Source organism: Streptomyces sp. NPDC098781 (genome assembly GCF_044759995.1).
Taxonomy (GTDB): Bacteria; Actinomycetota; Actinomycetes; order Streptomycetales; family Streptomycetaceae; genus Streptomyces.
In genome coordinates this window covers 1-212,943 of sequence record NZ_JBIWAK010000010.1, presented here as the reverse complement: position 1 = coordinate 212,943, position 212,943 = coordinate 1, and the positions used below count along the sequence as shown (strand labels likewise).

Sequence of the window (212,943 nt, the reverse complement as noted above, 5' to 3'; positions counted from 1 at the left end):
TCCGGGCCGGTCGGCAGTTCCTTGGGCGGCTTTGGTTCGGCGGCGCATGGTGTGGGGCTAAATCAGAGCCGTGAGTGGCCGGGGCGGAGGCCTGCATTGCCGCATCCTTCCCGACGGTGCTGCTGCCAGGCACGCCTCCCGAGGCGGCCCCGGGCTGGAGGCGTGCCGTGCCGCGCCCTTCCGACGGCGCCGCTTCCGGGCCCACGCCCCCCGAGACGGCCCCGGGCCGGAGGCGGTGGCTCCCGGCCCGGGCCGTAGTCGCCCGGTTGCGGCACTGGTGGCCGCTACCAGGCGAAGGCCTCCGGAGACGGTCCCGGGCCGGGGAAGATCTCGTCCAGCTCGGTCAGCAGGTCCTCGCTCAGTTCCAGTTCCGTCGCTCGCAGTGCCGACTCCAGTTGGTCGGCCGTGCGGGGGCCGACGATCGGGCCGGTGACGCCGGGGCGGGTGAGGAGCCAGGCCAGGGCTGCCTCGCCGGGTTCCAGGCCGTGCTTGTCGAGGAGGTCCTCGTAGGCCTGGATCTTCCCGCGCAAGGCGGGGTCGGCGAGGGAGTCGGCGGCTCGGCCGGAGGCGCGGCGGCCGGTCTCGGCCTGTTTCTTGAGGACGCCGCCGAGCAGTCCGCCGTGCAGCGGCGACCACGGGATGACGCCGAGGCCGTACTCCCGCGCGGCCGGGATGACCTCCATCTCGGCGCGGCGCTCGCAGAGGTGGTACAGGCACTGCTCGCTGACCAGGCCGATGGTGCCGGCGCGGCGGGCGGCGGTCTCGTTGGCCTGGGCGATCTTGTAGCCGGGGAAGTTGGAGGATCCGACGTAGAGGATCTTCCCCTGCTGGACCAGGACGTCGATGGCCTGCCAGATCTCTTCGAAAGACGTGGCGCGGTCGATGTGGTGGAACTGGTAGACGTCGATGTGGTCGGTCCGCAGCCGCTTCAGCGACGCGTCCACGGCCCGGCGGATGTTCAGCGCCGACAGTTTGTCGTGGTTGGGCCACGCCTCGCCGTCGGCGGCCATGTTGCCGTACACCTTGGTGGCGAGGACGACCTTGTCGCGCCGCTCGCCGCCCTTGGCGAACCAGTTGCCGATGATCTCCTCGGTACGGCCCTTGTTCTCGCCCCAGCCGTACACGTTGGCAGTGTCTAAAGATCAATTTTAACGCCATGATCCGAACCACATACCGTCATCTCTTGTGTGCGATGCGTGACGCAGGGGAGAGGGAGAACGAGCATGGCGAGAGTTCTGGGCGTGGTCCGTCTGTCGAGGGTGTCGGACGAGACCACATCGCCGGAGCGTCAGCGTCGGTCCATCCAGCGATGGGCCGATCAGGAGGGGCACGTCGTCGTGGGGTGGGTGGAGGACATCGACGTGTCCGGCGGGGTCGAGCCGTGGAAGCGTCCGGAGTTCGGCAAGTGGCTCCCCTCGACCATCGGGAAGGAGGTCAGCGCGATCGAGCACCGGATCGCGGTGGAGGAGTCGCGCGCCGACGAGTACGACATCCTCTGCGCGCTGAAGATCGACCGTCTCTCGCGACGCGTGCTCCACGTGCACACCCTCCTGGAGTGGTGCGAGAAGAACGGCAAGGAGGTCGCCACCGTCGAGGACGGGATCAACCTCAACACGCAGATGGGGAAGCTCCTCCTCAGCCTGATCGCGTCCTTCGCGGAAGGGGAGCTCGAAGCCATCAAGGCGCGGGCCAAGTCCTCGTACAACCACCTGGTGAAGGAGGGGCGCTGGCGCGGCGGCCGCACTCCGTACGGTTACCGGGAGGAGAAACAGGAGACCGGCGACGGATGGAAGCTCGTCCCGGACGACTACGGGACCGACACGGCCGGGACGCTCCGTGAGATCGTCCGCCGTCTCATCGCGGGCGAGTCGGCGAACAGCATCGCGCAGTGGCTCAACGAGGACGTGTCGAAGACCCCGACGTCACTCGACGCCCAGATGATCCGTAACGGCAAGACCCCAAAGGACAGCCGCTGGACCGCCGCGAACACGGCCAAGGTCGTACGTTCCCGCTGCATCCTGGGGCAGATGGAGGTGTCCGAGGAGGTGATGGTCGACGGGGAGAAGACGACACGACGCCGGGTTGTCCGGGACGCGGACGGCCAGCCCCTCCAGCGCGCGGAGCCTCTGATCACGCACGAGGAATGGGAGTTGGCCAACAAGAAGCTGGACGAGAACACCAGCAAGCGCAACGGCAACCGCAAGGGTGGGTCGCCCTTGCTCCAGGTCGCGTTCTGTACGTGTGGGGAGCCGGCGTATCTCGCCCCCGGCCGTAACTGGCCCTACTACCGCTGCGCCTCCCGTACCACGCACAAGCCGTGTCCGACCGGAAGCAAAGGCATCGCGGCGCACACGCTGGAGGACGCCGTGGGAAAGGCGTTCCTCCTCGCTGCCGGGGACGTCGAGATCGTCCGGAAGGTCTTCCGGCCGGGCGTGGACTACACGCGCGACATCGAGGAAGCGAACCGCGCCCTGTCGGACCTGAGGGAGGACCGCGAGGCGGGCCTCTACTCCAGTGAGCTGGGCAAGCAGGAGTACCGGGAGGCGTACAAGCGGTTGGACGCGCGACGTGAACAGCTCATCGCGCAGCCCACGCGCCCGGACACCTGGGAGGAGATCCCGACAGGAGAGACCTACCGGGAACGGTGGAGCACGTTGTCGACCCAGCACGAAAAGGGCAGGGAGCTACGCGCCGCAGGGGTCAAGGCCGTCATCCATGCCGAGCCGATTCCCGGGATGACCGCCGCGCAGCTCATGGCTCCCGATGGCCATGACGGGATGTGGCAACACCCAGTCGGGAGGGTTCAGGTTCTGATCCCCATGGACTTCAAGCAGCGTCTGCGCAACGTGGCGGCGCTCCACAGCGAAGGCTGACCGACAACTGCATCCGACGAGGAGGGCCCTGTGGTCGGGGCCCTCCTGCGCGTTTGTAGGCTGCCCGGCAGGTTGCCGCCGTCGCTCCCGACCGCAAGAGACCGAGTCCAGGCCAGATGCATTGGGCGCCCAACCTGTGAAGCGCCGTACCTCCCGCACGGCACCCCTGCGAAGAGGGGAGACGCATGTCCCGCCGTCCTGCGGGGTCACCGGCGCACCCTCGTGCGCCTCACAGGAAAAAGCCGCGAACCAGTGGCCATCAGCTTCGGTCATGACCGCCCGTGGGGCGGAGTCTCCCAGCGCGAATACCAGCGCAAGGCGCAGGACGGAACCTGATGCCCTTGCCTGGAGCGGACTCGAAGAAGTTGGCTTGTGGCCCATGAAGTACACCCAGCTCGGACGCACCGGACTCAAGGTCAGCCGACTCGTTCTCGGCACGATGAACTTCGGTCCGCAGACAGACGAATCAACCAGCCACGGCATCATGGACGCCGCTCTCGGAGCGGGTCTGAACTTTCTGGACACGGCCAACGTCTATGGGTGGGGTGAGAACAAGGGCCGCACCGAGGAGATCATCGGTACTTGGTTCGCCCAGGGTGGCGGGCGGCGCGACAAGGTCGTCCTCGCCACCAAGGTGTACGGGAACATGGCGGGCGACGGGGACGTCTGGCCCAACCACGACAAGCTCTCCGCGGTGAACATCCGTCGGGCCGTCGACGCCTCCCTCAAGCGGCTTCAGACGGACTACATCGACCTCTACCAGTTCCATCACATCGACCGGGCGACGCCGTTCGAGGAGATCTGGCAGGCGATCGACGTCCTGGTCCAGCAGGGTAAGATCCTCTACGCGGGGTCGTCCAACTTCCCCGGCTACAAGATCGCCCAGGCCAACGAGACCGCCGCCCGGCACGGCCGCATGGGCCTGGTCAGCGAGCAGTGCCTCTACAACCTTGCTGAGCGCCGCGCCGAGATGGAGGTCATCCCGGCCGCGCAGGACTACGGCCTCGGTGTCATCCCCTGGTCGCCGCTGCACGGCGGACTGCTCGGCGGCGTCCTTAAGAAGGAGGCCACACAGGGGCGCCGGGCGAGCGGCCGCGCTGCCGACGCGCTCAAGGACACCAAGACACGCGAGCAGATCCAGGCGTACGAGAACCTCCTCGACAAGCACGGCCTGGAGCCCGGTGAAGCGGCGCTCGCCTGGCTGCTGACCCGCCCCGGCGTCACCGGCCCGATCGTCGGCCCCCGCACGCAGGAGCAGCTGGACTCGGCGCTGCGCGCCCTGGAGCTGGAGCTGAGCGAGGAGCTGCTGACGTCTCTGGACGAGGTCTTCCCCGGTCCCGGACCGTCTCCTGAAGCCTTCGCATGGTGAGGTAGCGGGTCTGTGTCGGAGCCGTCGCCTTCTGCTTGCGTTCGAGGCGAGTTGGAGGCGGCGGCTTCGCCGTTTCAACTCGGGGTCCGCAGGAGCGGTGAGCGTCAGCGATGCGCTGCTGTGGAATCTGGTGTCAAAATTGCTGGTTGGCGCGGACCAGCCGGCCGACCTTGAGTCCCGTGCGTCCGAGCTAGCGACGTGGAGTGCGCTCTAGGCAAGAGATCCCGGCGAGCCGCCCCGGCCGCGCGCTCTCGCGCGGTACTCGCTCGGTGTCGTGGCGAGGCGGCGGTGGAAGGCGCGGATCAGGGTGTCGACGGTGCCGAAGCCGCATACGGAGGCGATCCGTTCCAGGGTGTCGTCGGTCGTCTCCAGCAGGTTGCCGGCCATCTCGACCCGCGCCGACTCGATGTAGGCGTGCGGTGTGGTGTCCAGCTCGGTCTTGAAGATGCGGGTGAGCTGCCGGTCGCTGACATGGGCGTACGCCGCCAGGTCCGCGACGGTCAGGCGCTCGGCGATGTGGTTGTGGACGTACAGCCGGAGGTCCTCGATCCGCCGCGTGGGGGACACCCGCTCCAGCGGCACGCTGAACTGGGACTGCCCGCCGGGCCGCTTCAGGTACATGACCAGCTGGCGGGCCACGCGCAGCGCGACCCGCTCACCGAAGTCCTCCGCGACCAGGGCGAGGGAGAGGTCGAGGCAGGCGCTGATCCCGGCGCCGGTCCACACCTCGCCGGCCTCGCGGATGAAGATCGGATCGGGGTCGACCCGGACCGCCGGATGGTCGTCGGCGAGGCGCTGGGCGGTCGACCAGTGCGTGGTCGCGCGCCGGCCGTCGAGGAGGCCGGCCGCGGCGAGGAGGTGCGCGCCCACGCACACCGAGGTCACGCGTCTGGCGCGGGTGGCCAGCGCCTTCACCCGGGCCACGGTGCCGGGCTCCACGATGGGGTGGATACGGCCCTCGGCGTCCACCTCCACGGAGCCCGGCACCAGCAGCGTGTCGATCGCCCGCTCGCCGACCTCCTGGAACGTGGCGTCGGGCAGGATCCGCACCCCGGCCGCCGTCCGCACCGGCTCCAACGTCTCGGCGGCCAGGACGACTTCGTAGCCCACGCCCTTCGAGGTCTCGCGCGGGACGAGGGAGAACACCTCCGGCGGGCCGGTGACGTCGAGCAGGTCGACGCCCTCGAACAGCACGATCACGATCAACCGGTTCACGGTCCCCACCGGTAACCCCCTGTTTCACTCCCCGACATGGGTGTCGGTTTCTGCACATAGCGCGTCATTGCCGACGCGCCCGTTCCGGCCATAGCGTCGCATGTGCGTTCAACAAGATGTTGAACCTTGTCGAAGCTACTCAACTCCCGGAACCTGGAGGGGATCTGTGACCAGCAAGACGCTGCGCGAACTCGGCGGGGCCGACACCACCCCCGCGGCCCTCGCGTCCTCGACGCTCGTCCTCGTCGACTACCAGAACACCTACACCCGCGGTGCGATGGAACTCGACGGCTGGCGGCCCGCGCTGGAAGCGGCGGCGGACCTGCTCGCCCGTGCCCGCGCCGCCGGGGCCGAGGTCATCCACGTCCAGCACGACGGCGGCGAGGGCTCGGCCTACGACATCCGCGCCGAGATCGGCGAGATCCACCCCTCCGTGGCGCCTGCCGACGGCGAGGCCGTGGTGGTCAAGCAGGCCCCGGACGCCTTCCACGGCACCGAACTGGGCACGCTCGTCGACGAGGCCGGCCACGACACGCTGATCATCGCCGGGTTCATGACCCACATGTGCATCGCCTACACCTCGGCGTCCGCGGCCCTGCGCGGCAACCAGCCCACCGTCCCGGCGGACGCCTGCGCCACCCGGTCGATCGTGGACGTGTCCGCCGACGAACTGCACCGCGCCGGGCTGGCCGCGATCGCCGACGCGTACGGGGTCGTCGTCGGCTCCGTGAAGGAGCTGGGCTGAAGTGAGCGGCTTCTCCCGCCGGGGGATGCTCAAGACGGGCGGCGCGGCCGTCGTGGGCGGCGCCGCGGTCTTCGGCGTCACCCGCCTCGGCGACACACCGGCGCAGGCGGCGGACGCGGACACCTCGGGCACGACGACCCTGCGCAGGCTCAACGGCCTTGCGGACAAGCCGGCTTCGCTCGCCTCCGCCACGCTGATCATGGTCGACTACCAGAACACCTACACCCGCGGTGTGATGGAGCTGACCGGCTGGCAGAAGGCCCTGGACGCCGCCGCCGCACTGCTGAACGCGGCCCGGGAGGCGGGTGGCGAGGTCATCCACATCGTCAACGACGGCGGGACGGGCACCCCGTACGACATCCGCCGTCCGATCGGCCGGATCCACGACCGGGTCAAGCCGGCCGAGGGCGAGCCGACCGTGGTGAAGAAGGCGCCCAACGCCTTCGTGAACACCGAACTGGGCGGGCTCGTCGACCGGGCGGGCAACGAGAACCTGGTCATCGCCGGGTTCATGACGCACATGTGCGTGACGTTCACCGCCGAGGGCGCGTTCCTGCGCGGCAACAAGCCCACCGTGGTCGCCGACGCCTGCGCCACCCGGCCGCTGCCCTCGGTCGGCGGCGGGCTGTCCGCCGGCCAGATCCACGAGAGCGCGCTGGCGACCATCGCCGACCTGTACGGCGTCGTCGTGCCCTCGCACACGGCGCTGCGCTAGGGCCTAGTCCCCGCGGTCTCCCTCTCCGGCCTCCCTCCAGCCCCACGCTGCCGGAGAGGGACCGCATTGCTCCCCGCGTCCCGGCCGCCCCGCGCGGCTCCCGGCGGGTCTGTTCCCCCCACGCCACCGCTCCCCACGGCGGGAACACCTGACGACCGATTCGTTACGGAGAGCAACTCATGGCAACACGCCGGACCTTCATCGGCGGGGCGAGCGGCATCGGCGCCGCGACGTTCCTCGGACACACGGCCGCCGCGCCGCAGACGGCATCCGCGCTCGACGCGGTGCCCGCCGTCGAGGCGGTGAGCACCCAGACCGCCGCCCGGGACACCATCCGCGCGGTGAACGCGGCCATGCGCGCCAACTACGCGGCGCTCAAGGCCGACCTGGTCAAGAACCTCGGGCCGGTCATCATCGTGCAGAACGACGCCAAGGGCGGCACCTTCACCCTCGTCCACCAGGGCCAGCGGTACGTCGAGCACCCCGTGGCCGAGGAGTTCGAGCTGGCGAAGTCCATCGCCCATGTGCCGCTCGGCATCTACTCGACGCTCGCGGAGTACCTGTCGGACAAGGTCCCCAACGTCGGCAACGCCGACCGGATCGACGCCCACGACCTCGACATGGTGGCGATGAAGGGGCCCGCCACGGACGCCTGGATCACGCCGCTGCAAGCCTTCGCGGACAAGCTGACCACCGCGAGGAACAGCCTCGCCGCGGCGAACCTGCCGACGGCCCTGCGCAACTCCTGCGCGAAGATCCTCGACGAGGCTCTCACTTTCATCGCCGACTCCGTCCGCGTCCGCGCGTTCGACATCGCCTCGTTCCAGCGCTTCGCGGCGCGCGTCTATCCGGCGATCCGGGTGAACATGACGTACGCCGCCGACGCGCAGATCTCCGGCGTGCAGCGGCTGTGCCGCAAGTGGCGGGCACAGATCGGCGAGGCCGCGTGGGCCGACCTGTACACGGTGGTGCTGTCGATCTGGACGACGTCGGTGCTCAACCAGGCGGAGATCATCATCAAGCCGATGATGAACCAGAAGAAGGTCGACACCCACCTGATCGACATCCCCACGGCCCAGCTGCCGACCGACCCGATCGGGGTGGCCCTGGACAACCTGGCGCGGATCGTCCAGGACAACATCGCCGCCGAGCTGGTCTTCGTCTCCGACACCAAGGTCGCCGACGCCCTCAAGGGCAAGGAGGACCTGCTGTCCGACGAGATCCTCAAGCAGCTCGGCACGCCCGCCACGGCCGGCGCCACCGGCGTCGCCTTCCGCACCGCGGGCCGGGCGAAGTGCCCGGTCAATCACAGCGTGAGCATCTGACAGGTCACGGAGAACAGGGAACAACGGGGGAACGCACGTGACCACCAGGCTGTGGCTGGTCGTCGGCCTGATTCTGCTCGCCGTCAATCTCCGCGCGGCGATCACCGGGATGCCGCCGCTGATCGGGGAGGTACAAGAAGCGCTCGCCCTGTCCGGCGCCCAGGTCAGCGTGCTGGCCGCGTTACCCGTGCTGTGCCTGGGCGCCTTCGCGTGGCTCGCGCCCCGTCTGTCCCGCCGGCTCGGCACGGCGGCCGCCGTCCGGGTCGCCGTCGCGCTGGTGGGGCTCGGCGCCGCCGTGCGGGCGGTTCCCCGGCCGGCGGCTCTCTTCGCCGGGACGGTGCTGTCCGGCGCCGGCATCGCCGTCGGGAACGTGCTGCTGCCCGCGGTCGTCAAGGACCACTTCGGCCGGCGGATCGGCTTCTTCACCGGCCTCGCCATGACCCTCATGGCCGTTTCCGGCGCCCTCGCCGCCGCGGTCGCGGTGCCGCTGAGCACCGCGACCGGCTGGCAGGTCGCCCTCGCGGTGTGGGCCGTGCCGGCCGTGCTGGCGGCGGGGGTGTGGGGACTGCCGGCCACGACGGGAGCGGACGGCGGGCGGCCCGGCGCGACGCCGAGGCCGACGGAGGGATCGCTGCTGCGCTGCCCGCTCGCCTGGTCGGTGTCGGCGTTCCTCGGGCTGGTGTCGCTGATGTTCTACGTGCTGGTGGCCTGGCTGCCGGCGATCATGCGGGCAGCCGGCTACCCGGCCGCCCAGGCCGGGCTGATGATGTCGGTGATGCTGACCATCGGCATCCCGCTCGCCTTCGTCGTCCCCCTGGCGGCGGCCCGCATGCGAGGTCAGCGGCTCCTGGTGCTGGCCGTGATCGTGACGAAGGCGATCTCGCTCGCGGGTCTGCTGCTCGCCCCGGCGCTGGGCTGGGTGTGGGTGTGCCTGCTCGGCGCGGCGACCGGCAGCGCCTTCCCGCTGGCCATCACGCTGCTGGGGCTGCGTACGGAGGGCGCGCGGACCGCCGCCGACCTGTCGGGGATGGCGCAGACGACGGGCTATCTGCTGGCCGGACTCGGCCCGTTGGCCATGGGAGTGCTGCACGAAGCCACCGACGGCTGGCAGGTGCCCCTGGCCGTCCTGATCGCCCTGCTGGTCCCGGAGACCGTCGCGGGGCTCTTCGCGGCGCGCCCCGGCCATGTGCGGCCGCGCGGCGTCAGACGTCGTCGTAGGGCTCGCCCAGCCCCCACGCCTGGTACATCGCCGTCGCGAACGCCCCCGCGATCTTGCGCTCGCCGCTCGCGTTCGGGTGTGTGCCGTCGTACGTGTCGAGATGGATGTCGTACGACTCGGGCGGCGACGCCGGCAGCAGCGGGGAGCGGGGCTCGTCCAGGTCCGCCACCGTCTTCGCCAGCAGCTCGTTGAAGCGGGCGACCTCGGCGGCGAAGAGCGGGTCGGACTCGGCGCGCACGTTCGGGATCACCGGCAGGACGACCATCCGGATCCGCGCGTTGGCCTCCCGCGCGCCGGCCACGAACCCCCGTACGTTCTGTGCCGTCTGCTCGGCGTCCGTGTAGAAGCCCAGGTCGATCAGGCCCAGCGACACCAGCAGCACGTCGGCTCGGTACGACCGCACCGCCTCGCCGATCAGCGGCGCCATGTGCAGCCAGCCCTCGCCCCAGCCGGCCAGGTGGGCGCGGGGGAAGTCAGGGTCGGCGTACTCGTACGACGTGGGGGCGTCGGTCGCCTTGTCGTGCAGCGTCTCGCGCGGTCCGACGAGGGCGAAGGGGCCGCCGTACGTCTCGCGCAGGTGCTGCCACATGCGGTAGCGCCATGTGTGTTCGCCGGCGCTGCCGATGGTCATGGAGTCGCCGACGGGCATGAACCTGAGCATCCGCTCATGATGGACGATCGCTCCCGGTGGTAGTGCCCGGCGAGGTGTGAAGCCTGCCACCTCGCCCGAACGGCCGCGGCGGATGGCAGGCTTGGGGCATGCGCCGACCGCTCACCCTCCTCGCCGGGATCCTGCTCGTGGGCACCTGTGCCCTGCCCGCCTCCGCCGCCGACGGCGACGAGGACTTCACGATCAAGGACCCGCGCATCACGGAGTCCAGCGGCCTGGCCGCCTCGCGACAGCACCCGGGCATCTACTGGACGCACAACGACCAGGACACGGGTGCCTACCTCTACGCCGTGGACAGCGCCACCGGCGAGACGGTCGCGAGGATCACCCTCACGGGCGTGGGCACCCCGCGGGATGTGGAGGCGATCTCCATGGGCCCGGACAACGAACTGTGGGTCGGCGACATCGGCGACAACGACGGCGTGCAGTGGCCTTACGTCTGGCTCTACCGCCTCCCCGAGCCCAAGAACCTCAAGGATCAGACGATCCGTGCCACGCAGTACGTGGTGAAGTACTCCGACGGCACCCGCGACGCCGAGTCGATGGCCGTGCACCCCAAGACCGGCCGCGTGTACATCATCGACAAGCACGAGGAGGGCGGGCACCTGTACGAGGGCCCGGCCGAACTCTCCTCCTCCGGCACGAACGTCTTCAAGCCCACCACCCCGATCGACCTGTGGGCCACCGAGGCCGCCTTCTCCCCGGACGGCCGCACGCTCGCCGTACGCGGATACCTCGGCGGCATCGCGTACACCTGGAACGACGGCAAGCCCGAACGCCTGGAACGCATCAGCGTCCCCCTCGGTCAGGGAGAGTCCGCCAGCTACTCCGCCGACGGCGGCAAACTCATGCTCGGCATGGAGGGGGCGGGCAGCAGGGTGGTGGCGGAGGACGCGCCCGGGGGCGCGGGGGCGTCCGACTCGCCTTCCGGGAGCGGCAGCAGTTCGACCTCCTCGCAGGACGACGGCCCCGAGGCCAACCTCAAGGTGGGCGCGGTCGTCGCGGTGGTCGCGTGCGTCGTGCTGTTCGGGATGCGGCGGCTGCTGCGCCGGAGGTGACGGCTAGGGTGAATGATCTCGGACAAGAACAGACCGGGATCTGAAGGCTGTTGGAGCACAGGGAGACGCGCGGCATGGTGACCGGATGAAGCGCGTCCTCGGCTGGATGTGCGGCACCGTCCTCGGCCTCGTCACGGCCTTCTGGTTCGTCACCGCGACCGCCGACCTCGCGTTGTCGGCCGGGATCTACGGCACTCCCGGCACGTACGAGGTGGAGACCTGCCACGACACCGACAACAGCCGCAAGAACTCCGACTACGACTGCTACGGCGACTTCACCCCCGAAGGCGGCACCGCCGCCGACGCCGTCTACGTGCACCTGAAGGGCACGGGACACGACTACCCGGACGGCTACGAGTTCGGCGCGCGACAGGGCATCGAGCCGCAGACGATCCAGCGGACCGGTTTCTGGGGTTTCGTGGGTGAGCTCTGGCAGGTCGCGGTGTGTGTGGTGATCCTCGCGGTGCTGGCGTACCAGGCGATCAAGCCACGGCACGAGTCCCGGCACGAGTCCCGGCACAACCGGGAGCCCTCGCGCCGCCGGCGGGTGGCCGACCGGGTGGGGTACGCCGTCGTGTTCGCGATCCCCGTGGGTCTGCTGAGCCTGATCGCCGACGTCGCGGAGCCGACGCCTTAGGGCACCCCCGACTGGACGGACGGCTTACGGCGCCGGTTCGTTTCCGTCGTCTTGAAGTGACGGCCGCTCAGCCCTTTGCCGCCCGCCGGTCCACGATGACCTGGAGCCCGATGGCGGGGGTGTGGCCGGTGATCCTGACGGCGATCTTCCTGCCGCTGGCCGTACGCAGGTTCCACAAGCTCAGTCGGTGAAGGAGCGGGACACACGCGAAGGGCGCCAGGCGGTGATCCGCCGGGCGCCCTTCCCATGCTGCGTCAGCTGCGGTTACAGCTTCTCGATCACGTAGTCGACGCACTTCGTCAGTGCCTCGATGTCCGCCGGGTCGACCGCCGGGAACATCGCGACGCGGAGCTGGTTGCGGCCGAGCTTGCGGTAAGGCTCGGTGTCCACGATGCCGTTGGCGCGCAGGACCTTGGCGACGGCGGCGGCGTCGATCTCGTCCGTGAAGTCGATCGTGCCGATGACCTGCGAGCGCTTGGCCGGGTCGGTGACGAACGGGTTGGCGTACTTGATGTCCTCGGCCCAGCCGTACAGGGTGCGCGCGGAGGTGGCGGTGCGGCGGACCGCCCAGTCCAGGCCGCCCTGGCCGTTGATCCACTCCAGCTGCTGGTTGAGCAGGAACAGGGTGGCGAGGGCCGGGGTGTTGTACGTCTGGTTCTTGCGGGAGTTGTCGATCGCCGTGGGGAGCGAGAAGAACTCCGGGACGTGGCGGCCGGACGCGTGGATACGCTCGGCGCGCTCGATCGCGGCCGGGGAGAAGACGCCGATCCACAGGCCGCCGTCGGAGGCGAAGGACTTCTGCGGGGCGAAGTAGTAGACGTCCGTCTCGGAGACGTCGACCGGGAGGCCGCCGGCGCCGGAGGTGGCGTCGACCAGCACCAGCGCGCCCTCGTCGGCGCCCGCGACGCGCTTGATCGGCATGGCGACACCGGTGGACGTCTCGTTGTGGGTGAAGGCGTACACGTCGACGCCGGACTGGGCGACCGGCTCCGGGTGGGTGCCGGGCTCGCTGGTGATGACGTCCGGCTCGGCGAGCCACGGGGCAAGCTTGGCGGCCTTGGCGAACTTGGAGCTGAACTCGCCGAACGTGAGGTGCTGCGACTTGTTCTCGATCAGGCCGTGCGTCGCGATGTCCCAGAACGCCGTCGAACCGCCGTTGCCCAGGACGACCTCGTAGCCGTCGGGCAGCTGGAACAGCTCGCGGATGCCCTCGCGCACCTGGCCGACCAGGTTCTTGACCGGGGCCTGGCGGTGGGAGGTGCCCATGAGGGAGGTACCGGTCGCGGCCAGCGCGTCCAGCGCTTCCGTCCGCACCTTGGAGGGGCCCGCGCCGAAACGTCCGTCGGCGGGCTTGATGTCAGCGGGAATCTGGATCTCAGCCACGGTGGGAGCGTAGCCGTTTCGGGAAACCTTGGTGAAACCTCGTCCGTCGGGTGAGACGGGGTCGCCGTGGCCGTGAGCTGGGGGACGCCGCCCCCAGACTCCGCTTCGGCGCCGAACGGGCCCTGTCCTCAAACGCCGGACCGGCTGATTGGGTGGACACATGTCGGAACTCGAGGCGGAGCTGCGCAAGGCCGTCCGCGGTGAGGTCGCGTTCGATGTGACCGCCCGGGCGTTGACGACGATGGACGCGTCCAACTACCGACGCGTCCCGCTGGGTGTGGTGGCACCACATGACGCCGATGACGTCGCGGCGGTACTGGAGGTGTGCCGGGACCACATGGTGCCGGTCGTGGCACGCGGCGGCGGCACCTCCATCGCCGGACAGGCCACCGGTACCGGGGTCGTCCTGGACTTCACCCGCCACATGAACCGGCTGGTCTCCCTGGACCCGGACACCCGCACCGCCGTCGTCCAGCCCGGCCTCGTCCTCGACCGCCTCCAGGAGGCCGCCGCCCCGCACGGGCTCCGCTTCGGACCCGACCCCTCCACCCACAGCCGCTGCACCCTCGGCGGAATGATCGGCAACAACTCCTGCGGCTCCCACTCGGTGGCCTGGGGGACGACCGCCGACAGCGTGCGGGAGCTGGACGTGATCAGCGGAGGCGGGCAACGGCTGCGGCTCGGGCAGGGGTGGGCCGGTGCGCCGCGCGGGCTGCGGGAGGTGGTGGACGGGGAGTTGGCCCGGCTGCGGACCGGCTTTCCCGAACTGCCCCGCCGTATCTCCGGGTACGCGCTCGACGCGCTGCTGCCCGAGAGGGACGCCGACGTCGCCCGTTCCTTCTGCGGCAGCGAGGGCACGCTCGGCATCCTCACCGAGGCGGCCGTACGGCTCGTCGAGGCGCCACGCGCGCGTGCGCTCGCCGTGCTGGCGTACGCCGACGAGAACGCCGCGGCGGAGGCGGCGGCCGGGCTGCTGCCGTACGGGCCGCTGACCGTGGAGGGCATGGCGGCCGACCTGGTGCCCTCGGCGGACGTGCTGCCCAGGGGCGGGGCCTGGCTGTTCGTGGAGACGGGCGGGGAGAGCGAGCGGGAGGCACGCGCGCGTGCCGAGGTCATCGTGCGGGCCGCCGACGTCGTCGACGCCGTGGTCGTCACCGATCCGGGGCGGCAACGGGCCCTGTGGCGCATCCGCGAGGACGCGAGCGGTACGGCGACCCGGATGCCCGACGGCAGCGAGGCCTGGCCGGGGTGGGAGGACTGTGCCGTACCGCCGGCGCGGCTCGGGGCGTATCTGCGGGACTTCCGGTCGCTGCTGACCGCGCACGGGCTGCGCGGGACGCCGTACGGGCACTTCGGGGACGGCTGTATCCACGTCCGTATCGACTTCGATCTGCTGACCGAGGCCGGCGTCGGCCGCTTCCGGCGCTTCTCCGAGGAACTCGCCGAGGTGGTCGTGGCCCACGGGGGCTCGCTGTCCGGGGAGCACGGCGACGGACAGGCACGCGCCGAGCTGCTGCCGAAGATGTACGGCGACGAGATGGTCCGGCTCTTCGAACGCGCCAAGGGCGTCTGGGACCCGGACGATCTGCTCAACCCGGGGATGCTGGTGCGACCCGCACCCCTGGACTCCGGCCTCCGTTTCTCCGTGCTGCCCCGCGAGCCGGTGGACGTGGTCTTCGGCTACCCGGCCGACGGCGGTGACTTCTCGGCCGCCGTACGCCGCTGCGTCGGGGTCGCCAAGTGCCGTACGACGTCGGCCACCGGGCCCGCCGTCATGTGCCCGTCCTTCCGCGCGACCGGTGCCGAGGAGCACTCCACGCGCGGGCGCGCGCGGCTGCTGCACGAGATGCTCGCCGGGGAACTGGTGACCGACGGCTGGCGGTCGACCGAGGTGCGCGACGCGCTCGATCTGTGCCTGGCCTGCAAGGGCTGCCGGTCCGACTGCCCGGTCGAGGTCGACATGGCCACCTACAAGGCGGAGTTCCTGCACCACCACTACGAGGGGCGGCGGCGCCCGGCCGCCCACCTGAGCATGGGCCGGCTGCCGCAGTGGCTGCGCATCGTGGCACGCACGCGTACCGCGCCACTGGTCAACACGCTCGCCCGGGTACGGCCGTTGGCGTGGGCCGCGAAGCGACTCGGCGGGATCGCGCCGGAACGTGGGATTCCGCGGCTGGCGACACGGACGTTCAGCCGGTGGTGGGAGCGGCGGGAGCGGGCCGGGGACGGTGAGCTGGTCATCCTGTGGCCGGATACCTTCACCGAGCACCTCTCGCCGTCCGTCGGGCAGGCGGCCGTACGCGTGCTGGAGGCGGCCGGGCTGCGGGTGGCGCTGCCGCCGACGCTGCGGCTGCGGACGCCGGCGGGGGGTGAGGGGGTGACCGTGGCGATGGATCCGCTGTCCGTCCTGCGGGGCCGGGAGCGGGTCTGCTGCGGGCTGACGTACGTCTCCACGGGCCAGCTCGACCGCGCCCGCGCGGTGCTGCGGCGCACGCTCGACCTGATGGCGCCGGTGCTGGAGACGGCCGCCCCGGTCGTGGTCCTGGAGCCGAGCTGTGCGGCGGCGCTGCGCTCGGACCTGCCGGAGCTGCTGCACGACGATCCGCGGGCCCGCCGCCTCGCCGACCGCGTGCTGACCTTCGCCGAGGCGCTGGAGCGGCTCGCCCCGGACTGGACGCCGCCCGGCGTGGACCGGCCGGCGGTCGGGCAGACCCACTGCCACCAGCACGCGGTCCTGGGCGACACGGCCGACCGGCGGCTGCGCGAGGCCGCGGGGATGTCGGGGGAGCTGAGCGGCGGCTGTTGCGGTCTCGCGGGCAACTTCGGTTTCGAGAAGGGGCACTTCGGGGTGTCGGTGGCGTGCGCGGAGGAGCAGTTGCTGCCGGCGGTGCGCGAGGCGGGGGAGAGCGCGGTGGTGCTCGCCGACGGGTACTCCTGCCGGACGCAGCTGGAGCAGCTGACGGGAGTGCGGGGGCGGCATCTGGCGGAGGTGCTGGCGGACGGGTTGGCGGACGGTCTGGTGGACGGGCTGGAGTCGGGTGGCTGACGGTCGCGACGGGGCCGACCTCGGGAGGGGGCGGCGGGCTGCGGCTCCGGGGGCGGCCACCGGGCTTCGGCTCCGGGGGCGGCCACCGGGCTTCGGCTCCGGGGGCGGCCACCGGGCTTCGGCTCCGAGGGCGGCCACCGGGCTTCGGCTCCGAGAGCGGCCACCGGGCTTCGGCTCCGAGGGCGGCCCCCGGGTTGCGGCGCTGCGAACCGCCACCGGGCTGTGGCTCTGCGAACGACTACTGGGCTGCGGCTTCGAACGGCCACCAGGGTGAGGCTCCGCGACCAGGACATCTCGGTCCGCTTCGGACAGGAGGCCGCTTCGTAGGCTGGCCGGACCGGTCAGCAGCAAGGAGCCCCGCCCGTGACCCAGCCGCCCCTGCGCCTGAAGCCCCTCACCCGCGATGAGCACCTCGCCTTCGTCGCGTCCCGCCCGTCCGCCAGCCACACCCAGCTCCCCTCCTGGGGCGAGGTGAAGCCCGACTGGACGGCGGAGAGCCTGGGCTGGTTCGACGGCGAGGGGCGACCGGTCGGGGCGGGGCTCGTGCTGTACCGCCCGCTGCCGAAGCTGAAGAGGTACCTGGCGTATCTGCCCGAGGGGCCGTTGCTCGACTGGCACGCGCCCGACCTCGTCGAGCGCTGGCTGGAGCCGATGCTCGCGTACCTCAAGGGCCAGGGCGCCTTCTCCGTGAAGATGGGCCCGCCCGTCGTCACGCGGCGCTGGAGCCCCGACGCGGTGAAGGCGGCCATCGCCGATCCGGCGGCGCGGCGACTGGGGGACGCGGAGCCGACGTCGTACGAACCCGGCGCCCAGGACATCGCCGAACGGCTGCGGCGCTCCGGCTGGCGGCAGGCCGAGCCGGGCGGCGAGGACGGCTTCGCGGCCGGTCAGCCGAGGTATGTCTGCCAGGTGCCGTTCGCCGGCCGGACGCTGGAGGACATCCAGAGCGGCCTCAACCAGCAGTGGCGGCGCAACATCAAGAAGGCCGAGAAGGCGGGCGTGAAGGTCGTGCAGGGCGGCTACGACGACCTGCCCGTCTTCTACGACCTGTACGCCGAGACCGCCGAGCGGGACCGTTTCATCCCGCGTCCGCTGCCCTACTTCCGGCGCATGTGGACCGCCCTCACCGCCGAGCACCCCGACCGTATGCGGCTCTACCTCGCCCACCACGACGGCGACACCCTCGCCGCCGCCACGATGATCACCGTCGGCACCCACGTCTGGTACTCCTACGGCGCCTCCACCAGCCGCAGGCGCGAGGTCCAGCCCAACAACGCCATGCAGTGGCGCATGATGGCCGACGCCCATGAACTCGGCGCCGCCGTCTACGACTTCCGCGGCATCACCGACACCCTGGAGGAGTCCGACCACCTGCTGGGCCTGCTGCGCTTCAAGGTGGGCGCGGGCGGTGAGGCCGTCGAGTACCTGGGGGAGTGGGACTTCCCGCTCAACCGGATGCTGCACAAGGCGCTGGAGCTGTACATGGCGCGGCGCTAGCAGGCCCGGCGCTAGCAGGCCCGGTCAGGAGACCGCAGCTCACGGAGCCGCCCCGTCCACACTCTGGGACAGTGGCATAACGGGTTCACACACCTGACGAGGTCTACTACCCTGGACTTGGAAGTGCAGCATGATGCACGAAGGCAACTGAAGCCGAATCAAGCCCTGGAAACGCCCGTGAGTACCCCTGACACCACCGCCACGCCCTCAGCGACCCCTTCCTGGGCCGATCCCGAGCCGACGGCCGGTAACGGTGCTCCGCGGCGCTGGGGAGCCTTCGGCCCGGTGGGCCTGGTGCTGGCCGGCGGGATCTCGGTGCAGTTCGGCGGCGCGCTCGCGGTGAGCCTGATGCCGCGCGCCGGCGCGCTCGGCGTGGTGGCGCTGCGGCTCCTGGTGGCGGCGGTCGTCCTGCTGGTGATCTGCCGCCCCCGGCTGCGCGGCCACTCCCGTACCGACTGGAGCACGGTGATCGTCTTCGGCATCACCATGGCCGCGATGAACGGCCTCTTCTACCAGTCGGTCGCCCGCATCCCCCTGGGCCCCGCGGTCACCCTGGAGGTCCTCGGCCCGCTCGCCCTCTCCGTCCTGTCGTCCCGCCGCGCCGTCAACTTCGTCTGGGCCGGATTCGCCCTCGCCGGTGTCTTCCTCCTCGGCGGCGGAGGCTTCGCGAGCCTCGACCCCATAGGTGTCGCCTTTGCCCTGGGTGCCGGCGCCATGTGGGCGGCCTACATAATCTTCAGCGCTCGCACGGGCCGACGCTTCCCCCAGGCCGACGGGCTCGCGCTCGCGATGGCGGTGGGGGCCGTACTGTTCCTGCCCCTCGGTCTCGTCGAGTCGGGCACGAAGCTCGCCGACCCGGTGACCCTCGCCCTGGGCGCGGCCGTGGCGATCCTCTCCTCGGTCCTGCCCTACACCCTCGAACTCCTCGCCCTGCGCCGCCTGCCCGCGGCGACCTTCGCCATCCTGATGAGCCTGGAACCGGCCGTCGCCGCCACAGCCGGTTTCCTCGTCCTCGACCAGGCCCTCTCCGCCGTACAGGCCCTGGCCATCGCCCTGGTCATCGCGGCGAGCATGGGGGCGGTGCGGACTCAGGTGGGGCGGGGAAAGGTGAAGGCCGCGGAGCCCGTGTAGTCCTGCGCGTCGTGCGTGTGGCCTGGGAGCTGCTGAGCTTTCTCCGCGCGCTCCCGGGCTGTCACGCCGCCCGCCGGTGCCGCCGGTGGTTTCAAGCCGAGGGTCCGGGGACCGGAGTCGCCTCGCGCATCAGCAGATCGCGTACGACCAGGCCGTGCCGGGAGCGCAGCCGGCCGAGCTCCCACAGGCCCACCGCGGTCACCGAGACGGGGGCGCCGAGCATCAACAGGATGCGGACCGGGGCCGGCACGCCCGCGTAGGCGTCCGTGAACAGGTCGATCAGGGCCATCTCCCACACCAGTGCCATGGCCAGCAGCGGCGGCATCGTCTCGTGGATGTCGGCGGTGCGGAAGACGTGGACGAGGGCCAGGCCGATCCCCCAGACGATGAACGGCAGCACCCACACGAGGATGAACAGGATGGTGGTGTAGGTGACCACCGCCATCACCGGGTTGGTCGCGAAACGGCCCTCGACGAATCCGGTGAGCACGGTGGCCGGGAACACGAACACCGCGGCGATGAGGGCCACCATCGCGCCGAAGCACTTGGCGGCCCGGCGCAGCAACTCCCGCCGGGCCGTCGCCGGGACCAGGGCGAGCAGAACACCCACGGCGACCGGGAACGTCACGGACAGCACCAGGACGCTGATCCAGGACTGGTCGGCGCGCGTCTCGACGGCGTCCCCGATGGAGCTCGCGATCTTGTAGGTGATCGACATCCAGACCACCGCACCCAGTCCCACCCAGGTGCGGACCTTCTGCATCCGGGCCACCACCGGGTCCTGGACGATGCCCGGCCTGGACGGCTTGAACACCCTGCGCGCGGTGTGGAGGGGGCCGAACCTCCGCCACAGCCGCGCGAAGGGGCCCGCAGCGGGCTGCGGAAGCGGCGGGTACGGCGGCTGCGGGTGCGGCGGCTGAGGGTGCGGCGGGTACGGCGGCTGCGGCGTGTAAGGGTGCGGGACCTGGGGCGGATACGGCTGCTGCCCGCCCGGATTCCAGTTGCTCATCCGTTTGTCTCCCCCGATATGAGCGATGCGTGTGATCGACACGAGTGATCGGTGCGTGTGATCGACGCTTGTGATCGGTGCGTGTGATGGATGCGTTGCCGGTGCGACGACGCGACCGCCGAGTGTATTGACGGCACGCCGCACCGACACCCTTCCCACCGTGCGCGCTTCCCAAGTGGCCCGGCACGCTCACATCTGGACGCTCACCTCCGCACGCTCACCCCATTTAATGCAAGCACGCTTGCTTGTTTTCTCTCGCGCTGCCATGCTCCTCACCACGCATCACGCCGCACCACGACGCCGCACACCGCCGTGCCCCGAGGGGAGCGCACCGTGTCCGATCCGACGCCCGTGTTCGACGATCTGCGCGAGGAGAGCGAGGAACTCGACCGGCTCGTAGCCGGATTGAGCCCCGAGCAGTGGGCGCTCGCCACTCCGGCGCCAGGCTGGAGCGTCGCCCACCAGATCGCGCACCTCGCGTGGACGGACCACTCGGCACTGCTGGCCGTGACCGACGTGGAGGCGTTCCACACGTTGGTGGAGAAGGCGCTGACGACGCCGGGGTCCTTCGTCGACGAGGGAGCGGAGGAGGGCGCCCGGCGCCCGCCCGCCGAGTTGCTGGCGCGGTGGCGTGAGGGGAGGGCCGCGCTCGACGCGGCGTTGCGGGCCTCGCCGCGCGGCGCGAAGTTCCCCTGGTACGGCCCTCCTATGTCGGCCGCCTCTATGGCCACGGCCCGACTTATGGAGACCTGGGCCCACGGGATGGATGTCGCCGAGGCGCTGGGTGTGGTGCGCGCACCCACGGACCGGCTCAGGCATGTGGTGTGGATCGGGGTGCGGACGAGGGACTTCGCCTTCGGTGTGCACGGACTCCCGGCGCCGCCGGACGCGTTCCGCATCGAACTCGAAGCCCCGTCCGGTGAGATGTGGACGTACGGCCCCGAGGACGCATTCGAGCGGGTCACCGGCCCGGCGCTCGACTTCTGCCTCCTGGTCACCCAGCGTGCCCACCGCTCCGACCTCGCCCTGCGTGCCGAAGGCCCCGACGCCGACCGCTGGTTCGACATCGCCCAGGTGTTCGCGGGACCGCCCGGCGAGGGGCGCGCGCCGAAGGGGGCCGACAAGTGACGTCCGCTTCCCGTCCGCTGCGGATCGGCAACGCCTCCGGCTTCTACGGCGACCGCTTCGACGCCATGCGCGAGATGCTCACCGGCGGCGAACTGGACGTCCTCACCGGTGACTACCTCGCCGAGCTGACCATGCTGATCCTCGGCCGCGACCGGCTGAAGGACCCCGCCGCCGGTTACGCCCGCACCTTCCTGCGGCAGCTGGAGGAGTGCCTCGGCCTCGCGCAGGAGCGGGGCGTCCGGATCGTCGCCAACGCCGGCGGCCTCAACCCGGCCGGACTGGCCGACGCCGTACGGCAGTTGGCGGACCGGCTCGGCGTTCCCGTCCGGGTCGCCCATGTCGAGGGCGACGACCTGACCGCCGCCCACCCCGGCGCTCTGGCCGCACACGCCTACCTCGGCGGCTTCGGCATCGCCGCCTGCCTGCGGGAGGGCGCGGACATCGTCGTCACCGGGCGGGTCACGGACGCGGCCCTGGTCACCGGACCCGCCGCCGCCCACTTCGGGTGGGGGCCCGGCGACCACGACCGGCTCGCGGGAGCTGTGGTCGCCGGACATGTGCTGGAGTGCGGGGCACAGGCGACCGGCGGCAACTACGCCTTCTTCCACGAGTTCCACCGGAGCGGCGGCGACCTGCGCCGCCCCGGCTTCCCGCTCGCCGAACTCCACGAGGACGGCACCTGCGTCATCACCAAGCACCCCGGCACCGGCGGCTTCGTCGACGTCGGCACGGTCACCGCCCAACTGCTGTACGAGACGGGCGGCGCCCGGTATCCGGGACCGGACGTCACCGCCCGCCTGGACACCGTACGGCTGACCGAGGACGGCCCCGATCGCGTCCGTGTCGAGGGTGTGCGCGGCGAGGCCCCGCCCCCCACCCTCAAGGTCGGCGTCAACCGTCTCGGCGGCTTCCGCAGCGAGGTCGCCTTCGTGCTCACCGGCCTCGACATCGAGGCCAAGGCCGCGCTGGTGCGGGAGCAGATGTCGGACGCGCTGGCCAAGTCGCCGCCCGCCGAGGCCCGTTGGGACCTGGTCCGCACGGACCGGCCCGACGCCCCGACCGAGGAACAGGCGAGCGCGCTGCTGCGGCTGGTCGTGCGTGACCGGGATCCGGACGCCGTCGGACGGGCACTGAGCGGCGCGGCCGTGGAGCTGGCCCTCGCCAGTTACCCCGGCTTCCATGTGCTGGCGCCACCCGGAAAGGGCTCGCCCTATGGGGTCTTCGAGGATGTGTACGTCCCCCATGGTGCCGTCGACCATGTGGCCGTCCTCTATGACGGACGCCGTATCCCTGTGTCGCCGGCCCACGACACCGCCGTACTCGACGACGTACCCGAACCACCGCTGCCCCAGCCACTTCCGCAAGGCCCCACCAGGCGCGCCCCCCTCGGCCTCGTCGCGGGTGCCCGCAGCGGCGACAAGGGCGGCAACGCCAATGTCGGTGTGTGGGCGCGGACGGACGAGGCGTGGCGCTGGCTCGCGCACGAGCTCACGGTCGAGCGGTTCCAGGAGCTGCTTCCCGAGAGCCGTCAGCTGAAGGTCACCCGGCACCCCCTCCCCAACCTCCGCGCCCTCAACTTCGTCGTCGAGGGCATCCTCGGCGAGGGCGTCGCCGCCCAGCACCGCTTCGACCCGCAGGCCAAGGCACTCGGCGAATGGCTGCGCAGCCGCCACCTCGACATCCCGGAGATCCTGCTGTGACCGTCCTCGCCTCTTCCCTGGACCCGAAGAGCCCCGAACACACGGCCAATCGCGAGGCCATGCTCGCCAAGCTCGCCGCACTCGACACCGAGCACGCCAAGGCCCTCGCGGGCGGCGGGGAGAAGTACGTCGAACGGCATCGGGGGCGCGGCAAGCTGCTCGCCCGCGAGCGCATCGAACTGCTCCTCGACCCCGACACGCCGTTCCTGGAGCTGTCCCCGCTGGCCGCCTGGGGCAGCGACTACGGGGTCGGCGCGTCCCTCGTCACCGGCATCGGCACGGTCGAGGGCGTGGAGTGCCTGATCACCGCCAACGACCCCACCGTGCGCGGCGGCGCGAGCAACCCCTGGTCGCTGAAGAAGGCTCTGCGCGCGAACGACATCGCGCTCGCCAATCGGCTGCCGGTCGTCAACCTCGTCGAGTCGGGCGGCGCGGACCTGCCGTCCCAGAAGGAGATCTTCATCCCCGGAGGCGCCATCTTCCGGGACCTGACACGGCTGTCCGCGGCCGGGATCCCCACCGTCGCGGTCGTCTTCGGCAACTCGACGGCCGGCGGCGCGTACGTGCCCGGCATGTCCGACCACGTGATCATGGTCAAGGAGCGCGCCAAGGTGTTCCTCGGCGGGCCACCCCTGGTGAAGATGGCCACCGGTGAGGAGAGCGACGACGAGTCGCTGGGCGGCGCGGAGATGCACGCGCGCGTGTCGGGTCTCGCCGACTACTTCGCCGTCGACGAACCGGACGCGCTGCGGCAGGCCAGGCGTGTGGTCGCCCGCCTCAACCACCGCAAGGCGTACGGCGATCCGGGCCCGGCCGAGCCGCCCAAGTACGACGCCGACGACCTGCTCGGCATCGTCCCGGGCGATCTGCGCACCCCCTTCGACCCGCGCGAGGTCGTCGCCCGGATCGTGGACGCCTCCGACTTCGACGAGTTCAAGCCGATGTACGGCACCAGCCTGACCACCGGCTGGGCGGCCCTGCACGGCTATCCGATCGGCGTGCTGGCGAACGCGCAGGGGGTTCTGTTCAGCGAGGAGTCCCAGAAGGCGGCCCAGTTCATCCAGCTCGCCAACCAGCGCGACATCCCGCTGCTCTTCCTGCACAACACCACCGGCTACATGGTGGGCAGCCAGTACGAGCAGGGCGGCATCATCAAGCACGGCGCGATGATGATCAACGCGGTCAGCAACAGCCGCGTGCCCCATCTGTCCGTCCTCATCGGCGCGTCCTACGGCGCCGGCCACTACGGCATGTGCGGCCGCGCCTACGACCCCCGTTTCCTGTTCGCCTGGCCCAGCGCCAAGTCGGCCGTCATGGGCCCCCAGCAGCTCGCCGGTGTCCTCTCGATCGTCGCCCGGCAGTCGGCGGTCGCGAAGGGGCAGCCGTACGACGAGGAGGCCGACGCCGCGCTGCGCGCCATGGTGGAGCAGCAGATCGAGTCGGAGTCACTGCCCATGTTCCTGTCCGGGCGGCTGTACGACGACGGCGTCATCGATCCGCGCGACACCCGGACCGTCCTCGGCATGTGCCTGTCCGCCATCCACACGGCGCCCTACGAGGGCGCGCGCGGTGGCTTCGGCGTCTTCCGGATGTGAGGGAAATGATTTCGACTCTGCTCGTCGCCAACCGGGGCGAGATCGCCTGCCGGATCTTCCGCACCTGCCGTGAGCGGGGAATCCGGACGGTCGCCGTGTACTCGGACGCCGACGCCGACGCCCTGCACGCGCGCGTAGCCGACACGGCGGTACGGCTGCCGGGAGCGGCGCCCTCCGCCACGTATCTGGACGGCGACCTGATCGTGAAGGCGGCGATGGCCGCCGGCGCGGACGCTGTGCACCCCGGCTACGGCTTCCTCTCCGAGAACGCGGACTTCGCACGTGCCGTCCTGGACGCCGGGCTCGTCTGGATCGGCCCGCCCCCCGAGGCGATCGAGGCGATGGCGTCCAAGACGCGCGCGAAGGAGCTGATGGGGCTCGCGCCCCTGGGCGAGGTCACCGAGTCCGACCTGCCGGTGCTGGTGAAGGCCGCCGCGGGCGGCGGGGGGCGCGGGATGCGGATCGTGCGCCGCCTGGAGGAGCTGGACACCGCCCTGGAGAGCGCCCGCGCCGAAGCCGCGAGCGCCTTCGGCGACGGCGAGGTCTTCGTCGAGCCGTACCTCGAGAACGGCCGCCACGTCGAGGTGCAGATCCTCGCCGACACCCATGGCACGGTCCGGGCCCTCGGCACCCGGGACTGCTCCCTTCAGCGCCGGCACCAGAAGGTGATCGAGGAGTCCCCGGCGCCGGGACTCTCCGAGGAGCTCACCGACCAACTGCACACGCTGGCCGTACGCGCCGCCCGAGCCGTCGACTACGTGGGCGCCGGCACCGTCGAGTTCCTGGTGGCCGGCGGCAAAGCGCACTTCCTGGAGATGAACACCCGCCTCCAGGTCGAACACCCGGTGACCGAGGAGGTCCTCGGCATCGACCTGGTCGCGGAACAGCTCCGTGTCGCCGAAGGCCACCCCCTCGCCGAACAGCCGCCCCACGCGCGTGGCCACGCCGTCGAGGCCCGCCTCTACGCCGAGGACCCGGCCCGCGACTGGGCCCCGCAGACCGGCACCCTGCACCGGTTCGCCGTACCCGACGGAGTCCGCCTGGACACCGGCTTCACCGACGGCGACGAGATCGGCGTCCACTACGACCCGATGCTCGCCAAGCTGGTCGCCCACGCCCCCACGCGCGAGGAGGCCGTCCGCAGGCTCGCGGGCGCCCTGGAGCGGGCCACGATCCACGGCCCGCGCACCAACCGCGACCTGCTCGTCCGCTCCCTGCGGCACGAGGAGTTCACGACCGCCCGCATGGACACGGGCTTCTACGACCGCCACCTCACCGACCTCACCGAGCCCGCACCGGACCCGTACGCCCCCCTGGCCGCCGCCCTCGCCGACGCCCACGGCCGTTCCCGCTTCGGCGGCTGGCGCAACGTGCCGTCCCAGCCGCAGGTCAAGCGGTACGCGCTGGCGGACGAGGAGATCGAGGTCCGCTACCGGCACACGCGCGCGGGCCTGGAGGCGGACGGGGTGCGGGTCGTGCACGCCGACGCGTGTCTCGTCGTACTCGAAGTGGACGGCGTGCGACGCACCTTCGAGGTCGCGCGATACGGCGACGAGATCCACGTCAACACCACCCGCCTCACCGCCCTGCCCCGTTTCCCCGACCCCACGGCCCAGCACGCACCGGGTTCCCTCCTGGCCCCCATGCCGGGGACGGTCGTCCGTGTCGCCGACGGCCTGACCGAGGGGACGGCCGTGGCGGCCGGACAGCCCCTGATGTGGCTGGAGGCGATGAAGATGGAACACAAGATCACGGCGCCAGCTACAGGAACGCTGAGCGCGTTGCATGTAGTACCTGGCCAGCAGGTGACGGTCGGCTCATTGCTGGCGGTGGTGCAGGAAACGTAGGGGCGCGGGGAACTGCGCGACCAGCCACGACGAAGGAGTCACATGGCCACGATCGAAACCTCTGAGCAAAAGGCCCTCCGATCGGCCGTAGCCGCCCTCGGCAAACGCCACGGCCGCACCTACGACCGCGAACAACTCTGGTCCGAAGCAGCCAAGCTCGGCTATCTCGGCGTCAACCTGCCGGAGGCATACGGCGGCGGAGGCGGCGGCATCGCCGAACTCTCCATCGTCCTGGAAGAACTCGGCGCGGCAGGCTGCCCCTTGCTGATGATGGTCGTGTCACCGGCCATCTGCGGCACGGTCATCGCCCGCTTCGGCACCGAAGCGCAGAAACGTGACTGGCTCCCCGGCCTCGCCGACGGCACCCGCACCATGGCCTTCGGCATCACCGAACCCGACGCCGGCTCCAACAGCCACCGCATCACGACCACCGCCCGCCGCGACCCGGACACCGGAGACTGGCTGCTCACCGGCCGCAAGGTCTTCATCTCCGGCGTCGACATAGCCGACGCCACCCTCATCGTCGGCCGCACCGAGGACGCCCGCACCGGCAACCTCAAGCCCTGCCTGTTCATCGTCCCGCGCGACGCCGAAGGCTTCACCCGCCGCCAGATCGACATGGAACTCCAGGCCGCGGAGAAGCAGTTCGAGCTGACCCTGGACGACGTACGGCTGCCCGCCGACGCCCTCGTCGGCGACGAGGACGCGGGGCTCCTCCAGCTCTTCGCCGGCCTCAACCCCGAACGCATCATGACCGCCGCGTTCGCGATCGGCATGGGCCGCTACGCCCTCGCCCGCGCCGTCGAGTACGCGCGTGACCGCACCGTCTGGAAAGCCCCCATCGGCGCCCACCAGGCCATCGCGCACCCCCTCGCCCAGGCGCACATCGACCTCGAACTGGCCCGCCTGATGATGCAGAAAGCGGCCTACCTGTACGACGCCGGAGACGACGTCGGCGCCGGTGAGGCCGCCAACATGGCCAAGTACGCGGCCGGGGAGGCCTGTGTGAAGGCCGTCGACCAGGCCGTGCACACCCTCGGCGGAAACGGCCTCACGCGCGAGTTCGGTCTCGCCTCGTTGATAACCGCCGCGCGCGTGTCTCGTATTGCTCCGGTGAGCCGGGAGATGATTCTCAACTACGTCTCCCACCAGACCCTGGGCCTGCCCAAGTCGTACTGACGGGCACCCCGTCGGCACCGTGTCGCGAGGAGGAACCATGTTCCGCAGCGAGTACGCAGACGTCCCGGCCGTAGAACTCCCCATCCACGAGGCAGTACTGGGCCGGGCCGCCGAGTTCGGGGACACCCCCGCGCTCGTCGACGGCACGGACGGCACCACCCTCACCTACGAGCAACTCGACCGCTTCCACCGACGGGTCGCCGCCGGCCTCGCCGAGGCCGGCGTGCGCAAGGGCGACGTGCTCGCCCTGCACAGCCCCAACACGGTCGCCTTCCCGACCGCGTTCTACGCCGCCACGCGCGCGGGCGCCTCCGTCACCACCGTGCACCCGCTGGCCACGCCCGACGAGTTCGCCAAACAGCTCAAGGACTCCGGAGCGCGCTGGATCGTCACCGTCTCGCCGCTGCTGGAGGCCGCCCGCCGGGCCGCCGAACTCGCGGGCGGCGTCCAGGAGATCTTCGTGTGCGACAGCGCACCAGGACACCGCTCGCTCATCGACATGCTGGCGTCCGCCGCGCCCGAACCACGGGTCGACATCGACCCGGTGCAGGACGTCGCCGCCCTGCCGTACTCCTCCGGCACCACCGGCATCCCCAAGGGCGTGATGCTCACCCACCGTCAGATCGCCACCAACCTCGCCCAGCTGGAACCCGCGATATCGGCGGGCCCCGGCGACCGCATCCTCGCCGTACTGCCCTTCTTCCACATCTACGGCCTCACGGCCCTCATGAACGCCCCGCTGAGGCAGGGCGCCACGGTCGTCGTCCTGCCCCGCTTCGACCTGGAGACCTTCCTCGCGGCCATCCAGACCCACCGCATCACCGGCCTGTACGTCGCCCCGCCGATCGTCCTGGCCCTCGCCAAACACCCGCTGGTCGCGCAGTACGACCTGTCCTCGCTGAAGTACGTCATCAGTGCCGCCGCACCCCTGGACGCGACCCTCGCGGCCGCCTGCTCCGAACGCCTCGGACTGCCCCCGGTCGGCCAGGCGTACGGCATGACGGAACTGTCCCCCGGCACCCACGTCGTCCCGCTCGCCGCCATGCACGACGCCCCCGCCGGCACCGTCGGCCGGCTCATCGCCGGCACCGAGATGCGCATCGTCTCCCTCGACGACCCCGACAAGGACCTCGGCGTCGGCGAGTCCGGCGAGATCCTCATCCGCGGCCCCCAGGTCATGAAGGGCTACCTCGGCCGACCCGACGCCACCGCCGCGATGATCGACGCCGACGGCTGGCTGCACACCGGTGACGTCGGCCATGTGGACGCGAACGGTTGGCTGTTCGTCGTGGACCGGGTCAAGGAACTCATCAAGTACAAAGGCTTCCAGGTGGCCCCCGCGGAACTGGAAGCACTCCTGCTCACCCACCCCTCGGTCGCCGACGCCGCCGTGATCGGCGTCTACAACGACGAGGGCAACGAGATCCCGCGCGCGTACGTCGTTCGCCAGCCCTCCGCGACCGACCTCTCCGAGAGCGAGGTCATGATGTACGTCGCCGAACGCGTCGCCCCCTACAAACGCGTCCGCCAGGTCACCTTCATCGACGGTGTCCCGCGCGCCGCCTCCGGCAAGATCCTGCGCCGCGAACTGCGGGCGACCGAGGAGAGCCCATGACCCTGATCGAGCGCACGCGCGCGCGTGCCGTGGAAACCCTCACCCTGAACTCCCCGCACAACCGCAACGCGCTCTCCGCGGCCCTCGTCGGCGAACTCACCGACGCGCTCACGGACTGCGCCAAGGACACCGACGTACGCGCCGTCGTCCTCACCCACACCGGCAACACCTTCAGCGCCGGCGCCGACCTGCGCGACCCGCCGCCCCCGGACGCGCTGGTGGCCCTGCTGCGGCAGATCGTCGAACTGCGCAAACCGGTCGTCGCCCGCGTCACCGGCCACGTACGCGCGGGCGGCCTCGGCCTGCTCGCCGCCTGCGACCTGGCGGCGGCCTCCCGCGAGGCCACCTTCGCCTTCACGGAGGTCCGCATCGGCGTGGCCCCGGCCGTGATCTCGCTGCCCCTGCTGCCCCGCACCGACCCGCGCGCCCTGGCCCGCTACTACCTCACCGGCGAACGCTTCACCGCCCCCGAGGCCGCCCGCATCGGCCTGCTCACGGTCGAGGGCGAGGACGTCGACGAGACCCTCGCCCCCCTCCTCGACGGCCTGCGCCGCTCCTCACCGCAGGCCCTGGCCGAGACGAAGGCGCTGCTCACGGCTAAGGTGCTGGAATCCTTCGACCGGGACGCGGCCGACCTGACCGCGCTCTCGGCCCGGCTGTTCTCCTCCGCCGAGGCCCGCGAGGGGATGACGGCCTTCCTCGAACGACGGGATCCGCAATGGGTGGTGTGAGCACAGTCGGCGACCGCGCGGACCGAACGGACCGCGTGCCCAAACAGGACCGCAGCCGGGCCACCCGGCAACGGCTCCTGGAAGCCGCCGTGGCCTGCCTCGCCGAACACGGCTGGGCAGGCTCCACGGTCTCCGTCGTGGCCGAACGCGCCGGCGTCTCCCGAGGCGCCGCCCAGCACCACTTCCCCACCCGCGAGGACCTCTTCACCGCGGCCGTCGAATACGTCGCCGAGGAACGCTCGACAGCGCTCCGGGAGCTGTTCCCCGAGGGCGCCGCGGGGGACCGCCGGGCGGTGGTGTCGGCACTGGTCGACCTCTACACCGGCCCCCTGTTCCGAGCCGCCCTGCACCTGTGGGTGGCCGCCTCCAACGAGGACCAGCTACGGCCCAGGGTCACCGAACTGGAGGCCCGCGTCGGCCGCGAGACCCACCGCATAGCGGTCGAGCTGCTCGGCGCCGACGAGTCCGCCCCCGGCGCCCGCGAAACCGTCCAGGGCCTCCTCGACATGGCCCGCGGCCTGGGCCTGGCCAACCTCCTCACCGACGACGCCGCCCGCCGCGACAGGGTCGTGACGCAGTGGGCGGGACTGCTGGAGGACGCGCTCGGCTGAGGGCGTTGTCAGTGGCGGGCCGTACCGTGGGAAGCCGGTGACAGCAGTGCCGGCACGGAGGCGCCGGCACTGGGGAGCGGCGCGGGGGCGCCGGCACAGGCGGGGACACGGGGGGCGGACATGGGGGACCACTTTCAGACACTCGTCGACCTCGACGCGAGCCCACAGGACGCACCGCGCCTCGCCGAGCGCGTCGTCGCCTGGCTCGTCGCCGAGGGCCTCGTGCAGGCCGAACTCCTGCCCGACTGCGTCTACGGCCTCCCGCTCGGCCGCATGCCCGGCCCGAACTGGCACCGCGCGGTAGCACCGCAGGACGTCCGCTTCGGGCCCGGAGAGGGCCTCGCCGTCCACACCGAGCGCACCGTCTTCCACGGCGGCCAGGGCACGCTGGAAGCGGTCCACTGCCCGCGATGCGCGGCCACCACCCGGCTCCACGACGGACGGAACATGGTCCCCGAGACCTGGGGACCGTTCCTCCTGGCCGTCGACACCTGGTACGAGACGGGCGCGGCCGACGTCGACTGCCCCACCTGCGCCGAGCGCGTCCCCCTGCCCGACTGGACCTGGCACGACGACTACTTCGCCTTCGCCCACCTCGGCTTCCAGCTCTGGAACTGGCCCCCGCTCACGACGGAGTTCCGCACCCGAATAACCGGACTGCTCGACGGCCACCGCACGACGTACCTCCAGGGCAAGCTCTGACGGGCCCGCCGCTCACGGACTGAGCCGCTCCACCCGCCATCCCCCGTCCTGCTCCGCCACATACCGCAGCCGGTCGTGCAGCCGGTTCTCCCGCCCCTGCCAGAACTCCACCGACTGCGGCGCCACCCGGAAACCGCCCCAGTGCGGCGGCACCGGCACCTGCTCGCCCTCGGGATAGCGCGCGGCCAGATCGGCGTACGAGGCGTCGAGCTCCGCTCGGGAGGCGATGACCGAGGACTGGGCGCTGGCCCAGGCGCCGAGCTGGGAGCCGTGCGGGCGGGTGCGGAAGTAGGCGGCGGTCTCGTCGCGTCCGGTGCGGCGCGCCACACCCGTCACGATGACCTGGCGCGCCATCGCATGCCAGGGGAAGAGCAGACAGACGTACGGGTTCTCGGCCAGGGCGCGGGCCTTGCGGGACTCGTAGTTGGTGAAGAAGACAAAACCCTGCTCGTCGAACTGCTTCAGCAGCACCGTGCGCGAGCTGGGCCGACCCTCGGCGTCCGCGGTGGAGACGATCATCGCGTTCGGCTCGAAGAGATGGGCCTCCGCGGCGGCCTGCTTGAACCAGCGCGCGAACTGTTCCACCCACGTGGCCGCCAGATCCGTCTCGGCGAGGCCCTCGGCCCGGTAGTGCTTGCGCATGGCCGCGGGGTCGGGGGCGGGCCCGGCGGGATCTGAAGCGACGGCGTCTCGGTCGGTCACGCGGTCATCTTGCCGTATCCGAACGGGCACCGTCCGGCACGGTGTCCTTCCTCACTGATGGCACTCAGTGCCGCAAAGCCTCCCCAAGACTGGCACTCAGGGTTATCGTTCTGATGCTGTTCCGGTTGGATGACCGCCGACCGCACGGGGCATCACAGGGGTACGCCACGGACCGCGAGTCCGCCGAGGCCCGGGTTCCGCACACCGGAAAACGAGCCCGAGACCGTGGATCCACCGGCGTACGTCCATCCCTGCCGACTGACCTGTGGTCGTTCCACCCACAACCCCATCCGTCGCACACATCACGAGGAGCCGCCTGATGTCCGACTTCGTACCCGGGCTCGAAGGAGTCGTCGCGTTCGAGACGGAGATCGCCGAACCGGACAAGGAGGGCGGCGCTCTCCGATACCGAGGCGTCGACATCGAGGACCTGGTCGGCCACGTCTCCTTCGGCAACGTCTGGGGGCTGCTCGTCGACGGCGCCTTCCGTCCCGGACTGCCGGCCGCCGAGCCCTTCCCGATCCCCGTGCACTCCGGCGACATCCGCGTCGACGTCCAGTCCGCGCTCGCCATGCTCGCCCCCGTCTGGGGCCTGAAACCCCTCCTCGACATCGACGAGGAACAGGCACGGGAGGACCTGGCGCGAGCCGCCGTCATGGCCCTCTCCTACGTCGCCCAGTCCGCCCGCGGACAAGGCCTCCCCATGGTCCCGCAGCGCGAGATCGACAAGGCCCAGTCCGTCGTCGAACGCTTCATGATCCGCTGGCGCGGCGAACCCGACCCCAAGCACGTCGCCGCCGTCGACGCCTACTGGACGTCCGCCGCCGAGCACGGCATGAACGCCTCCACCTTCACCGCCCGCGTCATCGCCTCCACCGGCGCCGACGTGGCCGCGGCACTCTCCGGCGCCGTAGGAGCCATGTCAGGCCCCCTGCACGGCGGCGCGCCCTCCCGCGTACTGCACATGATCGAAGAGATCGAGCGCACCGGCGACGCCGAGGCCTACGTCAAGCAGACCCTCGACAAGGGCGAACGCCTCATGGGCTTCGGCCACCGCGTCTACCGCGCCGAGGACCCCCGTGCCCGCGTCCTGCGCCGCACCGCCCGAGACCTCGGCGCGCCCCGCTTCGAGGTCGCCGAAGCCCTCGAGAAGGCGGCCCTGGAGGAACTGCACAACCGCCGCCCCGACCGCGTCCTGGCCACCAACGTGGAATTCTGGGCCGCGATCATGCTGGACTTCGCGGAAGTTCCGGCCCACATGTTCACCTCGATGTTCACGTGCGCCCGCACCGCGGGCTGGTCGGCGCACATCCTGGAACAGAAGCGCACCGGCCGCCTCGTCCGCCCCTCCGCCCGCTACGTGGGCCCCGCCCCGCGCAACCCCCGCGAGGTCGAGGGCTACGCGGACATCGCCCACTGACGCTCCCCCCTCGCGACCCCCGGCACCGAGCCGGGCACCGCACGGGACCGAACCGGCCCGCGCGATGCCCGGCGAACCGCCCGAGCGAGCCGGCGACGAAGATCGCACACGGAACGTGACTGATCCGCTCCGCCAGTATGCTGGGGCGGCTGCGGCATCCCACCATCACCCGTCCCTGCGCGGTGAGTTACAGCCTGCGGCGATGAGACGACTCACAGCATGGGGGATGGGGACTTGGCGCTGATAGCGGGCCGCTACCGGCTGGGCGAGTCGATCGGGCGCGGTGGCATGGGGGAGGTCTGGCGGGCCTACGACCAGACCCTCGCCCGGCACGTCGCCGTCAAGCTCCTGCTGCCCCAGGACTCCGACCCCACCGCCACCTCCAGGTTCCGCCTGGAGGCACAGACCGCCGCCCGCATCGACCACCCCAACGTCGTCGGCGTACGCGACTTCGGTGAGCACGACAACCGGCTGTACCTGGTGATGGAACTCGTCGAGGGCGACAACCTCGCCCGGCTGCTGACCCACTCGGGCGCACAGCCCGCCGAGCGCGTCGCCCGCATCGCCGCCCAGGCCGCCGCCGGACTGGCCGCCGCGCACCGGCAGGGCATCGTCCACCGCGACATCAAGCCGGGCAACCTGCTGCTGGACACCGACGGCACCCTCAAGATCGGTGACTTCGGCATCGCCCGCTTCATGGACGACCCCGGCGCCGCCCTGACCGCGACCGGCCAGATCGTCGGCACCAGCCTCTACCTCGCCCCCGAACGGGCCCTCGGACAGCCCGCAGGCCCGCCCTCGGACGTCTACGCACTGGGCTGCGTCCTCTACCAACTCCTGACCGGACGCCCGCCGTTCCACGCCGACACCGCCGTCGCCATCCTGCACCAGCACCTCGACGCCGCCCCCGTACCGCCCCGCGACCTGGGCGTCGCCGGCCTGCCGCCCGCCTTCGAGAACTACCTCCTCGGCCTGCTCGCCAAGGACCCCGAACACCGCCCCACCGCCCAGCAGGCAGCCGACTGGTTCACCGAAGGCGCCTGGCAGGGCCGCCCCGAACCCCTGCCGGCCGCGACGACGCCGCCCCCGCGGCATCCGGCCGGACCGCAGGGCCCGGGGGACTCCAGCAACCCCACCACGTACATGCTGCCGTCGGCACAAGGCCCCAAGCCCGAAGGCCGAGCCCGCCCCCGAACCCACGCCAGGCACCAGTCGCGCCCCCAGCCCCGGACCCGGTCCACAAGCGGCGCACGGCGCGTAGCGGTGACGGCAGCGGCGGCGGCCCTCTTCGTGGCCGCGATGCTCCTCGGCATGCTGTGGTTCTCACCGGACAACGCCTCGACCCAGGGCACGAAACCCGACACCGCCCCCGCCCCGAGCACCTCCGCCTCGGTGTCCCCGCTGGATTCGAGCCCGTCACCGATCCCCTCCGCGAGCCCGGCGTCGAACACGTCCGCCGGTCGCGAGGAAGCCCGCGACCAGGAGCGGAGGGACCAGGAACGGGAGCAGCGGCGCGAGCAGCAACGCCGGGCGCAGCAGGACGACGACGGGGGCGACGACGATGACGACTGAGTCCGCCCCTGAACGCAGACGACCCGCGAGCTCGGGTCCTCCGCCGAAGCGGAGAAGCCGGCCGGACGTACCGGCGAGCTCGCGGGTCGGGTGACTGCTTGGGATTGGGCCGGCTGCACGCGTCTCTCACGCGCTGGTCCGGCACCGCACTGGGTGTGGTGACGGGCCGCTAGCCCGCAGCCACCTCTTCCGTCCGGTATGCATACATCTGCCGAACCACCTCCTCTCCGAAGTACCAGCCACACTAAGAACGGGTTGGCCACGGATCAACCGGTTTTCCGAGATGTTGACGGTGCCGCTTCTGGTCGCGTGCCGTAGCCATAGCCATCGCCCCGTTGCAGCAGTTCCAGACTCCGGTGGGACAAGTTGAACCTGCCGATCGACGTCATGAGGCTGTGCTGCCCCCGGGCACGGACCGAGATACGGCCGGACCACGTGCCCGCCCACTTCCCGACCGGAACCCTGGCCCGCACGAGATCTCCGGTGATGAATCCGAAGTGCTGCTTGGTCCGGGCCCGTCGAAGTCGGGGGAAGCCGTAGCGGTCGGGCGTGGTGCGGGCGTAGGAGCCGCGCCCGGTGGCCTTGGCGATGATGACCTGCCCGGGGTATCGCACGGTGGCGTCACCGGCTTCGTGGGCCAGGTGCCCGACGGACAGCGCGTCCAGGGTGTGAGTCTTGGGCAGTCCCATGGCGCTCCGGTTCTCCTCGGTGCACCAGCCTGCCGAGATGTGGACGGGTTTGCCGAGAGTGGCCAGGACCTTCGTGAGCTGCCAGCGGGTGGCGTTCATGGCTGCGGCGTGGTGAAGGGGCACCGTCACCTGCTGGAGGATCACTGCGAGGCGTTCGGGTCGATGGGCGAGGAAAACCTCGACGGGTTTGCTGCCCTTGGCCTTGTTGCAGGGGGCGCAGGCCAGGACGAGATTGGAGATCCGGTTCGAGCCTCCTCGGCTGCGAGGGTTGAGGTGCTCGATGTTCAGTGGGACGTCGGTGGTGTCGCAGTAGGCGCAGGCGTTGTTCCACTTGGTGCGCAGGTAGTCGCGAGCGGTGGTTCCGGTGAGCGTTCCTTGCGTGTGTTCGACTCCCTTGAGTGGTCGCCCTGCGCTCATGGAGTGGGTGTCGAAGGCGACGTGCTCGATGTGGATCTCGGTGACGGGTGCATAGCGGCACAGGCGCTTGGCCAGGGAGAGGGTGGTGTCGACGCGGTGGCGCAGGGAGGGCGGAAGCCATCCTGCGGGATTGGTCCGGTTGCGGAAGCGGGGTGCTCGGTAGCGGCGGTTCGCTGAGCGTCGCCTGTGGCGGTATCCGGCGCGTTGGCGCATGCACGCGTGGATCCGGTCGCCGCGATGGCGGAGTTCGACGGCGACGAGTCCGCGCCGGACGGTGACGGTGGTGCCGTCTGCGTCGGCTTCCTTCTTCTCGTCGGTGAGGGCCAGGCCTGTGCCTTTGGAACCGGGGTCGATCCGTAGCTGCACGCCGTCGACCGTCGATTCGGCTCGTGGGCGATCTGTAAGGCGGACCGTGAAGGGAACGTGCCGGGCGACGACTGCTCGTCCCTTGCTGAGTAGTTCCCGGCCGCGGGCGGGGTGGCAGGGCATGAGGGGGTGCCCTTCCTTCGAGAGCACGAAGACTCTGCCCGCGCCGATCCCGCCGTCGTACGGAGTGAATCGTGTGGGAGCGTCACCGCTCCCGGTCTCTGCCGCCTCCGCTGCCGTAACAGCGGCATCGGCGTGACGCCGACGAGCCCTGGTGCCGTGCCCGTCGGTCTCCCCTCGCCCATGTTCCCTGCCGGTGCCCCGCGCGGTGGCGGGGTGTCCGTGAGCCGTTTCGTCCCTGCTCCCGGGGGTGTCTGCGCTCACGGATTCCAGAGCACGCTGCTGAGGAAGCACAGCCTGGTGGGTCTGCTCGCCTGCGGGAAACGTAGTCATCGGGGCACCTCCCTGAATCCTGCGGATCGTGATGACTGGGGCTGGCCACTCGACGACCATGTGGTCGGGGAGCGGGTGGCCTCCCTTCTCGTGTGGGACTGACGCTAATGGCCAAGATCGACACACCGGCTGCCACGTCCAAGAATCGCCCATTCGTGCGAACCTGTCGCATTTCCGAATGGGTGGCCGATCTTGCTGCTAAAGACGTTGACTCGGTCGGCGGGTCGAGGGCCGGTACCCGATGCGAGCGTGGCCAACTGCCGCAGGCGTCGGAGGTACCGAAGTTCTTCTGCTTCGGAGGTCAGGGGCAGGACTTGGTCCAGGGCTGCGACTAGCGTTCAGTGCATGACAAATCAGCAGCCCGAACGCCGTGCGATTCTCAGCGGATCGAGCTTCGAGGAGCAGATCGGATACGCGCGTGCCGTGGTCGACGGCGACTGGGTGCACGTGTCGGGGACGACCGGGTTCGACTACTCGGCGATGACGATCTCCGAGGACGTGGTGGAGCAGGCCGAGCAGTGTCTGCGGAATGTGGGGGCCGCGCTGGCGGAGGCGGGGTGTTCGTTCGGGGATGTGGTGCGGGTTCGCTATCTGTTGCCCGAGCGGGAGGATTTCCAGCCCTGCTGGCCGGTGTTGCGGCGGGACTTCGGGGAGGTGCGGCCGGCGGCGACGATGATGGTGGTGTGTGGGCCGGCGGATCCTTGTATGAAGATCGAGATTGAGGCGTACGCGCGTCGGGGAAGTGGAACTGGTGTCTGATCTGCGAATCGTGCCGGTGGATGGTGAGGTCATGCTTCGGGAGTGGGGTCACGTGCACAACGTGATCGTCCCGCCCGCGGCCCTGGACTTGGACGAGGTGCGGGAGCGCGCGGGGCGCTACCGCTTGCGGAACGCATACGTCGGTGAGGTCCTCGTCGGCTGTTCGACCGTGCGGCCGCCGGCGGAGGAGGACGGAGTGGCGACGGTGATCGCGCGTGTGTTGCCCGAGCACCGGCGGCTCGGGTACGGCAGGAGGCTGTACGGGGACGGGCTCGCTCACGCGCGCGTGCTGGGCGCGAGTGTGATCGAGACTTGTGTGCTGGCCGTCAATGAGGACGGTCTGCGGTTCGCCGAGGCGAACGGGTTCGTCGAGGTCGACCGGTATGTACTGGACGGCGGGTCCGATCTGTGGGTGGACCTGCGGCTGGAGAGCGGGACCGGCTCGTCGCGCTGACGGCTCGTACAACGATTCCTTCAATCTTGGGGAACCCGGTGTGTGCTGGGTCACGTTCCAGTTAGATGATTGCGAGTGAGCGAACCGACGCGTCGTACGTGCGGACGCAGCTTGGCAGGGGGTCCAGGTGAGTGCTTCCCGGCGTAGTGGGACCACCGACGAGCTGGGGCCGGACGAACCCGAGCGGGAGAGTCCGGAGGGTTCGTCGGCTGGTTCCGAGAGTTCGGCAGGTGGGTCGGATCTGTTGGCCGCGCTGCTGGACGGGATGGATGCGGCCTTGTGCGCCTTCGACGGGGACGGGGTCGTCACGCACTGGAACCGTGAGGCGGAGCGGATTTTGGGCTGGAGTGCGGCCGAGGCCGTGGGGCGGCACGGGTTCGCCGGGTGGGCGGTGCGTGAGGCGGACGCCGAGGAGGTCGAGGGGCGGCTGATGTCCGCCATGGACGCTCCTGGGCGGCAGGTGCACGAGTTCGCGCTGCTGACCAAGGACGGCGGGCGGGTTCTCGTACGGACGCAGTCGGCGGCGGTGCGGGGGCCGGACGGGAAGCCCGCCGGGGTGTACTGCGCCTTCAGCGAGGTGCACGCGCAGATCGATCTGGAGCGGTCGATCGCGCTGAGCGAGGCGTTGTTCGAGGACGCGTCGTGGGGTGTGGTGCTGGTCGACGCGGATCTGCGGCCCGCCGTTGTGAACGCTCACGCGGCTCGGGCGCTGGGGATCGGCCGTACGTCCGTGCTGGGGCGGCCGCTGGGTGAGCTGCTGGCCCAGGGGGTCGAGGAGCTGGAGAGCGCGCTGACGCATGTGCTGGCGGAGGGCGCGCCGCCGGCTCCGGCCGAGATCTGGGTGAGTGTGCGGACGCCGGAGGGCGAGCGGCGGCGCTGCTGGCGGTGTGGGTTCGTGCGGCTGGCCTCGCCGCTGGCGGAGGAGCCGGTGCCGTTGGGGGTGGGCTGGCTCTTCCAGGACGCCACGGAGGCGAAGCAGGCGGAGCAGGAGGCTTCGCTGCTGCGGTTCCGGACCAACCAGTTGCACCGCGCCGCGCGGGCCGCCGCGGAGTGTGAGGATCCGGCGGAGGCGGCGACCGTGCATCTGGACTTCGCGCTGGCCGGGTTCGCCGATCACGCGCTGATCGACCGGGTCGCGGGTGGGCCGGTGGCCGATGAGACGGGGGCCGGGGAGCCCGCGGATCCGGTACGGCTGGTCCGGGTCGCCGTGACGCCCTCGGGGGCGCCGGGGCCGAGTCGGCTGGGTGGGGAGGCCGGGTTGCCGGTGCGGTACGCGGAGGGGCATCCGGCGCTGCAATGCGTGGCGCGGGCCGGGTCGGTGCGGGCGGACGCGGGGGATGTGCCGGCCGGGCGGGCGCGGGAGTGGGCGGTGGGGCGGCAGTGGCCGGCGGACGCCGTGCACGCGCTGTGTGCCGTGTTGCGGAGCCGGGGGCGGACGCTGGGGGTCGTGACGTTTCTCCGGGGCGCGGGCCGCAGTGCGTTCGGGCGGGGTGACGCCGTGTACGCGGAGGATGTGGCGGTGCGGATCGCCGCCGCCCTGGATCTGGCGGCGGTGCGCGGCGGGTCGCAGTAGGACGACGGGTCAGCGCCGGTAGAAGATCCGGTCGCCGTACTCCTCGAACACCTTGCCGTTCCAGTCGTGGCCGCCGTCGACGTTGCCCGAGCGCAGGAGCGGGGGCTCGATGCCGCGGGCGGCCAGGGAGGCCGCCGCTGTCGCCATGACGGCCTGGAGAAGGGCTGTCGTCACGACGGTGGAGGCGGGGGCGAAGGGGGCGGGGATCGTGTCGAGGGTGAGTTCCGCGTCGCCGATCGCGATCTTCGAGTCGAGGACGATGTCGCAGTGGTCCTTGAGGTAGGTGCCGGAGGCGTGGCGGGACTTCGTCTCCGAGGCGTACGCCACCGAGGTCACGCCGATGACGTGGACGCCGGCGGCGCGGGCGGCCATGGCCATCTCGACGGGCAGGGCGTTGCGGCCGGAGAGGGAGATGATGACGAGGGTGTCGCCGGCGCGCAGCGGGGAGCTGTCCAGGACCACGCTGGCGAGGCCGTCGACGCGTTCGAGGGCGGAGCCGAGGGTGGCCGGCATGACGTCCACGCCTACGACGCCGGGGACCGCGAGCAGGTTCATCAGGGCGAGTCCGCCGGCGCGGTAGACGACGTCCTGGGCGGCGAGTGAGGAGTGGCCGGCGCCGAAGGCGAAGAGCCGGCCGTCGGCGGCGACGGTGTCGGCGAGCAGGGTGCCGGCCGCCTGGATGTTCTCGGCCTCCTCGGCACGGACCCGCTGGAGCAGGCCGATGGCGGCGTCGAAGAACTGGTCGGCCGGCTTGCTGTCGCTCATGCGAGGCCCCTCCGGGGTGGGCGGGTGGTGGCTGGGCGGTGTGTCGCGGATCACCGTGCGGTCTGGACCAGTGTGGTGTCAATACGGCGTCGCGCTGCCGGAAGCGGCCGGTGCGGGGCGGGGACGGCCGGGAGCAGGTGGCCCGGGTGCGGGGGTTACGCGGGCCGCGCATTTCGCGGGTTCCGGCGGCGCGGCACGGTTGTCAGTGGTATCCGGCAGAATTGAGTGCAGGGCCAGCGCACGCGCCGTGGAGCTGTCTCGCTTCCGGCTGAGCTAATCGCAGAGCTAAACGAGGGGCACGTATGTCCGGACTGATCGACACCACGGAGATGTATCTCCGCACCATCCTCGAGCTGGAGGAGGAAGGTGTGGTCCCCATGCGCGCCCGGATCGCCGAGCGGCTGGACCAGAGCGGGCCGACCGTGAGCCAGACGGTGGCGCGGATGGAGCGTGACGGGTTGGTGTCCGTCGCGAGCGACCGGCATCTGGAGCTCACGGACGAGGGGCGGCGGCTGGCCACCCGCGTCATGCGCAAGCACCGCCTCGCCGAGTGTCTGCTCGTCGACGTGATCGGGCTGGAGTGGGAGCAGGTGCACGCCGAGGCCTGTCGCTGGGAGCACGTGATGAGCGAGGCCGTGGAGCGGCGGGTGCTGGAGCTGCTGCGCCACCCGACCGAGTCGCCGTACGGCAACCCGATCCCTGGTCTGGAGGAGCTCGGCGAGAAGGACGGGGCCGACCCGTTCCTCGACGAGGGCATGGTCTCGCTGGCGGATCTGGATCCCGGGGTCGAGGGCAAGACGGTCGTGGTGCGCCGGATCGGGGAGCCGATCCAGACGGACGCGCAGTTGATGTACACGCTGCGTCGGGCCGGTGTGCAGCCCGGTTCGGTGGTGAGTGTGACCGAGTCCGCGGGTGGTGTGCTGGTCGGCAGTGGTGGTGAGGCGGCAGAGCTGGAGGCGGATGTGGCCTCGCATGTGTTCGTCGCCAAGCGCTGAGCTGCGGCAGCTGTCCATGTCGCGTTCTCTCCCGCGTAATTCCCGGTAGGGAAGCGGGAGTTGTGGTGAGTTTTCGATCTTTCGCATTCCAGGACTCAGTGCGCGGAATCACAGCGCTCGGCGGATTCGCGTGCGAGGCTGTCGCGTGAGGCATATGACCTGAGGGCTCTTGGTCGTGACGGACAGTGATGCGTCCGGCCGGGGAGGGGGGCGCGAGGATGTGCCGCGGATGTGGAGAGGGCCCCGGCGCCGTACGGCGCCGGGGCCTGTCCTCCCCTGTGCTGACCCGGAGCCCCGAGCTCTCAGGGTCATTCCCCTCGGACCGTTTTCCCCGAGCGGTCCGCCTCCCGGTGAAGGTCTCCCCTCGGCGGTGGCGATCAATCCTTGGAGGGGGTCACTCGAATGAGGGGTGTTGTCCGCAGAGGCCATTTTTTCGAATACGGGTTCGATAGTCTGCGGGTGACGGGTCGGGCGGAACGTGCGCTTCAGTAGTGTGCGCATAAGATCACGTCAGGCACACAGGACATGCACATCGCGTGCGAGGGCATCGGCGACACGTGCGGCGCAGGTGGCGCACGGTGCTCGCGTGAGCGGCGGTAGATACGGCAGGCACGGCAAGCAGGACGCGGATGACAGGACCGGCCGATTCGAGCGGTCCGAGCGGAGCTAGGGGGGCCAGACCAATGGCGCGGCGCATCGACGTGACCGGGACCGGCGGCGTACGTCTCGCGGCCTGGGAGTTCGGCGACCCTCCCAAGACCGACTCCACGACCGAGCACGAGGGCACGCTCGGCGTCCTGTTACTGCACGGCCTGATGGGCCGCGCCTCGCACTGGGCCTCCACGGCCCGCTGGCTCTCCGAGCGGTACCGCGCCGTCGCCCTGGACCAGCGCGGCCACGGCCGCAGCGACAAGCCCGAGGACGCCGTCTTCACGCGCGAGGCCTATGTCGACGACGCGGAGGCCGCCCTCGAACAGCTCGGCCTGGCCCCGGCCGTCCTCATCGGCCATGCCATGGGCGCGCTGACCGCCTGGCAGCTCGCCGCCAGGCGGCCCGATCTGGTGCGCGGCGTGATCATCTGCGACATGCGGGCGTCGGCGCTGGGCGCGGCCTCGCAGCGGGAGTGGTCGGACTGGTTCAAGGCCTGGCCGGTGCCCTTCGCGACGCTCGCCGACGTACGGAAGTGGTTCGGGGAGGACGATCCGTGGGTCGAGCGGCCGAATCCGGCGCGCGGGGAGTTCTACGCCGAGGTGATGCACGAGTGCGAGGACGGGTGGCGGCCGGTCTTTGAGCCGGACCAGATGCTCAGGTCCCGGGAGACGTGGGTGTTCGACGCGCACTGGGAGGAGTTGGCGCAGGTGCGGTGCCCCGCGCTCGTCGTCCGCGGGTTGGACGGGGAGCTCGGGCGGGCCGAGGCGCAGGAGATGGTGCGGGTGCTGCCTCGGGGGGAGTACGCGGAGGTGGCCGACGCGGGGCACCTGGTGCACTACGACCAGCCCGAGGGCTGGCGCGCCGCCATCGAGCCCTTTGTCGAGGCGGTACGTGCTTCGGATGACACCGGGCGCCTGTGAGCGCACGCCGGTCGGCACTGGCCCAAGCCCCGACCCGCACCGCACAACCCTCAGCCCCGAGGCCCCGTCACCCCTTGCTCACCGCCGTCAGGATCTCCGGCAGCCGGGCCGCCGTCCGCGGGGCCGCCAGCCGTAGCCCCAGCAGCGTGATCGCCGCCCCGTAGGCCGCCCCGCCGGGCAGCAGCAGCCACGTCCACGCGTCCCCGTCCTCGCTGACGTTCAGCCAGATCGTCACCGCGATGACGGGAGCGCACAGCAGTGCGGCCCCGATCATGCCGCCGAAGATGGAGATCCAGGCGAGGCCCGCCTGGCCGGGGGCGACGTTCTTGTAGCCCTCCTGCGGGATGGAGTAGGGGAAGCGCGCCGACGTCCAGGCGCCGGTGGCCAGCATCGCGCCGAGGAGGGCGAAGGACAGGCCCAGCACTTCGGGGAGCTTGGGCCAGTTGCCGAGCAGCGCCGTCGTCAGGACGGTGACGAGCGCGGCGTAGGGAAGCGTGATCAGCAGCAGGGCGAGTGCTCGGCCGCGCAGCTCGACGTAGGCGTCTCTGGGGGACGAGATGGTCATCGCGACCATCCAGAACGCGGACGTGTCCTGCCCGAACTGGTTGTACATCTGGATGCCGAGCATCCCGGCGGCGAAGCAGGCGAAGTAGATCGAGCCGGTGCCCTGGAGCGCGTTGAACAGCGGCACGATCAGGCCGATGGCGAGCGAGGTCACCCAGGCCGCCTTGGTTTTCGGATCGCGCCAGACGTAGCGCAGGCTGCGCTCCATGACGGTGCCGGTGCGGCCGGCCGGCAGGAGCCGGGACAGACCGGTGGGGGTACGTTCCCGTACGGCGGACTCGGTGACCGCCTGAAGCGTGGAGCCGTCGGGGGAGGTCATCAGCCGCGTCAGGTGGCGGGACCAGACGGCGATCAGAGCCGCCAACGCGACAGCGCTCAGGGTGAGTTGGAGGACGGCGACGCCGTACGACCCTTCGCTCACCGACCGCACCGCCCCGATCGCGGACGCCGGCGGTACCCAGCGCAGCACGTCCGCCGCCGGGTCGAGCCTGCCGAGGCCCGATGAACCGAGCTGCTGTGCCCCGAAGTTGACGACCTGCGCCCCGATCGCGATGACCAGCCCGCTCAGCACCGCCAGATCACGGCCCTTGCGGCTGGTCAGCAGCCGGATGTTGGCGGCGGCGACGGCCCGCGCGAGCGCCACGCACACCAACAGGGCCAGAACGACGGCGATGACGCCGACGGCGTAGGCCAACCCTCCTTCGGCGACCGCGATCACCGAACCGGTGAACAGGCAGAGCGTGAAGAGGGGCCCGATGCCGACCAGGGAGGCGACGAGCAGGGCCTGGACCAAGGGGCGGGGGCGCAGCGGCAGCATCACCAGCCGGGTCGGGTCGAGGGTCTCGTCGCCGCCGGGGAAGAAGAGCGGCATCACCGCCCAGCCCAGCGCGAGGACCGCGATCAGGAGAACGACCACGGAGCCGGCGTGCGCGTTGCCGCGCAGCATGATCAGGCCCAGGAGCTGGAGCGCGGCGAACAGGAGCGCCACCACGGCCGACGCGACATAGGCCGCCCGCCGTCCGCCGGACTGCCGCAGCCCGTTCCTGAGCAGCGACAGCTTCAGCTGTACGAACGTGGCGGTCAGGTTCGTCATCGCGCCCCGCCGCCCAGCCAGTCGAGGTCGGAGGCGCTGTCACGGCCGTTCGCGCCGACGAGTTCGAGGAAGGCCTGCTGCAACGAGGCCGCCTCGCCGCGCACTTCGGCCAGGGAACCGTGGGCCCGGATGCGTCCGGCGGCCATGACGGCGACCCAGTCGCACAGCGACTCGACGAGTTCCATGACATGCGAGGAGAAGACGACGGTAGCGCCGGAGGCGGTGTAGCGCTCCAGGACGCCGCGGATCGTCTGGGCCGAGACCGGGTCGACCCCCTCGAACGGCTCGTCCAGGAACAGCACTTCGGGGTTGTGGAGCAGGGCCGCCGCCAGCCCGATCTTCTTGCGCATACCGGTCGAGTAGTCGACGACCAGCTTGTGCTGGGCCCCGGCCAGATCGAGTACGTCGAGCAGCTGGGCCGCCCGCTTGTCGACCTCGGCCCCCTGGAGGCCGCGCAATCGCCCCGTGTACGCGAGCAGTTCACGCCCGGAGAGCCGCTCGAAGAGCCGAAGCCCTTCGGGCAGCACCCCGATTCGGGCCTTCACCTCGACGGGGTCGCGCCAGACGTCGTGCCCGACGACCTCGACGGATCCCTGATCGGGCCGAAGCAGCCCGGTCACCATGGAGAGCGTGGTGGTCTTCCCGGCGCCATTGGGCCCCACCAGTCCGATGAACTTCCCTGCGGGCAACTCCAGATCGATCCCGGCGACAGCAACCTGCTGCCCGAACCGCTTCCAGAGCCCACGTACAGATACGGCCGACGTCATGAACGCCAACCTAAAGGGGCGCGGGGCTGTATCCAATATGCGGCTCCGCCGCGCGGGCGCGAGCGACCACAGTGTGCCCGCGGCCGCCGAACAACCGGACCCGGCAGTCGAGAGGGCGCCCTTAACGATCGCGGCCGCAGGCGTACGCGAGCGGCGAGATCAACTCCTCCGCGTCCGGCAGCCACCGGTTCGCCGGCGTGGGCCGGCACGCCCACTGCACCGCGCCCCGGGACCCGAACCGGGTGGGCGGCCCGGCGACCCACGCGCCTTCCCCGAGCGCCACGAGATCCAGCGACCCGACCGACCACCCGAGCTTGCGCACCAGATCGGGCACCTTCACCGACGCACCCGGCAGCACGAAGAAGTTCATCCGGCGGTCCGGGGTCAGCGTGACCGGCCCCAGCGAGAGCTCCATCCGCTCCATCCGGGCCAGCGCCAGAAACCCGGCGGTCTCCGGGACGGAGATCGCGTCGAAGGTCCGCCCCGTCGGCAGCAGGATCGACGCGTTCGGCTGCTTCTGCCACATCCGGCGGGCGACGGTCGCGCTGCCCGTCGCCTGGGTCGCCCAGTCGGGGCGCGCGGGGTGCGCGCCGGGCGCGGGGCAGGCGGCATCGCCACAGGAGCAGTACTGCACGCCCTCGACGGCCTCCAGCCAGGTCCCGGGGAACACGTCCCAGTGACGCTCCTCGGCGTAGCGAACGGCGGTCTCCAGCAGCGTTTCGCCGCGCTGCTTGGGAATCTGTGCGGCTTCGGTGGCCGGGATCGTCTCTTCCACGCCCAACACAACTCCCGCACCCACCTCGGGTTACGGGCGTCGCGCGCGCGGGGGAGGAGCATTGTTTTCTCATTTGGGGCGCATGGGTGCACGTGTGGGGGCGCGTGGGAGGATCCGCGGTCCCGGCTGGGTAGCCACCTGTGGGGTCGGGTTCCGCCTTTACCCCGGCAATCCTCGCAAGCCTCGCATTTTCGGTATTCCGACGGGGCATTGATCTTCACGGCCGGAACTCCGCGGTGCACAGCCAGTGCCCCGGGCCGGATTCGGCGGTGGAAGAACGTCAACTCGGTGCGTGGGCAGGCACCGCAGCCACAGGGGGTACGCCATGGCCGCAAGGCCTCTCGTCGCGCGTCAGCCGAACGAACGGCTTCAGGCGCTCATTCAGGAAGCGGGTTGCTCGAACGCCGGGCTGGCCCGCCGGGTCAACATGTGCGGTGCCGAGCACGGACTCGATCTGCGCTACGACAAGACGTCCGTGGCCCGTTGGCTGCGCGGACAGCAGCCACGGGGACGGGCGCCGGCGATCATCGCCGAGGCGCTCGGCCGCAAGCTGGGCCGTACGGTCACGATCGACGAGATCGGGATGGCCAACGGCAAGAACCTCGCGTCCGGCGTCGGCCTCCAGTTCTCGCCGACGGTACTGGGAGCCATCGAGCAGGTGTGTGAGCTGTGGCGCAGCGATGTCGGACGGCGGGACTTCCTGTCCGGCTCGTCCGTCGCCGCGTCCGCGCTGGTCGAGCCGAGCCGCGACTGGCTGATCTCGTCGCCGGACTCGCAGGTGGCGCGCGCGGCGGGGCCGCGCGTGGGGCCGTCCGACGTGGAGGCCGTGCGGGCGATGACACAGGCGCTCGTGGACCTTGATCACCAGTACGGCAGCGGGCATGTGCGCCCGGTCGTCGTGCACTACCTCAACAGTGTCGTCTCCGGGCTGCTGGCCGGCTCCTACCGGGAGGCGATCGGTCGGGAACTCTTCGCCGCCGTCGCGCGGTTGACCGAGCTCGCCGGGTACATGGCCATCGACACCGGGCAGCCGGGGCTGGCCCAGCGGTACTACATCCAGGCGCTGCGGCTCGCGCAGGCCGCCGGGGACCGCGGGTACGGCGGGTACGTCCTGGCCGCCTCCATGAGCCACCTCGCCGCGCAGCTCGGAAACCCGCGTGAGATCGCGCAGTTGGCGAGGGCGGCGCAGGAGGGGGCGCGGGGGCGCGTGACACCGCGCGCGGAGGCCATGTTCCACGCGGCGGAGGCTCGCGGGCACGCCCTGATGGGCGACGCGCGGGCCGCCCAGCTGGCGTCCGGGCGGGCGGTGAGCGCGCTGGAGTCGGCGGACGCGGAGTCCGGGGACGACCCGGCGTGGATCGCGCATTTCGACGAGGCGTATCTCGCCGACGAGTTGGCGCACTGTCACCGTGATCTCGGTCAGTCCGAGGCGGCGGCGCGGCGCGCGGAGGAGTCGTTGGCCGGGCTTCCGGAGACGAAGGCGCGGCGACGGGCGATCGGTTATGTGTTGCTCGCCACAGCACAGGTGCAGCAGCGGGAGATCGAACAGGCCTGTCACACCGGTCTGAAGGCCGTCGAGCTTCTGGAGACCCTTCGTTCCAACCGGGGCGCCGAATATCTGGAGGACTTCCAACAGCGTTTGGAGCCGTTCGGCGACGAGCCGGTGGTCAGGGAGTTCGGGGCGCGACTGGATCTTCAGGCGGCCGCGTGAATCCACGGGGTACCGGGGCGTGAACGGCAGGGAAACGAAGGCGCCGAAGGGGAACGGAGGGCGCATATAGGGGATGGGGGACCGCGGTGTTAGCGCGGTCACAGGGACGCCGGTCAGGCCCTGGGCTGCGTAGCAACCGGATCGGCGGAGCCGGTAGCGTGACCCGACGATTCACAAGGTCCCCCATTAGTAGGAGTCCCGGTGACGCAGAGTGGACGGGGCGAGGAGCCCTCGGCGCGCCCCGCGCGCGAAGGCATCGTGCTGCCCTCGGACGGCGGTGAGCCGCTGCTGCCGGGTATGACGGGCGGGCAGGTCGGCCGGCCGACCCCGGTGCCGGCCACCCCGCCGACCGCACCCCCGCCCTCGGCGCCCCCGGGCGGCCAGGCCTGGGGCACCCCTTGGGGACCTGAGCAGAACGCGCCCGCGGTGCCCGACGCACCGGGCCAGGCCTGGGGCGCGCAGCCCGGGCAGACCTGGGGCCGCCAGGAGCAGTCGTACCCGGCGCCCCAGCAGGAGCAGTCGTACCAGTCGCCGTCGCCGGCCCCGTGGGGCGCGGCGCCGGACGCGGTCGGGGGCGTGCCGTCGCAGCCGATGCCGCGGGAGGGCGCGTCGTACGGCGGCGGCGCCCAGGGCGCGGAATACGGCCAGGGCGCTCCGGCCGGCGGTGCACCGATGCCCGCTCCGCAGCCGATGTACGGACAGGGCGAGGCGCCGAACGCGCCGCTGCCGCACGAGGGGCACTACGGGCAGTACGGACAGGGTGGCGCGCTGCCGCCCGCCGCGCCCGCCGCCGGTGGCTTCGGTGCTCCGCTGCCGCCCGCCGACGAAGGCGCCACCCAGTACATACCGCCGGTCGCCGACGACCAGGCCACCCGCTACATACCGCCCGTCGCCGCGCCCGCCGTCGACGAAGGCGCGACGCAGTTCATCCCGCCGGTCGGCCCGGGCGCGCTGCCGCCGGAGGTGTCCGGTGAGAGCACCCAGGTGCTGGGACGGGCCCGGCAGCCGGGCGGCGCCGGACCGATGCCGCCGGCCCCCGGGGCCGACGCGGACGCCACGCAGTACATCCCGCCCGTGACCGGGCAGCCGGGCGCGACGGCACACGGCGGCGAGCGGCAGCCGCTGTCCGACTTCGACAATCTCTTCCGCAGCGAGCCGGCCGCCGCCGAACACCCGGCCGGGGCGACCCAGCAGATGCCGCGCTTCCAGCAGCCCCAGCCGCAGCCGCAGCACTCGGACGGGCAGGGCTACTTCCCGCCCGGCTCGCACGGCGGACACGGACACGGTCCCGGCGGTGGCGACGGCGGCCGGGGCGGACGGGGTGGCCGTACGGGCTCCCGGCTGCCGCTCATCGCCGCCGTCGGCGTAGGTATCGCCGTGCTCGGCATCGGCGCGGGCGCGCTGCTCGCCGGCGGGGGCGAGGACGACCCGAAGGGCGACGACAACGCGCCCGTCTCCGCCACCGCCCCGGCGACCGAGGGCTCCTCCTCGCCGTCCGCCGACCCGGCCGAGCAGCAGGCGATCGCCCTGGACAAGCTGCTCGCCGACAGCGGCGACAGCCGTACGACGGTGATCAAGGCGGTGGCCGACGTGAAGTCCTGCGACAACCTCCCGCAGGCCGCCCAGGACCTGCGCGGCGCGGCCAAGCAGCGCAACCAGCTGGTCACCGAGCTGTCCAAGCTCAGCGTCGACCAGCTGCCGAACCACGCCGCGCTGACCACCGCGCTGACCAAGGCCTGGCAGGCGTCGGCGTCCGCCGACAACCACTACGCGGGCTGGGCCGACCAGGTCGCCGGGAACAACAAGCTGTGCAAGAAGGGCCAGGCCCGCTCCACCGGCCAGACCCAGGCCGGCAACCGCGCGAGCGGAACCGCCAGCGAGCAGAAGAAGACGGCCGCGCAGCTGTGGAACACGATCGCCGGGAAGTACGGCCTGACGGAGCGCCAGCCGACCCAGCTGTAGGGGTCGGCCGGCGCAGGGTCAGTTCAGGTCGGCGTTCTGGAGTGTCTTCGTCACGTCGATGAAGTTCTTGCGGGCCGCCACCAGCCGGCCCTCCCGTACGACCTGGAGGGTCACCGCGCGGTTGACCAGTCGGGGGTAGCCGACGGCGGCCAGGACGTCCTGGAACTTCCACCGGAGGGTCGGGGTGAGGCCGCCCGTGGTGACCTTCAGCCCCTTGTTCAGGGCGCCCCGGACGCTGTCGGCGTTCACCGCGCCGTCGCCCAGCGACTCGACGACCTTCTTGAACACCGTGTACGCGATCCAGGTGGTCTGCACACCGGCGTCCGCGGGGTCGATGCGGTTGTCGCCGAAGGCCTGCTCGCTGATGACCTTCTTCATCGGGTCCCAGCGCGGGTCGCTCGCGACCGGGTACCAGCCGGTGATGTACGACCCGTCGTAGGTCGACGCCCCGCCCGTCGCGTTGATCACGGTCTGGTCGACGCTGCCGAGGACCGTGGCGGTGCGTACGTCGGGGTACTCCTCGCGGGCCCGTCGGAAGGAGTCCAGGAAGGTGCTGGTGCGGTCGCCGAGGGCGGGGACCACACAGCCCGATTCCGAGGCGTCGGTGGTCGAGTAGTCCAGCGCCCGTACCGACTGGTTGCCGTACTCGCTGGCGTCCTCGTCGGCCAGCTGGTCGGCGGCGGACGAGTGCTTGCCCGCCCTGAGGCCGGAGTTGAGCAGCGGCGGCAGCTCGTCGCCCGCGATGCTGTCGGGCCGTACCAGCGCGACCGGGCCGCAGGTGCGGGCCAGTTCCTTGCCGAGGCCCGCCAGGAGGGTGGGCTGGCCGCCGTTGACGGGGTAGGAGAGGGGGCTGGTGAACTCGGCGTTGGTGACGCCGTAGCCGCCTATGTACGGGATGCCGGCGCCCTCCAGGGAGGGCAGGAAGGTGTCGCCGTACTGGCTGTAGGAGCCTATGACCGCGGTGACGTTCTCGTCGACCGCGCGGTCGGCGCACTTCGCCGCGGCCACGCTGTCGTTGTGGTCGTTGCAGGTGAGGACCTTCAGCTTGCGGCCGCCCAGGCCGCCGTGGGCGTTGACCCAGCGGGCGTACGCCTGGGCGAAGGCCGGCATGCCGGGCTTGTTGGTCGCCTTGGTGTCCTCAGGTGCCCAGGTCATGACGGTGATCGTCTCGTCCCCGGCACCCCCCGAGGTACCGGGGATGACACCGCATCCGGCGGCCAGCGACGCACATGCCACCAGAGCGGCAGCCGTACGAGCGGTTGCTCTGCCGCGCCGATCGGTGATCATGGGAAGGAGCGTCTTTCGGGTGCGGAGCCTGCCGGTCATGGACACGCACGATTCCCCCACACAACAAACCTGCGCGTGACCCTCGGTTACTTGAAGGTGACGGCAAGGTGAATTACGGGGGCTGGTGATGCGCGTGTGAAGAGGAACGTACGATCGATGACCGTGCAAGGTTCGGATAGCTCTTCCCGTCGCGGCCGTCGCTCATCCACCATGGGCGGCATGCCACTCAACGACATGCCGTGGTGGCGCTGGCGCAGCAATGTGCGCTCCGCGCTGCACATGCTCTCCGACCCGGTGTTCCAGCGAGACGTCTGGCTGGCCGGCGTCGACGGGTACGGCGACGTGACCGACGCCGTGTACCGCCTGGTCGAGGACACCTGGCTGGACAACTGGTCCGCCGAGAAGTACGTCGGCACGATCTTCCGGGACTCCCAGGAGGCCGCGCTGGTCGACACCGCCGTGCTGCGGGTGCTGCGGATCATGCACCAGGTCGGTCCGGACGCCCAGGTCTCCGCCTACGTCGACCACCCCGCGTGGCCGGAGGCGGTGCGGGCGGCCCGGGACGCGCATGTGCGGATGGCCATGGCCGACGGCGATGACGCGGACGCCCCGCCGCGCACGCTCGAGCTGCTGCGGATCATGACGCGGTCCGCGTAGCGGTCCGGCTGACGGAACGGCTGTGGGCCGGGACCCCGGATATGGGACCCTGTGCTGCATGAACGAGCAGTCCACCCGAGCCGCGGTCCCCGCCGACCAGTACGTCCTCATCCTGTCGTGCCCGGACAAACAGGGCATCGTGCACGCCGTGTCGAGCTACCTCTTCATGACCGGCTGCAACATCGAGGACAGCCAGCAGTTCGGCGACCACGACACGGGACTGTTCTTCATGCGCGTCCACTTCTCGGCGGAGTCGCCGGTGACGGTGGACAAGCTGCGGGCGAGCTTCGCGGCGATCGGTGACTCCTTCCAGATGGACTGGCAGATCCACCGGGCCGAGGAGAAGATGCGGGTCCTGCTGATGGTCAGCAAGTTCGGGCACTGCCTGAACGACCTGTTGTTCCGCGCCAGCATCGGGGCGCTTCCGGTGGAGATCGCGGCCGTGGTGTCCAACCACACCGACTTCGCCGAACTCGTGGGGTCGTACGACATCCCCTTCCACCACATCCCGGTGACCAAGGACAACAAGTCCGAGGCCGAGGCGCAGTTGCTGGAGATCGTGCGCGAGGAGGATGTGGAGCTGGTCGTGCTGGCCCGCTACATGCAGGTCCTCTCGGACGACCTGTGCAAGCAGCTGAGCGGGCGGATCATCAACATCCACCACTCGTTCCTGCCGAGCTTCAAGGGTGCGAAGCCGTATCACCAGGCGCACGCCCGGGGTGTGAAGCTGATCGGGGCGACCGCGCACTATGTGACGGCGGATCTCGACGAGGGGCCGATCATCGAGCAGGAGGTCGAGCGGGTCGGGCATGACGTCATGCCGGACCAGCTGGTGGCGATCGGGCGGGACGTGGAGTGCCAGGCGCTGGCGCGGGCCGTGAAGTGGCATGCGGAGCGGCGGATTCTGCTCAACGGGCGGCGGACGGTCGTGTTCGCCTAGTCACTCGGGTCCGACTGTCGTCTCGGCGGCCGCGGGTGAGTGGGGGCTGGTCGCGCAGTTCCCCGCGCCCCTTGAGGTACGTGCGCTGGACGCGCCTTTCAGAGGCGCGGGAACCGCGCGAGCAATCACGAACCACCCGCAGCCGCCGACGCAGCCGCACCGCCCCTCACATCCGGCTCAAGCTCGCGGCGGCGAACAGCACATCCCTGATCGCCGTACGGTCACCGACCTGCCCCGCCGCGGCCTCCTCCGGCGAGACGTGCCCGGCCGCCAGCCGGCAGAACTCCGTGCCGTCCAGCGCCACATGGGCCACCTCATGCTCCGCGGAGCCCACCGCCGCCGGTGAGTCCAGCGGGATCAGCCACTCGCCGCCGCCCGAACCCTCGATCTCCAGCCGCAGACTCCGGCCGGGCTCGCCGGCGGGCACGAGATGGCGGTGCGGACCCGGCGGCGGGGCGGCGAGTCCGGCCTGGCGGCGGGCCGACAGCACCATCGGGAGCATGCGGGCCGCCAGGTCCACCATGTGGTGCAGATCGCTGCCGGACGGCGGCTCGTACGGGTAGTCCACCGCGTCGGCGATGTCCTCGGCGTGCACCCAGCACTCGAAGGCGCGGTCCAGCATCGCGTCGCGCAGCGGTAGTTCGAAGTCGCCGTAGGGGACGGACAGCCCGCCGGTGCCGCCGCCCGTGAAGGACACCGTGCGTACCAGGTCGTGGGTCTGCTCCCGCCAGGGCGCGCGGACGGCGCGGGTCGGCGGGTAGTGCGAGGCCCGCCAGTACGCCTCCGTGCGTCCGGCGGGCGTCGCCCGGTCCGCCGCCACCTCGCCCATCGGGTCCGCGAGGCCCAGCGCGACCGCCACCATCCCGTCGACGGTCAGCAGATGCGCGATGACCCCGGCGACCGTCGTACGGCGGCTCGTCGGCTCGTCCTTGCGGAACCACCGCAGCCGCACGGGCGCGTGCCACTCGGCGTCCCCGAAGTCCTGGAGCAGGGCGTCCAGGCGGGCCGTCTCGGCGTCGTAGGGCGTCGCCCAGGCGGGCACCGGGATGCGCGGCGGGCGGCGTTCCAGGCAGCCCTGGAGGACGCGGGCGCGCAGGGACGGGTCCAGGTCGAGGCTCTCGGCGGGGTGCAGCAGTCCGACGGCCTCGCGCAGCCGCCGGGCCTCGTCCGCGCAGGAGCCGCAGTCGCCGAGGTGGTCCTCCACGGCCGCCGTCTCCTCCGGCGAGCAGGCGGCCAGCGCCCAGGCGCCGAGCAGGGACTTCAGGACGCGGTGCTCCAGCACGAGCGGCATCGGGCGCGGCACCGGGTCCGGCAGGGGGCGTCCGGTGTCCTCGACGGAGGCGCGCGGCAGGGGTATGCGGGGCGGCTGGTCCGGGTCGGGCTCGGTGGTGGGGTGCAGGTCGTCGCCGTTGCCGTTGTCCATGCCGTCGGTGCCGCGGGTGGTGTCCGCGGGGCCGTTCTCCTCCTGGTTCCGTCGGTGTTCCTCGCCGGACGAGGAGCCGTCCTGCGGTGGCTGCCCCTCGTGCTCGTCGTACGCCTCGAAACGCCCGGCCCCGTTCACGCCGCACCTCCGTATCCCGGCGGTGCCCCCGGGGAGGCGCCGGCGTCGTGGGCCGTGGCCAGCAGCTGGAGGCCCAGGCGCAGACGGCGGCGGGCCTCGTCCTCGGTGACGCCGAGGTCGGCGGCGGTCTGGCGGTAGTCGCGGCGCTGGAAGTAGGCCAGCTCCAGGGCGGCGCGCAGCGGTACGGGCATGGACTGGACGATGTAGTCGGCGCGGGCGGCGACCGAGGCGTGCCGCACCTTGCGCTCCAGCTCCTCGGTGGAGCTCTGGTCGGCCACCGCGAGGGCGGCTGTCTCGGTGGCGCGCAGCCGCTGCACGGCGAGACGGTGGGTCAGTGTGGCGACCCAGGAGCGCAACGGGCCCTGCTTGGGGTCGTAGCTGTCCGGGTGCTCCCAGACGTGCGCGAAGACATCGCGCGTGAGGTGGTCGGCGGCCCGCTCGTCGCCCAGCACGGTGTGCGCGAGGCCGTGCACGAGCGAGGCGAACCTGTCGTAGAGCTCGCCGAGGGCGGCCGCCTCGCCGCGCGCGAGCCGCTGCTGCATCTTGCGGTCCCAGCGGGGCGGTGCGTCCTTCTTCGCCATGAGGCCCCCCTCACCGGTCCGTCCCGGAGTCCAGCGTGCGTCTGCTGTCTCCACGAATGTAGTCGGCACGCCCGAGCGCGCACGCCCCTTTGTCGCAATGTGCGCCCCTTGTTGAGCCATGGCTGGTGACGCACCTCGCACTCGTGATAGAGGGCCCGCGGCACTCCTGACAGGGGCCTGGTATCGGCTTGGCTACCCGGCCACCACGCGATCAGACACGATCGAACAGGATCGAATGCGATTGAAACAAGCCTTTTCTGACCGCCGACCGTTTTTTAGCGGGTGTTTCGGGGCACAGCCGCTGGGCAGCCGCGCTGCAAGGAAGCGTAGGAGTCGCTTCCGTTTCAGCGAGCGAGGGGCATGGTGGTGACGTTCAAAGTGACCGGCGGCGAGCGGGGCAACTGGGCCGTGCTCCAGGTGTCGGGCGAGCTGGATCTGGTGACCTCGCCGGGGTTGCGTCAGCACATCCATGACGTGGTGGCCGAGGGACGGCACAGCCTCGTCCTCGACCTCTCCGACGTGATGTTCTGCGACTCCAGCGGGGTCGGCGTCCTCATAGCCGCCCGCCGGCTGATCCGCTCCTGCCAGGGCAGCCTGCGGCTGATACTCCCGGCGCAGGGCGCGGCGGACGGGTCGCACGTCAACCGGGTCCTCGGGGCACTCGGAGTGCGCAGGCTGTTCGACGTCCACCCCGACCTGGCGTCGGCGGTCAGGGACGAGGCCGACCCGCTCTCGGCATGAGAGCCGCCCGGGGCGCACGAGGACACGCCGTTCTGCCACATCGTTGTCCCAAAATTCCCCCGGTCTTGGCACAACCGCCGCTTTCCGGCGCCCGCGCGCCCTCGGGCGTCGTACGCTCCGTGGCAGATGCACCCCACATGACGTAAGGCGGCCCGATAAGACATGGTCAGCAGCGAGTACGAGCGCAAGATCGCCGCCCGGTTCGCCACCTTCGACCAGGACGGCAACGGCTACATCGACCGGGAGGACTTCAACGCGGCGGCCAAGGCGCTGCTCGCGGAGTTCGGCACCACCGCCCGCTCCGACAAGGGCCAGGCGCTCTACATCGGCGCGGAGGCGTTCTGGCAGGGCATGGCCGGGATCGCGGACCGCGACGGCGACCAGCGCATCACCCGCGACGAGTTCGTGAACGGTGCCGTCAAGCGGCTGCGCGACAACCCCGACCGGTTCGCCGAGATCGCCCGCCCCTTCCTGCACGCCGCCCTCGCGGTGGCCGACCCCGACGGTGACGGGGCCGCCACCGTCGCCGACACCGCGCGGGTGCTGGTCTGTCTCGGTGTGCGGCAGGACATCGCCGAGGCGGCCGCCGCCACGCTCGACACGAACAGCGACGGCAAGGTGGCCGAGGGCGAGGTCGTGACCGCCTTCGCCCGCTACTTCACCGTCCCCGAGTGACCTCTACACCGGTCCCGAGAAGCGCTCCCTGAGCTTGTACTTGAGCACCTTGCGCAGGGTCTCGTTGCGCGGAAGGGCGTCCACCACCTCCAGCCGCTCCGGCAGCTTGTGCGTCGACAGCCCTTCCCCGCGCAGATACGACGTCAGCGCCGCCAGATCCGGCGGCTCGGCGCCGGCCGGCTGTTCCACGACCGCGCAGACCAGCTCGCCGCGCTCCGGGTCCGGCAGTCCGATCACCGCGACGTCGCCGACCGCGGGATGCCGGTGCAGCAGGTCCTCGATCTCCTTCGCCGAGATGTTCTCGCCCTTGCGGATGATCACGTCCTTGAGCCGGCCGGTCAGCACCAGATGCCCGCTGCCGGTGAGGTGCCCGAGGTCGCCGGTGCGCAGGAACCCCTTCTCGTCGAAGGCCGCCGCCGTCTGTGCCGGATCCAGATAGCCCCGGCACACCGCCTCCCCGCGCAGCCGCACCTCGCCGTCCACGATCCGTATCTCCATCCCCTCCGGAGGCCGGCCCTCCGTCGTCGCCAGGTTCTCCGCCGTGTCGTCCGGCGCCCCCATCGTGATCATCGGCACCTCGGTCATGCCGTATCCGTGCGTCAACTGGACGCCCATCTCGCGCACCACCGCGTGATACACCTCCGGCGGCTTCGGTGCCCCGCCGCCCGCCAGCAGCCGCAGCGAAGGGATGACCTTCCCGCCGCCCGGATGCCGGCGCTGCTCGGCCAGGAACATCGAGTAGAACGCCGTCGACCCGCCCGCGATCGTCACCCCGTGCCTCCGGTACCCGGTCAGCGCCTCCGGCAGTGCGAACTGCTCGAACAGCACCGTGGGGAAGCCGTACAGCAGCACCATCACCATGTAGTCGGGGCCGCCTATGTGGGCGTAGGGGAAGGCGATCGAGCCGACGTCGGTGGACCTGGGGCGCAGCGCGTGGGCCAGACAGGAACCGCCCGCGAGCAGCGAACGGTCGGTGTGCAGGACGCCCTTGGGGTCGGACGTCGTGCCCGAGGTCCAGTAGATCCAGCGCACGGAGGTGCCCTCGGCGGGCGGCGGGGGCAGTACCGAGGGATCGCCGTCGGGCAGGCTGTCGTACGCCTCGAAGATCCCCTTGGCGCCCAGGCGCCGCGCCATCCCGGTGTGGTCGAAGCCCCGCCACTCGCCCGGCACCGCGAAGAACTCCGCCTTCGACTCCCGCAGCGCGAAGCCGACTTCGCGGTCCCGGTAGAAGGGGATGACCGGCGACTGCACGGCGCCGAGGCGGGCGAGCGCGAAGGACAGCACGGCCGTCTCGATCCGGGTGGGCAGCTGCCAGGCGACGACCGTGCCGGGGCGTACGCCCAGGTCGTGCAGCCCGGCCGCGACACGCTCGGCACGCGCGCGCAGCCCGCCGAAGGTGAGCGTGCGGTCGTCCTGGAGGAGGACGGGGCGGTCGGGGGTCAGTTCGGCGCGGCGTGCGAGGAGTTCCCAGAGGGTGCGTGAGGAACTCAGGGCGTGTGCGGTGTCGTTCACGACGACTCCCTTTGTCTGACGGTGCGTCAGGTCGGTGCGGAGAGCGTAGGACCCGGTGCCTTGTCGGTCCAGGGGTGCGGGGCTAGCCTGCTGCTGAATCTGACGGATCATCAGGCAGGTGATGGATGGACCTCACGTACACGCCCGAGGAGGAGGAGTTCCGGGGGCGACTGCGCGAGTGGCTGGGGAAGATCCTTCCGACGCTGCCGCCCAAGCCGAGCCCGGACGACTGGCCCGCGCGCAGGGCGTACGACCTCGGCTGGCAGCGCATGCTGTACGACGCCGGGTACGCGCACGTGCACTGGGACGCCTCCCCGACCCTCCGGCTGATCTTCCTGGAGGAGACCGAGAAGGCGGGCGCCCCCTATGTGGGCGCGAACTTCGTCGGGCTGCTGCACGCGGGGCCGACCGTCGCCGCCGAGGGCACCGCCGCGCAGCGGGCGCGCTGGCTGCCGCCGATCCTGAGCGGGGAGGAGGTCTGGTGCCAGGGCTTCAGCGAACCGGACGCCGGATCCGACCTCGCGGCCCTGCGCACGCGCGCGCGCAGGGACGGCGACGACTATGTGGTGAACGGGTCCAAGATCTGGACCTCCCACGCCGAAGTCGCCGACTGGTGCGAGCTGTTGGTGCGCACCGACCTCGACGCGCCCAAGCACCGCGGGATCAGCTGGCTGGCCATGCCGATGGACGCGCCGGGCATCACGGTACGGCCGCTCAGGACGCTGGCCGGGTCCGCCGAGTTCGCCGAGGTCTTCCTCGACGACGTGCGGGTTCCGGTCGCCAACCGGGTCGGCGACGAGAACGACGGCTGGCGCGTGACGATGGTGACCCTGTCCTTCGAACGCGGCACGGCCTTCGTGGGCGAGGTCGTCGCCTGCCGGCGCGTCCTGCGCGAACTCGCCGCCGAGGCGCGTGAGAACGGGCGCTGGGACGATCCGGCGCTGCGCCGCAGGCTGGGCCGGCTGAACGCCGAGTTCCGGGCGCTGTGGCGGCTGACGCAGTGGAACGTGAGCGAGGCGGAGGCCGTCGGGGGCGTGCCCGGTGTCGGGGGTTCGGTTTTCAAACTGAGGTACTCGCACGCCCGTCAGGAGCTCTACGACACCGCGGCCGACGTGCTCGGGCCGGCCTCGCTGGATCTGGACCGCCCGTGGACGCTCGACCGGCTGTCGTCGCTGTCGTACACCATCGCCGCCGGCACCTCGCAGATCCAGCGCAACATCGTCGGGGAGCGGATCCTCGGGCTGCCGAAGGGGCGATGACGGATGCGGTTCCAACTGACCGAGGACCAGCGGGCATTGCGGGACGGCGTGCGCGAGCTGCTGGCGCGGCGCTTCGGGGCGGAGGCGCTGCGGGCGGCCGTCGACCGGCCCGGCCGCCTGGACCGGGCGCTGTGGCGGGAGCTGGGCACCGCCGGGTTCTTCGCACTGCGGCTGCCCGAAACTCACGGAGGGGTCGGACTCGGCCTGCCGGAGGCGGTATTGGCCTTCGAGGAGGCGGGACGGGCGCTGCTGCCCGGACCGCTGGTGGCCACCCATCTCGCGGCGGGGGCGGTGCCCGGAGCGGCCACGGGGGAAGCGGTCGTCACGACCGCCGGGAACGGGCTGGTGGAGTGGCTGGCGCAGGCGGACGTCGTACTCGGCGACGCGGCGGCGGCCGAACCGCTGAGATCGGTCGACCCGCTGACACCCCTGCACCGGGTCGCCTCCGGCCGCGAAGTCGACCCCCTCACCGTGCTGCTCACCGCGGCCGAACAACTGGGCAGCGCCGGGCGCGTGTGCGAAATGGCCGCGCAACACGCCCGGACGCGCGAGCAGTTCGGGCGTCCGATCGGAGCCTTCCAGGCGGTGAAGCACCTCTGCGCGGAGATGCTGGTGCGCACGGAGACGGCCCGCGCCGCCGTCTACGCGGCGGCCGTCACGGCCGACCCCGCCGACATCCACACGGCGCGGCTGCTCGCCGACGAGGCGGCCGTGCGCGGTGCGCGCGACTGTCTCCAGGTGCACGGCGGCATGGGATTCACCTGGGAGTTCGAGCTCCATCTGCATCTGAAGCGCACATGGGTGCGGACACATCGTGCCGGAGAGGTCACGGAAAGTGAGGAGAGTCTGGCCGCCGAACTTCTCGCACACCCGACCTAAAGCACCCTGGTCTGCGCTCTCGCGGCGGACGTCCGTACGGATGTCGCGGATTGTGGCATACCGGAATTACGGAGCGTTGATATCGGGTTGTGTCCTACGTGTGACTCGTCACGGCCTGGAGTCGGCCGTTCGCTCCGGTACCTTGTGTGAGATGCGAGTGGTTCCGAGCACGAGCCATGCCGGAGTTGCCTCTGAGGCGGCGCCGGATCCGGCGGTGCCCGCCGGTGCTCGCAAGGCGCGAGGGCGGTCCGTCCCCGCCTGTTCGACTCCCCACGACAAGCGTCGCACAGTATGCCGCACGGGTAATCCTTCACGCTGGAATATGCCCGAAGCGCTTGTTGGGGTGACTGTACGTCAACCATGCTGTCAGCCAAGGGACTCACGTTGCGTGACCCTGGCTCTGGCCATTGATCTGGCCATGAAGAGAATGGCTAGGATCGTGGCCCCCGTGAGGCGCGGGGCCATGGGTCCGCCGGTTCGGATGGTGTGAGCGGTGCAGGTGCTTCAAGTGCAGCTGGAGATCCGGCCCGACCCCGCTGAAGTGGGGCGAGCCCGGCGGTGGGCCCGCTCACGGCTCGCCGGATCCGGGATAGGTGCCGACGAGCCGCTCGCCGAGACGCTGATCCTGCTCGTCTCCGAACTCGTCACCAACGCCGTGGTCCACACCGGCTGTCCGGCCGTGCTGAGGCTCTCCCTGCCCGGAGCGGCCCAGGAATCCGCCACCGTCCGTCTCGAGGTGGCCGACCGCAGTGGCCGCGCGCCCGTGCCCCGGTGCGCCGACGGTGACGCGACGGGAGGGCGCGGACTCGCCCTCGTCGACGGACTCGCGGACCGCTGGGGCTGGTGCTCCGAGGGCGGCGGCAAGCGGATCTGGTGCGAACTGGACCGGAGCGCACAGTCGCAGGGTGCCGCTGCCGCCTACGGCAGTGGGTCGTCGGCCTATGAAGGGCTCGCGTACGAGGCCGTGTGACGGGCGCACGGCGCTGCTGGTGCGCCGGGGTTCGGCGCAGGGTTGCAGAAAGCGCTGTCTCCTCAGCTCGGGTGAGCGTCGGTGCGCCCGGGCGTGCTCCTGTGCGCGGTTCTTTTAAATCGGGCGTAAGTAACAAATCCCCGAGTGGGTGTTGACGGGGCGTGCCCGTCTGATCACGCTTGTGGTCAGCGATTCGCCGTGAGGGGACGACGAGGACTTCGGTGACGGGAGCCCTTGCCGAGCGTGGGTCGTGATCGGCGTCGGTCCCTCCCCGGGCCGGCAGAGGCCGGGGCGGGTACGCCGGAGTCGGATGGCGGCGCGCGGTGTCGTGCTCGGGGCGGATGGGGCGCCGCCCCGGTCGAGCGAGGCCGGGAGCTGGGGGAGCCGCGCCGCCAGCCGACCTCGCCGGGTCTACGGAGTGTGACCGCCCGACGGGGAGCCGGACGTCAGAGTACGGCCACGGGTGCGACGGGAGTCCCCGTGCCGCCGACGAACGGCTCGGGCATCGCCGACAGCAGGAACGTATAGCGGCCCTCTTGTCCACAGGCTGTGGACAACTCTTCGAGATTCCAGTTCTGGCCCTGGAGCATCCCCATCTCCACCAGATGGAGCGCGTGCACAGGCAGCCACAAATCCTCTGTCTCGGGCGGAAATATCTCAAACGTCAGGGTGTCGTTCGCCACGGCCGCCACATCGCGCGCGTGGAACCACTCCGGCGTGCGGATCGACAGACCCGGCGACGGATAGCCGTACCCGTGCTTGTCGCCGGCGAGATAGACCTGGATCTGACCGGTCCGTACGACGACGATGTCGCCGGCGCGCACGCGCGTACCCGCGAGTTCCTCGGCCGCCTCCAGGTCCTGTGGGGTGACCGCGTGTCCGCCGTCGAGCCGGGCGACGCCACGCGCGCGTGCCACGTCCAGCAGCACCCCGCGCGAGACGATGTGCCGTGCCTTGTCGATGCCGCTGAACTCGGCGCCCCCGTGCGGGGTGATGGTGTCGGCGGGGCGGCCGTTGTAGAGCCGGCCCGAGTGCGAGACATGGGTGAGCGCGTCCCAGTGGGTGCCGGCCTGAAGGCCCATCGTCACGGCGTCGTCGCTGCACGCGACGGTTCCCGGGCCGAACAGTTCCTGGTTGATCTGCACCATGGCGTGCAGCGGGTTGACCCGCCCAGGGATCATCCCGGTCTGCACACCGTCCTGTCGGAGCGGCAGGGCGAGCGGGACGCGGCGGCCCGTGCGCACGCAGGCCGCGGCCTCGCGGACGACGTCGTCGGTGATCAGGTTCAGGGTGCCCATCTCGTCGTCGGCGCCCCAACGGCCCCAGTTGTTCACGCGCTTGGCGATCTCGTGGAACGCGGCCGGCAGTGACATCGGTCCTCCCCGGGGGCTTGTCTCCGCGTATCTGATGGGTCGTAGAATCTGAGTCGAATCTAACGGACCGTCAGAAACTGCGGGAAGGGGCCGGGGCGTGGGGAACTTCTTGGCAGGCAAGGTCGTCGCCGTGACCGGCGCGGGTCGTGGCATCGGACGGGCGGTGGCGCTGGCCGCCGCGGCCGAGGGCGCCCGGGTCGTCGTCAACGACTACGGGGTGTCCGTGGACGGGGTCTCGCCGACGAGCGAGGTCGCCCAGGCCGTCGTCAAGGAGATCGAGGCGGCGGGCGGGGAAGCGGTCGCCGTGGCCGACGACGTCTCCACCATGGCGGGCGGACAGCGGATCGTGGACACGGCGCTGGCGTCGTACGGGCGGCTCGACGGCGTCGTGTGCGTCGCCGGGATCCTGCGGGAACGGATGCTGTTCAACATGACCGAGGAGGAGTGGGACCCGGTCGTCGCCACCCATCTGAAGGGGACGTTCACCGTCTTCCGGGCCGCATCCGCCGTGATGCGCAAGCAGCGGGCGGGGACCCTGATCGGGTTCACCAGCGGCAACCACCAGGGCTCGGTATCGCAGGCCAACTACAGCGCGGCGAAGGGCGGGATCATCTCGCTCGTGCGCAGCGCCGCGCTGGGCCTGAACAAGTACGGGGTGACCGCGAACGCCGTGGCGCCGGTCGCCCGTACGCGGATGTCGGCCGGTGTTCCCACGGAGCTGGCCGAGATCGGGGAGCCGGAGGACGTGGCCGCGCTGGTGGTGTATCTGCTGTCGGACGCGGCTCGGGAGCACGGGGTGACGGGGCAGGTGTACACCGTCGCGGGGCCGAAGATCGCGGTGTGGGCTCAGCCGCGGGAGCTGCGGTCGGCGTATGCCGACGGTTCCTGGACGCCCGCGCGGATCGCGGAGGTGCTGCCCGGCTCGGTGGGAGTGGATCCGATGCCGATGCTGGCTCGGCTGGAGGCGATGGAGAGGGCGGCGCGCGATGGTGCGCGGCCTAACGCCCAATAGCCCGGGGGGTGCCCCGGGACGGCGGGTGAGGGTCCGTTGTGGCCTGTCGCGCCGTTCCCCGCGCCGCTGAGGTGGGAGATCCGACCGTCGCTTGGGAGGTTGCCGTGGACTTTGGATTCACCGCTGAGGACGAGGACTTTCGTGCGGAAGCGCGGGCCTGGCTCGCCGAGCATGCCGTGGGTGGACCGGAGCGGCAGGCGTGGGAACGGACCCTCGGGAAAGCCGGGTGGATCGGGCTCGGGTGGGGAGAGGGCGGCTACGGCAACCGGGTGGCCACCCTCACCCAGCAGGTCGTCTGGGCCGAGGAGTACGCCCGCTCGGGGGCGCCGGCGCGGTCCGGACACATCGGGGAGAAGCTGCTGGCCCCGACGCTGCTCGCGCACGGCAGCCAGGAGCAGAAGGCGCGGTTCCTGCCGCCGGTCGCGCTCGGGGAGGAACTGTGGTGCCAGGGCTACAGCGAGCCCGGGGCGGGGTCGGACCTCGCCGGGGTGCGCACCAAGGGCGAGCGGGCCTCGGACGGGACGTACCGCGTCACCGGGCAGAAGATCTGGACCTCCCTCGCCCATGAGGCGGACTGGTGCTTCGTGCTGGCCCGCACCGAGCCGGACTCCCGGCGCCATCACGGGCTCAGCTTCCTACTCGTCCCGATGGACCAGCCGGGGCGCGTCGAGGTGCGGCCGATCCGGCAGCTGACCGGCACCAGCGACTTCAACGAGGTCTTCTTCGACGGGGCCCGCGCGGAGCACGTCGTCGGCGGTGAGGGCGCGGGGTGGCGGGTCGCGATGAGTCTGCTCGGATTCGAGCGGGGCGTGTCCACGCTCGCCCAGCAGATCGGGTTCGCGGGGGAGCTGGCGCGGGTCGTGGGCGCGGCGGTGCGGTCCGGCGCGGTGGAGGATCCCGTGCTGCGGGACCGGCTGGTGCGGCAGTGGGCCGAGTTGCGGGTGATGCGGTGGAACGCCCTGCGGACACTGGGCAGTTCGGGCGACGCCGGGGCACCGAGCGTGGCCAAGCTGCTGTGGGGCGGCTGGCACCAGCGGCTCGGGGAGCTCGCGCTGCGGGTGCGCGGTGCGTCGGCGGGCGTGGGCCCGCGGGAGTGGGAACCCTCGGCGCCGTACGAACTCGACGCCGCACAGCATCTGTTCTTGTTCTCCCGCGCCGACACGATCTACGGCGGCTCGGACCAGGTTCAGCGCACGATCATCGCCGAGCGGGTGCTCGGTCTGCCCAGGGAGCCCAAGGGGGTCGTCTGATGCGCGCAGTGATGTACGACGGCAAGCGGGTCGAGGTCGTGGACGATCTGGAGGTGCGCGACCCGGGGCCGGGTGAAGTGCTCGTCGCCATCTCGGCGGCCGGGTTGTGTCACAGCGACCTGTCTGTGGTGGACGGGACCATACCCTTCCCGGTTCCTGTGGTGTTGGGCCATGAGGGCGCCGGGGTCGTGGAAGCGGTGGGTGTGGGCGTCACCCATGTGGAGCCCGGGGACCATGTGGCCCTGTCCACCCTTGCCAACTGCGGTGTGTGCCCCGAATGCGACCGGGGGCGGCCGACCATGTGCCGGCAGGCCATAGGGCGTCCGGGGCGCCCGTTCCGGCGTGGTGCGCGGGAGGTGTTCCAGTTCGCGTCCAACTCCGCCTTCGCGGAACGGACGGTGGTGAAGGCCGTCCAGGCGGTCCGGATCCCCAAGGACATTCCGCTGCCGTCCGCCGCGTTGATCGGGTGCGGGGTGCTGACGGGGGTGGGCGCCGTGCTCAACCGGGCGCGCGTCGACCGCGGGGACCGTGTGGTGGTGATCGGCGCCGGCGGGATCGGGCTCAACGTCATCCAGGGGGCCCGGATCGCGGGGGCGTTGCGGATCGTGGCCGTCGACGCCAATCCGGCGAAGGAGGCGGTGGCGCGGCAGTTCGGCGCGACGGATTTCCTGACGTCGGTGGAGGGGGTGCGCGAGCTGCTGCCGACGGGGGCCGACCACGCCTTCGAGTGCGTGGGGCGCGTCGAGCTGATCCGTGCCGCCGTCGACCTCCTCGACCGCCACGGTCAGGCCGTACTGCTCGGGGTGCCGGCCGCGACGGCCGAGGCGTCGTTCCTCGTGTCGTCCATGTACCTGGACAAGTCGATCCTGGGGTGCCGGTACGGGTCGTCCCGTCCACAGCGGGACATCGCGCTGTACGCGGAGCTGTACCGGGCGGGCCGGTTGCTGCTGGACGAGTTGGTGACGCAGACGTATCCGGTCGAGGACTTCGAGAAGGCGCGGGCGGATGCGGAGGAGGGGCGGGTGGCTCGGGGCGTTCTGACGTTCTGAGGGCGCCCCTGGGAAGGGGGCGGGCGTCGTGGTTGGGGGCCTTGGTCAGGGCAGGTGTGTGCCGGCCGTCCGGCGGAAGGTGCGTCGTGGTGGGGGGCCTTGGTCAGGGCAGGTGTGTGCCGGCCGTCCGGCGGAAGGTGCGTCGTGGTGGGGGCCTCGGTCAGGACAGGCGTGTGCCGGTTGTCCGGCGGAAGGTGCGCCGATACGCCGTCGGTGTCACCCCCAGCGCCGCCTGTAGGTGCTGGCGCATCGACTGGGCGGTGCCGAAGCCCGCGTCCCCGGCCACCTGGTCGACCGAGCGGTCGGTGGACTCCAGGAGGTGACGGGCGCGCTCGACGCGTTGCTGGGTGAGCCACTGGCCGGGACTGATGCCGACCTCCTCGCGGAAGCGGCGGGTGAAGGTGCGCACCGACATCGCCTCCTGGTCGGCCATGTCGCGCAGTTGGATCGGCTCGTGCAGGCGCCCGAGTGCCCAGGCGCGGGCCGTGGTCGTGGACGACTGCTGCGGGTCGGGGACCGGGCGCTGGATGTACTGTGCCTGGCCGCCGTCGCGGTGCGGCGGTACGACGGTGCGGCGGGCCACCTCGTTGGCGATCACGGTGCCGTGGTCGCGGCGCACCATGTGCAGGCACAGGTCGATCCCGGCCGCGACGCCGGCCGAGGTCAGGACGTCGCCGTCGTCGATGAACAGCACGTCCGCGTCGACCTTGATCTTCGGGAACAGCCGCTGGAAACGGTCGGCGTCGGACCAGTGCGTGGTCGCCGGGCGCCCGTCGAGCCGGCCGGCCGCGGCGAGGACGTAGACGCCGGTGCAGATCGAGGCCACCCGGGCGTCGGGCCGGATGTGGGCGAGCGCGGCGGCCAGTTCGTCGGTCAGCACACCTTCCTCGAAGACCGGGCCGAGTTCGTACGACGCCGGGATGATCACGGTGTCGGCGGTGGCCAGGATCTCCGGGCCGTGCTCGACCTGGACGGCGAAGTCGGCGTCGGTCCGCACGGGGCCCGGCGGCCGGACCGAGCAGGTGACGACCTCGTACAGATGCCGGCCCAGCGCGTCCTTGGGGCGGCCGAAGATGCGGTGCGGGATGCCGAGCTCGAAGGGGAGGAGGCCGTCGAGGGCGAGGACGACCACGCGGTGCGCGCGGAACTCCGGCTCGGGGGCGCTGGGCAGGGCAGGCTCGGGGGCGCTGGGCACGCCAGGCTCCGGCGGGCGGGACATTCCACGCTCCGGCTCGCTGGACATCGCACCCTCCGGCTCGCCGTCCGTCTCACGCTCTGGCTCGCGCGCCCCTCCACGCCCTGTTTCACCGCCCATGGCCCGATCCTAACGAATGCTGTCCTTCGGGCCAATGGATCCGTGGGCGACGAGGCCCGAAGCTCGTTGTCGTGACGCAGACAACCGAAGCCGCCGCCGCCGAGGAGTCCTCGCCGGGGCCACGCCGTACCCGTATCCACCGTGCCTGGTTCGTCGCCGCCGTCGCCTTCGTGACGATCCTCGGCGCGGCCGCCTTCCGCTCCCTGCCGGGGTTGCTCATCGACCCGCTGCACGAGGAGTTCGGGTGGTCGCGCGGCACGATCGGGGCCGCCGTCTCCATCAACCTCGCCCTCTACGGCCTCACCGCCCCCTTCGCCGCCGCCCTGATGGACCGGTTCGGCATCCGGCGGGTCGTCGCGGTCGCCCTGACCGTGATCGCGCTCGGCTCGGGCCTGACGTACTGGATGACGGCCGCCTGGCAACTGCTGCTGTGCTGGGGCCTGCTGGTGGGCCTGGGTACGGGCTCCATGGCGCTGGCCTTCGCCGCGACCGTCACCAACCGCTGGTTCACCGAGCGCCGCGGCCTGGTCACCGGCATCCTCACCGCCGCCTCGGCCTCCGGCCAGCTGATCTTCCTGCCCGTGCTGGCCCTGATGGTCGACGCGGGGCACTGGCGCCCCGCCGCCGTCACGGTGGCCCTGGCGGCCCTCGCGGTCGTCCCCTTCGTCTGGCTGCTGCTGCGCGACCACCCGGCCGACGTGGGCCTGAAGCCGTACGGGGCGAAGGAGTTCGTGCCCAAGCCGGTCCCCGTGCCGGGCGCCGCGCGCAGGGCGGTGCGGGTCCTCTTCTCGGCGGCCCGCACCGGCCCCTTCTGGCTGCTGGCCGGCACCTTCGCGATCTGCGGCGCCTCCACCAACGGCCTCATCCAGACGCACTTCGTGCCCGCCGCCCACGACCACGGCATGCCCGTCCCGGCCGCCGCCTCGCTGCTCGCGGTCATCGGTGTGTTCGACGTCGTCGGCACGATCTTCTCGGGCTGGCTCACTGACCGGTTCGAACCGCGCAGGCTGCTCGCGGTCTACTACGCCCTGCGCGGCATCTCCCTGCTGTTCCTGCCGATGCTGCTCGCCCCGTCGGTCCACCCGCCGATGCTCTTCTTCATCGTCTTCTACGGCCTGGACTGGGTCGCCACCGTCCCACCGACCATCGCCCTGTGCCGTGAGCAGTACGGCGAGGACAGCGCGATCGTCTTCGGCTGGGTCCTCGCCTCCCATCAGGTGGGCGCGGCGATCGTGGCCTTCCTCGGCGGAGTCGCGCGGGACGTCTTCGGGACGTACGACATGGTCTGGTACGCGTCCGGGGCGCTGTGCGCGGCGGCGGCGCTGATGGCGCTGGTGATCCGGCGGCGGACCGTGCCGGTGGGGGCGGTGGCCTGACGGCGCCGGTGGGGACGGCCGCTCGGCGGCTCCGGTGGCGGTTCCCCTCCTCGGAGGTTGCGGCTCCGGTGGCGGTTTTCCTCCTTGGAGGTTGCGGCTCCGGTGGCGGCTTTCCTTCCTCGGAGGTTGCGCCTTACAGGAACCGCCCGTTGTGGAACAGCAGGGGTGCGGTGTCCGCCTCATCGTCCGTCGTCCCCAGCGCGTCCACACGGCCTACGACGATGAGGTGGTCGCCGCCCGTGTGCACCGCGTGGATGGTGCAGTCGATCCACGCGAGCGTGCCCGCGAGGCGCGGGGAGCCCGACACGGGGGCGGCGTCGTACGTCACCCCGGCGAACTTGTCCGCCCCGCTCACCGCGAAGGCGCGGCACAACTCGCCCTGGCCGGCGCTCAGGACGTTCACGCAGAACACGCCCGCGCGGGCGATGCGCGGCCATGTCGTCGACGTACGGCCCACCATGAAGGCGACCAGGGGCGGGTCGAGGGAGAGGGAGGAGAAGGACTGGCAGGCGAAGCCGGCGGGGGTGGGGGAGGGGGCGGGGGCGGGGGCGGTGGTGTCCCGGTCGTCGTTGATGGCCGGTGCCGTGACAACGACCACGCCTGTGGCGAAGTTCCCCAGCACACGGCGGAATTCGGCCTGCGGGACCGGCGCCCGCTCGTCTTCCCCGACACACCGAAGTTCCGGGCGCGGGTGGGCTGTCAGGGGCGGCGCGTCGGCCGTCCTGAGGTAGCGGACGGCCGCGGCCGCCATTCCTGCGTGTCCCATCACGCCACTCATTGAAACTGACTGAGTGTCAGATGGGAAGGGTCAGCGCCCCTCGTACTCGGCGCTCCTGCGCTCGACGAAACTCGCCACGCCCTCCCGCGCGTCCCGCGTCGTCATGTTGATCTCCTGTGCCGCCGCCTCCGCCGCGAAGGCGGTGGCGCGGTCGGTGTCGAGGGAGGCGTTGACGAGCTGCTTGGTGAGGGCGAGCGCGCGGGTCGGTCCGGCGGAGAGGCGCTCGGCCCACGCACGGGCCGTCTTGTCCAACTCACCGTCCGGTACGACCCGGTTGACCAGTCCCAGCCGCTCCGCGTCCGCCGCGCTGAGCGCGTCGCCGAAGAACATCAGCTCCTTGGCGCGCTGCGGGCCGATGAGGCGGGGCAGGAGATAGGCGCCGCCCCCGTCGGGGATGAGGCCCCTACGGACGAACACCTCGATGAATCGCGCCGACTCCGCGGCCAGAACGAGGTCGCAGGCGAGCGCCAGATGCGCGCCGAGGCCGGCCGCCGTGCCGTTGACGGCGGCGATGACGGGCTTCTCGCAGTCCAGCACGGACGCGATCAGCCGCTGGGCGCCGAGGCGGATGGTGCGGGCGACGTCACCGGCGGCGCGTTCGGTACCGGCCGTGCTCCCGCGCAGGTCGGCGCCCGAGCAGAAACCACGGCCCGTGCCGGTCAGCACCACCGCCCGCACCTCCGGGTCCGTGGAGGCGCCGGCGAGCAGCTCGATGACGCGTTCGCGCTGGTCGGGGGTGAGGGCGTTCAGGGCCTCGGGGCGGTTGAGGGTGATGCGGCAGACCTGACTGTCAGTGGCGTGCTGTACCAATGAATCGACGGAATTTCCGGACCCACGGGGGGAATCGGGCATGCTCATCTCACGGTCGGTAGTCATGTCAGCGGCACACCACCAACGCGTCCAGCGCCACCGCGCCCTGCCCCCTCGGCAGCACCATCAGCGGATTGATGTCGAGCTCGGCGAGCTCGTCCCCGAGTTCCAGCACCATGCGCTGCACCCGCAGGACGACCTCCACCAGCGCGTCGAGGTCCGCCGGGGGCCGCCCCCTGACCCCGTCGAGGAGGGCCCGCCCGCGCAGCTCGGCACACATGTCCCGAGCCTGCTCCTCACCGAAGGGCGGCACGCGTACGGCGGTGTCGTTCAGCACCTCCACCAGTACCCCGCCCAGCCCGACCGTCAGGGTCGGCCCGAAGAGTTCGTCGTGCCCGGCGCCGACGACCATCTCGACGCCCCGCTCGACCATCTGGCAGACCAGGACGCCGTCCAGGGAGACGTCCTCGTAGCGGGCGATGTCCGTCAACTCACGGTAGGCGTCGCGGACCTGGCTCGCCGAGGTCAGTCCGATCTTGACCAGGCCGAGCTCGGTCTTGTGCGCGATCCGGGCGCCGGACGCCTTCATGACCACGGGGTAGCCCACCAGCCCCGCGGCCCGTACGGCCGCCGCCGCGCTGGTCACCAGCTGCTCGCGCGGGACTCGGATGCCGTACGCCCGCAGCAGCTGCTTCGCCGCGTGCTCGCTGAGCTGCTGGCCCGGGCGCATCAGTGCCTGCGCCTTGCGGTAGGACGGCGAGGGGGTGCGCGGGGCCTCGTCGAAGGGGGAGCGGTAGCCGCTGACGAAGCGGTGGTGGTCGAGGTAGGCGCGCACGGCGGTGATGCAGTTCGCCACGGTGCGGAAGGTGGCCACGCGCGAGGAGCCGAGCAGGACCTCGCGGTAGGCCGGCTCGGTGCCGACCGGCGACCCCCACACCACGCAGACCAGCTTGTCGGTCTGCTCGGCGGCGTCCACCAGGTCCCGCACGAGCCGGTCGCTCAGGGGCGGGAAGGGCCCGGTGATCGGGCAGATCAGCACCCCCACCTCGGGGTCGTCGAGGAGGGCGTCGATGATCTTCCGGCCGCGGTGGTCGCCGACCGGATGGCCGCCGTTGTCGACCGGGTTGGCCACGCTCAGGTAGTCGGGTATCCACTGGTGCAGCTCGGTCTGCTTGGCGGCGGACAGGGCCGGCAGCCTGAGCCCCGCCTCGGTCGCCAGGTCCGCGAAGTGCGCGCCCGTGCCGCCCGAGATCGAATAGACGACGACGCCCTCGGCACGGGGCGGGCGGGCGCGGGCCAACAGGGTCGCGGTGTCCTGGAGTTCGTCGAGACCGTCGACCCGGATCACTCCGTACTGCCGCATCGCCGCGTCCACCACCGCGTCCGCGCCGGTCAGCTTGCCCGTGTGTGAGGCGGCCGTACGGGCGCCGGTCTCGGTGCGGCCGACCTTGACGGCGACGACCGGCACCTTGCGGCGGGCGGCGCGGTCGGCGGCGAGCAGGAAGGCGCGGCCGTCCTTGAGCCCTTCGACGTAGGCGGCGATGGCGCCGACCTCGGGCCGCTCGGCGAAGTAGGAGATGAAGTCGGCGGTCTCCAGGTCGGCCTCGTTGCCGGTGGGTGCCCAGTGGGAGAGACGGATGCCGAGTTCCTGGAGGGCGAAGACGGGGCGCCCCTGGTGGCCGGACTGGGTGATGAGGGCGATGGCCGGGCCGTCGAGGTCGTCCCGGAACCGCTCGAAGGCGTTGAGGTTGGTGTTGGGGCCCAGCAGCCGCATCCCGGACCGCTCGACGGCGGCGGTGAGCCGGTCCTGCGCGGCGGCGCCCTCCTCGCCGGTCTCCGCGAACCCGGAGGCGAAGACCACGGCGAACTTCACCTTGGTCTCGGCCAGTTGCTCGATGACCGGAAGGGGGTCGGCGACCAGCAGTACGGCGAGATCGACCTGTTCGGGCAGGTCGGCGACGGAAGGGGAGCAAGGGATGCCGAAGACGGAAGCGCGGCTCGGATGTACGGGGTGGAGCCGGGCGCCGACCCGCTCGGACCAGGCGATCAGTTGGCGGGTGACTCCGGTGTTCGGCCGGCCCTCGGCGTCCGAGGCGCCGATCACGGCGACCGCCTCGGGCCGGAAGAGGCGGTCCAGATCGGGCACGTCGGAGTACAGGGGGCGGCCGCTGACATCGAGATCGTCGACCTCGGCGGGCCGGCCGTGGACGGCGGGCCCGGGCTGCTCGCCACAGGCGATGACCCGGGCCCGGCGGGAGTCGGTGGTGAGGGTGCCGTGGGTTGATCCAAGCATCGGTCCGCCCGCTCCTGTGTGACAGCGATTAACTGACGCAGTGTCAGATTAAAGGAACTGACGCTGTGTCAGGAACGGCTGTGCACGCAAAGTTGAACGGGATGTGCGGTTCGGCGTTGTCCGGGGTTGCTCCGGCTGCTCGGTCGGACCTGGTCGGACCTGGTCGGACTGTTCGGCGGCTCTCATTGTCAGGGTCTGTTCGCGCGGGGCGCCTGCCCCCTGCCCTTCACAGCACCGCCAGCACCTCCTTCGCCACCCGCTCACCCGACCGCACCGCTCCGTCCATGAAGCCCATCCAGTACGTGGAGGTCTCCGTCCCGGCCCAGTGGATGCCGCCGACCGGTTCGCGCAGGGCGGGGCCGTACTGGGTCAGGACACCGGGTGCGGCGATGGAGACGGGGCCGCCGCGGGTGTAGGCCTCGTTGTTCCAACGTTGCAGGACGAAGGAGGAAGGGGAGGAGGCTTTCTCGCCGAAGTACGTCGTGTAGTCCTTCAGCACGGCGGCCCGGACCTCCGCCTCGCTCGCCGCGTCCAGTTTGCGGGCCTCGTCGGCCTCGATGAAGCCCATCAGCGCGCCGTAGGAGGCGTCGGGCGGGGAGTTGTCGAAGGTGGAGCTGATGACCCCGGTGTCGCTGACGACCTGGCCGTTGAACCCGTCGGCCCGCCAGAAGGGGGTGTCGTAGACGGCGATCGCCTTGGCGACCGAGGCCATCGGCAGGCGCTGGGTGAGCTGGTCGCGGGCGGCCGGCAGGAGGGGGTCGTAGGTGATGCGGGCGGCGAGGGGCGGAGGTACGGCGACGACGACCTTCCGGGCGTTGACGGTGATGCCATCGGCCGTCACGACGTACCTGGTGCCGGACTTGGTGATCGTGCGCACCGGGGCGCTCAGCACCACCCGGTCGCCGAGCGAGGCGGCGAGTTTCACCGGCAGCAGCTGGGAGCCGCCGACGAAGCGCAGTTCCTGGGCGCCGTTCGCGGTCTCGGTGAGGCGTTCCAGGGTGCCGGGGTTGGCCGCGTCGCCGGCGGCGGCGATGTAGAAGAGGACGAAGAGGAAGGAGAGTTCACGGGGCTCGGCCGAGAAGATCGACGTACAGGCCACGTCGAAGAGGAACTTGGCGGAGGGGATGACGGCGTTGGCGCGCAGCCAGCTCTCGAAGGTCTGCCGGTCCCATTCGTCGGCCTTGGCGGCGGTCCAGGGGGCGTCGGCGGGGATCGCCTTAGCCAGGTCGTTGAGCTTGGCCTGCACGATCGCGGCGTTGGCGAGTCCGGCGGCGTCGATGGGCGGGACCGAGCCGAGGATGCCGTCGGTGGCGTAAGGGGTCTTTCTGCCGTCCTTGTACAGGAGGTTGTTGCCGGAGTTGTAGGTGGTGAAGGTCGTCACGCCGAGGGAGTCGGCGAGGGCCTTGACGCGGTCCTGGGTAGGGCCGATGAACTCCCCACCGCCTTCGGTGACACCCCCGCCCGCGAGGCCGAGCCCCACCACCCGCCCGCCGACCCGGTCACGGGCCTCCAGCACGACGACCGACTTGCCGCCGGCCACGAGATCGCGGGCCGCGGTGAGTCCGGCGAGACCGGCGCCGACGATGGCGACGTCGACGTCGCGGGTGGTGGCGGCCGAGGCGGGGCCGGCGGCGGTGGCGGTGAGGGTGGCGGCGCCGATGGTGGCTGCGGCGCCGCCGAGGAGGGAGCGCCGGGAGATCCTGTCCGGTCGGGAGGCCTCAACGGCCTCAACGGGCTCAGCGGGTCCAACGGGTTCGTCGGGTCCAACGGATAGGTCGGGTCCAGCGGGCAGGTCGGGTCCAGCGGGTTCATCGGGTCCAACGGGTGAGGAGTGCTGGGGGAGTTGTCCTTCGCGTGCCACGTGCGTCCTCCGTCGTTGCGAAGAGCGGGAGCGTGAGGGAGTGCAGCCGGAAAGCTGAACAGGGCTCACATTCTGGCTCCGCACGAGGGCGCCGTACAGCTCTCCCGCTACTTCTGACTCACAAGTAACGGGAGTGCCTGGTAAGAGGATTGAGGATTGAGGAGGGCGGGTTGAGGGGTGAGGTGGGCTCAGACCGGCAAGCGGGAGACCTGGCGGCGGCGGTCGCCGGCGATGGCCTTGGCTATCCGCTGCGCGTCGATCGCCATCTCGCGGAGATTGCCGCTGATGGGGTTGGTGAAGCCGGTGAAGTACATGCCGGGCGCGTCGGACGGGGTCCGGGCGCCCTGGACGACGGGCTTGCCCCGCTCGTCGAGAACGTCGAGGTGGCCGACGAGGTCCTCCAGCGCGCGGACGTATCCGGTGGCGGCGATGACGACGTCCGGCGAGACGAGACTGCCGTCGGTGAGGTGGACCTTCCCGTCCTCGAACCCGTCGACGGCGGCCACGATCTCGATCCGCCCGTTGCGCACGGCGTCGACGAGACCGACGTCGAGAACCGGGATCGCTCCGTCCTTGACCCGGCTGTACAGGCCGGTTTCGGGACGCGGCAGCCCCCGGTCCGCGAGATCCGGCACGCTGATCCTGGCCATGGGTCTGGCCAGCCGGTCGACGAGCCGGACCGGCAGCCGCCGTACGAGAATGCTGGTGAACTGGGCGGCCCACCCGGCGGTGGAGCGGCGCACGATGTGCGGGGTGGTGCGCACGGCAAGCCGCACGCGCGACGCGCCGCCCTCCACGAGGTCCACGGCGATCTCGGCACCGGTGTTGCCCACGCCGACGACGAGGACGTCGCGGCCGGCGTAGGGCGCGGGGGTGCGGTACTCGCCGGCGTGCAGGAACTCGCCGGTGTACTTGTCCCGCCCCGGCCAGTCCGGGATGCGCGGGGTGTGGTTGTGCCCGGTGGCCACGACGACGGCGGCGCCGGTCAGTTCGCGGCCCCCGGTGGCGCGCAGCAGCCAGCCGGAGCCGTCGGGCGAGGGCTCGACGCGGGAGACCTCGACGCCGGTGACGATCTCCAACTCGTGGACCTCGGCGTACTTCTCCAGGTACCGCACCACGTCGTCCCGCGACACCCAGCGCCCGAAGCGCCGCGGCATCGGCAGTCCGGGCAGGCCCGACAGCCGCCGGGTGGTGTGCAGATGCAGCCGGTCGTAGTGCCGTCGCCATGAGGCGCCTATCCGGTCCGACTTCTCCAGCACAACGGCACGCAGCCCCCGGGCACGCAGGGCGTACGCGACGGAGAGACCACCGGGGCCGCCGCCTATGACATAGACGGGGCGGTCCGCGGCGGGCTGGTCCGTGACGGGGCGGTCCGTGTGCTGGGGGGAATCGACCATGGTCGGAGCGTAATCACACAGCCGCTTGATGGGTCTCGGTCAAGCCCGGAATTGGTTGCGGATCGATCACGGCTGTAGGAGGGGTGGGTGGGGACTGTGGCGTAGGTCTCTTGGTTGTGGGGGTGGGGTGGACTTGGGGCGGGTCGGGACAGGGCGGACTACGGGCGGGCGGGAGGGATCGCGACCCCGATCCGGAGGACAGCACCCCCGACGCAGTTGCCGACCCGTCCTGGCCCGGACTCGGAGCCATCGCCGGGAGCCGCGTACGCATCGCGGGCCTTTTCGGCGGAGGGCTGCACACCACCACCGAGGACGGCTGGACCCTGGAGGCAGTCGCACCGGCCTGGCGACGTAGCCCGGGACAACAGACGAGCTGACGGGGCGGGGGCCGGCCGCATCAGCGAGGGATGCCCGCAGCGTCCAGGTACTCGTGCATGGCCTCTGCCGGAAGGCTTGGGTTGCTGAGTGCCCGGGAAGAGAGCTCTGGAATCGCACAGCTCCTGAGTACGAGGTCGACCGGCAGCGCGGGGTGCGCGGCTGCCATGGTGCGTACAAGGGGGTCGGGGTCGGCGAGCAATCGGACCACAACGTCGACGGGCGCTTCGGAGTCGAGCCCCACCAGCCGCCGTTTCTCCGGATCCGGATCGTTGGCGAAGCGGTGTCCGTTGCCCGCTCTCGGGAAGTTCGGGTGGGCCTGTAGCGCCCCCCTGGTGATGACCCGGCACTCGAGGTAGGTGTGCAGCACGACCTCGCCGTCGACGGTCGGTTGGTTCTCACACAGCAGGAGACGCACGGCGTGATCGTCGTCCTTCGACAGCAGGGCGATGGCGTCGGCGGGCAGGTGCCGGCAGCAGGCGGCGCTGCGCCGTAGCAGGGTGCTGGCCGACCTGGCGCACTGGCGCAGGACGTCGGGATCGGTGCAGAGCCGAACCCACTCGACGGGGTACGACCGGTCGGACGGTCGGATGGTGACGTCGATGGCGGCACGTTCGTGCTCCGTCAGCTCGGGCCGTACCGAAACCGCCAGTCGTACGCTGTGCGCCTCGTCGTTCGCCAGCGTCCTGACGATGTCAATGGGGACGTTGAGGTTGGACGCCAGCTCCTGCCGGTCTCGCTCCTCGGTGCTTGCCGCAAGCCGTTGGGCGGTCGCCAAGCTCATGGCGCCGCGCCTGATCACGTCGTACCTGTCGAGGTCGCCGACTTCCGCGCCGAGAAGACGGTCCGTGTAGTTGGGGTCGTCCGAACAGGCCTTCAGCATGGCGGCCCGGCGTACGTCGCCGTCGTCGTCCCTGAGCAATCGGCTTCGGGTGTCCTCGGTGAGCAGACTCCACTGCCGGCAGGCTGCCTGCCTAAGGCCCGCGTCGGGGTTGTCGGCAAGCCCGGCGACCAGGCTCGGCGTCGCGTGGCGGCTGAAGGCCGCGCTGCGACGGATCGACGGCTTCGGGTCGGCAAGCAGGCGTTGCTGAGTGGGCAGGGGCAGTGGCTGCACGGGGATGCGGAACGGTTCGGGTCCGATGGCCAGAGCATTGCGGACCCACGGATCGAGATCGTCCACGAGTCGGGCGCGCTGTTCCGCCGTCACGGCGAAGTTGTCAGCCAACGCGCCCCGCAGCCTGCGGTCTGGGTGCACAACGATGGCATCGACCACCTCGTCCGGCAGAGCGCGCCAAGCGAATGTGCTCCAGGCCCCGTTGGCTTCCTCACACAGAAGCCTGATCAATACATCGGCCGGCGCCGCGGCATTGCGCGCGATCGCAGCAATGGTCTCGTCGCGATCGCAATGTCCGCACATGCTGCCCCCTTGTCCACCAGCGGCCTCCGCCAGCCGGCGGATTATGCGCATGCCGCTTGTACTGGGTCAACGTCAGAAGGCGGGGCCGACGGTACGACGCCGAGCCCCCGCCTTCGCGGGAACTCGGCGTCATGTGGGCGGTGGCCGGTGTCATGACGGGAAACCGGTACCGCGTTCGTGGGCCGCAAGGGGCGGGCGGGGGCTACCGCTTGTTCGCCGCCCCGTGGCCGCTGATGCGGGCGATCCACTTGATGAAGTCGCCCGGGTCGGAGTTCGCGCCGTGGCCCTCGTCCCAGTAGTAGAGGTGGTCGACCTCGTCGCCGAGGGCGTTCGCGGCGGCGGCGAGGTTGGCCGACACCGTGTGGGACGTGTCGGAGTCCTTCGTACCGAGGCGGATCCACCAGTGCTTCGTGCGCTTCGGGTTGGCCTTCTCCACCAGGAAGTGCATCGGGTTCATCAGGCGCAGTGTCTCGGGGAGGTCGCTGTCGAGGCGGGCGCTGCTGCCGGATGCGTGGCGGAGGCTGTAGAGGGTGAAGTGGCGGGCCTGCGTGGTGCCCTTGCCGAAGAGGTTGTTCTCGCCCGCCGACAGGTCGAACGCGTCGAAGGCCGGCGTCGACTTCTTGCGGGCGCCGACGTGGGTGAGGAAGTCCGCCCAGGAGAAGGCCGCCCTGCCGCCGGACCAGGTGATGAAGGGGTTGGCGGCCAGGTACGACGTCCGGTCCGCGTCCGACAGGGCCGCCAGGTACCTCGTCGCCGACGGCTCCATGTACTGCTTGAGCAAGTACTCGTCGTAGTTGCGGGCGGTGAGGGTGCCGAAGCCGCCGAGGCCCTTCAGCCTCAGGGACGCCTGGTACTCGGCGAACTGCGACTGGAGTTCCTTCGACACCGTCTGGTCGACCGAGGAACCGGAACTCGTCGGGTTCGCGCCCCAGTTCCACTCATACGCGCCGTCCGCGTGCTCCAGATCCGTGATCGGGCACCAGGCGCCCGTGGCGAAGATCGCGTCGCTGGCGTCGGCCGCGCCGATCGCCCGCAGCAGCTTGTCGTAGAGCGGGCTGTCGCCGGACGCGCCGAGCAGGGAGGACAGCGCGCCGCCGGCGCTCGTGCCGGACGAGACGATGCGGTCCACGTTGCCGGGTATGCGGCCCTTGTTGGACCGTACGTAACGGACCGCGGCCTTCAGGTCGACGATCGCGGCGGGGGCCACGCCGTAGTACGTGCCGTCGGAGTCCACCAGGGTGCGGCCGCGGGCGCCGGGTTCGACGACCACGTATCCCGCCGCCAGCGCCAGCTTCGGGAGGCTCACCATCCCGCCCTGGGCGGTCACCATGCCGTTTCCGCCGGACGCCACCTCACCCGATGCCGAAGCCGAAGGAGAAGGGGAGGTCGAGGCCGATGCCGATGTGCCGGGCGACGCCGACGTGCCGCCGCCCGGCATCCCCGTCATGCCACCCCCGCCCACACCCGTCGCGTCCGCGACCGAGGACGGCATGTAACCGCCCACCGAGTTCGCGAAGAGGATCGGGGCGTTCGTCGCGTCCACCGCACTGCCGTCGATCTTCACCGGAACGCTGACGTTCAGGCTCTGGTACTTCTCGTCGACCGGCTTGGCGACGTACGTGATCGCCTTGTAGAAGCGGTACTCCACCTCGTGGTCGGCGCCGTCGGCGTCCGTGATGGTCGTCGTCAGGGTCGAGTACGCGTCCTTGTCGAAGACCAGGGCGTCCGACCCGGACCCGGACCCGGACGAGGAGCCCGCGGCGGCCGTACCGCCCGACGCCTGGGCCGTCAGCGCGATGCCCCCCGCCGCCGCGACCCCGGCGGTCGCCCCGATTCCGATGACCACGCTCCTGCGCCTGACTGCCCTGTGCTTCACGACGTGACTCTCCTCGGTTGCTACGACATCCCGGGCTTCCTCGGTCCTTGCGTCAGCGAACGTAATCCGGTGCCGACGAAATTGCCAACAATTCTGTCGGGTCTGGCCGGATTCATCGCGGACGCACAGGCGATTGTCAGGACCTCTTTATCTGACGTACCGTCAGATCCATGGACGCGATCTGGCTCACAGGTGCGGAATGGCTGGCCGTGCTCCGGATAGGCCTCGGGCTGTGGTGGCTGGAGAGCTGGCGGCACAAGGACAAGAAGAGCTGGTTCGAGGGGTCCGGGATCGCGTGGGCGGCCGAGGTGGCGGGCAAGCACCGCTGGAACGCCGTGCGGTCCGGCTTCGAGGTCGTCGTCACGCCCCGCCCACGGACCATGGCGTACGTCGTCCTGTACGCGGAGCTGGCACTGGGCCTCGGGCTCGTGCTCGGGTTCCTCACCCCGATCGCCCTCGTCGGCGGACTGCTGCTGAACGTCCTCTACTTCGTCCTGATGATCCACGACTGGGCCGAGCAGGGCCAGAACTCGATGATGGCGCTGATCTCGGTCGTCGCGCTGTTCGGGATGTCGTGGCAGTCGTGGTCGGTGGACAGCGCGTTGGGGCTGTTCTGATGGGCGGACGGCGGGACGGTGTTCCGGAGGTGGGGGCGCGGGGGGACGGTGTTCCGGAGGTGGGGGCCCGGCGGGAAGGTGTTCCTGAGGCGGGGCCACAGCGGTACGACGCTCCGGAGGCCGACGCCTTCACCCGTACCTACTGGGACGCGGCGGCGAGCGGGCGGCTGCTCATCCGCCGGTGCGGTGGCTGCGGGCGCGCCCACCACTACCCCCGCGAGTTCTGCCCCCATTGCTGGAGCGAGGACGTCGAATGGGAGACGGCCGTCGGCCTCGCCACCCTCTACACCTGGTCCGTCGTCCACCGCAACGACCTACCGCCCTTCGGGCAGCGGACGCCGTACGTCGCCGCCGTCGTCGAACTCGCCGAAGGGCCGCGCATGATGACCGAGGTCGTGGAGTGCGCGGACGCCGGGCGGCTGCGGGCCGGGGCGGAGCTGGAGGTCGTCTTCCGGGACGGGGTGCCGGTGTTCCGGCGAAAAGGGGTGTCGCGTTGATCGCCGGGTGGTTTCAATGAGTCCATGACCATCGCCGGCGGACGCCACCACCCACGCCCCCACCTGCTTCCCGACCTGCACGGTCACGGCCTGCGTCTGCGCCCCTGGGACGGGGACTCCGAGGCCGACGCCGAGATCTGGTTCCGGGGGCGCACAGATCCGGAATTCCAGCGCTGGAACACCCCGTTGAAGATCACCTCCGACCTCGACAGCGCCCGTGACTCCCTGCGCGCGTCGGCCGAGAACGTGGCGAGCGGCAACTCGGCGGCGTACTGCATCACGGACGCCGCCACCGGCGCACCCCTCGGCCACGTCGGCGTCAATGTCATCGACCGGCTCATGAGCTGCGCCCGTGTCGGCTACTGGGTGCTGCCCGAAGCCCGCGGTCGCCGCGTCGCGACCCACGCGCTGACCATCGCCGCCCGCTGGGCCCTCGCCGAGCCGGACGGCCTCGGCCTGCACCGCCTCGAACTCGGCCACGCCATCGGCCACGACGCCTCCTGCCACATCGCCGAGCGCTGCGGATTCCGCTACGAGGGGACGCTGCGCGGCGCGATGTGGGAGGCGGAGCGCCAGGACGCGTTCCGGGACGTGCACCTGCACGCGCGACTCGCTACCGACCCGGACGTCACCCCCTAGGGTGCGGGCCGGGGGGCGGGAGGCCCACAGGCCGTAAGCCGGGACGTCAACCCCCAACCCCACCCACCCGTGAACCCCACGCCCCCCAACCCCCACCACAGAGTGGGCGCTTGTGGTGGCTTCGTGTCTGCGGCGGAAATTCGTGCACATCCCCGGCGTGGGCGCGGGATCATGAGCTATGCGCCCGGACGACTGGTACAGCACTCAGGACCTCACCGCTTTCCTCTCGCACGCCGGCGGCTTCCTGCGCTCACGCCCGGATCTGCACACCGTCCCCCTGACGGTGACCGAGACGCTGCGTACGGGCGGGCTGCGGGCGTACGGTGACGAGCCGCCGCTCTTCGGCGCGTTGGAACTGGACGGGCAGGTCCGGGCCGCGTACTTCCGCACCCCGCCCTACCGGCTGAACGTCACCCCCCTCACCCCCGACGAGGCCGAGGCCCTCGCCGCCCATCTGGTCGCCCTGCGGCACCCGGTCCCCGGCGTCATAGCGGCCCGTGAGACCGCGGAGGCCTTCACCGCGGCATGGCGTCGGCACACGGGCGCCCGGGGCACGGTCAGCCAGGGTCAACGCCTCTACCGGCTGGGCAATTTGACCGTGCCGCAGCCCCTTCCGGCGGGCCGTGCCCGGATCGCCGGCCAGGGGGACCGTGAGCGACTGATCCGCTGGTACGGCGAGTTCGTCGAGGCCGTCGGCGATCACGCCGCCCGCGACGCCGGCGCGTGGGTCGACTCGCGCATCGCCTACGGAGGCGTCACCTTCTGGGAGGGCGAGGACGGTACTCCCCTCGCCATGGCCGGAGTGACCCCGGTGGTCGCCGGCCAGGTACGGATCGCCCCCGTCTACACCCCGGCCCATCTGCGCGGGCGCGGATACGCCGGCGCGGCGACCGCGGCCGCCAGCCGGGCCGTACTCGCCGCCGGGATCCGTGAACTGCTGCTCTTCACCGACCTGGCCAACCAGACGAGCAACAGCCTCTACCAGCGCATCGGTTACCGGGCGGTGGCCGACTTCGCGGCGTACGACTTCCGGGGGGCCCGGCGTCTCTAGGCAGATGCCGGTCGGGTCCTCCCGACGTGCCGGCCGGGGCTCCGGCGGCCTCAACCCGCGGACCGTCGTGATTCCTCACTGGGGAAGCGCGGCTGATAGCCGCGGGACACCTCGTGCACCTTGCGGAGGCCGAGGAAGCCCAGGACGGCCGCGGTCACGACGGCCGTGGCGCAGGCGACCAGGATCCGCAGGGTTTCCCCCGAGCCGGCAGCCTCACAGACCACCGCGGCCAGGACGGCGGTGACGACGGAGTTGATGATGCCGACGACAACGGGTGAGCCGGACAGCCAGTGCGTCACCCCGATTCGGCGGCGGAAGCTGTAGGTCGTCCAGATCCCCGGTGGGTCGTCGTGGTGGCTCGCGATGAGGTACGGCTCCAGCTCCGGTGCGAGCTCGACGTACGCGTGCCGTAGCCGGTTCATGCCGATGATCAGCCAGGCGTCCTCGATGTCCGCCTCGATCAGCCGGAAGTACGTCCCGAACCCGACGAGCAGGACGACCGGCAGCACCAGCAGCGCGAATGTCGTGAACTCGGATCCAAAGCCCGCCGCGTTGGCCACCAGCGAGAGCGCCACGACCGCGGCCGACAGCACCGTGAGATACGTCCCGGTCCGGCTGAAGATCTCCTGCCACGTCATGCTCCGCGTCGCCAGCAGACTCCAGTGCTCTGTTGCCAGAAACTGCGCATGTGGCGTCCCGGCATCAACGTCCCTGAGTTCTCTCATCCCCCGAGTGTGGGACCTCGGTCGTCGACGGGTTCGAAGGGCCCGCCGGTGGTGTCAGCGGTGAGTTCCAGTCCTCCGGCGATCGGATCATCCGAAGGAAGTGGCCTGGCGCGGCGCCCGGCGCCCGTCCGAGGCCGGTCGGCGCGGACCTCTCCACCAAGACGGCGTGGAGCCCGTCGCGGTTGTCCGACTGCGGGACCATCTGTTCCGCCCGGCCGTCCGACCGAAGTGGGACCAACCGTGTCTTCTCGATGGATTCGCCCAACTGTCCCGCACGACAGGGTTGGTGCGTCTCATCAGCACCGATTCGAGGGACCCCCCACGTGCGAAGCAGTCGAACAGCCTGTCTCCTGGCGGCCGGTACCGTCGCCACGCTGGTACCCGCGCTCACGCCCGCCACGGCGTCCGCCGCCGCGGCGGCGCACCCCATGAGCCAGTACCTCCAGCAGAAGCCGGCCTGGCACCGCTGTGACCGGGAGATGCCGGCCACCTTCCAGTGCGCCACCATCAAGGTGCCGCTCGACTACAGCCGCCCCGGCGGCAAGAAGCTCGACCTCGCGATATCGAGGCTCAAGACGAGCACCGCGGCCGAGCGCCGGGGGGTGCTGCTGCTCAACCCAGGCGGCCCCGGCGGTCCGGGCGTCGACATGCCCGAGCAGATGGCGAGCGAGCTGCCGAAGAGCGTGAAGGCCAAGTACGACCTCGTGGGATTCGACCCGAGAGGCATCGGCCAGAGCTCCCCGGTCAGCTGCGGCCTGGAGCCCGAGGAGGCGAACTGGGAACGGCCGTACAAGGCCGCCACGTTCGCCAAGGACGTCAAGTGGGCCCGTGCCTTCGCCGAGAAGTGCGACGCCAAGCAGGGCGACAAGCTGCGCCACATCACCACCCGCAACACCGCCCGGGACATGGACGTCATCCGGGCCGTGCTCGGCGAGAAGAAGATCTCCTACCTGGGCTACTCGTACGGCACCTACCTCGGCGCGGTCTACACGCAGATGTTCCCGGGGCGCTCCGACCGTTTCGTGCTCGACAGTGCCGTCGACCCGGCCAGGATCTGGCGCGGCATGATCCAGATCTGGGCCGAGGGCACCGAGCCCGCGTTCACCCGCTGGACCGAGTGGACCGCCGAGCGCAACTCCACGTACAAGCTGGGGAAGACGCCCGAGGCGGTCCGCAAGACCTTCTACGACCTGGTCGCCCGGGCCGACCGCAAGCCGATCGACCTCGACGGCACCAAGCTGAACGGTGACGACATCCGCACCGGCAGCCGTGCCACGTTCTTCAGTGTGCGCGAGGCCGCCGAGTCCGTCGTCGAGCTGAAGAAGGCCGCCGAGGGAAGGCCCGCGTCCGGTGGGCGCGAGAGCAGGAAGCCCTCGCCGGTTCCGCCGTCGTTCGCCCGCGCCGTGCCCGAGGACAACGGCGACGCCGGCTTCTGGTCCGTCGTCTGCGCCGACACCCGCAACTGGCCGCGTGACCCCGAGCGGTACCGCGCCGACGCGATCCGCGACAAGGCCCGGTACCCGCTGTACGGCGACTTCGCGTCCAACATCAAGCCGTGCGCCTTCTGGAAGAAGAGCGGCAGCGAGCCCGCCACCACGATCGACAACAAGGTCGGCGCGCTGATCCTCCAGAACGAGTGGGACTCCCAGACCCCGCTGGCCAGTGGCCAGGGCATGCGCCGGCTCATGAAGGGCGCGAAGATGGTCACGGTCCTCGGCGGCGTCGGCCACGGCATCTACGGCTCCAAGTCCTGCGCGGACAAGCCGGCCACGGCGTACCTCACGACCGGAAAGCTGCCGACCAAGGACGTGACCTGCAAGGCCGCCCCGGCGGCCCGCGAGCGCGGCGCCGAGAACCCGCTGCCGCTGCCGACGCCTCCCGGTATTCCGGGGCTCGTCGGCTGACGTCAACTTCTCATCGGTATAAGCGATATGACGTGATGTCAGTCGGCTGTGGCACGGTTTGACCGGACTCCCCGAGTGCTCAACCTGATGCCAGTCTCATGCGTGTCTTAAGGCTCTGTGAAGGAGACCGGATCACGCGTTCGAGACGTGCGAACAGCCATACGATCACGGCACCTCCAGAGGTCCCGGCGGCAGCGCCCTTCGCGCACGCCGGGACCGTCCATGTCGCAGGTTCCCCCCATCCGATGTCGAGGTGTCGTACGTCATGAGTCCCCGCCGAACCCCCCGCAGCCCGCACGCACGCCCGAAGGCGCGTATGCGCAAGGCCGCCGTCACGCTCGGCGCCGCCGCCGTGACGGCCGCCCTCGGTGTGGGCGCCGCGTCGGCCGGTGTACTGCCGTCCGGTCTGTTCCCGGACGGCACTCCGGACCATGTGAAGGAGAAGGCCGAGGCGGTCGCCGCCAAGGCCGCGGACGAGGCCCGCAAGCGCGTCCCCACGGTGCCGCCCAAGGCGACCTCCGTACCGAAGGCCTCCAAGCCGGCCGGGACCGGGCCCACCCGGAAGCCCCGGCCGACGAAGCCGGCGGCAGCCGAGCCGAAGCCGAGCGCGACCGAGGCACCGCAGACCACCGAGCCGAAGCCGGTCGAGCCGAAGCCGACCGCCACCACTGGCTCGACCGGCGACAGCGTCGAGGCCCAGGTCATCGACCTGGTCAACAAGGAGCGCGCGGCGGCCGGTTGCGCGCCGGTGACCGAGAACGCGAGCCTCACCAAGGCCGCCGACGACTACAGCGACGTCATGGCGGACAGCGGCAAGCTGTCGCACACCGGCCCGGACGGGTCGACGATGGTGACCCGCGCCGAGGCCGCCGGCTACACGGGCTGGTCCACGCTCGGCGAGAACATAGCCGTCGGGCACCCGGACGCGGCCGCCGTCATGAAGGGCTGGATGGACAGTCCGGGCCACAAGGCCAACATCCTCAACTGCTCCTACAAGGAGATCGGCGTCGGCGTGCACCCCGGCGACGGCGGCCCCTGGTGGACCCAGGATTTCGGCGCCCGCCGCTGAGCACGGGCACTCGGACCATGCCGGCGTCGCCCGGGGCCGTCGGCTAGGGCCAGAGCAGTTCCCTGACCCACCCCTCGTCCTCGGTACGGCGATACACCAGCCGTACATGCCGTCGCGCCGCGTCGCCCTGGAAGAACTCCACCTCGTCGGGGCGCAGGTGGTACAGGGTCCAGGACGGCACCGGGGCGTCCGGTTCCTGCTGGGCCCGTTCCCAGGCGGTCCGGGACTCCTGTGCCAACTCCTCCAGCGACGACAGGGTCTCGCTCTGACGGCCGGTCAGGGCCGCCGCCAGGGCACCGGTCGAGCGCGCGTGCAGATCGGCCTGGGACTCGGCGGAGGGCGCCGCCTTCACCTGGCCTCGCAGGCGCACCTGGCGGCCCTGGGCCGGCCAGTAGAAGCCGAGGGCCGCGTGCGGACGGGCCGCCAGCTGGCGGCCCTTGCGGCTGCCGGAGTGGGTCGCGAAGGACCAGCCGGAGGTGTCGGCGCCGTGCAGCATCACGGTCCGTACGTCCGGCCGGCCCTCCGCGTCGCAGGTGGCGAGGGACATCGTGTGCGGTTCGACCTGTCCGGCCGCGACCGCCTCCGCGAACCACGTCGTGAACAGGGCGAGCGGGTCGGCGGGGGCGTCCGCCGGGTCGAAGGAGGGCAGCTCCACGTCCCACACCCGCAACGACCTCAGCAGCTCATGAAGTTCCGTTCCCATGCGCCGATTGTCGCGTGCCGCGCCGGTTCACACCTGACCGAGGTCCGAGGAGACCCAGCGCTCGGGCCGCATGTGGACGACCACCTGCTCGCCGTGGTTCTTCCAGGCGAAGTCGACATAGCCGTCGACCTTCTCGGCCGGGAGATAGCGGGCCGCGAGCTCCCGGAGCAGCTCGATCGTGGCGGGGGCGGTCCTGACGACCGGGCCCTCGACCGACACGTAGCGGATCGTCGGATCCAGCCGGTCGACCATCAGGGAGAAGCGGCCCGCGGGCTGGATCAGCTCGTTCTTGCGGGAATCCGCACCGGTCATGATCCAGACCTCGCCGCCGGGCTCGTACTGGTACCAGATCGGCACGGTCAGAGGGGCGCGCCCCGTGCCCGCGTTCACCGCCAGCGCGGCGACATGGGGTTCGGCCAGGAACTGTTCGCGCTCTTCGCGGGTCAGGGCCATTGCCTGTGTCCTCTCGAAAGGCTGGGCGATCGTCTCATTCCCTCCCCAGTACCAACGTCCCCGACGAACAGAACCATCCCCCGGTCGCCGAAGCCACCCCCAGCCGAGGCGGCTCCCCCGGCCCGCCGCGCCCCCACACCTGGCGCTCCCCGCCCTCCCCGCGCAGCTGACGAACCGCCTCCACCAGCAGAAACAGTCCCCGCATCCCGGGATGCTGGGCCGACAGCCCGCCCCCGTCCGTGTTGACCGGCAGCTCACCTCCCCGCACCAGCAGCCGCCCCTTCTCCACGAACGCCCCGCCCTCGCCCTTCCGGCAGAAGCCGAGGTCCTCCAGCGTCACCAACGTCATGTAGGTGAAGGCGTCGTAGAGCTCCGCGAAGTCGATCTCCTGCGGGCGCACCCCGGCCCGTTCGAACGCCAGCCGCCCGCTGACCGCCGCCGGTCCGGTCGTGAAGTCGGGCCACTCGGACATCGTGGCGTGCGAGACATGCTCCCCGGCGCCCAGGATCCATACGGGGGACGTACGGCAGTCCCGGACGAGTTCCTCGGCGGCCAGCAGCACCGCCGCGCCGCCGTCGGAGCGGATGCAGCAGTGCAGCTTGGTGAAGGGGTCCGCGATCATCGGGCCGGACAGGACGTCGTCCACCGTGATCGGGTCCTGGAACATCGCCTCCGGGTTCAGGGCCGCGTTCGCCCGTGCCTGGACCGCCACCTCGGCCAGCTGCTCGATCGTCGTGCCGTACTCGATCATGTGCCGGCGGGCCGCCATGGCGTACTTGGCGATCAGCGTGTGGCCGTAGGGCACCTCGAACTGGAGCGGGCCGCGCGCGCCGAAGGACAGGTTCCCCGTGCGCCGGCCCGCCTTGATGTCGGCGCGGGCGGTCGAGCCGTAGACCAGGAGTACGGCCCTCGCGTGACCGGCGGCTATCGCGTCCGCCGCGTGCGCCGCCATCACCTCCCAGGTGGCGCCGCCGACCGAGGTGGAGTCGACCCAGGTGGGGCGCAGGCCCAGATACTCGGCCACCTCCACCGGGGCCAGCGTGCCGAGCCCGGCGGAGGCGAAGCCGTCGACCACCTCCCGGCCCAGTCCCGCGTCGGCCAGCGCGCGGCGGGCCGCCTGGGCGTGCAGGGCGTACGGCGTCGTGTCGTCCACCCGGCCGCAGTCGGAGAGAGCGACTCCGACGACGGCGACTTTCCGGCTCCCGGCAGTCATGCGAGGCCTCCAACTCCTGTGTGTCCCTGTGTCCGACCCCTGTGCATCTCGTTGCGGCCCTCCTAATATGACGGCCCGTCAGATCTGGAGGAAGAGCCGGATCTGGAGGGAAGAGCCGGAGGAAGAGCCCATGGACGCCAGCCTCACCCCCGAGCAGGACGAGATCCGCCGTACCCTCCGCGAGCTGCTGCACAGCCGCTGCGGCCCGCGCGAGCTGCGCGCGGCCGTCGACACCCCCACCGGACACGACCCGGCCCTGTGGACCGCCCTCGCCGAGCAGCTGGGCCTGCCCGGACTCGCCCTTCCCGAGTCCTACGGCGGTGTCGGTTGCTCGGCGACCGAACTCGCCCTCGCCTGCGAGGAGATGGGCCGGGTGCTGGCACCCTCGCCGCTGCTGCCCACCGCCGTCCTCGCGGCGCCGCTGATCGCCGCGCTCGGCACCGAGGCCCAGCGCGCCGAGGTCCTGCCACGCCTCGCCGCCGGCACGCTCACCGCCACCCTCGCCGTCCCCGGGGCCGCGCTCACCACCGCACTCGCCCTCACCGGCACGGGCCGCGGCGAGTGGGCCGGGGGCGGACGGGCCGGGGGCGTGCAGGCGCGCGGGGCGGGCGGGGACTGGCGGCTGTACGGGCAGGTCGACCAGGTGCTGGACGGGCACAGCGCGGGGCTGCTGGTGGTCGCCGCGCACACCGGCGGGTTCGCTCGGTCGCGGACGCTGTTGTTCCTGGTGGCGGGGGACGCCGCCGGGGTCGTCCGCGTACGGCAGACCGCGCTGGACGCGACCCGGTCGCAGGGGCGGATCCAACTCCGGGACGTGGAGGGACGGTTGCTGGGTGCGGAGGACGGCCGGGATGTCCTCGCCGCCCTCGCCTCGGCCGGCGGCACCGCTGCCGCCGCCCTGGCGTGCGAGGCCGTGGGGGCCGCCGACCGGGCGCTGGAGCGGACGGTGGAGTACGTCCGGCAGCGGGAGCAGTTCGGCCGGCCGATCGGGTCCTTCCAGGCGGTGAAGCACCGGCTGGCGGACGTGTACGTGGCCGTGCAGGCGGCACGGTCGGCGGCGTACTACGCGGCCTGGGCCGGCCCGCACGGGGAGCGGGTCGGGGGGCTCGCCCTCGCGCAGGCCCTGGAGGCACTGCGCATCGCGTCCGCCGAGGGGATCCAGCTGCACGGCGGCATCGGTTTCACCTGGGAGCACGAGGCTCACCTGTACTTCAAGCGGGCCGCCGGCGACGAGCTGCTCTTCGGGCCGGTCCACCGGCTCCGGGCCCACGCCGCCGACACCGCCCGGCTCTTCGACGCCCAGGAGGTGGCGGTGTGATCGGCGTTCCGGTGGTCGTCCGAGCGGTGCAGAAGGTGTCCTCGACCCGGGGCTTCGCCAAGGTCGCCCCGCATGTCATCCCCGCGCTCGACCGTGCCGTGCACCGGCTCACCCGCGGCAGGGTGCTGCTCAGCGCCCAGATGCTGCCCGGCGTGATCCTGACCTCCACCGGCGCCCGCAGCGGACTGCCCCGCCGTACGCCGCTGGCCTGTATGCCGGAGGAGGACGGCCGCTCCTGGATCCTGGTCGGCTCCAACTTCGGCCGCGCGGGCCACCCCGCCTGGACCCACAACCTCCTCGCCCGTCCCGACGCCGAGGTCAGCTGGAAGGGGCAGGACATCCCGGTCACGGCCCGGCTGCTGGAGGGGGAGGAGCGGGCCGCGGTGTGGCGGACGGCGCTGGCGTTCTGGCCGCCGTACGCGACGTACCAGGCGCGGGTGGAGCGGGAGATTCGGCTGTTCCGGATCGTGCGGCGGCGATGACTTCCGGCGGCGAGCCGGGTCTACGGCTGCGAGGACCGCTGAGGAGAGGAGCGATCATGCTCGCGGACACAGACCGGCAGACCGCCGCGGGAAAGGTGCTCTGGCACTTCTCGATGTCGCTGGACGGGTTCGTCGCGGGCCCGGAGCACGCGATGGACTGGCTGCCGGAGGACGCCACGAACCGGCCCGGTCTGATCGAGGAGTACGCCGAGACGACCGGAGCCGTGCTGGGCGGCCGGAAGGGGTGGGACGCCTTCCCCGATCCCGGTGCCGTCTACGGCGGCGCATGGCAGGGGCCGCTGTTCGTCCTCACCCACCATCCCGAGGACGCGCAACCCGTCCCCGGCGTGACCTTCCTGAACTGCGACGTCGCCGAAGCGGTCCGCATCGGCCTGGAGGCCGCCGCCGGCAAGAACCTGGAGGTCTTCTCGCCCACGATCGGCCGCCAGCTCATGGAGCGCGGCCTGATCGACGAGATCGAGCTGCACATCGCGCCGGTGCTGCTCGGTGACGGGATCCGGCTGTACGACAACCCCGGTGGCGCCCCCGTCCGGCTGGAGCTGCTCAACGGCGAGGACCGCCGGGCGGAGATCAACGTCCGTTACCGCCCGGTCGGCGGATGACCGCCGCTACAGCGTCGCCAGGCGCTGCACCAGCAGGAACGCGCCGATCCCCAGCATCGCCGCCCCCGACGTGCGGGTGACCGCCCGGGCCGCGGCCGGGCGGGCGCCGAGCACGGCGCGGGCTCCGAGGCCCACCGTGAGATAGACGGCCGCGCAGCACGCCATGTGGAGCAGGCCGAGTACGGCGGTCTGGGCGGGGACCGGAAGGTGGTCGCCCTTCGTCAGCAGGAACTGCGGCAGCACCGACAGATAGAGCAGCAGGCCCTTGGGGTTCAGGCCGCTGATCGTGGCCCCCCGCAGGAAGGTACGGGCCGGGCCGGCGGCCACCGTCTCCTCGGCCGCGCCCGGGGTGCCCGGTCGGCGCAGCACGCTCCAGCCCAGCCAGACCAGATACGCGGCACCGGCGGCGGTCAGCGCGGTCAGCAGGCCCGGCTCGCTCGCCACCAGCATCGCGAGCCCGGCCACCGCGAGGACCGTGTGCAGCGCGTACCCGGTGACCAGACCCGCCACCGCCGTCACCGGCGACCGGTCACGCAGGCCGGCGGAGATCGCGTACGCCCAGTCGGCGCCCGGCACGCAGACGAGCAGCAGGTCGATGGCGAGGAAGGAGATGAGCAGCCCGGAGTCCATGATGGCGACATTAGGCGCGATTGGCCCGAAAGTGTTGTCGAAGTTTGCCGATGATCGCGTCTTGTGAGGGAAGATCTGCCTCATGGACGACGTGGACAGAAAGATTCTTGCCGAGCTCCAGCAGGACGGGCGGCTGACCGTGACCGAGCTGGCCGCGCGGGTGCGGCTCAGCGTCTCGCCGTGCCACCGCCGGCTGCGGGAACTGGAGCGGGCCGGAGCGATCAGCGGGTACCGGGCCGTGGTGGAGCCGGGTGCCGTCGGGCTGAACTTCGAGGCGCTGGTCTTCGTCTCCATGCGACAGGAGGACCGGGACACCGTCGCCGGCTTCGAGCGGGCGATCGCGGACATTCCCCATGTCCTGGACGCACAGCGGCTGTTCGGCGAGCCGGACTACCTGCTGCGGGTGGCCACTGCCGACCTCGCGGCCTTCCAGCGGCTGTACGACGAGCGGCTGGCGACGCTCCCCGGAGTGCAGCGGCTCACCTCGACGCTGGTGATGAAGCACGTCGTACGGGACCGCCCGCTGCCCGCATAGCACGGCAGGCGGCGGCCCACGTCGGGTGAGCCGCCGCCTGCCAGACAGGACGTGCTGAACCGGGGATCTACTTCGTCGGCTTCTTGCCGGTCACACCCAGGTGCACCAACAGCGCGAGGTTCGGCTTCAGTTCGGCCTGTTTGACGCCCCAGGTCTGGAAGCCCCGCTGGTGCGAGGCCACCGCCGCGAGCATGGCGACGAGCGAACCCGCCATCGCGGCCGGGCTGACGTCCTTGTCGACCTTGCCCTTGGCCTGGAGCTGAGCGACGGCGTCCGCCAGGGAGTTGTTGACGGAGTTCAGGATCTTCATGCGGATCTTGTAGAACCGCTTGTCGCCCTCGGACGCACCGAGGTCGACGACCCTGAGGATCGCGTCGTTCTTCCGCCAGAACTCCAGGAAACCGTCGACGAGTTCCTGTGACGTCTGCCAGCCGGCCTTGCCGACCCAGCTGCGGCCCTCGACGAGTTCGGTCAACCCCGCGCCCTCGGCGGCCATTTGCTCGGCGATCTCCAGGACGGCGCCCTCGACGTCCGGGAAGTACTGATAGAAGGTCGCGGGCGAAGTGCCCGCCTTCCGGGCGACATCGATGACTTTGACGTCCCGGTACGGGGAGGAGCTGAGCATCTCGCTGAGGCAGTCGAGCAGCTTCTGCCGGGTCGCCTGCCCACGTCGGCCGGCCACACGGCCGTCGACGGTACGCACTTGTCCTGTCATGCCGTCAGCTTACCGAGGCGTGATCGGGGCGCGATTCGGCCGACTGCAAATGGGGTGCACGGGGATCGCGAGGCTGGTGTGCCTGGTCTGCGGGGTGCGCGGGACGCCGTTACTTTTGCCGCATGGCCGAAAACAGGGCATCCAGGAACGGAACGGGATACACGGAGGGCGTTCCGTGCTGGGTGGACGCACAGCTCTCCGACGTGGCGGCGGGCAAGCGGTTCTACGGTGAGCTCTTCGGATGGGACTTCGAGGACGCCTACGACTCCACGGTCTGGGCCCGCCTGGACGGCGATCGCGTCGCCGCGCTCGCCCGCAAGCCGGACGGGCGGCTGCCCTCGGTGTGGACGGTGTACTTCGCCACTCCGGACGCCTGGGCGCTGGGGCGGCGGATCCTCGGGGCGGGCGGTCAGGTGGTCGTGCCGCCCGTGCGGATCGGCGCGGACCTGGGCACCGCCGCGCTGGTCACCGACCCCGAGGGCGCCGTCTTCGCGCTCTGGCAGGCGGGCGGCCACGAGGGCTTCGGCCGGCGGCACGAGCCGGGCACCTTCGCCTGGGTGCAGCTGTACGCCCGGGACACCGAGGGCGCCAACGACTTCTACGGCGAACTGTTCCAGGACGCCCTGTTCGGGGCGCACGCCAAGCCCGACTTCGGCCGCTCGGCCGTCTCCGAGGTGTTCTCGGAGATGATGCCGCCCCATTTCGTCGTCCACTTCCGGGTGGCGGACTGTGAGGAGATCCTCGGCACGGTGAACCGGCTCGGCGGGCGGGTGCAGGTGCCGCCCTTCGAAACGTCGTACGGCAAGGTCGCCGTGGTCACCGACGATCAGGGGGCGTCCTTCGCGGTTCTGGAGCGCCGGACGGAACCCGGGAAGCACTGATCGCACTCTTATCTCCGGCGTCCCACTATGCGAGCCGACGCTTCCCGCGCCGGCCGGAGTGTGGTTTTGTCCCAAGACACCCCGTTCCGCCCTCGGGTTCGCAACCACGCCCTCGGACAGGAAGAATCGGGGTGCGTGCCGCCAAGGCGGTGCGGTGGTGAGACGCTGCACGGGGTCGCGTACATATCTGGGTGACGGGGCCCGTACGGGGAGGTGGCAGGCAGAGTGGTGGATCAGCTGACGCAGCACGATCCGCGCAGGATCGGGCCGTTCGAGGTGCTCGGACGGCTGGGTGCCGGCGGCATGGGGCTGGTCTATCTCGCGCGCTCGGCTTCGGGCCGGCGCGTGGCGATCAAGACCGTGCGTACGGAGCTCGCCGAGGACCAGCTGTTCCGCGTCCGCTTCACGCGTGAGGTGGAGGCGGCCCGGGCGGTCTCCGGCTTCTACACGGCCGCGGTCGTCGACGCCGACCCGCGCGCCGCCGTGCCCTGGCTGGCCACCGCGTACGTCCCCGCGCCCTCCCTCGAGGAGATAGTGAACGAGTGCGGGCCGCTGCCGGCCCAGGCTGTGCGCTGGCTGGCCGCGGGTGTGGCGGAGGCCCTCCAGTCCATCCACGGCGCCGGTCTCGTCCACCGCGACCTCAAGCCGTCCAATGTGCTCGTGGTCGAGGACGGCCCCCGCGTCATCGACTTCGGTATCGCCTCCGGTGTATCGAACACGCGTTTGACGATGACCAACGTCGCCGTCGGTACGCCCGCCTACATGTCGCCGGAGCAGGCGAAGGACTCCCGGAGTGTGACCGGCGCGAGCGATGTCTTCTCGCTCGGCTCGATGCTGGTGTTCGCCGCCACCGGGCACCCCCCGTTCCACGGCGCCAACCCGGTCGAGACGGTCTTCATGCTGCTGCGCGAGGGCCCCGACCTCGAAGGACTTCCGGACGAGCTGCGCCCCCTGATCGAGTCCCTGATGCAGATGGAGGCCACGGGCCGCCCCAACCCGGCCGACCTCCAGGCCCAGCTGGCACCCCACCTCTTCGGCTCCGGCTCCGACGACAGCGGTACGGCGTCGGCGTGGCTGCCCGAGCGGGCGGTGAGCCTGATCGAGTCCCGCAGAGGCGGCCGCCCGAAGACCAAGCCCTCGCCGTCCTCCGGTCGCAGCGGCGGCCGTATCGCCCCCGCGCCCGTGCCGCCCCCGCCCTCGCGCGACCCGGTGATCCCGCAGCCCGCGCCGGTCCCGGTCGGCGCCCCCGACACCGGCCCCGTCCGGCTGGCCGGCGCCGCGGTCCCGATCGGCCCCGGCCCCCGTGTCGCCGACGCCCGAGTCGCCGCCATGCAGGCGCCCCCGCCGGAGGCCGGCCTGGTCGCCTCCTGGGCCAAGCCCCGCCCCGGCGTCAACGGCGCGGACCCCGCCGTACCGGCACCCCAGGCGGCGCCCCCGGAGCCCGCGGCCGGCTGGCGGCCCTGGCGTTTCCGCATGTCGAACGATGTCTGGGGCACCCCCTCGGTCGCCGACGACCTGGTCTACGTCACCTCCTTCGAGGTGCACGCGCTCGACGTGGCCACCGGCCGTCGCCGCTTCAAGACGCGGGACGTGGCCTGGTCGATGGCGGTCGCGGACGGCCGTATCCACGCCTCCGACGGCCCGACCCTGTTCGCCCTGGAGTGCCGCGAGGGCGCGGACCTGTGGCGGCTCCAGACGGACGCCTGGGTGTACTCCCTCAAGGCCGAGCGCGGCACCGTCGTCACCGGCACCCGCGGCGGCGGTGTCCAGGCCTGGGAGGCCTCGAACGGGCAGAAGCTGTGGGAGATCACCGGGGCGCAGACCGACTTCGAGTCCCCGGAGGCCGGCCCGGCGCTGTACGACGGGACGGTGTACGTCTGGCAGGACGCCCGGCTCAAGGCGCTGGACGCCCGGACCGGTGACGAGCGCTGGTCGTACCCGATCGGCGACGCGGCCTCCTGCGGCGGGGTGCCGGTGCGGGTGGCGCAGGCGCCCGACGGGCATGTGTACGTCTCCGCCGGGACGCGGGTGCTCGCGTTCGACGTGATGAGCGGGCATCTGCGCTGGCACTTCGAGGCCCCCGCGGTGTTCCTGTGCCCGCCCGCCTTCGTGCCGGGACCGGCCGTGACGGGCGGCGGCGTGTACCTGGCCGACTACCTCGGCACGGTGTACGCCCTGGACGCCACCGACGGCCGCGACCGCTGGCGCATCGCCACCGAGTCCCGGTCCTCGATCGAGCCGGTGCTGGTGGCCGGGGGCCATGTGCACGTGGGCAGCGGCAAGGGCCTGTACACGCTGGACGCGGTCACCGGGACGCCGAAGTGGCGGTTCCAGGCGGGCGGCGACCTCGTGGGTGCTCCGGCGGTCGCGGAGGGCCGGATCCACTTCGGCTCCACGGACCACCTGCTGTACACCCTGAAGGCCGACGACGGCAGACTCAGATGGAAACTCGCCACCGGCGGGGAGATCACCGGCTCCCCGGTGGTGCGGGACGGGGTCGTGTACGCGTGCAGCAAGGACCGGTGCGTGTACGCGCTGGACGCGGAGAAGGGCACGGGCACGGCACGTACCGCGTAGCCGCGACGGCCACTGTGGGACGGCCGTCGTGCCGGCGCACGGAAGGGAACCGGACGGCGGCCGTCCCAGGGGAGCGGTCTTCACCGCTCTTACACGCGAAGCTACGCCGGGTGAGCGCTTGCCGCCATGCGACCGCTGCTAGCGTGACGTGCTCACGATCACGACAACGGGGGTTGAAACGCCGTGAAGCTTCGCCATGTCCGCGCTGTGGCTGTGTTCGTCGGAGTCGTCGTCGCCCTGACGGGCGCGCGGCACTCCAGCGGCGGCGGCTGCGACAGCAACTCGAACTCCAGCAGCTCGTCGAGCAGTTCGGGCGGCAGCACGCACTACGACGATGACGACGACTACGACTACGACACGGGGTCGTCCTCCGGCGGCGGTGCGCAGACGAGCTCCGGGCCGTCCTTCGAGATCACCCGGGACGTGAAGATCGAGGAGTGCGCGTACGACGCGGTCAAGGGGCTCGTGGCGCGGGTCCGTGCCACCAACAGCAGCGCGAGCACGGTGTACTCCTACACCTTCACCGTCACCTTCAAGGACGCGGCCGGCGGCACGCTGGACACCGCCACCTCCAGGATCCCGGCCGTCGACGCCGGCGCCACCGAGACCACGGACGTCGTGGCCCGCAAGAGTGCCTCCGGCGGAACCTGTGAACTGAGCGACCCGACGCGCACGGCGGACGGCTACTAGGTCACCGTGTCCTGAACTCGCGCTGCCGCGCCCGGAACAGCTCCGTCTGGCGTGCGTTCGGCAGGTTGCCCAGCGCGATCAGGTGGGGTGCCTGGGCGAACGCCTGGGTGAGGGCGGCCTCCCTGGCCGCCCACAGCGCCCGTACCGTCCCCTGCACGCCGGCCGCCGGGCAGTCGGCGATCACCGTCGCGCGGTCGACCGCGGCGGCCAACGCCCCGCCCGGCTCGGTGACTTCCGAGACCAGTCCGATCTCGTACGCCCGTCGCGCCGACAGCCGTTCCGCGCTCCCCATGAGGGCCATCCGCGCGGCCTCCCCGTAGGGCATGCGCAGCGCCATGAGCATCGACTCGTAGGCGCTGACCATGCCGTAGGTGGTGTGCGGGTCGAAGAAGGCGGCGGTCGGGTCGGCGATGACGAAGTCCGTCTCGCCGAGCAGGTAGAAGGCGCCTCCGCAGGCCATGCCCCGCACGGCGGCGAGGACGGGTTTCCAGAGGTCGTTGGACTTCGGTCCGACCCGGAGCAGCGGATCGTCCGTCATGTACGGGGAGTCGGGCTGCGGGACGACGGCGTCCCGGTCGAGCCCCGTGCAGAAGGCCCGCTCCCCGGCGCCGGTGAGGACGACGGCCCGTACGGTGTCGTCGAACCGCAACTGCCGCCAGACCGATACGAGTTCGTCCCGCATCGTCAGGTCGATGGCGTTGAGCCGGTCGGGGCGGTCGAGGGTGACGACGGCGACGCCGGTGTCCTTGTCGGCCGCGAGGTCGAGGGTCATGGGCGCTCCAGGACCCACTGGGGCAGCCCGGTGCCGTTGAAGACGGCCTGGACCCTGGCGCCGATGCGGATCCGGTCCGGGGGGACGGAGTTGAGCGGCGCGTCGGGCCCCGTGACGAGATTGCCGACCAGGCGGACGCGGGGCGCGTCGGTCAGTTCGACCACGATCACGTTGTACGGCGCCTGCTCCGCGTAGTCGGGGAGGAGCGGCGGATGGGGGACGACGTAGGACCAGACGCGGCCGGATCCGCCGACCCGGCGCCACTCGCTCGCGAAGGACTGGCAGTGCGGGCAGCAGGGGCGGGGCGGGAAGCGCACCTCGCCGCAGTCGGCGCAGGCCTGCACCCGCAGTTCGCCCTGGGCGGCGTACTGCCAGAAGGGGGCGCCGTCGGGGTCGGTGACGGGGGAGAGCATCCTTCGATCAACTCCTCAGGAGCAGCGCGGAGGTGGGGACGCCTTCGCCGGCGGTGACGAGGCAGGTGGCGGCGCCGGGGACCTGCGCGGTGCTGGTGCCGCGGAGCTGCTTGACGCCCTCGTTGATGAGGTTGAAGCCGTGCACGTAGGCCTCGCTGAGCCCGCCGCCCCCAGTGTTCAGCGGCAGCCGCCCGCCGATCTCCAGGGCGCCGCCCTCGGTGAAGGCCCCTCCCTCGCCGCGTCCGCAGAAGCCGTAGCCCTCCAGCGAGAGGGGGATCAGGGCCGTGAACGCGTCGTAGATCTGGGCGACATCCACATCCTGGGCAGTGAAGTCGGCGTGCTTCCACAGATGCCGGGCGGCGGTCCAGGCGGGGCCGGTGAGCGGGTCGTCGTTCCAGTAGTTGACCATGCCGTGGTGCTGGGCGGGCAGGCCCTGGGCGGCGGAGTGGACGTAGACGGGGGTGTGGCGGCAGTCGCGGGCGCGTTCCCGGCTGACGATCACGCAGGCCAGCGCACCGTCGGTTTCGAGGCAGTTGTCGAAGAGGCACAGGGGCTCGCTGATCCAGCGGGACGTCATGTACATCTCGCGGGTCAGGGGGCGGTCGTACATGATCGCGGCGGGGTTCTGGTTGGCCCGGTTCCGGCAGGCGAGGGCGACGTTGAAGAGGTGGTCGCGCGTCGCGCCGTACTCGTGCATGTAGCGGCGGGCGAGCATCGCGATCTCGTCGACGGGGCGCAGCAGGCCGTACGGCCGGGTCCACTGCGCGGGGGTCGGGAGCTGGACGTTCGTGTTCCGCCAGGGCCGGGGCCCGCTGCCGCGCTTGCGGGACCGCCAGGCGACGCCGACCGACGCCTGCCCGGTGGCGATGGCGGCGGCGAGATGCGCGACCGTGGCACACGAACCGCCGCCCCCGTACCCGACTTTGCTGAAGAAGGTGAGGTCCCCGAAGCCGACCGCCTTCGCCAGCTCGACCTCGTCGGTCTCCTCCATGGTGTAGCTGGCGAGGGCGTCGACCTCACTCGGGGCTATCCCGGCGTCGTCCAGGGCGGCGAGGACGGCCCGGCAGGCGAGGGTTCGCTCGTCGTCCGGGAGGTGCCTGGCGAAGGGGGTCTGTCCGATGCCGACGACGGCGGTGGCGTCCTTGAGTCCGGCCATGTGCGCACCTCCGCATGATGAAGCGGCTGCTGACAGGGCGTCAGGCTACAGCTAATCTGACGGACAGTCAGCTAGTGGTCTGGAGGCTGTTGTGCGCGGTGACTTGGAGTGGGGCAGCGTTCCGGAGCTCGTCCGGTCGGCGGCCGAGCGGTACGCGGACGTCGAGGCCGTGGTGGAGGGGCGCACCAGGATCACGTACGCCGAACTGGGCACCCGCGTCGAGCGCTCGGCGGCGGCCTGTCTGGCGCGCGGGATCGAGCCGGGCGACCGGGTCGCCATCTGGGCCCCGAACACGCTGGACTGGATCGTCGCGGCGCTGGGCGCGGTGTCGGCGGGGGCGGTGCTGGTGCCGCTCAACACCCGCTTCAAGGGCGGGGAGGCGGCCGATGTGCTGCGCCGGAGCGGGGCGCGGCTGCTGTTCGTGACGGGCACCTTCCTGGGCACCTCGTACGTGGCGTCGCTGCGGCGGGCGGTCGTGGAGGGGCCGGGCCTGCCCGAGCTGGAGCAGGTGGTGGTGCTCTCGGACGACGCCCCGGCGGACTTCCGTACCTGGAAGGACTTCCTGGCGGGCGGGGACGGGGTGAGCGCGGCGCAAGTGCGGGCGCGTGCGGGGGCGGTGGCCGGTTCGTCGCCGTCGGACATCGTCTTCACGTCCGGGACGACCGGCCGCCCGAAGGGCGCGGTGATCACGCACGCGCAGACCCTGCGGGCGTACGAGGTGTGGAGCGACCTGGCGGGCCTGCGGCAGGGCGACCGCTACCTCATCGTGAACCCGTTCTTCCACACCTTCGGCTACAAGGCGGGCGTACTGGCCTGTCTCATGCGGGGCGCGACGATGATCCCCCAGCCGGTGTTCAACGTGAACACGGCGCTGGCGAACATCGCGGCGGAACGGGTCTCGGTCCTGCCGGGCCCGCCGACGCTGCACCAGTCGCTGCTGGACCACCCCGCGCGGAACACCTACGACCTCTCAGCGCTGCGGCTGGTGGTGACGGGCGCCGCGGTGGTGCCGCTGCGGCTGGTGGAGCGGCTGCGGGGCGAGCTGGGCGTCGAGACCGTGCTCACCGCCTACGGCCTGTCGGAGGCCAGCGGCATCGTGACGATGTGCCGGCGCGGCGACGACCCGTCGGTCATCGCCTCGACGTCGGGCCGCGCGATACCGGGCACTCACGTGCGCGTCGAGGCACCGCCGGGCGAGCCCGGCGAGGTCCTGGTCCGCGGCTACAACGTCATGCGGGGCTACTACGAGGACCCGGCGGCGACGGCGGAGGTGCTGACCGAGGACGGCTGGCTGCGCACGGGGGACGTGGGAGTGCTGGACCCCGCCGGGAACCTGCGGATCACCGACCGCATCAAGGACATGTTCATCGTCGGCGGCTTCAACGCGTACCCGGCCGAGATCGAGCAACTGCTGGGCCTGCACCCCGATGTGGCGGACGTCGCGGTGATCGGCGTACCGGACCCCCGGCTGGGCGAGACCGGCAAGGCGTACGTGGTGCGCCGCCCGGGGGCCGTGCTGACCGGGGACGACCTGATCGCCTGGGCGCGACGGGAGATGGCGAACTACAAGGTGCCGCGGGAGGTGGAGTTCGTGGCGGAGCTGCCGCGGAACGCGAGTGGGAAGGTCGTCAAGGGGGAGTTGCGGGGGAAGGGTTGAGGAGTCAGGCCTGACTGTCCTGTCCCCCTCGTCACATCGGTGCACCGACGCGCTGTGGGCCGCCATGGCGTGGGCGTTTGACCTGGGTGGGGACGACGGTGGCCTGGGTTTGTCCGGTGCCGCGCCAGCCCGCCGGTGCCTCGGCCATGACCACCGCGAGGGCGTACCAGAACAGGGCGTCGATGCGGTCCAGGTTGGCGGGGTGGTCCATCATGCTCATCAGGAAGAACCCGGTGAGGGCCGCCAGGCCGACCGTTCCGATCGCCGACTTCAGGCGGGCGGCGCGGGCCGCGCAGGACACGGCGATCACGGCGACGGCGGTGATGGCGAGCAGCCCGAGCGGGCCGGCCTCCACCAGCCAGTTGAGCCACAGGTTGTGGGCGTGCACGAAGGTCCGGTCGCCGGGCGCGGCGGCGGATATGACGACGCCGGAGCGGCCCAGTCCGACGCCCAGCGGGTTGTCGGGGGCGAGGGAGAGCGCCGCCTCCCAGGCCTGGCCCCGCACGCCCAGGGAGTTCCCGGCCCGGGACACCGCCCAGATGGCGCCGGCCGCGCCGAGCAGGGCGAGGGTGCCGAGGGCGCCGAACAGCCGGCGTTGCGCGCGGTCGGCGATGCGGGGTGCCAGCCAGTAGGCGACGCCGAGGACGAGGAGCCCCGCGGCGGCGGCGACATAGCCGGCCCGCGAGAAGGTGGTCAGCAGGGCGCCGTAGCCGATCACCACCAGCACGACGATCGCCGTACGGGCCGTGCGCTCGTCGACACACATGGCGGCCAGCAGTGCGAACGGCAGGAGCAGCACCAGGAACGCGGCCAGCAGGTTCGGGTTGGAGAAGGTCCCGGTGGCGCGGATGAGGATGCCGTCGCCGCCCGCGTCGCAGGCTATGTCGGTGAGAAGTCCGGTGCGGCAGAAGCCGGTCGGGGTGTCGTTCGTGAACTGGGAGAAGGCGCTGGTGGCGGCCGCCGCGACGCCGGCCAGCGCGAGGAGGCCGATCGCCCGCCATGACTCGGGCTGGGTGCGGCGCAGGCCGACGACGAGGTAGTAGCAGGCGATGACGGTCAGCAGACCGCGCAGGGGAGCGGTGGCGTGTCCGCCGTGATACGTCGTCGCGGCCGACACGGCGGCCAGCAGCCCGATCGGCAGGTCCAGCCGCGTCCGGAAGTCCCGCAGCCGTGCCCGCGGCCTTCCCGGCACGGGGACCACGAGGAAGAGGATCCCGATCAGCAGGGCGAGCCGCGTCGGCGTCAGGATCCCGGCGAGCGGGTCGTCGGGGAAGAAGTCCGTGGCGGAGTCGAGCAGCACGACGGCCGCCGCACCCAGCGGGACGAACTGAACGAACTTGACGAGCGCCGACGGCTGTCCGGCGCCCGCCGCCGTGCTCTGCTCGGATGCCATGGCACCCGAGCGTGGTGGTCCGGTGCGACGGCCGGGTGTCGGGAGGGGGAACGGGGCGCAGAGGCTGTGGGGACGGGGGCCGTTGCGCTCGGCTCACGGAGGGACACACACCGTTCGGCCCCCGGACGCGCCTCGACCGCGGCGGCTCCCCTCCGCGCCGCCGCGGTCGATCCCCGTGGGGTGGGGCTACTTGTCGTTCAGGTCCAGCGCCGCCGGACCGGACGGCATGGCGTTGTTGAGCGTGGTGATCTTCTCGTCGGCGGTGGCCGGCCCGCTGGGCATCGCGTTGTTGAGCGTGGTGATCTGCTCGTCCTCGGTGGCGGGCTCGCCCGGCATCGCGTTGTTGTCCGGAGAGACGGTCGGGTCCTGCTTCTTGTCACTCATGGGCTCGTGGTCCTCTTGTTTTCGTTGATGACTGAGGAACGCCCGTCCGGAAACTCCCCCGCGGGTTGCCGGACGGGCGTTCGGAGCCGCACAGTAATCGGTCGGGCTCCGGGTCCGACCGCCTGCCCCCCGACGCGACGGTCCGACGGGAACGACACTCTCAGGCGGAGATAAACGAACGCTGAACGCCCACGATCCGCTGCTCAGAGCCCCGAGCAGGCGGAAGCCCGGCCCGGTGCCTGTGGTGAGAGCGGATCAGATGTCAGACCTGTCTGCCAGGCTCCGGGCATGGAGATGACAGTGCAGCTGACGATCGACTGCTCCGATCCGCAGACAATGGTGGCGTTCTGGGCCCGGGCCCTGGGCTATGTGCCCGAGCCCGCGCCGGACGGGCACGCCACGTGGCGCGCCTACTGGGAGGCGATGGGGGTGCCCGCGGAAGAGCTGCCGGCCGGGGCCGGCGACATCCCGGAGTCGATCGTCGATCCGGCGGGGCGCGGACCGCGCGTGTGGTTCCAGCAGGTTCCGGAGCCGAAGACCGCCAAGAACCGGTGGCACTTCGACCTGAAGGTCGGTGGCGGCCGTGACGTCCCGCTGGACGTCCGCGCGCAGCGGGTCAGGGACGCGGTGGACCAGCTGGTCGAGGCCGGTGCCACCGTGCTGATGATCAAGGACGAGCCGGAGACGGGCTTCTACGCCGCCGCCATGCAGGATCCCGAGGGCAACGAATTCGACGTCGTCTGAGGGCTGTTGCCACGGTCCACGTTCCACACATGGCCTGGGGCCTGTCGTTTGGATCATGTCGGCGTCGCGGGGTCTGGCACGCACATCTGCCGCGTTGTCGTCACTCGCCGACGCTCCGCGTCGGCTCCCTCCTCCGCCTTGCAGCTGCACGCACCAGACCCCGCTCGGCTCGGCCGACAGGCGCAGTTCCTCTCAGCCGACCTGATCCAAACGACAGGCCCTAGGCGGCGGCCGCGGAGGTGAGCAGCGCGCGCACCTCGTCGGCCTCCGCGGCGCCGTTCTGCTCGTACAGGTTGAGCGCCTCGCGCCAGCAGGCTTGTGCCCGGTCCGCCTGACCGAGTGCGGCCAGTGAACTCCCCAGCAGCGTGAGGACGTTCCCCCGCATCCGGTCACCGCCGATGCAGCCGAGCGCGAGGGCCTGTTCGGCGTGCTGGGCCGCCTGCGCCGGGCGGCGGTCCGCCGCGTGCACCTCGGCGATGCGGAAGTGGGTGACGCCCTCCCAGAGCCGCTGCCGATGGTCGTTGAAGATGCCGAGGGCGTCGGAGAACCGGCTGAGCGCCTCGGAATAGCGGCCCGCGCGGGTCAGGGCGACACCCAGCGCGAAATGACCGTTGGCGAGGCGCACGGTCCGGCCGATCTCGGTGTGCACGGCGAGCCCGTGCTGCGCCATCTCCACGGCCTTCGCGATGTTGCCCATGCCCAGGTGGGCGCGGGACAGGTTGCCCAGGACGGTCGCCTCGAAGGGCCGGTTCCCCGCGGCACGCAGTCCTCCGAGCGCCTGGTCGAAGAAGACCTTGCCCTCGGCGAACCGGCCCTCGTGCAGACAGATCAGGCCCCGGTTGTTGGCCACCCAGCTGACGGCGGTGGCGTCCCGCGCGCTCCCCGCGAGCTCCATGGCGACGCGGGCCTCCCGCTCGGCCGGCTGAATTCGCCCGGAGACCAGCAGCACATCGCTGAGCACCGTACGCGCCCTGCCCTCCGCCCGTTCGTGGCCGGCGGCCCGGGTGGCCTCGCAGGTCGCCCGTGCCGTCATCTCGTACTGGTGGGAGTTGGCCCCCGACTCGGTGAGGTCCTTCGCCGCCCAGAGCAGGTCCACGGCCCGCCGCAGCCGCTCCGTACCCGCCGCCTGGCGGACGCAGGCCAGCAGTTGCCCCGCCTCCGTGTACAGCCAGTCGAGGGCCGCCGTCCCCTCGGTGAACCGCAGGCCCGGGTAGCGGGTGGGCTCCAGGTCGTCGGTCAGCCGGTCGCCGGGGTGCTCGATCGCGTACACCCGCGCGGTCGTGGCCAGATAGAAGTCCAGCAACCGGGAGAGCGCCGCGTCCCGCTCGCTCGGCGGCCACTCGTCCCGTTCCGCGCAGGCACGCGCGTAGAGCCGTACCAGGTCGTGGTACCGGTACCGGCCGGGCGCCGCCGACTCCAGCAGGGAGGTGTCGACCAGGGCCTCCAGCAGGTCCTCCGTGTCCTCCACCGGAAGGTCAAGGACCGCCGCCGCCGCGGCCAGTGAGATGTCCGGGCCGTCGGCCAGGCCCAGCAGCCGGAACGCGCGTGCCTGCGCGGGTTCCAGGGCGCCGTAGCCCAGCTCGAAGGTCGCCTTCACCGCGAGGTCCCCGGCCTGGAGCTCGTCCAGCCGGCGCCGCTCGTCCGCGAGCTTGGCCGCCAGCACCGACACCGTCCAGGTGCGGCGTGCCGCGAGCCGGGAGGCGGCGATCCGGATCGCCAGCGGCAGGAAGCCGCATGCCGCGACCACGTCCAGCGCGGCCTCCCGCTCGGACGCCACCCGCTCCTCGCCCACGATCTTCGTGAACAGGGCGAGCGCCTCGTCCGGCGACATCACGTCCAGGTCGACCAGATGCGCGCCCGCCAGGTCCACCATCCGCACCCGGGACGTCACCAGCGCCGTGCAGCCCTCGGTGCCGGGCAGCAGGGGCCGTACCTGGGCGGCGTCCTTGGCGTTGTCCAGCAGCACCAGCACCCGGCGGCCGTCCAGCAGCGAGCGGTACAGCGCCGCCCGCTCCTGCAACGAGTCCGGGATCGCCGAGTCCGCCGTGCCGAGGGCACGCAGGAACGAGCCCAGCACCGTCTCCGGCTCCGCCGCCCTCGGGCCCGCGCCCTGGAGGTCGACGTAGAGCTGCCCGTCGGGGAAGGCGGCGCGGGACTGGTGCGCCACATGCACCGCGAGCGTCGTCTTGCCCACGCCGCCGATGCCGGCCAGCGCCGACACGGCCATCACCCGGCCCTCGGTCCCGGAGGCCGACGCCAGCACCTCGCTCAGCTCGCGCACGAAGGCCGAGCGTCCGGTGAAGTCCGGCACCGTGGCGGGCAGTTGCGCAGGACGCACCAGGGTCGCCACCGGCTCGGCGACCGGCGCCGACGGCTCCGCGAGGCCCGGGTCGGCCTGAAGGATCCGCTGCTGGAGCTCCCGCAGGCCCGGCCGCGGGTCGACACCCAGCTCGTCCGCGAGCAGCCGCCGGGTGTCCGCGTACACCGCGAGCGCCTCCGCCTGCCGGCCGCTGCGGTACAGCGCGAGCATCAGCAGCTCGCGCAGCCGCTCACGCAGCGGGTGCTCCGCCGTCAGCGCCGTCAGCTCCGAGACGGCCTCCGCGTGGCAGCCCTGCTCCAGGTCCATGTCGAGCCGGGATTCCAGGAGTTGCAGCCGCCACTCCTCCAGCCGGACCCGCTGGGCCTCCGCGTACGGCCCCGGCACCCCCGCCAGCACCTCGCCGTCCCACAGCGCCAGCGCCCGGCCCAGCACCTCCCGCGCCTGGCACAGATCCCCGGCGCCCCGGGCCTTCTCCGCCTCGGTCGCCAGTTCCTGCGCGACGGCCAGGTCCAGCGCGCCCTCGGGCAGGCCCCGCACGGCGTAGCCGCCGGACTCGCTCACCAGGACCCCGGCGTCCAGCACCTTCCGCAGCCGGGAGGCGTACGTCCGTACCGCCGCCAGCGCCTGCGAGGGCGGCTCCTCGCCCCACAGGGCGTCGATCAGCTCCGCGGCGGTCGCCGTACGGCCCTCGCGCAGCAACAGTGCCGCGAGCAGGGCACGTTGCTGGGGGGAGCCGGTGGCCAGCTGCTCCTCGCCGCGCCAGGCGCGCACCGGACCGAGCACACCGAAACGCAGGGCGGTCGCCGCCTTCTCCGCGTCTGCCGCCTTTGCCGCAGCTGCCGAGGAGACGGGACGCCTCTGCTCCGGCACTCGCGGTACCCCGTCCATCGCAGTCCCCCTAGGACCCGTTTACATCTCCGCCAGTTTGCCTTGTTCATGGCAGATGCGTCAGCTGTGGAGAGGGTGATCACAGCCAGGCGCGCGGGATATCACAAGGTCCTCACGCGCTCTTCGCACGGCCGCGGCCACTCCGGCGTAGCTGACGGACCGTCAGATCAGCGCTACCGTGGGCGCCATGGACACCGAGACGACGTTTCCCCTGATCATCTCCGTCGACGACCACACGGTGGAGCCGCCGACGGTGTGGCAGGACCGACTGCCGAAGAAGTACCTCGACACCGGTCCTCGCATAGTCCGGGCGCCGCTGAAGGAGATGACGTTCCTGGGCGGCCGGTTCAAGCCCGTCATGGGCCGGCCGGGCGACGACGGACCGATCGGCGACTGGTGGGTGTACGAGGACCTGCACCGGCCCCTCACCCGCCTCGACACCGCCGTCGGCTACAGCAGGGACGAGATAAAACTGGAGGTCATCACCTACGAGCAGATGCGCCAGGGCTCCTACGACGTCCCCGCCCGTCTCGCCGACATGGACGTCAACCACGTCCAGTCCGCGCTCTGCTTCCCGACCTTCCCCCGCTTCTGCGGCCAGACCTTCACCGAGGCGCGGGACCACGAGCTGGGCCTGCTGTGCGTCCAGGCCTACAACGACTGGATGGTGGAGCAGTGGTGCGGCCCGGACGCGCGGGGCCGGCTGATCCCGCTCACCCTCATCCCGCTCTGGGACGCCGAGCTGGCCGCCGCCGAGGTCCGCCGCAACGCGGCGCGGGGCGTACGCGCCGTCGCCTTCTCCGAGATACCCCCGCACCTCGGGCTGCCCTCCGTCCACACCGACGACTGGGACCCCTTCCTCGCCGCCTGCGACGAGACCGGCACGGTCGTCGCCATGCACATCGGCTCGTCCAGCCGGATGCCCTCCACCTCGGCCGACGCGCCGCCCGCCGTGGGCTCGACCATCACCTTCGCCAACTGCTGCTTCTCGATGGTCGACTGGCTGATGAGCGGCAAGTTCGAGCGCTTCCCGAATCTCAAGGTCATGTACGCGGAAGGCCAGATCGGCTGGATCCCGTACATCCTGGAGCGCGCGGACGTGGTGTGGGAGGAGAACCGGGGCTGGGGCGGAGTGGCGGACAAGGTGCACCGGCCGCCGTCCGAACTCTTCGCCGACCATGTCTACGGCTGCTTCTTCGACGACGCCTTCGGGCTGAGGAACCTCGACGCGATCGGCGTCGGAAACGTCCTCTACGAGACCGACTACCCGCACTCCGACTCCACCTGGCCGGAGTCCCGTCAGGTCGGCGAGACACAGATGGGGCACCTGGAGGCCGACGTGGTGGACCGGATCGTACGGCGCAACGCGATCGAGCTGCTGGGGCTCACGGACGACGGGCTGTGGCCGGGCGCATGAGAAGGCCGCGGTCCCGGGAAGGGACCGCGGCTCGCGCGAACGGCGGTGGCGTCAGCCGAGGAACACCGACGAGATGGTGTCGTCGAAGCCGATCGTGGACAGGTCGGCGATGTTGCCCTGGACCACCTTGGACTCGCCCTCGCAGTCCTTCTCGGACCAGATCTTCAGGGTGCCGGAGGCCTGGAGGGAGGAGGCGGAGTCGTCACGGCCGACGTTCTGGCAGCCGGAGCCGGCCAGCCCCTCGGAGGGGTCGCCGAAGTCGGTCTCGTCGGAGAGGGTGACGCTGGTGGCGGGCGAGCCCGACCCACCCTCGCCCTGCTCCTGCTCGTCGTCGGCCGCGCCGGCCTTCTGTCCGTCCGGCGTCACCCCGAACCACGTACCGCCCACACCCTGTCCGTTGGTGTCGCCGGGCTCGAGGTCCTTGCTGAAGCGGTAGACCGGCCAGCCGCCGATCGTCACCTGGAGGTTGCCGTCGTCGCGCTTGACGACGCCGACGTCGGACTTGTTCACGCCGTCGATGAAGATCTTGCCGCCGGGGGCGACGAGGACGGGCGGCCAGGTGGTGGCGCACTCGCCGGCGCAGTTCGACTTCGACGGGTCCGCGGTGTCCTTGTCGAAGCGGTAGAGGGTGAAGCCGGCGCCGTTGACGACGACCGGGTTCAGGTCGCCGGCCCGCGACGCGCTCAGCTGCACCCACTTCTTGGCGACCGGCTCGCTCGCGGGCTTGCCCGGACGGGTGGCCCAGTCGCCGGTGCCGGGAGCGGCGTCGTTCTTCTCCGCGGTACCGCTGCCGAAGCTCAGGTTCGCCAGGACGGACCCCGCGGCGGAGGTGTCACCGCCGGTCCCGTTGCAGGCGGTCAGCAGCAGGGACGCGGCGGCTGCCGCGGCGGCGAAGGCGGCGATGCGGTTGCGGATCATGTCGGTCTCCCCGTTGTCTCGGCGCGACCCGGCCTCCCCGAGCCGCCGCCACCCAGTACGAGCCCGTCCCGGGCCGCCCTCACCCGGTGACACGCCTGAGACACGAACGGGACGGCCTGCGATCAATCGGACGAAGGCCGTGAAACTCGGGGTGACTTCGACACGAAACGAGCCACCGACCTGCTGCCGACTGTCCCGGGGCGGCACCCCCCCCACGTCCCCGAATCGCCCCCACCCCTTGCCTCCGACGACCCCAACCCCCACGATGACGCCCGAAGCACATATATGACGGCCCGTCAGATCGAGGAGGGTGTGTGTCCATCCAAGTCACGTCGGGCGGGCGGACGCTGGTGGGTATCCAGCTTCCCGTCCAGTCGCAGAGCACGATCTACGCCGAGCCCTGGGAGGCCGCCGCCGGCCCGGCGGACCTCGTGGCCATCGCGCGCGCCGCGGACGTCGCCGGCTTCGACTACCTCGCGAGCTGTGACCACGTCGCCATCCCGCGCCGTCTGGCCTCCGCGATGAGCACGGTCTGGTACGACCCGGTCGCCACCCTCGCCTTCCTCGCGGCCGCCACCGAGCGCGTCCGCCTGCTGAGCCATGTGGCGGTGGTCGGGCTGCGGCACCCCCTGCTGACCGCCAAGCAGTACGCCACCCTCGACCACCTGTCGGGCGGGCGGCTGATCCTCGGGGTGGGTGCCGGGCATGTGCGCGAGGAGTTCGAGGTGCTCGGCGTCGACTTCGAGCGGCGCGGCGCCGTGCTGGACGAGTCGGTCGACGCGCTGCGCGCCGCCCTCGGCCCGGAGGAGTTCCCCGAGCACCACGGCAAGCTCTACGACTTCGAGGGACTCGGCCAGCTGCCCCGTCCCGCCCAGGAGCGGGTCCCCGTCTGGGTCGGCGGGTCGTCACCGGCCGCCGTGCGCCGGGCCGCGCTGAAGGGTGACGGATGGCTGCCGCAGGGCGACCCGCGGGACCGGCTGCCCGAGCAGATCGCCCGGATACGGCGGCTCCGGCGGGAGGCGGGCATCGACGGGCCGTACGTCATGGGCGCCATCGTCGAGCCGCTGTACGTCGGTGCGCCCGCCTGGGACGTGGGGCGTCGGACGATCGCCGGGACGCCGGACGCCCTCGCCGAGTCCCTGCGGGCGTACCGGGCGATGGGCGTGGACCAGATCCAGGTGCGGTTCCGCAGCCGCGGCCGCACGGAACTCACCGACCAGATCACCGCGTTCGGGGCCGAGGTAGCGCCCCTTCTCGACCAGTGAGGCGGAGGGAGAACCATGGGCAGGCTGGACGGACGGACGGTCATCGTCACGGGTGCCGCGCGCGGGCAGGGTGAGCAGGAGGCGCGGCTGTTCGTGGCCGAAGGGGCACGGGTGGTCGTGGCCGACGTGCTCGACGAGCAGGGCGAGGCGCTGGCGAAGGAGCTGGGCGCGCTCTACGTCCACCTGGACGTCGGCCGCGAGGACGACTGGCGCGCGGCGGTCACGGCCGCCAAGGAGGAGTACGGCCGCATAGACGGCCTCGTGAGCAACGCCGGCATCCTGCGCTTCAACTCCCTCGTCGACACGCCCCTCGACGAGTTCATGCAGGTGGTGCGGGTCAACCAGGTCGGCTGCTTCCTCGGCATCAAGACCGTGGCGCCCGAGATGGAGGACGGCGGCACGATCGTGAACACCGCCTCCTACACGGCCGTGACGGGCATGGCGGCCGTCGGCGCCTACGCCGCCACCAAGCACGCCATCCTCGGCCTGACCCGCGTCGCCGCGCTGGAGCTGGCTCCCCGGGGCATCCGGGTCAACGCGATGTGCCCCGGCGCGATCGACACCGCCATGTCCAACCCGGCGCAGCTCGACCCGGGCGCGGATGTGGAGGGGATGAGCCGGGCCCTGGACGAGCTGTACCGCAAGCTCGTGCCGCTCGGCCGGATCGGCAAGCCGGCCGAGGTGGCCCGGCTGGCGCTGTTCCTGACCTCGGACGACTCCTCCTACATCACCGGCCAGCCGTTCGTGGTCGACGGGGGCTGGCTGGCCGGGGTGAGTGTGATCTGACGTACCGTCAGCTATTGACGGTCCACGTGTGCGGTGCCACAGTCGGCGGCAAGCTGAATCTGACGGAACGTCAGAAATAGACGTGGGGACGGTGAACCTCCTTGGAATTCGGGCTCTTTGTACAGGGATACGTGGGCAAACGCGCCGAGACCGATCCGCTCGCCGAGCACAAGGCGCTGATGGAGGAGACCGAGTACGTCATCCAGGCGGACAAGTCGGGCTTCAAGTACGCGTGGGCGTCCGAGCACCACTTCCTGGAGGAGTACTCGCACCTCTCCGCGAACGACGTGTTCCTCGGCTACCTGGCCCACGCGACCGAGCGGATCCACCTCGGCTCCGGGATCTTCAACCCGCTGGCCCAGGTCAACCACCCGGTCAAGGTCGCCGAGAAGGTCGCCATGCTCGACCATCTCTCCGGCAACCGCTTCGAGTTCGGCAGCGGACGCGGCGCCGGGTCGCACGAGATCCTCGGGTTCATACCGGGCGTGACCGATATGAACTACACCAAGGAGATCTGGGAAGAGACCATCGCCGAGTTCCCCAAGATGTGGCTCCAGGACGAGTACGTCGGCTTCCAGGGCAAGCACTGGTCGCTGCCACCGCGCAAGGTCCTGCCGAAGCCGTACGGGAAGTCCCACCCGGCGATGTGGTACGCGGCCGGCTCGCCGCCGTCGTACGCCATGGCGGCGCGGAAGGGGCTCGGGGTGCTGGGCTTCAGCGTGCAGAAGGTCGCCGACATGGAGTGGGTGCTGGAGCAGTACAAGACGGCCGTCGTGAACGCCGAACCGATCGGTGACTTCGTCAACGACAACGTGATGGTGACGACGACGGCGATCTGCGCGCCGACGCATGCCGAGGCGATCGAGGTCGCCGTGAACGGCGGGCTGCACTATCTGCCCTCGCTGGTCTTCCGGTACCACGACACCTTCCCCCGGCCCGAGGGCTTCCCGGTGTGGCCCGAGACGTTGCCCGAGTACACCCCGGAGTTCGTGGAGCTGCTCATCGAGGAGGAGCTACTGATCTGCGGGGATCCGGACGAGGTGCTCACGCAGTGCAAGCGGTGGGAGCAGGCCGGGGCGGATCAGTTGTCGTTCGGGCTTCCGGTGGGGGTGCCGAAGGAGGAGACGCTGCGGACGATCCGGCTGATCGGGGAGCACGTGATTCCGAAGATCGACACGGATCCGGTTCATCGGACGTCGCGGTTCCGGGGTGCCGCGTAATCGCCGTCGCGGGGTGCGGGTGCGTGGCGGCCGGTCGCGCAGTTCCCCGCGCCCCTGAAAGACAGGTCGGTCACCGCGTCGCCTGCTGAGGAGGCAAGGCTCATGCTCGATCACGTCATCAAGGGCGCGTCCGTTGTCGACGGAACCGGCGCGCCCGCCCACACCGCCGACGTCGGCATACGCGACGGTCGTATCGCCGTCATCGGCAGTGTCACCGAAGAGGCCCGCACCAGTGAGGACGCCACCGGGCTGGTCCTTGCTCCCGGGTTCGTCGATCCGCACACGCACTACGACGCCCAGCTGTTCTGGGATCCCTACGCGACGCCCTCCCTGAACCACGGAGTCACCACCGTCGCGGGCGGGAACTGCGGGTTCACCCTCGCGCCGCTCAACCCGTCCCGGCCCGACGACGCGGACTACACCCGCCGCATGATGTCCAAGGTCGAGGGCATGTCGCTGGTCTCCCTCGAAGAAGGGGCGCCCTGGAGCTGGAGTTCGTTCGGCGAGTATCTGGACGCGCTCGAAGGGCGGATCGCCGTCAACGCGGGCTTCATGGTGGGGCACTGCGCGCTGCGGCGGTACGTCATGGGCCCCGATGCCATCGGCGGGCAGCCCAGCCGGGAGCAACTCGCCGAGATCGTACGGCTGTTGCACGACGCCATGGACGCCGGCGCCTGGGGGTTCTCCACCACCCAGTCGTCCACGCACTCCGACGGCGACGGCGAGCCCGTGGCGTCCCGGCACGCCGGGCCCGCCGAGCTGCTCGCCCTCTCCAAGGCCGTCGGGGAGCACGAGGGGACGCAGATCGAGGCGATCGTCGCGGGATGCCTGGACCAGTTCAGCGACGCCGAGATCGACCTGCTCGTGGAGATGAGTGCCGCCGCCGGGCGGCCCCTGAACTGGAACGTGCTGACCATCGACGCCGCCGTGCCCGAGCGCGTGCCCAGGCAGCTGCTGGCGAGCGAGCGGGCACGCAAGGCGGGCGGCCGGGTGGTCGCCCTGACCATGCCGATCCTCACGCCGATGAACATGTCGCTGGGCACCTTCTGCGCGCTGAACCTGATCCCCGGCTGGGGACCGGTCCTGAGCCTGCCCGTGCCGGAGCGCATCGCCCGGTTGCGGGACCCGGACGTGCGCAAGGAGATGCTCCGCCACGCCGGTTCCAAGGAGGCCGGCGTCTTCCGGCGGCTGACCAACTTCGGGCGGTACGTCATCGGAGACACCTACAGCGAGGCCAACCGCGGGCTGAGCGGCCGGGTCGTGGAGGACATCGCCCGCGAGCGCGGCCAGGAACCCTTCCAGTGCCTGGTGGAGATCTGCGCCGCCGACGATCTGCGGACGGTCCTGTGGCCCATGCCCACCGACAACGACCCCGCCTCCTGGGCGCTGCGCGCCGAAGCATGGCAGCACGAGGACGTCATGCTGGGCGGCTCGGACGCCGGGGCGCACCTGGACCGGATGTGCGGGGCGCCGTACACGACCCGGTTCCTCGGGGACTGTCTGCGCGGGCGCCGACTGGCGAGCCTGGAGCAGGCCGTGAAGATGCTTACCGACGACCCCGCACAGCTCTTCGGCCTGCGGGAACGCGGCCGGATCGAGGAGGGCTTCCACGCGGACCTGGTGCTCTTCGACCCGGAGCGGATCGACGCGGGCACGGCCACCCTGGTGCACGACCTGCCGGGTGACAGCCCGCGGCTGGACTCCAAGGCGATCGGGGTGCGGGCCGTGTGGGTCAACGGGGTCGAGGCGATCCGGGACGACGTGGTGAGCGGGGCCGTGCCGGGGCGTGTGCTGCGCTCGGGGCGGGACACCAGGACGGTGGCCACGAGGTGAGCGGTCAGGGCACCGACCGGCAGCGGTTGTTCGTGGGAGGTTCCTGGGTCGAGCCGGACGGCGGCGACTACGCCGTGGTCGATCCGGCGACCGAGGAGACGGTCGGCAGGGCCCCCGAGGCCTCGCGGGATCAGGTGCTCGCGGCCTGTGCCGCGGCCCGCGAGGCCTTCGGGCCCTGGTCGCGTACGGCGCCGGAGGAGCGGGCGGCCGTGCTGGCGCGGGCCGCGGACATCATCCACGCCCACCTCGTGCCGTACGCCGAACTCGCCCAGGCCGAGACCGGCGCGACCACCGGGACGGCCCGGGGCATGCAGGTCGGCGTCGGGGCGGCCCGGTTCCGGCGCTACGCGCGCGTGGAGCCCGCCGAGTGGGCGATCCCGCCGCAGATCAACGAGGCCGGTGGGGGTACCTCCCACGCCCTTAAGGCAGTGGGGGCGGGGAAGGCGGGGGTGATGGGCGCACTGGCCGTGCGCCAGCCCGTGGGTGTCGTCACCTGCATCACCTCGTACAACAACCCCTGGGCCAACCCGGCCGGCAAGATCGCTCCCGCGCTGGCCATGGGCAACACGGTGGTCGTGAAGCCGGCCCCGCAGGATCCGCTGTCGGTCTACCGGATGGCGGAGGCGCTGGAGGCGGCGGGGGCGCCGGCGGGCGTGGTGAACGTGGTCTCCGGACGGTCCGCCGCCATCGGGGAGGCGGCCGTGTCGTCCCCGGACGTCGACATGGTGAGCTTCACCGGGTCCACGGCGGTCGGGCAGCGCATCGCCGAGGTGTGCGGGCGGGACATGAAACGGCAGTTGATGGAACTCGGCGGGAAGGGCGCGGCGCTCGTCTTCGACGACGCGGACCTCGGGTCGGCGGTGGCCGGGATCGGGACGACGTTCTCCTTCTACAGCGGCCAGATCTGCACGGCGCCGACGCGGGTGCTGGCCCAGCGGGGCGTGTACGACCGGCTGGTCGAGCAACTGGCGGCCTACGCACGCCGGTTGCCGGTCGGCGACCCGCGCGAGGCGGCCACGGTGGTCGGGCCGGTGATCTCGGCCGAGCACCGGGACCGGGTGGAGTCGTACGTGGAGACGGGCCGGAAAGAGGGCGCGGTGGTGGTGACCGGCGGGGAACGGCCGCCGTTGGAGCGGGGCTTCTATGTCGCGCCGACTCTCCTCGCCGACTGCACCAACGACATGCGGGTCGCCCGGGAGGAGATCTTCGGGCCGGTCGTGTCCGTCATCCCCTTCGACGAGGACGAAGCGGGCATCGCCCTGGCCAACGACACCGACTACGGCCTGATCGACTACGTCTGGTCCGGTGACATCGCCCGCGCGTTCCGGGTCGCGCGGCGGCTGCGGGCCGGCGGGGTCGGGGTCAACACCGTCGGGCGCAACATGGAGGCGCCGTTCGGCGGGTTCAAGAGGAGCGGGGTGGGACGGGACGTCGGGTCGTACGCCCTGCACGCCTACAGCGAGGTGCAGTCGATCGTGTGGCCGGGGTGAGACGCCGGGATTGACCGGACGGCGGCTGTCGTCGGGCCGGCGCGACCGGTCACAGTCTCCGGTATGGGAGACATGGTGCGGGTCGAGGGCGGCGAGGTCTGGGCGGACGACACGGGCGCGGACGGGTCCGGGCCGCCGGTCGTGCTGCTGCACCCGGGGGTCGGCGACTCCCGGGTGTGGGACCCCGTACTGCCCGGACTGGCCGCCGCGGGCCATCGTGTGATCCGGTACGACGCGCGCGGCTTCGGGCGCTCGCCCGCGCCCACGGCCGGCTACGCCCAACTCGACGACCTGCGGGCCGTCCTGGACCACTTCGAGCTGCCCCGGGTCGTCCTGGTCGGCTCCAGCCTGGGCGGCAGGACCGCCATCGACCTGGCGCTGGGCGACCCCGGCCGGGTGGCGGCCCTCGGCCTGCTCGTCCCCGGCGTCAACGGCTACGAGGGCCTGGAGTCGGCGGAGGTGAACGACGAGATCGTCCGGCTGGCCACGGCCCAAGACCTGGACGGCCTGGTCGCGTTCGCCCTGCGGATCTGGGGCGCCGCGGGCCCCGACCCCGACACCGAGGCCGAGACAAAGCTGCGGGCGGCGATCCCGGCCTGGTTCACCACGTACGGCCACCAGAGGGCGGGCGAACCGGCCTTCGACCGTCTGGGCGAGCTCGCCATGCCCTGCACCCTGCTGCTCGGCGAGAAGGACCAGCCCGAGGTGATCCGCTGCAACGAGGCGATGGCCGCCCGCATCCCCGGCTGCCGGCTGGTCCGGCACCCGGACTGCGACCACTTCCCGACGCTGCGGGCGCCGCGGGACGTCGCGGGGCTGGTGACGGAGCTGTGCGAGCGGGCGCCGGCCGGCTGACCGGCGCCGTACACGTCAGTCGGTCAGATCCACCCGGACCGTCAGCAGGTCCGCCCCGAACGTCCGCACACCGGCGCTGTTGAACCGGGGAAGCCCGCGCAGCCGGGCGATCGGGTCGTCGTCGGGCAGCAGATGGGCCGTGCCGTGGTGCCAGCGGCCCTTGATCCGTACCCGTACCCGCGGATCGGCCTTGATGTTGCGCACGTACTGGGACCGCTCGCCGAACTCCGACACCAGCCAGAAGGAGTCCCCGACCCGCCGCCCGCCGAGTGGCGTACGGCGGGGCAGGCCGGAGGTGCGGCCCGTGGTCTCCAGCAGCGTCTGGGTGGGCAGCCGGCGCATCACGGCGTTGAGCCGCCGCTGGAAGACCCTGACGGTCCGGTACTTGCTGTCCGCGCTGCTGGTCATGATTCGCGGTTCTCCTGTCACGTGGTGAGGCCGATGCTCTTCAATGTCTCTCATGGGGGATCGAACGGGAAGCGGAACCTCGAACGGTTCCCCTAGGAGAGACGGTGACCCATGCGGGTGGTGACCTGGAACCTGTGGTGGCGTTTCGGCCCCTGGGAAACCCGGCAGAAGGCCATCCTCGCCGGGTTGCGCGAACTGCGCCCCGACATCGTCGGACTTCAGGAGGTGTGGGCCGCCGGCGGCGAGAACCAGGCCGAGTGGCTGGCCGACGATCTCGGTATGCACTGGGCCTGGGCCCCCTCACCCGCCCCCGAGCGCTGGCGCCGCCGGATCGGCGACCCCACGGTCGACATCGGCAACGCGGTACTGAGCCGCTGGCCGGTCACCGACCGGCGCACCCTGCGTCTCCCGGCGCCCTCCGACGTGGACGACGGCCGCCTCGCCCTGTTCACCCGCCTGACCACGCCCTCCTACGACATCCCCTTCTTCACCACCCACCTGAGCTCCGCCCTGCACGCCTCGGCCGTCCGCTGCCGCCAGGTCAGCGCGCTCGCCGAGTTCGTCGCCGAGAACCGGGGCGACACGCCCTTTCCGGCCATCGTCACCGGCGACTTCAACGCCTGGCCCGACTCCGACGAGATCCGCCTCTTCGGCGGCTACCGCACCGCCCCGGTCGTGCCCGGCCAGGTCTTCTTCGACGCCTGGCAGTACGCCGACCCGGCCGCCCCGTCCGTCACCTGGGACCCAGCGAACCCGTATGTCGCGGTGGGTCGGGAGCCGGGCGCGCGGATCGACTACATCCACGTCAGCCCGCCCGGCCCGGGTGGGCTGGGCCACGTCCGGTCCGTCCGGCGCGCCTGTGACGGCCCGCTCGACGGGGTCTGGCCGTCCGACCACGCGGCGGTGGTCGCCGATCTGAGGGCGGGCTCACATGATGAGTTCGACAGCGACGGTCGGTGAAACAGTCGGTGAAGAGCCGGTGAGGCGCCACAACCGGCGGCGGGTCACCGTGGTCACACGGGTGTCGTCCGGTCCCCGTACCCGAGGTTGATTCGCATGAGACACCGCCAGGCCCTGCTGACTGCCGCCGTGTTGCTCCCGACAGCGTTGCTGACCGGAGCCACGGCCCACGCCGCCGAGTCACCGACTCCATCGGTGTTCCCGTCCCCGTCCGCGGCGTCGAACGACCCGTGGGACTGCTACAGCGATCAAGAGGACCCGAGCATGCGGCCGACGCTCGACGGACTGCCCGGAAGGATTGCCGTCGGCAGTGGTTGGCACGACCTCACACTCAAGGTCCTGAACGACACGGACAAGGCCTTGGAGGACGTCGAGGTCGGTCTCACCAAGGTGGCTTACGACAAGATGCCTGATATGCCCACGGAAAGCCCGGAGTATGTGGACATGCAGCGTCAGGATCCGACGTCCCGGGCCTGGGTCGACATTCCCTTCCCGGACGACTTCGAGGGCGTTCTCACCACGACCGACGTCGCCCCGCACGAGACGCTGACGTTCCGGCTGCGCCTGCGCGTCAACGAGGGCATACCCCTCGGCAACTCGGGGCTCCCGAAGGACGAGGGCAAGGGGGAGGGCGATGTCATGGCCCGTCTCCGGTGGTTGGACGCGAACGACGAGTGCAGATGGTCGCGAGCCTGGGAGGGCTTCGGCATCTACGAGTCCGACCCGGGCCAGGAAGACGGGCCCTCTTCGACCGCCCCTTCTTCCCCGGGCACGGGGACCGGTGCGGGCACCGCTCCTTCCGGCGACCTCGCCGAGACCGGCTCCTCCTCCGCGCTCCCGCTGCTCACCCTCGCGGGTGGTGCTGCCGTAGCGGTCGGTGGCGGGGCGGTGTACGCGGTACGGCGCCGCAGGCCGGCCGGAGGCCGGAACTGATCGAGCGGCAGGCCGGCCCCGGCGTCGGCATGCCCCCGGACTACGAGCGCCCCAGGAAGATCGGGTTCGTGAACGCCGCCAGGGCTCCCGGGAGGGGGCCGACCGCCGCCTCGTGGCGGAGTTCGGCGCGGACGTACGCCGCGTACGAGGGCGTCGTACGCCACTCCACGACGCCCGAACCCGACACCGGCAGTGGCGGGCTGGTGAACAGGACGCCCTGGTCGGTGACGAAGCGGACCGTGCAGCGGGGGGCGCCCGAGGCCTCCAGGCGGACCGTGACCGGGGTGTCCCGGTCGACCTCCAGCCGGCCGCCGATGCCCGCCTGCCGGCCCCGGCCGCCGGACACGGTGAAGGCGAGGGAGACGTTCTTGGACTCGGCGATGTACGACCGGCCCGCCCTGATGCCCTCCTGGATCGCCTCGCGGGTCAGGTCGTCGGCGAGGACGACCGTCTGCGGGGAGCCGACGGGGTCGGGGCTGCGGTGGGCGTCGCTGTTGCCCATCGCCGGGATCCAGTCGCGGCGGTCGTCGCGCACCGACGCCACCAGCATGCCGTCCCAGTCCGCGAGAGCCACCTCGTCGTCGGGCGTCCACGGGCCGTTCCAGACCTCGATCGCGTCCGCCTCGCCGAAGCCGAACTTCCAGTTGCAGCCGACGCAGGTGGCGTGCGGGTGGGCCGGCACGACCAGGCCGCCGGAGCGGCGGATCTGGCGGGCGAACTTGCCGAAGCGGTTGTCCCGCGCCCGGTAGCGCCAGTCGATGAAGGTGCCCGGCTCGACGCCGAGGGCCACCACATGGCCGTTGCGGGTCGTGATCTCCTCGCCCAGCATCACGAGCAGGTCGTCGCCGGCCACGTCGGCCCAGTGCGCGTGCGCCGAGTGGGTGTTGTGCTCGGAGCTGTTGATGAAGTCCAGGCCCGCCTCACGCGCGAGGGCGGCGATCTCGGCGGGGGTGCGGCGGCCGTCGGAGTACCAGGAGTGCAGATGGCAGTCGCCCCGGTACCAGGCGCGGCCCCGGCCCTTGGCCCGCTCCGGCGGGTACACCGGCTCGACGGGCTCGGCCTGTTCGCCGTACGTCAGCGTGATCGTGATCTCGTAGCTCAGGCCCTGCGGGGCCACGGTGTAGGGGCCGAGGGCGATCTGCCAGGTGCCCTCGCGGATCGGACCGGGGATGTAGCCCGGCGTCGCGTCCTCCGCCCGGATGAAGAACTCCGTGCGCGCACCACCCGACCAGCCCCGGAAGCCCTTGCCGCCGAGCTCGGTGCCGCGCTGGTCGAAGATGCCGATGTCGAGGCCGTTGCCCGTGGTGCCGGCCGGGACGGAGGGCCGGTCGTAGGTGTAGGAGACCTTGATCTCCCGGACGCCCTCGGGGACTTCGACGGGCAGGTACACGAAGTCCGGCGCGCCGGGCGGAAGCGTCCCGCGGACCGTACGGGTCTCGGCGTCGTGCATGTCGTCCGCCCCTCTCGCAAAGGTCACGCTGCTCAACGTAAGCGCGGCGGCGGCGCCCGTCACGAACAGGGCGCGTCTGCCCAGGCCGGCGTGGTCGTCCTCGCACATGCTGCTGCTCCCCAGGTCGTCGTGAGTGACAGGGCGTGGTGGTGCAGTGGTGGTGCGTGCAATTCTCGTATTCAGCCGTGAACGGACGGGCAAGGGAAGGGAATCGGCAGCCAATCACCAGCCGATCGTCAGCTGACCGACCCCCGGTCGGACGCGGCCGAGCGGCCGGGGATCGATTCAGGCCGACCGGTCGGTATGGACATTGTTGCGTTCACGCGGTACAGATGCCGTCATGCGCATCTCCGTGACGATCTTCCTCACCGACGAGACCATCACCCCGATCCGGCTCGCCCGTGAGCTGGAGCAGCGCGGGTTCGCCGGGCTGTACCTTCCCGAGCACACCCACATCCCGGTCGAGCGCGCCACCCCGTACCCGGCCGGCGGTGACCTGCCGCCCGAGTACGGCCGCACCCTCGACCCCTTCGTCGCCCTCGGCCAGGCCGCCGCCGTCACCGAAGGGCTCGGGCTCGGCACCGGCATCACCCTGGTCGCGCAGCACGACCCGATCGACCTGGCCAAGCAGATCGCCACCCTGGACCATCTCTCCGGCGGGCGTTTCACCCTCGGGCTCGGCTTCGGCTGGAACGTCGAGGAGGCCGCCGACCACGGGGTGCAGTGGCGGACCCGACGGGAACTCGTCCGGGACCGGATGGCCCTGATGCGGGCCCTGTGGACGGAGGAACCCACCGCCTACGAGGGTGAGTTCGGTTCCGTACGGGCCAGCTTCGCCCACCCCAAGCCCGTCCAGAAGCCGCGCGGGCCCAGGGTCAACGGCCCCCGCACGCTCATCGGCGGTGCCGCGGGGCCGAAGCTCTTCACGCACATCAGCGAGTACGCCGACGGATGGCTGCCGATCGGCGGCCGCGGACTGTCCGAAACTCTCCCCCTGCTGCGCACCGTCTGGGCCGACGCCGGGCGCGACCCGGGCGCGCTCCAGGTCGTGCCGTACGCCGTCTTCCCCAACCCGGGCAAGCTCGCGCACTACGCGGAGCTCGGGATCGAGGAGGTCGTGGTGCAGCTGCCTCCGGCGGGGGAGGCGGAGGTGTTGCGGGCGTTGGACGCGTACGGTGCGTACGTGTAGTCGGGCAGGCCGGCGGCCGACCCGGGGGCGCGGGGCTGTGCGGATATGCGGCTCCGCCGCATGGCGCCACCAGCCAGACCAGCCACAACGAGCCAACGCCCGGCCATGCACCGCGTTCCCCACGGTCACCCCCGGCCCCGCTGAACCGGCGCAGCCCGACCGTATGCTCGAAGGATGACGACCACCGCGACCTCCGGAACCGGCCCCACCGACCGCCCCGGCGGCACCGGCCCGACCGAGAACTCCCTGCGTCGCGCCCTCAAACGCGCCCGGGACGGCGTCGCCCTCGACGTCACCGAGGCGGCCGTACTGCTCCAGGCCCGCGGCGAGGCCCTCGACGACCTCGCCGCGTCGGCCGGGCGGGTGCGGGACGCGGGCCTCGAAGCCGCCGGCCGGCCCGGCGTCATCACGTACTCGAAGAGCGTCTTCATCCCCCTCACCCGGCTGTGCCGGGACAAGTGCCACTACTGCACCTTCGTCACCGTCCCCGGCAAGCTGCGCCGCGCCGGGCACGGGATGTTCATGTCCCCGGACGAGGTCCTCGACATCGCCCGCAAGGGCGCGGCCCTCGGCTGCAAGGAAGCCCTCATCACCCTCGGCGACAAGCCCGAGGACCGCTGGCCCGAGGCGCGGGAGTGGCTCGACGCGCACGGCTACGACGACACCATCGCCTACGTCCGCGCCATCTCCATCCGCATCCTGGAGGAGACGGGACTCCTCCCGCACCTCAACCCGGGCGTCTTGACCTGGACCGACTTCCAGCGTCTGAAGCCGGTCGCCCCGTCGATGGGCATGATGCTGGAGACGACGGCCACCCGCCTGTGGTCCGAGCCCGGTGGCCCCCACCACGGCTCCCCCGACAAGGAACCGGCGGTCCGCCTGCGCGTGCTGGAGGACGCGGGCCGTTCGTCGGTCCCCTTCACCAGCGGCATCCTCATCGGCATCGGCGAGACGTACGAGGAGCGCGCCGAGTCTCTCTTCGCGCTGCGGAAGGTCTCGCGGGCGTACCACGGCATCCAGGAACTGATCATCCAGAACTTCCGCGCCAAGCCGGACACCGCGATGCGCGGCATGCCGGACGCGGAACTCGACGAACTGGTCGCCACGGTGGCCGTCGCCCGGCTCATCCTCGGGCCCGCCGGCAACATCCAGGCCCCGCCCAACCTCGTGGACTCCGAGTACGAGCGGCTGATCCGGGCCGGCATCGACGACTGGGGCGGGGTGTCACCCCTCACCATCGACCACGTCAACCCCGAGCGCCCCTGGCCGCAGATCGAGGAACTCGCCGAGCGCTCGGCGACGGCCGGCTTCGAGCTGCGTGAACGGCTCTGCGTCTACCCGGAGTTCGTGCAGCGCGGCGAGCCCTGGCTGGACCCGCGGCTGCGTCCGCACGTACGGGCGCTGGCCGACCCGGAGACGGGCCTCGCCCGCCCCGACGCCGTGGTCGAGGGCCGCCCGTGGCAGGAGCCCGAGGAGGCCTTCGTCTCCTCCGGCCGTACGGACCTGCACACCACCATCGACACCGAGGGCCGCACGTCCGACCGCCGCGACGACTTCGACGAGGTGTACGGCGACTGGGGCGCCCTGCGCGAGGCGGCCGCCCCCGGCATGGCGCCGGAGCGCATCGACACCGACGTCCGCCAGGCGCTGCGCGTCGCGGCCGACGACCCGACCGGGCTCACCGACGCCGAGGCCCTCGCCCTGCTGCACGCGGACGGGCCGGCGCTGGACGCGCTGACCCGGGTCGCCGACGACGTCCGCAAGTCGGCGGTCGGCGACGACGTGACGTACATCGTCACCCGGAACATCAACTTCACCAACGTCTGCTACACGGGCTGCCGCTTCTGCGCGTTCGCCCAGCGCCGGACCGACGCCGACGCCTACACCCTGTCCCTGGACCAGGTCGCCGACCGCGCCCAGCAGGCCTGGGATGTGGGCGCGGTGGAGGTCTGCATGCAGGGCGGCATCCATCCGGACATGCCCGGGACGGCGTACTTCGACATCGCCCGAGCCGTGAAGTCCCGCGTGCCCGGCATGCATGTGCACGCCTTCTCGCCGATGGAGGTCGTCAACGGCGCGACCCGCACCGGCATGTCCATCCGGGAGTGGCTGACGGCGGCCAAGGAGGCCGGCCTGGACTCGATCCCCGGCACGGCCGCCGAGATCCTCGACGACGAGGTCCGCTGGGTCCTGACCAAGGGCAAGTTGCCGACGGCGACCTGGATCGAGGTGGTCACGACCGCGCACGAGCTCGGCATCCGGTCGTCGTCCACCATGATGTACGGCCATGTCGACCAGCCCCGCCACTGGCTCGGCCACCTGCGCACCCTGGCCGGCATCCAGCAACGCACCGGCGGCTTCACGGAGTTCGTGACCCTGCCGTTCATCCACACCAACGCCCCGGTGTACCTGGCCGGCATCGCCCGCCCCGGCCCGACGACCCGCGACAACCGCGCGGTGACGGCGATGGCCCGCCTGCTCCTCCACCCCTGGATCCCGAACATCCAGACCAGCTGGGTCAAACTGGGCACTCAGGGCGCGGCGGAGATGCTCCGCTCCGGAGCGAACGACGTCGGCGGCACCCTGATGGAGGAGACGATCTCGCGCATGGCGGGTTCGTCGTACGGCTCCTACAAGTCGGTACGTGACCTGGTGGCCGTCGCCGAGGCCGCCGGGCGCCCGGCCAAGCCCCGCACGACGCTGTACGGCGAGGTGCCGGAGGAACGACAGCGGGCGGCGACCGCGTCGGACGGGCATCTGCCGGAGTTGTTGCCGGTGCTGGACTGAATCTGTCTCGATTCCGCGCACACGCGTGTCCCGGGTGGGCTGATCCGTGCGATCATCCCGTCCACATTGACTCCAGGGGGACGCAGGGTGTCGATCGACGTGCAGGCCCGCCGCAGGCGGCTGATGGTGAGCACGGGTGCGATGGTGGTTCTGGCTGCGGCCGGGATGTCACCCGACTACATCTTCTCGGAGTTGGATGCGCGATGGCGGGTCGGAGCCTTCGGGGGCGCGGTCGCGGTCGTGGCCGGACTGACCGCGTTCTTACAGCGCCGCATGGATGCCGAACAGGTCCACCCGGCTGCCCCGCAGGCGCATGTGCCTCACCAACTCCTCTCCGACGACCTGTTGGTGGGGCGGGAGACGCTGAGCGCCGCCCTGATCGAGCGGCTGCGCGATGTGCCGACCCCGACGGGCGGCTCCCTGCCCGGTGAACCGTCAGCCGGGCAGGCCGCCGTGACCGTAGTTCACGGCGCGGCTGGCACCGGCAAGACGGCGCTCGCGCTGTACGCGGCCCACCGGGTCAAGGAGCACTACCCGGACGGGCAGTTGTACGTCGATCTCCGGGGCGACGCTGACAGTCCGTGCGACAGCACGGTGGTGCTGGGGGACTTTCTGCGCGCGTTGGGGGCTGCCGCCGAGGAGATTCCGCTGGGGAGGGACGGCCGGGCTGCGCACTTCCGCAGCCTGACCAACAACCTGCGTCTGTTGGTCTTCCTGGACAACGCCTACAGCACAGAACAGATCCAGCCGCTCCTGCCGGTCGGGCCCGGCTGTTCGGTGCTGGTGACCAGCCGAAGGAATCTCTCCGCCGGAAGCACCCCGCGGCGGAAGTCGTTCGCGGTCCAACTCCCCGACGAGGACCTTGCCTTGGAAGTGCTGAGCGCCTGGGCCGATCGGGAGCGGGTGGACGCGGACCCCGTCGCGGCCCTGGAGATCGTTCAGTTCTGCGGCCGGTTGCCGCTGGCGCTGCGCATCGTGGGCGGAAAGCTGAGGTCCCGCGAGGACCTGACGCTGCGGCAGATGTGTGCGCGGCTGAGGGACGAGCGCGAGCGGGTGCGCGAGTTGTCCTTCCAGTCCTGGAGCCTGCAGGCCTGTCTCTCCCTTATGTACCGGGACCTGCCCGAGCCCGCCCGGGTGGTAGTCGGGCTGTTGGCATTTCTGCCGATCGGCCGTCTCGCCGATTGGCACATCCGGGCGGCCCTGCCCGCCTCGGTGGCGCCCGGAGCGATCGCCGACGAACTTGTCGCAGTCGGGCTGATGGAGGTACACGGCAGCGAAGGCGAGGAGTCCGGCTACCGATTCCATGACCTGGTTCGGGTATTCGCCCATCAGCAGTACGAGGCCCTGCCCCCACAGGAGCGTCGTGACGCAGAGGAGCGCCTGGTACGGGCCTACCGCGATGCTGTCGTGTTCCTGGCCGCGGGCCGGGCTCCAGAGCTCGGCGCGGAGGCGTCCCGTCGCCCGCGCTCCGGGAACCTCGACCCGGCCACCGGCGGCGCTTGGGTGACTCAGGAGAGCGAGCGGATCCAGTGGGCGATCGGCCGCGCCCGGCGCGTCGGCCTGGCCGAGGAGGGCGTGGAACTCGCCGAGGCGTTCACGTACTTCCTCGATGCCGTGCGACTGCCCGCCGACTCCGCGGGCTGGCTGTTCGACGCAGGTACGGAGCAGCGTTCGCGTGTGGTGGGCAGCCTGCGGCGCGGCCGCGCAGCCACGGCCCTGGACAGCGGCATGCCTGAGACGGCTCTGGAGGTGCTGCTCCCGGGTGGCGCCGCCGACCCGGCGGCCCCGCTGACCGCTCGGGACTGGACGATCGTGGCCCGCGCCTTCGCCGCGAAGGGTGACTACCCGGCAGCCCTGGAGCACATGACCACGGCGGTGCGCGAGCTGCGCGCCGATGGCGATCGTTGGCACGTGCTGACCTCGTTGGAGAAGCTGGGCGAGTTCCAGCGGTGGCGCGGTCAGCCGGAGAAGGCGGAGGAGAGCCAGCGGGAGGCGTTGCGGCTGGCCGAGGAATTCGGTGATTTGCGGGCCCAGGCGCGCCTGCGCCGCACCCTCGCCGAGACGCTCGGTTACCTGCGTCGGCCTGAGGAGGCAGCGCCATTCCTGGAGCAGGCGGTACACGACTTCCGGACCCTCGGCGACCGAGTGTGGGAGGGCGCGACCTTGTACGCGCTGGGCAAGATCTACCGGCTGCTCGGCCGCCGCGAGGAGTCCCTGGAGAGGTACGACAAGGCCGAGGACATCTTCGGTCCCATGGGTGAGCGGATGTGGGTCGGTCGTATCGACAATGCCCGTATCCGCGTGTTCGCCGGCCTGGAGAGGTATGACGACGCCTGGGCTGCTGCCTGGGCCTCACTGGACGTGTTCCGACAGCTCAGGCACGATCAGTGGCACGCCCACACCCAGCGCGACATCGGCTGGCTGCATCTGCGACAGGGGCGCCCTGCTGAGGCGGTCGAACCGCTCACTGAGGCCGTCGAAGTGACCCGCCGTGCCGGAGACGCCTACGCCGAGGCCATGGCCCGGCACCTGCGCGGCGTCGCACACCGTGAGCTGGGCCGGCCCGAGGAGGCCCGCGCGGACCTGGAAGCGGCGCTGGCCATCTACCAGGGCGGTGCCTATGAGTGGAACGAGGCAATCGTCCTGCACGACTTGATTCGCGCTTTGCGCGCGGGGGGCGCGACCGCCGAGGCGGATGGGGTGGAGTCCGGGGTCGCCGCCAACCTGGCGTTCGCCAGGACGCGGGGTCGGGACGGCGCGTGGGCCATCCCGGACGAGGAGTGACGGCGGGGGCCGCGAAGCCGAGGGACAGGGCATCCACAGTACGATGATCCGACCCTCGGGAACCGAGGGCTGGAGTCCTGAGGAGATGCGTGCCGTGCCTGCTCCCAAGGTCTGGGTGACCGGTCTGACGGTGGGAGCGATAGCCGCCGTCACCGTCCTCGCCGTGCAGGCCGACAAGGGGCCGCACCCGACGGCCGCGTCGGCCCGGCCGAGCGCGTCGCCGTCGGACGGGGCGAGCCCCGCGCCGACGAAGTCCGCCGCGCCCGCCGTGGTGCCCAAGGACTCGGGCACGGGGCGCCGGATCGTCTACGCCCTCGGCCAGAAGCGGGTCTGGCTGGTCGACGCGAGCGACGCGGCCCGCCGTACGTTCGCCGTCTGGCCGGGCACGGTGAGCCCGGACATCGGCAGCTACGCCGTGTCGTCACGGACCACGGCCACCACCGGCTCGGACGGCGTGCAGATCGAGAACATCGTCTACTTCGCCGCGAAGTCCGGTATCTCCATCGCCTTCTCCAACGCCGTGGACGGCTCCTCGCCCCCGCCCGCCGAGGGCAAGCAGACCGGCGGGGTCCGGATGCGCGCGGCCGACGGGGCCGCCCTGTGGGCGTTCGGCGAAACGGGTACGACCGTGGTCGTGGTCCAGTAGGGGGCCTCTACATCCTTCGATGTAGGGCGGGTTCGACTGCGGTCATGACGATCGGGCCCGATACCGTCGGGACGATGAGTGCATGACACACATGGACGCGACGGTCCCCCGGGCAGCCCAGCCCGCGCCGCCCGCCGGACGACGGCTCCCGCTCCTCGACGTGCTGCGCGGCGCTGCGATCCTCGGCACGCTGATGACGAACGTATGGATCTTCACCGCGCCGGGCGCGGAGTGGGGGGTCCTGGAGTCCGGCACCGGAGAGCTGTCCTTCGGGTCGGTCCCGGAAGTCGTCGAGGGCGCGTTCAGCGTGCTGGCGAACGGCAAGTTCCTGTCGCTGCTGACGATCCTGTTCGGCGTCGGGCTGGCCATCCAGTACGCCTCGGCCGAGCGGCGCGGGCAGCCGTGGCCGGGGCGCTACCGGTGGCGGGCGCTGTTCCTGTTCGGCGAGGGCACGGTGCACTTCGTGCTGGTCTTCGCCTGGGACGTCCTGATGGGGTACGCGGTCACCGCGCTGCTCGTCGCCCGGCTGCTCACCCGCTCGGAGCGGACGCAGCGGCGGGTGATGTGGTGGGCTGCGGGCATCCATCTGACGCTGATCGGTCTGCTGACGGCGGCCCTGACCCTGGCGGACGACGACACCGGCGGCACCGTCTCCCGCGACGTCGTCGACCTGTACGCGCACGGCGGCTACCTGGACCAGATCGCCTTCCGCCTGGAGAACGCGGTCGCCCTGCGCATGGAGCCCGTGCTCACCTTCTTCCTCCTGGTCTTCCTGTTCCTGCTCGGCGTACGGCTGTTCCGGGCGGGGGCGTTCGGCGCGGACGAGACGGGACGCCGGCTGCGTTCCCGGCTGCTGGTGTGGGGACTGGGCGTCGGGCTGCCCCTCAACGTGGCGGCGGCCATGGGCGGCCCCGACCTGACCCTGGCGGCCAGGTACGGCACCGCCCCGCTGCTGGCCCTCGGCTACATCGGCCTGATCGGCGCGGTGGTGGACCGGGTACGGCGGCCGGGCCCGCTGATGACGGGCCTGACCTCCGTCGGCCGGACCGCCCTGTCCGGCTACGTCCTCCAGAACATCCTGTGCGTCCTGGTCTCCTACGGCATCGGGCTGGGCCTCGCGGAACGGCTGGGGGACTCGGGACCGTGGTGGGTCGTGGGCCTGTGGGCCGGGGTCTGCGCGGTGCTCATGGTGGGCTCGACGCTGTGGCTGAGGCGGTTCTCGGCAGGGCCCCTGGAAACCGTCCAGAAATGGGCCCTGCGCCACTGACGCGGGTCAGGTCGAGGACTGCTGCGGCAGGTGGTTGACGAGCAGCACCACCCCGCTGAACAGGAACACCCGGGTCGCCGCCTCCAGGCCGTTCCAGTCGCCCGACTGCCACATGGCGAACCACTCACCGCCGATCGCGATGAACCCGGCGCCGAACAGCAGCATCAGCATCAGCAGACCGTAGGTGGAGAAACGGCGGGCGCGGGCGTCGTCGCGGCGGAACCAGAGCCATGTGCCGTAGCCGAGCACCAGGGCGGCGACGGTCTCCCAGACGATGATCGCGACGTACGCCGCGTCCTGAAGTCCCTTACTGGTGATGGCTCTCCACATCAGGTCGTCGTCCTTGAACGTGGTGTCCATCGCCAGGACATGCCGTACGAACTGCTGGTTCGTACCGAAGTCCGTGATGTTCCCGAAGGCGACCAGGGCTATGTAGAGGGCGACGGTCGCGGTGAGGAGGGTGGCGGCGAGGTGGAGTGCGCTTCGTGGGGGTGTCGTAGGCATGATGGTCATCTTCCCTGTGAAGGCACTGTGCCCAAAAGGCATTGAGCCAGAATGAGAGCGCGGGGGAGCCGAGCGGAGAGGATCCACGGGTGGCGCGGACGCGGCAGTCGGTGCAGGAGCTGATCGCGCGACGGCGTCGGGCCGGATTCGTCGGCCGGAGCGCCGAACGCGCCGCGTTCCGGGCCAACTTCGACATCCCACCGGAGGACGAGCGCCACCGGTTCCGCTTCCACGTGCACGGCAACGCGGGTGTCGGCAAGACCTTCCTGCTCCGCGAGCTGGAGCAAGTCGCCCGGGAGCACGGGGCGTTGACGGCGTACGTCGACGAGAGCGCGGCAGGCGTGCCGGACGCGTTGGAAACGATCAGCCGGCAGTTCGCCGCGCAGGGGACCCGGTTCAAGGATCTGGACCGGCTGCTGACCGACCACCGGGAGCGGCGGTACGAGGCGGAGCTGGCCGCGGTCGCCGCCCCGGCGGAGGAGCCGCGCGCGCCGTCGGCCGGCAGCATGGCGGTGGCGCGGGCCGGCCTGGTGGGGCTGGGCATGGTGCCGGGGGTCGGAGCTTTCGCGGGCGCCCTCGACCCGGCCCAACTCGCGGAGGGCGCCGACCGGTTGAGGTCGGGGCTCGGCAGCCGCTTCCGCAGCCACGAGGACGCCCGGCTCGTCCTCGCCCCCGAGAGCGTGCTCACCCCGGTGCTGTTGAACGAGCTGGCCCAGGCCGCGTCCGCCGTCCCCTGGATCGTCCTGTTCCTCGACACCTACGAGCGCACCGGCCGCTTCCTCGACGGCTGGCTGCACAGTGTGATGACCACCGAGCGCTACGGCTCGCTGCCGGCCACGGTCGTCGTGGTGACGGCCGGCCAGCTCCCCTCCGACAGCGTCCGCTGGGGCGGCTTCGGCGACTTCATGGCCGACCTGCCGCTGTCGCCGTTCACCGAGCCGGAGGCGCGGGACCTGCTCGCGGGCCGGGGAGTGGTGGCCGAACCGGTCGTCACGGAGGTGCTGCGGCTGACCGGCGGACTGCCGGTGCTGGTGTCGACGCTCGCGGAGAGCCGGCCCGCCGACCCGTCCGACGTGGGGGACCCCAGCGCCACGGCCGTGGAGCGGTTCCTGAGGTGGGAGGCGGATCCGGTACGCCGCTCGGTGGCGCTGGCGTGCGCGCTGCCGCGCCGGCTGGACGCGGACGTGTTCCGGGCGGTGGTGGACCGGCCGGACGGCGAACTCGACGACCTGTACGCCTGGTTGCGGGGCCTTCCCTTCGTCGGCGAGCGCGCCGGCCGGGTCCGCTACCACGACGTCGTACGCGCGCCCATGCTCCGCCTGCAACGCCAGGAGTCGCCCCGGACCTGGACGGCCCGGCACCGGGAGCTGGCGTCGGTCTTCGGCCGGTGGCGCACCGAGGCCGAGGCGGGCCGCGACGGCGAGGAACTGTGGACCGACGAGGGATGGCGGGAGCTGCGGCTCGCGGAGCTCTACCACCGCCTGTGCGCGGGCGAGCTCTCGGTCCTGTCGAACGTCCTGCGGGACGTCGTCACCGCCTGCGAACAGGGCGAGTCCGTCGCGGGCCGCTGGGCGTGGGTCCTGACGGAGGCGGGATGGGACGCCGAGGCGTGGCCGGTGGCCGAGTGGGGGCGCCGGCTGGCGGACGCGCTGAACGACGGGGGCACGGTCGCGGCACTCGAACTGGTGCTGCGGCGGACGGGGTTCGAACGGACCGCGGCTGCGGGTACGTCGGAGCGCGGGCCGGTCAGTGGGGGGTACGGGGCCGCGGATCCGGTGGTGGGTGTACCGGCCGGGGGCTGGTACGGGGCTGGGGCAGTCGCTTCGCACGGTGTGGTGGGCGGGCGGGCGAGCGGTGAGATCGACTCCCAGGGTGCGCCGGGGGCTTGGCAGCGGGTCGACTCGGGAGACGAGGACCCGGGCGACCAGGACGTCGCCGAAACGCGGGACGGTGAGGTGTCCCCGGACGCCGAAGACGCACGGACCGGTGTGACTCCGGGCCGGCTGCCGGAGCCCGCGTGGCCGACCTCGCAGCAGCGGATCGCCCCGACTTGGGCGAACCCGTGGCAACAGGCCGACCCCACCGTCGTACTGGACCCCGAGGCCGCCGCCCGCGCCTACCGCGCCCGCGCCATGGCCCATGACCTCGCCGGTGACCAGCAGTCCGCCGTCGCCGATCTGGACCGTGCCCTCGAACTGACCCCCGACGACCCCCGCAGCCTCAGCCTGCGCGGCGAGTACCACCGGGCCCTGGAGCGTTACGACGAGGCCATCCGTGACCTGGACCGTGCGCTCGGTCTGAACCCCGCCGACGCCTTCGCCCTGGCCTCCCGCGGAGCCATCCGCCTCAGCCGCGGCGAGCTCGACGACGCGCTCACGGACCTCGACGAGGCCGTGCGGCTCAAGCCGGACTACCCCTGGGCGCTGGCCCGCCGGGCTCGTGTGCACCGCGCGCTCGGCGACTCCGTGCGCCAACTCGCCGACCTCGACCTGGCCGTGGCGGTGGACCCCGACTGGGCCTGGTTCCGCTGCGAGCGCGGTGACGCCCTGCGCGGCGCCGGACGCGACGAGGAGGCCCTCGCCGACTACGACCACGCGCTCGCCCGGGAGCCCGGCTACGACTCCGCCCGCGCGAGCCGCGGCGCCGCGCTGGCCAACCTGGGCCGGCACGCGGAGGCGCTGGCCGAGCTGGACCAGGTGCTGGAGCGCAGGCCGTCGTACACCTGGGCGCTGGTGCAGCGGGCGGCGGTGCGCCGGCATCTCGGCGCTCACGAGGCGGCCGCGGAGGACGAGGCCCGCGCGGCCGGCGCCGACGCGTCGTGAAGTCCGCCGGCGGCATCAGGGGGATCACGTGGCATCACGTGGCATCACGTGGCGCCAGGTGGCGCCAGGTGGCGCCATGTGGTGCCAGTCGGTGCCTACGGGCGGCCGTTAGGGTGTCTGAGCGTGCGTGATGCCACGATGGCCCGGGTTGATTTCGTTGTGTTTTCGCAGGTCGGACGGGCTGGTGGCGGTGAAGTCCGCCATGAGGTGCCATTCGGGCTTGCGGGTGGTGCCATCGTGGTGCCATGATGGCGTCATGGACCTCACGCCCTATGTCGACACCCTCCGCCGCGACCTCGCGGTGGCCGCCGAAGCCGGCGGTGACGAAGCCCGCGAGCTGGCCGAGCGGCTCATCGCTCCGCTGGAGTCGGCCACCCGGCTGACCATGCTCAACGTGCTCTCCGCCGCGATGGACGAGATCACCCGTGAGCTCGCCCCCGGCTCGGTCGACGTACGGCTGCGCGGGCTGGACCCGGACTTCGTGGTGACACTGCCGCCCACCTACGGCGATGCCCCCGCGGAACCGGCCACCCCCGTCGAACCGCTCAAGGCTCCGGCCGAGGGCGACGAGAGCGGCACCGCCCGCGTCAATCTGCGGCTGCCGGCCCACCTCAAGGCGCGCGCCGAAGACGCCGCCGGCCGCGAGGGCCTGTCGGTCAACGCGTGGCTGGTGCGTGCCGTGTCGGCCGCGGTCGACGGCGGCGGCCGGCCGCAGCCGACGGAGCGGTCCCGCACCACCGGAAACAGCTTCACCGGCTGGGTGCGCTAGCCGCACCCGCGCCCGCACCACTTCACCCGCACCACTTCACCCACACCGCGTCCCACCAGCGGGGACGGCCCGAAGAGCCAAGAGGACGGGACAGCCATGCCTACTTTCGACACTCCCGAACCGATCTCGGTCACCGCCAAGGTGGAGGCCGGTTCCATCCAGTTCACCGCCGGCGACCGCCGTGACACCGTCGTCGAGACACGCCCCCGTGACCCGAAGCGGGACCTGGACGTGCGGGCGGCCGAGCAGACCGAAGTCACGTACGCGAGCGGCGTACTGACCGTCACGACGCCCAAGGCGGCACTGTTCGGCCTCGGCCGGACCGGCGCCGTCGACGTGACGGTGGCACTGCCCTCGGGATCGCACATCGACCTGACCGGGGCCTGGGCCCAGGTGCTCGGCGAGGGCCGGCTCGGCGAGGTCCGCGTGAAGATCTCGGCCGGCGACGCCCGCTTCGACGAGACCGGCCCGCTCCAACTGGCCGTGGCCCACGGCCCCGTCACCGTGGACCGCGTCGAGGGCAAGGCCGAGATCACCAGCAATACCGGCAATGTGCGCGTCGGCCTCGTCGACGGCCCCGCGGTTCTGAAGAACTCGCACGGCGCCACGACCGTCGGTGCCGTGACCGGCGAACTGCGGATGAGCGGCGCCCACGGCGCCATCGACGTCGACCGTGCCGAGGCCTCGGTCACCGGCACCACGACCCACGGTTCCCTCCGGGTCGCCGAAGTCGCCCGCGGCGAAGTCCAGTTGGAGACGTCCAACGGCACCATCGAGGTCGGCATCCGCCAGGGCACCGCCGCCTGGCTCGACGTCCACTCCAGCCGCGGCCAGGTACGCAACACCCTCACCGCGTCCGAGGCCCCGGAACAGGCCGAGGACACCGTCAAGGTCCGGGCACGCACCAACTGGGGCAACATCGACATCCGCCGTGCCAAGGCCTGACCGGCCTGCACCGCCCCTCTAGTCCTCAAGCCCTCAAATCACCCCACCACTTCAGCCCCCGAACGGGAGGGCTCCATGCCTACTTCTGTCATGCCCACGTCCAGTCGGAGTGGCGGTCAGCCGTCACCCGCCGCCATCTCCGTCACCGCACTGCGCAAGTCCTACGGCGACAAGACCGTCCTCGACGGCATCGACCTGCACATCCCGGCCGGCTCGATCTTCGCGCTGCTCGGCCCGAACGGCGCCGGCAAGACCACCACCGTGCAGATCCTGTCGACGCTCATCACCGCCGACGGCGGGCAGGCCCAGGTCGCCGGCCACGACATCGCCACGGCACCGCACGGGGTGCGGGCCGCGATCGGTGTCACCGGGCAGTTCTCCGCCGTCGACGGGCTGATCACCGGCGAGGAGAACATGCTGCTGATGGCGGACCTGCACCATCTGCCGAAGCGTGAGGGGCGGCGGGTCGCGGCCGAACTGCTGGAGCGGTTCGACCTCACCGAGGCCGCGAAGAAGCCCGCGTCCACCTACTCCGGCGGTATGAAGCGCCGCCTCGACCTCGCCATGACTCTGGTCGGCAGCCCGCGGATCATCTTCCTGGACGAGCCGACCACCGGCCTCGACCCGCGCTCCCGGCACAACATGTGGGGCATCATCCGCGAACTGGTCTCCGACGGAGTCACCGTCTTCCTCACCACCCAGTACCTGGAGGAGGCCGACGAACTCGCCGACCGCATCGCGGTGCTGAACGACGGCAGGATCGCCGCCGAGGGCACCGCCGACGAACTGAAGCGGCTCATCCCCGGCGGGCACGTACGGCTGCGGTTCTCCGACCCGTCCGCGTACCGACGGGCCGCCGCCGCGCTGACCGACGTGGCCCGCGACGACGAGGCGCTCGCCCTCCAACTCCCCAGCGACGGCAGCCAGCGCGAGCTGCGCTCCATCCTCGACTGGCTCGACGCGGCCGGCATCGAGGCCGACGAGCTGACCGTGCACACCCCCGACCTCGACGACGTCTTCTTCGCCCTGACCGGCGCCGACCGGTCCTCCGCCCAGACCAAGGAGGCCGTGCGATGAGCACCCCCCTCGCCACCGCCCGCCCGGCCGGGCTCTCCCTCGCCGTGCGCGACTCGTCCACGATGCTGCGCCGCAACCTGCTGCATGTGCGCCGCTATCCGTCGCTCACCCTGAACCTGCTGCTGACGCCGGTCGTCCTGCTGCTGCTCTTCGTCTACATCTTCGGCGACGTGATGAGCGCGGGCATCGGCGACGGTACGGCCGACCGGTCCGAGTACATCGCCTACGTCCTGCCCGGCATCCTGCTGATGACCATCGGCGGCACCACCGTCGGGACCGCCGTCTCCGTCTCGATGGACATGACCGAGGGGATCATCGCCCGCTTCCGCACCATGGCGATCCACCGGGGCTCGGTGCTCGTCGGCCATGTCATCGGCAGTGTGCTCCAGTCGCTGGCCGCCCTCGTCCTGGTGGGTGCCGTCGGGGTGGCCATCGGGTTCCGGTCCACCGACGCCACCGCGCTGGAGTGGCTCGCCGCGTTCGGGCTGCTGGCGCTGGTCGCCCTGGCGCTCACCTGGATCGCCGTCGGGATGGGCATGGTCAGCCCCAACGTCGAGGCGGCCAGCAACAACGCGCTGCCGCTGATGGTCCTGCCGTTCATCTCCAGCGCCTTCGTGCCGGTGGACGCGATGCCGGGCTGGTTCCAGCCGATCGCCGAGTACCAGCCGTTCACCCCGGCCATCGAGACCCTGCGCGGACTGCTCCTCGGCAGCGAGATCGGCCACAACGGGTGGCTCGCCGTCGGCTGGTGCCTGGCGCTGACCATGCTGGGCTACCTCTGGTCGAAGGCGTCCTTCGCCCGCGACCCGAAGTAGGCGAAACCGCTCGTCCCGTGCCGGGGCGGCGCACTCCGACCCCGCGTCGGCGTACGCCGCCCCGTCGACGATGCCGGCCGGTACGGGTCCGCCCCCTGAACCGACCGTCCCCGTTCGATTACAGTGGCGAATCGTCGTACAAGCGGACGGTGTCACGGGAGGTCTTGGTGGGTGCGACAGCCGGCGCTGTCTGGGGCCGTACCGAGCAGCAGGACTTCCGGAGCCGGGTGCGCGGGACGCTGCTCGGCGTGGCCGTCGGGGACGCCCTCGGCGCTCCCGTCGACGCGCTCGGCCTTGACGAGATCCGGGAGCAGTACGGCGCCGAGGGCATCGCCGACCTGGGGTTCGGGTACGGGCGGCGCGGTGCCGTGAGCCACCTCACGCAGCTGACCCTCTTCTCCGTGGACGGGCTGATCAGAGCCCAGGTGCGAAGAGACACCGGCGCCTGGCATCCGCCCACCGATGTGCACCGGGCGTATCTGCGCTGGGCCGCCACCCAGCGGGACTGGGGTCCCGACGAGCGCCGCAAGGACGACGGGTGGCTGGCCCGCGAGGAGTGGCTGTACGCCCGCCGGGACGCGACCCGCGCGCTTCTGGTCGGCCTCGGCGACGAGACCATGGGCACCCTGGAGGCGCCCAAGAACCCCACCGAGCTCGGCCCCGAGGCCGTCGCCCGGTCCGCGCCCTTCGGACTGCTCGTCGGCTGGGAGCCCCAACTCGTCGTCCAGCTCGCCGTGGAGTGCGCGACCCAGACCCACGGCCACCCCATCGCCCATCTGTCGGCGGGCGCCTACGCCGTGATCGTGCACGGTCTGGCCTGCGGGGAGAGCCTCGACGGCGCCGTGCAGCGGGCGCTCGCGCTGCTCGCCCTGCGGCCCGGGCACGAGCCCGTGTCGGACGCGTTGCAGCACGCGCTGGGCGCCGTACGGCAGGGCATGCCGACCCCGGCGCGGGTGGAGGAGCTCGCGGCCGACGGCTCGGCGGACGGGCTGCTCGCGGCCTCCGTGTACTGCGCCCTGGTCGGCGAGGACGTCCGGCACGGGCTCTGCCTCGCCGTGAACCACGACGGCCCCTCCGCCGCCGCGGCCGCCCTCACCGGCGGTCTGCTGGGCGCCCTGCACGGCGAGACGGCCCTGCCGCCGGCCTGGCTGGCCGAACTGGAGGGCCGCCCCACCATCCTCGAACTCGCCGACGACTTCGCCATGGAGATGACCCAGGGCCCGGCCCTGCACGGACCCGCCGGAGCGTCGCCGGGGTGGCTGGCCCGCTACCCACGGGCCTGACTGGAATGTGTTCGGCGTCACAGAGACGCCTCCGGACGGTCGGACAGGGGTGGGTGTGGAACTTTCCCTGCGCGACCGGATACGGGCCGGCGACCCAGAGGCCTTCACCGCGCTCTTCGCCGCCCAGGCCCAGGCCATCTACGGCCACGCCGCCCGCCTGACCGGAGACCGGGGCATCGCCGAGGACGTGGTGTCGCTGACCTTCCTGGAGGCGTGGCGGCTACGGGAGCGGCTGAGACCCGATGAACCCGGCGAACCCGATGACCGGGGTGACCCTGCCGGCGCCCCCGACGACGACGGCCTGCGCCCCTGGCTCTACGGCATCGCCACCAACGTCCTGCGCAACACCCGCCGCACCGCCCGCCGCCACAGCGCCGCCCTCGCCCGGCTCCCCGACCGCCGCGCGGACCGCGAGACGGTGCCCGACTTCGCCGACGAACTGGTCGGCCGTATGGCGGACGCCGAACGGCTCGCCGCCGCCCGCGTCGCGCTCGAACGGCTGCGCAGACCCGAGCGTGAGGTGTTCGCTCTCTGCGTCTGGTCCGATCTGAGCTACGCCGCCGCCGCCGAGGCTCTCGGCGTCACCCCCGCGTCCGTGCGGTCCCGCCTCGCCCGCGCCCGCCAGAAGCTGCGCCGGCTGGCCGAGGAGGAACTCGTGAAAGGCGCGAAAGACAGGAATGCCGGAATACCGGGACGATCCTCCCGCAGCGGACAGGTACCGGACAGCCGCACCATCGCGGCCCGGTCGACACAGGAGAACCCCCACCGATGAATCCCGCACAGCGCGACGAGCGCGTAGAGCGCGACGAACTGGCCAGGCTGCTGCCGAGCCCGGGTGAGCCGGTCCTGTCGAGCGACCGCCGGACTCTCCTTCAGGAGCATCTGATGCGCGAACTCACCACTGATCCCAGCGACCAGACCGCCAAGGCCGGCAAGGCCCGTACCCGGCGCCGCTTCGCCGCCATAGCCGTCCCCCTGGTCACCGCCGCCGCGGTCACCGCCACCGTCCTCCTCGGCGGCTCCGGCAACTCCGCCCCCGACCAGCAGGCCGTCGACCTGCTGAACCGCATCGCCAAGGTCGCCGCCGCGCAGACCCCCGCGCCGGTCCGCGACGACCAGTACGTCTACGTCGCCGCCCAGTACACCGAGAACGGGGACGAGTACGGCGCCATCTCCCTGCGCAGGGCCGACTGGCAGCCCGTCGACGGCAGGCGGTCCGGACTCGCCCGCATCAAGGTCCTCCCCGGTTCGGAGAACCCGTACATCCACAGCGGCGACATGAAGCTGGGCCGCGACCCGAACGTCACGTACTACCGGGAACTCGAAGCCCTGCCCACCGACCCGGAGCGGCTGTACCGCGTGATCTGGGACGGCACCGAGGGAGAGGGACCCACCCAGGAGGCCGCCGCGCTGGAGGAGATCGCCGCGATGCTGCCGTCGGCGACGCTGCTGCCCGAGTTGAACGCCGCCCTCTACCGTGCCGCCGCGAAGATTCCCGGAGTGTCCGTGGTCGAGAACGCCGAGGACCTCGCCGGGCGCAAGGGCGTCGGCCTCACCTTCGAGGACGGTGACGACCAGGACACCTGGGTCTTCGACAAGAAGACCCTCCGGTTCCTCGGCACGGACGACGAGGCGCTCCTCGGGGTCGGGATCGCCGACCGGATCGGTGAGGTGCCGAGGAACTGACCCCGGCACCAACGCCGGGCCGAGCCCGTGGGACGACCACGGGCTCAGCCCGGCGGGCTCACTCCTTGACCCGCGTCCCCACCGCGGGCTCCTGCCCCTGCTCCGGCACCGCGGCCGCAGCGGCCCCGTCCCCGTCGTCCGTGTTGATGCGCTCGATGATCGCGAGCCGCTCCGGTGTGTCCTCGGGCTTCGCGTAGCCGATGAGGATGTACAGGACCAGCGAGACCGCCAGCGGGATGGAGACCTGGTACTGGAGCGGCACCCCGCCCTCGATGGCCCAGCTGATCGGGTAGTTGACCAGCCAGAAGGCGAGCAGGCCCATCGACCAGCTGACCAGCGCGGCCGTCGGGCCGGAGCGGCGGAACGGGCGCAGCAGGCCCAGCATCATCGGGATGGCGATCGGGCCCATGAGACCGGCGACCCACTTGATCACGACGGTGATGATGTCCTTGAAGGTGGGGGAGTTGACCTGGGTCGCCACCGCCATCGACAGGCCGAGGAAGACGACCGTGGTCACCCGCGCCGCGATCAGACCGGCCCGCTCGCCCCACGCCCGCGCCTGCTTGGACAGCACCGGCGCCACATCCCGGGTGAACACGGCGGCGATGGCGTTGGCGTCGGAGGAGCACATGGCCATCGTGTGCGAGAAGAAGCCGACGATGACCAGGCCCAACAGGCCGTGCGGCAGCAGCTGTTCGGTCATCAGGGCGTAGGAGTCGGAGCCGTCGCCCTTCTCCGACGTCACCAGCAGTGGCGACATCCACATCGGGAAGAACAGCACCAGCGGCCAGACCAGCCAGAGGATCGCCGACAGCCGCGCCGAGCGCTCCGCCTCCCGCGGGGTGGCGGTGGCCATGTACCGCTGGGCCTGGTTGAGCATGCCGCCGTTGTACTCGAAGAGCTTGATGAAGAGGAACGCGAGCAGGAAGACGGTCCCGTACGGCCCGACCAGCGGCTCACCGTGCCCTTGCAGCTCCGGCTCGTCCCAGGCGCCGAGGAAGCCGATGTTCTTGTCGTTCAGCTCCATGACGACGGCCACGAACATCGCGACACCGGCCAGCAACTGGATGACGAACTGACCGAGTTCGGTGAGCGCGTCGGCCCACAGGCCGCCGATGGTGCAGTAGATGGCGGTGATGGCGCCGGTGATGAGGATGCCCTGGTTCAGCGACACACCCGTGAAGACCGACAGCAGCGTCGCGATCGCGGCCCACTTCGCGCCCACGTCCACGATCTTCAGCAGCATGCCGGACCAGGCCAGCGCCTGCTGGGTCTTCAGGTCGTAGCGGTTCTTCAGATACTCCAGCGGGGAGGCCACATGGAGCCGTGAGCGCAGCCGGTTGATGCGCGGCGCGAACAGCTTCGACCCGATGGCGATGCCCAGTGCGATGGGGAAGGACCACGTGACGAACGACGTGACGCCGTAGGTGTAGGCGATGCCCGCGTACCCGGTGAACATCACCGCGCTGTATCCGGACATGTGGTGCGAGATCCCGGACAGCCACCACGGCATCTTGCCGCCCGCGGTGAAGAAGTCGCTGACGTTGTCCACCCGCTTGTGCGACCAGACGCCGATCGCCACCATCACGCCGAAATAGCCGATGAGCACGGCCCAGTCGAGACCGTTCATGTGCGCCCTCCCAGGGTTCAGCCCGGCGCTCATCGTGGGCGCTGTCGCGTGAGCACGACAAGTGAGCGTAAGGTCAAGGGGAGGTAAAAGTGTTCGACATGAGGGTTCGAGTTCACCTACATGAACTCATCGCATCAGCTCCCCCGCGTTGACCAGCAACGACTGTCCGGTGAGCGACCGGGCCCTGTCCGACGTCAGGAACGCCACCGCGTCCGCCACATCCCCGTCGGTCGCCAGCTCGGGCAGTGCCATCCGCTCCGTCAGCCGCCTCAGTACGTCCGTCTCGGGCACCCCCTCGGTCTGCGCCGCGAACTGGACGTACGCCTGCACCGGCGGCCCCCACATCCAGCCCGGCAGCACGGTGTTGACCCGGATCCGGTGCGGCCCGAGCTCCCGGGCCAGCGAGTACATCGCGCTCGTCAGTGCCCCCTTGGAGGCCGCGTACGCCGCCTGCCGCACCTGCGAGGGGGCGGCGATGGAGGACTGTGTCCCGATGAAGACGACCGAGCCGCCGCCCTCCTTGAGCGCCGGCAGACACGCCCGTGTCATCCGCAGCGACCCCAGCAGGTTCACGTCGATCACGGACTGCCAGGTGGTGAAGTCGGCGTCCTCCAGGCCGCCGAAGTGACTGTCCCAGGCGGCCACATGGACCACCGCGTCGATCCGCCCGAACCGCTCCCGCGCGAGTGCCGCCAGCGCCTCGCACTGTCCCTCGTCGGTGATGTCCGTCGCCCGGTACGCCGTGCGCGCCCCGTCCGGATCGATCTCGGCCGCGCTCTTGGCGAGGTTGGCCTCCGTACGGGCCCCGAGCACCGCGTTCCCGCCGTCGCGCACCACCGTGGCGGCGACCTGATGACCGAGCCCGGCGCCGACCCCCGACACCACGACCGTCTTGCCCGCGAGCAGTGACATTCCGCTGCCTCCCGACTCTGGCGCTATATCTGACGGAGCGTCAGAGTATGGGCGAGCCGAGGAAAGGGGAACCGCATGAGCGAGGACACCCGCAGCGAGGTGTACGCCGAACTGGCGGCCGTCGGCCCGTACGGAGTGAGCCCGGGGCATGCCCTGATCACCATGGTCGAGCCGCACCCGGGCCATGAGTACGCCTACAACCGCTGGTACGAGGACGACCACTACTACGCCGGCGCGATGGCGATGCCCTGGATGTACGCGGGCAGGCGCTGGGTGGCCACCCGGGACCTCCAACTCCTGCGCTACCCACAGAAGTCGGCGATAGCCCAGCCGGTCACCGCCGGGTGCTACATCTCCACGTACTGGATCACCGCCGGCCGCTACGCCGACCACATGCGCTGGACCGTCGCCATCAACAAGCGCCTCAACCGCGACGCCCGCGTCTACCAGGACCGCACCCACGTCTTCACGGCGTTCCAGGACCACGAGGCCACGGTGTACCGCGACGGCGCGGCCGGCCCGCGCGACTTCCACGCCCTGGACCACCCCTACGCGGGTCTGGTGGTCCAGGTCGTCGACGCCGTGTCACCGCAGCGGCGACCCGAGCTGCTCGAATGGCTGCGCTCGCGCCACCTCCCCAAGCGGCTGGCCGGGTCCCCGGCCGCGCTCGTGACGCTCTTCAGGCCCACACCCCTCCCGCTCGACCGCATGTCGTACGTCAAGCAGGTCGAGGGCGTCGACACCCGGCTGACCCTGCTGTGGTTCCTGGAGGCGGATCCGCGGGAGTGCTGGGAGGCGCACTTCGCCGACCTGGACACGGCGGTCGGCGACTCGGGGCTGGGGCGGGTGGAACTGGTCGCGCCGTTCGTCCCGACGGTGCCCGGGACGGACCGGTACGTCGACGCGCTGCGCTGAACGCGGGCACAGCCGAGCCCCCTCGGCAAGGACGGCGGGCTGGTCGAGAGGGCTCTCTGTGGTGCGTGTGCAGTTGTTGATCTCGGGGTCGGTTTGCGGGTGAGGATCAGACAGACCCGCCCCTTACGCCTTCACCGACGCCACGAAGGTGTTCCACGCCTGCGCGGGGAACGCCAGGACCGGGCCCTCGGGAACCTTGGAGTCCCGCACTGCCATGGCCGCCGTAACCGGTGACTTGACCTCGACGCACGCGCCGTTTCCTGTGGAGTACGAGGACTTGGTCCACGAGTCCGTGGAACCCTGACGAATTGCCATGTTTGCTCCGAATTGCCAGATGTTGAGTTGCTGTCACCGCCCTGCGCGTCCGGACCGGATCCCGCGGGACGATTCACGCCAACCCGTGTTGCTGGGTGGCGTGATCGACGCTACTCGCCAACATCGGCTGACGAAGCGACTATTCACTCGGGTGGGTGGCATATTCCAATGGAGTCTTCCTCCCGGCCGGGCGACGGTGTACCTTACGGCGCCTGCCCGGTGGCGAGGGGCGCTTCAGCGCGCGTACTCCTTGGCGATGTCCGCGATGAACTGGCGTGACTGCTCCACGTTCAGGGCCTGCGCCCGCAGGTGCTCGTACATCACGCTGTACTTCTGGACGTCGTTGGCCTTCTCCAGGTACAGGTCGCTCGTGACGCCCTCGATGTAGACCACGCTGGAGTCGGCCGCGTCCGGGAACTCCAGGATCGCGTACTGGCCGTTGAGGCCCGGATGCGCGCCCATGTCGAAGGGGATCACCTGCACGGTGACATGCGGCAGCTGGGACTGCTCGACGAGCTGCTCCAGCTGGTCGCGCATGAGGGAGCGGTTGCCGACCACCCGGCGCAGGGCGGCCTCGTCCAGCACGGTCCACAGGCGCAGCGGGTTCTCCTCGGTGGAGATTCGTTCCTGTCGGCGCATCCGCACCTGGACCCGTTTCTCCACCTCGGCCGACGCCGTCTCGGGCAGCGCCCCGGCGATCAGCGCCTCCGCGTACTGCTTGGTCTGCAACAGCCCCGGGACGACCTGGGGGTCGTACACCCGCAGGCTCGCGGCGTCCGTCTCCAACCCGATGTAGACGCTGTACGGGATGTCACCGAAGGAGTGCCACCATCCCTGCTGCCGTGAGTCCTTGGCCATCTGCATCAGCGAATCCACGATCCGGTGGTCCTCCACCTCGTAGACGCCGCACAGATCACGGACGTCCCGCTGGCTGATGCTGCGCCGGCCGTTCTCCAGCCGGCTGATCTTCGACTGCGACACCAGCAGCCGCTCGGCCACCTCTTCGGCCGTCATGCCCTTGAGCTCGCGGAGCCGGCGCAGCTCCTGGCCCAGCCGGCGTCGCCTGACGGTGGGATTGACATTGGACGCCACGGGACGTGCACCTCCGGCTGCGTGCCTTGATTGCCACTTTGCGTATCTGCTGTTGAGCAGACTGCCACCAAGGTGCTTACTACCGCTGGGAAACGGTGGATATGCGCTGGATACACGCCAGTTCGGCGGCCCTCCCACACATGCGGCCGCGCGGGGCGGCGGAACCGGTGTCCCCGTCCGGCAGTACGGACGTACGGTCCCGTCACCCCGCGCGTACCAGCGGCTCCCGTACCGGGTCATGGGGACACTGCGGTGCGGCGCTGCACAATGCGTGCGGTCGAGCGGTGAAACGTATGGAGCGTGTTGTGCGGCGGTGCGTCGTGGGACTGCGGCTCAGTGGGCCACGACGCGTGCCATGGATCCGCGGCGCGGCTGCGCCGGAACGCCACGGGCGGGTTCCGGCGCGGCCCTGCCTCCGGGGGCGGCCTGACGGCCGGCCGGGGCCGGACTGCGACGGGGCTGTGCCGCCGCGCCGTTCTGGACGTCCATCACGGCGTGCGCCACGAGACCGCCCATGGGGTCGTGCCTGATCAGATCCCGCAGCCGGGACCGCGAGGACCTGCCCTCGTTGCCCGGATACAGGTGCTTGCCGAGGCCGACCGCGTGCGCCAGGGCGGCAAGCGCCGCGGTCCGTGGGTCCGGCGGTACGCCGGTACGGATCGCGGAATCCAGCCGGGCCCTGATCTCCCGGCTGATGGCGTTGTCCGTCGCCTGATAGCGAGTCGTCGGCAACACCCCGCACATCTGACCGGCCACGGCATGCACCATGCCGCACCGCTCCAGATGCGAGAGATAGGTCTGGCGCAGCCCCAGCCGGGGCCCGCCGATCCAGTGGACGGCACGTACGGGAGCGCCACGCCTTCGCAGCAACTCCAACGCACAGTCCAGTGTTGGATCTCCTGTCGGCCGTGGGGCTACCACGGCGATACGATCCCCGTCTGGGGCTATCCGTCCGGCCAGCGCCAGCTCCACTAGCTGTGCTCCGGCCAGACCGAGGTCGAGCGACTGCGGCTGTGCGGTGGTACCCGTGGTCGGGTCCAGCGCCAGCAGCAGAAGCTCCTCCGGAATTGTTCTGCGGCTCCTGCCCATCCATGCCTCCCCGCGTGGATGAAAGACAGGGTGACCCCTCTCACATTCATCTGTCGAGGGTGCGTGACCGGTTCGTAAGGGAACCGGTAGGTATGTCGTTCTCGTCTACCGCATCGGTTGAGGCCCGCGCACAGGACACTGGTACATGTTCGGACAGCGGCACGGGGGGCGTACGGGCACGGTGTCCGGGCGGCGACTCACGGTTCGGCAGACGCACGGTGGGCGTGCGGCGGTACATGGAGGAGGCATCGGTGGCGGGCGAGTCCCCCGACAGGTCGAAGCAGCGCGAGTCGTCGGCAGAACCGACGCCGGGGAGCGCGAGTCCGGTTCCCGGATCCGACAGCGAGAGGCGCGACCCTCGCCTGGCGGTCGCCCGAGAGACCTCGACGCCGTCCACGACCCGCTCCGGCGGCGTGGACACGGCGACGAAGGTCCTGTCCCGGCGCGAGCTGGAGGCCGTGAGGGCGGAACTGGAGGGTGCCGGGGGCGCGGAGCCGGCGCCTGAGGACGCGGAGCCGTCGGAGGAGCCCGCCGAGGGCGCCGAGGGCGCCGAGGGTTCCGGTGCGGTCGCTGACGAGCGCGCGGACGAGCGCGAGCTCGAGGGCGAGGGCGAGGCGGGCGCCGGGAGTTCCGACGGCGCGAAGGCTTCCGGAGACGGCGAGTCGCAGGACGAGCCCGAGGCGAGGGACGAGCCCGAGGCGGCGGACACCGAGGGCGCCAAGCCGTCGGACGGGGACGCCGGCGGCGAGGACAGCGGCAAGGTCAGCGGCGAGGACGCCTCGGGTGACGATCGCCTGAAGGCGGCCGTAGCGGCCTGGGTGGCCACCGCGGACGCCGACGGCAAGGACGCCGCGGCGACTTCCGACGCCGACGCGAGCGACGACGCCGAGACCGCCGACGCCGAGACCGACGCCGAGACCGACGACGACGTGGAGCCCGCGGGCGCCGACGCGGACGAGCCCGCCGAGCGCGCTGACACCGACGCGAAGGCCGAGACGGCCGCGGACGCCGAGACCTCCGTCCCCGACACGGACGACGAGACCCCGGCCGCCGACACCGCCGAGGGCGGGAGCACCGACGAGGACGTCGAGCCCGCCGCCTCCGGCGAAGCCACCGCGGACGCCGACGCCCCGTCAGCCGACGAGGACGAGGACACCCCACAGGGGACACCCGCGCCCGACGACGAGAGCGGTACCGAGGCCGGAGGTGAAGGCAAGGCCGTCGATCAGCCGACCGCCGTCTTCAAGGCCGTACGCCCCACGAAGCCGCACGTCGACCAGCCGACCACCATGCTGAAGGCCCCCAAGCCCGAAGCGCCCGCGGCCACGCCCGCGCCCGAAGAGACCCCCGCCGAACGCACCAGCAAGTTCGTCGCCCTCAAGCCGGACATCCACCAGGCCCCCCCGAAGGCGCCGGAGACCCCGAAGGGCCCCGCTCCGGACGTAACCGCGGCCGTCCCGCAGATCGGCCCCGAGCGCACCACCCAGCAGCCCCTGCCGCCCAAGCCGCCGCTCGACCTGCTCGCCGAGCTGACCAACACGCCCCCGCCCCCGGACACTCCGGTCCGTACGGCGATCCGGCGGGTCAAGATCTGGACGCCCCTGGTCGTGCTGCTCGCGATCGTCTTCGCGGTCGTACAGTCCGTGCGCCCGCTCCCGGCCCCCACCCTCGACCTCACCGCGAAGGACAGCTACACCTTCGAGGGCGGCAAGGTCGACATCCCGTGGCCGGCCGACGGCCAGGCCGCGCTGGACGTCGACGGCATCGGCAGCTTCGGTTCCTCCGGCGACCAGAAGCCCGTCCCGATCGCCAGCGTCGCCAAGGTCATGACGGCGTACCTGATCCTGCGCGAGCACCCGCTCGACAGCGGCGACGAGGGCCCGAAGATCAAGATCGACCAGGCCGCCGAGGACCAGTCGGACGCCGGGCAGGAGTCGACGGTCAACGTGACCGCCGGCGACAAGATCACCCAGCGCGAGGCGCTGGAGAGCATCCTGATCGCATCCGCGAACAACGTGGCCCGCCTGCTGGCCCGTTGGGACGCGGGCTCGGAGAAGGCGTTCGTGTCGAAGATGAACGCCGCCGCCGAGGACCTCGGCATGACGAACACGACGTACACCGACCCGTCCGGGCTCAACAACACCACCGTGAGCACGGCCGTGGACCAGGTGAAGCTCGCCAAGGCCGCGATGAAGTTCCCCGGCTTCCGCGAGGTCGCCGCGATGATGTCGTACGACGACTACAAGAGCGAGAACCACGGCAACTGGAACCAGTTGGTCGGCAGCAACGGCGTCGTCGGCATCAAGACCGGCACCACCACCTCCGCCCTCGGCAACCTCGTCTTCGCGGCGAAGAAGGAGATCGGCGGCGAGACCCGGACCGTCATCGGCGCCGTGGTGCGCCAGCCGGACGCGGGCAGCGGCATCCTCGCCGCCGCCCTCGACTCCGGCGACCGGCTGATCCGGGCGGCGCAGGGCGCGCTGGAGGCGGCGACCATCCTGAAGAAGGGCGACGTCGTCGGGTACGTCGACGACGGTCTCGGCGGTCGTACGGCCGTCGTCGCCGGCAAGGACGTCACGGCGGTGGGCTGGGCCGGCCTGAAGGTGAAGCTGACCTTCGCCCCGCAGGACGTGCCGCACACCGCGAAGGCCGGCACCCAGGTGGGCACGCTCACCGTGGGTGACGGCAGCAGCGGGGCGGTCAAGATCCCGGTCGCCCTCAAGACGGATCTGACCGAGCCGGGCTTCACGGACAAGCTGACCCGTATCGCCTGACTCCGAGGCACCTGAAGGGCCCCTCTCGCAGCCCGCCGACGGCGCCCGCCGGCGGGCTGCGTGCTAGCGTCACGAAACGGGCAGGTCGTCGCTCACAAGGCGCGACCGGAGAACCTTCAGGGTCTGGGCCGACAACACGCGGGAAACGGGACGCGGCCAGAACAGAAGACGGGACAGCACGGGGAGTGCCTCAGACGTGGCCACAGCGGAGCCGACACGCGCCGACGACGCCGATCCGGGACGGGGAGCCGGTCCGCGAATACGCGTACCCGCGCCACGCACGGCAGAGGGCCGAAGCGGTACGGAGGACAGACCGCCGACCCGTCTGAGCGCCGCCCTCGGCACCCTGCGTGAGCGTCTGCTGCGTCACCCGGTGCTGTCGATCACGACCCTGGCCGGGCTCCTTCACGTCATCTGGTTCTTCACGTTCGCAAGCAGCGGCGGCGACCTCGCGGCCCAGGACGCCTGGGCCGAGTTCGTCGGCCGGCACCCGGACTCGGCGTACAACCTCGCCTGGTACGGCGGAATGCACCCGGTGTCGTACAGCGTGGTGTCGCCGTATCTGATGTCGGTCCTCGGTGTCCGTACGACGATGATGATCGCGGGGACCATCTCCGCGGGCCTGCTGACCCTGGTCCTGCTGCGCAGCCGTGCCGTGCGCAACCCGCTGTGGGCCGCGTTCGCCGGGGTGTTCGGGCTGATCGCCAACGCCATCTCCGGGCGGGTGACGTTCGGGCTCGGCACGATGTTCGCGCTGGGCGCGGTCGCCGTCGTGTTCTGCTGGCCGCACCGCTGGCGCTACAAGCGCTGGGCGAAGGCGCTGTGCGCGGCCCCGCTGGCCGCGCTCGCCACCATGGCCTCGCCGGTCGCCGGTCTGTTCGTGGGCCTCGTGGCGGTGGCGCTGTTCCTCCAGAAACGGCGGCCGGGCGCCTGGGCGCTGGGGCTCGCGCCGACGGTCGTGGTCGCGGTGTCGGCGTGGCTGTTCCCCTTCTCCGGCACCCAGCCGATGGTGATCGGTTCGGTGCTGCTGCCGCTGCTGCTCGCCGTCGCCACCTACCTGGTCGTGCCCGAGGACTGGAAGACGGTCCGGCTGGTGTCCGCGGTCTACGGACTCGCGGTCGTCCTGGTCTGGGTGATCAGCTCGCAGATCGGCTCCAACATCACCCGCCTCGCGATGCTGTTCGGCGGGACGGCCCTGGTGGCCGCGCTGCCCTACACGGTGCCGCGCTCGCGCAAGTGGTACGCGGGCGTGCTGGCGCTGCTCACCTTCGCCGGCTGGATCGGCTACAAGACGATCGACGACATCATCCACGCCGCCCCGGCCGCGTCCTGGGCGCGCGAGCTGGCGCCGCTGATCAACGAGCTCCAGGAAGTCGGCGCCGAGAAGGGCCGGGTCGAGGTCGTGCCGGCCCGCTCCCACCGCGAGGCGTCGGCTCTGGCCCCGTACGTGAACCTGGCCCGGGGCTGGAACCGGCAGGCCGACATGCAGCGCAACCCGCTCTTCTACGACGACACCCTCAACTCCGCGAACTACCACGAGTGGCTCCAGCGCTGGGCCGTGCACTTCGTGGTGCTGCCCAAGGACGAGCCGGACGGCACGGGGGCGGAGCGCGAGCGGGAGCTGGTGCAGCGCGGGATGCCCTATCTGACGCAGGTGTGGGGCGACGCCAACTGGCAGCTGTTCAAGGTCACCGACCCGGCGCCGCTCGCCGAGCCGAACGCCGTCGTCGAGCGGGCCGAGCAGGGCGAGATGACGATGCGGGTGAGCAAGCCGGGCCGCGTCCTCGTCCGCATCCCCTACTCGCCCTGGCTGAGCCTGGTCGACGCCGACGGCAAGAAGCTCGACCCGCCCCAGGAGACACAGGAGTCCGAGGACCGCCCCGACGGCGAGCCGAAGTCGTACGACAACGTCAACGGCTGCCTGACGGAGACGGAGGAGGACACCCTCGGCGACAAGTGGACGATGCTGGTGGCCCCGAAGGCGGGGACGTACCGGCTGGCGGCGCCGTACGGCCTACAGCGGGGGACACCCTGCCCGGAGGAGCTGAGCCAGGGGTGACCCCCGGCGCGGCCCGCCCGCCCACCTCACGTCAGCGCACCGGGAACGCCACGTCGCACACCGGGTCCTGGGCCCCCGCCGCGTCCCAGTCCGCGAAGTAGATCTCCCGGCACGGACCCGTCTGCCGAAGACCCTCGTGGGCGATCCACTCCTCGACCGCCTCGAAGGCGGCCAGGATCTGCGGGTGGGCGACCTGCGCCTTGGTGATCCGGGTGAAGGCGAACCGCTGGGCCGGCTCGACGCGCACCTTCGTCTCCCAGGTACGGCCGTGCCGCTCGGCCCAGGCCCGCGCCGCCGTCTCGTCGCCGACCGGCACACAGGACTCGGCCGGCCCGTCGCTCTCCATCGACACCTCCGCGTGGTAGACGACGAACGGCGGCGCCGTGACACCGCCGCACTCGCGGGCCGCCGACTCCAGCCGGCCCAGCGACGCCCCGATCCACGCCGGCAGCTCGCCCGCCAGCACATGCCGGGCCTCGCTGATCACCACCTGCTCGGGCACGTCCACCGTCTCGATCTCGAACTTCCCGTACATCTCGGAGCTCCTCCCCGACAGTCGTCCACGGAGGTACTCGGCGAGTGTCCGCTGCCCCGCCATCCGGGCCTCGACGTCCGCCCAGTACGCGCCGAGCCGTGCGGCGGCCGTCGCCCCGTCCGGGGCCTCGACGACCTCCGCGATCCGGGCGAGCGGCATGTCCAGCCGGCGCAGCAGCGCCACCGTGCGGGCGCGCTCGGCCTGGTCGGCGCGGTAGTAGCGGTAGCCGCTGGTCTCGTCGACCCGCGCGGGGGCCAGCAGCCCCAGGCGGTCGTACAACCGCAGTGCCTTCGCCGAGAGCCGGGCCCGCGCGGCGAACGCGCCGATGGTGAGCAGTTCGTCGTCCACGGCCTCATCCTCCGTCACCGGGCGGAGGCTTCCGCCCGGTGACAAGGACGCTCAGCCCTGCCCCAGGGACAAGGTCAAGGCCCGGTCAGGCCAGCTGGGCCTCGACGGCCGTCACGAGCTCCGCGGCCTCCGGCTCGGTCTGCGGCGAGAAGCGGGCGACGACCTGACCGTCCCGGCCGATCAGGAACTTCTCGAAGTTCCAGCGGATGTCGCCGCTGTGCCCCTCGGCGTCGGCGAAGCCGACCAGGCGGTCGTACAGCTCGTGCCGGCCCTCCCCGTTGACCTCGACCTTCTCAGTCATCGGGAAGGTCACGCCGTAGGTCGCCGAGCAGAACTCCGCGATCTCCTCGCCGCTGCCGGGCTCCTGGCCCATGAACTGGTTGCACGGCACACCGAGCACCGTGAAGCCGCGCTCGGCGTACTGCTCCTGGAGCTTCTCCAGGCCGGTGTACTGCGGGGTCAGGCCGCACTTGGAGGCCACGTTGACGATGAGGACCGCCCGGCCGGCGTACTGGGCGAGGTCGGCGGGGCCGCCGGTGAGGGTGTCGATGTCGACGTCGAGGGGAGAGGTTCCATTGCTGTCTACAGGGGTCATGAGGCGGATGCTAACTCCGGGGGGTTAGACGAACGGAAACCGCGGGCCGATGGGACCCGTCCCGCCCGGTCACCCACGCTCCTGACGGGGCGCCTCCACCACGGTGTCTCCGGCGGCCGTCTCTCCCGAACTACCCGGCCTTGCGGCGCTGGTAGTGCCGGGCCACCCGCATCCGGTTGCCGCAGCGGGCGGCCGAGCACCAGCGGCGGCGCGGGTTGGTGGGCACGAAGAGCATCACGCAGTCGTCGGCCTCGCACTTACGGATCTGCTCGACCGCCGGATCCGCCAGCAGCCCGGCGGCGGACTCCGCGAGCCAGGCGGCGAGCCGAAGACCGGGTGAGCCCGAGGGCCGCCGCCGTGCGACGACCACCGCCGTCCCGTCCCACCCCAGCTCGCTGATCGCGGGCGCGGCACGCTGCGCCTCGTTGAGCGCCTCGATGTCCTCGGCCGGGGGCCGCTCACCCCGGCGTACGTGCGCGAGGGCACGGGCGGTGTGCTCCCGTACGGCCAGCACCGCGTCCAGATCCGCGGCGATGACCTCGCGGGGCACCTCCTCCGGGATCCGCTCGGCCTGGAGCACCCACCAGTCCCGCAGGCCGTCCGGCGTGGTGAGCAGGTCACCGGTGGTCGGGTGCGTGTTGACCAGGTCCAGGGCCAGGGGCTCGCCGGTCAGGGGCGCGGGGTCAGTCATGCGGCTAATGGTACCGGCATGGCTTGACACGTTAGTCACGCCGGAGCATCCTCGTTATGCAGGTAGCTAATGCATCACTGACCGAAAAAGGCATTAGAAAGAGGTAGGTCATGATCACCCCGCCCGCCCCCACGGTCCACCGCCACCTCGACGTCGACGGCGTCCGCGTCTTCTACCGGGAGTCCGTCCCCGACCGAGCCGACGCCCCCGTACTGCTGCTCCTGCACGGCTTCCCGTCCGGCTCCCACCAGTTCCGCGGCCTGATCGACGCGCTCGGCTCGCAGTACCGGCTGATCGCCCCCGACCACGCCGGCTTCGGCCACACCGAGGCCCCGGAGGGCTTCACGTACACGTTCGACCGGCTCGCCGACATCACCGAGGGCTTCGTCCGGGGCCTCGGTCTCGACCGGTTCGTGATGTACGTCTTCGACTTCGGCGCCCCCATCGGCCTGCGCGTCGCCGAGCGCCACCCGGAGTGGATCGCGGGCCTGGTCGTCCAGAACGGCAACGCCTACGAGGAGGGCCTCTCCGAGATGGCCCTCGGCCTCATCGGCCTCACCCCCGAGACCCCCGGCGCCGAGGACACCATCGCCGGCGTGCTCACCCTCGCCGGCACCCGCAGCCAGTACGAGACCGGCGTGGCCGACCCCGGCCTGATCGCCCCGGACGGCTGGACCCTCGACCAGCACTTCCTGGACCAGCCGGGCCGCAAGGACGCCCAGCGCTCACTGATCCTCGACTACCGTTCCAACTTCGAGCGCTACGCCGACTGGCAGGCGTGGCTGCGCCGCCACACCCCGCCCACCCTGATCACCTGGGGCCGCAACGACCCGTTCTTCACCGAGCCCGGCGCCCGCGCCTACCTGCGCGACCTGCCGGACGCCGAACTCCACCTCCTGGACACCGGCCACTTCGCCCTCGACACCCATCTGCCGGAGATCGCCCCGCTGATCGCCGACTTCCTCGACCGCGCCTGGAAGCAGTAGCAGGGCCTGCGCACCGCGCACCAGGGATGGGAAAATCGATACGCACCTCTGAGGCGCGGGGCCCCACGCCCCGCGCCGGCGCGGAGAGGGACCACCGATGGACCTGGACCTGGACACGGTCGCCGACGAGCTGTACAGGCTGCGGCCGGAGGAGTTCACCGCCACCCGCGCCGCCCGCATGGCCGCGGCCCGCACGGCGGGCGACCGCGCCCTGGCCGACCGGATCGGCCGACTGCGGCGCCCGAGCCTGTCGGCCTGGGCCAGCAACCTCCTCGTGCACGAACGCGGAAGCGAAGTCGAACCGCTGCTCCGCCTCGGCGAGGGCCTGCGGCAGGCCCACCGCGACCTGGACGGAGCCCAGCTGCGAGAGCTCAGCCGGCAGCAGCGGGTCCTGATCGACACGCTGTCCCGCCAGGCCGGCCGGCTGGCCGCAGAGGCGGGCCGGCCCATCACGGAAGCCGCCCGCCACGAGGTCGAGGGCACCCTGCGCGCCGTCCTCGCGGATCCGGCGGCGGCCGAGGAATGGGCGACCGGCCGGCTGGTCAAGCCCCTGACCGCCGACGCGGGCTTCCCGGCCGTACCCGAACCGGCCCCCACGACCACACGCCGCCCCACCCCCTCGCCCCGCCCGGCCCGCCCCGACACCAAGGCCGCCGCCGCCGAACGCCGCCGAAAGCTCACCCAGGCCCGCAAGGAGGCCGACGCGGCCAAACGGGAACTCCGGGCCCGGGAGAAGGAGGCGGCGACCGCCAGCCGCGAGGCCTTCGCCGCCAAGAAGAACTGGGACGAGGCTCAACAGCGCGTCAGCGACCTGACCACCGAACTCCAGCACGCCAAGGAGCAGCAACAACAGGCCCGTTCAGCGGAACAGACAGCCCGGGAACACGCCCGCGCGGCCGACCGCAGGCTCCGGGAGGCGCGGCGCAGGGCGGATGCGGCGGCGGAGGGGGTGGACCGGGCGGGTACGGAGGATTCCTCTTAGCGCTTCTCCTTAGCGCTTCTCCAGCGAGCCGATCCGCGGTGATGGATGCCGATCGCCATTGAAGTGGCCGGCAATTGAGATGGTCGCGGCATGAACGGCTAGGCCCCGCCGGCCGTATCCTTACCCGACCGAGGTGCGCATTAGGTCGGATTAACCGTTCTTAACCGTTCTTCATGGGGTTTGTGCACACGGTCGCGACCAAGGCGGCCAGGGGGGCAAGGGGGCCAACCATGACGGCGACGAGCAACACGGCACGCAGAGGGACCGTGCTCCCGCTGCACGCGGCGCGCTGGGCGATGTGGACGTTCGTCATCGTCAACGTCCTGATAGTCGAGGCGTTGTTCCTCGACGCCGGCTCGGGCAAGAACGACGTGCTCACGGTCGCCAAGTTCTTCGGCCTGCACGCGGCCCTGCTGATCCTGTTCCAACTCCTGCTGGTGGCACGGCTGCCCTGGCTGGACCGCCGTATCGGAATGGACCGGCTCACGGCGTGGCACCGCTGGGTCGGCTTCGGTCTGCTGTGGACCGTCCTCACCCACGCGACGCTGGTGGTGCTGGGCTACGCGACGCTCGACGACACCTCCATGGCGAAGACGTTCGTCGCACTCAGCGGAGTGCCGGCCTCCTTGCTGGGCATGCTGGCCGCCGCCGTCATCGTCGCGATCGGCGTGGTCTCCACCCGCCCCCTGCGGCGACGGCTCCGGTACGAGGTGTGGCACGGCCTGCACCTGCTCCTGTACGTCGCCCTGGGGTTGGCGTTCGTCCACCAGTTGCAGGAGACGACGACCTTCACGTCGTCCGCGTTCGCCGAGGCCTACTGGTGGGCGCTCTGGCTGCTGGCCTTCGGCGCACTGCTGACCGGACGGGTCGTCACGCCGCTGTGGCGCAACGCGTACCACCGCTTCCGCGTCGCGGCCGTGGTGCCGGAGTCGCACAACGTGGTCTCGGTGTACGTGACCGGCCGGCACCTCGACAAACTCCCCGCGCGGGCGGGCCAGTTCTGCATCTGGCGGTTCCCCGGACACCACCACTGGTGGCTGGCCAACCCCTTCTCCCTGTCGGCGGCGCCCGACGGCCGGGGACTGCGCCTCACCGCGAAGGCGGTCGGCACGACCAGCGCCGGCCTGCGAAACGTCCAGGTCGGTTCCCGCGCCTTCGTCGAGGGCCCGTACGGAGCGTTCACCTCCCTGCACCGGACCCGCCCCGGCGCCCTGCTGATCGCCGGCGGCGTCGGCATCACACCGGTGCGCGCCATGCTGGAGGAACAGACGGCCGGCGACGTCGTCGTGCTGTACCGGGTACGCAGCGAGGCCGACGCCGTGCTCCTGAACGAGGTGCGGCACCTGGTAGCCCTTCGGGGCGGCCGCCTCCACCTGCTCACCGGCAGAACCGGCGAGGCCGGCCCCCCACCGTTCGGCCCGGAGAGCCTGCACCACCTGGTCCCCGACATCACCGACCGCGACGTGTACGTCTGCGGCCCGCCGGCCATGACGACGGCCGTACTGGGCGGCCTGCGGGCCCTTCGGGTCCCCGCACACCAGGTGCATGCCGAGAGGTTCGGGTTGGGGTGAGGGGGACGGTGGTTGCCGCGCCGCCTGGCTCTCCTCGCGGCGGAGCGCCCCCGCTCACGGGCCGCTAGGGCAGGTTGCCGCGGACCAACGCCCGAGCGAACGGTTCTCCGGTTGCCCGGGCGTAGGCCATCCGCTCGCGCACCTCGCGGAGGCTGCGCGGGCGGTAGCCGGGGCCACCGCAACAGCTCTTGTGAAAGCGCACACCGGCGTGCAGCAGCACGGAGAGGGTGCGCCAGGCAGCGGTGTCCCGCCTCTTGGGAGGCGCGAAGGCGGAGCCGACGTGGATCAGCGGTGCGGCGCAACGTGGACAGACCCGGTCGCCGTCGTGGTGCCCGGGATAGGGCTGCTTGTACGAGGCCCGGCAGGGCAGGCAGACGTACGAGGTCTTTCCATGGGCCATGGGGCAAGCGTAGAGCCGCCGCAGGGTCAGGCTCGACAGAATAAGTGCCCCTCGCCCCTTCGTCCCAGCCTCCCGAACCTGCGCCACCGCTTCGCGATCCCCGTGAGACCAGAACCACCCCCTGCCTCCGCGATCACGCAGAAGCAGGGGGCGGTTCGGTGGCCGGTGTTTCAGGAGGTGCCGCCGAACAGGCCGTCCGATGGCGGGGGTTCCGGTGCGGAGGGCGTGACCTCTGGTGTGGCGACCTCCACCGGTGTGGGGGTGGCGAACTCGTCGGACGTGGGGGTCACTTGCGGGTCGGTCGGGACCGGAGCGGTGGCCACCATGAGCGTCACCGTGCTCGAGGCCGGGACCTCCTCGCCCGCGGCGAGGCTCTGGCCGAGGACGGTGCCGGGTTCGGCCGTCTCGGAGGGCTCCTGAACCGTTTCGACGGCCAGGCCCTGATCCTCCAGGATCCTTGAAGCCTCCTCGACGGAGGACTGCGTCACGTCGGGCACCTCAACGTATCCGTCGTTGCCTTCGCCGTTGTCCTCGGCACCGGCTTCGCCCGGATCCTCGGGCAGAGAGGTGTCCTGCCCGCCGTCCGAGCCCACCGGCCGTTCCAGCCCACTGTCCGGCTCCTGGACATCGACCAGCCGGTACGCCTCGACCTCGTTCCCGTCATCCGGGGGCTCGACCTTGACGACCTTGTCGTGGTCGTACGACGTCCACTTCTTGTTCGTTCCCTTGAACTCGACGTCGGCCTTGTCGACATCGTGCTCGAACGCCCCCAGCGGATTGCCGCAACTGCACTGCACCACGGGCTTGCCGTACACATCGACCAGGACCGCGATGCCGGCCTCCAGCAGCGCGTCGAAGGCGACCGCCTTGCCCTTCTTGTAGTCGTGGTTCTTCACCAGAGTGTCGTTGCGCAGCAGAACGGGCGTCAGTTTCTCGATGAAGCCGCCGATCTCGTCGACGTCGATGCCCTGCGCCTCGGCCCACTGCCGGGCCTTGTTCCGGTTGGCGGGATTCTTGAGGAACCCGGCGAGCTTCGCCTTGTCGCAGCTCTTGCCGTTCCGCGTCCCGCCGTAGAGGCCGGGCTGGTTGCCCTTCTGCACCCCGCCGCCGAGAGCGAGTCCGTCGCCGATCGCGTGGTCGGCGGCGATTCCGAGGGCCTCCACGAAGAAGGGCGCGGCGGCCGGGGCCCCGCGGGCGACCGCCTTGACGGCGACCTTGGCGACCATCCCGCAGCCGGTGACGGTCGGTACGACGATGCTCAGGACGACGGTGAGCAGGACCGCGATCCTGGTGATCCCCCGTTTGTCATTCATGGTTCTCCTTCATTGAGAGAGCGGTTCTCGAGCATTGAAAGAGCGGTTCTCGGGGTGGTTTCCGCCCCGGCGTACGCCGACCGCGGCCGGACGCGTCCGGCACTCCCCTCGCGGTGCCGGACGCGTCGGCGGCGCCCCTCGGCTCACGTCACGTGGTGGCCGATTCCGGGGTCGGGCGGGACAGGACCAGGGCGATCACGACGACGGTGACCACGATGAGGACCGAGACGACGGGCACGACCCAGGCCGGGACGCCGGTGACGAACAGCGCCGGGAGCGCGGTGATCGCCGACAGGATCCGGGATCCGGCGACGACGCGCGAGCCGGTGCGGTTGGCGGTGCGCCAGGTGTAGACGACGGCGACGACCGTGATCAGTCCGAGGACGACGTCGGCGACGAGGACGCCGGTCGGCGGTCCGGGTGTGTCGCTGTCCGACGCCGGGATGCCGGCCGCGTTGGTCATGTCGATCAGCCCGAGTGCTGCGGCGAGCCCGAGGCCCACCTTGTTCTTGCGGCTGAGCGTGGGAGCCACCGCTTGTGTCGCGCTCATGTCGGTTCCCCCGTAAGGGTGTTGAGGCCGCCGGTGCGGCGACCCGGTGCACCGAGCATGGCGCCCGGAGCCCTCGGCGCGCATCGTCAGATCCTCCCTGCCGTCCGGGAGGAATTCCCGTATCGGAGGGAAGGACGAACTCTCCCTGCGGGGAGGCCCGTCGGCCATCATCGGGACATGACTTCCCCCGCCGGTCCGATCCGGGTGCTCATCGCCGACGACCATCCCGTCGTACGGCGCGGTTTGAGCGCGTTGCTGGCCTCGCTGGACGGCGTGGAGGTGGTGGCGGAGGCGGCGACAGGCGAAGAGGCGCTCCGGGAGGCCCAGTTGAGCCGGCCCGACGTCGTCGTGATGGACATCCAAATGCCCGCGATGGACGGCGTGGAGGCGACCCGACGACTGGCTGCGCTGCTGCCGGACGTGGCGGTGCTCGTGGTCACGATGTTCGAGGACGACGAGACGGTGGTCTCCGCGATGCGCGCCGGTGCCCGCGGCTACCTTCTCAAGGGCGCCCAGCAGGAGGAGATCCTGACCACCCTGCGCTCGGTCGCGGCCGGGCAGTACGTGATCGCACCCGGTGTCGCGGCACGCCTCCTCAGCCGTCTCTCCCCGGCGGCCGCGCCGGCCGCCCCCTTCCCCGAACTGACCGCCCGCGAACGGGAGGTGCTCGACCGCGTGGCCCGGGGATACACGAACGCCCGGGTCGCGGCCGACCTGGCGCTCGCCGAGAAGACCGTGGCGAACCGTCTGTCGGCGATCTTCCTGAAGCTGGGTGTGAGCGGGCGGACCGAGGCGGTCATCCTGGCCCGGGAACACGGCTTGGGCGATGGCGCGCCGGAGGCCGCGCCGTGACGGTACGACGCCTGCGCACGTGGGCCCTGCTCGTGCTTCTCGCCACCGAGGCCCTCGCCTCCCTCGCGTTCGCCCCGCCCTCCCGCTCCGAGCAGTGGGCGATCTGGGCGGTGATCGTCGGCACGTTCCTGGCGCTGTGCTGCGGGGCGGTCACCGCCCGCCGCCCGGGTTCGGCGGCGGAACCGTTCCTCTGCGCTTCCGCCGCCGCCCTGCTGTCCGCGCCGCTCGCGCTCGCCGCGGGGGCCCGTGCCCTGGCCGTGGTGCTGGCGGTTCTCGCGTCGACGGTGGCCCTACCGCTGGCGGCCCTGCGTGTGGTGCCGAAGCGGCCGCCGTCCCGGCTGCCGGCGTACGTGGACGTGACCGTCGTCGGCGTCGGTGCCGGCTGCGCGGCCGCGGCGGTGGTCGGTACGGCGGCCACTCAGGTGGCGGCGGTGATCGTCGCCGGGACCGTGATGCTCGCGGGCACGTGGGTGCTCTTCGAGGTCACCGCCGGGGACGACCGGCGCCGCGTGCTGTGGCTGGTGCTGGGCGCCGCCGCCACGACGCTGGGCGGCATGGTGCTGTTCGCCGCCGAGAACTCCTTGCCCATGGGGCCGTTGGACACAGTCGTTGCGATGAGCGCCCTGTCGTTGCCGCTGCCCCTCGCGGTCACTGTCGCGCTGTTCGCGCCGCGCCGGGCCGACGTACGGGTGGTGATCCGTGGTACCTCCGTCCTGATCGTCATGCTCGCGTTGAGCGCGGCGGTCTACGAGGGGGTCGCGGCGGTGTGGGAGATGGTGGTGGGATCCCGGCCCGGCAAGGGGGTGCCGGCGCTGCTGGCGGCCGTGATCGCCGCCGGGTACCAGCCGGTACGGCACCGGGTCGAGGCGAGCATGGACGAGATGCTGTTCGGCAGGTCGGCCGACGCGGTCGAGACGCTGACCCGGCTCGGCACGGACCTCACCGCCGGCGCCCCGCCGCCCCTGTGGCTGCACACCCTGCGCTCCACCCTCGGCGTACCGGGCATCGCGCTTCGCCAGGACGGGACCGCGGTGGCCACAGCGGGCGTCATGGACGACGGCCACACCACACCCGTCGCCCTGCGCGCAGGCGCCGAGCACGTGGGCGACCTGGTGGTGTGCCTTCCGCCCGGGCACCTGCGGCTGCCCCGGGCCGCGACGGCGGTCCTCGAACTGGTGGCGGCACCGCTCGCCCAGGCCCTGCACGCCGCCCGGCTCAGCGAGCAACTGCGCGTCTCCCGCGGGCGGGTGGTGAGCGCGTTGGAGGACGAGCGCCGCCGGATGCGCCGGGATCTGCACGACGGGCTCGGCCCGGCCCTGACCGGCATCGCCTACACCACCGACGCGGCCGCCAACCTCATCGCCACCGACCCGGAACGCGCCGTGGAGACGCTGCGCGGGCTGCGCGCCGACATCGGCGACGCGATCACCGAGATCCGCCGGATCGTCTACGGCCTGCGGCCCCGGGCACTCGACGAACTCGGCCTCGTCGACGCCGTACGCCAACGGATCGCCCCGCTGTGCGCCGCGGACGGCCGACCCCTGACCTTCACGATCGACGCTCCGCAACGGCTTCCGCAGCTTCCCGCGGCCGTAGAGGTGGCCGCGTACCGGGTGGCGGTGGAGGCCGTGGCCAACATCGCCCGGCACTCCGACGGCACCACCGCCGCACTCACCCTGGAGCTCACGGACCCCGCACTCCTGCGCGTGACCGTCGCCGACAGCGGCCACTGCACCGAGCCGTGGACACCCGGCGTGGGCATCCGGTCCATGTACGAACGAGTCGAGGAGATCGGCGGCACCCTCACCATCCGCACCACCCCGCAGGGCGCCACCATCACCGCCGACCTGCCCCTCGTCATCCCCGCCTGACGGCGCCCCTCGACAACTTCTCGGCGGGCGGTTGCGTGGCCGAACGAAATTGTGCCCCACATCAACTACCAGATGCGGGGCACAACGAATCTTCGGGCTGGAACCGCCTATTCGGCTAGTTCGTCAATCCTCCAGCCCACCATCCCAGAAGATTCGGGAAGGCCGTCAACGTCTATCTTGACGCGATCCGGGGGATTATGAACGCGCTGATGAACAGGTACTCCATCGCATGCCATGGTCTGCTTCAGCGGTCGCTTCAGAGCCACTGTGAGGCGGACCTTCCCAGATCCCGAACAAGCAACGGACAGGGTGAAAGCCTTTCCGTTCGCCGCAGTCGAGTAGGCGTGGATTCCGTCGCTCACACGCTCCAATCCAGCCTCGACGAACAGGTCGCCCAAATCGGACATCTCTCCCGTTCTGAGGGCCCTTTCAACCAACTCCTCGTTAGCCTGCTCCTCGTCCTCCGAGTTGGGAGATGAAGCGGTGGGCTTGGGAGCTTTCGAAGGCGTGCTCTCGTCTTCCGAGCCAGTCGTGCATCCAGCGACGAGGGCAGCCGACAGCAGGGCTCCTAGGAGAAGCACGCCTGGGCGTGCGCCCCGTCGGATCTGGATCATGTCCGGGTCTTCCACCAGAGCCATCCTGTCTCCTTGGTGGGAAGCTTTGCGGTGCCAGACCGATCTTCCTCTTCCCGCAACGGTCCGGGGCTGCGAGCAGGCTTCCTAAGCCCGCTTGACTTGGAAGACGTCCACCTTGTTGTCCCAGTTACCGCCGCCGGGGTAGTCCATGTTCTTGAAGTTCGACCAGCCGTGTGGGGGGATGAGATCACGCTGCCGATCGTTCAGGGGCCAGGAGCGGGAGTCCCAGATCGTCGCGGTTCCGTAGTTGAGTGGCCAGCGGCCGACCCAGTAGTAGACCGAGCTGAGCTTGTCGCGGAATCCGTAGTCGCCGAGGTTCTTCTTGCCGCTGCTGGAGAACTGAAGGCGCCTGCCCTTGTAATTGGCGTCCTGATACAGGCACCAGTAGTCAGCGGCGCAGTTGTCGCGTGGGTCGGAAGCCCGGAACTTGGCGGCGGCGAGTGAGTTCTGACGGACCTGAGCAGGGAGGTCCGGGTCTGCCAGGGATTCCTCGTTCGTGTCGTAGCAGTGGACTTCTCCGCTGGGAAGTTCGGTGCAGATGTTGGCGCCTTCCCAGGACTCGGCGAGGTTGATTTCCTTCCCGTCGTAGTCGGCGATCACCGGGTTGACCGGGTCGGCTGTCGGGTCCGCGGTTGGTTCCTGGGTGGTGGTGGCCGATGGCTCCGCGGTGGGTTCCCCCGCGAGTGCCTGCGCGTTCGTGCCCAGCAGGATGGTTCCCGCGGTGGCTGTGGCTATGAGGGCGGAGGCCAGGGGTCTGCGTATCAAGAGAGTGTCTCCGTGGTGGTGTCGTAGTGGTGCGATCCGGTCCCGTCGGGGCCGTACACGTTCAGCACGTAGCCCCGAGCGAGGCTGACGCCCTGACTGGTGAGGAAGGACGTCAATGTTTTGAACAAGTCGTCGAAGCCGGCCCCGTAGCCTGACTGTCTGTTGGTCCACAGCGTCAGCCCGAGCACGCCGTCGCGGTTCTTTGCATGCTTGAGCCCGCAAACGTCGGGGTCTCCGCCGAACTCGCGGTAGGCGGGGCAGCGGCCCCGGGATCAGATCTTGCCCGCCGCCTTGGCCGGCCGGGCATGGCGTGTGACAGAGCTAAGACCGCGCAGGTACGTGGGCACGCATAGACGGCATCGCTTCATGACGACGTATCTCCCCCGTGGCGACACAGTTCCCCCGGTCGCCTGTTGACTGGTGTGCACGGCGACGAAGCGGGTCAGGCCTCGTCGCGACGAAGCGGGTCAAGCCCCGTCGGCACGCGGCAACCACCTTAGCCACAGGTGAGAGTCGGGTGGCAACAAGGATTTCGCTCTCTGCTGTAGCCGGCGTCCTCGCCGCGGCCACGCTCCCGGTGCGCAGATCGTGTGTGCAGCCTGCAACTTACCTGTGTGCAATGCGACTTAAGTTACTGGTAAGTTCCCTTGCGACCAGCGGGGGGCCACGGCTGGTCGCGGTTCCCCGTGTACGACCACCTTCGCATCCATCCCGTCGTCCTTCGTTGTGATGGATGGGGCGGATGTGCCAAATAGAAAACGGGGAACCTCTGTTGTGAGACAGAGCAAACGAACATGCCCGTCTCTGGCTGCCATAGCAGTGTGCGCAGCATTGACGGGAGGACTCCTCCAGACTGTTCCGGCCGCCGCCGCGCCGCAGCCCGATCCCGGCCGCGGCAAGCCGTCGCCGTCGGACCTTCCCGCCGCGGTGGAGGATCCCGGCAAGGAGCTGGGCAAGGGATGGAACACGTCGAAGGACCGCGCTGTGACCGGCGCGGCCGACAGCGACGGGTTCAGGATCCTCGTCGCCGACAGCGACAAGGCGTACGAGTGGAAGACCGCCGCGACTCTGGCGGAGCCAGGGATGCCCGCCGACTCATGGATCGGCAATCAATGCGTCATGGACGACTCCCATGTCGCCGCCGTGTACGCACCACGCACCTTCACGAACAAGCCCGACCTGATGCAGGGTGGGGCGTTCACGGCGATCGTGAACACCAGGACCGGCGAGGTGACGAAGTTGCCGTTCACCGCCACGCTCGCCTACTTCGACCCGACCTGTAACACCACCACGCACACGGCCGCCTTCACCCAGTACCGCGACATGAACGACATGGCGCAGGTGAAGACGCGGGTGATCACGGTGGACACGGACGGCCGGACGGTCGCGATCACAGGTGAGCTGCGTGGGCAGGTCTCGTCGGCGGCCCCGGTGAAGGACGGCGTAGTCGCCGGTCTCGGCAGCGAGCTCGTCCACATCGGCGGCAAGGGGAAGATCCGCCGACTCGCCGAGGGCGACAGCATCCCCTTCGACATCCGCCCCACGGCGGACGGCCGAATCGGCTTCATGGACCGCAAGGGCACGAAGACGGCGCAGGCGAAGGTGTACGACGGCCAGGGCAAGCCGAGCACCGTTGCCACCGGACCCCTCGGCGAACTCGCTCTCGAGTCCGGCGCGCAGGGCCGCGTCTTCCTCACCGGCCGGCCGAAGAACGTGAAGGTGCGGGGGAGCGGCGTCACCCAGATCGACGCGCCGGCCGACACCGACGTCTCCTCTCACGGCCGTCTCGCCGTCGACCCGGTCCTCACCCCCGGCGTCCGCGCCGGACTGACCCGCATCAAGGGCGCCGGAAAGGGCTTCGACAAGGCCGACGAGCCGCAGGCGGGCGCGCGTTCCCGCTCCGGGACGGCCCCTGGTACTGCGGACGACGACTCCACCATCACCGTCAAGTCGACCGCCACGACGACGGGCAAGGAGGTCGAGCAGAGCCTCGGTTCGGCACAGCTGAGCTCCGGCCATGCTCTGTCCCCCGCTCTGACCGGCGAGACGAAGCCACGCGCACGGGTCCGCACGGCGGACGCGCCCGACTCTCATGATCCCCGCGACACCGACCGCTGGTGTTCCATCTCCCGCAACGACATGAGTGCTCAGGCGCTGCAACCGACGCCGAACCAGGTCGAGTGGGCGGTGGACATGGCCGTACGCGGCGAGCTGCGCTCCAATTGGATCCGCCAGGGCGGCTACCGCAGCCAGGCGGGGCTCGGCTCGATCGACCCACAGGGGCTCTTCCCCCTCCCGAAGCTGAAGGGAGGCGGCCGGATCCCCGCCAACGTCCTGCTCGGCATCCTGGCGCAGGAATCCAACCTGTGGCAGGCCGAATCCGGCGCGATTCCCGGCCAGATGGGCAACCCGCTGGCCGCCGTGGACGGCTACTACGGCCACAAGGTGAACGACACCCTCCTCGGCTACTGGCGCATCAACTGGGAGAAGTCCGACTGCGGTTACGGCGTCGGACAGGTCACCGACGGCATGCGACTGAAGGGGCATGAGAAGGACAACGAGACCAGCCTCGACCCGAAGCTCCAGAAGATCATCGCGATCGACTACGCAGCCAACATCGCGGCCTCCATGAAGATCCTCGCCGACAAGTGGAACGAGGTGCACACCGACGGGCAGAAGGTCACGGTCAACAACGACGACCCGTCCCGCGTGGAGAACTGGTTCACCGCAGCCTGGAACTACAACCTCGGGTTCAACACCAAGTCGGCCGCCGGGCAGAACGGCGGCAAGTGGGGCCTGGGCTGGTACAACAACCCCGCGAACCCCATGTACAAGAAGGGTGCCTGGGACCACCCGTTCATGGATGTCAGCCTCGACAAGGACAACATCCGTGACGCGGCGCACCCGCAGGACTGGCCCTACGAGGAGAAGGTGATGGGCTGGGCGGCGTGGTCCATCGACACCGGCTTCTCCTACTCCACCGACGGCCGCCAGGACTGGCCGGGCGAGGACGGGTTCTCCTCGGCGGGCTTCCAACCCGCCTGGTGGACGAGCGTCGTCAACCGGTCCAGCGTCAGCCCGCCGCTGGACACCTTCTGCAACCAGAAGAACAACTGCAACCCGGCCAACCCGGTCGACTGCCCGGACGAGGCCTGCTACCGCCAATTCTGGTGGAACCAGGAGAACGCGACATGGAAGCAGGCCTGTGACCAGACGTGCGGGCACGAGAACATCAAGTACCAGACCCTGAGGGCCGAGCCCGGACGCGGCTACCGGCTCAAGCGCGGCGAGCCCGTGTGCGACACCGCGCCGAAGGGCGCCGAGGTCGTCACCTCCATTCCCAACGGAACCGAGACCTGGTCGAGCTGCGGGAAGGCGTCGTCGGCGGGCACGTTCCAGTTCACCTTCCATCCCGACTGGGACAAGCATTACGAGGCGAAGGCCGATCTGTATTCGATCGGAGGCGGCCACGGCGGTCACTTCTGGTACTCCCACACCCGTAACGAGGACAACCTCGGCGGCGAGGGCAACCGGATGACGATGAAGGGCCAGTGGACGCTCGGGCGTCAACTGGGCTGGGCACGAGTGCTGGTGCACCTGCCCGACACCGGCGCCCACACCCGGCAGGCCGCCTATGTGGTGCACGGCTCGGACAGCAAGAGCGCCAAGCGGGTCGTGCAGCAGCGTGCGGGCGGCTGGGTCAGCCTGGGGGTGTTCCGCTTCACCGGTACCCCTCGGGTCGAGCTGTCGAACAACACGGCGGACGGAACGGCCGACGAGGACATCGCCTGGGGCTCCGTCGCCTTCCAGCCCCTTGCGGCCAAGCCGGCCAACTTCGTCGTGGCCATGGGTGACTCGTACGCGTCGGGCGAAGGAGCCACCGCGCCCGGCGGCGCCAACCTGTACCCGGAGACGGACCACTACGACAAGCTCAACAGCAGCCAGACCAACAAGTGCCACCGTTCCAAGCTGGCTTGGTCCCGGCAAGCGACCCTGCCCGGCGCCGGCAAGTCGATCGGATCCATGGCCGACAGCCTTGATCCGAACATGGACTACCACTTCGTGGCCTGCTCCGGTGCCCGCACCTACAACATCCTGAACAAATCGCAGGACTCCAACGAGGTACCCCAGATCCAGTCGGGCTACCTGGACGACAACACCACCCTGGTGACGCTGTCCATCGGGGGCAACGACGCCCGCTTCTCCGACATCATGACGAAGTGCATCGACATCCCGATTCCGGCTCTGACCACGTGCCCGTACGCCGAGCTGGACAACATCGATCCCGCTACCGGCGACAAGACGAGCGGTAAGACGGGGGACCTGAAGGACTGGGCGCCGAAGTGGCTGCACGACGGGGTCCGGCCGCAGATCGTGAAGACCCTCAACGCCATCCATGCCAAGGCACCCCAGGCGAAGGTCGTCCTCATGGGCTACCCGCGCTTGGTGGAGAAGGACCACAGCTGTCTCCCCGGTGCTTACGAGGACGTCGAGAACACCTGGGTCCGCACTCTCGCCGACAACCTCGCGACCGAGATGAAGGGGGCCACCGAGGACGCCGGATCATGGGCGGCCTTCTCCGATCCGCGGGACGAGTTCGACGGCAAGGCCATCTGCGGTAGTCCCGAGGGCATCCACGGCATCGTGGAGACCGGGCGGGAGCAGGCGGACAACGAGAGTCCGGTGCCTTCCATGCAGTCGTTCCACCCGAAGCCCGCGGGAGCTCGCCTCTACGCGGACGCCCTGGAGCACACGCTTCAGGGGAAGTGACGACGAACAGACAACTGGCCGGGGGCCTGAGTATTCCTACTCAGGCCCCCGGCCACCGTTCGAGGAAGTCTGTAGGTATGAACACGCCCCCCGCAGAACCCGGATCCATTGCGCCCAGATCCATTACGCCCAGATCCATTGCGCTACCCGTATCCGGAGCAGCCGCCACCGGCGCGGTGCTGGCCCATGGTGCCTCCCTCTTCCTCTCCTGGGTCGGGCACCACAGCGACCAGGCATGCGAGACGACAGACGGCATCTGCTTCACCTGGTGGGATCTGACCGCCATCCCAGTGACGTTCGCGACGGCACTGATGACGTTGATCGTCGTCTACAAGCAGTTGGGCATCAGGCCGCGGCTCGCGGTCATCCCGCCGACGATCCTGCTGGCGCCGATCCCTCTCGCCGCCGCGCAGACGACGTTCGGCCTGTGGGCTGCCACCATCACGGGCGGAGCGTGGGCGGCCTCCCTGGCTGTGACCGCATGGAACCGCTACAGAATCCTGGGACTCTCCGCCGCAGCCGCACTCCTGCTCGCATCCCTGGTCGCCTTGTACCGCTGACCGGCTCTGCGGCCGTCGGCCGGCAGGCAACACATCGAGGGGGGCCAATGGACTCATCGAGCAACCTCTTGGCTCGTCCGGGTTCCCTGCCTTCGGTGGTGCCCGGCGGACACCGAGGGCGCCAGGTGGCGTTCAGGCGCTGAACCACAACCGGGAGAGACCGCCGTCGCACGTGTTCAGGGTTACGCGATGGATCGTCCCTGATCCCGCGACAAGACAGGTTTTGGTTGCATTGTTGATGATCTGGAAGCCCGCACGGGCACCGATGTTGTGCACGGTCCACAGCGCTGCCGGATCGTCGGCCAAGCACTGCCTCATCGTCGGCTTACCGTTGCGGGCGACCAAACACAGCCTGTCACCGACGTTCTGCCGAAGTTCGGTCAGCGTTTCCAGTGAAGTGGTCATCAGCCAGGTCTGATAGGCGCCGCCGTTGCAGCCTGTCGTGTAGGGCCCGTAGTCGGACCGGTAATCGAGGCACTCGTCCCCGTCATAGGCCGCGCTGTACACGTGCTGGTAATCCATCCCCGCCTGCGCGGGCGTGACACCCAGGCCCCAACACAGCGCAGCGGCCGCACCTATGGCGGCGATCTTCTTCAGCACGTGTCCCCCCTTTGTGGCACGGCGTCTGCCCGTGGGAATTAAAGAGGACCACAGCAGACGTGGCAACGGCCCAACGAGCCCAATCCGCCGCCTGTCCGCCTTCGAAGTTCCCGACGAGCCCACGGTCGGGAAGCAGCGTCCCCCTCCATCCCTGTGTCGGCCGATTCACCGCCGGAGGCATCGGTCTGGCCGTGGCTTGCCCGTCAGCACGTGAAACGGCGTCGAACGGCTTGTCGTCGATCCGGCCGTGGTCGCGTCGGCATGGCGGCGTTCGCGGCCGTTGATGTCAGGTGTGGATGTCAGACGGGCCTTGGGGTGATGCTGACCGCGCGGTAGTTGTACCCGTCCTGCTTGAAGCCGGGTGCTTCCCAGACGAGATCGACCTGTTGCCCCGGTGACAGCGTCCGGAAGCCGGGTGCCTGAATGTCGGCGTAGTGACCGAAGCACCCTCCGGGAGTCTCAGGCGAGTCGAGCACCCCCCACCCCTCCTCGTCGCTCCACTCACGCACAGTCGCAGTAACGGCTGCGAGGACCTTCCGGGTCCCCCTGCGGCGACTCATCTGTCTCTCCTTCTCATCTGTCCCACAAGATCATGCAAGGCCTGTCCCAGCAGGCTGACATTGTCCTCCGAGGGAGGCACTGTGACAGTGGCAGTCGGGAGGCTCGAAAGATGTACCCCCCGAGGTACAGACCTCAGCGCTGAGAACGAGCAGGCTGATGCTCAGGTCGTCAACACCTTGAGATCCAGCTATTTACTATCCCTGGCAAAGACACGCAGCTCTCACGTGGCCGGGCGGCCCTTCGACAAGGCGCCGAAGTCTGCGGCCGGGGTGCGTGCCAATTTCCTTTCCGGCCGAGCTGCTCGTCGACGTCAGGCGCCACCTGGAGCAGTTCTCCGCTCCCGGACGTGACGCTCACGTCTTCGTCGGGCCGCAGGGCGGGCAATCACTGACGCGCATGGGGCACGGCAGTTCGCGGGATGCTGTGATCTATCAACACATGACCAGCGGCAGGGACGGGGACATCGCCGACCGACTCGGGGTCATGATCCGTGATGGCGGGGGAGGGGCCTCCGGCTAGGTGATTTGGCATCCGCGTGGCATCAGCGGCACGCGTGTGGCACGCCCTCGAACAGGCGAAGGGCCAGCCTGGGAGGAAAACCCTCCTGAGCTGGCCCTTTGTTCTGTGCCCCCGGCAGGATTCGAACCTGCGACACCCGCTTTAGGAGTTTTCTCTGATCAAGGCTATGACCTGCGGAAACATCGGCTGTAGGGCGTTTGGCCTGGGAAAACACCCCTCCGTGGTTCTCGCGTGTTCACGGAGTTTCCCGGCCTCATGTGTGCTGAATCCGTTCTGCGTGATCACCTGATACGTCATCAGCTCCTCGTGCAGCCTTGCCCGCGGGTCGCCAGGCCCCTGCCTCGTGCCGTGGAGGCAGGGCCGAAGTGGTGAGGTCGCGCGATGCTGCGGATGCCACTTGAGGATCAAATGACGGGGGTGGGGAGGACCTGCAGGTTCGTCGGGAAAGCACTGCGGACCAGGGGAAACTGCGATCGGCAGTTTTCACTGGTCCGTGGTGTTCTGTTGCACTGTGCCCTGGATGTGCCCGCTGACGGCCTCGCGGGACGCGGATCGCGATGGCGGTCGGCGCCCTGCTGAAGGAGATCCGCATCTTCCAGCCCGAGCTGGTGGTGGAGGATCGTCGGCGCGTCCGCACTGACGATGTGAACGCCAGTAAAATGGCGGGCAGTTCGCCCTTCAGTGACCCACGGCAGGAGAACAATGCAGATTGCCATCGCGGCGCGGGACGACGGTGGCCGGATCGGCACCGACGACCTCAGGGGTTGGTTGGGCCGCCAGCGGGAACTACGCGGATGCGTGAAACGAGGCTCCGCGGGGACGCCGGACCGGGGCACCATGGGCACGGCCACCGAGCTCATCACCGTGTTTCTGGCCCCGGGAGGAGTGGCCACCGTGCTGGCGGCGGCGGTCGTCGCCTGGGTGCAGAACCGCAGCGGCAGTCAGACCGTCACCATTACCTGCCCCGACGGCACCGAGGTCACCGTGACCTCGGACCGGGTCAGGGGACTTACCGCCCAAGCGACGGGTGAACTCGCCCAGCAGATCGCGGGATACCTCGAGCCGCAGAGCCAGCAGGAGCCGACCGAGCAGGGTCAACAGGCCGCACAGGCCCGGCACACGCCACAGAACACCGAGGCCGACGGGTCGGCCGATGCCTCCGGAACGGAGCCCCGGCCGGATGCTGGGGATCCCGATTCCGAGGCTGACGGCCGCCATCCATGACTGAGCCGCGGCGCACCGGTGACCTCGCGGGGCCCGGCACACGCGCCGTGGTCGTCGGTACAGGCCGCCACCCCAGCGGCTCCGGGCTCGACGAACTGCTAAGCGTCGAGGCTACGGCCCGCGACCTGGCCGTAGCCCTCCACAAGGTCTGCGGCATGGATACGTCGCAGGTCGAGCTCCTCCTCGACCCCGCCGACGGGGGCATCGTCATCGAGTCCGTCGAGCGGGCCGTGGCCGAGGCCCGTGGCCTGGTGCTCTTCGCCTTCATCGGGCATGGCCTCCTGGGCCCGCAGGACCAGTTGTACCTCGCCACCTCAGCCAGCTCCACGGCCGGCATCGCGCGCTCGATCCCGTACCGGGATATCAGGGACACGCTCAGCAGCAGCCATGTCCGCACCGCTGTCCTCCTCGACTGCTGCTTCTCAGGCATCGCCGACGCCGCCTCACGAGGATCCATCCGTGACCCCTACGTCTCCGCACGGCCCAACGGCAGCTTTCTGCTGACATCCGCGTCGCACTACGCGGTCTCCTTCGCACCGGAGGGCGAGCGCCACACTCTCTTTACCGGGAAGCTGCTCACCCTGCTTCACGAGGGCGACTCCTCCGCACCTGCCTTCCTGACCCTGGACGGTGTGTACGCCCACCTGGACCGCCAGTTCCAGGACAGCCCGGTACGCCCCCACCAGCAGAGCGAGGACCGGGCTGGCGACATCGTCCTCGCCGCCAACCGCGCCTACCGCGCCGCCCCCGCGCCACGGGACCCACCCGCGCACCCGGCCGACGGCACGTCCAGCCCGTATCCCGGCATGGAGCCGTTCCGGGCTGAGGACCACGAGCGGTTTTTCGGCCGCGAGGCGCTCGTCAACGACCTGCTCGCCGCGGTCACACGGCCCACGACCTCGGCGAACGGCACGGGGCGCGCCCCGTTCGTCCTCGTCGGCGCCTCCGGCGTCGGCAAGTCCTCGATCCTGCGGGCGGGACTTCTGGCCGGCCTCGAACGCCGCTACGAGTCCGACCCGGCCACGCCCTGGCCCGCGCTGCTGCTCCCGTCCCCCGGACCTCAGCCGCTGCGCGCCCTCGCCGAACTGTGGGCCAGGGCCTCCGGCAGACCGCAGCCGGAGATCGAGCGGCAACTGGACGAGGGGAGACTGCCTGACGGTGACTGCCAGGTGCTGGTCGTGGACCAGTTCGAGGAGATCTTCACCAGCTGCCGGGACAGCGATGAGCGCACCCGTTTCATCCGCGCGCTGTGCGGGGGCGCCGACGGCGGTACCCGTGTCGTACTGGGGCTCCGCGCCGACCACTACGGCAGCTGTCTGGAGCACCCGGAACTCGTCCGTGCCCTCCACACAGAGCAGTTGATCGTTGGCCCCATGGACGAGGACGGCCTGCGCGCCGCGATCGAACGCCCCGCCCACGACGCCGGATTGCAGCTGGAGCCCAGGCTGGTCGACGTACTGCTGCGGGACACCCGGGAAGGCGGCGGCCCCGACCACGGCTCCGCGCTGCCATTCCTGGCCCACGCACTCCGCGAGACCTGGGTGCACCGCAGCGGGGCGCTGCTCACCCATGCCGGATATGCCGCCACTGGCGGGATCTGGGAATCCGTGGCCCGTACGGCCGATGACATCTACAAGAAGCTCGACGGGCCGGGCCGCGAGGCCCTTCGCGAACTGCTCCTGAGCATGGTCACGCTCGCCAGCAGCAGTGACGAAGCCGTGCGCCGCAGAATCGGCCTCGACGAACTCCTGGAGGACCGGTCGGAGCAATGGCGGCTCAGGATCGTCGGGGTACGCGACCGGCTCGCCGAGGCCAGGCTGATCACCGTAGACCAGGCAACGGCCCAGATTTCCCACGAAGCGCTGTTGCGCGCCTGGCCGAGGCTACGCCTGTGGATCGAGAAGGACCGGGCCGGGTTGGTGACACGCCAGCAACTGGCCGACGCCGCCGACGCCTGGCACAGGGCCGGGAAGGACCGCGAGTACTGCTACGGCGGTACTCGGCTGGCGGCGGCCGTCGAATGGCTGGGCGAGAAACGGCATGCGCGGCTCGTTCGCCCCCTCGACAAGGAGTTCGTGGACGCGAGCAGAGAGCTCGAGCGTGCCAAACAGGAGGAGGAGAAACGCCGTGCGCGCGAACTTCAGGACGCGCACGATCGGCTGCAGCGCCAGGCACGCGAGCTCAAGGACACGCTCGGTCGGGAACAGCGCCAGGCACGCGAGCTCAAGGACACGCTCGGTCGGGAACAGCGCCAGACGCGCAGGCTGAGGCAACAGCTCGGGGCGATCGGCGTAGTGCTGTGCGTGGCGCTTGTGGCCGCGGGTATCGCGCTCCAGCAGCGGTCGAACGCCCGGGCCAGCGGCGAGCGGGCACAGAACCGCCAACTCCAGGCTGCAGCCCGCGCGAGCGTCGGCACCGACCCAAAAGCGGCGCTGCTGCTCGCAGTCGCCGCGTATCGCGAGGACCCTTCGCCTCAGAGCCGGGCGACGCTCATGGATGTGCTGGGCGGAACGCAGTACGCGGGCTCCCTCGAGGCATCGGGCACGGTCGACTCGCTGACCTACAGCGACGACGGTCGGACGCTGGCGGTCGGTGAAGGCGACGGTGCTGTGGGGCTGTGGGACACGTCCCGTCCTGGCAAGCCACGGGACCTCGCCGAGGTCGTGGCGAAGAAAGAGGGTGTCAGCGGAGATACCGCGGTCTGGATCGGCGACGGCAGGTCCCTGCTCCTCACCGGCGCGGACCCGGACGCCTCCCTGGGCAGGTTCTCCCTCGCGGACCGCAGTCGCCCACGGCCCCAGGGCAGCATGCCGCTGCGGTTGCGGCTCATGGAGGAGTCGGCGTTCAGTCCCGACGGCCAGATGCTGGTCACCTCGACCGCCGGGCAGCCCAGGCTGTGGTCGGTGGAGCCGGGGCGTGGCGCCGCTCGCGCCCGTGCGTCGCTCCCGCAGGGGAGGAGCAACGTCCAGGCCGCCGCCTTCGGACCGGACGGCACTGTCCTGGCACTGGGCCGGCAGGACGGCACGGTGGAGCTGTGGGACGTCGGGGACCCCGACCGCGCGCGCAGCCTCGGCACCCTCGACGGCACCGGCGGCCCGGTGCGCGCCATGGCCATCAGCCGGGACGGGCACACCCTCGCGGCCGCTTCCAGTGACTCCCAGGTCCGCCTGTGGGACATCGCCCGGCCCTCCGACGCCCGTCTCACCGCCATGATCAGCGGCCACGGCGGCCCGGTGGAAGCGGTCGCGCTCAGCAGGAACGGCCGCCTTCTCGCGGCCGGAGGCACCGATCATACGGCGACCGTGTGGGACATCTCCGGGGCCCGGCCTGTTCGTTCCGCCGTCCTGAGCGGCCACGCCACCACGATCTCGGCGCTTGCCTTCTCACCCGACGGGCGCACCCTGGCCAGCGGTGACCACGACAGGTTCGTGTTGTTCTGGTCGCTGACGGGCCGATTGGCCCCCACCATCGCCGAAAGGCCCGTCACACTGTCCACCCCGGACTACCTCCGGTGGCTCGAGCCAGGCGTCCCGCATGCCCTCGCCCCCGATGGCCGTCTGCTGGCCCTCGCCACCGCCGAGCGCGAGTTTAGCCTGATCCCGTTGACGGGGCGCTCCGCGGGCAGGGCGGCGGGCGTTGTCCGGATGGACGCGCCGGGGAGCTTCACGAACGGCTCGCAGTGGTTCTCGGCGGACGGCGACCGCCTGGCAGTCGAAGGCCCCGAGGGCGTCCTGACGATGTGGAACGTGAAGGACCCCGCTCGCTCGATGCGGGAGTTCCGACTCAAAGTCGGCCCGTCCAGCAGCATTTACGACCTGACCTTCTCCATCCAAGGTGACCTGATGGCGATCGGCACGGAGGGCGAAGCCACCTTGTGGGACCTCTCCCGGACCGGTCACCCCCGGCGGCTGAGCGTCGTCAAGGTGAAGAGGGAGAGCTCCCCAGACGTCCTGTTTGCTCCGAAGAGCCGTCTCCTGGCGATCGACGCGATGCTGTACGACGTCACCGACCCGCGCAGGCCCGACCGGCTGTCGGATCTGCCCGCTCCCGATGAAGACTCCGGCCCTCTGTACCCCAAGCCGCGCGCATTCGCCCCCGACGGCAAGACTCTCGTGGCGACGGACATCGGCCTGGAGGCAGGTCTCCTCTTCGATGTGTCCGACCCTGGTCGGCCCCGGTTCCTGAGCCGGCTCCCGAACGGCAGTGACTACGGGCCCTACTCGTTCAGCGAGGACGGCAGACTGCTGACGGGCGGCAGCTCCGGCACCCAGGTAGGTGTCTGGGATGTGTGGGATCCCGCTGCTCCGCACCATGTCACGTCGCTCACGCTGGACGAACGGGCGTCGGAACTCGCAGTGTCCTCCGACGGCACCACCCTGACCACGTACAACTACCCGGGCTCTGTCATCCGCTGGAACATGGCGCAGCTCAGTGCCACGGTCCGCGACCCCGTCGCCCGCGCCTGCCGTCTCGCCGCAGCGAACCCCACCTCCGACGAATGGGCGGAGATCGCCCCGGGCGTGCCCTTCCAGCACGTCTGCCCCGACCTCGACGCCGCGCCCTCCCCGTCCACACGGGGCGCGTTCCCCAGCTTCCCTCTTTTCTCGACCCCGGTCCCTGCCGGAAACCGATGCAAAGCTTGCAGCGAGCCTCGGCTGGTGCATGTGGCCGCCCCCACCACCCTTCTTCTGACGAACTGACCCACACCACGCGCGTACTCCGTCACCCGCTTCCCGCGGACATCGCAAGTCTGTTGGGTCGTCTGCTGCTGCCCTGGCGCACTGACACCGACCCGGCGTCGCGCCGCGAGTCATGCGGTGGGTACTGAGTGCCCGTCAGCGTGAGGCGCCCTCCGGCCACAGCACCCGGACGGGGACGTGGTTCCGCTCGGCGTACGCCACGACGTCCGCCGTGCCGCCGTACCCCCGTGCCGGTTTCCCGTCCCATACGGCGAGCAACTCGTTTGCGAGCCCGATGAGGATTTCCGACCCTGTCGTGTGCGCTTCGGAGTCGGATGCGGTCATGCCGGTCTCGTGCACGTCGCTTGCGGTGCAGGTCGAGGTCGGCCACCAGGAGTCTCTTCGTGGTGTCGAAGTCGTCGGCGCGGCCGGGGTCGGGGGCGAAGCCGTCCCAGGAGGCCACCAGGTGCGGGTCGGTGTGGTCCCTGGCTTTCTTGGTGTCGTAGAGGTAGCGGATCAGGCCGACGGTGTCCTTGCCGCCGCCGATCTTCGCGATCATCGGGCCGCCTTCTTGGCGACGGCCTGGTTCGCGGCCGCCGCCGCGTCGCGGACCGTGGCGCCGACGGCGGTCAGCGTGTGCTCGGCCTGGGCCAGGGCGGCGGTGTCCCCAGGGTGTGGATGGCCGCCGGAGTTGAGCTTCTTGGCGATCTGGTTGATGTTGTGGCCGATGGCGGCGACCTCGCGACGCAGGGCGGTCAGCTCGTCGATGTAGTCGTCCAGCTGGGTGCGTAGGCCGGGCACAGTGAGGTCACCTTCAACGTGGGCCAGGGTGACGGCGGCGACGTAGTGAGCGCCGCTGAGGTTCAGCGACGTGGCCTTGGCACGGATTGCGTCCCTCTCCTCAACGCTGTAACGGGCATCGACGCGCTTCTTGCGACGGCCGCCTGGGTCGGGCTTACGACGTTGGGCGAGTCGGTGCAGGGCAGCTGCTTCGGCGGCGCGCGGCAGCGACACGGCGGGGTCGGCGGGGTCGGCGTCGGCGGGCTGCTCCTCCTTCTCGGGCACCCCCTGGTGCCCGAGTGCCTCCGCCACCCCAGGGGCGGAGGCTTCCCCGTGGGACCGGCCTGTGGGCGGTCCAGCGGGATACCTTGCTGACGCGGTGGTGGTTGCTGTGGTCGTGGTCATCTCCTGTTGTGTGGTGGGCAGTTCGTGCTGTGGTGCTGGCATGGGGGCCTACTCGGTGGGGTGTGGATCGGGGAGTGCGGTGATGTCGGGTCGACTCGTCACCGAAGGGAGACTCGTCCTCGCGCTGACGTGCGCGGGGACGAGAGGTGCGGGACGAGGTTGGCAGCGGCCGGTGGTCAGGAGGCGATCGCCGCTGGCGCGGTCTCGCTCGGTTTGGCTGCTGCGGCTTCGTCGAGTTCGGCCTGGAGCGCGTCCTTGACGCGTTCCGCCTCGTCCTTGCCGATCGTGCGGCCGGTGCTGCGGACCGCGTCCTCGATGTGGCGGCGTGAGGCTTTGCCTCCGCGTCCACGCGGCGCACGGCGGGCGAGGGCGAGCAGCTCGGTATCGACGGTGTCCGGCTCCTCTGTGTCGGGCGCGGGGGAAGCGGCGGAGAAGTCCGCCACATGGGAAGCGTCTTCCGCCACGTCTGGCGGGGTGCCCGCCACCTTGAGGTGTGTGGGCAGCTGAATGTCCGAGGTGGCGCCGCTGGCTACCGGGTCGGTGTCTTCCTGGTCGGCGGCCAGCGCGAGGTCACTCTGGATGATCTGGTAGAAGTGCACCGCGCCGGCCAGCGCGAGCGGCGGGAGCGCGGAGAGCACGGCTACGGTCCAGTCGTTGAGCTGCAGACCGCCGCCCGGGGCCTGCTGGTTGAGACGTACGGCGTGGAGCGCGTTGGCCCAGATGCTCAGCGCGGTCGCAAGGCTGACGAGGAGCCACACGTACAGGCGGGCGGCCGTCGACGCGGCGCGTACCAGGAGCAGGGCGGCGATGCCGATGGCGATGAACCCGTCGATGACGAGGGGGAAGCCGATGGCGAAGAGCGGGCGGATGTGGGCGGCGACGGCCATCTGCCGCAGGGCGTCGTAGGACAGGACGAAGCCGATCGTGCCGAGCAGGGCGATGCCGAAGCGGATGGCGCCGGTCTTGGGTACGGCGGGCTCGGGTGTGGTGGGTTCGTGCGGGGGTAGGGGAGACCTCCGGTGGGTGGGGGCACCTGCGAGCAGGCCGGCAGTGGGGCAGGGCGCTGTGGCTGCGAGGTGCTGGGACTCGTACCACTCGTCGCGTGCCTGGTCAGCACAGGTTCGAGTGGCGTGGTGATGTCGAGACGACTCGTTGCGGGCTGTTCACTCGTCCCCGCGCTGACCTGCGCGGGGACGAGTGATGCGAGTGGTGTCGAGTCAGGCTGCGGTGCCAGGCAGCGGCCCGTCGGCTGACGAGGCGGGCGCGTCCGCCGCCTTCGGTTCGGGGCAGTAGCGCGCCCAGGTGTCGAGGAATTGGTTGCGCGCGAAGCCCTTGGCCTGGGTGCCGTCGGGGAAGCGGCGGTTGGCCGAGCCGATGCCGTAGGGCTTCAGGAGCAGATGCAGTCCGCGCGGGGTCAGCCCGTTGGCGCCGTATTCCGCCCACGGTGCTTCCCTGTCCGCGCTCAGGGACTCCAGCAGGTGTTTCGTGCTGAGCACGGTCGGATCGCCCACAGTGGCGAAGGCGCGGCGGATGCCGACGAGGAGGCGGGTGCGCAGCCCGGCCTCCTCGTCTTGGCCGGCCTCGTAGTCGGTCATGGTGCGGCAGGCGGTGCGTGCGAGCGCGGGCCAGTCGCCCCCGGCGAGGTCGGCGATGATGACCAGCGGTTCCCAGGTGTCCGCCGCGCGGTCCTCGACCGGCATGGGCGGCTCCATCTCCATGGCCTGGGCATACAGCGGCTGGAGCCAGGCGTGGAGGCGGTCGCGGATCGCGTTCAGGGCGGGGGTGTCCCGGCCGGTGCGGAAGGATGCAACCTTCTCGCCCGCCGCGCGGCGGCGCATGCGGATGACCACCGCCCGGTCCTGGATCGTGTCGGGCAGGTCGCCGATCCCGGCGAGTGCGGCCATGGCGAAGGTGGGGAACTCCTGCACCTGGTGCTCGGGCCCGGATACCCGCAGGGTGGGCCAGCCGCGCTGGTGACCGGCATTGATCAGCCCGCGTACCTCCTCGTTCTTCTCCGCGGCCCTGGGGCTGCTGAAGAGCGTGTCGGCCTCGTCGACCAGGAGGGTGGGCGGGTCGTCCCCGTCGATCGACCGGAAGATTGCCGCCGCGCTGGCGTTGACCGTGATCAGGCGGTTGTGCACGGTCTCCGTCACGATGTCCAGCAGGCGGGACTTACCGCACCGCTTCTCCGGAGCGACGATCGCCAGGCGAGGTGCGTGCTGCCACGCACGCTGCAGATGCGTCGCAGCGATCCACAGCGCCACGGCCGTGACGGCCTCCTCGCTCGGCATCGCCACGTACCGCCGGAGCTGCGCCCGCAGGGCAGCCAGGATCTGCGCGCCCTCGGGCAGTGGCCCTGCTGAGGCCGCGCCGTCGCGGTCCTGGTCTGCGGGAGGTGTGGCGGGAATGGCCGACTGGCCGGGAATGGCGACGCCGGGCGGCACGTCGGGCGTCGAGGTGGGGGCGGTGGAGGACGTAGGTTCGTCCACAGGCGTTCCTCTCTGGTGCGGCTGGACGGGCAAGGTTCGGCCGCACCGGTTCGATCGTTCGGGCAAGGGCGATGAGGCAGCGACTCCCCCGGCTCCCGGCGGTGGCTCGCCGGGAGCCGCTTCGCTGTCCCGAGACGGGTTTCAGACCGCGAGGTCGTACGTGGCCTGGGCGTTCAGCCAGGCGTCCACCTCGTGCCAGTGGTAGCGCAGGTGACGGCCGACCTTGTGCACGTTGGGGCCGATGCCCCGGTACTTCCACTGGTAGAGCGTCTTCACCGGCACCCCGAGGTACGCGGCGACCTCCGCGGGGGTGGCCAGCGGGCCGCGCCTGGTCGCATCGGCGGTGGCGGCGGCGGGGGTGCGGGTGTGGCGGGCGGAAGGGTTCGGCACAGGGCTCCTTTTCGGTATCGGTCAATCGGGCCTGGACAACAAAGCCACAGCGTCGGCGAAGAAGCCCAGTGTTTACTTTGAAACTCCGTACAACTTCTCGGCATGGCCCGATGACAAAACAGTAAGGGCGGATCCCCGGTTGCCGAAATCGCTGTCAACCGGACCCCTGATTTCCGTCCCCCTGCCCTGGCGGGGGAAACATAGCTGCTCAGGGCATCCGCTGGCCCGACGGACCCAGCGTGAGGGGACACCTTCACCCCGGCCCCGCTTACTCAAGAAAAATGGAATAGAGGCAGTCGCGATCACTTTTCTCGGGTAGTTGAGCAAACTATTGCCACGGCGGCCGATTGCAAGCTAAAGCTATCTGTCATGCCAAACCGACCTGTCGAAATAGGCCCCGCCGGCCTCCACACCGCCCGCGCCATCGAGCAACTACGCCTCGTGCGCGGCCTGACCCAGCACCAGCTCGCCGCCCGCTGCACCGCACTGGGCCGCCCGATGACCAACACCGCCCTCAGCCGCACCGAGCGCGCCCGCCGCCGCTGCGACATCGACGACCTCGTCGCCATCGCCGCGGCGCCCGGTGTTGCTCCCACGACCCTGCTCCTGCCGCTCCCGTCGGTGTCCCGTGATGACCGGAGGGGGTGCTAGTTGGCGCGGGTCTGGATTGAGGACCGCATAGGGCACGCGGCGTACGTAGAGGCCGTGGCGGGAGCCAAGCGGGCCGGGCGTACGCCGTCGGGGCGCTACCGCGTGCGCTGGTACGGCCCCGACGGCAAGCCGAAGATGAAGACCTTCGCCCGCAAGGGCGACGCCGAGGCGGAGCGGACGAGGGTGGAGTCGCGTCTCAGCGACGGCTCCTATCGTGATCCCGCAGCCGCGCGCGTGAAGTTCGCAGAGGTGGCGGAGTCCTGGCTGGCCGCGCAGCTCCACCTCAAGCGTTCAACGCGGGCTCGCTACCGCGGTGTTCTCGACGTCCACGTCATCCCGAAGTGGGGCACCACCCCACTGGACCGCATCCACTTCGAGGACATCGCCGAGTGGCTCGCGGACCTGCCGTCCGGCGAGGCGACCGGCGGCAGGAACCTCAGCCCCCGGTCGGTCCGCAAGGCGTACGTCGTCCTCAGCCGCGTCCTCGGCTATGCGGTCAAGGCCCGCCGCCTGGCAGTCAACCCGGCTGTCGGCGTGCCCCTGCCGAAGGCGATGCCGGCTGACCACGTGTACCTCGACGACTTTCAGGTCGACGCGCTGGCCAACGCGTCAGGAGCCTACCGGGTGTTCATCCTGCTGTTGGCCTACACCGGCCTGCGCTGGGGCGAGGCGTCCGCGCTGAAGGTGGGCCGCGGAGACCTGGACGCGTGCCGGGCCCACATCGTCGAGGCGTACGCCGAGGACAACGGCAAGCTCTACCTCGACACCCCCAAGAATCACGAGCGCCGATCCGTACCGATCCCGCGGTTCCTGGCAGAGGAGCTGAACCCCCACGTCCAGGGGCGGGGAGATGAGGAGTTGCTCTTCACCGCCCCGCAGGGCGGACCGCTGCGGGCCCGCAACTTCCGTTAGCGGTTCTTCGCGCCGGCGGTCGTGAAGGTTGGGCTTGGGCATCTCAAGATCACCCCGCACAAGCTATGGCACACAGCCGCCTCGCTCGCCATCGCCAGCGGCGCGGACGTCAACGTCGTACAGACGATGCTGGGCCACAAGTCCGCGACGCTGACCCTGGACACGTACGGGCACCTCTTCCCCGACCGCCTGGACGAGGTCTCGAAGAAGATGCACAAGCGCCGCTCCAAGCAACTGGCCAAGGCGAAGGCCAAGCTGGAGAAGGCGCAGCGGAAGGCCCGTGAGGCCGCCGAGACCATAGCCGCCCTAGAGGACGATGCTGCGTGATGTGTGCCTGATCCGTGCCGGGGAGCTGTAACCGAGGGCGCTGCCCCACCGCGCTGATGCGGTGGGGCGGCGCCTTGCGTTTCCGCCGGATCAGGTCAGCCGCGCGGCCGGTGGCTTTCCTGCCGGGCCCGGTCGATCGCGGCAGCGGCTGCATCTCCGGCCAGCCGCTCGATCTCCTCAGGAGCCTTTCGCTCGTCGAGGACGAAGAGCCTGTCACCGACGAGACGGGTGGTCGCCTTCCAGCCGATACGCCGTCCCGCTTCCCTGGCGGCACGCCGGACGTCCTTGAGCTCGCCCATCTCCGCAAGATCGTCAGCGCCAAGGATGAACTGCCCGTAGTAACCCTCGTACTCCGGCTTCAGCGCGGCCCGCATCAACGACTCAAGCCGGGCGACCAGCCTCTCGTACCGGCGCCGGGCCAGCTCGTCCTTCGCAGGCAGTCGCACAGCTCCCCACCTCTGCCCGCAGCCGCATGTGTGCCATATGTGTGCTGCGAGTACGAAGGCCCTCCCGTCCGATGGACGGAAGGGCCTCTGACCAGGTGTTTCTCTGTGCCCCCGGCAGGATTCGAACCTGCGACACCCGCTTTAGGAGAGCGGTGCTCTATCCCCTGAGCTACGAAGGCGGAAGGTGCCCTGACAGCGTAGCGGATCCGTCCCTCGGGGTTCGCCCTGGTTGTGGGTGATCGACAGCGCGGCTCGGTGATCCGACGTGGGCCGTCTCGCCACGCTTGACCTCAACTTAACTTGAGATTTTACGTTGCTTCCACGGGGCCACTCCACCACCGCCCCGCGATCACTCCCCATCACTCCCACCGATCCCGGAAATCGAGGTACACCCATGTCCCGCGCCCCCGAGACCCCGATGCCCCACGCTGCCCAGGCCGCCCCCACCACCCCCTCCCCGACCCCCCTCAAGATCGGCGTCGTCATCGGCAGCGTTCGTCCCGGGCGGTTCGCCGACAAGGTGGCTCAGTGGTTCGTCGGTGAGATCGGGCGGCGGGAGGACATGGAGACGCATGTCATCGATCTGTCCGAGCCCGCCCTCGCCGGCGAGCTCAAGCTCACCCTGGAGCCCACCGACGCGCCGACGCTGGCGCAGCGCATCGGTGGGCTCGATGGATTCGTCGTCGTCACTCCCGAGTACAACCACGGATACCCCGCCGCCCTGAAGCTGGCCATCGACTACGTCTACGGGGAGTGGCGGGCCAAGCCGGTCGGCTTCGTCTCCTACGGCGGTATGGCCGGCGGCCAGCGCGCCGTCGAGCAGTTGCGTCAGGTCTTCGCCGAGCTGCACGCCGTCACCCTGCGCGACACCGTCAGCTTTCACATGGCCTGGGAGCAGTTCGACGACGAGGGCCGCCCGCATGACCAGGACGGCACCACCAAGGCCGCCGACGTCCTGCTCGACCAGCTCGCGTGGTGGGGGCTGACTCTGCGCGAGGGCCGGGCCGCCCGGCCATACGACGGTTGAGCGGCCTACCGGGGAAGGCCCCCCTCATCCCTCACCCCCTCAAGCCACCGCCACCCCACCAAACCGCCCAGCCACCGCCAACTCCCCCTCCACCCGCCCAGCCGTCTCCACCAGCTCCGGCAGGACATCCCGTACGCACTCCTCCACCGACCGCCGTGCCGCATGCATCGCCACGTTCAGCGCGGCGACCACCTGGCCCGTGCGGTCCCGTACCGGTACCGCCACCGAGCGCAGGCCCGCCTCCAACTCCTCGTCGACCAGGGCGTACCCACGGGTTCGGGCTTCCGCCAGGACGGCGGTCAGGGCTGTGGGGTCCGTGATGGTGTGGGGTGTGAGGGGGCGGAGAGCGCCTGGTACGCCCGGCGGCAGCCGGAGGTCGTCGGACGGGCGGTCGGCCAGCAGCACCCGGCCCAGCGACGTCGCGTACGCCGGCAACCGCGTGCCGACCGTGATGTTGACGCTCATCACGCGGCTCGTGGCGGCCCGGGCGATGTACTGGACCTCCTCGGCCGACGGCGTCAGCACGGCGAGGGACGCCGACTCGTGGACACGGTCGGCGAGTTCGGCCAGGTGGGGGGTCGCGATCTGGGACAGGGTCGTGCGGGAGAGGGGTGGGTAGCCGAGGGACAGTACCCGGGGGGTGAGAGTGAAGGTCCGGGTTCCCGACTGGCGTACCAGGCCCAGGTGTTCGTAGGTGATGAGCGCGCGTCGGGCCGTCGCGCGGGCCAGGCCGGTCGCGTTCGCCACGTCCGTGAGCGTCAGTTCCGCCCGGTCCTCGCCGAAGGCGGTCAGTACGGTCAGTCCGCGCGCCAGCGACTCCACGAACTCCCTGCCGAGCTCCTGCTTGGAGGCGCCCGTCCAGGTCGCGAGGCCCGCCGGAGTGTGGGCGGGGCGCGGTTGCGGGGCCTCGCGCAGGGTGCGTTCCATCTCGGTGACCGCCGTCCGCAGGCGGGGGAGGAGCGTCTCGCGCAGGTCCGCGGCCGTGTGCCGGCTCGTGTGACTCACCACGCTCACCACGCAGGCGATACGGCCGCCCGCCCGCGGGTCCTTCACCGGTACGGCCATCGCGACCAGCCCCGGCTCGATCAACTGGTCGTCCAGCGCCCAGCCGTCCCGCCGCGCCCGCGCCGCCCGGCGTTCGAAGTCCTCGTCGGAGGAGGAGTGCACCTGCCACGGTGCCGCCGGAAAGCCCCGGTCCTCGGGGTCCTTCGCCCGGCGCTCGCGCCACGCCCGCCACTCCGGCTCGGTCCATTCCGTCGCGAACAGCGGGCCCGGCGCGGTGCGTTCGGCCGGCAGCAGGTCGCCGATGCGGAAGCTGAGGGACATCGCGCGGCGGCGGGTCGCCTGGTGGATGAAGCGGATGCCGTCACGGTCGGCGACCGCGAGCGACACCGACTCGTCCAACTCGTCGGCGAGCGCGTCCGCGTGCGAGGAGAGCAGTGCGGGCAGGCCGAGGGCGGCCAGATAGGCGTTGCCCAGTTCCATCACGCGGGGCGCCAGCGCGATGTCGCGGCCGTCGAGGCGGACGTATCCCATGCGCGCGAGCGTGGATGTGATCCGGTCGACCGTGGAGCGGGCCAGGCCGGTGCTCCGTTCCAGCCCGCTTGCGCTGAGCGTCCCGCCGGCCTCCGTCAGCCGCCGTAGCACCGCGACACCCCGGATCAGCGGAGTGACCGCCTCCACCGGTAGGGCACGGTCGTCGTCCAGGGTCGTCTTCGCGGGCATCTGCTCTCCGTACGGCGTTCGCGGCAGCCCTAACCGTAATCCCGTGATCCGACACCCGCGCGCGTACGCCGACCTCGGGCGCCCCACGCGCGTACGGCACGCCGGCCCAGCCACACCCCCCGCCCATCCATGCCGAACCAAAGCCCCGCCCCGCAGAAGTCACCCGCCCCTACCCCCGACTGACCCGCACCCGATACCCCCCGGTCAGATCCACCCCCACCACCGCCACCCGCACCCCCCGCTTCTCGTCCCGGAATTCCTCCCCGGCCACGAACGTCGCGTCCGACAACTCGGCATGGACGTTCGGGCTGCGCGTGCACCCCCCGCTGTTCTCGTGGGAGTCGTGGACCTTCACCGGTCCCATCCCGGTGTCCACGTCCGCGTCGACCTTGTAGATCAGCACGCCGGGGCGGCACACGGCCTCGTCGTTGCCCTCGCGGGTGCGTAGTTCGAGGGCGTATCCGGTGCGGCGGTCCAGGGGTATGAACACCAGCTTCGGGCCGCCCTCGCGGGCCAGCGGGGTCAGGGCGTACTCGGTGGTCCCCGGGGTCGCCGCGCAGCGTATCTGTGCCGCGTCCAGCCAGCCGAGCTTCCACTTGTGCCAGCCGAGCATGTCGTTGTTGGCGCCCCAGTCCTCGCTCATGATGTCCCAGTGGCCGACCGCGCCGCCGCCCTCGGCGGTGTACAGGTCGGGCAGGCCGAAGACATGGCCGTTCTCGTGGGGGAGGACCCGGTAGCCGGTGCGGTGGTAGGTGCCGGAGCCGTCGTCCTGGCGGGAGTAGACGAAGGAGGCGTTGGCCACCGAGACGCCGTCGGCGACCGGAGCCTCGGCGTTGCCCGCGAAGGTCACCGACAGGACCGTGTCCAGGGCCGACGGGCCGGCGTTCGGTGACACCAGTACGTTCAGGAAGTCGTACGACCGGAAGTCCACCTTGGGATCGGCCGCGACCACGATGTCCTGGACCAGTTTCCGGTAGCCGGGGTCGAAGGGGGCGCCGCGCTCTATGCCGTACGCCCGGAACGACTTGGGCATCCGCAGCCAGCCGGGGATCGGGGTCTCGGCGCGGTAGTCGAGGCGGCCGTAGGAGCTGGTGCGGAACCAGTCCTGGGTCTGCGGGAAGAACTCCGAGAAGCGGTCGAGGGCGAGGCCCGGACCGGGTGCGTCGGGGAAGTCGACCATCACGGTCAGCGCGCGCACGCTGCCGGTGGAGCGGGAGTAGCCGCGCACCGTCGGCACGCCCTCGGACATCTGGATCGTCGGCCGGCCGCTGATCATGCAGGGCCGCAGGGCAGAGGGGTGTTCCGGCGAGATCGGGCCCGCTCCGGCCACCGTCGAGGAGCCCGCCGTGAGGTGCCCGGTGCCTGCCGACGTGGTCACCGCGAGGGTCAGGGCGGTGACGGAGGCGAGGGCGGCCACACGGCGGGTGCGTATCCGTCGGCTCGGCTGCATGCATGGGCCCTTCAGTCCATGGCAGCCCGCCGGCCTGCGCGCTGCACCCTCTCGATCACCCTGTGTCGAGGGGTGCGCGGACGCGCGCTGGATGAGACCGAACGTGGGTTCTTGCGGCGAGACTATGTGATTCAGGTCACAAGAAATCTCTTCGGAAGCGGGAAATAACCGGGGACCGTCTCCCCGTTTAGCCCTACGTGCGAGCGAAACGGGGACGTCGTCCCCGGATCGTCGGACGCAGCAGCACCAGATTCAGTCGGACGCAGCAACACCAGACTCAGTAAGCACCAGCAACATCAGGAGTACGCCGTGCAGACCGTGACCCCCGTACCGCGCAAGGCGCCCCGGCCGCGCGCCGACGCCCTGCGTAACCGGGAGCGGATCGTCACCGCCGCCCAGGAGATGTTCGTCGAGTTCGGCCCGGATGTGCCGCTCGACGAGATCGCCCGCCGGGCCGGCGTCGGCAACGCCACGGTGTACCGCAACTTCCCCGACCGCGACGCGCTGGTCCGCGAGGTCGTCTGCACCGTCATGGACCGTACGGTGGCGGCGGCCGAAACGGCCCTCGCGCAGACCGGGGACGCCTTCGAGGCCCTGGAGCGTTTCGTGCACGCGGCCGCTGACGAGCGGATCAGCGCGCTGTGCCCGATGGTCCAGAGCACTTTCGACCAGAACCACCCGGACCTGGAGTCCTCGCGGGAGCGTGCCGAGCAGCTCATCGGCGCGATCATGGACCGCGCCAAGGCGGCCGGCCAGCTCCGCTCCGACGTGGACGTCGGCGATGTCATGATCGCCGCCGCCCAGCTCAGCCGGCCCCCGGCGGGGACCGGGTGCAATGTGGTCGACCGCTATGTCCACCGTCATCTTCAGCTGTTCCTGGACGGACTGCGGGCCCCGGCCCGTTCGGTTCTGCCGGGCACGGCGCTGACCATGGAGGACCTGCGCCAGGCCTGACCGATCAGTCTTGAGCACGACAGCGGTCAGCACTGCACATCACGCCATCAAGCCATCGCGCATCGCGTATCTCGCGTCTCAGTCAGGCAACTCACAGCAACCCAGTCACGTAGCTCCATCACTCGTCATCACTCGTCATCACTCGTCTCACCGGCCGTCAGTGCCGACGAGCCGTCCCCTTTCGTTTCCGTTTTTCGCGTACGAATCCCTTTTTCCGTCACGAAGTCCCGAAGTGGGTAGACCCATGTCTGAAACGGCCGCAAAGGCTCCCGGCAGCGCCCTCGGCGCCGCCGATCCCAACCGCTGGAAAGCCCTCGCGTTCATCGCGATAGCCCAGCTGATGGTCGTGCTCGACGCGACCATCGTGAACATCGCCCTGCCCTCCGCCCAGCAGGACCTGGGCATCTCCGACGGCAACCGGCAGTGGGTCGTCACGGCCTACGCCCTCGCCTTCGGTGGTCTGCTGCTGTTCGGCGGACGTATCGCCGACCTGTGGGGACGCAAGCGCGCCTTCGTCGTCGGTCTGGGCGGCTTCGCCGCGGCCTCCGCGCTCGGCGGGGCGGCCACCAACGAGGCCATGATGTTCGGCGCCCGCGCCCTCCAGGGTGCGTTCGGCGCGCTGCTCGCCCCGGCCGCGCTCTCGCTGCTCGCGGTGATGTTCACCGACGCCAAGGAGCGCGCGAAGGCGTTCGGCATCTACGGCGCCATCGCCGGTGGTGGCGGCGCCGTCGGTCTGATCCTCGGCGGGTTCCTCACCGAGTACCTGGACTGGCGCTGGACGTTCTTCGTGAACATCCCGTTCGCCATCATCGCCGCGGCCGGTGCCTGGTTCGTCATCCGTGAGCCCGAGGGCGGCCGCAACCGCTCCTCGCTGGACATCCCCGGCGTGATCCTCTCCACCCTCGGTCTGGTCGCGCTGGTCTACGGCTTCACCCGTGCCGAGTCCAACGGCTGGGGCGACTCCACGACCATCGGCATGTTCGTCGCCTCCGGCGTGCTGCTGCTGGCCTTCGTCCTCATCGAGGCCAGGGTCAAGGCCCCGCTGCTGCCCCTGCGCGTGGTCACCGAGCGCAACCGCGGCGGTATCTACCTCTCGCTCGGCCTCGCGATCATCGCGATGTTCGGCCTGTTCCTGTTCCTGACCTACTACCTCCAGATCGTCAAGGGCTACTCGCCGGTGAAGACCGGCTTCGCCTTCCTGCCGATGATCGCGGGCATGATCGTCGGTTCCACCCAGATCGGCACCCGTCTGATGACCCGGGTCGCGCCGCGGCTGCTGATGGGCCCCGGCTTCCTGGTCGCCGCGCTCGGCATGCTGCTCCTGACCCAGCTGGAGATCGGCTCGTCGTACGCCGCGCTCCTGCTGCCCGCGATGGTGCTGCTCGGCCTCGGTATGGGTACGGCGTTCATGCCGGCCATGTCGCTGGCCACCATGGGCGTCAAGCCGCAGGACGCCGGTGTCGCCTCCGCGATGGTCAACACCTCGCAGCAGGTGGGCGGCGCGATCGGTACGGCCCTGCTGAACACGATCGCCGCCTCGGCGACCACGTCCTACATCGCCGACCACATCGCCGGCGCGTCCAGCAGGTCCCAGCAGCAGCTGGTCCAGCTGGAGGGCATGGTGCACGGCTATGCCAACGCCATCTGGTTCGCCGTCGGCATCCTGGTCGTGGCCGCGGGCATCGCGTTCACCTGCATCAACGCCGGCCGTCCGGACGGCACGACGGTGGCCTCCTCCGAGGAGGGCGCCGCGGACGAGGTCCCGGTGCCGGTCGTCGCGCACTGAGACCGGTGACGGCCGTCAGGTCGTACCCCTTGGGACCGGGCGGGTACGTACGGGGATGGGGACGCTCCGTACGTACCGCCTTCAAGGACCTGCCCCGGCTCGCTGAATGAGCGGTTCAGCGGAGCCAGGGCAGGTCCGCACCCGCTTCGCTGGGCTGAAGGCCCTTGGCGACGATCAGCATGATCTCGCCGAGGGCCTTCTGCTGTTCCGGTGTGAGCCGGTCGAAGACCGCCTGGCGCACGGCCTCCACATGGCCGGGCGCGGCCTCCCCCAGCATCGCCATGCCCGCCTCCGTCAGCACCGCGAACTGACCCCGCTTGTCGTCGGGACAGTCCTCGCGCCGCACCCAGCCGCTCTTCTCCAGCCGGGCGATGGCGTGCGAGAGCCGGGAACGCGTGATCTTCGCGAGCATCGCCAGTTCGGTCATCCGCAGCCGCCGGTGCGGGGACTCGGCGAGCTTGACCAGGAGGCCGTAGTAGATGTGCGGCATGCCCGCGTCCCGCTGGAGCTGGCGGTCCATGTGGTCCCAGAGCAGGGTGGTCGCCTCGATGTAGGAGCGCCAGACCTGCTGCTCCTCGGCGGTGAGCCAGCGCGTTTCCCGCGGGGGAGCGGTCGCGTCGGATGCGGGCGGCGCGGAGGTCGATGCCGTATTCATGTATCCCACTCTACGAGAGCTCTCCTTGAAACTTTAATCACTTGGACGTACGGTTTCCGAGAACCGAAAGCTTTAGTTTTGAAGCAACTCCAGGCAATCGGAGGGAGCCGCCGTCATGTCCGCCGCCGCGCAGGAGCGCATGCCCGCCCTCTACCTCAGCCACGGCGCCCCGCCGCTCGCGGACGACCCGGTCTGGCCCGGCGAACTCGCGGCCTGGTCCGCGGACCTGCCGCGCCCCAAGGCGATCCTCATGGTCTCCGCCCACTGGGAGGAGGCCCCCCTGGCCATCGGTGCCACCGAGCGCGTTCCTCTCGTCTACGACTTCTGGGGATTTCCCGAGCACTACTACCAGGTGACCTACCCGGCCCCCGGCGCCCCTGAGCTCGCCGAATCCGTACGGAAGCTGCTGCGTGCACCCGGCATGCCCGTGCAGGACATCCCGGACCGCGGACTCGACCACGGCGCCTACGTCCCGCTCGTCGAGATGTACCCCGAGGCCGACATCCCCGTCCTCCAGATCTCCATGCCGACCCTGGACCCCGTGCGGCTCGTGGAGATCGGCCGCAGGCTGGCGCCGCTGCGCGACGAGGGCGTGCTGATCGTCGGCTCCGGCTTCTTCACCCACAACCTGGCCGCCCTGCGGCAGGGCGGCATCCCCGCCTGGTCCGCGGAGTTCGACGACTGGGGCCGCCGGGCCCTGGAGAGCGGCGACCGGGACGCCCTGCTGGACTTCCTGCACAAGTCACCGGCCGGCCGCTACGCCCACCCGCGCACCGAGCACTTCGCCCCGCTGTTCGTGACCATGGGCGCCGCGGACGCGGCCGGTGAGCAGGCGGGCCCGAAGTCCGTGATCGACGGGTTCTGGATGGGGCTGGCGAAGCGGTCGGTGCAGTTCGGCTGAGGCTCCTCGCCGCGCCTACAGCTCCTTCTCGTACCAGGCCACGTCCCAGTACCGGCCGAACTTGCGGCCCACCTCGCGATACGTGCCGACGTACCGGAAGCCGAACCGCTCGTGCAGCCGGGTGGACGCCTCGTTCGGCTGGGCGATGCCCGCGTAGGCGCGGTGCACGTCCTCCTCGGCCAGTGTCTCGAACAGGGCCTTGTAGAGGAGGGTGCCGATGCCGCGCCGGCCGGCGTCCGGCGCGAGATAGACGGTGACCTCCACGGAGGTCTCGTAGGCGGGCTTGGCGCGAAAGGGGCTGGATGTGGCGTAGCCCAGAATCCGCTGTGAGTTCCCTTCGGGCCCCACCTCCACGGCAACCTTCAGCCGGTGGGGGCCGTCTTCAGGGTGGGAGAGCAGCCAGGGGCGGCGCTCTTCCGGCGTGAAGACCGCCGTATCGAAGGTGATGGCCGTCTCACGTACGTAGTGGTTGTAGATGTCGGTGAGGGCTTCGAGGTCTTCCTCGGCTCCTGACCTGACCTGCACCTCTGCTCGTTCCGACGGCATCGGGCCTCCTCGTGGGCCCGGCAGGATACTGCAAGATCAGAAAAATAGGGGGGAGGGTTGGGAATTCTGTCCTGATTCCAGTCGTTGTTTCCATCGAATGCCGGGCACTCGACAAGAGTCCCAAGCGTTCAAGAACCACCCGCCCGCCCACTTCGCAAGGGAGCACGCATGGCAACCCGTGCCGTCGCCCGTCGTCAGTCCGCCACCGGCGAGGCAGTCGACGCGGCCCGCAGTGTTCGCGCCCATGGCGGCGAGATCGCGGACCGCGACCTGGTCGGCATGTACCTCGACGAGATCGCGCGTACGCCGCTACTCGACGCAGCCAAAGAGGTCGAGCTGTCGCAGATCATCGAGGCGGGTGTGTTCGCAAGGCAGGTCCTCGACGGATACGAGGAGGCCAAGGCGGACGCCACCCGTGAGGAACTGGAATCCCTCGTCGCCGACGGCGAGCGGGCCAAGGACATCTTCATCCGCTCCAACCTCCGCCTGGTCGTGGCGGTGGCCCGTCGCTACCCGCGCAGCGGTCTCCCCCTCCTCGACCTGATCCAGGAGGGCAACGCCGGCCTGGTGCGCGCGGTGGAGAAGTTCGACTACCGCAAGGGCTTCAAGTTCTCGACCTACGCCACGTGGTGGATCCGCCAGGCCATCACGCGCTCGATAGCCGACCAGTCCCGCACCATCCGCCTCCCCGTCCACCTCGTGGAGGAACTGGGCCGCATCCGCCGTGTCCAGCGCGAGTTCAACCGGGAGCACGGCCGCGACCCGGAGCCCGCGGAGATCGCCGCGGAGCTCGGTTCGAACGCGGACCGTGTGACGGACGTCCTGGACTGGGCCCGAGACCCGGTCTCCCTGAACATGTCGGTGGACGACGAGGGCGAGACCCAGTTCGGCGACCTCCTGGAGGACACCTCGGCGGTCTCCCCCGAACAGTCCGTCCTCACCCTCCTGCGCAGCGAGGAACTGGACGACCTGATCGGCCGCCTCGACCAGCGCACGGCGTCCATCATCAAGATGCGGTACGGCATCGAGGACGGCCGCGAGCGCACGCTGACCGAGGTGGGCAAGGAACACGGCCTGACCCGCGAACGCATCCGCCAGATCGAGAAGCACGCCCTGCTGGAGCTGAAGAAGATGGCTCGCAGCACCGGCTTCGACGCGGCCGCGTAACCCTCCGCCCGCAAGGGCGGGGGCGTACGCCCGGTGGCCAAAGACCGCGCAAACATGGCGATGTAACGCCGCTTCAACTCGCAGGGACCGGGAAAAAGCCCTTCGGGCAAGGGAGTTCGACCCCCGAGACCCACCACACACCGAACCAAGTCCCGACGCACTCCCCCCGGCGCCGGGACTTCCCCCGAGTCGGGCTTCGGCGCCTATCCCCCCTGGGTGCCGGAGCCCGGCTTTTTTCGGCGTGACCCGCTGGACGGGCGGGCCACCCCGTACCTGAACCACGGGGTCGCCCGCCCGGATGGCAGATTGTGTCACATGGGCATAGCCTGCCGAACGTGAGCAGCCCCATCTCCCCCTCACTGACGGAACGCCGCAAGGCCGCGACCCGCATGGAGATCGCCCGCGCCGCGGCCGCCCTCTTCGTACGACACGGCCTGCGGGCCACCCGGGCCGAGGACATCGCCCAGGTGGCCGGCATCGCCCCGCGCACCTTCTACCGCTACTTCGCCACCAAGGAGGAGGCGGTGGCCCCGCTCTACGCGGCCGGCGCCGCCCGCTGGACCCAGGCGGTCCGTAACGCCCCCGCCCACCTCCCCCTCCCCAAGGCCCTGGAACACGCGGCCCGCCACACCCTCACCCCCGGCGCCGGTGTCTCGGCGGCGTCCTGGGACTGGGTCCGCACCCTGGTCCGCCTGGCCACATCGAGCCCGGCCCTGCGAAGGGTGTGGGCCGAGGTCTGCCACGAGTCGGAGCAGGAACTGGCGCAGGTCCTGGCCCACCGAGGCCAGGACAACGTTGCCGTCCCCACCCTCAACTTCGCCGCCGCGGTGGCCGCGGCGGCCGTACGCGTAGCAGTGGAGACCTGGGCCGCAGGCTCCGCCCCCGCAGAGGGCCCCGACGGCCCCGGAGCCCTGGCGATGCACAACTTGGACGCCCTCAGAAACTTCCCCTGGGAGGACATCGCCCCGTCCTGACCGCACGCGCGTGGGAGCCGCGTACGGCGGCGGGAGTTGACCCCTCCCGCAGCCGCGTACGGCGGCAAGGGGACGTGCCGGGGGGTGTCCGCCCGCAGTGGCCGGCGTCAAGGAACGTTCAGCACCCTGTCCGACCCCAGCCGCCGGTCCGAGGACGGACACCCCCCGGCGCGGCCCCGACCCACAACGCACCCGCAGGCGCTACGCGAACCCCCACCGGACACCGACAGGCCGCCGCAGGCGTCACGCACCCCCACCGGACACCAACAGGCCGCCGCAGGCATCACGCACCCCCACTCGCCGCCCGACTCAACCGTCCGCCCAACTCCCGCACACACTCCACCAGTTCCACCGGCTCCCGCACAGTGAACTCGAACCCCAGCAACAGCAGCCGCACCGCCAACCACTCCACCGCGTCCCCCACAGTGGCCCGCAGCCGACAACTCTGCGGACCCACCGCCTCCGGCACCCCCAACCACCGAGGCACCCGCTCCGCGACAGCCTCCGCGGACGCGGCGAACGTCACCTCGAAGTCGTACGACGCCTGATGCCGCTGCATGGAACGCCGTAGGTACTCCGCCGCGCTCCCCGTGGGCAACTCCCGCGGAGCGAACCGCGCCCCGGTGGCGAACGGCTCGCTCACCCGGTCCACCCGGAACGTCCGCCAGTCGGCCCGATCGAGGTCGTACGCGACGAGATACCACCGACGCCCGGTCGACACGAGCCGGTACGGCTCGGTCAGGCGCCGCGACTCGGTGCCGTCCGCGGCGCGATAGGCGAACCGCAGCCGCTCCTGCCCCGCCACGCACGACGCCATCACGGTCAGCGTCTCGGTCGCGATGCTCGCCCCGTCCCCGCTGGTCAACGGCGTGGTCGCGGCCTGAAGCGTGGTCACCCGGTGCCGCAGCCGGGACGGCAGCACCTGCTCCAGTTTCGCCAGCGCCCGCACCGACGCCTCCTCCACCCCCTCGACCGCGTGCCCGGCCCCGGCCCGCAGTCCGACCGCGATGGCGACGGCCTCCTCGTCGTCCAGGACCAGCGGCGGCATCGCCTTGCCCGCGACGAGCCGATACCCGCCGTCCGCGCCCATGGTCGCCTGCACGGGATACCCCAGCTCCCGCAGCCGGTCGATGTCCCGCCGCACGGTCCGCCGGGACACGCCGAGCCGATCGGCGAGTTCGCCGCCGGGCCATTCACGGGGCGTCTGGAGAAGGGAGAGAAGCGTCAGAAGCCGTGCCGGAGTGTCCGTCGTCATGAATCCGAGGATGCCGTAGAACTAGGCCACGATCTGACCTACACAGGGATTACCTTCAAGCCATGACCTCAACCGGGACAGAACCAGCACTCGTGCCCCACCCCAGCGCACCGGCCGCGGACGGCGCGGATGCCGCGGACACCGCACCCTCGGCCGATCCCAAGTCCGCCGCAGGCGACCGCCGTCGATGGTTCGCCCTGGCGATCGTGATGACCGCGGCCTTCATGGACCTCGTCGACGTCACGATCGTCAACATCGCCATCCCGTCGATCCAGCGGGACGCCGGCGCGTCCTTCAGCCAGATCCAGTGGATCACCGCCGGTTACGCCCTCGCCTTCGCCGCCGGCCTGATCACCGGCGGCCGCCTCGGCGACATACACGGCCGGAAGCGGCTGTTCCTGATCGGCATCGGCGGCTTCACCCTGGCCTCGGCGCTGTGCGGCTTCGCCGCGAACCCGGAGATGCTGGTCGCCTCCCGCATCCTCCAGGGTGCGATGGCGGCACTGATGGTCCCGCAGGTCCTGTCGATCGTGCACGCGACGTTCCCGGCGCACGAACGCGGCAAGGTCTTCGGCCTGTTCGGCGCGGTCGTGGGCCTCGGCGCGGTCACCGGCCCCCTGCTCGGCGCACTGCTCACCGAGTGGAACCTCTTCGGCCTCGAATGGCGCCCGATCTTCCTGATCAACCTGCCCGTCGGCATCGCGGGCCTGATCCTCGGCAGCCGCTTCATCACGGAGTCCAAGGCCCCGAAGGCACTGAAGCTGGACCTGGTCGGCGTCGCCCTCGTCACCCTCGGCCTGCTGATGCTGCTGTACCCGCTGACCCGTGGCCGCGAGCTGGGCTGGCCGCTGTGGGGTTACGCGTCCATGGCCGGCGCACTTGTCGTCCTCGCCGCCCTCGTGGCGTACGAGCGCCGCAAGGGCGCCCGTGACGGCTCCCCGCTCGTGGAGATGTCGCTGTTCAAGGTGAAGAGCTTCGCGGCCGGTATCGCGGTGCAGACCGTCTTCGGTGTGGCGCTCGGCATCTTCTTCCTGGTCTGGACGATGTACATGCAGTTCGGCCTGGGCTGGAGCCCGTTGAAGGCGGGCCTGACCGGGATCCCGTTCTCGATCGCGGTCTCGGTGGCGGCCGGCATGTCCGTGCAGGCGCTGGTCCCGCGCTTCGGCCGCAAGGTGCTCCAGGCGGGCGCGCTGGTGATGGGGATCGGCGTCCTGCTCTACATCTGGGAGGCCGGCCGCTACGGACTGTCCATCGCCCCCTGGCAGATGGCCCTGCCCCTGGTCGTGATGGGCGTCGGCATGGGCCTGATCGTGGCCCCGCTGACGGACGCGATCCTGTCGGAGGTACCGCGCGAGCACTCGGGTTCGGCTTCGGGCCTGATCAACACCGTGCAGCAGATGGGCAACGCGCTGGGCCTCGGCCTGGTCTCGGTGGTCTTCTTCGGTGTCATCGACGACCGGCTGGCCGAGGGCGCGCAGGCTCCGCAGACCCAGCAGACGGCCGCCGCCTTCGCGGACGGCTTCCAGAACGCGCTGGGCTGGGTGGCCGCGGTGATGGCCGCGATCTTCCTGCTGATGTTCGCGCTGTCGAAGAGACCCGCGCAGCACGTCGAAGGCGCGGCCACGGAGACTCCCGCGACCACCGGGACCCAGGCGGCCACCGGGACCCAGGCGACCACCGGGACCCAGGCGGCCACCGGGACTCCGGACAAGGAGGCCGCACCGGTCGGCTGAGCACGGCCCCGTAGGGGAGAGGGGTAGGCCCGGCACTTCGGTGCCGGGCCCTCGTCGTTTCCGTTCATGCCCGATTGGGCCCGAACCTGTTTACTTTCCAGAAATCCGGGCGTAGCCTCCCCTCGAAACCACAAGTTCGGGCACAGTTCGGAGGCGAACGGACATGTACGCACCGGAGCGGCAGCAGGAGATCCTCCGGCTCGCCCGTGACGGCGGCCGGGTGGACGTCCTGTCGCTGGCCGAGGAGTTCCAGGTCACGGCGGAGACGATCCGCCGGGACCTGAAGGCCCTCGACCGCGCCGGCCTCCTGCGCCGGGTGCACGGGGGCGCGATCCCGGCCGGGCGTCTCGACTTCGAGCCGGACCTCGCCGAGCGGGAGGGCACCGCGGCCGACGAGAAGGACCGCATCGCGAAGGCGGCCCTGGCCGAGCTGCCCACCGAGGGCACGATGATCCTCGACGCCGGTACGACGGTGGCCCGCCTGGCCGCCGCCCTGCCGCTGGAGGCGTCCCTGACCGTTGTCACCCACAGCCTCCCCATCGCGGCCCGCCTCGCGGACCACCCCGGCATCCAGCTGCATCTGATCGGCGGGCGCGTCCGGCACCGTACCCGCGCCGCCGTGGACGCCTGGGCGCTGCGCGCGTACGGCGAGATCCGCGCCGACGTCCTGTTCGTCGCGGCGAACGGCTTCTCCGCCGAGCACGGTCTGACCACCCCGGACCTCGCCGAGGCCGCGGTCAAGCGCGCGGCCGTCGCCGCCGCCCGCCGTGTCGTCCTCCTCGCCGACGCCGCCAAGCACGGCCAGGAGCACTTCGCCCGCTTCGGCGACCTGGGCGACGTGGACCTGCTGATCACGGACAGCGGGCTGAGCCGAGAAGACGCCACCGCCATCGAGCGCGGCGGCACCGAAGTGCTGTGTGTCTAGAAACGAGTGCGCATGATCCTCACCGTCACCCCGAACCCGTCCCTGGACCGCACCTATGAGGTTCCCTCCCTCGACCGCGGCGAGGTCATCCGCGCCACCGGCGAGCGCATGGACCCGGGCGGCAAGGGCGTGAACGTCTCGCGCGCGGTGGCGGCCGCCGGACAGCGCACGGTCGCGGTGCTGCCCCTGGGCGGCGCGCCCGGCGCCCTCGTCGCCGACCTGCTCGACGCGCAGGGCATCGAGGTCGCGCCGGTCCCGGTCACCGGCGCGACCCGCTCCAACATCGCGCTCGCCGAGTCGGACGGCGTACTCACGAAGATCAACGCGCCCGGGCCGGAACTCTCGGCGGCCGAGCAGGAACTGCTCCTGGAGACCGTGCGCGAGCAGTCGCGCGACGCGGACTGGATCGCCTGCTGCGGCAGCCTGCCGCGCGGTCTGGCCCCGTCCTGGTACGCCGATGTCGTCGCGCGAGCGCACGACGGGGGCGCGCGGATCGCGCTGGACACCTCCGGGCGCGCCCTCCTCGAAGCGCTGCGGGCGCAGCCGGACGTGGTGAAGCCGAACGCCGAGGAACTCGCGGCGGCGGTGGGGCGCCCCCTGACCACCGTGGGCGACGCGATGAAGGCCGCCGAGGAGTTGCGCGGGATGGGCGCGCGCGCCGTGCTCGCGAGTCTGGGCGCCGACGGGCAGTTGCTCGTGGACGACGCGGGCGCCTGGTTCGGCAGCGCGCGCGTGGACACCGTACGCAGCAATGTCGGCGCCGGTGACTCCTCGCTCGCCGGCTTCCTGATCGCCGGCGGCAGCGGCCCGGAGGCCCTCGCCTCGGCGGTCGCCCATGGCGCGGCGGCCGTACGGCTGCCCGGCAGCGTGATGCCGTCCCCGGCCGACCTGGACCTGGCGGCGGTGACGGTCACGGCCCAGGTGCCGATGGACCGCGTACTGAAGGAGCCGGTCTCGTGAAGGATGTCGCAGTTGTCGCACTTCTTGCCGATCGGTTCCGCGAGCGACGAAGCTCGCTGTTACTCACGGCCGCCGTCGGACGGCAGGGCACCCTGAGCCGCTCTGCCGCCCGCGGGAGGCGGGACCTCCCCGATCCCGCCTCCTGCGCCACCCGCACGACCCCCCACCGCAGCAACGCCACCCCCCATGGCACCCCCGTCCCCTTCTCCGCCCACCAGACTCCCCGGGCGATACGCGTGCGAAGGAGCCCGCGATGAGCGACATGATCACCGCGGACCTGGTCGATCTCGACCTGTCCGCCGACACCAAGGAAGCGGCGGCGCGCGCCCTCGCCGAGCGCATGGCCGCCCTGGGCCGGGTGACCGACCTGGAGGCCTTCCTCGCCGACGTGGCCGCCCGCGAGGCACAGATGCCGACCGGCCTCGACGGCGGTATCGGCATCCCGCACTGCCGCAGCGAGCACGTCACCGAGCCGACGCTCGCCTTCGGGCGCAGCGCCGCCGGCATCGACTTCGGCGCGGCGGACGGCCCCGCCGACCTGATCTTCCTCATCGCCGCCCCGGCCGGCGCCGACGACGCCCACCTGACGATCCTGTCGTCGCTGGCCAGGCAGCTGATGAACGCCGAGTTCACGGACGCGCTGCGGTCCGTGGCGGACCCGGCGTCGGCGGCGGCGCTGATCCGCGGCGAGGAGCCGGCGGCGGCGCTGATTCGCGGCGAGGAGCCGGCGGCGGCGCTGATTCGCGGCGAGGAGCCGGCGGCGGCCGAGGCGGCCGAGTCCCCGGACTCGTCGGCGTCTTCCCAGGACTCCGTGGCGTCGCCGGTGGCGGCCTCCGCCGACGACGCCACGGGCACCACCACCCCGGCCGCCGACGACGGGGAGCGTCCCTTCCGCATCGTCGCCGTCACCTCCTGCCCGACCGGCATCGCCCACACCTACATGGCGGCCGAGTCGCTGGAGAACGCGGGCCGCGAGGCGGGCGTCGAGCTCGTCGTCGAGACGCAGGGCTCGGCCGGCTTCACCCGCCTCGACCCCGCGGTGATCGCGGCGGCGGACGGCGTGATCTTCGCGCACGACGTCCCCGTACGGGAGAAGGACCGGTTCGCCGGCAAGCCGACCGTCGACGTCGGCGTGAAGGCGGGCATCAACCGCCCGGCCGAACTGATCACCGACGTGCGCGAGAGGGCCGCGCGCGGCGAGGTCACCGGGGCGGCCCGGCCCGGCGCCACCCCGGTGGAGCGCGCCGGCGACGCGGGCGACAGCTACGGCACCAAGCTGCGCAAGTGGCTCATGACCGGCGTCAGCTACATGGTCCCCTTCGTCGCGGCGGGCGGTCTGCTCATCGCCCTCGGCTTCGCGATCGGCGGCTACCAGATCAACGAGGCCAAGTCGGTCACCGAGCACTTCGACTGGGGCCAGATCGACAGCTGGGGCGCGCTGCTGTTCCAGATCGGCGGCGTCGCCTTCGGCTTCCTGATCCCCGTCCTCGCCGGATACATCGCCTACGGCATGGCGGACCGGCCCGGCCTCGTGCCCGGCTTCGTCGGCGGCATGATCTCCGTCAACATCGCCGCCGGATTCCTCGGCGGTCTGGTCGCCGGTCTGCTGGCCGGTGCGGTCGTCCTCGGGATCCAGCGGATCAAGATCCCGCCGGTGCTGCGCGGCATCATGCCGGTGGTCGTGATCCCGCTGGTCTCGTCGATCGTCGTCGGCTTCCTGATGTTCATCGTGATCGGCAAGCCGATCGCCGAGGCGCAGAAGGCGATGACGGACTGGCTGGGCGGCCTCTCCGGCACCAACGCCGTGCTGCTCGGCATCCTGCTCGGCCTGATGATGTGCTTCGACCTGGGCGGACCGGTCAACAAGGTGGCCTACGCCTTCGCCACCGCCGGAATCGCCGTGCAGGACCCGAGCGACTCGGCGATGAAGGTCATGGCCGCGGTGATGGCGGCCGGCATGGTGCCCCCGCTGGGCATGGCCCTCGCGACCACCGTCCGCCGGAAGCTGTTCACCCCGGCCGAGCGCGAGAACGGCAAGGCGGCCTGGGTGCTCGGCGCCTCCTTCATCTCCGAGGGCGCGATCCCGTTCGCCGCGGCCGACCCGCTGCGGGTGATCCCCGCCTCCATGGCGGGCGGCGCCGTGACCGGCGCGCTCACCATGGCTTTCGGCTCGACCCTGCGCGCCCCGCACGGCGGCATCTGGGTCACCTTCCTGATCGGCAAGCCGTTCCTCTACCTGCTGGCGATCGCCGCCGGTACGGCGGTCACGGCGGGCCTGGTGATCCTGCTGAAGGGCTTGCGCGCAACGGCGTCGGAGGGGGCAGCGGACTCCGTGGCCCCGGCGGCCGAGCCGGCCGAGGCGAAGGAGCCGGTCGCCGCGTAGGTCTGCGGCTTGTCCCTTTGGGGCGCTGTGAGTTGTTCACGGCACCTGCGAGATACGTCACGGTCCGGGCCCAAAGGCCCGGACCGTGTTGTCTACTGGAGCGCATGCCTGAGAACGTCTCGATCCTCCAGCTGCTGGGCCCTGTCGTCCTCGCCCTGGCGGCCGCGCTCTGGGTGATCGGACTGGTCCGTCTGCTGCGCCGGGCCCGCCCCGCGGCGACCTCCTGGCACTCGGACCCGACGCTCCCCGGCCTCCCGTACCAGCGGCAGACCGCCCCCGCGCTGGAAGCCGTCGAACTCACCCCGGCCGAACGAGACGCCTTCGCCGGTCTGATGCGCCAGCTCGACGACAGCCGCTGACCGACCGGGGCGGCCCTACGACATCTGCGCCGCCCGCCGCTCCATCGCGTCCCGCGCCGCGTCCTCGCTGACGTACACCTCGCACATGTGCCGCCCGTCCGGCGTCGCCGTGTGCTCGACCTCCCAGAGGGAGACCTCCGCGCCGTCGCGCAGCAGGAAGGCGTGCTCGTAGAGCGAGAAGCAGAGCCCGGCCCGACCCGCGCGGCCCGGGCGCCCGAAGGCCTGCGTGATCTGGTGCGCGCACGCCGTGGCCAGCAGCGCGGCCGTCTGCGCGCCCGGCCGGTCGCCGTTCTCCGCCCGGCGCAGCAGCCGGCGCGCGTGGTCCGCCGAGTCGTCCGGCACATACGCGTGCCGGGGCGTGGGGATCGGCGACAGCTGGACGGTCACCGGAAGTTCGAAGTCCGGCGCATCCGGCGGCAGCGGCAGCCGCGCGGTCGCGGCCCGCAGCTCCTCCTCGTCGGCGTACACCTCGTGCTGCGGGTCGTGGCCCCGCGCGGTGTTGTGGACGAGCTCCCACAGCGTCAGCGCCGAGCCGTCGGCCAGCAGCCAGGTGTGCCGGTACGTCTCGCGATGCAGCCCCGCGCTGTGGTGCGCGGAGTGCAGCGAACTGTCCTGAGCCAGCGCGCTGTCGAGCCGCCGTATCACCTCGTCGGGCAGCTCGAAGGAGTTCAGGGCGCGGCCGAGGAGTCGCGCGAGATGCTCCTCCGGAGACTCCGGCGACTCGGGTGGTTCGTACGCTGCCGTCTCGTACGGAACGCTCAAGGTTTCTCCCGGCGTTGCTGCATGTCACCTTGTGGGTGCATACCGTAGCCCCTCGGTCGGACATCATGTCCGGGAACCGAGAAAACGTACGCCCGGTAAAACGCGCGGGCCGCGCGAGAAGTTCCCGCGCGGCCCGGCCGGCTGTCAAGAGGCCCTGCTCAAAGGGCACTTCAGGGTCCGTGGGTGATCACACGGCGCTGCCCGCGACCCACTCGTTCCACGACAGGTTCCAGCCGTTGAGGCCGTTGTCGGGCGTCACGGTCTTGTCGGGGGAGTTCTTCACGATCACCACGTCGCCGAGCATCGAGCTGTCGTAGAACCACTTGGCGGGCGTGTCCCCCTGCCCGCCCCGCACATCCTTCAGGCCCACACAGCCATGGCTGGTGCCCTGGCGGCCGAACGGCGGGTTGCCCTGGTTGTACCAGTAGTTGCCGTGCAGGAAGGTCCCCGACTGCGTCAGCCGCATCGCGTGCGGCACGTCCGGGATGTCGTAGGCGTTCTTGAGGCCGACGGTCCTGCTGTCCATCCGCAGCTTCGTGAACTTCTCGGAGATCACCATCTGCCCGTTGTACGTGGTGAACTCCGCGCTGCCGGCCGAGATCGGCACCGACTTGACCGTCTTGCCGTCCCGCACGACCGTCATCGTCTGGGTGTTGACGTCGACCGTGGAGACCTGCGAGCGGCCGACGGTGAAGGTGACCGACTTCTTCTGCACGCCGTAGACGCCGTTCGCGCCCTCCACGCCGTCCAGGTCGATCTTCATGGTGACCTTGGAGCCGGCCTTCCAGTACTCCTCGGGCCGGAAGTCGAGCCGCTGCGTGCCGAACCAGTGCCCGACCACCTTCTGCCCGCTGCTGGAGCTGACGGTGATGTGCGACTGCACGGCCTTCTTGTCGCTGATCGCCTTGTCGAAGTTGAAGGACACCGGCATGCCGACGCCGACCGTGGTGCCGTTGTCGGGCGTGTACGTCCCGATGAAGCTGTTGCTCGGACTCACCGTGGTGAAGGTGGAGTCGGCGGCGGTGCTGCGCCCGTCCCCGTCCTTGGCGGTGGCCGCTATCCGGTACTTCGTCGCCCGCTCCAGCTGCTCCTTCGGCTTCCAGCTGCCGCCGTCGGAGGACAGGGCCCCCGGCACGGCCTCCCCGCTGTCCGCCAGCGTCATCTTCACCTCGGTCAGCTTGCCGTCGCTGACCTGCACGCCGGTCGAGTTGATCGACGCCCCGGTCGAGCCGTTCTTCGCCGAGATCACGATCTTCGCGGCGGACGACTTGGGCGAGTCCCCGCCGCCCTTGTCGTCGTGGTCGGCGTTGGCGCTCCCACCGCAGGCGGTGAGCGTCAGGGCGCCGATCATCAGGGCGGCACATGCCCCCAGTGCCCGCCGCGCTGCTATGTCCGGCGTTGTCACGATCTGCTCCATCTTCATGTGATCTGCGGGATCCGTTCCATTGCACGGAGGAAGAGGCCACCGTCACCGAAGCGGGTTCCCAGCGTTCGCGGTGAATGCCATCACGTGACACAACCGCGACAATCGCCTACACGCGGTGGCCGGGCAGGGCCGGTGAGCAGGCGAGGAGAACGCCGCCGCCGACGGGCCGTCAGCTCCTGGCGCCGGTGCTCCCCTGCGGCTCCCCGTACAACTCCCCGTACGACGGCCACACTCCACCCGGTCCGTCCACCGACTCCGCCGCCCGCACGGCCCGTACGATCGCCCGCGTCACCGCGTCCGCGCCCGCCGCGAGAATCTCGTTCAGCGCGAGCGGATTCCCGGCGTCCAGCGGGCGCTCACCGGTGGCGAGCGTGAACACGGTGTCCCCGTCGTTGAGCAGATGCACCGGCCGCACGGCACGCGCGATGCCGTCGTGCGCGGTGCCGGCCAGCTTCTGCGCCTGCGCCTTCGACAGGTCCGCGTCGGTGGCGACCACGGCAAGGGTGGTATTCAGCGGCGGCGGCGCGTTCCTCTCCGCGACCTCGGCGAGACGCCGGGCCGCGGCCCGGTGCACCTTCTCCTGCGGGTACTCCACCCGCCCCCGCAGCAACTCCCCGTACAACACCCCCGTCTCCGGATCCACGGCCGACCCGGCCGCGTTCGCCACCACCAGCGCGGCCACCGTGATCCCCGAGTCGAGGACCGTGCTCGCGCTGCCGATCCCGCCCTTGACCGGCCCGACGGTGGCTCCGGTGCCGGCGCCCACGCAGCCCTCCCGTACCGGCGCACCCGCTTCGCCCGCCGCGGCCGCCTCGACCGCCTCCCGCCCGGTGGCCGCGTCCGGCCGCGCCCGGAAGTCGCCGCCCCGCCCGAGATCGAAGACACAGGCGGCGGGCACCACCGGCACGACATGCGCCGGATCCACCCCCACGCGCACCCCGCGCCGACGCTCCTCCAGCCAGGCCATCACCCCGGACGCCGCGTCCAGCCCGTACGCGCTGCCGCCGGTCAGCACGATCGCCTCGACCTTCTGCACGAGGTTGCGCGGATCGAGGGCGTCCGTCTCCTTGGTACCGGGACCGCCACCGCGCACGTCCACGGCGGCCACGGCACCGCCCTCGGGCGCGAGGACGACCGTGGTGCCGGTGAGCCAACCGTCGCCGGTACGCGTCGCGTGCCCGACCCGCAGCCCGGCCACATCTGTCAGAGCGTCAACTGTCATGGGGCCAGTGTCGTCCAGCCCCGCCGACCGAGTGGTAGTCCGACCCGGCCGATCAGGCCACCGGGGTTCGCGCCGCCGTCCCGGGCCCGTGCGTCCTCGTCCGCACCGTCAGCGTCTCCCCGGTCACCACCGCGAGCGCCGTGACCAGGCCCGCCGCGAGCACCGCCCAGTCACCCAGGAACGTGCAGCAGATCACCAGCAGGGCTGTGGTCGGCAGCACCAGCTGCTGCGCGATCCCGACCTTGAAGTAGCGCGAGTGCAGCGCCCAGACGGTCAGCAGATACAACGCCGTCGGCAGGGTCACCGCGGCCGACGCGGCCAGCGTCGAGATGTGCGCCTTGCCGACGGCCTGCTCGACCGCCACCTCCAGCCCGGCGCCGATCGCCGCCGCCGAGGCGAAGACCACGTAGTGGCCGTAACCCCACAGGAACGCCTGCTTGTTGGAGCGCAGATGGCCGTGGATCGGCACCACGAAGTAGATCCACCAGGCGGCGAAGATGATCAGCAGCCCGCCCGCGGCGATCGGCAGCAGATCGCCCAGCGCGTCGTTCTCGTCGATGCCGGTCTTCACGGCCACCGTGGCCGCCGCGATGGTCTCGCCGAGCACGATGATCGTGAACAGCCCGTACCGCTCGGCGATGTGGTGCGGATGCCACGACGTCGGATGGTCCCGCTCCGCGTACGGCGGCACGCACATCTCCAGGACGGCCATCACCAGGAACAGCCAGGCTCTGGCGTCCTCGGGCAGGAGCACCAGGCCCACCCAGCCGATCTGGCACAGCAGCACACCACCGGCGTACCGCAGGGCCATCCTCCGCTCCGCGCCGTCGTTCGATCCGGCCACCCGCAGCCACTGCGCCACCAGCGCGAGCCGCATGATCACATAGCCCAGCAGCACCGCCAGGTAGTCATGGTCCTCGAACGCCTCGGAGACCCCCGCCGCCAGCACCAGCACACCGGCGATCTGGATCAGCGTGACGACCCGGTAGAGGACGTCGTCGTTGTCGTAGGCCGAGGCGAACCAGGTGAAGTTCATCCAGGCCCACCAGATGGCGAAGAAGACCATCGCGTAGTCGAGGATCCCCTGGCCCGGGTGGCCCTCGGCGACCGCGTGCACCAGCTGGATGCCGGCCTGGGCGATGGCCACGACGAAGCACAGGTCGAAGAAGAGCTCCAGCGGAGTGGCGACCCGGTGCGCCTCACCCCGTCCACGGGCGGTGAGCCTGCGCAGCGGGCGCCCTCCGGGTGGACGACGGGAGTCCGGCGCGGGAGTGGAACTGGACGTCATGGGGTCAAGCACAGCAGATGGAGCGGGGATTTTCTCCCGCAGACAATCACCCGTCGGGGAGGGGCGGGGGCCCTCGTCGCGGGGGGTGCGGCGAGGGGGGTGCGCGTGGTCCGCGCCCCCGGCGGGGGGAGTGCCGCGGCGAGGGCCGTACCCTGGACGCATGAGCAGCACCCCCGCCCCCGACGCCTCCGAGCCGCGTGAGCCCAAGGCCGCGCTGGTCTTCGACGACCCGCTGGACCAGCAGTCCTCGGACGACACGGACCGCGGGTGGGGCGAGCGGCCGGGCGGCTCCGGCGACAGCGCCGCCGACCTGAAGCGCTTCCTCGACGAGAAGCCGCCCCACCACCTCTGAACGGCTACCGCGCGTCGTGCCCCGAGCCGCCGCGCTGGGCGACCAGCTCGTCGCGGATCTCCTTGAGCACCTCCAGCTCCGTCACCTCGATGATCTCCCGCGTGCCCTCCTTCGCCCTGCGGCGGGCCTCCACCCGGGCCAGGTACTTCGCCATGGGCAGCACCATCAGGAAGTAGACGACGGCAGCGGTGATCACGAAGCTGAGCGCGGCGCCGAGCACCGAGCCCCACAGGATCCGGATCCCCTGCTCGCCCTCGCACGCTGAGCTCAGGCACGAACTGTAGTGATCGAGGTTCTTCGTGCCGATCGCGCCGACCAGGGGATTGATGATCCCCTTCACCACCGCGTTCACGATGTTGGTGAAGGCCGCGCCGATCACCACCGCGACAGCCAGATCGACGACGTTGCCGCGCATCAGGAAGGCCTTGAAGCCCTGCCAGACGCTCGGGTCCTTGTTCTCGCTCACTTCGGAGCCACCCCTCGCACACACACGTTGTGGAACAGACCGCTCCGCAACCTACGTCAGGGCTCGTCCATCCTGTCCAATCGGGCCCCTCCACCGGGCGACTCGACAGCGTGTCGCGCTTGATCGGAGTCAGCACAGCGTCACCGCCAACCGGGCCGTGGCACTCGCGCCCGCGAGCCGTGTCGCCGTGGCGCGCGGCACCGACAGCACCACCAGCGCCCCGCTGTCGGCGGCGACGTCCAGCGGCTCCGGCACCTTCGTCACCCGAGCCCCGCGTGCGACCACGTGAGCGTCCCCGCCCGTCGCGGTCTCCTCCGCCGCGATCACATCGACCCGGTCACCGGGACGCAACAGCCGTACGGCCGCCCCGTCCGCGATCCGCACCGGCGCCGACACCCGCTCGACGACCCGGTGTTGGCGCACCGGCTCCGCCACCGGATGCCCCCGCGCCCGGTCGGCCTCCCGCGGCCCCGCCGCGACGAGCGCCGCCGCGGTCACGGCGAGCCCGGCCGCCACGGCCCGCCTTCGGTGCCGTACGAGCCGGCGCGGTCGGTACCGCCCGCCGCGCACCCGCACGGGGGCGAAGTGCGGCACCTCGCAGGTGGCGGGGGCGTCCGGACCCGGCGGGAGCGGAGCGCGAGAAGAGGGGAGGGGGGAGGCGAAGGAAGGAAACGACGGGGCAACGGACATCGGGACCACCACCAGCGACGACGGACGACGGAACGGCTTGCGATCCCACGATGGAACATCGCGGCGCCGCCCGCCGGAGCCCGTGGACCACCGGCCGGTTGTGGACAAGTCCCTCACCGGAACGGGGAGTTCCGCCGCCGCGCCACCCTCCCGGGGGCCGGCACCCCAATCCCTACGGCAGCTCGAACCCCGGATCCATCCCACCCAGCGCGCTGGTGCACAGACAGTCCCGTTCCTCGTTCGCCGGCAGCGCCGCCACCGCGTCGAAGAGCACCCCGCGCAGCCGGTCCACATTCGCCGCGAACACCCGCAGCACCTCGTCGTGGGAGACGCCCTCGCCGGTCTCGGCACCCGCGTCCAGGTCCGTGACCAGCGTCAAGGACGTGTAGCAGAGCTCCAGTTCACGGGCGAGCGCCGCCTCGGGGTGGCCGGTCATGCCCACCGTCGACCAGCCCTGCGCCCGGTACCACAGCGATTCGGCGCGGGTCGAGAAGCGGGGACCCTCGATCACGACCAGCGTGCCGCCGTCCACCGGCTCCCAGTCCCGTCCGCGCGCCGCCTTCAGTGCGGCGGCCCGTCCGGTGGGGCAGTAGGGGTCGGCCAGCGACACGTGCACCACGTTCGGCACGGCTCCGTCGGGCAGCGGCAGCCCGTCGAAGTACGTGCCCGCCCGGGACTTCGTACGGTCGACCAACTGGTCCGGCACCAGCAGCGTGCCCGGACCGAACTCGGGGCGCAGGCCCCCCACCGCGCACGGGCCGAGGACCTGGCGTACGCCGAGCGAGCGCAGTGCCCACAGGTTGGCCCGGTAGTTGATCCGGTGCGGGGGCAGATGGTGGCCGCGGCCGTGCCGGGGCAGGAAGGCGACCCGCCGGCCGGTGATCTCGCCGAGGAAGAGGGAGTCGCTCGGCGGCCCGTAGGGGGTGTCCACCTGTATCTCGGTGACGTCGTCGAGGAAGGAGTAGAAGCCGGAGCCGCCGATCACGCCGAGTTCCGCGTTCGCCTTGTTCGCCATGCCCGCACCCTAACCGCACCGCGAACGCCGAGGACCCCGTCGCCGGACGACGACAGGGTCTCGTAAGAAGTGGTGGCCCCCGCAGGAACCCGGCGAAGCGCCGCTACGCCGCGGAGCTGCTGGAGGAGCTGCCGGTGCTCGACGTCTTCGAGTCCGAGGAGGACGAGGAGGAAGACGAGGACGAGTCGGACGAGGAGGCGGACGTCGACTTCGACGACGACGCCGGCGAGCTGCTCGACGAGGAGCCGCGGCTGTCGTTGCGGTAGAAGCCGGAGCCCTTGAAGACGATGCCGACCGCCGAGAACACCTTCTTGAGGCGGCCCTGGCAGTTCGGGCACTCGGTCAGGGCGTCGTCGGTGAACTTCTGCACCGCCTCGAGGCCCTCGCCGCACTCGGTGCACTGGTACTGGTAGGTCGGCACTGTCTTCCTCCTGGCACTCTCACTCGATGAGTGCTAACGACGGTCCATAGTGACGTATTCCAGCCGATCAGTCCACTGCCACCGGCACTCGGTGACCCACGCCACGTGCGACCGTACGGCTGCCGTTGCGCGTGGCCAGCCGCGAACGCAGCGCCACCAGGGTCGCGAGGGCGAGCAACGTGCCGCCCATCGGTACCAGGAAACCGGCACCGCCCCACAGGCGGTCCTCCAGCTGTCCGGCGACCGTCACGGCGGCGGCCTGGCCGAGGGCCACCGCGCCCGTGAGCCAGGTGAACGCCTCGGTGCGGGCACCGGCCGGCACCAGGCCGTCGACCAGGGTGTACCCCGTGATCAGCGCGGGCGCGATGCACATGCCGACGAGCAGACCGAGGCCGGCCAGGACGAGCACCGAGTGCGCGGCCCACAGTCCGGACGCGGTCAGCGCGAGGGCGGCGTAGCCGACGAGGAGGCGGCGCTGCGGGGCCACCTTCCAGGCGATGGCTCCGCAGGCGATGCCGGAGAGCATGTTGCCCGCGGCGAAGGTGCCGTACAGGACGCCGTTGAGTCCGGGTTCGCCGATGGACTCGCTGAAGGCGGCCAGCGAGACCTGCATGCCGCCGAAGACGGAACCGATGCCGAGGAAGGTCACGATCAGCACCCGCACGCCGGGGATGCGCAGCGCGGAAGCGTGCTTCACGCGCGCGTGCCCGTCGGCGGCGACGGAAGGCTGGGTGCTCTTCTGCGCGGCGAACAGCAGGCCGCCGAGCAGGGTGAGCGCGGCTTCCGTCACCAGGCCCGCGGCCGGGTCGACGGCCGTGCACAGGGCGGTGGCCAGCAGCGGGCCGACGACGAAGGTCAGCTCGTCGGTGACCGACTCGAAGGCCGCCGCCGTCGTCATCAGGGGGGAGCCCTGGAGCTTCACGCCCCAGCGGGCCCGCACCATGGGACCGACCTGCGGCACCGAGGCGCCGGTCGGCACGGCCGCCGCGAACAGCGCCCACAGGGGTGCGTCCGCCAGCGCGAGCGCGGTCAGCGTCAGCCCGGACAGGACGTGCACGAGGATGCCGGGGATCAGCACGGCACGCTGGCCGTGGCGGTCGGCGAGGCGGCCGCTGTAGGGCGCGAACAGCGCCATGGAGACACCGGTGACGGCCGCGGCGGCACCGGCCGCGCCGTAGGACCCGGTGGTGTGCTGCACCAGCAGCACGATGGAGATGGTCAGCATCGCGAACGGCTGGCGCGCGGCGAAGCCGGGGAGCAGGAACGTCCAGGCGCCGCGGGTGCGCAGCAGCTGTCCGTATCCGGGGCGGGCGGAGGCCGACGAGTCCTTCGACTCCTTCGACGGCTCGTGGGTGACCGTGGACGCCACGGCCCGTGCCTTTCTGCCGCCTGGTAGCACGGCCCCTTCGGGTGGGGGGCGGCGCCGAGAGCTGTCCTCTTGCGCGGAACTGCGGTAGATACCGGCGCCCACTTCGAGGAAGGACGTCCCGGCCGCCATACGGTCGCGCCAGCTCTGCGTCAGGCAGAGTTGGTTCGATCTAGGGTTACCCCTGGATTGTACAGGGGAATCGGCTGCTGATCCTGTGAAAACGGGCACCAAGAACTGCTCCGCCTGTGATTAGCGTGCCCCGTTTGTCCCCAGCCATCCGGCCAGCTTGCCCCCCGTGCCCACCGCGCGCAGCCGGCGCTCGGCGGCGTCACGTACCGGGTCGGTGGCGACCACGAGGAGTTCGTCCCCGCGTCGGAGGACCGTCGTAGGCAGCGGGACGAACGATTTTCCTTCGCGGACGACCAGGGTCACGGCGGCCCCGGCGGGCAGCCGCAGCTCGTTGATCTCGACGCCGTGCATCTTCGACCCGTCAGGGATCGCGACGGACAGCAGATGCCCGCGCAGCCGCTCCAGCGGCGCGGACTCGATACCGAGGTCGTCCGCCTCCGGCCCCTGGCCGAGGTCCAGCTTGCGGGCGAGCCACGGCAGGGTCGGGCCCTGGATCAGCGTGTAGACGACGACCAGGACGAAGACGACGTTGAAGATGCGTTCGCTGTCCTCGACCCCGCCCACCATGGGGATCGTCGCCAGGATGATGGGGACGGCGCCGCGCAGCCCGGCCCAGGACATCAGCGCCTGCTCCCGCCAGGCGACCCGGAAGGGGGACAGGCACAGCACGACGCCCAGCGGGCGCGCCACCATGGTCAGCACCAGCCCGATGACGAGCGCGGGCAGGATGTCGTCGCCCAGCTCGTGCGGGGTGACCAGCAGGCCGAGCAGCACGAACATGCCGATCTGGGCGATCCAGCCGACCCCGTCGGCGAACCCGCGCGTGGCGGGCCAGTGCGGCAGCTTGGCGTTGCCCATCACCATCGAGGCGAGGTAGACGGCGAGGAAGCCGCTGCCGTGCGCCATGGCACCGGCCGCGTAGGCGCTGACGGCGATGGCGATGACGGCGATCGGGTAGAGGCCGGAGGCGGGCAGCGCCACGTGCCTGAGGCCCCAGGAGCCCAGGAAGCCCACCGCGATGCCGATGGCCATGCCGATGGCCAGTTCGAGGGCGATCTCGGCCACCAGCACATACCAGTGCTCGATCGGGCCGTGCTCGGAGAAGGCGACCACCAGGATGACCACGGGGGCGTCGTTGAAGCCGGACTCGGCCTCCAGGGTGCCCTTCACGCGCGAGGGGAGCGGGATCCGGCGCAGCACGGAGAACACCGCCGCGGCGTCCGTCGAGGAGACGACCGCCCCGATGATGAGCGCCTGCCGCCAGTCCAGCCCCACCAGGTAGTGCGCCGCCGTCGCCGTGACCCCGACGCTCACCGTGACCCCGACCAGCGCCAGCGCGGCCGCGGCCGGAAGGACCGGCCTGACCTCTTTCCACTTCGTGCCCAGACCGCCCTCGGCCAGGATCACGACCAGGGCCGCGTACCCGATGACCTGCGTCAGCTCGGCGTCGTCGAACTGGATTCCGCCGATCCCGTCCTGGCCCATGAGCATGCCGATGCCCAGGTACACGAGCAGGCTGGGAAGCCCGCTGCGCGAGGAGATCCGGACCGCTGCGACGGCGAGGAGCAGGACGAGCGAGCAGACGAGCAGGAGCTGGTTGAGGTCGTGGACAGTCAGCGGCCGTTCCCTTCCCTGGCTCACGCGCACGCGCACGGGAGCTCACGTACATAGGACACGAAGTGGCGGTTCTCCGCACCCAACTACTTCGTTACCTTACCTAACTCTTGACGATTTCTTGACGCAAAGCGAGGCATGATCGAACGTCCGTCCGCGCTGGTTCCCCACTCCGCGTCAAGGGCTGCAAGGCCCTGCGCCTATGGTTGCTCCAGCGCTCATTCAAATGGACAGCCCGCCCTGCCGCTCGCGTTAGGACAGCAAGGACAGCGATGCCCCCCAACACCACCGCTCCCACGGGTCAACAGCCCGGCAAGTCCGGCAGGAAGAAGGGGCGCAGAGCCCGCCTGCTCGTCCTCGTGCTGGTGCTGGCCGTCGTGGCGGGCGTCGCAGGCGGGGCGTACTGGTCCATCAGCACCGTGCGGGCCTCGTTCCCGCAGACCGAGGGATCGCTCACGCTCGACGGCCTGTCCGGGCCGGTCGACGTGAAGCGCGACGGCTACGGCGTCCCGCAGATCTACGCCTCCTCCGACGAGGACCTGTTCATGGCGCAGGGCTTCGTCCAGGCGCAGGACCGGTTCTGGGAGATGGACGTACGCCGCCACATGACCTCCGGCCGTCTGTCGGAGATGTTCGGCAAGAGCCAGGTCGACAACGACGAGTTCCTGCGCACCCTCGGCTGGGAGCGGACCGCGCAGGAGGAGTACGACAAGACGCTGTCCGCCTCCACCAAGAAGTACCTCCAGGCCTACGCCAAGGGCGTCAACGCCTACCTGGACGGCAAGGACGGCAAGGACATCTCGCTGGAGTACGCGGCGCTCGGTCTGACCAACGACTACAAGCCGCAGCAGTGGACGCCGGTCGACTCGGTCGCCTGGCTGAAGGCGATGGCCTGGGACCTGCGCGGCAACATGCAGGACGAGATCGACCGCGCCCTGATGACCAGCCGCCTCGGCCCCAAGGAGATCGCCGACCTGTACCCGGAGTACCCGTACGACCGGAACAAGACGATCGTCCAGGCCGGCCAGTACGACGACGTCACCGGGACCTTCGATTCGACGGGCTCCTCCGCCGCCGCGGGCTCGTCCACCGACGGCAGCGCGGGCACGGCCTCCTCCTCGGCCTCCACAGGCCTGGAGAGCCAGCTGGCGGGCCTCCAGAACGTCCTGGACGACCTCCCCACGGCCGTCGGTGTGAACGGCAACGGCATCGGCTCCAACTCCTGGGTCGTCGGCGGGCGGTACACCATCACCGGCAAGCCGCTGCTGGCCAACGACCCCCACCTGTCGGCCTCGCTGCCGTCCGTCTGGTACCAGATGGGCCTGCACTGCCGCACGGTCTCCAGCAAGTGCCAGTTCGACGTCAGCGGCTACACCTTCGCGGGCATGCCCGGCGTGGTCATCGGCCACAACCAGAACATCGCCTGGGGCATGACCAACTCCGGCGTCGACGTCACCGACCTCTACCTGGAGAAGCTCTCCGGCGACGGCTACCTCTACGACGGCAAGACGGTGCCCTTCACCACGCGCCAGGAGACCATCAAGGTCGCCGGCGGCACCACCAAGAAGATCGTGGTCCGCGAGACCAACAACGGCCCCCTGCTCTCCGACCGCAGCGACGAGCTGGTGAAGGTCGGCAGAAAGGCCACCGTCGACACCGCCGCCCCCGACCGCGGGGACGGCTACGGCATCGCGCTGCGCTGGACCGCGCTCGAGCCGGGCACCTCCATGGACGCCGTCTTCGCCATGGACAGGGCGAAGAACTGGAACGACTTCCGCGCCGCCGCGACCCTGTTCGACGTGCCCTCGCAGAACCTGATCTACGCCGACACCCAGAACAACATCGGCTACACGCTGCCCGGCAAGATTCCCACGCGCCCGGCGGGCTACGACGGCTCCGTCCCGGCGCCGGGCTGGGACGCCAAGTCCCGCTGGACCGGCTACATCGACGAGGACGCGCTGCCGTACGAGTACAACCCGTCGCGGGGCTACATCGTCACCGCCAACCAGGCCGTGATCGACAAGGCCAAGTACCCCTTCACGCTCACCACGGACTGGGGTTACGGCGCCCGCAGCCAGCGCATCACCGATCTGATCCAGTCGAAGATCGACGACGGCGGCAAGATCTCCACCGACGACATGCGCCAGATGCAGCTCGACAACAGCAGTGAGATCGCCAGGCTGCTGGTGCCCAAGCTGCTGAAGATCGACATCGCGGACCCGGACGTCCGCGAGGCGCAGGAACTCCTGGAGGGCTGGGACTACACCCAGGACGCCGACTCGGCGGCCGCCGCCTACTTCAACTCGGTCTGGCGCAACATCCTCAAGCTCGCCTTCGGCAACAAGCTGCCCAAGGAGCTGCGGGTCAAGGGCCAGTGCCTGTGGGTCGACCCGGTGAACACCACCGGCCCCGCCGACGAGGCGCCGAAGGTGCGCGAATGCGGTGAGCGGGACGCCGATCAGGCCCAGCCGGACGGCGGGGACCGCTGGTTCGAGGTCGTGCGCAGCCTCATGGACGACGAGGACAGCGACTGGTGGAAGACGCCCCGGTCGGGAACCCGCCCCGCCGCCGAGAACCGCGACCAGCTGTTCGAGCGGGCCATGATCGACGCCCGCTGGGAGCTGACCGCCAAGCTCGGCAAGGACATCGACACCTGGAGCTGGGGCCGGCTGCACCGTCTGTTCCTGAAGAACCAGACGCTCGGCACCGAGGGGCCGGGGTTCCTCCAGTACGTCCTCAACCGCGGCCCCTGGAAGCTCAGCGGCGGCGAGGCGACCGTCAACGCCAGCGGCTGGAACGCGGCCGGCGGCTACGGCGTCATCTGGGTGCCGTCGATGCGGATGGTGGTCAACCTCGGCGACCTGGACAAGTCGAAGTGGATAAACCTCACCGGTGCCTCCGGGCACGCGTACAGCGCCCACTACACCGACCAGACGGACAAGTGGGCCGACGGCGAACTGCTCGACTGGTCCTTCACCGAGAAGGCGGTCGAGGACGGCACGAGCGACACCCTGGTGCTCAAGCCCTGACCCGGGACTCCTGACGGAAGCGGGCGCCCCCCCCCCGGGGGGGGCGCGGGGGCCCCCCCCCGGGGGATGGGGCGGGTAGGGGCGGCGGGGGCGAGGAAACCCCGACGGCAACGGCAATGGCAACGACAACAGGGCCCCACCTCGCAATGAGGGGGAC

At 71.0% G+C, this 212,943-nt stretch carries 180 protein-coding genes, 1 tRNA gene and 5 pseudogenes; 107 read left to right on the top strand and 79 right to left on the bottom strand.

The window, feature by feature from the left end; all coding sequences use genetic code 11:
• Positions 1-284: 284 nt before the first annotated feature.
• Positions 285-1,136: pseudogene (locus ACIQWG_RS34470) on the bottom strand (aldo/keto reductase); the annotation flags it as partial.
• Between the two features lie 87 nt (positions 1,137-1,223).
• Between ACIQWG_RS34470 and ACIQWG_RS34465 the strand changes: the two are divergent.
• Together ACIQWG_RS34465 and ACIQWG_RS34460 are read left to right on the top strand one after the other, a co-directional pair.
• A complete protein-coding gene (locus tag ACIQWG_RS34465; protein WP_404102893.1) occupies positions 1,224-2,873 on the top strand; it encodes a recombinase family protein in 1,650 nt (549 codons plus the stop codon).
• 379 nt (positions 2,874-3,252) lie between these two features.
• On the top strand, positions 3,253-4,242 hold the full coding sequence (locus tag ACIQWG_RS34460; protein WP_404102890.1) for an aldo/keto reductase: 990 nt from the start codon (positions 3,253-3,255) through the stop codon (positions 4,240-4,242).
• Positions 4,243-4,452: 210 nt separating this feature from the next.
• Here ACIQWG_RS34460 and ACIQWG_RS34455 read toward each other — a convergent pair whose 3' ends face one another.
• Entirely contained in the window at positions 4,453-5,466 is a 1,014-nt protein-coding gene (locus ACIQWG_RS34455; protein WP_404102887.1) for a GlxA family transcriptional regulator, read from the bottom strand.
• 157 nt (positions 5,467-5,623) lie between these two features.
• On the opposite strand from ACIQWG_RS34455, the gene ACIQWG_RS34450 reads away from it, so the two are divergent.
• The 4 genes and pseudogenes from ACIQWG_RS34450 to ACIQWG_RS34435 form a co-directional block, all read left to right on the top strand.
• Positions 5,624-6,202 (top strand): isochorismatase family protein, encoded by a 579-nt coding sequence (locus tag ACIQWG_RS34450; RefSeq protein ID WP_404102884.1) that lies wholly within the window; start codon positions 5,624-5,626, stop codon positions 6,200-6,202.
• A gap of 1 nt (position 6,203) precedes the next feature.
• Positions 6,204-6,917 carry an isochorismatase family protein gene (locus ACIQWG_RS34445; RefSeq protein ID WP_404102881.1) on the top strand — a complete coding sequence of 238 codons (714 nt, stop codon included), beginning with the start codon at positions 6,204-6,206 and terminating at the stop codon, positions 6,915-6,917.
• A gap of 179 nt (positions 6,918-7,096) precedes the next feature.
• Positions 7,097-8,242: a hypothetical protein gene (locus tag ACIQWG_RS34440; protein ID WP_404102878.1), complete on the top strand. Its 1,146-nt coding sequence runs from the start codon at positions 7,097-7,099 to the stop codon at positions 8,240-8,242.
• A 37-nt stretch (positions 8,243-8,279) separates the two neighbouring features.
• A pseudogene (locus ACIQWG_RS34435) lies at positions 8,280-9,299 on the top strand (MFS transporter); the annotation flags it as partial.
• Between the two features lie 145 nt (positions 9,300-9,444).
• Here the strand turns inward: ACIQWG_RS34435 and ACIQWG_RS34430 are convergent.
• Positions 9,445-10,122, bottom strand: a complete 678-nt coding sequence (locus ACIQWG_RS34430) for a GDSL-type esterase/lipase family protein (protein ID WP_404102875.1) — start codon at positions 10,120-10,122, stop codon at positions 9,445-9,447.
• Between the two features lie 98 nt (positions 10,123-10,220).
• Between ACIQWG_RS34430 and ACIQWG_RS34425 the strand changes: the two genes are divergently transcribed.
• The 3 genes from ACIQWG_RS34425 to ACIQWG_RS34415 all read left to right on the top strand — a co-directional run bounded on the left by ACIQWG_RS34425 (position 10,221) and on the right by ACIQWG_RS34415 (position 12,017).
• On the top strand, positions 10,221-11,189 hold the full coding sequence (locus tag ACIQWG_RS34425) for a WD40 repeat domain-containing protein (RefSeq protein ID WP_404102872.1): 969 nt from the start codon (positions 10,221-10,223) through the stop codon (positions 11,187-11,189).
• A gap of 85 nt (positions 11,190-11,274) precedes the next feature.
• Entirely contained in the window at positions 11,275-11,826 is a 552-nt protein-coding gene (locus tag ACIQWG_RS34420; RefSeq protein WP_404102868.1) for a hypothetical protein, read from the top strand.
• Positions 11,827-11,882: 56 nt separating this feature from the next.
• On the top strand, positions 11,883-12,017 hold the full coding sequence (locus ACIQWG_RS34415; protein ID WP_404103532.1) for a hypothetical protein: 135 nt from the start codon (positions 11,883-11,885) through the stop codon (positions 12,015-12,017).
• A gap of 73 nt (positions 12,018-12,090) precedes the next feature.
• On the opposite strand, the gene serC is transcribed toward ACIQWG_RS34415, so the two are convergent.
• Positions 12,091-13,209 carry a phosphoserine transaminase gene (gene serC / locus ACIQWG_RS34410; protein ID WP_404102865.1) on the bottom strand — a complete coding sequence of 373 codons (1,119 nt, stop codon included), beginning with the start codon at positions 13,207-13,209 and terminating at the stop codon, positions 12,091-12,093.
• A 160-nt stretch (positions 13,210-13,369) separates the two neighbouring features.
• Between serC and ACIQWG_RS34405 the strand changes: the two genes are divergently transcribed.
• The 3 genes from ACIQWG_RS34405 (at position 13,370) to ACIQWG_RS34395 (ending at position 18,883) form a co-directional block, all read left to right on the top strand.
• Positions 13,370-16,255 carry an FAD-binding and (Fe-S)-binding domain-containing protein gene (locus tag ACIQWG_RS34405; RefSeq protein ID WP_404102862.1) on the top strand — a complete coding sequence of 962 codons (2,886 nt, stop codon included), beginning with the start codon at positions 13,370-13,372 and terminating at the stop codon, positions 16,253-16,255.
• A gap of 363 nt (positions 16,256-16,618) precedes the next feature.
• Positions 16,619-17,752 carry a lipid II:glycine glycyltransferase FemX gene (locus tag ACIQWG_RS34400; RefSeq protein WP_404102859.1) on the top strand — a complete coding sequence of 378 codons (1,134 nt, stop codon included), beginning with the start codon at positions 16,619-16,621 and terminating at the stop codon, positions 17,750-17,752.
• 177 nt (positions 17,753-17,929) lie between these two features.
• A complete protein-coding gene (locus ACIQWG_RS34395; RefSeq protein ID WP_404102856.1) occupies positions 17,930-18,883 on the top strand; it encodes an EamA family transporter in 954 nt (317 codons plus the stop codon).
• 91 nt (positions 18,884-18,974) lie between these two features.
• Here ACIQWG_RS34395 and ACIQWG_RS34390 read toward each other — a convergent pair whose 3' ends face one another.
• Positions 18,975-19,892, bottom strand: a complete 918-nt coding sequence (locus ACIQWG_RS34390; RefSeq protein WP_404102853.1) for a hypothetical protein — start codon at positions 19,890-19,892, stop codon at positions 18,975-18,977.
• Between the two features lie 333 nt (positions 19,893-20,225).
• Here ACIQWG_RS34390 and ACIQWG_RS34385 point away from each other — a divergent pair, with 333 nt between their 5' ends.
• The 9 genes from ACIQWG_RS34385 to ACIQWG_RS34345 all read left to right on the top strand — a co-directional run bounded on the left by ACIQWG_RS34385 (position 20,226) and on the right by ACIQWG_RS34345 (position 31,000).
• Positions 20,226-21,020, top strand: a complete 795-nt coding sequence (locus ACIQWG_RS34385; protein WP_404102851.1) for a TIGR03084 family metal-binding protein — start codon at positions 20,226-20,228, stop codon at positions 21,018-21,020.
• A complete protein-coding gene (locus ACIQWG_RS34380; protein ID WP_404102848.1) occupies positions 21,017-22,720 on the top strand; it encodes an acyclic terpene utilization AtuA family protein in 1,704 nt (567 codons plus the stop codon). The genes ACIQWG_RS34385 and ACIQWG_RS34380 overlap by 4 nt, the downstream gene beginning before the upstream one ends.
• On the top strand, positions 22,717-24,315 hold the full coding sequence (locus ACIQWG_RS34375; RefSeq protein WP_404102845.1) for an acyl-CoA carboxylase subunit beta: 1,599 nt from the start codon (positions 22,717-22,719) through the stop codon (positions 24,313-24,315). Before ACIQWG_RS34380 ends, ACIQWG_RS34375 begins: the two co-directional genes overlap by 4 nt.
• A gap of 5 nt (positions 24,316-24,320) precedes the next feature.
• On the top strand, positions 24,321-26,162 hold the full coding sequence (locus ACIQWG_RS34370; protein WP_404102842.1) for an acetyl/propionyl/methylcrotonyl-CoA carboxylase subunit alpha: 1,842 nt from the start codon (positions 24,321-24,323) through the stop codon (positions 26,160-26,162).
• 42 nt (positions 26,163-26,204) lie between these two features.
• Positions 26,205-27,341, top strand: a complete 1,137-nt coding sequence (locus tag ACIQWG_RS34365) for an acyl-CoA dehydrogenase family protein (protein WP_404102835.1) — start codon at positions 26,205-26,207, stop codon at positions 27,339-27,341.
• 37 nt (positions 27,342-27,378) lie between these two features.
• On the top strand, positions 27,379-28,956 hold the full coding sequence (locus ACIQWG_RS34360; protein ID WP_404102832.1) for a 4-coumarate--CoA ligase family protein: 1,578 nt from the start codon (positions 27,379-27,381) through the stop codon (positions 28,954-28,956).
• Entirely contained in the window at positions 28,953-29,687 is a 735-nt protein-coding gene (locus ACIQWG_RS34355; protein WP_404102830.1) for an enoyl-CoA hydratase family protein, read from the top strand. The genes ACIQWG_RS34360 and ACIQWG_RS34355 overlap by 4 nt, the downstream gene beginning before the upstream one ends.
• Positions 29,675-30,298, top strand: coding sequence for a TetR/AcrR family transcriptional regulator (locus tag ACIQWG_RS34350; protein WP_404102827.1), 624 nt, complete (start codon positions 29,675-29,677; stop codon positions 30,296-30,298). The genes ACIQWG_RS34355 and ACIQWG_RS34350 overlap by 13 nt, the downstream gene beginning before the upstream one ends.
• Before the next feature lie 120 nt (positions 30,299-30,418).
• The gene (locus ACIQWG_RS34345) at positions 30,419-31,000 is read left to right on the top strand and encodes a hypothetical protein (protein WP_404102824.1); all 582 of its coding nucleotides are present in this window, start codon (positions 30,419-30,421) and stop codon (positions 30,998-31,000) included.
• Positions 31,001-31,012: 12 nt separating this feature from the next.
• Here ACIQWG_RS34345 and pdxH read toward each other — a convergent pair whose 3' ends face one another.
• Complete coding sequence (gene pdxH, locus ACIQWG_RS34340) at positions 31,013-31,702, bottom strand: pyridoxamine 5'-phosphate oxidase (protein WP_404102822.1); 690 nt, start codon at positions 31,700-31,702, stop codon at positions 31,013-31,015.
• Positions 31,703-32,021: 319 nt separating this feature from the next.
• Here pdxH and ACIQWG_RS34335 point away from each other — a divergent pair, with 319 nt between their 5' ends.
• Complete coding sequence (locus ACIQWG_RS34335) at positions 32,022-33,122, top strand: citrate synthase 2 (RefSeq protein ID WP_404102818.1); 1,101 nt, start codon at positions 32,022-32,024, stop codon at positions 33,120-33,122.
• Positions 33,123-33,341: 219 nt separating this feature from the next.
• Positions 33,342-34,694: a serine/threonine-protein kinase gene (locus tag ACIQWG_RS34330; protein ID WP_404102815.1), complete on the top strand. Its 1,353-nt coding sequence runs from the start codon at positions 33,342-33,344 to the stop codon at positions 34,692-34,694.
• A gap of 266 nt (positions 34,695-34,960) precedes the next feature.
• Here ACIQWG_RS34330 and iscB read toward each other — a convergent pair whose 3' ends face one another.
• Positions 34,961-36,316, bottom strand: a complete 1,356-nt coding sequence (gene iscB / locus ACIQWG_RS34325; RefSeq protein WP_404103510.1) for an RNA-guided endonuclease IscB — start codon at positions 36,314-36,316, stop codon at positions 34,961-34,963.
• Positions 36,317-36,964: 648 nt separating this feature from the next.
• On the opposite strand from iscB, the gene ACIQWG_RS34320 reads away from it, so the two are divergent.
• The 3 genes from ACIQWG_RS34320 to ACIQWG_RS34310 all read left to right on the top strand — a co-directional run bounded on the left by ACIQWG_RS34320 (position 36,965) and on the right by ACIQWG_RS34310 (position 39,405).
• Complete coding sequence (locus tag ACIQWG_RS34320) at positions 36,965-37,378, top strand: RidA family protein (RefSeq protein WP_404102812.1); 414 nt, start codon at positions 36,965-36,967, stop codon at positions 37,376-37,378.
• Complete coding sequence (locus ACIQWG_RS34315) at positions 37,371-37,832, top strand: GNAT family N-acetyltransferase (protein ID WP_404102809.1); 462 nt, start codon at positions 37,371-37,373, stop codon at positions 37,830-37,832. The genes ACIQWG_RS34320 and ACIQWG_RS34315 overlap by 8 nt, the downstream gene beginning before the upstream one ends.
• A 127-nt stretch (positions 37,833-37,959) precedes the next feature.
• Positions 37,960-39,405 (top strand): PAS domain-containing protein, encoded by a 1,446-nt coding sequence (locus ACIQWG_RS34310; protein WP_404102806.1) that lies wholly within the window; start codon positions 37,960-37,962, stop codon positions 39,403-39,405.
• A gap of 9 nt (positions 39,406-39,414) precedes the next feature.
• Here ACIQWG_RS34310 and ACIQWG_RS34305 read toward each other — a convergent pair whose 3' ends face one another.
• Positions 39,415-40,170, bottom strand: coding sequence for an SIS domain-containing protein (locus ACIQWG_RS34305; protein WP_404102804.1), 756 nt, complete (start codon positions 40,168-40,170; stop codon positions 39,415-39,417).
• A gap of 302 nt (positions 40,171-40,472) precedes the next feature.
• Between ACIQWG_RS34305 and ACIQWG_RS34300 the strand changes: the two genes are divergently transcribed.
• Both ACIQWG_RS34300 and ACIQWG_RS34295 read left to right on the top strand, forming a co-directional pair.
• Positions 40,473-41,165, top strand: coding sequence for a metal-dependent transcriptional regulator (locus tag ACIQWG_RS34300; RefSeq protein ID WP_004000347.1), 693 nt, complete (start codon positions 40,473-40,475; stop codon positions 41,163-41,165).
• A 683-nt stretch (positions 41,166-41,848) separates the two neighbouring features.
• Positions 41,849-42,736: an alpha/beta fold hydrolase gene (locus tag ACIQWG_RS34295; RefSeq protein ID WP_404102800.1), complete on the top strand. Its 888-nt coding sequence runs from the start codon at positions 41,849-41,851 to the stop codon at positions 42,734-42,736.
• Positions 42,737-42,803: 67 nt separating this feature from the next.
• On the opposite strand, the gene ACIQWG_RS34290 is transcribed toward ACIQWG_RS34295, so the two are convergent.
• The 3 genes from ACIQWG_RS34290 to ACIQWG_RS34280 form a co-directional block, all read right to left on the bottom strand.
• Positions 42,804-44,393, bottom strand: a complete 1,590-nt coding sequence (locus ACIQWG_RS34290) for a transporter (protein WP_404102797.1) — start codon at positions 44,391-44,393, stop codon at positions 42,804-42,806.
• Positions 44,390-45,160 carry an ABC transporter ATP-binding protein gene (locus tag ACIQWG_RS34285; RefSeq protein WP_404102795.1) on the bottom strand — a complete coding sequence of 257 codons (771 nt, stop codon included), beginning with the start codon at positions 45,158-45,160 and terminating at the stop codon, positions 44,390-44,392. The genes ACIQWG_RS34290 and ACIQWG_RS34285 overlap by 4 nt, the downstream gene beginning before the upstream one ends.
• Positions 45,161-45,281: 121 nt before the next feature.
• The gene (locus ACIQWG_RS34280) at positions 45,282-45,944 is read right to left on the bottom strand and encodes a bifunctional DNA primase/polymerase (protein ID WP_403456902.1); all 663 of its coding nucleotides are present in this window, start codon (positions 45,942-45,944) and stop codon (positions 45,282-45,284) included.
• A 316-nt stretch (positions 45,945-46,260) separates the two neighbouring features.
• Between ACIQWG_RS34280 and ACIQWG_RS34275 the strand changes: the two genes are divergently transcribed.
• A complete protein-coding gene (locus ACIQWG_RS34275; protein ID WP_404102791.1) occupies positions 46,261-47,646 on the top strand; it encodes a transcriptional regulator in 1,386 nt (461 codons plus the stop codon).
• A gap of 201 nt (positions 47,647-47,847) precedes the next feature.
• Positions 47,848-49,608, top strand: coding sequence for a hypothetical protein (locus tag ACIQWG_RS34270; protein WP_404102788.1), 1,761 nt, complete (start codon positions 47,848-47,850; stop codon positions 49,606-49,608).
• A gap of 18 nt (positions 49,609-49,626) precedes the next feature.
• On the opposite strand, the gene ACIQWG_RS34265 is transcribed toward ACIQWG_RS34270, so the two are convergent.
• Positions 49,627-50,934 (bottom strand): ABC transporter substrate-binding protein, encoded by a 1,308-nt coding sequence (locus tag ACIQWG_RS34265; protein WP_404102785.1) that lies wholly within the window; start codon positions 50,932-50,934, stop codon positions 49,627-49,629.
• A gap of 117 nt (positions 50,935-51,051) precedes the next feature.
• Between ACIQWG_RS34265 and ACIQWG_RS34260 the strand changes: the two genes are divergently transcribed.
• A complete protein-coding gene (locus ACIQWG_RS34260) occupies positions 51,052-51,552 on the top strand; it encodes a hypothetical protein (protein WP_404102781.1) in 501 nt (166 codons plus the stop codon).
• A gap of 58 nt (positions 51,553-51,610) precedes the next feature.
• Positions 51,611-52,492: a formyltetrahydrofolate deformylase gene (gene purU, locus ACIQWG_RS34255; RefSeq protein ID WP_404102778.1), complete on the top strand. Its 882-nt coding sequence runs from the start codon at positions 51,611-51,613 to the stop codon at positions 52,490-52,492.
• Positions 52,493-52,658: 166 nt separating this feature from the next.
• Here purU and ACIQWG_RS34250 read toward each other — a convergent pair whose 3' ends face one another.
• The gene (locus ACIQWG_RS34250; protein WP_404102775.1) at positions 52,659-54,053 is read right to left on the bottom strand and encodes a maleylpyruvate isomerase N-terminal domain-containing protein; all 1,395 of its coding nucleotides are present in this window, start codon (positions 54,051-54,053) and stop codon (positions 52,659-52,661) included.
• On the bottom strand, positions 54,050-54,634 hold the full coding sequence (locus tag ACIQWG_RS34245) for a sigma-70 family RNA polymerase sigma factor (RefSeq protein WP_404102772.1): 585 nt from the start codon (positions 54,632-54,634) through the stop codon (positions 54,050-54,052). The genes ACIQWG_RS34250 and ACIQWG_RS34245 overlap by 4 nt, the downstream gene beginning before the upstream one ends.
• A gap of 360 nt (positions 54,635-54,994) precedes the next feature.
• On the opposite strand from ACIQWG_RS34245, the gene ACIQWG_RS34240 reads away from it, so the two are divergent.
• A complete protein-coding gene (locus tag ACIQWG_RS34240; protein WP_404102770.1) occupies positions 54,995-55,375 on the top strand; it encodes an STAS domain-containing protein in 381 nt (126 codons plus the stop codon).
• 162 nt (positions 55,376-55,537) lie between these two features.
• On the top strand, positions 55,538-56,050 hold the full coding sequence (locus ACIQWG_RS34235; RefSeq protein WP_404102767.1) for an EF-hand domain-containing protein: 513 nt from the start codon (positions 55,538-55,540) through the stop codon (positions 56,048-56,050).
• A 3-nt stretch (positions 56,051-56,053) separates the two neighbouring features.
• Here the strand turns inward: ACIQWG_RS34235 and ACIQWG_RS34230 are convergent, their stop codons facing one another.
• Entirely contained in the window at positions 56,054-57,562 is a 1,509-nt protein-coding gene (locus ACIQWG_RS34230; RefSeq protein WP_404102764.1) for a class I adenylate-forming enzyme family protein, read from the bottom strand.
• Positions 57,563-57,687: 125 nt separating this feature from the next.
• Between ACIQWG_RS34230 and ACIQWG_RS34225 the strand changes: the two genes are divergently transcribed.
• From ACIQWG_RS34225 to ACIQWG_RS34215, 3 genes are all read left to right on the top strand, one after another.
• The gene (locus tag ACIQWG_RS34225) at positions 57,688-58,821 is read left to right on the top strand and encodes an acyl-CoA dehydrogenase family protein (protein ID WP_404102762.1); all 1,134 of its coding nucleotides are present in this window, start codon (positions 57,688-57,690) and stop codon (positions 58,819-58,821) included.
• Positions 58,822-58,824: 3 nt separating this feature from the next.
• Positions 58,825-59,700, top strand: coding sequence for an acyl-CoA dehydrogenase family protein (locus ACIQWG_RS34220; RefSeq protein ID WP_404102759.1), 876 nt, complete (start codon positions 58,825-58,827; stop codon positions 59,698-59,700).
• A 508-nt stretch (positions 59,701-60,208) separates the two neighbouring features.
• Positions 60,209-60,670 carry an ATP-binding protein gene (locus ACIQWG_RS34215; protein ID WP_404103507.1) on the top strand — a complete coding sequence of 154 codons (462 nt, stop codon included), beginning with the start codon at positions 60,209-60,211 and terminating at the stop codon, positions 60,668-60,670.
• A gap of 446 nt (positions 60,671-61,116) precedes the next feature.
• Here ACIQWG_RS34215 and ACIQWG_RS34210 read toward each other — a convergent pair whose 3' ends face one another.
• Positions 61,117-62,043, bottom strand: a complete 927-nt coding sequence (locus ACIQWG_RS34210) for a cyclase family protein (protein ID WP_404102756.1) — start codon at positions 62,041-62,043, stop codon at positions 61,117-61,119.
• 97 nt (positions 62,044-62,140) lie between these two features.
• Between ACIQWG_RS34210 and ACIQWG_RS34205 the strand changes: the two genes are divergently transcribed.
• The 3 genes from ACIQWG_RS34205 to ACIQWG_RS34195 all read left to right on the top strand — a co-directional run bounded on the left by ACIQWG_RS34205 (position 62,141) and on the right by ACIQWG_RS34195 (position 65,354).
• Positions 62,141-63,055: an SDR family oxidoreductase gene (locus ACIQWG_RS34205; RefSeq protein ID WP_404102753.1), complete on the top strand. Its 915-nt coding sequence runs from the start codon at positions 62,141-62,143 to the stop codon at positions 63,053-63,055.
• A 104-nt stretch (positions 63,056-63,159) separates the two neighbouring features.
• Positions 63,160-64,305: an acyl-CoA dehydrogenase family protein gene (locus ACIQWG_RS34200; RefSeq protein WP_404102750.1), complete on the top strand. Its 1,146-nt coding sequence runs from the start codon at positions 63,160-63,162 to the stop codon at positions 64,303-64,305.
• On the top strand, positions 64,305-65,354 hold the full coding sequence (locus tag ACIQWG_RS34195) for a Zn-dependent alcohol dehydrogenase (protein ID WP_404102748.1): 1,050 nt from the start codon (positions 64,305-64,307) through the stop codon (positions 65,352-65,354). The genes ACIQWG_RS34200 and ACIQWG_RS34195 overlap by 1 nt, the downstream gene beginning before the upstream one ends.
• 160 nt (positions 65,355-65,514) lie before the next feature.
• Here the strand turns inward: ACIQWG_RS34195 and ACIQWG_RS34190 are convergent, their stop codons facing one another.
• Entirely contained in the window at positions 65,515-66,573 is a 1,059-nt protein-coding gene (locus tag ACIQWG_RS34190) for a GlxA family transcriptional regulator (protein WP_404103505.1), read from the bottom strand.
• Positions 66,574-66,740: 167 nt separating this feature from the next.
• Here ACIQWG_RS34190 and ACIQWG_RS34185 point away from each other — a divergent pair, with 167 nt between their 5' ends.
• Positions 66,741-68,045 (top strand): MFS transporter, encoded by a 1,305-nt coding sequence (locus tag ACIQWG_RS34185; protein ID WP_404102745.1) that lies wholly within the window; start codon positions 66,741-66,743, stop codon positions 68,043-68,045.
• A gap of 133 nt (positions 68,046-68,178) precedes the next feature.
• Here ACIQWG_RS34185 and ACIQWG_RS34180 read toward each other — a convergent pair whose 3' ends face one another.
• The 7 genes from ACIQWG_RS34180 to ACIQWG_RS34150 all read right to left on the bottom strand — a co-directional run bounded on the left by ACIQWG_RS34180 (position 68,179) and on the right by ACIQWG_RS34150 (position 78,852).
• Positions 68,179-68,811, bottom strand: coding sequence for a flavin reductase family protein (locus ACIQWG_RS34180; RefSeq protein ID WP_404102742.1), 633 nt, complete (start codon positions 68,809-68,811; stop codon positions 68,179-68,181).
• A 42-nt stretch (positions 68,812-68,853) separates the two neighbouring features.
• Complete coding sequence (locus tag ACIQWG_RS34175) at positions 68,854-69,675, bottom strand: enoyl-CoA hydratase/isomerase family protein (RefSeq protein WP_404103502.1); 822 nt, start codon at positions 69,673-69,675, stop codon at positions 68,854-68,856.
• 25 nt (positions 69,676-69,700) lie between these two features.
• Positions 69,701-71,926, bottom strand: coding sequence for an acetate--CoA ligase family protein (locus ACIQWG_RS34170; RefSeq protein WP_404102739.1), 2,226 nt, complete (start codon positions 71,924-71,926; stop codon positions 69,701-69,703).
• Positions 71,927-72,152: 226 nt separating this feature from the next.
• A complete protein-coding gene (locus ACIQWG_RS34165; RefSeq protein ID WP_404103500.1) occupies positions 72,153-73,625 on the bottom strand; it encodes a flavin monoamine oxidase family protein in 1,473 nt (490 codons plus the stop codon).
• Between the two features lie 350 nt (positions 73,626-73,975).
• Positions 73,976-75,184 carry a flavin-containing monooxygenase gene (locus ACIQWG_RS34160; RefSeq protein ID WP_404102736.1) on the bottom strand — a complete coding sequence of 403 codons (1,209 nt, stop codon included), beginning with the start codon at positions 75,182-75,184 and terminating at the stop codon, positions 73,976-73,978.
• A 397-nt stretch (positions 75,185-75,581) separates the two neighbouring features.
• Positions 75,582-77,027, bottom strand: a complete 1,446-nt coding sequence (locus ACIQWG_RS34155; RefSeq protein ID WP_404102733.1) for a hypothetical protein — start codon at positions 77,025-77,027, stop codon at positions 75,582-75,584.
• Positions 77,028-77,178: 151 nt separating this feature from the next.
• Positions 77,179-78,852 (bottom strand): subtype B tannase, encoded by a 1,674-nt coding sequence (locus ACIQWG_RS34150; RefSeq protein ID WP_404102731.1) that lies wholly within the window; start codon positions 78,850-78,852, stop codon positions 77,179-77,181.
• 170 nt (positions 78,853-79,022) lie between these two features.
• On the opposite strand from ACIQWG_RS34150, the gene ACIQWG_RS34145 reads away from it, so the two are divergent.
• From ACIQWG_RS34145 to ACIQWG_RS34130, 4 genes are all read left to right on the top strand, one after another.
• On the top strand, positions 79,023-79,469 hold the full coding sequence (locus ACIQWG_RS34145; RefSeq protein ID WP_404102729.1) for a DoxX family protein: 447 nt from the start codon (positions 79,023-79,025) through the stop codon (positions 79,467-79,469).
• Positions 79,470-79,528: 59 nt separating this feature from the next.
• Complete coding sequence (locus ACIQWG_RS34140) at positions 79,529-79,966, top strand: Zn-ribbon domain-containing OB-fold protein (RefSeq protein ID WP_404102727.1); 438 nt, start codon at positions 79,529-79,531, stop codon at positions 79,964-79,966.
• A gap of 24 nt (positions 79,967-79,990) precedes the next feature.
• The gene (locus tag ACIQWG_RS34135; protein ID WP_404102725.1) at positions 79,991-80,605 is read left to right on the top strand and encodes a GNAT family N-acetyltransferase; all 615 of its coding nucleotides are present in this window, start codon (positions 79,991-79,993) and stop codon (positions 80,603-80,605) included.
• A 178-nt stretch (positions 80,606-80,783) separates the two neighbouring features.
• Positions 80,784-81,656: a GNAT family N-acetyltransferase gene (locus ACIQWG_RS34130; RefSeq protein WP_404102724.1), complete on the top strand. Its 873-nt coding sequence runs from the start codon at positions 80,784-80,786 to the stop codon at positions 81,654-81,656.
• A 50-nt stretch (positions 81,657-81,706) separates the two neighbouring features.
• Here the strand turns inward: ACIQWG_RS34130 and ACIQWG_RS34125 are convergent, their stop codons facing one another.
• Complete coding sequence (locus tag ACIQWG_RS34125) at positions 81,707-82,294, bottom strand: hypothetical protein (protein WP_404102722.1); 588 nt, start codon at positions 82,292-82,294, stop codon at positions 81,707-81,709.
• Positions 82,295-82,704: 410 nt separating this feature from the next.
• On the opposite strand from ACIQWG_RS34125, the gene ACIQWG_RS34120 reads away from it, so the two are divergent.
• Positions 82,705-84,285 carry an alpha/beta hydrolase gene (locus tag ACIQWG_RS34120; RefSeq protein ID WP_404102721.1) on the top strand — a complete coding sequence of 527 codons (1,581 nt, stop codon included), beginning with the start codon at positions 82,705-82,707 and terminating at the stop codon, positions 84,283-84,285.
• A 265-nt stretch (positions 84,286-84,550) separates the two neighbouring features.
• The gene (locus tag ACIQWG_RS34115; RefSeq protein ID WP_404102719.1) at positions 84,551-85,354 is read left to right on the top strand and encodes a CAP domain-containing protein; all 804 of its coding nucleotides are present in this window, start codon (positions 84,551-84,553) and stop codon (positions 85,352-85,354) included.
• 43 nt (positions 85,355-85,397) lie between these two features.
• Here the strand turns inward: ACIQWG_RS34115 and ACIQWG_RS34110 are convergent, their stop codons facing one another.
• From ACIQWG_RS34110 to ACIQWG_RS34100, 3 genes are read right to left on the bottom strand one after another with little or no spacing between them, the layout of a single operon-like run.
• Complete coding sequence (locus ACIQWG_RS34110; protein ID WP_404102717.1) at positions 85,398-86,057, bottom strand: pyridoxal 5'-phosphate synthase; 660 nt, start codon at positions 86,055-86,057, stop codon at positions 85,398-85,400.
• Between the two features lie 27 nt (positions 86,058-86,084).
• Positions 86,085-86,510 carry a pyridoxamine 5'-phosphate oxidase family protein gene (locus tag ACIQWG_RS34105; RefSeq protein ID WP_404102715.1) on the bottom strand — a complete coding sequence of 142 codons (426 nt, stop codon included), beginning with the start codon at positions 86,508-86,510 and terminating at the stop codon, positions 86,085-86,087.
• Positions 86,511-86,544: 34 nt separating this feature from the next.
• Positions 86,545-87,723 carry a thiolase C-terminal domain-containing protein gene (locus ACIQWG_RS34100; RefSeq protein WP_404102714.1) on the bottom strand — a complete coding sequence of 393 codons (1,179 nt, stop codon included), beginning with the start codon at positions 87,721-87,723 and terminating at the stop codon, positions 86,545-86,547.
• 130 nt (positions 87,724-87,853) lie between these two features.
• Here ACIQWG_RS34100 and ACIQWG_RS34095 point away from each other — a divergent pair, with 130 nt between their 5' ends.
• From ACIQWG_RS34095 to ACIQWG_RS34085, 3 genes are read left to right on the top strand one after another with little or no spacing between them, the layout of a single operon-like run.
• Positions 87,854-89,041 (top strand): acyl-CoA dehydrogenase family protein, encoded by a 1,188-nt coding sequence (locus tag ACIQWG_RS34095; RefSeq protein ID WP_404102712.1) that lies wholly within the window; start codon positions 87,854-87,856, stop codon positions 89,039-89,041.
• Positions 89,038-89,523 (top strand): nitroreductase/quinone reductase family protein, encoded by a 486-nt coding sequence (locus ACIQWG_RS34090; protein WP_404102710.1) that lies wholly within the window; start codon positions 89,038-89,040, stop codon positions 89,521-89,523. The genes ACIQWG_RS34095 and ACIQWG_RS34090 overlap by 4 nt, the downstream gene beginning before the upstream one ends.
• A gap of 56 nt (positions 89,524-89,579) precedes the next feature.
• Positions 89,580-90,146 (top strand): dihydrofolate reductase family protein, encoded by a 567-nt coding sequence (locus tag ACIQWG_RS34085; RefSeq protein ID WP_404102708.1) that lies wholly within the window; start codon positions 89,580-89,582, stop codon positions 90,144-90,146.
• 6 nt (positions 90,147-90,152) lie between these two features.
• On the opposite strand, the gene ACIQWG_RS34080 is transcribed toward ACIQWG_RS34085, so the two are convergent.
• On the bottom strand, positions 90,153-90,776 hold the full coding sequence (locus ACIQWG_RS34080; RefSeq protein WP_404102706.1) for a LysE family translocator: 624 nt from the start codon (positions 90,774-90,776) through the stop codon (positions 90,153-90,155).
• Between the two features lie 82 nt (positions 90,777-90,858).
• Between ACIQWG_RS34080 and ACIQWG_RS34075 the strand changes: the two genes are divergently transcribed.
• A complete protein-coding gene (locus ACIQWG_RS34075; RefSeq protein ID WP_404102704.1) occupies positions 90,859-91,311 on the top strand; it encodes an Lrp/AsnC family transcriptional regulator in 453 nt (150 codons plus the stop codon).
• A 67-nt stretch (positions 91,312-91,378) separates the two neighbouring features.
• Here ACIQWG_RS34075 and ACIQWG_RS34070 read toward each other — a convergent pair whose 3' ends face one another.
• The gene (locus tag ACIQWG_RS34070; RefSeq protein ID WP_404102702.1) at positions 91,379-92,026 is read right to left on the bottom strand and encodes a TetR family transcriptional regulator; all 648 of its coding nucleotides are present in this window, start codon (positions 92,024-92,026) and stop codon (positions 91,379-91,381) included.
• A 122-nt stretch (positions 92,027-92,148) separates the two neighbouring features.
• On the opposite strand from ACIQWG_RS34070, the gene ACIQWG_RS34065 reads away from it, so the two are divergent.
• The 3 genes from ACIQWG_RS34065 (at position 92,149) to ACIQWG_RS34055 (ending at position 96,174) form a co-directional block, all read left to right on the top strand.
• The gene (locus ACIQWG_RS34065) at positions 92,149-92,907 is read left to right on the top strand and encodes a VOC family protein (RefSeq protein WP_404102701.1); all 759 of its coding nucleotides are present in this window, start codon (positions 92,149-92,151) and stop codon (positions 92,905-92,907) included.
• Positions 92,908-93,132: 225 nt separating this feature from the next.
• Positions 93,133-95,484, top strand: a complete 2,352-nt coding sequence (locus ACIQWG_RS34060) for a PQQ-binding-like beta-propeller repeat protein (protein WP_404102699.1) — start codon at positions 93,133-93,135, stop codon at positions 95,482-95,484.
• Positions 95,485-95,691: 207 nt separating this feature from the next.
• On the top strand, positions 95,692-96,174 hold the full coding sequence (locus ACIQWG_RS34055) for a hypothetical protein (RefSeq protein WP_404102697.1): 483 nt from the start codon (positions 95,692-95,694) through the stop codon (positions 96,172-96,174).
• A 1-nt stretch (position 96,175) separates the two neighbouring features.
• Here the strand turns inward: ACIQWG_RS34055 and ACIQWG_RS34050 are convergent, their stop codons facing one another.
• From ACIQWG_RS34050 to ACIQWG_RS34040, 3 genes are read right to left on the bottom strand one after another with little or no spacing between them, the layout of a single operon-like run.
• Entirely contained in the window at positions 96,176-96,946 is a 771-nt protein-coding gene (locus ACIQWG_RS34050; protein WP_404102696.1) for an enoyl-CoA hydratase/isomerase family protein, read from the bottom strand.
• Positions 96,943-97,359, bottom strand: a complete 417-nt coding sequence (locus tag ACIQWG_RS34045; protein ID WP_404102694.1) for a Zn-ribbon domain-containing OB-fold protein — start codon at positions 97,357-97,359, stop codon at positions 96,943-96,945. The genes ACIQWG_RS34050 and ACIQWG_RS34045 overlap by 4 nt, the downstream gene beginning before the upstream one ends.
• Positions 97,360-97,366: 7 nt before the next feature.
• The gene (locus ACIQWG_RS34040) at positions 97,367-98,515 is read right to left on the bottom strand and encodes a lipid-transfer protein (RefSeq protein ID WP_404102692.1); all 1,149 of its coding nucleotides are present in this window, start codon (positions 98,513-98,515) and stop codon (positions 97,367-97,369) included.
• 91 nt (positions 98,516-98,606) lie between these two features.
• Between ACIQWG_RS34040 and ACIQWG_RS34035 the strand changes: the two genes are divergently transcribed.
• Entirely contained in the window at positions 98,607-100,172 is a 1,566-nt protein-coding gene (locus ACIQWG_RS34035) for a FadD3 family acyl-CoA ligase (RefSeq protein ID WP_404102690.1), read from the top strand.
• Positions 100,173-100,203: 31 nt separating this feature from the next.
• Here the strand turns inward: ACIQWG_RS34035 and ACIQWG_RS34030 are convergent, their stop codons facing one another.
• Both ACIQWG_RS34030 and ACIQWG_RS34025 read right to left on the bottom strand, forming a co-directional pair.
• Entirely contained in the window at positions 100,204-101,565 is a 1,362-nt protein-coding gene (locus ACIQWG_RS34030; protein WP_404102688.1) for an O-antigen ligase family protein, read from the bottom strand.
• Between the two features lie 186 nt (positions 101,566-101,751).
• Positions 101,752-101,949, bottom strand: coding sequence for a hypothetical protein (locus tag ACIQWG_RS34025; protein WP_404102686.1), 198 nt, complete (start codon positions 101,947-101,949; stop codon positions 101,752-101,754).
• 288 nt (positions 101,950-102,237) lie between these two features.
• On the opposite strand from ACIQWG_RS34025, the gene ACIQWG_RS34020 reads away from it, so the two are divergent.
• A complete protein-coding gene (locus tag ACIQWG_RS34020) occupies positions 102,238-102,693 on the top strand; it encodes a VOC family protein (protein ID WP_404102684.1) in 456 nt (151 codons plus the stop codon).
• A gap of 220 nt (positions 102,694-102,913) precedes the next feature.
• Here the strand turns inward: ACIQWG_RS34020 and ACIQWG_RS34015 are convergent, their stop codons facing one another.
• A complete protein-coding gene (locus tag ACIQWG_RS34015) occupies positions 102,914-105,901 on the bottom strand; it encodes an AfsR/SARP family transcriptional regulator (RefSeq protein WP_404102682.1) in 2,988 nt (995 codons plus the stop codon).
• 187 nt (positions 105,902-106,088) lie between these two features.
• Here ACIQWG_RS34015 and ACIQWG_RS34010 point away from each other — a divergent pair, with 187 nt between their 5' ends.
• Complete coding sequence (locus ACIQWG_RS34010) at positions 106,089-107,318, top strand: amidohydrolase family protein (protein WP_404102681.1); 1,230 nt, start codon at positions 106,089-106,091, stop codon at positions 107,316-107,318.
• Between the two features lie 51 nt (positions 107,319-107,369).
• Here the strand turns inward: ACIQWG_RS34010 and ACIQWG_RS34005 are convergent, their stop codons facing one another.
• Entirely contained in the window at positions 107,370-108,236 is an 867-nt protein-coding gene (locus tag ACIQWG_RS34005; RefSeq protein WP_404102679.1) for a hypothetical protein, read from the bottom strand.
• Between the two features lie 320 nt (positions 108,237-108,556).
• On the opposite strand from ACIQWG_RS34005, the gene ACIQWG_RS34000 reads away from it, so the two are divergent.
• The 6 genes from ACIQWG_RS34000 (at position 108,557) to ACIQWG_RS33975 (ending at position 115,685) form a co-directional block, all read left to right on the top strand.
• Complete coding sequence (locus ACIQWG_RS34000; RefSeq protein WP_404103497.1) at positions 108,557-109,501, top strand: TIGR03619 family F420-dependent LLM class oxidoreductase; 945 nt, start codon at positions 108,557-108,559, stop codon at positions 109,499-109,501.
• 15 nt (positions 109,502-109,516) lie between these two features.
• Complete coding sequence (locus ACIQWG_RS33995; RefSeq protein ID WP_404102677.1) at positions 109,517-110,287, top strand: SDR family NAD(P)-dependent oxidoreductase; 771 nt, start codon at positions 109,517-109,519, stop codon at positions 110,285-110,287.
• Positions 110,288-110,388: 101 nt separating this feature from the next.
• Positions 110,389-111,507 (top strand): LLM class flavin-dependent oxidoreductase, encoded by a 1,119-nt coding sequence (locus tag ACIQWG_RS33990; protein ID WP_404102675.1) that lies wholly within the window; start codon positions 110,389-110,391, stop codon positions 111,505-111,507.
• A 102-nt stretch (positions 111,508-111,609) separates the two neighbouring features.
• Positions 111,610-113,340 carry an amidohydrolase family protein gene (locus ACIQWG_RS33985; RefSeq protein WP_404102674.1) on the top strand — a complete coding sequence of 577 codons (1,731 nt, stop codon included), beginning with the start codon at positions 111,610-111,612 and terminating at the stop codon, positions 113,338-113,340.
• Entirely contained in the window at positions 113,337-114,830 is a 1,494-nt protein-coding gene (locus ACIQWG_RS33980) for an aldehyde dehydrogenase family protein (RefSeq protein ID WP_404102672.1), read from the top strand. Before ACIQWG_RS33985 ends, ACIQWG_RS33980 begins: the two co-directional genes overlap by 4 nt.
• 63 nt (positions 114,831-114,893) lie before the next feature.
• A complete protein-coding gene (locus ACIQWG_RS33975) occupies positions 114,894-115,685 on the top strand; it encodes an alpha/beta fold hydrolase (RefSeq protein WP_404102670.1) in 792 nt (263 codons plus the stop codon).
• A 15-nt stretch (positions 115,686-115,700) separates the two neighbouring features.
• Here ACIQWG_RS33975 and ACIQWG_RS33970 read toward each other — a convergent pair whose 3' ends face one another.
• The gene (locus ACIQWG_RS33970; protein WP_404102668.1) at positions 115,701-116,093 is read right to left on the bottom strand and encodes a nitroreductase family deazaflavin-dependent oxidoreductase; all 393 of its coding nucleotides are present in this window, start codon (positions 116,091-116,093) and stop codon (positions 115,701-115,703) included.
• A 111-nt stretch (positions 116,094-116,204) separates the two neighbouring features.
• Here ACIQWG_RS33970 and ACIQWG_RS33965 point away from each other — a divergent pair, with 111 nt between their 5' ends.
• Together ACIQWG_RS33965 and ACIQWG_RS33960 are read left to right on the top strand one after the other, a co-directional pair.
• Positions 116,205-117,053, top strand: coding sequence for an endonuclease/exonuclease/phosphatase family protein (locus ACIQWG_RS33965; RefSeq protein ID WP_404102667.1), 849 nt, complete (start codon positions 116,205-116,207; stop codon positions 117,051-117,053).
• A 96-nt stretch (positions 117,054-117,149) separates the two neighbouring features.
• Complete coding sequence (locus ACIQWG_RS33960) at positions 117,150-117,986, top strand: LAETG motif-containing sortase-dependent surface protein (RefSeq protein WP_404102665.1); 837 nt, start codon at positions 117,150-117,152, stop codon at positions 117,984-117,986.
• A 40-nt stretch (positions 117,987-118,026) separates the two neighbouring features.
• Here ACIQWG_RS33960 and ACIQWG_RS33955 read toward each other — a convergent pair whose 3' ends face one another.
• Positions 118,027-119,544, bottom strand: a complete 1,518-nt coding sequence (locus ACIQWG_RS33955; RefSeq protein WP_404102664.1) for a CehA/McbA family metallohydrolase — start codon at positions 119,542-119,544, stop codon at positions 118,027-118,029.
• Between the two features lie 232 nt (positions 119,545-119,776).
• Here ACIQWG_RS33955 and ACIQWG_RS33950 point away from each other — a divergent pair, with 232 nt between their 5' ends.
• The 5 genes from ACIQWG_RS33950 (at position 119,777) to ACIQWG_RS33930 (ending at position 128,109) form a co-directional block, all read left to right on the top strand.
• A complete protein-coding gene (locus ACIQWG_RS33950) occupies positions 119,777-120,625 on the top strand; it encodes an LLM class F420-dependent oxidoreductase (protein ID WP_404102662.1) in 849 nt (282 codons plus the stop codon).
• 174 nt (positions 120,626-120,799) lie between these two features.
• Entirely contained in the window at positions 120,800-123,412 is a 2,613-nt protein-coding gene (locus tag ACIQWG_RS33945) for a bifunctional FO biosynthesis protein CofGH (protein WP_404102660.1), read from the top strand.
• An 87-nt stretch (positions 123,413-123,499) separates the two neighbouring features.
• The gene (locus ACIQWG_RS33940; protein WP_404102658.1) at positions 123,500-126,196 is read left to right on the top strand and encodes a tetratricopeptide repeat protein; all 2,697 of its coding nucleotides are present in this window, start codon (positions 123,500-123,502) and stop codon (positions 126,194-126,196) included.
• A gap of 85 nt (positions 126,197-126,281) precedes the next feature.
• The gene (locus ACIQWG_RS33935; RefSeq protein ID WP_404103495.1) at positions 126,282-126,842 is read left to right on the top strand and encodes a hypothetical protein; all 561 of its coding nucleotides are present in this window, start codon (positions 126,282-126,284) and stop codon (positions 126,840-126,842) included.
• An 82-nt stretch (positions 126,843-126,924) separates the two neighbouring features.
• Positions 126,925-128,109, top strand: coding sequence for a DUF418 domain-containing protein (locus ACIQWG_RS33930; protein ID WP_404102657.1), 1,185 nt, complete (start codon positions 126,925-126,927; stop codon positions 128,107-128,109).
• A gap of 6 nt (positions 128,110-128,115) precedes the next feature.
• Here ACIQWG_RS33930 and ACIQWG_RS33925 read toward each other — a convergent pair whose 3' ends face one another.
• Positions 128,116-128,613 (bottom strand): DUF2165 domain-containing protein, encoded by a 498-nt coding sequence (locus ACIQWG_RS33925; RefSeq protein ID WP_404102655.1) that lies wholly within the window; start codon positions 128,611-128,613, stop codon positions 128,116-128,118.
• Between the two features lie 89 nt (positions 128,614-128,702).
• Between ACIQWG_RS33925 and ACIQWG_RS33920 the strand changes: the two genes are divergently transcribed.
• The 8 genes from ACIQWG_RS33920 to ACIQWG_RS33885 all read left to right on the top strand — a co-directional run bounded on the left by ACIQWG_RS33920 (position 128,703) and on the right by ACIQWG_RS33885 (position 138,010).
• Positions 128,703-131,435, top strand: a complete 2,733-nt coding sequence (locus tag ACIQWG_RS33920) for a tetratricopeptide repeat protein (protein ID WP_404102653.1) — start codon at positions 128,703-128,705, stop codon at positions 131,433-131,435.
• A gap of 256 nt (positions 131,436-131,691) precedes the next feature.
• Positions 131,692-132,204 carry a hypothetical protein gene (locus ACIQWG_RS33915; RefSeq protein WP_404102651.1) on the top strand — a complete coding sequence of 171 codons (513 nt, stop codon included), beginning with the start codon at positions 131,692-131,694 and terminating at the stop codon, positions 132,202-132,204.
• A 96-nt stretch (positions 132,205-132,300) separates the two neighbouring features.
• Positions 132,301-133,149: a DUF4097 family beta strand repeat-containing protein gene (locus ACIQWG_RS33910; protein WP_404102649.1), complete on the top strand. Its 849-nt coding sequence runs from the start codon at positions 132,301-132,303 to the stop codon at positions 133,147-133,149.
• Between the two features lie 90 nt (positions 133,150-133,239).
• The gene (locus ACIQWG_RS33905; protein WP_404102647.1) at positions 133,240-134,226 is read left to right on the top strand and encodes an ATP-binding cassette domain-containing protein; all 987 of its coding nucleotides are present in this window, start codon (positions 133,240-133,242) and stop codon (positions 134,224-134,226) included.
• Positions 134,223-135,041 carry an ABC transporter permease gene (locus ACIQWG_RS33900; protein ID WP_404102645.1) on the top strand — a complete coding sequence of 273 codons (819 nt, stop codon included), beginning with the start codon at positions 134,223-134,225 and terminating at the stop codon, positions 135,039-135,041. Before ACIQWG_RS33905 ends, ACIQWG_RS33900 begins: the two co-directional genes overlap by 4 nt.
• 167 nt (positions 135,042-135,208) lie before the next feature.
• Positions 135,209-136,324, top strand: coding sequence for an ADP-ribosylglycohydrolase family protein (locus ACIQWG_RS33895; RefSeq protein WP_404102644.1), 1,116 nt, complete (start codon positions 135,209-135,211; stop codon positions 136,322-136,324).
• Positions 136,325-136,379: 55 nt separating this feature from the next.
• Positions 136,380-137,096, top strand: coding sequence for an RNA polymerase sigma factor (locus ACIQWG_RS33890; RefSeq protein WP_404102642.1), 717 nt, complete (start codon positions 136,380-136,382; stop codon positions 137,094-137,096).
• On the top strand, positions 137,093-138,010 hold the full coding sequence (locus tag ACIQWG_RS33885) for a CU044_5270 family protein (RefSeq protein WP_404102640.1): 918 nt from the start codon (positions 137,093-137,095) through the stop codon (positions 138,008-138,010). Before ACIQWG_RS33890 ends, ACIQWG_RS33885 begins: the two co-directional genes overlap by 4 nt.
• Before the next feature lie 58 nt (positions 138,011-138,068).
• On the opposite strand, the gene ACIQWG_RS33880 is transcribed toward ACIQWG_RS33885, so the two are convergent.
• On the bottom strand, positions 138,069-139,640 hold the full coding sequence (locus tag ACIQWG_RS33880; protein WP_404102639.1) for a sodium:solute symporter family protein: 1,572 nt from the start codon (positions 139,638-139,640) through the stop codon (positions 138,069-138,071).
• Positions 139,641-139,766: 126 nt separating this feature from the next.
• Complete coding sequence (locus ACIQWG_RS33875; RefSeq protein WP_404102637.1) at positions 139,767-140,552, bottom strand: SDR family oxidoreductase; 786 nt, start codon at positions 140,550-140,552, stop codon at positions 139,767-139,769.
• Between the two features lie 75 nt (positions 140,553-140,627).
• Here ACIQWG_RS33875 and ACIQWG_RS33870 point away from each other — a divergent pair, with 75 nt between their 5' ends.
• The gene (locus tag ACIQWG_RS33870) at positions 140,628-141,467 is read left to right on the top strand and encodes a hypothetical protein (protein ID WP_404102635.1); all 840 of its coding nucleotides are present in this window, start codon (positions 140,628-140,630) and stop codon (positions 141,465-141,467) included.
• 123 nt (positions 141,468-141,590) lie between these two features.
• Here ACIQWG_RS33870 and ACIQWG_RS33865 read toward each other — a convergent pair whose 3' ends face one another.
• The 3 genes from ACIQWG_RS33865 to ACIQWG_RS33855 form a co-directional block, all read right to left on the bottom strand.
• Entirely contained in the window at positions 141,591-141,782 is a 192-nt protein-coding gene (locus ACIQWG_RS33865; RefSeq protein WP_404102633.1) for a DUF397 domain-containing protein, read from the bottom strand.
• A gap of 234 nt (positions 141,783-142,016) precedes the next feature.
• Positions 142,017-142,874 carry a helix-turn-helix transcriptional regulator gene (locus ACIQWG_RS33860; RefSeq protein WP_093904598.1) on the bottom strand — a complete coding sequence of 286 codons (858 nt, stop codon included), beginning with the start codon at positions 142,872-142,874 and terminating at the stop codon, positions 142,017-142,019.
• 333 nt (positions 142,875-143,207) lie between these two features.
• A complete protein-coding gene (locus ACIQWG_RS33855; RefSeq protein WP_404102631.1) occupies positions 143,208-143,963 on the bottom strand; it encodes a GPP34 family phosphoprotein in 756 nt (251 codons plus the stop codon).
• 251 nt (positions 143,964-144,214) lie between these two features.
• Between ACIQWG_RS33855 and ACIQWG_RS33850 the strand changes: the two genes are divergently transcribed.
• Together ACIQWG_RS33850 and ACIQWG_RS33845 are read left to right on the top strand one after the other, a co-directional pair.
• Complete coding sequence (locus ACIQWG_RS33850; RefSeq protein ID WP_404102630.1) at positions 144,215-146,737, top strand: D-alanyl-D-alanine carboxypeptidase; 2,523 nt, start codon at positions 144,215-144,217, stop codon at positions 146,735-146,737.
• A gap of 196 nt (positions 146,738-146,933) precedes the next feature.
• Positions 146,934-148,796 (top strand): MFS transporter, encoded by a 1,863-nt coding sequence (locus ACIQWG_RS33845; RefSeq protein ID WP_404102628.1) that lies wholly within the window; start codon positions 146,934-146,936, stop codon positions 148,794-148,796.
• A 31-nt stretch (positions 148,797-148,827) separates the two neighbouring features.
• Here ACIQWG_RS33845 and ACIQWG_RS33840 read toward each other — a convergent pair whose 3' ends face one another.
• The 3 genes from ACIQWG_RS33840 to ACIQWG_RS33830 form a co-directional block, all read right to left on the bottom strand.
• Positions 148,828-149,697: a MerR family transcriptional regulator gene (locus ACIQWG_RS33840; RefSeq protein ID WP_404102626.1), complete on the bottom strand. Its 870-nt coding sequence runs from the start codon at positions 149,695-149,697 to the stop codon at positions 148,828-148,830.
• A 67-nt stretch (positions 149,698-149,764) separates the two neighbouring features.
• Positions 149,765-150,274 (bottom strand): glutathione peroxidase, encoded by a 510-nt coding sequence (locus ACIQWG_RS33835; protein WP_404102625.1) that lies wholly within the window; start codon positions 150,272-150,274, stop codon positions 149,765-149,767.
• A 130-nt stretch (positions 150,275-150,404) separates the two neighbouring features.
• A complete protein-coding gene (locus ACIQWG_RS33830; protein WP_404102623.1) occupies positions 150,405-150,965 on the bottom strand; it encodes a CGNR zinc finger domain-containing protein in 561 nt (186 codons plus the stop codon).
• 110 nt (positions 150,966-151,075) lie between these two features.
• Here ACIQWG_RS33830 and ACIQWG_RS33825 point away from each other — a divergent pair, with 110 nt between their 5' ends.
• From ACIQWG_RS33825 to ACIQWG_RS33815, 3 genes are all read left to right on the top strand, one after another.
• Positions 151,076-151,951: an alpha/beta fold hydrolase gene (locus tag ACIQWG_RS33825; protein WP_404102622.1), complete on the top strand. Its 876-nt coding sequence runs from the start codon at positions 151,076-151,078 to the stop codon at positions 151,949-151,951.
• Between the two features lie 97 nt (positions 151,952-152,048).
• Positions 152,049-152,933, top strand: coding sequence for a hypothetical protein (locus tag ACIQWG_RS33820; protein ID WP_404102620.1), 885 nt, complete (start codon positions 152,049-152,051; stop codon positions 152,931-152,933).
• Positions 152,934-153,163: 230 nt separating this feature from the next.
• The gene (locus tag ACIQWG_RS33815; protein ID WP_404102618.1) at positions 153,164-154,504 is read left to right on the top strand and encodes a ferric reductase-like transmembrane domain-containing protein; all 1,341 of its coding nucleotides are present in this window, start codon (positions 153,164-153,166) and stop codon (positions 154,502-154,504) included.
• A 64-nt stretch (positions 154,505-154,568) separates the two neighbouring features.
• Here the strand turns inward: ACIQWG_RS33815 and ACIQWG_RS33810 are convergent, their stop codons facing one another.
• The 3 genes from ACIQWG_RS33810 to ACIQWG_RS33800 form a co-directional block, all read right to left on the bottom strand.
• Positions 154,569-154,904 (bottom strand): deoxyxylulose-5-phosphate synthase, encoded by a 336-nt coding sequence (locus ACIQWG_RS33810; protein ID WP_404102616.1) that lies wholly within the window; start codon positions 154,902-154,904, stop codon positions 154,569-154,571.
• A gap of 170 nt (positions 154,905-155,074) precedes the next feature.
• Positions 155,075-156,217, bottom strand: coding sequence for a DUF6777 domain-containing protein (locus tag ACIQWG_RS33805; protein WP_404102615.1), 1,143 nt, complete (start codon positions 156,215-156,217; stop codon positions 155,075-155,077).
• A gap of 148 nt (positions 156,218-156,365) precedes the next feature.
• Complete coding sequence (locus ACIQWG_RS33800; RefSeq protein ID WP_404102613.1) at positions 156,366-156,767, bottom strand: hypothetical protein; 402 nt, start codon at positions 156,765-156,767, stop codon at positions 156,366-156,368.
• Positions 156,768-156,944: 177 nt separating this feature from the next.
• Between ACIQWG_RS33800 and ACIQWG_RS33795 the strand changes: the two genes are divergently transcribed.
• Positions 156,945-157,619: a response regulator gene (locus ACIQWG_RS33795; RefSeq protein ID WP_404102611.1), complete on the top strand. Its 675-nt coding sequence runs from the start codon at positions 156,945-156,947 to the stop codon at positions 157,617-157,619.
• Positions 157,616-159,490 carry a sensor histidine kinase gene (locus tag ACIQWG_RS33790; protein WP_404102609.1) on the top strand — a complete coding sequence of 625 codons (1,875 nt, stop codon included), beginning with the start codon at positions 157,616-157,618 and terminating at the stop codon, positions 159,488-159,490. The genes ACIQWG_RS33795 and ACIQWG_RS33790 overlap by 4 nt, the downstream gene beginning before the upstream one ends.
• A 107-nt stretch (positions 159,491-159,597) precedes the next feature.
• Here ACIQWG_RS33790 and ACIQWG_RS33785 read toward each other — a convergent pair whose 3' ends face one another.
• The 3 genes from ACIQWG_RS33785 to ACIQWG_RS33775 form a co-directional block, all read right to left on the bottom strand.
• The gene (locus tag ACIQWG_RS33785; RefSeq protein ID WP_404102607.1) at positions 159,598-160,128 is read right to left on the bottom strand and encodes a hypothetical protein; all 531 of its coding nucleotides are present in this window, start codon (positions 160,126-160,128) and stop codon (positions 159,598-159,600) included.
• 81 nt (positions 160,129-160,209) lie between these two features.
• Positions 160,210-160,890 carry a peptidase inhibitor family I36 protein gene (locus ACIQWG_RS33780; RefSeq protein ID WP_404102605.1) on the bottom strand — a complete coding sequence of 227 codons (681 nt, stop codon included), beginning with the start codon at positions 160,888-160,890 and terminating at the stop codon, positions 160,210-160,212.
• The gene (locus tag ACIQWG_RS33775) at positions 160,887-161,078 is read right to left on the bottom strand and encodes a hypothetical protein (protein ID WP_404102603.1); all 192 of its coding nucleotides are present in this window, start codon (positions 161,076-161,078) and stop codon (positions 160,887-160,889) included. The genes ACIQWG_RS33780 and ACIQWG_RS33775 overlap by 4 nt, the downstream gene beginning before the upstream one ends.
• A 643-nt stretch (positions 161,079-161,721) precedes the next feature.
• Between ACIQWG_RS33775 and ACIQWG_RS33770 the strand changes: the two genes are divergently transcribed.
• Positions 161,722-165,660, top strand: coding sequence for a hypothetical protein (locus tag ACIQWG_RS33770; protein WP_404102601.1), 3,939 nt, complete (start codon positions 161,722-161,724; stop codon positions 165,658-165,660).
• A 77-nt stretch (positions 165,661-165,737) separates the two neighbouring features.
• Entirely contained in the window at positions 165,738-166,220 is a 483-nt protein-coding gene (locus tag ACIQWG_RS33765; RefSeq protein ID WP_404102599.1) for a hypothetical protein, read from the top strand.
• Between the two features lie 132 nt (positions 166,221-166,352).
• On the opposite strand, the gene ACIQWG_RS33760 is transcribed toward ACIQWG_RS33765, so the two are convergent.
• Both ACIQWG_RS33760 and ACIQWG_RS33755 read right to left on the bottom strand, forming a co-directional pair.
• Complete coding sequence (locus tag ACIQWG_RS33760) at positions 166,353-166,820, bottom strand: RICIN domain-containing protein (protein WP_404102597.1); 468 nt, start codon at positions 166,818-166,820, stop codon at positions 166,353-166,355.
• Between the two features lie 299 nt (positions 166,821-167,119).
• Positions 167,120-167,380 carry a cold-shock protein gene (locus tag ACIQWG_RS33755; RefSeq protein ID WP_404102595.1) on the bottom strand — a complete coding sequence of 87 codons (261 nt, stop codon included), beginning with the start codon at positions 167,378-167,380 and terminating at the stop codon, positions 167,120-167,122.
• Between the two features lie 243 nt (positions 167,381-167,623).
• Between ACIQWG_RS33755 and ACIQWG_RS33750 the strand changes: the two are divergent.
• The 3 genes and pseudogenes from ACIQWG_RS33750 to ACIQWG_RS33740 all read left to right on the top strand — a co-directional run.
• Positions 167,624-167,900: pseudogene (locus ACIQWG_RS33750) on the top strand (site-specific integrase); the annotation flags it as partial.
• A gap of 702 nt (positions 167,901-168,602) precedes the next feature.
• Positions 168,603-169,124, top strand: a complete 522-nt coding sequence (locus tag ACIQWG_RS33745) for a hypothetical protein (RefSeq protein ID WP_404102594.1) — start codon at positions 168,603-168,605, stop codon at positions 169,122-169,124.
• Complete coding sequence (locus ACIQWG_RS33740; RefSeq protein WP_404102592.1) at positions 169,121-173,824, top strand: hypothetical protein; 4,704 nt, start codon at positions 169,121-169,123, stop codon at positions 173,822-173,824. The genes ACIQWG_RS33745 and ACIQWG_RS33740 overlap by 4 nt, the downstream gene beginning before the upstream one ends.
• A 135-nt stretch (positions 173,825-173,959) precedes the next feature.
• On the opposite strand, the pseudogene ACIQWG_RS33735 reads toward ACIQWG_RS33740, so the two are convergent.
• The 6 genes and pseudogenes from ACIQWG_RS33735 to ACIQWG_RS33710 all read right to left on the bottom strand — a co-directional run.
• Positions 173,960-174,172, bottom strand: a pseudogene (locus ACIQWG_RS33735) (hypothetical protein); the annotation flags it as partial.
• Positions 174,156-174,362, bottom strand: a pseudogene (locus ACIQWG_RS33730) (mobilization protein); the annotation flags it as partial. The pseudogenes ACIQWG_RS33730 and ACIQWG_RS33735, both read right to left, overlap by 17 nt.
• Entirely contained in the window at positions 174,359-174,895 is a 537-nt protein-coding gene (locus ACIQWG_RS33725) for a MobC family plasmid mobilization relaxosome protein (protein WP_404102590.1), read from the bottom strand. The pseudogene ACIQWG_RS33730 and the gene ACIQWG_RS33725, both read right to left, overlap by 4 nt.
• Before the next feature lie 269 nt (positions 174,896-175,164).
• Positions 175,165-175,875: a hypothetical protein gene (locus ACIQWG_RS33720; RefSeq protein WP_404102588.1), complete on the bottom strand. Its 711-nt coding sequence runs from the start codon at positions 175,873-175,875 to the stop codon at positions 175,165-175,167.
• A 330-nt stretch (positions 175,876-176,205) separates the two neighbouring features.
• On the bottom strand, positions 176,206-177,477 hold the full coding sequence (locus ACIQWG_RS33715) for a DUF3631 domain-containing protein (RefSeq protein WP_404102586.1): 1,272 nt from the start codon (positions 177,475-177,477) through the stop codon (positions 176,206-176,208).
• Positions 177,478-177,618: 141 nt separating this feature from the next.
• Entirely contained in the window at positions 177,619-177,867 is a 249-nt protein-coding gene (locus ACIQWG_RS33710; protein WP_404102584.1) for a helix-turn-helix transcriptional regulator, read from the bottom strand.
• A gap of 369 nt (positions 177,868-178,236) precedes the next feature.
• Here ACIQWG_RS33710 and ACIQWG_RS33705 point away from each other — a divergent pair, with 369 nt between their 5' ends.
• The 3 genes from ACIQWG_RS33705 to ACIQWG_RS33695 are packed head-to-tail and all read left to right on the top strand — an operon-like array spanning position 178,237 to position 179,757.
• Entirely contained in the window at positions 178,237-178,518 is a 282-nt protein-coding gene (locus tag ACIQWG_RS33705; protein ID WP_404102582.1) for a helix-turn-helix domain-containing protein, read from the top strand.
• 54 nt (positions 178,519-178,572) lie between these two features.
• Positions 178,573-179,430, top strand: a complete 858-nt coding sequence (locus ACIQWG_RS33700; RefSeq protein WP_404102580.1) for a tyrosine-type recombinase/integrase — start codon at positions 178,573-178,575, stop codon at positions 179,428-179,430.
• Between the two features lie 21 nt (positions 179,431-179,451).
• On the top strand, positions 179,452-179,757 hold the full coding sequence (locus tag ACIQWG_RS33695; protein WP_404102579.1) for a tyrosine-type recombinase/integrase: 306 nt from the start codon (positions 179,452-179,454) through the stop codon (positions 179,755-179,757).
• A 95-nt stretch (positions 179,758-179,852) separates the two neighbouring features.
• Here the strand turns inward: ACIQWG_RS33695 and ACIQWG_RS33690 are convergent, their stop codons facing one another.
• Complete coding sequence (locus ACIQWG_RS33690; RefSeq protein WP_404102578.1) at positions 179,853-180,203, bottom strand: hypothetical protein; 351 nt, start codon at positions 180,201-180,203, stop codon at positions 179,853-179,855.
• Between the two features lie 106 nt (positions 180,204-180,309).
• Positions 180,310-180,382, bottom strand: a tRNA-Arg gene (locus ACIQWG_RS33685).
• A 215-nt stretch (positions 180,383-180,597) separates the two neighbouring features.
• Between ACIQWG_RS33685 and ACIQWG_RS33680 the strand changes: the two genes are divergently transcribed.
• Complete coding sequence (locus tag ACIQWG_RS33680) at positions 180,598-181,230, top strand: NADPH-dependent FMN reductase (RefSeq protein WP_404102576.1); 633 nt, start codon at positions 180,598-180,600, stop codon at positions 181,228-181,230.
• A 39-nt stretch (positions 181,231-181,269) separates the two neighbouring features.
• On the opposite strand, the gene ACIQWG_RS33675 is transcribed toward ACIQWG_RS33680, so the two are convergent.
• Together ACIQWG_RS33675 and ACIQWG_RS33670 are read right to left on the bottom strand one after the other, a co-directional pair.
• Positions 181,270-182,955, bottom strand: coding sequence for an IclR family transcriptional regulator C-terminal domain-containing protein (locus ACIQWG_RS33675; RefSeq protein ID WP_404102574.1), 1,686 nt, complete (start codon positions 182,953-182,955; stop codon positions 181,270-181,272).
• Between the two features lie 169 nt (positions 182,956-183,124).
• Entirely contained in the window at positions 183,125-184,405 is a 1,281-nt protein-coding gene (locus tag ACIQWG_RS33670) for a M6 family metalloprotease domain-containing protein (RefSeq protein WP_404102572.1), read from the bottom strand.
• Between the two features lie 309 nt (positions 184,406-184,714).
• Here ACIQWG_RS33670 and ACIQWG_RS33665 point away from each other — a divergent pair, with 309 nt between their 5' ends.
• Positions 184,715-185,359, top strand: coding sequence for a TetR/AcrR family transcriptional regulator (locus tag ACIQWG_RS33665; protein ID WP_404102570.1), 645 nt, complete (start codon positions 184,715-184,717; stop codon positions 185,357-185,359).
• A 244-nt stretch (positions 185,360-185,603) separates the two neighbouring features.
• Positions 185,604-187,145, top strand: a complete 1,542-nt coding sequence (locus ACIQWG_RS33660) for an MFS transporter (protein WP_404102568.1) — start codon at positions 185,604-185,606, stop codon at positions 187,143-187,145.
• Positions 187,146-187,260: 115 nt separating this feature from the next.
• Here the strand turns inward: ACIQWG_RS33660 and ACIQWG_RS33655 are convergent, their stop codons facing one another.
• Positions 187,261-187,800, bottom strand: coding sequence for a MarR family winged helix-turn-helix transcriptional regulator (locus tag ACIQWG_RS33655; protein WP_404102566.1), 540 nt, complete (start codon positions 187,798-187,800; stop codon positions 187,261-187,263).
• 115 nt (positions 187,801-187,915) lie between these two features.
• Between ACIQWG_RS33655 and ACIQWG_RS33650 the strand changes: the two genes are divergently transcribed.
• Positions 187,916-188,701 carry a dioxygenase gene (locus tag ACIQWG_RS33650; RefSeq protein WP_404102564.1) on the top strand — a complete coding sequence of 262 codons (786 nt, stop codon included), beginning with the start codon at positions 187,916-187,918 and terminating at the stop codon, positions 188,699-188,701.
• A gap of 15 nt (positions 188,702-188,716) precedes the next feature.
• On the opposite strand, the gene ACIQWG_RS33645 is transcribed toward ACIQWG_RS33650, so the two are convergent.
• Positions 188,717-189,247 carry a GNAT family N-acetyltransferase gene (locus ACIQWG_RS33645; protein ID WP_404102562.1) on the bottom strand — a complete coding sequence of 177 codons (531 nt, stop codon included), beginning with the start codon at positions 189,245-189,247 and terminating at the stop codon, positions 188,717-188,719.
• Between the two features lie 168 nt (positions 189,248-189,415).
• Here ACIQWG_RS33645 and ACIQWG_RS33640 point away from each other — a divergent pair, with 168 nt between their 5' ends.
• Both ACIQWG_RS33640 and ACIQWG_RS33635 read left to right on the top strand, forming a co-directional pair.
• Positions 189,416-190,414 (top strand): RNA polymerase sigma factor RpoD/SigA, encoded by a 999-nt coding sequence (locus ACIQWG_RS33640; RefSeq protein ID WP_404102560.1) that lies wholly within the window; start codon positions 189,416-189,418, stop codon positions 190,412-190,414.
• A 389-nt stretch (positions 190,415-190,803) separates the two neighbouring features.
• A complete protein-coding gene (locus ACIQWG_RS33635) occupies positions 190,804-191,388 on the top strand; it encodes a TetR/AcrR family transcriptional regulator (protein WP_404103492.1) in 585 nt (194 codons plus the stop codon).
• A gap of 283 nt (positions 191,389-191,671) precedes the next feature.
• On the opposite strand, the gene ACIQWG_RS33630 is transcribed toward ACIQWG_RS33635, so the two are convergent.
• Positions 191,672-192,643, bottom strand: coding sequence for a helix-turn-helix transcriptional regulator (locus tag ACIQWG_RS33630; RefSeq protein WP_404102559.1), 972 nt, complete (start codon positions 192,641-192,643; stop codon positions 191,672-191,674).
• 62 nt (positions 192,644-192,705) lie between these two features.
• Between ACIQWG_RS33630 and ACIQWG_RS33625 the strand changes: the two genes are divergently transcribed.
• The 5 genes from ACIQWG_RS33625 to ACIQWG_RS33605 all read left to right on the top strand — a co-directional run bounded on the left by ACIQWG_RS33625 (position 192,706) and on the right by ACIQWG_RS33605 (position 199,003).
• On the top strand, positions 192,706-194,376 hold the full coding sequence (locus ACIQWG_RS33625; RefSeq protein WP_404102557.1) for an MFS transporter: 1,671 nt from the start codon (positions 192,706-192,708) through the stop codon (positions 194,374-194,376).
• A 163-nt stretch (positions 194,377-194,539) separates the two neighbouring features.
• A complete protein-coding gene (locus ACIQWG_RS33620; protein ID WP_404102555.1) occupies positions 194,540-195,301 on the top strand; it encodes a DeoR/GlpR family DNA-binding transcription regulator in 762 nt (253 codons plus the stop codon).
• Positions 195,302-195,313: 12 nt separating this feature from the next.
• Positions 195,314-196,261: a 1-phosphofructokinase gene (gene pfkB, locus ACIQWG_RS33615; RefSeq protein ID WP_404102553.1), complete on the top strand. Its 948-nt coding sequence runs from the start codon at positions 195,314-195,316 to the stop codon at positions 196,259-196,261.
• Positions 196,262-196,514: 253 nt separating this feature from the next.
• Positions 196,515-198,644 carry a fructose-specific PTS transporter subunit EIIC gene (locus ACIQWG_RS33610; protein WP_404102551.1) on the top strand — a complete coding sequence of 710 codons (2,130 nt, stop codon included), beginning with the start codon at positions 196,515-196,517 and terminating at the stop codon, positions 198,642-198,644.
• A gap of 104 nt (positions 198,645-198,748) precedes the next feature.
• Positions 198,749-199,003 (top strand): hypothetical protein, encoded by a 255-nt coding sequence (locus ACIQWG_RS33605; protein WP_404102549.1) that lies wholly within the window; start codon positions 198,749-198,751, stop codon positions 199,001-199,003.
• A gap of 15 nt (positions 199,004-199,018) precedes the next feature.
• On the opposite strand, the gene ACIQWG_RS33600 is transcribed toward ACIQWG_RS33605, so the two are convergent.
• From ACIQWG_RS33600 to ACIQWG_RS33585, 4 genes are all read right to left on the bottom strand, one after another.
• Complete coding sequence (locus tag ACIQWG_RS33600) at positions 199,019-199,765, bottom strand: DUF6227 family protein (protein WP_404102548.1); 747 nt, start codon at positions 199,763-199,765, stop codon at positions 199,019-199,021.
• 187 nt (positions 199,766-199,952) lie between these two features.
• Entirely contained in the window at positions 199,953-201,170 is a 1,218-nt protein-coding gene (locus ACIQWG_RS33595) for an Ig-like domain-containing protein (RefSeq protein WP_404102547.1), read from the bottom strand.
• Between the two features lie 190 nt (positions 201,171-201,360).
• Positions 201,361-202,413: a P1 family peptidase gene (locus ACIQWG_RS33590; RefSeq protein ID WP_404102546.1), complete on the bottom strand. Its 1,053-nt coding sequence runs from the start codon at positions 202,411-202,413 to the stop codon at positions 201,361-201,363.
• Between the two features lie 52 nt (positions 202,414-202,465).
• On the bottom strand, positions 202,466-203,701 hold the full coding sequence (locus ACIQWG_RS33585; RefSeq protein WP_404102545.1) for a low temperature requirement protein A: 1,236 nt from the start codon (positions 203,699-203,701) through the stop codon (positions 202,466-202,468).
• Between the two features lie 160 nt (positions 203,702-203,861).
• Here ACIQWG_RS33585 and ACIQWG_RS33580 point away from each other — a divergent pair, with 160 nt between their 5' ends.
• A complete protein-coding gene (locus ACIQWG_RS33580; RefSeq protein ID WP_404102544.1) occupies positions 203,862-204,053 on the top strand; it encodes a hypothetical protein in 192 nt (63 codons plus the stop codon).
• Between the two features lie 4 nt (positions 204,054-204,057).
• On the opposite strand, the gene mscL is transcribed toward ACIQWG_RS33580, so the two are convergent.
• The 6 genes from mscL to ACIQWG_RS33550 all read right to left on the bottom strand — a co-directional run bounded on the left by mscL (position 204,058) and on the right by ACIQWG_RS33550 (position 209,790).
• Positions 204,058-204,519: a large conductance mechanosensitive channel protein MscL gene (gene mscL / locus ACIQWG_RS33575; protein ID WP_404102543.1), complete on the bottom strand. Its 462-nt coding sequence runs from the start codon at positions 204,517-204,519 to the stop codon at positions 204,058-204,060.
• A 129-nt stretch (positions 204,520-204,648) separates the two neighbouring features.
• On the bottom strand, positions 204,649-205,209 hold the full coding sequence (locus tag ACIQWG_RS33570; protein WP_404102542.1) for a hypothetical protein: 561 nt from the start codon (positions 205,207-205,209) through the stop codon (positions 204,649-204,651).
• Positions 205,210-205,381: 172 nt separating this feature from the next.
• On the bottom strand, positions 205,382-206,224 hold the full coding sequence (locus tag ACIQWG_RS33565; protein ID WP_404102541.1) for an S-methyl-5'-thioadenosine phosphorylase: 843 nt from the start codon (positions 206,222-206,224) through the stop codon (positions 205,382-205,384).
• 103 nt (positions 206,225-206,327) lie between these two features.
• Positions 206,328-206,645, bottom strand: coding sequence for an FmdB family zinc ribbon protein (locus ACIQWG_RS33560; RefSeq protein WP_404102540.1), 318 nt, complete (start codon positions 206,643-206,645; stop codon positions 206,328-206,330).
• 67 nt (positions 206,646-206,712) lie between these two features.
• Positions 206,713-208,014: an MFS transporter gene (locus ACIQWG_RS33555; RefSeq protein ID WP_404102539.1), complete on the bottom strand. Its 1,302-nt coding sequence runs from the start codon at positions 208,012-208,014 to the stop codon at positions 206,713-206,715.
• Positions 208,015-208,263: 249 nt separating this feature from the next.
• Positions 208,264-209,790 carry a potassium/proton antiporter gene (locus ACIQWG_RS33550; RefSeq protein WP_404103490.1) on the bottom strand — a complete coding sequence of 509 codons (1,527 nt, stop codon included), beginning with the start codon at positions 209,788-209,790 and terminating at the stop codon, positions 208,264-208,266.
• A 239-nt stretch (positions 209,791-210,029) separates the two neighbouring features.
• On the opposite strand from ACIQWG_RS33550, the gene ACIQWG_RS33545 reads away from it, so the two are divergent.
• Positions 210,030-212,786: a penicillin acylase family protein gene (locus ACIQWG_RS33545; RefSeq protein WP_404102538.1), complete on the top strand. Its 2,757-nt coding sequence runs from the start codon at positions 210,030-210,032 to the stop codon at positions 212,784-212,786.
• Positions 212,787-212,943 lie beyond the last annotated feature (157 nt).

What these genes read in the sequence shown, in the direction of transcription:
- ACIQWG_RS33680 (WP_404102576.1), top strand. Translation starts at nt 180,598, where the DNA reads ATGTCCCGCGCCCCCGAGACCCCGATGCCCCACGCTGCCCAGGCCGCC.
- ACIQWG_RS34440 (WP_404102878.1), top strand. Translation starts at nt 7,097, where the DNA reads ATGGCAACACGCCGGACCTTCATCGGCGGGGCGAGCGGCATCGGCGCC.
- ACIQWG_RS34170 (WP_404102739.1), bottom strand. Translation starts at nt 71,926, where the DNA reads ATGCTTGGATCAACCCACGGCACCCTCACCACCGACTCCCGCCGGGCC.
- ACIQWG_RS33855 (WP_404102631.1), bottom strand. Translation starts at nt 143,963, where the DNA reads ATGGGCAGGAGCCGCAGAACAATTCCGGAGGAGCTTCTGCTGCTGGCG.
- ACIQWG_RS34240 (WP_404102770.1), top strand. Translation starts at nt 54,995, where the DNA reads ATGGTGGTGACGTTCAAAGTGACCGGCGGCGAGCGGGGCAACTGGGCC.
- ACIQWG_RS34425 (WP_404102872.1), top strand. Translation starts at nt 10,221, where the DNA reads ATGCGCCGACCGCTCACCCTCCTCGCCGGGATCCTGCTCGTGGGCACC.
- ACIQWG_RS33755 (WP_404102595.1), bottom strand. Translation starts at nt 167,380, where the DNA reads ATGAGTCGCCGCAGGGGGACCCGGAAGGTCCTCGCAGCCGTTACTGCG.
- ACIQWG_RS33935 (WP_404103495.1), top strand. Translation starts at nt 126,282, where the DNA reads ATGCGTGCCGTGCCTGCTCCCAAGGTCTGGGTGACCGGTCTGACGGTG.
- ACIQWG_RS34420 (WP_404102868.1), top strand. Translation starts at nt 11,275, where the DNA reads ATGAAGCGCGTCCTCGGCTGGATGTGCGGCACCGTCCTCGGCCTCGTC.
- ACIQWG_RS33915 (WP_404102651.1), top strand. Translation starts at nt 131,692, where the DNA reads ATGGACCTCACGCCCTATGTCGACACCCTCCGCCGCGACCTCGCGGTG.
- ACIQWG_RS33930 (WP_404102657.1), top strand. Translation starts at nt 126,925, where the DNA reads ATGACACACATGGACGCGACGGTCCCCCGGGCAGCCCAGCCCGCGCCG.
- ACIQWG_RS34195 (WP_404102748.1), top strand. Translation starts at nt 64,305, where the DNA reads ATGCGCGCAGTGATGTACGACGGCAAGCGGGTCGAGGTCGTGGACGAT.
- ACIQWG_RS33785 (WP_404102607.1), bottom strand. Translation starts at nt 160,128, where the DNA reads ATGGCTCTGGTGGAAGACCCGGACATGATCCAGATCCGACGGGGCGCA.
- ACIQWG_RS33925 (WP_404102655.1), bottom strand. Translation starts at nt 128,613, where the DNA reads ATGCCTACGACACCCCCACGAAGCGCACTCCACCTCGCCGCCACCCTC.
- ACIQWG_RS34225 (WP_404102762.1), top strand. Translation starts at nt 57,688, where the DNA reads ATGGACCTCACGTACACGCCCGAGGAGGAGGAGTTCCGGGGGCGACTG.
- ACIQWG_RS34305 (WP_404102804.1), bottom strand. Translation starts at nt 40,170, where the DNA reads ATGAGCGACAGCAAGCCGGCCGACCAGTTCTTCGACGCCGCCATCGGC.
- ACIQWG_RS34130 (WP_404102724.1), top strand. Translation starts at nt 80,784, where the DNA reads ATGCGCCCGGACGACTGGTACAGCACTCAGGACCTCACCGCTTTCCTC.
- purU (WP_404102778.1), top strand. Translation starts at nt 51,611, where the DNA reads ATGAACGAGCAGTCCACCCGAGCCGCGGTCCCCGCCGACCAGTACGTC.
- ACIQWG_RS33765 (WP_404102599.1), top strand. Translation starts at nt 165,738, where the DNA reads ATGAACACGCCCCCCGCAGAACCCGGATCCATTGCGCCCAGATCCATT.
- ACIQWG_RS33955 (WP_404102664.1), bottom strand. Translation starts at nt 119,544, where the DNA reads ATGTGCGAGGACGACCACGCCGGCCTGGGCAGACGCGCCCTGTTCGTG.
- ACIQWG_RS33985 (WP_404102674.1), top strand. Translation starts at nt 111,610, where the DNA reads ATGCTCGATCACGTCATCAAGGGCGCGTCCGTTGTCGACGGAACCGGC.
- ACIQWG_RS33660 (WP_404102568.1), top strand. Translation starts at nt 185,604, where the DNA reads ATGTCTGAAACGGCCGCAAAGGCTCCCGGCAGCGCCCTCGGCGCCGCC.
- ACIQWG_RS34365 (WP_404102835.1), top strand. Translation starts at nt 26,205, where the DNA reads ATGGCCACGATCGAAACCTCTGAGCAAAAGGCCCTCCGATCGGCCGTA.
- ACIQWG_RS34320 (WP_404102812.1), top strand. Translation starts at nt 36,965, where the DNA reads ATGACAAATCAGCAGCCCGAACGCCGTGCGATTCTCAGCGGATCGAGC.
- ACIQWG_RS34015 (WP_404102682.1), bottom strand. Translation starts at nt 105,901, where the DNA reads ATGGACGGGGTACCGCGAGTGCCGGAGCAGAGGCGTCCCGTCTCCTCG.
- ACIQWG_RS33910 (WP_404102649.1), top strand. Translation starts at nt 132,301, where the DNA reads ATGCCTACTTTCGACACTCCCGAACCGATCTCGGTCACCGCCAAGGTG.
- ACIQWG_RS34020 (WP_404102684.1), top strand. Translation starts at nt 102,238, where the DNA reads ATGGAGATGACAGTGCAGCTGACGATCGACTGCTCCGATCCGCAGACA.
- ACIQWG_RS33635 (WP_404103492.1), top strand. Translation starts at nt 190,804, where the DNA reads ATGGAGATCGCCCGCGCCGCGGCCGCCCTCTTCGTACGACACGGCCTG.
- ACIQWG_RS33630 (WP_404102559.1), bottom strand. Translation starts at nt 192,643, where the DNA reads ATGACGACGGACACTCCGGCACGGCTTCTGACGCTTCTCTCCCTTCTC.
- ACIQWG_RS33705 (WP_404102582.1), top strand. Translation starts at nt 178,237, where the DNA reads ATGCCAAACCGACCTGTCGAAATAGGCCCCGCCGGCCTCCACACCGCC.
- ACIQWG_RS34105 (WP_404102715.1), bottom strand. Translation starts at nt 86,510, where the DNA reads ATGGCCCTGACCCGCGAAGAGCGCGAACAGTTCCTGGCCGAACCCCAT.
- ACIQWG_RS33820 (WP_404102620.1), top strand. Translation starts at nt 152,049, where the DNA reads ATGGACCTGGACCTGGACACGGTCGCCGACGAGCTGTACAGGCTGCGG.
- ACIQWG_RS34175 (WP_404103502.1), bottom strand. Translation starts at nt 69,675, where the DNA reads ATGCCCGATTCCCCCCGTGGGTCCGGAAATTCCGTCGATTCATTGGTA.
- ACIQWG_RS34025 (WP_404102686.1), bottom strand. Translation starts at nt 101,949, where the DNA reads ATGAGTGACAAGAAGCAGGACCCGACCGTCTCTCCGGACAACAACGCG.
- ACIQWG_RS33815 (WP_404102618.1), top strand. Translation starts at nt 153,164, where the DNA reads ATGACGGCGACGAGCAACACGGCACGCAGAGGGACCGTGCTCCCGCTG.
- ACIQWG_RS33545 (WP_404102538.1), top strand. Translation starts at nt 210,030, where the DNA reads ATGCCCCCCAACACCACCGCTCCCACGGGTCAACAGCCCGGCAAGTCC.
- ACIQWG_RS33655 (WP_404102566.1), bottom strand. Translation starts at nt 187,800, where the DNA reads ATGAATACGGCATCGACCTCCGCGCCGCCCGCATCCGACGCGACCGCT.
- ACIQWG_RS34190 (WP_404103505.1), bottom strand. Translation starts at nt 66,573, where the DNA reads ATGTCCCGCCCGCCGGAGCCTGGCGTGCCCAGCGCCCCCGAGCCTGCC.
- ACIQWG_RS34115 (WP_404102719.1), top strand. Translation starts at nt 84,551, where the DNA reads ATGAGTCCCCGCCGAACCCCCCGCAGCCCGCACGCACGCCCGAAGGCG.
- ACIQWG_RS33580 (WP_404102544.1), top strand. Translation starts at nt 203,862, where the DNA reads ATGAGCAGCACCCCCGCCCCCGACGCCTCCGAGCCGCGTGAGCCCAAG.
- ACIQWG_RS34045 (WP_404102694.1), bottom strand. Translation starts at nt 97,359, where the DNA reads ATGCTCTCCCCCGTCACCGACCCCGACGGCGCCCCCTTCTGGCAGTAC.
- ACIQWG_RS34065 (WP_404102701.1), top strand. Translation starts at nt 92,149, where the DNA reads ATGGCCGAAAACAGGGCATCCAGGAACGGAACGGGATACACGGAGGGC.
- ACIQWG_RS34335 (WP_404102818.1), top strand. Translation starts at nt 32,022, where the DNA reads ATGTCCGACTTCGTACCCGGGCTCGAAGGAGTCGTCGCGTTCGAGACG.
- ACIQWG_RS33830 (WP_404102623.1), bottom strand. Translation starts at nt 150,965, where the DNA reads ATGACTGACCCCGCGCCCCTGACCGGCGAGCCCCTGGCCCTGGACCTG.
- ACIQWG_RS34070 (WP_404102702.1), bottom strand. Translation starts at nt 92,026, where the DNA reads ATGACAGGACAAGTGCGTACCGTCGACGGCCGTGTGGCCGGCCGACGT.
- ACIQWG_RS33810 (WP_404102616.1), bottom strand. Translation starts at nt 154,904, where the DNA reads ATGGCCCATGGAAAGACCTCGTACGTCTGCCTGCCCTGCCGGGCCTCG.
- ACIQWG_RS34220 (WP_404102759.1), top strand. Translation starts at nt 58,825, where the DNA reads ATGCGGTTCCAACTGACCGAGGACCAGCGGGCATTGCGGGACGGCGTG.
- ACIQWG_RS34180 (WP_404102742.1), bottom strand. Translation starts at nt 68,811, where the DNA reads ATGGGACACGCAGGAATGGCGGCCGCGGCCGTCCGCTACCTCAGGACG.
- ACIQWG_RS33740 (WP_404102592.1), top strand. Translation starts at nt 169,121, where the DNA reads ATGACTGAGCCGCGGCGCACCGGTGACCTCGCGGGGCCCGGCACACGC.
- ACIQWG_RS33720 (WP_404102588.1), bottom strand. Translation starts at nt 175,875, where the DNA reads ATGGCCGTCGCCGCCCACATCCGCCCGCTCTTCGCCATCGGCTTCCCC.
- ACIQWG_RS33835 (WP_404102625.1), bottom strand. Translation starts at nt 150,274, where the DNA reads ATGACCCCTGTAGACAGCAATGGAACCTCTCCCCTCGACGTCGACATC.
- ACIQWG_RS34350 (WP_404102827.1), top strand. Translation starts at nt 29,675, where the DNA reads ATGGGTGGTGTGAGCACAGTCGGCGACCGCGCGGACCGAACGGACCGC.
- ACIQWG_RS34345 (WP_404102824.1), top strand. Translation starts at nt 30,419, where the DNA reads ATGGGGGACCACTTTCAGACACTCGTCGACCTCGACGCGAGCCCACAG.
- ACIQWG_RS34265 (WP_404102785.1), bottom strand. Translation starts at nt 50,934, where the DNA reads ATGACCGGCAGGCTCCGCACCCGAAAGACGCTCCTTCCCATGATCACC.
- ACIQWG_RS34110 (WP_404102717.1), bottom strand. Translation starts at nt 86,057, where the DNA reads ATGGGAACGGAACTTCATGAGCTGCTGAGGTCGTTGCGGGTGTGGGAC.
- ACIQWG_RS33800 (WP_404102613.1), bottom strand. Translation starts at nt 156,767, where the DNA reads ATGAGCGCGACACAAGCGGTGGCTCCCACGCTCAGCCGCAAGAACAAG.
- ACIQWG_RS34040 (WP_404102692.1), bottom strand. Translation starts at nt 98,515, where the DNA reads ATGGCCGGACTCAAGGACGCCACCGCCGTCGTCGGCATCGGACAGACC.
- ACIQWG_RS34370 (WP_404102842.1), top strand. Translation starts at nt 24,321, where the DNA reads ATGATTTCGACTCTGCTCGTCGCCAACCGGGGCGAGATCGCCTGCCGG.
- ACIQWG_RS33960 (WP_404102665.1), top strand. Translation starts at nt 117,150, where the DNA reads ATGAGACACCGCCAGGCCCTGCTGACTGCCGCCGTGTTGCTCCCGACA.
- ACIQWG_RS34300 (WP_004000347.1), top strand. Translation starts at nt 40,473, where the DNA reads ATGTCCGGACTGATCGACACCACGGAGATGTATCTCCGCACCATCCTC.
- ACIQWG_RS34390 (WP_404102853.1), bottom strand. Translation starts at nt 19,892, where the DNA reads ATGAGCAACTGGAATCCGGGCGGGCAGCAGCCGTATCCGCCCCAGGTC.
- ACIQWG_RS34030 (WP_404102688.1), bottom strand. Translation starts at nt 101,565, where the DNA reads ATGGCATCCGAGCAGAGCACGGCGGCGGGCGCCGGACAGCCGTCGGCG.
- ACIQWG_RS34465 (WP_404102893.1), top strand. Translation starts at nt 1,224, where the DNA reads ATGGCGAGAGTTCTGGGCGTGGTCCGTCTGTCGAGGGTGTCGGACGAG.
- ACIQWG_RS34095 (WP_404102712.1), top strand. Translation starts at nt 87,854, where the DNA reads ATGGACGCCAGCCTCACCCCCGAGCAGGACGAGATCCGCCGTACCCTC.
- ACIQWG_RS34210 (WP_404102756.1), bottom strand. Translation starts at nt 62,043, where the DNA reads ATGTCACTGCCGGCCGCGTTCCACGAGATCGCCAAGCGCGTGAACAAC.
- ACIQWG_RS34285 (WP_404102795.1), bottom strand. Translation starts at nt 45,160, where the DNA reads ATGACGTCGGCCGTATCTGTACGTGGGCTCTGGAAGCGGTTCGGGCAG.
- ACIQWG_RS33640 (WP_404102560.1), top strand. Translation starts at nt 189,416, where the DNA reads ATGGCAACCCGTGCCGTCGCCCGTCGTCAGTCCGCCACCGGCGAGGCA.
- ACIQWG_RS34080 (WP_404102706.1), bottom strand. Translation starts at nt 90,776, where the DNA reads ATGGACTCCGGGCTGCTCATCTCCTTCCTCGCCATCGACCTGCTGCTC.
- ACIQWG_RS33650 (WP_404102564.1), top strand. Translation starts at nt 187,916, where the DNA reads ATGTCCGCCGCCGCGCAGGAGCGCATGCCCGCCCTCTACCTCAGCCAC.
- ACIQWG_RS33795 (WP_404102611.1), top strand. Translation starts at nt 156,945, where the DNA reads ATGACTTCCCCCGCCGGTCCGATCCGGGTGCTCATCGCCGACGACCAT.
- ACIQWG_RS34260 (WP_404102781.1), top strand. Translation starts at nt 51,052, where the DNA reads ATGACCGTGCAAGGTTCGGATAGCTCTTCCCGTCGCGGCCGTCGCTCA.
- ACIQWG_RS33900 (WP_404102645.1), top strand. Translation starts at nt 134,223, where the DNA reads ATGAGCACCCCCCTCGCCACCGCCCGCCCGGCCGGGCTCTCCCTCGCC.
- ACIQWG_RS33645 (WP_404102562.1), bottom strand. Translation starts at nt 189,247, where the DNA reads ATGCCGTCGGAACGAGCAGAGGTGCAGGTCAGGTCAGGAGCCGAGGAA.
- ACIQWG_RS33570 (WP_404102542.1), bottom strand. Translation starts at nt 205,209, where the DNA reads ATGTCCGTTGCCCCGTCGTTTCCTTCCTTCGCCTCCCCCCTCCCCTCT.
- ACIQWG_RS34010 (WP_404102681.1), top strand. Translation starts at nt 106,089, where the DNA reads ATGGACACCGAGACGACGTTTCCCCTGATCATCTCCGTCGACGACCAC.
- ACIQWG_RS33875 (WP_404102637.1), bottom strand. Translation starts at nt 140,552, where the DNA reads ATGTCACTGCTCGCGGGCAAGACGGTCGTGGTGTCGGGGGTCGGCGCC.
- ACIQWG_RS34160 (WP_404102736.1), bottom strand. Translation starts at nt 75,184, where the DNA reads ATGGTCGATTCCCCCCAGCACACGGACCGCCCCGTCACGGACCAGCCC.
- ACIQWG_RS33675 (WP_404102574.1), bottom strand. Translation starts at nt 182,955, where the DNA reads ATGCCCGCGAAGACGACCCTGGACGACGACCGTGCCCTACCGGTGGAG.
- ACIQWG_RS34100 (WP_404102714.1), bottom strand. Translation starts at nt 87,723, where the DNA reads ATGACTGCCGGGAGCCGGAAAGTCGCCGTCGTCGGAGTCGCTCTCTCC.
- ACIQWG_RS33880 (WP_404102639.1), bottom strand. Translation starts at nt 139,640, where the DNA reads ATGAACGGTCTCGACTGGGCCGTGCTCATCGGCTATTTCGGCGTGATG.
- ACIQWG_RS34050 (WP_404102696.1), bottom strand. Translation starts at nt 96,946, where the DNA reads ATGACCCTCGACCTCGCGGCCGACAAGGACACCGGCGTCGCCGTCGTC.
- ACIQWG_RS33885 (WP_404102640.1), top strand. Translation starts at nt 137,093, where the DNA reads ATGAATCCCGCACAGCGCGACGAGCGCGTAGAGCGCGACGAACTGGCC.
- ACIQWG_RS33620 (WP_404102555.1), top strand. Translation starts at nt 194,540, where the DNA reads ATGTACGCACCGGAGCGGCAGCAGGAGATCCTCCGGCTCGCCCGTGAC.
- ACIQWG_RS34245 (WP_404102772.1), bottom strand. Translation starts at nt 54,634, where the DNA reads ATGGCGAAGAAGGACGCACCGCCCCGCTGGGACCGCAAGATGCAGCAG.
- ACIQWG_RS33825 (WP_404102622.1), top strand. Translation starts at nt 151,076, where the DNA reads ATGATCACCCCGCCCGCCCCCACGGTCCACCGCCACCTCGACGTCGAC.
- ACIQWG_RS33670 (WP_404102572.1), bottom strand. Translation starts at nt 184,405, where the DNA reads ATGCAGCCGAGCCGACGGATACGCACCCGCCGTGTGGCCGCCCTCGCC.
- ACIQWG_RS34235 (WP_404102767.1), top strand. Translation starts at nt 55,538, where the DNA reads ATGGTCAGCAGCGAGTACGAGCGCAAGATCGCCGCCCGGTTCGCCACC.
- ACIQWG_RS34275 (WP_404102791.1), top strand. Translation starts at nt 46,261, where the DNA reads ATGGCCGCAAGGCCTCTCGTCGCGCGTCAGCCGAACGAACGGCTTCAG.
- ACIQWG_RS34460 (WP_404102890.1), top strand. Translation starts at nt 3,253, where the DNA reads ATGAAGTACACCCAGCTCGGACGCACCGGACTCAAGGTCAGCCGACTC.
- ACIQWG_RS34360 (WP_404102832.1), top strand. Translation starts at nt 27,379, where the DNA reads ATGTTCCGCAGCGAGTACGCAGACGTCCCGGCCGTAGAACTCCCCATC.
- ACIQWG_RS33865 (WP_404102633.1), bottom strand. Translation starts at nt 141,782, where the DNA reads ATGGCAATTCGTCAGGGTTCCACGGACTCGTGGACCAAGTCCTCGTAC.
- ACIQWG_RS33870 (WP_404102635.1), top strand. Translation starts at nt 140,628, where the DNA reads ATGAGCGAGGACACCCGCAGCGAGGTGTACGCCGAACTGGCGGCCGTC.
- ACIQWG_RS34085 (WP_404102708.1), top strand. Translation starts at nt 89,580, where the DNA reads ATGCTCGCGGACACAGACCGGCAGACCGCCGCGGGAAAGGTGCTCTGG.
- ACIQWG_RS33590 (WP_404102546.1), bottom strand. Translation starts at nt 202,413, where the DNA reads ATGACAGTTGACGCTCTGACAGATGTGGCCGGGCTGCGGGTCGGGCAC.
- ACIQWG_RS33995 (WP_404102677.1), top strand. Translation starts at nt 109,517, where the DNA reads ATGGGCAGGCTGGACGGACGGACGGTCATCGTCACGGGTGCCGCGCGC.
- ACIQWG_RS33610 (WP_404102551.1), top strand. Translation starts at nt 196,515, where the DNA reads ATGAGCGACATGATCACCGCGGACCTGGTCGATCTCGACCTGTCCGCC.
- ACIQWG_RS34155 (WP_404102733.1), bottom strand. Translation starts at nt 77,027, where the DNA reads ATGCGCATAATCCGCCGGCTGGCGGAGGCCGCTGGTGGACAAGGGGGC.
- ACIQWG_RS33975 (WP_404102670.1), top strand. Translation starts at nt 114,894, where the DNA reads ATGGGAGACATGGTGCGGGTCGAGGGCGGCGAGGTCTGGGCGGACGAC.
- ACIQWG_RS33625 (WP_404102557.1), top strand. Translation starts at nt 192,706, where the DNA reads ATGACCTCAACCGGGACAGAACCAGCACTCGTGCCCCACCCCAGCGCA.
- ACIQWG_RS34330 (WP_404102815.1), top strand. Translation starts at nt 33,342, where the DNA reads ATGGGGGATGGGGACTTGGCGCTGATAGCGGGCCGCTACCGGCTGGGC.
- ACIQWG_RS33605 (WP_404102549.1), top strand. Translation starts at nt 198,749, where the DNA reads ATGCCTGAGAACGTCTCGATCCTCCAGCTGCTGGGCCCTGTCGTCCTC.
- pfkB (WP_404102553.1), top strand. Translation starts at nt 195,314, where the DNA reads ATGATCCTCACCGTCACCCCGAACCCGTCCCTGGACCGCACCTATGAG.
- ACIQWG_RS33950 (WP_404102662.1), top strand. Translation starts at nt 119,777, where the DNA reads ATGCGCATCTCCGTGACGATCTTCCTCACCGACGAGACCATCACCCCG.
- ACIQWG_RS33745 (WP_404102594.1), top strand. Translation starts at nt 168,603, where the DNA reads ATGCAGATTGCCATCGCGGCGCGGGACGACGGTGGCCGGATCGGCACC.
- ACIQWG_RS33965 (WP_404102667.1), top strand. Translation starts at nt 116,205, where the DNA reads ATGCGGGTGGTGACCTGGAACCTGTGGTGGCGTTTCGGCCCCTGGGAA.
- ACIQWG_RS33905 (WP_404102647.1), top strand. Translation starts at nt 133,240, where the DNA reads ATGCCCACGTCCAGTCGGAGTGGCGGTCAGCCGTCACCCGCCGCCATC.
- ACIQWG_RS34430 (WP_404102875.1), bottom strand. Translation starts at nt 10,122, where the DNA reads ATGCTCAGGTTCATGCCCGTCGGCGACTCCATGACCATCGGCAGCGCC.
- ACIQWG_RS34405 (WP_404102862.1), top strand. Translation starts at nt 13,370, where the DNA reads ATGTCGGAACTCGAGGCGGAGCTGCGCAAGGCCGTCCGCGGTGAGGTC.
- ACIQWG_RS33945 (WP_404102660.1), top strand. Translation starts at nt 120,800, where the DNA reads ATGACGACCACCGCGACCTCCGGAACCGGCCCCACCGACCGCCCCGGC.
- ACIQWG_RS34125 (WP_404102722.1), bottom strand. Translation starts at nt 82,294, where the DNA reads ATGACGTGGCAGGAGATCTTCAGCCGGACCGGGACGTATCTCACGGTG.
- ACIQWG_RS34145 (WP_404102729.1), top strand. Translation starts at nt 79,023, where the DNA reads ATGGACGCGATCTGGCTCACAGGTGCGGAATGGCTGGCCGTGCTCCGG.
- ACIQWG_RS33805 (WP_404102615.1), bottom strand. Translation starts at nt 156,217, where the DNA reads ATGAATGACAAACGGGGGATCACCAGGATCGCGGTCCTGCTCACCGTC.
- ACIQWG_RS34295 (WP_404102800.1), top strand. Translation starts at nt 41,849, where the DNA reads ATGGCGCGGCGCATCGACGTGACCGGGACCGGCGGCGTACGTCTCGCG.
- ACIQWG_RS34355 (WP_404102830.1), top strand. Translation starts at nt 28,953, where the DNA reads ATGACCCTGATCGAGCGCACGCGCGCGCGTGCCGTGGAAACCCTCACC.
- ACIQWG_RS33970 (WP_404102668.1), bottom strand. Translation starts at nt 116,093, where the DNA reads ATGACCAGCAGCGCGGACAGCAAGTACCGGACCGTCAGGGTCTTCCAG.
- ACIQWG_RS34290 (WP_404102797.1), bottom strand. Translation starts at nt 44,393, where the DNA reads ATGACGAACCTGACCGCCACGTTCGTACAGCTGAAGCTGTCGCTGCTC.
- ACIQWG_RS33585 (WP_404102545.1), bottom strand. Translation starts at nt 203,701, where the DNA reads ATGACGTCCAGTTCCACTCCCGCGCCGGACTCCCGTCGTCCACCCGGA.
- ACIQWG_RS34135 (WP_404102725.1), top strand. Translation starts at nt 79,991, where the DNA reads ATGACCATCGCCGGCGGACGCCACCACCCACGCCCCCACCTGCTTCCC.
- ACIQWG_RS33565 (WP_404102541.1), bottom strand. Translation starts at nt 206,224, where the DNA reads ATGGCGAACAAGGCGAACGCGGAACTCGGCGTGATCGGCGGCTCCGGC.
- ACIQWG_RS34075 (WP_404102704.1), top strand. Translation starts at nt 90,859, where the DNA reads ATGGACGACGTGGACAGAAAGATTCTTGCCGAGCTCCAGCAGGACGGG.
- ACIQWG_RS34005 (WP_404102679.1), bottom strand. Translation starts at nt 108,236, where the DNA reads ATGATCCGCAACCGCATCGCCGCCTTCGCCGCCGCGGCAGCCGCCGCG.